This window comes from Kitasatospora sp. NPDC001119, from assembly GCF_053598475.1.
Map to the genome: position 1 here is coordinate 1 of NZ_JBSFKI010000023.1, position 171,315 is coordinate 171,315.

182 protein-coding genes and 1 pseudogene are annotated in these 171,315 nt (G+C 74.3%); 92 read left to right on the forward strand and 91 right to left on the reverse strand.

Going from position 1 to position 171,315, the window contains the following annotated elements; translation table 11 throughout:
- Positions 1-159: 159 nt before the first annotated feature.
- The 4 genes from ACWDD9_RS26520 to ACWDD9_RS26535 form a co-directional block, all read right to left on the reverse strand.
- The gene (locus ACWDD9_RS26520) at positions 160-432 is read right to left on the reverse strand and encodes a DUF397 domain-containing protein (RefSeq protein ID WP_449812849.1); all 273 of its coding nucleotides are present in this window, start codon (positions 430-432) and stop codon (positions 160-162) included.
- A gap of 73 nt (positions 433-505) precedes the next feature.
- Positions 506-709 (reverse strand): DUF397 domain-containing protein, encoded by a 204-nt coding sequence (locus ACWDD9_RS26525; protein ID WP_449812850.1) that lies wholly within the window; start codon positions 707-709, stop codon positions 506-508.
- Between the two features lie 73 nt (positions 710-782).
- The gene (locus ACWDD9_RS26530) at positions 783-992 is read right to left on the reverse strand and encodes a DUF397 domain-containing protein (protein WP_449812851.1); all 210 of its coding nucleotides are present in this window, start codon (positions 990-992) and stop codon (positions 783-785) included.
- Positions 989-1,843: a helix-turn-helix domain-containing protein gene (locus ACWDD9_RS26535; RefSeq protein ID WP_449812852.1), complete on the reverse strand. Its 855-nt coding sequence runs from the start codon at positions 1,841-1,843 to the stop codon at positions 989-991. The genes ACWDD9_RS26530 and ACWDD9_RS26535 overlap by 4 nt, the downstream gene beginning before the upstream one ends.
- Before the next feature lie 248 nt (positions 1,844-2,091).
- Between ACWDD9_RS26535 and ACWDD9_RS26540 the strand changes: the two genes are divergently transcribed.
- Together ACWDD9_RS26540 and ACWDD9_RS26545 are read left to right on the forward strand one after the other, a co-directional pair.
- The gene (locus ACWDD9_RS26540) at positions 2,092-2,484 is read left to right on the forward strand and encodes an ATP-binding protein (protein WP_449812853.1); all 393 of its coding nucleotides are present in this window, start codon (positions 2,092-2,094) and stop codon (positions 2,482-2,484) included.
- Entirely contained in the window at positions 2,481-2,756 is a 276-nt protein-coding gene (locus ACWDD9_RS26545; RefSeq protein WP_449812854.1) for a hypothetical protein, read from the forward strand. Before ACWDD9_RS26540 ends, ACWDD9_RS26545 begins: the two co-directional genes overlap by 4 nt.
- Positions 2,757-3,031: 275 nt before the next feature.
- Here ACWDD9_RS26545 and ACWDD9_RS26550 read toward each other — a convergent pair whose 3' ends face one another.
- Complete coding sequence (locus tag ACWDD9_RS26550; RefSeq protein ID WP_449812855.1) at positions 3,032-4,015, reverse strand: hypothetical protein; 984 nt, start codon at positions 4,013-4,015, stop codon at positions 3,032-3,034.
- Positions 4,016-4,217: 202 nt separating this feature from the next.
- On the opposite strand from ACWDD9_RS26550, the gene ACWDD9_RS26555 reads away from it, so the two are divergent.
- Positions 4,218-5,333: an alpha/beta hydrolase gene (locus tag ACWDD9_RS26555; protein ID WP_375876277.1), complete on the forward strand. Its 1,116-nt coding sequence runs from the start codon at positions 4,218-4,220 to the stop codon at positions 5,331-5,333.
- Between the two features lie 47 nt (positions 5,334-5,380).
- The gene (locus ACWDD9_RS26560) at positions 5,381-6,481 is read left to right on the forward strand and encodes an RICIN domain-containing protein (RefSeq protein WP_449812856.1); all 1,101 of its coding nucleotides are present in this window, start codon (positions 5,381-5,383) and stop codon (positions 6,479-6,481) included.
- A 162-nt stretch (positions 6,482-6,643) separates the two neighbouring features.
- Here ACWDD9_RS26560 and ACWDD9_RS26565 read toward each other — a convergent pair whose 3' ends face one another.
- Positions 6,644-7,165 carry a peptidylprolyl isomerase gene (locus ACWDD9_RS26565; protein WP_449812857.1) on the reverse strand — a complete coding sequence of 174 codons (522 nt, stop codon included), beginning with the start codon at positions 7,163-7,165 and terminating at the stop codon, positions 6,644-6,646.
- Between the two features lie 216 nt (positions 7,166-7,381).
- On the opposite strand from ACWDD9_RS26565, the gene ACWDD9_RS26570 reads away from it, so the two are divergent.
- Positions 7,382-7,582, forward strand: coding sequence for a hypothetical protein (locus ACWDD9_RS26570; protein ID WP_449812858.1), 201 nt, complete (start codon positions 7,382-7,384; stop codon positions 7,580-7,582).
- A 217-nt stretch (positions 7,583-7,799) separates the two neighbouring features.
- Here the strand turns inward: ACWDD9_RS26570 and ACWDD9_RS26575 are convergent, their stop codons facing one another.
- On the reverse strand, positions 7,800-9,416 hold the full coding sequence (locus ACWDD9_RS26575) for an ALF repeat-containing protein (protein ID WP_449812973.1): 1,617 nt from the start codon (positions 9,414-9,416) through the stop codon (positions 7,800-7,802).
- Between the two features lie 163 nt (positions 9,417-9,579).
- On the opposite strand from ACWDD9_RS26575, the gene ACWDD9_RS26580 reads away from it, so the two are divergent.
- Both ACWDD9_RS26580 and ACWDD9_RS26585 read left to right on the forward strand, forming a co-directional pair.
- Positions 9,580-10,524, forward strand: coding sequence for an NAD-dependent epimerase/dehydratase family protein (locus tag ACWDD9_RS26580; RefSeq protein ID WP_449812859.1), 945 nt, complete (start codon positions 9,580-9,582; stop codon positions 10,522-10,524).
- A gap of 114 nt (positions 10,525-10,638) precedes the next feature.
- Entirely contained in the window at positions 10,639-11,715 is a 1,077-nt protein-coding gene (locus ACWDD9_RS26585) for a LuxR C-terminal-related transcriptional regulator (RefSeq protein WP_449812860.1), read from the forward strand.
- 32 nt (positions 11,716-11,747) lie between these two features.
- Here the strand turns inward: ACWDD9_RS26585 and ACWDD9_RS26590 are convergent, their stop codons facing one another.
- Complete coding sequence (locus tag ACWDD9_RS26590; protein WP_449812861.1) at positions 11,748-12,290, reverse strand: SMI1/KNR4 family protein; 543 nt, start codon at positions 12,288-12,290, stop codon at positions 11,748-11,750.
- 278 nt (positions 12,291-12,568) lie between these two features.
- Here ACWDD9_RS26590 and ACWDD9_RS26595 point away from each other — a divergent pair, with 278 nt between their 5' ends.
- Positions 12,569-13,042 (forward strand): hypothetical protein, encoded by a 474-nt coding sequence (locus tag ACWDD9_RS26595; RefSeq protein ID WP_449812862.1) that lies wholly within the window; start codon positions 12,569-12,571, stop codon positions 13,040-13,042.
- 267 nt (positions 13,043-13,309) lie between these two features.
- On the forward strand, positions 13,310-15,100 hold the full coding sequence (locus ACWDD9_RS26600; RefSeq protein WP_449812863.1) for a glycoside hydrolase family 35 protein: 1,791 nt from the start codon (positions 13,310-13,312) through the stop codon (positions 15,098-15,100).
- A 222-nt stretch (positions 15,101-15,322) separates the two neighbouring features.
- Here the strand turns inward: ACWDD9_RS26600 and ACWDD9_RS26605 are convergent, their stop codons facing one another.
- From ACWDD9_RS26605 to ACWDD9_RS26650, 10 genes are all read right to left on the reverse strand, one after another.
- A complete protein-coding gene (locus ACWDD9_RS26605; protein ID WP_387969316.1) occupies positions 15,323-16,582 on the reverse strand; it encodes an SLC13 family permease in 1,260 nt (419 codons plus the stop codon).
- A gap of 156 nt (positions 16,583-16,738) precedes the next feature.
- A complete protein-coding gene (locus ACWDD9_RS26610) occupies positions 16,739-17,557 on the reverse strand; it encodes a DUF4253 domain-containing protein (RefSeq protein ID WP_449812864.1) in 819 nt (272 codons plus the stop codon).
- A gap of 51 nt (positions 17,558-17,608) precedes the next feature.
- Positions 17,609-18,616, reverse strand: coding sequence for an aldo/keto reductase (locus ACWDD9_RS26615; protein ID WP_449812865.1), 1,008 nt, complete (start codon positions 18,614-18,616; stop codon positions 17,609-17,611).
- Between the two features lie 65 nt (positions 18,617-18,681).
- On the reverse strand, positions 18,682-19,566 hold the full coding sequence (locus ACWDD9_RS26620) for a S1 family peptidase (RefSeq protein WP_449812866.1): 885 nt from the start codon (positions 19,564-19,566) through the stop codon (positions 18,682-18,684).
- 124 nt (positions 19,567-19,690) lie between these two features.
- Positions 19,691-20,083 carry a hypothetical protein gene (locus ACWDD9_RS26625; RefSeq protein WP_049660535.1) on the reverse strand — a complete coding sequence of 131 codons (393 nt, stop codon included), beginning with the start codon at positions 20,081-20,083 and terminating at the stop codon, positions 19,691-19,693.
- Positions 20,084-20,443: 360 nt separating this feature from the next.
- The gene (locus tag ACWDD9_RS26630) at positions 20,444-20,653 is read right to left on the reverse strand and encodes a cold-shock protein (protein WP_049660537.1); all 210 of its coding nucleotides are present in this window, start codon (positions 20,651-20,653) and stop codon (positions 20,444-20,446) included.
- Between the two features lie 305 nt (positions 20,654-20,958).
- On the reverse strand, positions 20,959-21,369 hold the full coding sequence (locus ACWDD9_RS26635; protein ID WP_074001055.1) for a sigma factor-like helix-turn-helix DNA-binding protein: 411 nt from the start codon (positions 21,367-21,369) through the stop codon (positions 20,959-20,961).
- Between the two features lie 172 nt (positions 21,370-21,541).
- Entirely contained in the window at positions 21,542-22,327 is a 786-nt protein-coding gene (locus ACWDD9_RS26640) for a helix-turn-helix domain-containing protein (RefSeq protein ID WP_049657953.1), read from the reverse strand.
- A 19-nt stretch (positions 22,328-22,346) separates the two neighbouring features.
- Positions 22,347-22,622: a hypothetical protein gene (locus ACWDD9_RS26645; RefSeq protein ID WP_375874348.1), complete on the reverse strand. Its 276-nt coding sequence runs from the start codon at positions 22,620-22,622 to the stop codon at positions 22,347-22,349.
- A gap of 533 nt (positions 22,623-23,155) precedes the next feature.
- Positions 23,156-23,551 (reverse strand): hypothetical protein, encoded by a 396-nt coding sequence (locus ACWDD9_RS26650; RefSeq protein ID WP_449812867.1) that lies wholly within the window; start codon positions 23,549-23,551, stop codon positions 23,156-23,158.
- Positions 23,552-23,909: 358 nt separating this feature from the next.
- Between ACWDD9_RS26650 and ACWDD9_RS26655 the strand changes: the two genes are divergently transcribed.
- The 5 genes from ACWDD9_RS26655 (at position 23,910) to ACWDD9_RS26675 (ending at position 27,379) form a co-directional block, all read left to right on the forward strand.
- A complete protein-coding gene (locus tag ACWDD9_RS26655) occupies positions 23,910-24,347 on the forward strand; it encodes a hypothetical protein (protein WP_049657959.1) in 438 nt (145 codons plus the stop codon).
- A gap of 4 nt (positions 24,348-24,351) precedes the next feature.
- Positions 24,352-24,744: a hypothetical protein gene (locus ACWDD9_RS26660; RefSeq protein WP_049657962.1), complete on the forward strand. Its 393-nt coding sequence runs from the start codon at positions 24,352-24,354 to the stop codon at positions 24,742-24,744.
- Between the two features lie 68 nt (positions 24,745-24,812).
- Entirely contained in the window at positions 24,813-26,072 is a 1,260-nt protein-coding gene (locus ACWDD9_RS26665) for a S1 family peptidase (protein ID WP_159028608.1), read from the forward strand.
- A 223-nt stretch (positions 26,073-26,295) separates the two neighbouring features.
- Positions 26,296-27,279 (forward strand): helix-turn-helix domain-containing protein, encoded by a 984-nt coding sequence (locus ACWDD9_RS26670; protein ID WP_082346111.1) that lies wholly within the window; start codon positions 26,296-26,298, stop codon positions 27,277-27,279.
- A complete protein-coding gene (locus ACWDD9_RS26675; RefSeq protein ID WP_310593046.1) occupies positions 27,242-27,379 on the forward strand; it encodes a DUF397 domain-containing protein in 138 nt (45 codons plus the stop codon). Before ACWDD9_RS26670 ends, ACWDD9_RS26675 begins: the two co-directional genes overlap by 38 nt.
- 64 nt (positions 27,380-27,443) lie before the next feature.
- On the opposite strand, the gene ACWDD9_RS26680 is transcribed toward ACWDD9_RS26675, so the two are convergent.
- From ACWDD9_RS26680 to ACWDD9_RS26690, 3 genes are all read right to left on the reverse strand, one after another.
- Positions 27,444-27,671 carry a holin gene (locus tag ACWDD9_RS26680; protein WP_049657972.1) on the reverse strand — a complete coding sequence of 76 codons (228 nt, stop codon included), beginning with the start codon at positions 27,669-27,671 and terminating at the stop codon, positions 27,444-27,446.
- A gap of 287 nt (positions 27,672-27,958) precedes the next feature.
- Entirely contained in the window at positions 27,959-28,984 is a 1,026-nt protein-coding gene (locus ACWDD9_RS26685; protein WP_449812868.1) for a questin oxidase family protein, read from the reverse strand.
- A gap of 109 nt (positions 28,985-29,093) precedes the next feature.
- On the reverse strand, positions 29,094-29,993 hold the full coding sequence (locus ACWDD9_RS26690) for a YwqG family protein (RefSeq protein WP_387969186.1): 900 nt from the start codon (positions 29,991-29,993) through the stop codon (positions 29,094-29,096).
- A 327-nt stretch (positions 29,994-30,320) separates the two neighbouring features.
- Here ACWDD9_RS26690 and ACWDD9_RS26695 point away from each other — a divergent pair, with 327 nt between their 5' ends.
- Positions 30,321-31,919, forward strand: coding sequence for an alpha/beta fold hydrolase (locus tag ACWDD9_RS26695; RefSeq protein ID WP_449812869.1), 1,599 nt, complete (start codon positions 30,321-30,323; stop codon positions 31,917-31,919).
- 206 nt (positions 31,920-32,125) lie between these two features.
- Positions 32,126-32,890 (forward strand): hypothetical protein, encoded by a 765-nt coding sequence (locus ACWDD9_RS26700; RefSeq protein ID WP_449812870.1) that lies wholly within the window; start codon positions 32,126-32,128, stop codon positions 32,888-32,890.
- Positions 32,891-33,197: 307 nt separating this feature from the next.
- Here ACWDD9_RS26700 and ACWDD9_RS26705 read toward each other — a convergent pair whose 3' ends face one another.
- The gene (locus tag ACWDD9_RS26705; RefSeq protein WP_449812871.1) at positions 33,198-33,719 is read right to left on the reverse strand and encodes a cupin domain-containing protein; all 522 of its coding nucleotides are present in this window, start codon (positions 33,717-33,719) and stop codon (positions 33,198-33,200) included.
- Between the two features lie 109 nt (positions 33,720-33,828).
- The gene (locus tag ACWDD9_RS26710) at positions 33,829-34,293 is read right to left on the reverse strand and encodes a MarR family winged helix-turn-helix transcriptional regulator (protein ID WP_387969176.1); all 465 of its coding nucleotides are present in this window, start codon (positions 34,291-34,293) and stop codon (positions 33,829-33,831) included.
- 125 nt (positions 34,294-34,418) lie between these two features.
- On the opposite strand from ACWDD9_RS26710, the gene ACWDD9_RS26715 reads away from it, so the two are divergent.
- Positions 34,419-35,927 (forward strand): alpha/beta hydrolase, encoded by a 1,509-nt coding sequence (locus tag ACWDD9_RS26715; protein WP_449812872.1) that lies wholly within the window; start codon positions 34,419-34,421, stop codon positions 35,925-35,927.
- Positions 35,928-35,937: 10 nt separating this feature from the next.
- On the opposite strand, the gene ACWDD9_RS26720 is transcribed toward ACWDD9_RS26715, so the two are convergent.
- Positions 35,938-37,122 carry a helix-turn-helix domain-containing protein gene (locus ACWDD9_RS26720; protein ID WP_449812873.1) on the reverse strand — a complete coding sequence of 395 codons (1,185 nt, stop codon included), beginning with the start codon at positions 37,120-37,122 and terminating at the stop codon, positions 35,938-35,940.
- Between the two features lie 91 nt (positions 37,123-37,213).
- Between ACWDD9_RS26720 and ACWDD9_RS26725 the strand changes: the two genes are divergently transcribed.
- Together ACWDD9_RS26725 and ACWDD9_RS26730 are read left to right on the forward strand one after the other, a co-directional pair.
- Positions 37,214-37,375 (forward strand): hypothetical protein, encoded by a 162-nt coding sequence (locus ACWDD9_RS26725; RefSeq protein WP_159028502.1) that lies wholly within the window; start codon positions 37,214-37,216, stop codon positions 37,373-37,375.
- 92 nt (positions 37,376-37,467) lie between these two features.
- Positions 37,468-38,046: a DUF6368 family protein gene (locus tag ACWDD9_RS26730; RefSeq protein ID WP_380744522.1), complete on the forward strand. Its 579-nt coding sequence runs from the start codon at positions 37,468-37,470 to the stop codon at positions 38,044-38,046.
- A 174-nt stretch (positions 38,047-38,220) separates the two neighbouring features.
- Here the strand turns inward: ACWDD9_RS26730 and ACWDD9_RS26735 are convergent, their stop codons facing one another.
- Positions 38,221-39,102, reverse strand: coding sequence for a LysR family transcriptional regulator (locus ACWDD9_RS26735; protein WP_449812874.1), 882 nt, complete (start codon positions 39,100-39,102; stop codon positions 38,221-38,223).
- A gap of 71 nt (positions 39,103-39,173) precedes the next feature.
- On the opposite strand from ACWDD9_RS26735, the gene ACWDD9_RS26740 reads away from it, so the two are divergent.
- Entirely contained in the window at positions 39,174-39,977 is an 804-nt protein-coding gene (locus tag ACWDD9_RS26740) for an NAD(P)-dependent oxidoreductase (RefSeq protein ID WP_449812875.1), read from the forward strand.
- A 60-nt stretch (positions 39,978-40,037) separates the two neighbouring features.
- On the opposite strand, the gene ACWDD9_RS26745 is transcribed toward ACWDD9_RS26740, so the two are convergent.
- Complete coding sequence (locus ACWDD9_RS26745; protein WP_449812876.1) at positions 40,038-43,391, reverse strand: ALF repeat-containing protein; 3,354 nt, start codon at positions 43,389-43,391, stop codon at positions 40,038-40,040.
- 450 nt (positions 43,392-43,841) lie between these two features.
- Here ACWDD9_RS26745 and ACWDD9_RS26750 point away from each other — a divergent pair, with 450 nt between their 5' ends.
- The 4 genes from ACWDD9_RS26750 (at position 43,842) to ACWDD9_RS26765 (ending at position 49,285) form a co-directional block, all read left to right on the forward strand.
- Complete coding sequence (locus tag ACWDD9_RS26750; RefSeq protein WP_449812877.1) at positions 43,842-44,378, forward strand: hypothetical protein; 537 nt, start codon at positions 43,842-43,844, stop codon at positions 44,376-44,378.
- 68 nt (positions 44,379-44,446) lie between these two features.
- Entirely contained in the window at positions 44,447-46,270 is a 1,824-nt protein-coding gene (locus tag ACWDD9_RS26755) for a trypsin-like serine protease (RefSeq protein WP_449812878.1), read from the forward strand.
- Between the two features lie 89 nt (positions 46,271-46,359).
- The gene (locus ACWDD9_RS26760) at positions 46,360-47,541 is read left to right on the forward strand and encodes an RICIN domain-containing protein (protein WP_449812879.1); all 1,182 of its coding nucleotides are present in this window, start codon (positions 46,360-46,362) and stop codon (positions 47,539-47,541) included.
- Positions 47,542-47,632: 91 nt separating this feature from the next.
- Positions 47,633-49,285: a trypsin-like serine protease gene (locus tag ACWDD9_RS26765; protein WP_449812880.1), complete on the forward strand. Its 1,653-nt coding sequence runs from the start codon at positions 47,633-47,635 to the stop codon at positions 49,283-49,285.
- A gap of 26 nt (positions 49,286-49,311) precedes the next feature.
- On the opposite strand, the gene ACWDD9_RS26770 is transcribed toward ACWDD9_RS26765, so the two are convergent.
- A complete protein-coding gene (locus ACWDD9_RS26770; RefSeq protein WP_449812881.1) occupies positions 49,312-49,995 on the reverse strand; it encodes a hypothetical protein in 684 nt (227 codons plus the stop codon).
- A 200-nt stretch (positions 49,996-50,195) separates the two neighbouring features.
- On the opposite strand from ACWDD9_RS26770, the gene ACWDD9_RS26775 reads away from it, so the two are divergent.
- Positions 50,196-51,014, forward strand: a complete 819-nt coding sequence (locus tag ACWDD9_RS26775) for a BPL-N domain-containing protein (protein ID WP_449812882.1) — start codon at positions 50,196-50,198, stop codon at positions 51,012-51,014.
- 109 nt (positions 51,015-51,123) lie between these two features.
- Here the strand turns inward: ACWDD9_RS26775 and ACWDD9_RS26780 are convergent, their stop codons facing one another.
- Both ACWDD9_RS26780 and ACWDD9_RS26785 read right to left on the reverse strand, forming a co-directional pair.
- Positions 51,124-53,331 carry an MMPL family transporter gene (locus ACWDD9_RS26780; protein WP_449812883.1) on the reverse strand — a complete coding sequence of 736 codons (2,208 nt, stop codon included), beginning with the start codon at positions 53,329-53,331 and terminating at the stop codon, positions 51,124-51,126.
- 142 nt (positions 53,332-53,473) lie between these two features.
- On the reverse strand, positions 53,474-53,866 hold the full coding sequence (locus ACWDD9_RS26785) for a RidA family protein (protein ID WP_074001088.1): 393 nt from the start codon (positions 53,864-53,866) through the stop codon (positions 53,474-53,476).
- Between the two features lie 168 nt (positions 53,867-54,034).
- On the opposite strand from ACWDD9_RS26785, the gene ACWDD9_RS26790 reads away from it, so the two are divergent.
- Entirely contained in the window at positions 54,035-55,330 is a 1,296-nt protein-coding gene (locus ACWDD9_RS26790) for an FAD-dependent monooxygenase (RefSeq protein WP_449812884.1), read from the forward strand.
- Positions 55,331-55,356: 26 nt separating this feature from the next.
- Here ACWDD9_RS26790 and ACWDD9_RS26795 read toward each other — a convergent pair whose 3' ends face one another.
- Complete coding sequence (locus ACWDD9_RS26795) at positions 55,357-55,773, reverse strand: VOC family protein (protein ID WP_049654179.1); 417 nt, start codon at positions 55,771-55,773, stop codon at positions 55,357-55,359.
- Positions 55,774-55,778: 5 nt separating this feature from the next.
- On the reverse strand, positions 55,779-56,267 hold the full coding sequence (locus ACWDD9_RS26800) for a helix-turn-helix transcriptional regulator (protein ID WP_449812974.1): 489 nt from the start codon (positions 56,265-56,267) through the stop codon (positions 55,779-55,781).
- A gap of 199 nt (positions 56,268-56,466) precedes the next feature.
- Here ACWDD9_RS26800 and ACWDD9_RS26805 point away from each other — a divergent pair, with 199 nt between their 5' ends.
- The 3 genes from ACWDD9_RS26805 (at position 56,467) to ACWDD9_RS26815 (ending at position 59,279) form a co-directional block, all read left to right on the forward strand.
- On the forward strand, positions 56,467-57,669 hold the full coding sequence (locus ACWDD9_RS26805; protein WP_449812885.1) for a PP2C family protein-serine/threonine phosphatase: 1,203 nt from the start codon (positions 56,467-56,469) through the stop codon (positions 57,667-57,669).
- A gap of 227 nt (positions 57,670-57,896) precedes the next feature.
- A complete protein-coding gene (locus ACWDD9_RS26810) occupies positions 57,897-58,475 on the forward strand; it encodes a carbonic anhydrase (protein WP_049654174.1) in 579 nt (192 codons plus the stop codon).
- A gap of 171 nt (positions 58,476-58,646) precedes the next feature.
- On the forward strand, positions 58,647-59,279 hold the full coding sequence (locus tag ACWDD9_RS26815; protein WP_049654167.1) for a flavin reductase family protein: 633 nt from the start codon (positions 58,647-58,649) through the stop codon (positions 59,277-59,279).
- A gap of 64 nt (positions 59,280-59,343) precedes the next feature.
- Here the strand turns inward: ACWDD9_RS26815 and ACWDD9_RS26820 are convergent, their stop codons facing one another.
- Entirely contained in the window at positions 59,344-59,934 is a 591-nt protein-coding gene (locus ACWDD9_RS26820) for a hypothetical protein (RefSeq protein ID WP_234348478.1), read from the reverse strand.
- 444 nt (positions 59,935-60,378) lie between these two features.
- Here ACWDD9_RS26820 and ACWDD9_RS26825 point away from each other — a divergent pair, with 444 nt between their 5' ends.
- Both ACWDD9_RS26825 and ACWDD9_RS26830 read left to right on the forward strand, forming a co-directional pair.
- Positions 60,379-61,515, forward strand: a complete 1,137-nt coding sequence (locus ACWDD9_RS26825) for a serine hydrolase domain-containing protein (protein ID WP_449812886.1) — start codon at positions 60,379-60,381, stop codon at positions 61,513-61,515.
- A 4-nt stretch (positions 61,516-61,519) separates the two neighbouring features.
- Positions 61,520-62,296 carry a MerR family transcriptional regulator gene (locus ACWDD9_RS26830; protein WP_074001095.1) on the forward strand — a complete coding sequence of 259 codons (777 nt, stop codon included), beginning with the start codon at positions 61,520-61,522 and terminating at the stop codon, positions 62,294-62,296.
- Between the two features lie 53 nt (positions 62,297-62,349).
- On the opposite strand, the gene ACWDD9_RS26835 is transcribed toward ACWDD9_RS26830, so the two are convergent.
- Genes ACWDD9_RS26835 through ACWDD9_RS26850 form a run of 4 tightly spaced genes read right to left on the reverse strand, consistent with a single transcriptional unit; the run spans position 62,350 to position 65,072 of the window.
- The gene (locus ACWDD9_RS26835) at positions 62,350-62,778 is read right to left on the reverse strand and encodes a lasso peptide biosynthesis B2 protein (RefSeq protein ID WP_449812887.1); all 429 of its coding nucleotides are present in this window, start codon (positions 62,776-62,778) and stop codon (positions 62,350-62,352) included.
- A complete protein-coding gene (locus ACWDD9_RS26840) occupies positions 62,775-63,110 on the reverse strand; it encodes a lasso peptide biosynthesis PqqD family chaperone (RefSeq protein ID WP_449812888.1) in 336 nt (111 codons plus the stop codon). Before ACWDD9_RS26840 ends, ACWDD9_RS26835 begins: the two co-directional genes overlap by 4 nt.
- Positions 63,110-64,942 (reverse strand): asparagine synthase-related protein, encoded by a 1,833-nt coding sequence (locus ACWDD9_RS26845; RefSeq protein ID WP_449812889.1) that lies wholly within the window; start codon positions 64,940-64,942, stop codon positions 63,110-63,112. The genes ACWDD9_RS26840 and ACWDD9_RS26845 overlap by 1 nt, the downstream gene beginning before the upstream one ends.
- Before the next feature lie 10 nt (positions 64,943-64,952).
- Entirely contained in the window at positions 64,953-65,072 is a 120-nt protein-coding gene (locus ACWDD9_RS26850) for a lasso RiPP family leader peptide-containing protein (RefSeq protein WP_107086612.1), read from the reverse strand.
- Between the two features lie 275 nt (positions 65,073-65,347).
- Between ACWDD9_RS26850 and ACWDD9_RS26855 the strand changes: the two genes are divergently transcribed.
- Positions 65,348-66,073: a class I SAM-dependent methyltransferase gene (locus ACWDD9_RS26855; RefSeq protein WP_380741812.1), complete on the forward strand. Its 726-nt coding sequence runs from the start codon at positions 65,348-65,350 to the stop codon at positions 66,071-66,073.
- A gap of 87 nt (positions 66,074-66,160) precedes the next feature.
- Here ACWDD9_RS26855 and ACWDD9_RS26860 read toward each other — a convergent pair whose 3' ends face one another.
- The 3 genes from ACWDD9_RS26860 to ACWDD9_RS26870 all read right to left on the reverse strand — a co-directional run bounded on the left by ACWDD9_RS26860 (position 66,161) and on the right by ACWDD9_RS26870 (position 71,141).
- Positions 66,161-66,745, reverse strand: a complete 585-nt coding sequence (locus ACWDD9_RS26860) for a short chain dehydrogenase (RefSeq protein ID WP_049658590.1) — start codon at positions 66,743-66,745, stop codon at positions 66,161-66,163.
- 29 nt (positions 66,746-66,774) lie between these two features.
- Complete coding sequence (locus ACWDD9_RS26865; protein ID WP_049658600.1) at positions 66,775-67,008, reverse strand: DUF4287 domain-containing protein; 234 nt, start codon at positions 67,006-67,008, stop codon at positions 66,775-66,777.
- Positions 67,009-67,163: 155 nt separating this feature from the next.
- On the reverse strand, positions 67,164-71,141 hold the full coding sequence (locus ACWDD9_RS26870) for a Pls/PosA family non-ribosomal peptide synthetase (RefSeq protein ID WP_449812890.1): 3,978 nt from the start codon (positions 71,139-71,141) through the stop codon (positions 67,164-67,166).
- Positions 71,142-71,557: 416 nt separating this feature from the next.
- Between ACWDD9_RS26870 and ACWDD9_RS26875 the strand changes: the two genes are divergently transcribed.
- Together ACWDD9_RS26875 and ACWDD9_RS26880 are read left to right on the forward strand one after the other, a co-directional pair.
- Positions 71,558-72,283: a histone deacetylase gene (locus ACWDD9_RS26875; RefSeq protein ID WP_449812891.1), complete on the forward strand. Its 726-nt coding sequence runs from the start codon at positions 71,558-71,560 to the stop codon at positions 72,281-72,283.
- A 61-nt stretch (positions 72,284-72,344) separates the two neighbouring features.
- Positions 72,345-73,130, forward strand: coding sequence for a hypothetical protein (locus tag ACWDD9_RS26880; RefSeq protein WP_380741818.1), 786 nt, complete (start codon positions 72,345-72,347; stop codon positions 73,128-73,130).
- An 82-nt stretch (positions 73,131-73,212) separates the two neighbouring features.
- On the opposite strand, the gene ACWDD9_RS26885 is transcribed toward ACWDD9_RS26880, so the two are convergent.
- Both ACWDD9_RS26885 and ACWDD9_RS26890 read right to left on the reverse strand, forming a co-directional pair.
- Positions 73,213-73,731, reverse strand: a complete 519-nt coding sequence (locus ACWDD9_RS26885; protein ID WP_449812892.1) for a SixA phosphatase family protein — start codon at positions 73,729-73,731, stop codon at positions 73,213-73,215.
- 194 nt (positions 73,732-73,925) lie between these two features.
- Complete coding sequence (locus ACWDD9_RS26890) at positions 73,926-74,402, reverse strand: carboxymuconolactone decarboxylase family protein (protein WP_074001102.1); 477 nt, start codon at positions 74,400-74,402, stop codon at positions 73,926-73,928.
- 177 nt (positions 74,403-74,579) lie between these two features.
- On the opposite strand from ACWDD9_RS26890, the gene sigJ reads away from it, so the two are divergent.
- Entirely contained in the window at positions 74,580-75,521 is a 942-nt protein-coding gene (gene sigJ / locus ACWDD9_RS26895; RefSeq protein ID WP_449812893.1) for an RNA polymerase sigma factor SigJ, read from the forward strand.
- 90 nt (positions 75,522-75,611) lie between these two features.
- Here the strand turns inward: sigJ and ACWDD9_RS26900 are convergent, their stop codons facing one another.
- Positions 75,612-76,067: a hypothetical protein gene (locus ACWDD9_RS26900; RefSeq protein ID WP_449812894.1), complete on the reverse strand. Its 456-nt coding sequence runs from the start codon at positions 76,065-76,067 to the stop codon at positions 75,612-75,614.
- A 447-nt stretch (positions 76,068-76,514) separates the two neighbouring features.
- Here ACWDD9_RS26900 and ACWDD9_RS26905 point away from each other — a divergent pair, with 447 nt between their 5' ends.
- Positions 76,515-76,778: a hypothetical protein gene (locus ACWDD9_RS26905; RefSeq protein ID WP_449812895.1), complete on the forward strand. Its 264-nt coding sequence runs from the start codon at positions 76,515-76,517 to the stop codon at positions 76,776-76,778.
- On the opposite strand, the gene ACWDD9_RS26910 is transcribed toward ACWDD9_RS26905, so the two are convergent.
- A complete protein-coding gene (locus tag ACWDD9_RS26910; RefSeq protein WP_449812896.1) occupies positions 76,772-77,392 on the reverse strand; it encodes a DUF2306 domain-containing protein in 621 nt (206 codons plus the stop codon). The two genes, ACWDD9_RS26905 and ACWDD9_RS26910, sit on opposite strands and share 7 nt — an antisense overlap.
- A 224-nt stretch (positions 77,393-77,616) precedes the next feature.
- Between ACWDD9_RS26910 and ACWDD9_RS26915 the strand changes: the two genes are divergently transcribed.
- Complete coding sequence (locus ACWDD9_RS26915) at positions 77,617-78,003, forward strand: fucose-binding lectin II (RefSeq protein ID WP_449812897.1); 387 nt, start codon at positions 77,617-77,619, stop codon at positions 78,001-78,003.
- A gap of 78 nt (positions 78,004-78,081) precedes the next feature.
- Here the strand turns inward: ACWDD9_RS26915 and ACWDD9_RS26920 are convergent, their stop codons facing one another.
- Entirely contained in the window at positions 78,082-78,435 is a 354-nt protein-coding gene (locus ACWDD9_RS26920) for a VOC family protein (RefSeq protein WP_449812898.1), read from the reverse strand.
- Positions 78,436-78,580: 145 nt separating this feature from the next.
- Positions 78,581-79,309, reverse strand: coding sequence for an HAD family hydrolase (locus tag ACWDD9_RS26925; protein ID WP_449812899.1), 729 nt, complete (start codon positions 79,307-79,309; stop codon positions 78,581-78,583).
- Between the two features lie 685 nt (positions 79,310-79,994).
- Here ACWDD9_RS26925 and ACWDD9_RS26930 point away from each other — a divergent pair.
- Together ACWDD9_RS26930 and ACWDD9_RS26935 are read left to right on the forward strand one after the other, a co-directional pair.
- Positions 79,995-80,591: a DUF5919 domain-containing protein gene (locus ACWDD9_RS26930; RefSeq protein WP_449812900.1), complete on the forward strand. Its 597-nt coding sequence runs from the start codon at positions 79,995-79,997 to the stop codon at positions 80,589-80,591.
- 53 nt (positions 80,592-80,644) lie between these two features.
- Complete coding sequence (locus ACWDD9_RS26935; protein WP_449812901.1) at positions 80,645-81,136, forward strand: NUDIX hydrolase; 492 nt, start codon at positions 80,645-80,647, stop codon at positions 81,134-81,136.
- Here ACWDD9_RS26935 and ACWDD9_RS26940 read toward each other — a convergent pair.
- Positions 81,108-81,707 (reverse strand): ketosteroid isomerase family protein, encoded by a 600-nt coding sequence (locus ACWDD9_RS26940; RefSeq protein WP_449812902.1) that lies wholly within the window; start codon positions 81,705-81,707, stop codon positions 81,108-81,110. The genes ACWDD9_RS26935 and ACWDD9_RS26940 overlap by 29 nt on opposite strands.
- Positions 81,708-81,880: 173 nt before the next feature.
- Positions 81,881-82,663, reverse strand: coding sequence for an alpha/beta hydrolase (locus ACWDD9_RS26945; protein WP_449812903.1), 783 nt, complete (start codon positions 82,661-82,663; stop codon positions 81,881-81,883).
- Between the two features lie 309 nt (positions 82,664-82,972).
- Here ACWDD9_RS26945 and ACWDD9_RS26950 point away from each other — a divergent pair, with 309 nt between their 5' ends.
- The 3 genes from ACWDD9_RS26950 (at position 82,973) to ACWDD9_RS26960 (ending at position 84,552) form a co-directional block, all read left to right on the forward strand.
- Positions 82,973-83,581 (forward strand): peptidase inhibitor family I36 protein, encoded by a 609-nt coding sequence (locus ACWDD9_RS26950; RefSeq protein WP_449812904.1) that lies wholly within the window; start codon positions 82,973-82,975, stop codon positions 83,579-83,581.
- A gap of 126 nt (positions 83,582-83,707) precedes the next feature.
- Positions 83,708-84,094 (forward strand): nuclear transport factor 2 family protein, encoded by a 387-nt coding sequence (locus ACWDD9_RS26955; RefSeq protein WP_449812905.1) that lies wholly within the window; start codon positions 83,708-83,710, stop codon positions 84,092-84,094.
- Positions 84,095-84,111: 17 nt separating this feature from the next.
- Complete coding sequence (locus ACWDD9_RS26960) at positions 84,112-84,552, forward strand: GNAT family N-acetyltransferase (protein ID WP_375874298.1); 441 nt, start codon at positions 84,112-84,114, stop codon at positions 84,550-84,552.
- A gap of 247 nt (positions 84,553-84,799) precedes the next feature.
- Here ACWDD9_RS26960 and ACWDD9_RS26965 read toward each other — a convergent pair whose 3' ends face one another.
- The 7 genes and pseudogenes from ACWDD9_RS26965 to ACWDD9_RS26995 form a co-directional block, all read right to left on the reverse strand.
- Positions 84,800-85,054 (reverse strand): hypothetical protein, encoded by a 255-nt coding sequence (locus ACWDD9_RS26965; RefSeq protein ID WP_049650890.1) that lies wholly within the window; start codon positions 85,052-85,054, stop codon positions 84,800-84,802.
- Between the two features lie 188 nt (positions 85,055-85,242).
- Positions 85,243-85,749 (reverse strand): annotated as a pseudogene (locus ACWDD9_RS26970) (hypothetical protein); the annotation flags it as partial.
- Positions 85,750-85,778: 29 nt separating this feature from the next.
- Positions 85,779-86,126: a hypothetical protein gene (locus ACWDD9_RS26975; protein ID WP_449812906.1), complete on the reverse strand. Its 348-nt coding sequence runs from the start codon at positions 86,124-86,126 to the stop codon at positions 85,779-85,781.
- Between the two features lie 374 nt (positions 86,127-86,500).
- Positions 86,501-86,989 carry a hypothetical protein gene (locus ACWDD9_RS26980; RefSeq protein WP_449812907.1) on the reverse strand — a complete coding sequence of 163 codons (489 nt, stop codon included), beginning with the start codon at positions 86,987-86,989 and terminating at the stop codon, positions 86,501-86,503.
- 300 nt (positions 86,990-87,289) lie between these two features.
- Positions 87,290-88,030 carry a DUF6193 family natural product biosynthesis protein gene (locus ACWDD9_RS26985; RefSeq protein WP_449812908.1) on the reverse strand — a complete coding sequence of 247 codons (741 nt, stop codon included), beginning with the start codon at positions 88,028-88,030 and terminating at the stop codon, positions 87,290-87,292.
- Between the two features lie 130 nt (positions 88,031-88,160).
- Positions 88,161-88,838, reverse strand: a complete 678-nt coding sequence (locus ACWDD9_RS26990) for a GNAT family N-acetyltransferase (RefSeq protein ID WP_449812909.1) — start codon at positions 88,836-88,838, stop codon at positions 88,161-88,163.
- Between the two features lie 151 nt (positions 88,839-88,989).
- Positions 88,990-89,490 carry a peptidylprolyl isomerase gene (locus ACWDD9_RS26995; RefSeq protein WP_049650895.1) on the reverse strand — a complete coding sequence of 167 codons (501 nt, stop codon included), beginning with the start codon at positions 89,488-89,490 and terminating at the stop codon, positions 88,990-88,992.
- 423 nt (positions 89,491-89,913) lie between these two features.
- On the opposite strand from ACWDD9_RS26995, the gene ACWDD9_RS27000 reads away from it, so the two are divergent.
- The gene (locus ACWDD9_RS27000) at positions 89,914-90,120 is read left to right on the forward strand and encodes a cold-shock protein (protein ID WP_049650901.1); all 207 of its coding nucleotides are present in this window, start codon (positions 89,914-89,916) and stop codon (positions 90,118-90,120) included.
- Positions 90,121-90,153: 33 nt separating this feature from the next.
- On the opposite strand, the gene ACWDD9_RS27005 is transcribed toward ACWDD9_RS27000, so the two are convergent.
- The gene (locus ACWDD9_RS27005) at positions 90,154-91,260 is read right to left on the reverse strand and encodes an RCC1 domain-containing protein (RefSeq protein ID WP_387820902.1); all 1,107 of its coding nucleotides are present in this window, start codon (positions 91,258-91,260) and stop codon (positions 90,154-90,156) included.
- A gap of 293 nt (positions 91,261-91,553) precedes the next feature.
- On the opposite strand from ACWDD9_RS27005, the gene ACWDD9_RS27010 reads away from it, so the two are divergent.
- Positions 91,554-93,203, forward strand: a complete 1,650-nt coding sequence (locus ACWDD9_RS27010) for a hypothetical protein (protein ID WP_449812910.1) — start codon at positions 91,554-91,556, stop codon at positions 93,201-93,203.
- Between the two features lie 84 nt (positions 93,204-93,287).
- Here ACWDD9_RS27010 and ACWDD9_RS27015 read toward each other — a convergent pair whose 3' ends face one another.
- Entirely contained in the window at positions 93,288-93,500 is a 213-nt protein-coding gene (locus ACWDD9_RS27015; protein ID WP_388048907.1) for a hypothetical protein, read from the reverse strand.
- Positions 93,501-93,585: 85 nt separating this feature from the next.
- Entirely contained in the window at positions 93,586-93,840 is a 255-nt protein-coding gene (locus tag ACWDD9_RS27020) for an acyl carrier protein (RefSeq protein WP_049661285.1), read from the reverse strand.
- A gap of 124 nt (positions 93,841-93,964) precedes the next feature.
- On the opposite strand from ACWDD9_RS27020, the gene ACWDD9_RS27025 reads away from it, so the two are divergent.
- Both ACWDD9_RS27025 and ACWDD9_RS27030 read left to right on the forward strand, forming a co-directional pair.
- Complete coding sequence (locus tag ACWDD9_RS27025) at positions 93,965-94,147, forward strand: hypothetical protein (protein WP_449812911.1); 183 nt, start codon at positions 93,965-93,967, stop codon at positions 94,145-94,147.
- Between the two features lie 161 nt (positions 94,148-94,308).
- Positions 94,309-95,061, forward strand: coding sequence for an SDR family NAD(P)-dependent oxidoreductase (locus ACWDD9_RS27030; protein WP_449812912.1), 753 nt, complete (start codon positions 94,309-94,311; stop codon positions 95,059-95,061).
- Positions 95,062-95,114: 53 nt separating this feature from the next.
- Here the strand turns inward: ACWDD9_RS27030 and ACWDD9_RS27035 are convergent, their stop codons facing one another.
- Positions 95,115-95,744 (reverse strand): putative glycolipid-binding domain-containing protein, encoded by a 630-nt coding sequence (locus ACWDD9_RS27035; RefSeq protein WP_449812913.1) that lies wholly within the window; start codon positions 95,742-95,744, stop codon positions 95,115-95,117.
- A gap of 162 nt (positions 95,745-95,906) precedes the next feature.
- Between ACWDD9_RS27035 and ACWDD9_RS27040 the strand changes: the two genes are divergently transcribed.
- From ACWDD9_RS27040 to ACWDD9_RS27085, 10 genes are all read left to right on the forward strand, one after another.
- On the forward strand, positions 95,907-97,376 hold the full coding sequence (locus tag ACWDD9_RS27040; RefSeq protein WP_449812914.1) for an ATP-grasp domain-containing protein: 1,470 nt from the start codon (positions 95,907-95,909) through the stop codon (positions 97,374-97,376).
- On the forward strand, positions 97,373-97,945 hold the full coding sequence (locus ACWDD9_RS27045) for a GNAT family N-acetyltransferase (protein ID WP_449812915.1): 573 nt from the start codon (positions 97,373-97,375) through the stop codon (positions 97,943-97,945). Before ACWDD9_RS27040 ends, ACWDD9_RS27045 begins: the two co-directional genes overlap by 4 nt.
- A 162-nt stretch (positions 97,946-98,107) precedes the next feature.
- Positions 98,108-99,370, forward strand: coding sequence for a cytochrome P450 family protein (locus tag ACWDD9_RS27050; protein ID WP_449812916.1), 1,263 nt, complete (start codon positions 98,108-98,110; stop codon positions 99,368-99,370).
- Positions 99,371-99,952: 582 nt separating this feature from the next.
- Complete coding sequence (locus ACWDD9_RS27055; RefSeq protein WP_449812917.1) at positions 99,953-100,906, forward strand: DUF4331 family protein; 954 nt, start codon at positions 99,953-99,955, stop codon at positions 100,904-100,906.
- A gap of 74 nt (positions 100,907-100,980) precedes the next feature.
- Entirely contained in the window at positions 100,981-101,658 is a 678-nt protein-coding gene (locus ACWDD9_RS27060) for an HAD family hydrolase (RefSeq protein ID WP_049653676.1), read from the forward strand.
- Between the two features lie 179 nt (positions 101,659-101,837).
- Positions 101,838-102,203: a hypothetical protein gene (locus tag ACWDD9_RS27065; protein WP_449812918.1), complete on the forward strand. Its 366-nt coding sequence runs from the start codon at positions 101,838-101,840 to the stop codon at positions 102,201-102,203.
- Between the two features lie 219 nt (positions 102,204-102,422).
- Positions 102,423-103,523, forward strand: a complete 1,101-nt coding sequence (locus tag ACWDD9_RS27070) for a substrate-binding domain-containing protein (protein ID WP_074001126.1) — start codon at positions 102,423-102,425, stop codon at positions 103,521-103,523.
- A gap of 151 nt (positions 103,524-103,674) precedes the next feature.
- Positions 103,675-104,484, forward strand: coding sequence for an ATP-binding cassette domain-containing protein (locus ACWDD9_RS27075; RefSeq protein ID WP_049653670.1), 810 nt, complete (start codon positions 103,675-103,677; stop codon positions 104,482-104,484).
- Positions 104,481-105,731: a sugar ABC transporter permease gene (locus ACWDD9_RS27080; RefSeq protein WP_117485295.1), complete on the forward strand. Its 1,251-nt coding sequence runs from the start codon at positions 104,481-104,483 to the stop codon at positions 105,729-105,731. The genes ACWDD9_RS27075 and ACWDD9_RS27080 overlap by 4 nt, the downstream gene beginning before the upstream one ends.
- A 492-nt stretch (positions 105,732-106,223) precedes the next feature.
- Complete coding sequence (locus tag ACWDD9_RS27085; protein WP_449812919.1) at positions 106,224-107,483, forward strand: RICIN domain-containing protein; 1,260 nt, start codon at positions 106,224-106,226, stop codon at positions 107,481-107,483.
- 173 nt (positions 107,484-107,656) lie between these two features.
- Here ACWDD9_RS27085 and ACWDD9_RS27090 read toward each other — a convergent pair whose 3' ends face one another.
- Positions 107,657-108,208, reverse strand: coding sequence for a hypothetical protein (locus ACWDD9_RS27090; protein ID WP_387820870.1), 552 nt, complete (start codon positions 108,206-108,208; stop codon positions 107,657-107,659).
- Positions 108,209-108,222: 14 nt separating this feature from the next.
- Positions 108,223-108,657, reverse strand: coding sequence for an ATP-binding protein (locus ACWDD9_RS27095; protein ID WP_449812920.1), 435 nt, complete (start codon positions 108,655-108,657; stop codon positions 108,223-108,225).
- Positions 108,658-109,001: 344 nt separating this feature from the next.
- On the opposite strand from ACWDD9_RS27095, the gene ACWDD9_RS27100 reads away from it, so the two are divergent.
- Both ACWDD9_RS27100 and ACWDD9_RS27105 read left to right on the forward strand, forming a co-directional pair.
- On the forward strand, positions 109,002-110,456 hold the full coding sequence (locus tag ACWDD9_RS27100; protein ID WP_234348460.1) for a helix-turn-helix transcriptional regulator: 1,455 nt from the start codon (positions 109,002-109,004) through the stop codon (positions 110,454-110,456).
- Positions 110,457-110,475: 19 nt separating this feature from the next.
- A complete protein-coding gene (locus tag ACWDD9_RS27105) occupies positions 110,476-110,817 on the forward strand; it encodes an ASCH domain-containing protein (RefSeq protein ID WP_449812921.1) in 342 nt (113 codons plus the stop codon).
- Positions 110,818-111,072: 255 nt separating this feature from the next.
- On the opposite strand, the gene ACWDD9_RS27110 is transcribed toward ACWDD9_RS27105, so the two are convergent.
- The 3 genes from ACWDD9_RS27110 to ACWDD9_RS27120 form a co-directional block, all read right to left on the reverse strand.
- Positions 111,073-112,305, reverse strand: a complete 1,233-nt coding sequence (locus ACWDD9_RS27110; RefSeq protein ID WP_449812922.1) for a helix-turn-helix domain-containing protein — start codon at positions 112,303-112,305, stop codon at positions 111,073-111,075.
- A 184-nt stretch (positions 112,306-112,489) separates the two neighbouring features.
- A complete protein-coding gene (locus tag ACWDD9_RS27115; RefSeq protein WP_449812923.1) occupies positions 112,490-113,023 on the reverse strand; it encodes an NUDIX hydrolase in 534 nt (177 codons plus the stop codon).
- 28 nt (positions 113,024-113,051) lie between these two features.
- Positions 113,052-113,714, reverse strand: coding sequence for an HAD family hydrolase (locus ACWDD9_RS27120; protein WP_449812924.1), 663 nt, complete (start codon positions 113,712-113,714; stop codon positions 113,052-113,054).
- Between the two features lie 174 nt (positions 113,715-113,888).
- On the opposite strand from ACWDD9_RS27120, the gene ACWDD9_RS27125 reads away from it, so the two are divergent.
- The 3 genes from ACWDD9_RS27125 to ACWDD9_RS27135 all read left to right on the forward strand — a co-directional run bounded on the left by ACWDD9_RS27125 (position 113,889) and on the right by ACWDD9_RS27135 (position 115,098).
- Positions 113,889-114,356, forward strand: coding sequence for an NUDIX hydrolase (locus ACWDD9_RS27125; protein ID WP_449812925.1), 468 nt, complete (start codon positions 113,889-113,891; stop codon positions 114,354-114,356).
- 46 nt (positions 114,357-114,402) lie between these two features.
- Complete coding sequence (locus ACWDD9_RS27130) at positions 114,403-114,744, forward strand: ASCH domain-containing protein (protein WP_449812926.1); 342 nt, start codon at positions 114,403-114,405, stop codon at positions 114,742-114,744.
- A gap of 240 nt (positions 114,745-114,984) precedes the next feature.
- Positions 114,985-115,098: a DUF397 domain-containing protein gene (locus ACWDD9_RS27135; protein WP_449812927.1), complete on the forward strand. Its 114-nt coding sequence runs from the start codon at positions 114,985-114,987 to the stop codon at positions 115,096-115,098.
- A gap of 114 nt (positions 115,099-115,212) precedes the next feature.
- Here the strand turns inward: ACWDD9_RS27135 and ACWDD9_RS27140 are convergent, their stop codons facing one another.
- Both ACWDD9_RS27140 and ACWDD9_RS27145 read right to left on the reverse strand, forming a co-directional pair.
- Positions 115,213-115,881 carry a response regulator transcription factor gene (locus ACWDD9_RS27140; protein ID WP_388049034.1) on the reverse strand — a complete coding sequence of 223 codons (669 nt, stop codon included), beginning with the start codon at positions 115,879-115,881 and terminating at the stop codon, positions 115,213-115,215.
- A 32-nt stretch (positions 115,882-115,913) separates the two neighbouring features.
- Positions 115,914-116,924 (reverse strand): histidine kinase, encoded by a 1,011-nt coding sequence (locus ACWDD9_RS27145; protein ID WP_449812928.1) that lies wholly within the window; start codon positions 116,922-116,924, stop codon positions 115,914-115,916.
- A 363-nt stretch (positions 116,925-117,287) separates the two neighbouring features.
- On the opposite strand from ACWDD9_RS27145, the gene ACWDD9_RS27150 reads away from it, so the two are divergent.
- From ACWDD9_RS27150 to dacB, 4 genes are all read left to right on the forward strand, one after another.
- Positions 117,288-117,971: an ABC transporter ATP-binding protein gene (locus tag ACWDD9_RS27150; RefSeq protein WP_117485315.1), complete on the forward strand. Its 684-nt coding sequence runs from the start codon at positions 117,288-117,290 to the stop codon at positions 117,969-117,971.
- Complete coding sequence (locus ACWDD9_RS27155; protein ID WP_449812929.1) at positions 117,968-119,308, forward strand: FtsX-like permease family protein; 1,341 nt, start codon at positions 117,968-117,970, stop codon at positions 119,306-119,308. Before ACWDD9_RS27150 ends, ACWDD9_RS27155 begins: the two co-directional genes overlap by 4 nt.
- A 72-nt stretch (positions 119,309-119,380) precedes the next feature.
- Positions 119,381-120,148 carry a DUF4097 family beta strand repeat-containing protein gene (locus ACWDD9_RS27160; RefSeq protein ID WP_449812930.1) on the forward strand — a complete coding sequence of 256 codons (768 nt, stop codon included), beginning with the start codon at positions 119,381-119,383 and terminating at the stop codon, positions 120,146-120,148.
- Positions 120,149-120,225: 77 nt separating this feature from the next.
- A complete protein-coding gene (dacB, locus tag ACWDD9_RS27165) occupies positions 120,226-121,872 on the forward strand; it encodes a D-alanyl-D-alanine carboxypeptidase/D-alanyl-D-alanine endopeptidase (RefSeq protein ID WP_449812931.1) in 1,647 nt (548 codons plus the stop codon).
- Positions 121,873-122,238: 366 nt separating this feature from the next.
- Here the strand turns inward: dacB and ACWDD9_RS27170 are convergent, their stop codons facing one another.
- Complete coding sequence (locus tag ACWDD9_RS27170) at positions 122,239-122,652, reverse strand: hypothetical protein (RefSeq protein ID WP_147408979.1); 414 nt, start codon at positions 122,650-122,652, stop codon at positions 122,239-122,241.
- Positions 122,653-122,833: 181 nt separating this feature from the next.
- Here ACWDD9_RS27170 and ACWDD9_RS27175 point away from each other — a divergent pair, with 181 nt between their 5' ends.
- Together ACWDD9_RS27175 and ACWDD9_RS27180 are read left to right on the forward strand one after the other, a co-directional pair.
- The gene (locus tag ACWDD9_RS27175) at positions 122,834-123,175 is read left to right on the forward strand and encodes an ASCH domain-containing protein (protein WP_449812932.1); all 342 of its coding nucleotides are present in this window, start codon (positions 122,834-122,836) and stop codon (positions 123,173-123,175) included.
- Positions 123,176-123,463: 288 nt separating this feature from the next.
- Entirely contained in the window at positions 123,464-123,802 is a 339-nt protein-coding gene (locus ACWDD9_RS27180; protein WP_380779660.1) for a hypothetical protein, read from the forward strand.
- 239 nt (positions 123,803-124,041) lie between these two features.
- On the opposite strand, the gene ACWDD9_RS27185 is transcribed toward ACWDD9_RS27180, so the two are convergent.
- Together ACWDD9_RS27185 and ACWDD9_RS27190 are read right to left on the reverse strand one after the other, a co-directional pair.
- Positions 124,042-124,704, reverse strand: coding sequence for a response regulator (locus ACWDD9_RS27185; RefSeq protein WP_449812933.1), 663 nt, complete (start codon positions 124,702-124,704; stop codon positions 124,042-124,044).
- Entirely contained in the window at positions 124,701-126,029 is a 1,329-nt protein-coding gene (locus ACWDD9_RS27190) for a sensor histidine kinase (RefSeq protein ID WP_449812934.1), read from the reverse strand. Before ACWDD9_RS27190 ends, ACWDD9_RS27185 begins: the two co-directional genes overlap by 4 nt.
- 373 nt (positions 126,030-126,402) lie before the next feature.
- Between ACWDD9_RS27190 and ACWDD9_RS27195 the strand changes: the two genes are divergently transcribed.
- The 3 genes from ACWDD9_RS27195 (at position 126,403) to ACWDD9_RS27205 (ending at position 129,678) form a co-directional block, all read left to right on the forward strand.
- A complete protein-coding gene (locus ACWDD9_RS27195) occupies positions 126,403-127,902 on the forward strand; it encodes an alpha/beta hydrolase family protein (RefSeq protein WP_449812975.1) in 1,500 nt (499 codons plus the stop codon).
- A 153-nt stretch (positions 127,903-128,055) separates the two neighbouring features.
- Positions 128,056-128,955: a hypothetical protein gene (locus ACWDD9_RS27200; RefSeq protein ID WP_449812935.1), complete on the forward strand. Its 900-nt coding sequence runs from the start codon at positions 128,056-128,058 to the stop codon at positions 128,953-128,955.
- A gap of 345 nt (positions 128,956-129,300) precedes the next feature.
- A complete protein-coding gene (locus tag ACWDD9_RS27205; RefSeq protein WP_049660939.1) occupies positions 129,301-129,678 on the forward strand; it encodes a nuclear transport factor 2 family protein in 378 nt (125 codons plus the stop codon).
- Positions 129,679-129,709: 31 nt separating this feature from the next.
- Here the strand turns inward: ACWDD9_RS27205 and ACWDD9_RS27210 are convergent, their stop codons facing one another.
- The 5 genes from ACWDD9_RS27210 to ACWDD9_RS27230 all read right to left on the reverse strand — a co-directional run bounded on the left by ACWDD9_RS27210 (position 129,710) and on the right by ACWDD9_RS27230 (position 134,425).
- Positions 129,710-129,982 (reverse strand): hypothetical protein, encoded by a 273-nt coding sequence (locus ACWDD9_RS27210; RefSeq protein ID WP_449812936.1) that lies wholly within the window; start codon positions 129,980-129,982, stop codon positions 129,710-129,712.
- Positions 129,983-130,131: 149 nt separating this feature from the next.
- Positions 130,132-130,368, reverse strand: coding sequence for an LppU/SCO3897 family protein (locus tag ACWDD9_RS27215; protein WP_449812937.1), 237 nt, complete (start codon positions 130,366-130,368; stop codon positions 130,132-130,134).
- A gap of 131 nt (positions 130,369-130,499) precedes the next feature.
- On the reverse strand, positions 130,500-132,137 hold the full coding sequence (locus ACWDD9_RS27220) for an alkaline phosphatase D family protein (RefSeq protein WP_375874260.1): 1,638 nt from the start codon (positions 132,135-132,137) through the stop codon (positions 130,500-130,502).
- A gap of 163 nt (positions 132,138-132,300) precedes the next feature.
- Complete coding sequence (locus ACWDD9_RS27225; RefSeq protein ID WP_449812938.1) at positions 132,301-133,932, reverse strand: multicopper oxidase family protein; 1,632 nt, start codon at positions 133,930-133,932, stop codon at positions 132,301-132,303.
- The gene (locus ACWDD9_RS27230; protein WP_449812939.1) at positions 133,925-134,425 is read right to left on the reverse strand and encodes a hypothetical protein; all 501 of its coding nucleotides are present in this window, start codon (positions 134,423-134,425) and stop codon (positions 133,925-133,927) included. Before ACWDD9_RS27230 ends, ACWDD9_RS27225 begins: the two co-directional genes overlap by 8 nt.
- 149 nt (positions 134,426-134,574) lie before the next feature.
- On the opposite strand from ACWDD9_RS27230, the gene ACWDD9_RS27235 reads away from it, so the two are divergent.
- A complete protein-coding gene (locus tag ACWDD9_RS27235) occupies positions 134,575-135,474 on the forward strand; it encodes a LysR family transcriptional regulator (protein WP_449812940.1) in 900 nt (299 codons plus the stop codon).
- 49 nt (positions 135,475-135,523) lie between these two features.
- Here ACWDD9_RS27235 and ypfJ read toward each other — a convergent pair whose 3' ends face one another.
- Complete coding sequence (gene ypfJ / locus ACWDD9_RS27240) at positions 135,524-136,429, reverse strand: KPN_02809 family neutral zinc metallopeptidase (protein ID WP_049655538.1); 906 nt, start codon at positions 136,427-136,429, stop codon at positions 135,524-135,526.
- A 188-nt stretch (positions 136,430-136,617) separates the two neighbouring features.
- Entirely contained in the window at positions 136,618-137,454 is an 837-nt protein-coding gene (locus ACWDD9_RS27245) for a helix-turn-helix transcriptional regulator (RefSeq protein WP_449812976.1), read from the reverse strand.
- 163 nt (positions 137,455-137,617) lie between these two features.
- Here ACWDD9_RS27245 and ACWDD9_RS27250 point away from each other — a divergent pair, with 163 nt between their 5' ends.
- Both ACWDD9_RS27250 and ACWDD9_RS27255 read left to right on the forward strand, forming a co-directional pair.
- Positions 137,618-138,148, forward strand: a complete 531-nt coding sequence (locus ACWDD9_RS27250; protein WP_449812941.1) for an EF-hand domain-containing protein — start codon at positions 137,618-137,620, stop codon at positions 138,146-138,148.
- 200 nt (positions 138,149-138,348) lie between these two features.
- The gene (locus tag ACWDD9_RS27255; protein ID WP_449812942.1) at positions 138,349-139,200 is read left to right on the forward strand and encodes an NAD-dependent epimerase/dehydratase family protein; all 852 of its coding nucleotides are present in this window, start codon (positions 138,349-138,351) and stop codon (positions 139,198-139,200) included.
- Positions 139,201-139,269: 69 nt separating this feature from the next.
- Here the strand turns inward: ACWDD9_RS27255 and fusA are convergent, their stop codons facing one another.
- From fusA to ACWDD9_RS27275, 4 genes are all read right to left on the reverse strand, one after another.
- A complete protein-coding gene (gene fusA / locus ACWDD9_RS27260; RefSeq protein WP_449812943.1) occupies positions 139,270-141,363 on the reverse strand; it encodes an elongation factor G in 2,094 nt (697 codons plus the stop codon).
- A gap of 366 nt (positions 141,364-141,729) precedes the next feature.
- Positions 141,730-142,236: a hemerythrin domain-containing protein gene (locus ACWDD9_RS27265; protein WP_449812944.1), complete on the reverse strand. Its 507-nt coding sequence runs from the start codon at positions 142,234-142,236 to the stop codon at positions 141,730-141,732.
- A gap of 153 nt (positions 142,237-142,389) precedes the next feature.
- Positions 142,390-142,968 carry a nuclear transport factor 2 family protein gene (locus ACWDD9_RS27270; protein WP_449812945.1) on the reverse strand — a complete coding sequence of 193 codons (579 nt, stop codon included), beginning with the start codon at positions 142,966-142,968 and terminating at the stop codon, positions 142,390-142,392.
- 70 nt (positions 142,969-143,038) lie between these two features.
- Positions 143,039-143,980: a DMT family transporter gene (locus ACWDD9_RS27275; RefSeq protein ID WP_449812946.1), complete on the reverse strand. Its 942-nt coding sequence runs from the start codon at positions 143,978-143,980 to the stop codon at positions 143,039-143,041.
- Positions 143,981-144,029: 49 nt separating this feature from the next.
- On the opposite strand from ACWDD9_RS27275, the gene ACWDD9_RS27280 reads away from it, so the two are divergent.
- The 3 genes from ACWDD9_RS27280 to ACWDD9_RS27290 all read left to right on the forward strand — a co-directional run bounded on the left by ACWDD9_RS27280 (position 144,030) and on the right by ACWDD9_RS27290 (position 145,977).
- Positions 144,030-144,614, forward strand: coding sequence for a MarR family winged helix-turn-helix transcriptional regulator (locus ACWDD9_RS27280; RefSeq protein WP_449812947.1), 585 nt, complete (start codon positions 144,030-144,032; stop codon positions 144,612-144,614).
- A 24-nt stretch (positions 144,615-144,638) separates the two neighbouring features.
- Positions 144,639-145,169 (forward strand): DUF6328 family protein, encoded by a 531-nt coding sequence (locus tag ACWDD9_RS27285; protein ID WP_449812948.1) that lies wholly within the window; start codon positions 144,639-144,641, stop codon positions 145,167-145,169.
- Between the two features lie 205 nt (positions 145,170-145,374).
- Positions 145,375-145,977 carry an AAA family ATPase gene (locus ACWDD9_RS27290; RefSeq protein ID WP_449812949.1) on the forward strand — a complete coding sequence of 201 codons (603 nt, stop codon included), beginning with the start codon at positions 145,375-145,377 and terminating at the stop codon, positions 145,975-145,977.
- 25 nt (positions 145,978-146,002) lie between these two features.
- On the opposite strand, the gene ACWDD9_RS27295 is transcribed toward ACWDD9_RS27290, so the two are convergent.
- Together ACWDD9_RS27295 and ACWDD9_RS27300 are read right to left on the reverse strand one after the other, a co-directional pair.
- Positions 146,003-146,392: a hypothetical protein gene (locus tag ACWDD9_RS27295; protein ID WP_449812950.1), complete on the reverse strand. Its 390-nt coding sequence runs from the start codon at positions 146,390-146,392 to the stop codon at positions 146,003-146,005.
- 120 nt (positions 146,393-146,512) lie between these two features.
- Positions 146,513-146,923, reverse strand: a complete 411-nt coding sequence (locus ACWDD9_RS27300; RefSeq protein ID WP_449812951.1) for a winged helix-turn-helix transcriptional regulator — start codon at positions 146,921-146,923, stop codon at positions 146,513-146,515.
- 112 nt (positions 146,924-147,035) lie between these two features.
- On the opposite strand from ACWDD9_RS27300, the gene ACWDD9_RS27305 reads away from it, so the two are divergent.
- From ACWDD9_RS27305 to ACWDD9_RS27315, 3 genes are all read left to right on the forward strand, one after another.
- Positions 147,036-147,974 (forward strand): NADP-dependent oxidoreductase, encoded by a 939-nt coding sequence (locus ACWDD9_RS27305; RefSeq protein WP_449812977.1) that lies wholly within the window; start codon positions 147,036-147,038, stop codon positions 147,972-147,974.
- A 478-nt stretch (positions 147,975-148,452) separates the two neighbouring features.
- A complete protein-coding gene (locus ACWDD9_RS27310) occupies positions 148,453-148,680 on the forward strand; it encodes a hypothetical protein (RefSeq protein WP_449812952.1) in 228 nt (75 codons plus the stop codon).
- The gene (locus tag ACWDD9_RS27315; protein ID WP_449812953.1) at positions 148,677-149,306 is read left to right on the forward strand and encodes a helix-turn-helix domain-containing protein; all 630 of its coding nucleotides are present in this window, start codon (positions 148,677-148,679) and stop codon (positions 149,304-149,306) included. The genes ACWDD9_RS27310 and ACWDD9_RS27315 overlap by 4 nt, the downstream gene beginning before the upstream one ends.
- A 41-nt stretch (positions 149,307-149,347) precedes the next feature.
- Here ACWDD9_RS27315 and ACWDD9_RS27320 read toward each other — a convergent pair whose 3' ends face one another.
- Positions 149,348-150,088 (reverse strand): helix-turn-helix domain-containing protein, encoded by a 741-nt coding sequence (locus ACWDD9_RS27320; RefSeq protein ID WP_449812954.1) that lies wholly within the window; start codon positions 150,086-150,088, stop codon positions 149,348-149,350.
- Positions 150,089-150,337: 249 nt separating this feature from the next.
- Between ACWDD9_RS27320 and ACWDD9_RS27325 the strand changes: the two genes are divergently transcribed.
- Both ACWDD9_RS27325 and ACWDD9_RS27330 read left to right on the forward strand, forming a co-directional pair.
- Positions 150,338-151,003, forward strand: a complete 666-nt coding sequence (locus ACWDD9_RS27325) for a DUF4097 family beta strand repeat-containing protein (protein WP_117485363.1) — start codon at positions 150,338-150,340, stop codon at positions 151,001-151,003.
- Positions 151,004-151,042: 39 nt separating this feature from the next.
- Positions 151,043-151,879: an alpha/beta fold hydrolase gene (locus ACWDD9_RS27330; RefSeq protein ID WP_449812955.1), complete on the forward strand. Its 837-nt coding sequence runs from the start codon at positions 151,043-151,045 to the stop codon at positions 151,877-151,879.
- A gap of 274 nt (positions 151,880-152,153) precedes the next feature.
- Here the strand turns inward: ACWDD9_RS27330 and ACWDD9_RS27335 are convergent, their stop codons facing one another.
- Positions 152,154-153,311: an acyltransferase family protein gene (locus tag ACWDD9_RS27335; protein WP_449812956.1), complete on the reverse strand. Its 1,158-nt coding sequence runs from the start codon at positions 153,309-153,311 to the stop codon at positions 152,154-152,156.
- Positions 153,312-153,449: 138 nt separating this feature from the next.
- Between ACWDD9_RS27335 and ACWDD9_RS27340 the strand changes: the two genes are divergently transcribed.
- A complete protein-coding gene (locus ACWDD9_RS27340) occupies positions 153,450-154,100 on the forward strand; it encodes a GNAT family N-acetyltransferase (protein WP_449812957.1) in 651 nt (216 codons plus the stop codon).
- Between the two features lie 94 nt (positions 154,101-154,194).
- On the opposite strand, the gene ACWDD9_RS27345 is transcribed toward ACWDD9_RS27340, so the two are convergent.
- Positions 154,195-154,911 (reverse strand): HAD family hydrolase, encoded by a 717-nt coding sequence (locus tag ACWDD9_RS27345; RefSeq protein WP_449812958.1) that lies wholly within the window; start codon positions 154,909-154,911, stop codon positions 154,195-154,197.
- 37 nt (positions 154,912-154,948) lie between these two features.
- Positions 154,949-155,566 carry a TetR/AcrR family transcriptional regulator gene (locus ACWDD9_RS27350; protein WP_449812959.1) on the reverse strand — a complete coding sequence of 206 codons (618 nt, stop codon included), beginning with the start codon at positions 155,564-155,566 and terminating at the stop codon, positions 154,949-154,951.
- Between the two features lie 160 nt (positions 155,567-155,726).
- On the opposite strand from ACWDD9_RS27350, the gene ACWDD9_RS27355 reads away from it, so the two are divergent.
- Together ACWDD9_RS27355 and ACWDD9_RS27360 are read left to right on the forward strand one after the other, a co-directional pair.
- The gene (locus tag ACWDD9_RS27355) at positions 155,727-156,428 is read left to right on the forward strand and encodes an SDR family oxidoreductase (protein ID WP_380744475.1); all 702 of its coding nucleotides are present in this window, start codon (positions 155,727-155,729) and stop codon (positions 156,426-156,428) included.
- A gap of 72 nt (positions 156,429-156,500) precedes the next feature.
- A complete protein-coding gene (locus ACWDD9_RS27360) occupies positions 156,501-156,923 on the forward strand; it encodes a tautomerase family protein (protein WP_449812960.1) in 423 nt (140 codons plus the stop codon).
- 121 nt (positions 156,924-157,044) lie between these two features.
- On the opposite strand, the gene ACWDD9_RS27365 is transcribed toward ACWDD9_RS27360, so the two are convergent.
- Complete coding sequence (locus ACWDD9_RS27365; RefSeq protein WP_449812961.1) at positions 157,045-158,250, reverse strand: alpha/beta hydrolase family protein; 1,206 nt, start codon at positions 158,248-158,250, stop codon at positions 157,045-157,047.
- Between the two features lie 152 nt (positions 158,251-158,402).
- Positions 158,403-158,735, reverse strand: a complete 333-nt coding sequence (locus ACWDD9_RS27370) for an ArsR/SmtB family transcription factor (protein WP_449812962.1) — start codon at positions 158,733-158,735, stop codon at positions 158,403-158,405.
- Between the two features lie 132 nt (positions 158,736-158,867).
- Between ACWDD9_RS27370 and ACWDD9_RS27375 the strand changes: the two genes are divergently transcribed.
- Positions 158,868-160,055 carry an MFS transporter gene (locus ACWDD9_RS27375; RefSeq protein ID WP_449812963.1) on the forward strand — a complete coding sequence of 396 codons (1,188 nt, stop codon included), beginning with the start codon at positions 158,868-158,870 and terminating at the stop codon, positions 160,053-160,055.
- Positions 160,056-160,131: 76 nt separating this feature from the next.
- Here the strand turns inward: ACWDD9_RS27375 and pgm are convergent, their stop codons facing one another.
- Together pgm and ACWDD9_RS27385 are read right to left on the reverse strand one after the other, a co-directional pair.
- On the reverse strand, positions 160,132-161,772 hold the full coding sequence (pgm, locus tag ACWDD9_RS27380; RefSeq protein WP_049656775.1) for a phosphoglucomutase (alpha-D-glucose-1,6-bisphosphate-dependent): 1,641 nt from the start codon (positions 161,770-161,772) through the stop codon (positions 160,132-160,134).
- A gap of 144 nt (positions 161,773-161,916) precedes the next feature.
- Complete coding sequence (locus ACWDD9_RS27385; RefSeq protein ID WP_449812964.1) at positions 161,917-162,216, reverse strand: YciI family protein; 300 nt, start codon at positions 162,214-162,216, stop codon at positions 161,917-161,919.
- Between the two features lie 252 nt (positions 162,217-162,468).
- Between ACWDD9_RS27385 and ACWDD9_RS27390 the strand changes: the two genes are divergently transcribed.
- Together ACWDD9_RS27390 and ACWDD9_RS27395 are read left to right on the forward strand one after the other, a co-directional pair.
- On the forward strand, positions 162,469-162,801 hold the full coding sequence (locus ACWDD9_RS27390; protein ID WP_074006292.1) for a hypothetical protein: 333 nt from the start codon (positions 162,469-162,471) through the stop codon (positions 162,799-162,801).
- 63 nt (positions 162,802-162,864) lie between these two features.
- Positions 162,865-164,385 (forward strand): FAD-binding protein, encoded by a 1,521-nt coding sequence (locus ACWDD9_RS27395; protein WP_449812965.1) that lies wholly within the window; start codon positions 162,865-162,867, stop codon positions 164,383-164,385.
- A gap of 68 nt (positions 164,386-164,453) precedes the next feature.
- On the opposite strand, the gene ACWDD9_RS27400 is transcribed toward ACWDD9_RS27395, so the two are convergent.
- The gene (locus ACWDD9_RS27400; protein ID WP_449812966.1) at positions 164,454-165,968 is read right to left on the reverse strand and encodes a multicopper oxidase family protein; all 1,515 of its coding nucleotides are present in this window, start codon (positions 165,966-165,968) and stop codon (positions 164,454-164,456) included.
- 379 nt (positions 165,969-166,347) lie between these two features.
- Here ACWDD9_RS27400 and ACWDD9_RS27405 point away from each other — a divergent pair, with 379 nt between their 5' ends.
- The 5 genes from ACWDD9_RS27405 to ACWDD9_RS27425 all read left to right on the forward strand — a co-directional run bounded on the left by ACWDD9_RS27405 (position 166,348) and on the right by ACWDD9_RS27425 (position 170,941).
- On the forward strand, positions 166,348-167,847 hold the full coding sequence (locus ACWDD9_RS27405) for a pyridoxal phosphate-dependent decarboxylase family protein (RefSeq protein ID WP_449812967.1): 1,500 nt from the start codon (positions 166,348-166,350) through the stop codon (positions 167,845-167,847).
- Positions 167,844-168,575: a hypothetical protein gene (locus tag ACWDD9_RS27410; RefSeq protein WP_449812968.1), complete on the forward strand. Its 732-nt coding sequence runs from the start codon at positions 167,844-167,846 to the stop codon at positions 168,573-168,575. Before ACWDD9_RS27405 ends, ACWDD9_RS27410 begins: the two co-directional genes overlap by 4 nt.
- Entirely contained in the window at positions 168,572-169,273 is a 702-nt protein-coding gene (locus ACWDD9_RS27415; protein WP_074006289.1) for a DUF6875 domain-containing protein, read from the forward strand. The genes ACWDD9_RS27410 and ACWDD9_RS27415 overlap by 4 nt, the downstream gene beginning before the upstream one ends.
- Positions 169,274-169,662: 389 nt before the next feature.
- Positions 169,663-169,920: a DUF6221 family protein gene (locus tag ACWDD9_RS27420; RefSeq protein WP_449812969.1), complete on the forward strand. Its 258-nt coding sequence runs from the start codon at positions 169,663-169,665 to the stop codon at positions 169,918-169,920.
- A gap of 76 nt (positions 169,921-169,996) precedes the next feature.
- Complete coding sequence (locus ACWDD9_RS27425) at positions 169,997-170,941, forward strand: hypothetical protein (protein ID WP_449812970.1); 945 nt, start codon at positions 169,997-169,999, stop codon at positions 170,939-170,941.
- A 27-nt stretch (positions 170,942-170,968) separates the two neighbouring features.
- Here ACWDD9_RS27425 and ACWDD9_RS27430 read toward each other — a convergent pair.
- Positions 170,969-171,315: GNAT family N-acetyltransferase (locus ACWDD9_RS27430; protein ID WP_449812971.1), on the reverse strand; the 347-nt coding region annotated here is incomplete at its 5' end.

The window sequence follows — 171,315 nt, forward strand, 5'->3', positions numbered from 1 at the left end:
TGCAGATGTCGCAATCCACACCGAGCCAGAAGGCCCTCACTCATTTCAAGATCACCCGGCCGTGAGCCCTGTCACCAACCTCCGTGGTCAGTACACCTAGCGCATCAAGCAGACCGGGCGGCCCTGCGTGCTCCGCAGGGCCGCCCGGCAAGAAACGCTTCAGGAACCGGCCGGGAACTCGCCCGCCCGGACACCGGCGACAAAGGACCGCCACGCCTCCGGCACGAAGGTGAGAGCCGGGCCGTGGGGGTCCTTGCTGTCACGCACCGGAACCACGCCGATGATGCCATCGGCCACCTCGACGCAGTTTTCGTTCGGATTACTGGCGCTCGACTTGCGCCAGGTGACTCGGAGTTCCGAGGCGACCTCGATGCAATTGCCGCCTTCGCCGCCGCTGTAGCTGCTCTTACGCCATGCCAGGTCCGCCGTCATGCGAATGACCTCCTGGAGCACTCAGTCAGTAGTGGGCTGCCCCGCGCGACGCGGGGCAGCCCACGGTACTGAGTCAGTCGGTGGCCGGGAAGTCGCCCACCTGGACACCCATAACGAAGGACCGCCACGCCTCAGGAACGAAGCTCAAGACCGGGCCATGAGGATCCTTGCTGTCCCGAACCGGAACAGTGCCAGTGATGCCCTCGGCCACTTCGACGCAGTCGCCACCAGCGGGATTGCTGTAGCTGCTCTTACGCCATGTCAGGTCAGCTGCCATGCGGACGACCTCCGGAGACCCTCAGTCGGTAGTGGGCTGCCCCGCGCGGCGCGGGGCAGCCCACGGTACTGGGTCAGCCGATTGCCGGGAAGTCGCCCGCCCGGACGCCCGCGACAAAAGACCGCCACGCCTCGGGGGCGAAGGTGAGAGCCGGGCCGTGGGGGTCCTTGCTGTCGCGAACCGGGATGAGACCCGTGGAACCAGCAGCCACTTCTATGCAATCGCCTTGGCCGTTGCTGTACGTGCTCTTGCGCCACTTGGCGCTTTGGTACTCGTGACTCACTGGGAATACTCCTCCGCAACTTCCTTCAACCAAGCGATTGACCTCTCGGGCTGAACCGACGACGCCATGAGACGGTCGAAGGCGTCTTCGTGGCGATCGATCTCATGCGGCCGTTCCGAGTAGGTGCTGCTGGTCGGCGCCTCGGAGTAGGCGACACTGCCAGGGATGTCGTTGAACGACAGAATGGAGAACGAGGAACCCATGGCCGCGTGCGCGCCAGCGGAGAAGGGCAGAACCTGGACAGTGATATTGGGCCGTTCATCCGCCATGGCCGCGAGGTGGCCCAACTGTTCGGCCATAGCCGAGGTCCCACCAACCGGCCGCCGAATGACCGCCTCGCTGATGATGGCCCACAGCTGTGGTGGCTCATGACGATCGAGGATCTGCTGACGATCCATCCGCAGTGCGACTCGCCGCTCGACATCTTCGGCGGACTCGGTTGGATTCATGGAGCGGATGACGCTTCTCGCATAGGCCTCCGTCTGGAGGAGCCCAGGAACCAACTCACACTGGTACGTCGCAATCTTCGCGGCGTCCGACTCGAAGCCCACGTAGGCGCGGAACCAGTCTGGCAGGGCATCGCCGTACGCATGCCACCAGCCCTGCTGGCGGCTCTGACGTGTCAGGCCGAGGAAGTGCTTCACCTCATCGGATGAAGTGACGCCGTAGTGCGCCAGGAGTTTCGCAGCATCGCGCTCCTGCAGTGGCACCAGGCCGCTCTCGATACGGCTCAGCTTCGAAGCGGACCAACCCAGCGCGGCGGCCACGTCCTTGGCGTTCAGGTCGCGCGAGGCGCGCAACTTGCCAAGCTCGCCGCCGAGCCTACGCCGCAGCACGGTTGGACTGCCCATGCGTCACACTCCCTGGCTGTTCGCTTCCTTGCATAGTTTGCCATCCCTCCCGGGCGCTCAGCCGCGACCCATAATCATGCAATTGCATGAGCGAAGCAGTTGCATGCAAATGCCTCGCTAGGGCAATCTACAGGGAGTAGTCCTTCCAGTCGCCTGAGTGACCACGGCAGGCCTACCGCCGGGCATCCCTATGCCTCCGCCCGACTTCCGCATGGCTTCAAACTCCGCACCTGGAAGGTGGATTCGCCATGTCCTGCCACTCCTCCACCACCTGGCTGCCGCGCAGCCGCCGCTCCCCCGGCGAGGGGCGCTCCCTCCTCGCCTCGCTCCTCGCCTCCACCCCCGCCGGTGAGTCGTACCGCGACTCCGGGCTCCTGATCGTCTCGGAGCTCGTCACCAACGCCCTCGTCCACGGCACGCCGCCCGGCCACCGCATCTACCTCGCCCTCGACCTCGACCCCGCCCGCCTCCGCATCGAGGTGCACGACGCCCGGCGGAACCGCGAACCGGTCCTGCGCGCCCTCACCCTCGACGGCGAGGCCGGACGCGGCCTCCACCTCGTCAAGTCCCTCTCCACCCGCACGGGTTGCTCCCCGCGCGAGCACACCGGCAAGATCGTCTGGTCGGAGGTGGCCGCGTGAGGGCCGATCACGACGTCCTCGTGGAGATCCCGGACCACCAGCCGCCCGCCGTCCACACCCTCAGCGACGACCTCCTGCGCCGGCTCTGGGACTCGGTCCGCTACCGCCCGATGTCCCGCTTCCAGCACTACGCCCTGGAGCGCCGCCTCACCGGCCCCTGCGCCCGGCGCGACATCATCCGCGACCTCGCCGACGAACCCGTCCTCGTCATCCCCGCCGGCGACCGCGAGATCCGCATCAGCTGGGCCAACCCCGCCCAGCAGCCCACGTGATCGACCACATCCGGCGCTGAGACCCGGCCGGCCCCCAGCCCGGACCGCCGCCTCAGCACCGGCCCGTCCACTCCCCGCTCCACTTCGACGACGGCTGCGTCGCCGCCCGCCGCGAGAAGTCGGCCGATCCGACTTCTCGCGCCCCTCCGCGCCGACGCACCGCGTCAGACGTCAGGCCGACGCCCCTCCCACAGCCAGCCCCGACGCGCGGCCTGCACCAGAAGTCGGCCGGTCCGACTTCCCACGCACTCTCGGCACCAGGAAGCCGCCCCCGCCTACAGCCACCCCCTCCGCGCGGCCTGCACCCCCGCCTGAAAACGGGTGGTGGCCCCGAGGTGCGCCAGCAGGGTGGAGACCCGCCGCACCACCGTGCGCCGCCCCAGCCCCAGCCGGCGGGCGATCGCGTCGTCCGTGGCCCCTCCGGCCATCAACGTGAGGATCCGCCGGTCGCGTTCGTCGATGCGCGGGTCGACGCCGGCCATGGAGGCGGGTACGGCCAGGCGCCACAGCGTCTCGAAGACCGCGCTCAGCGCGTTCAGCAGCCCGGACGGCCGGATCAGCAGCGAGACGACGCCCGGCCCGTCGTCGGCGCGCAGCGTGACGATGGCCAGGTCGTCGTCCCCGATGGCGAGTTTGAGCGGCGGCTCGTCCAGTGTCCGCGCCTGCTCGCCCGCCTCGATCATCCGGGCCATGTTGGGCCCGGCCACCGGGTCCTGGAACGCGCACCCCTGGTAGATGGCGCGGTAGACGACGCCTGCGGCCATCCGGCGGCGCTGCAGCACCTCCTGGTCGAGGTAGTGGGCGCGGCTGCCGGAGTACGGGGGCACGTCGATGACCCGCACCTGGTGACGGGCGGCGAGTTGGAGGCGGTGGCTGGCGGCCAGCACCTCGGCCGGATCGTCGACGACCTCCAGCGCGCCGTAGCTGCCGGTGTCGCGGCGGGCGAAGCGGTAGAGCCGTTCTAGTTCGGCGCCGGCCCGGCGGGCGGCGGCCTGGCGCAGCGCGTCGTGCTGCAGCACCGCCTCGACCACCCGGGCGGGCGGCAGGGCCTCCCAGGCGTGGTCGCGGTCGTCGGCGCTGTCGGTGGTGTCGAAGGCCACCGCGACGCCCTCGTCGGCGAGGTCGCGGAGCACGGCGAGGACGGCCTCCTCGTCCAGGCCCGTCTCCCGTGCCAGTTCGGGTACGCGGGCGCGCGGTCGGCCGACCAGGCAGTGGTAGACGCGGCCGCGTTCGGAGTCCGGTTCCAGTACGTCGTGCACGACACCCCCCAATGTCACGGTGTGCTCCGCCCCCCGTACCCGCCCCGGGCGGAGCCGGGGGAGCCTACCCGCAGCGGCGGCGCACATGCGCCGGTGGCCCAGGTGCGCCACCGGGGGCTCTGGCGTCCGGGCGGGGCCCCTGGCAAGAGTTGACGGCGATCAGTCATACGACGGAAGACACGACGGAAGGCCGAGGACGCCCATGCCCCCTGCCCGGCTCCGGCGCGCCCGCGCGGTTCTCGCCGCCCTGGCCGCCTGCCTGCTCCCGCTCGCCGCACCCGCCGCACCCGCGTCCGCTTCGGGAACCGCCTCCGTACGGGCCGGGGCAGGGGCCGACGCGCCGCCGCCGCTGACCGACGGCTTCGGCCTCACCCAGGTCGGCACTCCCACCGGCAGCGCCACCAACTTCGTCATCACCGTCACCACCCCGCAGGTCGCCGGGCCGCACACCATCCGCATCCTGCTGCCCGCCGACTACGCGTCCCGGCCGGACAAGCGCTACCCGGTGCTGTACTTCCTGCACGGCGCCTCGGACAACCCGAGCGACCCGGCGCTGGCCTACCCCGCGCTGACCGCCGCCCAGTCGATGATCACCGTCATCCCGGACGGCGGCCTGCGCGGCTGGTACGCCGACTGGCTCGACCAGGGCACCGCCGCCGGCGCGCAGAACTGGGAGACCTTCCACCTCACCCAGGTCCTCCCGTTCGTCGACGCCAACCTGCGCACCCGCACCGACCGCGCCCACCGGGCCGTCGGCGGGCTGTCCATGGGCGGTTTCGGCGCCCTGCACTACGCCCAGGACCGCCCCGACCTGTTCGGCCAGGTCCTCACCATGTCCGGCGCCAACGACCTGTCCACCGACGAGATGATCATCCGCGGCGCCGTGGTCGCCACCCTGGTCAACGCCGGCACCGTGCTCTGCGGCCCCAGCGACGGCCACCCCTGCGGCCTGGACTTCGGTCCCACCGTCTCCAGCGACGCGATCTTCGGCAGCCCGTACCCGGTGTTCAACGCCGACTGGCGCTGGAACGCCGCCGACCCCGTCGCACGCGCCGCCGTGCTCGACCACACCGGCATCGCCGTCTACACCGGCAACGGCAACAACAGCCCCGGCGACATGGAGTTCTGGGCCGAGGGCACCGCCAAGCGCCTCAAGCAGCGCCTGGACGCGCTCGGCCTGCCGTACCGCTTCACCGACTACGGCGACGGCACCGGCTGGGGCGCCGACTGCCACGGCGGCCACACCGCGGGCTGCTGGGCGCAGGACCTCGTGGACTACGTCCCGCGCCTGGAGGCGGCCTTCGCCGCCGCCTCCTGACCTCTGGCCTCCTCTCCCCACCCTCTCCCCCGACGAAAGGACACCCCTTGCCCACCCTGACCCCCGGCCGCACGGCGCCCTGGCTGCGCCTGCTCGCGGCCCTCCTGGTGACCTGTTGCGCCGCCCTGGGCCTGGCCGCCGCCCCCGCCCGCGCCGCCGCGCCCGCGCCGTCCGCCCCGCTCGCCGCCTGCGCCTCGCCGCAGCAGTGCCTGACCATCAAGTCGCTCAGCAACGGGCGCCAACTCGACGTCCAGAACGGCAACATGGGCGACGGCGCCTACATCGTCACCAACTCCGCCCCCGGCTACCACCAGTCCTGGCGGCTGAACGTCGACCCGTCCGACTCCTCCTTCACCATCGTCAACAACGACACCGGCAAGTGCATCGACCTGGCCTTCTTCACCCCGGCGCTGCGCCAGCAGAGCTGTGCCGGGCAGGCCAGCCAGCGCTGGTACTTCCAGCCCGCGGCGGCCGGCGGCGCGGACGCGTTCATGATCCGCCACGCCGGTGACAACACCTGCCTGGACCTGCTGCTCGGCGGCAACTACGACGATGCCTGGACCGACCAGTACGCCTGCAACGGCACCGCCAACCAGCAGTGGTCCACCGGCTTCGCCCAGGCCGCCTTCAACCTGGCCGTCGACCACGGCGCCAAGCAGTGCCAGAAGGACCCCTCCAGCTGCTCCTGGGCCACGAAGAGCGAGGCCCCGGCCGCGCCGCTGCCGCGCACCTGCGCCTCCTCGGTCTGGTTCAACAACACCAGCAGCGCCGTCCAGCAGTCCTTCGCGGTCACCGACGACAGCGGCTGGTCCAACACCATCGGCGCCGAGATGGGCACCCAGATGTCCGCCGGCGCTCCCGGCAACGTCCTGACCGGGACGGTCAGCTCCTCGCTGAAGTACAGCAACGAATGGCACGGGTCGAGGAGCGTCAACAACAGCGTGACCGTCACCGTCCCGCAGCAGCAGTACGGCTGGGTGACGCTCGCCAAGATCGCCCGCAAGGTCACCGGCACCTGGACCTTCGACGCCCACGGCATCCCGTGGACCGCCGAGGACACCGTCACCGTCCCGCTCAGCTCCGACCCCACCGCCGGCGCCACCCTCTACATCGCCAACACCAGCGCGACCTTCAACAGCTGCTCCTGACACCGCCCCCGCTCCACGGCCGCCGCCCGCGCACCGCGCCGGGCGGCGGCTTCGCGTTTCCGCGAGCCGGACGGGAGGGCCGACGCCCCCGGACGTGCGGCGCCGCTCCCCCGCCCGTGTCCCGGGCGGGGGCAGGAGGAGTACCGGCCGGCGGGCGGCGGGTCAGGACTGCTCGATCTCCACGGAGGTGATCACCACGTCCTCGACCGGGCGCTCGTCCTCGGTCGGGGCGGCGGCGATCGCGTCGACCACGGCCTTGGAGGCGGCGTCGGCGACCTGGCCGAAGATGGTGTGCTTGCGGTTGAGGTGGGCGGGGGTGCCCACCGTGATGAAGAACTGCGAGCCGTTGGTGCCCGGGCCGGCGTTGGCCATCGCGAGCAGGTACGGCTTGGTGAAGAACAGCTCCGGGTGGAACTCGTCCGCGAAGGCGTAGCCCGGGCCGCCGGTGCCGGTGCCGGTCGGGTCACCGCCCTGGATCATGAAGTCCTTGATCACCCGGTGGAACAGCGTGCCGTCGTAGTACGGGCCCTGGCCCGGCTCGCCGGTGCGCGGGTCGGTGTACTCCCGGGTGCCCTCGGCGAGTTCGGCGAAGTTGCGGACCGTCTTCGGCGCGTGGAACGGGAACAGCTCCAGGCGGATCGGGCCCGCCGTGGTGTGCAGGGTGGCGAACCGGGCAGTGGCCACGGTGACTCCTCGGGGTACGGCTGACGGGTGGGTGGCGGGTGGTGCTGGTCGGTACGGTTCCCGTACGACCGGTACGGTGACCTGGGCCGTTCGGCACCCGCATCCTGGCACAGCGTCCGGCCTCGTGGCCGAACCGGGTGGGACGGTCCGCACGTCCTACCAGGCAGTAGGGCGTCGAGGGAAAGGCGGGTGGCCGTGATGGTCGGTGCGGTTCTGGTGGGGATTCTGGTCCTGGTGGTCGCGGGGTGCGGCTGCGTGGTGTGGGCCGACCGCGGCGGGCCGCGCTGGACCCGGGCGGCCGCCGCCCTCACCCTCGGCGCCGGGAAGGCGCTGCGCGGCGCACAGCGCCGCCGGCGCCGCCAGGTGGGCTTCAACGGCGGGGACAACGGCGGGGACGGTGGCGGGGACGGCAACTGAGCCGTCGGCGTCCGGGCGGGACCGGCGCCGGGCCGTCTTCGAGGCGGCGCGCCAGCCGCCGCGTCGGCCGGGGGCGGGGTGCCGGGCTGCCTGGCGATCGGACGGCCCTGACCGCTGAACGCGAGCGCGTCCCCGGCCGCCGCCCGGGTGGGCGGTGGACGGGGACGCGAGGGGGTGTCAGCCCCCGGGTTCTGCTTCCGGATTCAGCTCCCGGGTGTCAGCTCTCGGTGGAGCGGCGGCGGGCGGCCGCGACCAGCGCCGCGCCCGCGGCGAGGGCCGCGGCGGCGCCGCCGGCCTCCCAGCCGAGCCCGTCGGTGCCGGTGGCGGCGAGCGCGCCGGAACCGGTGGTGCCGGTGGTGCCGCCGCCCGTACGGGTGCCGGTGGTGGTGCCGGTACCGGTGGTGAGGCCGGCCGGCTGCACGGTCTGCGGCTGCTGCCCGGTGCCACCGGTGCCCGCGCCCGTCCCCGTACCGCTGCCCGCGCCGTTGCCCTGCTTGGCCGCCGCGGCCTGGTCCTCGGCCTGGGCCTTGGCCCAGCCGTCCTTGAGGAAGGCCAGGAGGTCCGCGTAGCTGCCCTCGTAGGCGGCCATGGCGGCCTTCTTCACCGCGGGGCCGCCGGTCTCGATGATCTGGGAGACCTTCAGCCGGTTGTCGCTGAAGCGCAGGTTCGGCAGCTCGACGGTCAGGAAGCGCCGCACGTCCTCGGCGTTGCCGTCCATGGCCTTCTGGGCGGCCGCGGCGGTGTGCGGGCCGGTCTCCTTGTCGGCGATGACACGCAGCACCTCGACCCGGTCGTCCTCGAACTGGGCCTTGGCGAAGCCCTCGTTGAGGAAGGCCTCGACGGCCGCGTCGGTGCCGGCGTCCAGCGCCTTGCCGGCCGCCTCGCGCACGGCCGGGCCGCCCTGCTCCATGAGCTGGCTGAGCTTGACCCGGTTGTCGTCGCTGCGCAGCCTGGGCAGCTTGGTCGTCAGGAAGGTCCGCAGGTCGGCCGCGCCGCCCTTGAGGGCCTGCTCGGCGCCCTCGCGCACGCCGCGTCCGGTCTTGGGGTCGGCCACCAGGGCCTCGACCTTGGCGCGGTCCTCGTCCTCGGCCCGGGCGGCGTACTGGCCGGTCGCCAGGAAGTCGAGGACGTCCTGGTAGCTGCCGTTCAGCGCCACGGCGGCGGCGAGGCGCAGCGCGGGGCCGGCACCTTCGGCGCCGTCGGCGATCCGGGTGAGGCGCAGCAGGTTGTCGGGCTGCTGCTTCTCGGCGAGTTCGACCTCGAGGAAGTGGCGCAGCTCGGCGGCGCCGCCCTTGAGGGCCTTCTCGGCGGCCTCGCGGACCTTGGGGCCGGTGAGCGGGTCGGCGATGATGGCCGCGATCTTGGCGCGGTCCTCGTCCTCGGCGCGGGCGACGTACTGGCCGGTGGTCAGGAACGCGGTGATGTCCTCGTCGGTGCCGCGGAGGGCGGCCTTGGCGGCCGCCTTCACGGCCGGGCCGCCGACGGCGTAGATCTGGGAGACCCGGACCTGGTTGTCGATCCTGGTCTGCTCGTCGAACTCGACGTCCAGGAAGTGGCGCAGTTCGGCGGCGCCGCCCTTGAGGGCCTTCTCGGCCGCCTCGCGCACGCCGACGCCGCTCTTCGGGTCGGCGAGGATGCGCTTGACCTCGGCGCGGTCGCGCTGCTCCTGGCCGTCGGCCTGGGGCGCGGTGTCCTTGGCGGAGTCGGAGCCGGTGTCGGGGCCGGAGACGCCGGTCGGCTTGGGGGTGTCGGTGGCCGAGGCCGTGGTGGGGAAGAGGACGGCGGGGGCCAGAACGGCGGCCGCGACGACGGCGGACACCCGGGGCAGCTTCATCTTGCGCAAGACCTGCTTTGTACGAAGGATCATGAAACGCCAACAGCATAGATCTACTTTTACGACTGCCATACCAATTATTTGCCGAATCTCCCATTCCCCCCACCCGGCTACATATCGCACCGCGCCCCGCCCGTCCGGGGCCACCACTAGGGTGTGGCGGATGAGCTTCCACCTGGTCGTCGGACACGGGCCCGCCGGGGCCGCCACCGCCCGCCTGCTGGCCGAACAGGGCCACGAGGTCCGGGTCGCCACCCGTACCGGACGCCCCGCAGGGCCGGCCGTCGCCGGCGTCGAGCACCTCGCCCTGGACGCGAGCGACCCCGCGGCGCTGGCGCGGGCCGCCCGCGGCGCCGTCGCCGTCCACGGCTGCGCCGCGCCGCCGCTGCCGCAGTGGGCGCGGCTCTGGCCGGCGCTGAGCGCCTCGCTGTGCGCGGCGGCCGAGGAGAGCGGCGCGGTGCTGGTCATGCTCGGCAACCTGTACGGCTACGGGCCGGTGGCGGGGCCGATGACCGAGGACCTGCCGCTCGCCGCGACCGGCCCCAAGGGGCGGGTGCGGGCGGCGGCCTGGGAGCGGGCGCGGGCGCTGCACGAGGCCGGGCGGATCCGGGCGGTGGAGGTGCGGGCCTCGGACTTCTTCGGACCCGGCGTCACCGACGGCGGCCACCTGGCCGCGCGGGTGCTGCCCAACCTGCTCAAGGGCCGCCCGGTCGCGACGCTCGGCGACCCGGACGCCCCGCACAGCTGGACCTACCTGCCGGACGTGGCCCGGGCGATGGCCGAACTCGCGGGCGAGGAGCGGGCCTGGGGCCGGGCCTGGCACGTGCCCACCGCCCCTCCCCTGTCGGTGCGCGCGATGGTCGAGCGGCTGGCCACCGAGGCCGGCGGCGGCCCGGTCCCGGTGCGCCGCCTGCCCGCGGCGGCGCTGGCCGTGGCGGGGCTGTTCTCCCCGCTGCTGCGCGAACTGCGGGAGACGCGCTACCAGTTCGACCGGCCGTTCACGGTGGACTGCTCCGCCTACGAGGCCGCGTTCACGGTGCGCGCCACGCCGCTGGAGGAGCAGCTGCGGGCCACGGTCGCCTGGTGGCGCGAGCGCGACGGCCGGTGACGGACGGGAACGCCGGTCACCGGCGGGGGCGGGCGCCTCTCCCCATCGCTCCGTACCCGTCCTTCCTCGTCCGTTCACCGGACACGGAGACCCTGCGTCCGTAGGATTCCGTCCGTGGCCAAACGACGTGAGGTTGAGCGGGAAGTCCTGGGTTCCATAGGCGAGTTGGCGTCCTCCGGGTTACCCGCGGCCGCGCTGTTCCGCGAGCTGCACACCCTGCTGCTGAAACCGCTCGGCTACGACGGCGGCTGCTGGCACGGCAACGACCCGGTCACCGGGTTCCCCACCTCCACCGTCGCCGACGGCCTGGACCCCACCCAGTTCGAGCAGGCCGTGCACCTGGAGCTCCAGGGCGAGGACTCCACCACCTTCACCGCGATCCGCACCGCCGGCCACCGGGCGCAGACCGTCGACCGGGCCACCGACGGCCGCCCCGAACGCAGCGTCCGCTACCGGGAGTTGCTCAACCCATGCGGCTACGGCGACGAACTGCGGATCAACTTCGATGTGGGCGGCGGCCGCTGGGGCTCCGCGGCGTTCATGCGCGAACGCGCCCACGGCCGCTACGACCTGCCCGACCTGCGCCTGGCCGAACGCGTCGCCGCCCCAATCGGCGCCGCCCTGCGCGACACCCACCTCGCCGCCCTGCGCGGCGCCCGCCCCCTGCCACCCGCCCCCGCCCCGGCCGTCGCCATCCTGGACCGGTACGGGCGGCTGCGCTCGGCGGACGCGGCGGCCCGCGAACTGATCGGACGGATGGCCGAACCCACCGCCCACACCGGCGGGGTGCCCAGCGGCTTCCTCACCGTCGCCCGCCAGGCCGCCCGCCGCGGCGGCCCCGCCGAGGTGCGGGTGTGCACCCCCGACGGCCAGTGGCTGTCCCTGCACGCCTCCCCGCTGGACGGCCGGCGCGGCGGCGTCGCCGTCGTCGCCTCCCCGGCCTCCCCCGTCCAGCGCCTGCCGCTGGCGATCCTCGCCCACGGCCTGTCCCCGCGCGAACAGCAGGTCGCCCTGCACGCGGTGCGCGGCGCCAGCACGAAGGACATCGCCGCGCTGCTCCACCTGACCGTGCCCACCGTCCAGCAGCACGTCACCGCCATCCTCCACAAGACCGGCGTCCGCTCCCGCCGCGAACTCGTCGCCCTCCTGATGGCCGACCACCTCCCCACCCTCGGCCTGCCGCCGCGGTAGCGGACGCACGCGGCTCCGGCCCGGACCGGCCGCTACCCCACCCGCCAGTGGACGAAGCGGGGCGGCTCCTCGCCCCAGGCGACGACGGCGCCGACGGGACTCGGGCCGACCGCCCCGGAGACCACCCCGTGGAGGAACCCGACCATGCCCGGGCCGAAGACCCGGGGCGCGCCCCCGTCGCGGTCCAGGACCAGGACCGGCCACGCGTCGGGGTCGTCGCCGACCGTCAGCCAGGCCAGCGTGTCGGCGGTGCAGGACGCTCCCCAGGCGACGATCTGTCCAGCGGAGCGCACCTCGCCGGTGGGCTCGCCCTCCTCCTCGAAGAGCAGGCGCGCCTCCTCCGTCATGCCGCGCATGCCCGGCTGCGGGGCGTCCGGCGGCATCAGCTCGTCGGGGGCGAACACGGCGAGGGACCGGTCGATCTCCCCCGCCCCGTACCGCGCGACGAACTCGACGTAGTCGCGCGGGAACCGCAGACCCCACGCCGACTCGACCACCGCCCAGTCACCGGATTCACCGGCCCCCTCGGGCGGGGGCATGAGCTCCAGAAGCCCGCTGATGTCGGTTGTGTGCACCGTCGTTCCCTCTCGTGGTCTCCCGCGCCCCCGGCTACGGCCGCGTGCCACCGCGACTGCCGGCATCCGCTCAGTTCAGCGGCATGATCACAGGAAGCGCAGGGCGGGGTCCAGACGCGGGACGGCTCGACGGCGGCAGCGGGCGGCGAGGAGCCGCGCCGTCGGCGGCGGTCCCTGGGCATCGCGGCGGGAGTGTGCGTCCTCGGGGCGGTCGGGATCCCTGCTCCGCCGGCCCCCGCCGGCGCGCGTTGTCGCAGGTGGGGCCTAGGGTTCGGCCCGTGAACGTTCCCAAGGTCATCCCGATCGGCTACCAGCCCGACTACCGCACCCGCACCATCGGGAAGTGCGAGGGCGGCCAGTTCTACGCGACCGTCGTCGCGGCCTACCGCGAGGGCTGGAGCGGCGACGACTGGCAGCCGCAGAAGCGCTGGCACTCCGTCCTCCACCGCTTCGACGAGGCCGGCCGCCACCTGGGCTCGCGCATCGAGTTCACCGGCACGACGGCGGACGGCGAGCAGCAGGCGATCGCCGCGGCCCGGCGGCTGCTGGAGCAGTGGCTGGACGCCCTGCCGGGGCGGCACTACCAGGACATCGCCATCGCGCCCTTCGACGTCCGCTTCGAAGGGGCCCTGTTCGGCCTGGTCCTGGAGGTGGACGAGGAAGAGGAGGACGAGGAGGACGGCGTCTGGATGGAGCTCCACCCGGACGGCCTGGCCTTCTCCGCCCCCTGGAACGGCTGCTACGACACCTGAGCACGAGCGGCCCCCACGACCGGTTCCTCGCCAGGCCCGCTCTTTCGGATCATGCCGGGCGCACGACGCCGGAGCACGCACCTCGCCGCGTTGTCGTCGGTCGCCAATGCTCCGCAGTGGCTCCCTCCTCCGCCTTGCGATGCACGCACCCCGACGCCGCGCGCTGATCCGACGTGATCCGAAAGAGAGGACCTAGGCTCGGCGGTGCCGGGTCTCCGGGGCCTCCGGGGCCCGCGGGGGTGTCCTGCGGGAAGGCGGGGTGTGCGCATGCTCGGGTACGACGCGGACGGGTTCGTGCGGGACGGGGTGCCGCACCGGGTGGTGGCCGGGGCGGTGCACTACTTCCGGGTGCACCCGCGACTGTGGGAGGACCGGCTGCGGCGGGTGCGGGCACTGGGCGTGAACACGGTGGACACCTACGTCCCGTGGAACTTCCACGAACTGCCCGACGGGACGGTGGACTTCACCGGCTGGCGGGACGTGGCCCGGTTCGTGCGGCTGGCCGGCGGCCTGGGCCTGGACGTGATCCTGCGCCCCGGCCCGTACATCTGCGCGGAGTGGGAGTTCGGCGGGCTGCCCGCCCGGCTGCTCGCGGTGGACGGGCTGCGGCTGCGCTGCGCGGACCCGGCGTACCTGGCCGAGGTGGACGGCTGGTTCGACGCGCTGGCGCCCGAGCTGCTGCCGCTGCTGGCGAGCCGGGGCGGGCCGGTGGTGGCGGTGCAGGTGGAGAACGAGTACGGCAGCTACGGCGACGACGCCGCCTACCTCGCCCACCTGCGCGACGGCCTGGTGCGGCGCGGCGTGGACTGCCTGCTGTTCACCGCCGACGGCGCCCACGACACCATGCAGCAGGGCGGCGCCATCCCCGGCCACCTCGCCACCGCCACCTTCGGCTCCCGCGCCCCCGAGCGCCTCGCGGTGCTCCGCCGCCACCAGGGCGAAGGCCCACTGACCGCCATGGAGTTCTGGATCGGCTGGTTCGACCAGTGGGGCCTGCCGCACCACGTCCGCGACCCCAAGGAGACCGCCGCCTCGCTCGACGAACTCCTCGCCACCGGCGCCTCCGTCAGCCTCTACATGGCGCACGGCGGCACCAGCTTCGGCCTGTGGTCCGGCGCCAACCACTCCGGCGCCCACCCGCTGGACGCCGGCTACGAGCCGACCGTCACCAGCTACGACTACGACGCGCCGATCGGCGAGGCCGGCGAACTGACCGAGAAGTTCCACGCCCTGCGCGAGGTCATCGGCCGCTACCTGCCCCTGCCCGACGGCGAACCGCCCGCCCCCGTACCCCGGGTGGCGCCGCAGCGGCTGGAGCGCGCGCACGGGCGGGCGCCCCTGGCGAAGGCCCTGGACGCGCTGTCGCGGCCGCGCCGGCACGCCGCACCGCTGCCGATGGAACAGGTCGGGCAGGACCGCGGCCTGATCCACTACCGCACCCGCGTGCCCGGGCCGCGCCCCGAACTGCCGCTGCGCATCGACGGGTTGGCCGACCGGGCGCAGGTCTTCGCGGACGGCCGCCCGCTCGGGACGCTGGAGCGCAACTCCCCCGGCGCGACCCTGCCGCTGGCCACCGGGCCCGACGGCGTCGTGCTGGACATCCTGGTCGAGGCACTGGGCCGGGTGAACTACGGCCCGCAGATGGACGACCGCAAGGGCATCACCCGCGGCGTCTCGCACGGCCACCAGCGGCTCTTCGACTGGCAGATCCGCCCCCTGCCGCTGACCGACCTGTCCGCGCTGCGCTTCACCGACGACGCCGGGGTACGCGACGGGGAACCGGTCTTCCACCGCTTCACTGCCGAACTCCCCTCCCCCGCCGACGCGTTCGTCGCCCTGCCCCACTGGGGCCGCGGACTGCTCTGGCTCAACGGCTTCCTGCTCGGCCGCCACTGCGCCGCCGGCCCCCAGCGCACCCTCTACGCCCCCGCCCCGCTGTGGCGGGCCGGCGCCAACGAACTGGTCGTCCTGGAACTCGAACGCCACGGCACGGCGGTGGAGTTGCGCGACGCACCGGACCTCGGCCCGGTCACACCGGCCCCCAGCTCCGAGTACTGACCGGACCGGGCCCGCCGGCCACTCCCCGACGCAGGACGTCGGACCCGCCGACTTCCTGCTCCGCCACGACTCGGCGACGCGAGGCTTGCTATGGGCACCGACGACCATGGTGCCTCGGGGGCTCGCCGGCTGCACGAAGTCCTGGCGGGGATCGATCCGGTCCTGCGCCCCGCGTAGGCCCGGCCCGGCCCCGGTGGGCGGGCCGGAACGTCAAGGCCCCGCTCAGACCCCGATCAGGCGCAGCGAGGCCCACAGGGCCAGGACCGCGGCGGTGAGGGTGGCCGGGACGGCGAGCAGGCCGAGGCGGGTGAACTCGCGCAGGTCCACCGGTACGCCGCGGTCGCGGACGATGCCGCGCCACAGCAGGGTGGCCAGCGAGCCGGCGTAGCTGAGGTTGGGGCCGATGTTCACCCCGAGCAGGACCGCGAGGACGGCGCCGGGCCCGACGGGGGCGGCCAGCGGCACCAGGGCGAGGGTGGCGGGCAGGTTGTTGATGACGTTGGCGAGGACGGCGGCCAGGGCGGCGGTGGCGAGCAGGGCGGGCAGCGCGGTGCCGGACGGGACGAGGTGGGCGAGGCCGGCGGCCAGGCCGTTGTCGACGACCGCGCGCACCACGATGCCCAGGGCGAGGACGAACGCCAGGAACGGCAGGGCGGCCGAGCGCACCACCGTCGCGGGGGTGGCGTGGCCGCGGGCCAGGGCGCGGGCGGCCAGGACGGTGGCGCCGGCGGCCGCCGCCCAGGCCGGGTTGACGTCCAGCGCGGAGGTGAGGACGAACCCGGCGAGTGTGCAGCCGACGGTGGCCAGGGCGAAGACCGGCATGGCGGGGGCCGGTCCTGTCTCGGGGGTCTCGGCCGGGGCGGCGTCCAGGTCGGCGGCGAAGCAGCGGCGCAGCACCAGGTACTCGACGCCGACCGCCGCCAGCCACGGCAGTGTCATGAGGGCGGCGAAGCGGCCGAAGCTCAGGCCACTGGCGGTGAAGGCGAGCAGGTTGGTCAGGTTGGAGACGGGCAGCAGCAGCGAGGCCGTGTTCGACAGGTGGGCGCAGGCGTACAGGTGCGGTGCGGGCCGGGCGCCGAGGCGGGCGGCGGTGGCGAGGACGACGGGGGTGAGCAGGACGACGGTGGCGTCCAGGCTGAGCACCGCGGTGACGACCGAGGCGACGGTGAACACCTGGACCAGCAGGCGGCGCGGGCGTCCGGCGGCGCTGCGCGCCATCCAGGCCCCGCAGGCGCGGAACAGTCCCTCGTCGTCGCAGAGCTTGGCCAGGACCAGGACGGCGGCCAGGAAGCCGATCACCGGTCCGAGGCGGGCGGCTTCGGCGGTGGCGTGCTCCAGCGGGACGGCGCCGGTCGCCACCAGCAGGGCGGCGGCCGGCACGGCGACGACGGCCTCCGGCCAGCCCCAGGGGCGGGCGACGGCGCAGACCAGGACGAGCACCAGGAGTCCTGCGGACAGGGCTTCGGCGCAGGCGGTGTTCAGGGCGTGCTCCTCGGGGGGGTGGTGTGGTCGGTGCTCGCGCTCGGTTCGCGGCCCGGCGCAGCATGCCACACCGGCGGCGCGCGGCCGCCGGGCGGGTCCGGGGGGGCCGGAGGCATCGGCCCCCCGGACCCCCGGCCCCGTACCCCCGGGGTCAGGTCAGTCCCACCAGAAGGACCACTGGTGGGCGCCCACCAGCTGCTCGGCGTAGGCGGTGAGGGTGCCGGTGCCCTGGAAGACGAGGTCCGGGCAGAAGGCGGTGTGCTCGGCGGCCAGCGGGAGCGCCTCGGCGAGCGTGGCAGGCGGCACGGGGACGCTCAACTCCAGGGTGGCGAAGCCGACTTCGACCACCTGGGCGCCGAAGCGGCGTTCCCAGTCGGCGAGCACGGCGGCGATCCTGCCGGTGCCGGCGTGGTTCGCCGGGCCGCTCCAGCCGCAGGCCGTCAGCGCCTCGGCGCCGCTGCCGGCCCGCACCAGGCCGAGGCGGACGTCCTTGACGGAGCCCAGCACCTCGGCCAGTTCCCGGGCCTCGGTGCCGGCGGCGCCGTCGGGCACGGTGGCGGCGGGGGCGAGGCCGGGCCAGGCGCGGCCGTAGGGGGCCAGGGCCTCGTCCAGTATCCCGGCGTCCTCGCTCACGTCCTCGCTCACGTCCTCGTCCTCGTCGACCTGCCTCCACCAGCCGCGCAGCAGCGCCTGCGGGTCGTAGCGGGAGGGCTCGGAGGCCTCGGCCGGGTACAGCTCCCCGGACAGCCAGGGCCGGTAGTCGTCGTCGGTGCGGTCCAGCGGGCTGAGCAGCAGCGGCCACAGGCCGGTCTGCGGGTGGGCGCGGTGCAGCTGCCGCCACAGCCCGGCGGGCGCGGGGTCATCGCTGATCCACAGCAGCGGCTCCCGCCCGTCCTCCTCGGTGACCAGATGCCCGGGCGGCAGGTCGACAGGCAGGGCGGCGAGGGCGGCGGCGAGGTCCGGGTGCTCGATCATGCGGCCCACCGTAGGGGCGGGCACCGACAACGCCCGGCGGCGGGCGCCCCGTCAGGACCAGGGCAGTGCGGCCCGCGTGCGCCAGTAGGCCTCGGCGGGCTCGGCCATGGGCGCGAGGGCGGCGAGGTCCTCGGGGGTGGGGCGCAGGTGGGTGGCGGCGAGGTTGGAGGTGAGCTGGTCGGGGGTGGCGGCGCCGGAGAGGACGGTGTCGGCCCAGGGCTGGGCGGCGGCCGCGGCCAGGGCGAGGGCGTCGGCGGTCGCGCCGGTGTGCTGTGCGAGGGTGCGCAGGGCGGCGGTGTCGGGGCCGGTGGCATTGCGGCCGGCCAGGCGGCCGTTGGCCATGGCCTCCTTGACGACGACGAGCCAGCCGGCCGCGTGGGCCTCGGCGAGGGCGGGGGCGGCGGAGGTCTCCAGCAGGTTCCAGGTGGCCTGGACGGCGGTGAACAGCGGGCGGCCGTCGGCGGTGACGGCGAGGGCCCGGCGGATGGTGTCGGCCTGGGCGGGGCCGCTGGTGGACAGGCCGACCCGCACGCCTTCGGCGGCGAGGGCGGCGAGGCGCCGGTGCAGGGCGGGGTCGGTGAGGGCGGGGCTGTCGGGGGTGACGGAGTGGACGAGGTAGACGTCCAGGTGGTCGCCGAGCAGGGCGCGGGTCTCGTGGATCTGGCGGTCGTAGACGGCCGTCGAGTGCTCCTTGACCTCGTGCGCGGCGACTCCGCTGGTCCGCCAGTCGGCGGTGTAGGTGTAGCCCCACTTGCTGCCGACCGTCACCTCGGCGGCGGCCCGGGGGTGTTCGGCGAGCCACTGGCCGAGGAACTCCTCGGCGCGGCCGTAGGAGCGGGCGGTGTCGAGGTAGCGGACGCCGGCGGCGTACGCGGCGTCGAGCAGGGTGTGGGTGCGGGCGCGCAGGGCGTCGACGGTGCGGTCGGCGGGCAGGTCGGTGTCGCGCCCGAGGTTGATGTAGCCGGGCCGGCCGACGGCCGCCGTGCCCAGGCCGAGGCGCGCGGGGTGCGGGCGCGCGGCGGAGGCGGGGGTTGCGGTGGCGGCGGGGTCGGTCGGCATGGCGGGTTCTCCTCGGGCGCGACGGTTCTCACCTGGGACTTTAGCCGCGTGGTGGTGCCGGGCCGTCAGCCGGCGGCGATGGTGGCGCGGATCCAGGGGGCGTAGGCGGGCACGTCGGTGTACAGGCCGGGGCCGCCCGCGCAGGGCACGCCGGGGGCGCCGGGGCCGGAGGTGGCGCCGACCAGTTCCCAGCGGCCGCCGCGGCCGCGCTGGATCTGGGGGCCGCCGGAGTCGCCGAAGCAGGCCATGGCCTGCGGGACGCGGCTGAGCGTGCACAGGCGGGTGGGGTCGGCGTAGCCGGGGGCGCAGTCGGCCGGTGCGCCGATGCGGCTGGGCAGTTCCTGGAGGCGGTCGGGGAAGACCATCTGCTGGTAGTCCTGGGTGTCGACGACGGTGCCGAAGCCGAGCAGCCGGGTGGGGGTGCCGGGGGTGCCGGGGTGGTCGGCGATGCGGATGGGCTGCCCGGCGGCGGGGCGGTCCAGGCGGACGAGGGCGAGGTCGTCGTGGTTGGGGCGGGTGGCGCCGTCACCGAAGCCGAATCCGGGGTGGACGACGACGCGCTCGACGTTCCGTACGCTGCCGCCGCTGTCGCGGTGGGCGCTGCCGATGCGCACGGTGCCCTTGAGGGTGACGCCGGTGTCCTCGGTGCCCACCACGCAGTGGGCGGCGGTCAGCACCCACTGGCGGTCGATCAGGGTGCCGCCGCAGGCGCCGTCGGCGAGTTGCTTCGCGCTCAGCGGGAGGGTGGCCATGAAGGGGTAACGCTCGGTGGAGTCACGGCCGTTGACGATCGCGGAGGCGCTGCCGCTCATGGCGGTGGCGCCCAGCGCGGCGGCCAGGGCGGCGACGGCGGCGATCCGGGCGCCGCGGCGGCGGGAGGCGGGCTCGCCGGCGGTCGTACGGGCGGCGGTGGTACGGGTGGCGGTGCGGACGGTCGTGCGGAACGACACGGGTGACGGCCTTTCGGTCGGTCGGCTGGTGCGGATACGACCAGTCAACTCGGCGCCCGCCCGCCGCAACACCCGGCCAGCGGGCCGCTCCGGCCTGGGGGTAGCCCCCGGACCCGCCGTCGGGCTACCGGGTGGCCCGCCCGTACTCCCCCGGCGACGGCGACGGCAGCGGGGGGACGCCGGTCGGGGCGACGCTCTGCTCCAGGCGCAGCACGAAGTTGACGTAGCCGAGCGGCTTGCCCGGCCAGTGGCGGTCGTTGCTGGTGAGCAACTGGCTGCGCAGGCCGTCGTGTTCGGTGACCGGACCGGGGGTGGTGCGCAGGTTGGGCTGCCAGGTGCGGCCCCACGGGCGGTGTTCCAGGGACAGCGTCCAGCTCTCCTCGTCGACCGCGATCGTGGCGCCGACCCGCCCCGGCAGCACCCGCAGTCCGTACGCGCCGCGCACGACCGCCCGCTGGTCGAAGTCGGCGCTCGTGCCGACCACGGTGATCCGCCATGCGCCGTGGAACCTGAGCACGCCTGCCTCCTCGCGCCGCGGCGCCCGCTCCGGCAGCGGGCGCCCCGTCCACGTCTACGGTCCCGGTCCGCCGTCGGGCTCACCCCGGGGCGGGCGCGACCGCCGGCTTCTGCACGGGACGGTCGGCGGAGGGCGGGAGGGCGTGGACCGGTTCGCGTCGGCGGGTCCGGCTCGTACGGCGGGTCCGGCGGGTCCGGCGCGTGGGCGGATTCCCTCATGCCCGTTTTATTCCGGTTCGCGAAGTCCGCGAATAAGGAAAACGGTCGGCGACGGCGGGCGGACATGGGCCGGGGCCCGTACCGCCTGTGCGGTACGGGCCCCGGTTCCCTCTACGATTCGAGAATCGTGCGGCGGGAAATGTCAGAGAGCGACGGGGCGGATGTTCTCCGCCTGGAGGCCCTTCTGGCCCTGCGTGACGTCGTACTCGACCTTCTGGCCCTCGAGCAGCTCACGGAAGCCCGAGGCGTTGATGTTCGAGTAGTGGGCGAACACGTCCGGGCCGCCGTCTTCCTGCTGGATGAAGCCGAAGCCCTTTTCCCCGTTGAACCACTTCACGGTGCCGAAAGCCATGGGAAATTCTCCTTCTAAGGCGCTGTAGACCGCACTGCGCGGGCTACTCGTCGCCGCACTGATGACCCGCCGGGATCTCAGAAAAAAAATACGCCTGCGATGGGAATCAGCAGGCGCACACAGAGTTCATGGGAACCAAAACTGCAACTCCTACGACCGTAACAGGCCTCGGGCCGAAACGGGAATTCTCGCGGCGCCCTTCTTCGGCGCACCGGTGACCTCCGGGTGCGCCGCCGGCCGTACGGACCGGCCCGCCGGCCCGGCCCCGGGCGCCGCGCGGCGGGGGCACCCCCGGGCGGGGCCGCTCAGCGGCGGGCGGCCGCCAGGGAGCGGAGCTGGACGTGGACGGCGGCGGGCTCGGTGCCGGTGAGGGCGGCGATCTCGGCGGCGGACAGGTCGAGGACCAGGTGCAGCAGCAGGACGTCCTGCTGGGCGGCGGTGAGGTGGGCGACCGGGCCGAGCGGCCGGGGGCCGGCCAGGGCGCAGACGCGGCGGCGCACCGCCTGCCAGGCGCAGGCGGCCGGGCTGGCGGTGGCCAGGGCGTCGAGCCAGTGGCCGCCGAGCTCCTCGAACGCGGCGCGGACGGCCAGGGGCGCGTCGGCGGGCGACAGGAGCAGTGCGGCGTAGTCCAGGTAGTGGCGCAGGTGGAGGTCGTGCAGCGCCCACAGGCCCAGGGCGGGCCCGGGGGCGGCCGGGCGGCGTGGTGGTGTCGGCATGGTGGTGTCCCGAGTTTCCCGAGGTGTCCCGAGGTTTCCCGCAGGTGGCGCGGGCGGGCGCCGGCCCGCGGGCGGATGCCGGCCCGCGACCGGGACGCGGGCGGGTGCCCGTCCGTGGGTGGCTGGGGCCCGCGGCCGGGACGCGGGTGGCGCGTCCCGGCCGCGGACCGGGTCACACGAGCACCGGCGGGTTGTCGTCGGTGCCTCCGCGGCCCGCCGCGCCGGAGTGGCCGGGGCCATCGTCGCGGTCGGCGGCCAGGTTGGTGCGCAGGGTCATCCAGAGCCGGAACAGGATGTCCGTCGACGTCCCGGCGCTGGAGGACTGCATGGCCCGGGTGAACTCGCTCTGGTACGTGCGCGAGTTGACCGGGAACGGGGTGCGGGCGTTGTTCGTCCGGTCCCAGGCCGCCGCCCACAGCGCGCGGCGGGCCTCCCGGACCCCGCAGACCTCCATGTAGGCGAGGAAGACGGGTTTGCGCAGCGGGGCCTCGCCCTTGAGGACCAGGGCCAGCGTGCTGGAGGGCAGGCGCCCTCCCCGGTCGCGGGCCCGGCGGTCCAGTTCCCGCAGGGAGGGCCAGTCGGCCTTGCGGCGCATCTCGTGCATCGCCCGGCGCAAGTCGGCGAAGGAGTCGACCTGTTGGGGGTCGACCCGCCTCGGTGCGCGCAGCCGCCGGCTCCCCGAGGGGCGGGGCACGTGGGCCCAGTAGTTGGCGTGGACCCACTTGCGCCGGGCCGTCTTGAGGTCGCCGCCGCATTCACCGGTGACGGCCTCGACGACCTTCCAGCTCGGCAGGGAGCGTCCGCTGGCGGCCCGTTGCAGGGTGGTGGCGTGGTAGTTGGTCCGAACGGCGAGCTGACTGTACGTCAACCCGGCCTGCTCGCGCTGCTCCCGCAGCCAGGCGGCCAGTCGGCTCAGCGCCGGCTCGGTCGTCTCGATCGGGTTCTCTCGGCGTCCCATCGCAGGCAGGCGCTCTCCCCTAGGCCCGTCCCCTTTGCAGCCTGGAGGCCAACAGCCAGCCCCCGGTGGTCAGTTCGAGCGCCACTCCGGCGGACATGCCGGTCGCCACCAGGGCGGCGGTGAGCGCGACCGTCAGGACGACCACGACGATCACCACGGCCACCTGGCCGGCGGTCACGGCCGTCACGGACGACTGTCCGGCCACGAACGGCCAGGGCAGGGCCGGGCGGCGCGCGGGCCTCGGGACGCCGTCCGCGCAGGGAATGGGGACGCGCTTGTTCCGCTTCCTCGTCATCGAGGGAACCCTCCTATATCACTGTCCACTCCAACGGGTGGGCACTTGTGCGGTTGGCGTCGCACGGGGTGCCCGTTGGATGACACTCTGTCAGGCATATGGGTGAATCCCAATCGGTTCGGCGAACATCGCGCGGATTGATGCGCGACAGTCCCGGCCCCTACCTGAAATCTTGCGAACGTCGTACCAGAAAGCCGCAGTTCAACGAATCGAAACCGGATTTTGATGCGCCTTTGTGCAGCGCGCCCTTGTAAGCCGTCCTGGCCGGGTGTGACGATTGACAGCGGCGTCACCCGGACCTGCGGGTCCGGAACCCGGGGGGCGCTGTTCACTCCAACATCTCGGGAACATCGGCAGCGGGCCGTGTTGGCGCATGGGCCCGCCCGAACAGCAGAGACCGCCCGGCCCCGGTGGCCCGAGGCGGTCTCTCTGCACTCCGGCGGTGGCGGGCACTCCACTTGTGACGGGCCCCGCCACCGCCCCTCCCCGCATCCCCCGCATTCCCCGCCGCCACCCGGGTCGGAGGGAAGCCCCTAGCGAACCCAGCTCTCGCAGCCGAGCAGGCGGGCCTCCCTCCGCAGGACGGCGAGCGCGGCCCGGAGCCCGTCCGCGGCCTCCTGGAACGCCCGGGTCGTCTCCGGGCCCAGCTCCGGCGAGGGCGCGGTGTCCGCACCGTTCGGGTAGTCGTTGCCGACCACCGAGGCGAACCGCGTCCAGGCGCTTCTGTAGAGGCTCACGCACCGGTCGAGCTCGTCGGCGCAGTCGAGCCACACCGTCCTTGCCAGCGTTCCCTTGGTGCGCCCCAGGAGGTGGTTCAGTTCGGTGTAGGCGGCGATCGACTCCCCGGTCAGAGCCTGCCGCTGGGCACCCGCGTGGCGGTGGGCCAGCACGTCGATGAACACCTTGTATGGATCCGTGTGTCCGTCCACGACGCCCTGCTCCCTCACTGTCCTCGACCCGGCCGGCTGGTCGGCGCGGTGCGACCGTAACACCACCGCGGGCGCCGCCCTCCGACCGGCCTCGGACTGCCTCCGATCCGCGTGGCGGCCCTCCCGTTGCGGAGGCCTGTCCTCCTGAAATCATGGGCGTGGTACGGGAGTTCACCGTTTCGCCGTTCATCGGTTGTCTACCCGGGGCGCCGGGCGGGGTGTCCGCGGCCGTGGTGACCAGGGTGTCGACAGGACGTTGACCGCTTGTCTGCGGGAGTCCACGAGCGTGTTCCTGGTCCGGTCACGGACTCGGCGGCCGCCAGGTGGCACCGCCGGCAGACGACCCAGGAGGACTCGCATGTCCCGCATTCCCCATCGCACCCGTGCCGCCGCCGTCGCGGCCCTGGTGACGGCCGTCGCCCTGCCCCTCGCGGGCACGGCCACCGCCTCGGCGGCGGTGCCCGCAGGCGTCCGGAGCGTCCAGGGCGCGCCGAACTCGACGCTGGCGGCGGACGCGCCCACGACCTGGGCCGAGAAGAACGGCGGCTACGTCCAGATCAACTGGACCCCGCCGAACAACGTCGGCAAGTACGACTGGATCGGCCTCTACAAGCGGGACCCGAACGCCATCGGCATCGACAACTACGAGACCTGGCAGTGGGCCTACAACCACGGCACCTCGTACCTGACCAGCGTCCCGGCGGTCAGCGGCGACTACTGGACGGCCTACATCTCCTACGACTACGCCTCCAGCCAGTACCGCATCATCGAGTCCCACCGCTCCCACATCGACTGAGCCGGTGGCCCTGTCGACGAAGGCGGCGGCGCTGGCCCTCGCCCTGCTGGGCGCGCTGCCCGCCCAGGGCGCCGCGGCGGCCCAGTCCGCGCCGGGCACCTGGGCCGCCGCCGTCCACGTGAAGGAGACCCAGGTCGTCACGATCGGCTGGAACTACAACGGCAACCCGGTCGGGAAGTACGACTGGGTCGGGCTGTACAACTGCGATCCGGACAAGTGCGGCGTGAACTCCTACGTCTCGGGCGCCTGGCAGTGGGCCTCGTACGGCACCTCGTACACCTTCACCCGGGAGCTCACCGACTCGCTGGTCGGCGCGTACTGGACCGGCTACGTCTCCTACGACTACGCCTCCGGCCAGTACCGGCTGATGTCCTCGCAGATGAACATCCTCGCCTGAGCGGTGGCCCGGCGCCCGCTCGCTCCCCTCTCACCTCAACACGTTCGATCCGCACGAAGGAGATGACCATGAAGGTCTCCAGGAAGACCCTCGCCAGGGCCGGAGCCGCGCTCCTGCTCGCCGGGGTGACCCTGGCACCGGCCGCGGCCCAGAGCCCGGCCGTGGCCTCGGCCACCGGAACCGTCGCCTTGACGCCCCCGGCCGCCCCGGGCGGCGCCGCCCACGCGCTGGCGCAGCAACTCGGGCTCCCCGAGCAGCAGGTGGCGCAGCGCCTCGCCGCGGAGGGCGGGCTGTCGAAGACCGCCCGGGCGTTCCGCGACAGCCAGGGTGACAGGGCCGCGGGCGTGTGGCTCGACGTGATGGACGGCGAGGTCCACGCCAACGTGCTGGACGACGAGGGGGAGCGCGCGGCCCGGGCCGCCGGCATCATCCCGCAGCGCGCCGCCTACACCACCGCCGAACTCCGGGAGGTGCACGAGCGGCTCGACGCGGCCGCGGAGAAGAAGCTGACGCCGGGCGACAGCTCCTGGTCCCTGGACAGCCGGACCAACCGTGTCGTGCTGGACGTGCCGGCCGGCACGGACGCCGAGGCGATGCTGCGGACGGCCGGCATCACCGACGCCGACCGTGCGAAGGTCAGCGTCACCACCCACCAGGGGACCGCCTACGCCCGGACCGGCCTGGTCGGGGGCGACGGCCTGCGGGACGAGAACAACACCGGCACCTGCTCGGCCGGAATCATGATCAAACAGGCCGGTGTGACCTACCTGGTGACCGCCGGCCACTGCTGGCTGGGGCAGTCGAACCCGGCGGTCCGGCGCGACGACAGCTGGCCGGACAACCAGGGCAACACCCGGATCGGCCACATCGCCGACCGGCAGTTCCCCGCCTCGGACTACGCGCTGATCGCGATGGACAACCCGCGGGGCTGGACCCCCGGCGGGAGCGCGGTCAAGACGTCCAGCGGCTACAACGTCTACAACGACTACATCCGCAGCGCGGACAACCAGATCGTCGATGGCGGGACCATCTGCGCCTCGGGCGTGGCGAGCGGCTGGAGGTGCGGAACATTCGTCGACGGCATCTCCACCTACACCACAACGATAGGCAACGAGACCTATACCTCGACCCGCCAGGTCAAGGTCGCCGGAATGCAGTCGGATTACGGTGACAGCGGAGGCGCGGCCCTCTACGGCACCAGCGCCGTCGGCACCGTGACGGGCGGCTCGACCCCCGGCAGCGCGCCGAGGCCCTACACCTACATCCAGCCGCTCTCCACGATCGCGCGCGATCTCGGCGCCATCTCCACGGTCGACTGGCACCAGTGACCGCCCCACGGCACAGGTGAGGAACGCGAGCACCCTCGGTGCGGGAAGCCGGCCCGGCCGGCTTCCCGCACACGCCTGTCGGGAACCGGGCCTGTCCCGTCCGAACAGCGGTCGGCGGCAAGGGCGCACGCCGGGGGCGCGCGCCATGACGCTGTGCAAGCAAAAGACCGCATTCCGGTAACAACCCGGAGGATGCCGGGACTACGGTGACGATCACACCGGAGTGCGGAACCCGCAGTACCTGAGGGGATTTGGGATGCCACATCGGCGTCTGGAGAACGGTCTCACGTCGAGCCCGGCGGTGATGTTCGGCGAAGCACTCCGCTTCGCGCGCGATTTGGCGGGCTACACGCAGGAAGGGCTGGGCAAACTCCTGCACTGCCACCGAACGGTGATCACCCGGTACGAGAGCGGCAAGCGCTCGATGCCGAGGGACACCGTCGAACGAGCCGACGAGCTGCTCGGCATGAGGGGCCTGCTGGTGCGGCTCTGGGAGCGGGTGGACTGGCATGCGGACATCGAGCACCCCGACTGGTTCCAGAAGTACGTCGAGCTGGAAGCGGAGGCCGTGGCCGCCCGGGTGCTCCAGTACATGCGGATCAACGGGCTGCTTCAGTGCGAGGAGTACGCCTACGAGATGTTTCGCCTCGGCGATGCCCGGAACAACCCGGAGTGGCTGGCCGAGCGGGTGGAGGCTCGGCTGAGTCGGCAGGACCGCTACCTGGTCGACAACGGGCCGTCAATGATCGTCGTGCTCCATGAGAGCGCGATCCGGAGCGTCATCGGTGGACCGGGCACCATGAGAAGGCAGATGGAGCACCTCCTCTCCGTCGGGGAACGGTCCAACATTCTGATCCAGGTAGCGCCGTTCTCCTGCAGGACGCGGAAGCTGCCGACCACATCGGTGGTGCTGTTGGAGCTGCCCGACGGGAAGGAGTGGGTCTACTCGGAGAGCCTGTACCGAGGGCACTTCAGCGACGCCCCTTCGATCGTGCAGGAGGCCCGCCGGGACTTCGACCTTGTCCGCGGGTCTGTACTCTCGGTCGACGACTCCCATGCCTTCATGACCGAAGTAACGGAGGAATACCGGTATGCGGAACGCCGAGCTGAGCGGGGCGCAGTGGTGCAAGAGCAGCTACAGCGGGGACAACGCGGGCGAGTGCATCGAGGTGGCCCCCGGATTTCCCGGTCTCGTCCCTGTGCGTGACTCCAAGGACCCCCACGGCCCGGCCCTCCTCTTCCCGGCCGCCGCCTGGGACTCCTTCATCACCGCGATCCGGGGGGACGAGTTCCCGGCCGAGGGCTGACCGGACATCAACGACAGGGGGCGGGGTGCCGGATGGCTCCCCGCCCCCTGCTATGCCGGGTCGGCTACTCGCGGTTGCTGCGGCCCAGCAGGGCGGCCGAGTCCGGGTCGCCGATGCGGGTGGCCACCGCGCCCTTGAGCACGGTCAGGGCCGCGGGCAGCGCCGCGACCGCCGCCGCCTTGAGCGAGCCGATCGATGTGAGGTCGAACTTGTCGGCCAGCAGCAGGCCGAGGAACGCCACGGCGTACGTGGCGACGGTGCGCTCGACCAGGTCGACGATGAGCTTCCGCATGGTCAGGACTCCTTCGCGGTGAAGGTGGTGGGGTGCGCGGTTGCGGAGCACCCGGTGGCGGCGCCGTTCTTCGGAGGGCATGCCGTCCTGCGGGACTGCGGTGGGGTGCCGGACGCCCCGGGGCGGGGCCGTCGGAGCCGTCGGGGTCGGAGGGGGTCGACGGGGCCAGAGGGTCGGAGGGCATGCGCCATCGGGGAGTTGCCGCCCCGGTGTACACGTTCAAGCCGCCGGATCCGACGACGCTCCCCGGTACCGATTTCCTTTCCGCGTCCGGCCCCGTGCCCGCCTCACCCCAGCGGGGCGCTCAGCTCCACGGCGCGCAGCGCCGCCGCCAGGGCGGGGGCGTCGCCGACGTCGAGGGCGGTGTCCGCCAGCTTGATCACGTGCTCGTCGCCGTGCGCCAGGGCCCGTTCGAAGACCTCCTCGGGGGTGAGGGTGCCCGGCGGGGTGCAGGCCGCCGGCTCGGTCGGCGCGTACATCGCGGTGACGGCCGCCGACGCCGTCCAGGCCGCCCGCAGGCCGGCCGGCCACAGGTCCGGCGGGAGCGCGGGCAGGGCGCGCAGGACGGCGTTGGGGGCGGTGGCGGCGTGGACGAGCATGGTCTCCTCGCCGTGCCCGTAGGCGGCGTAGCGGTGGGTCGCCGCCCGGACCAGTTCCGCGAGGCGGTCGGCCGCCTCCTGCGGCCGCGTGACCCCGGCCGCCCACGCCGGCAGGGCGGTGACGCGGTCGAGCCGGGCGGGGAAGCCGCCGTCCTGGAGGGCGATGGGCGGCACCGCGTCGAGGGCGGCGGCCGCGCCGGACAGCACGCCGGGCAGCGTGGCGAGGGCGGCGACGGGCCGGTGGCGGGCGGCCCAGTAGCCGAGGCCGTGGGCGAGTTCGGCCAGCCGGGGCCCGGTGGCCTCGCCGCCGGACAGCAGGGTGCGCACGGCGTGCCCCACCCGGATCACCGGGTGCGTCGAGCCGCCGTACAGGCCGGGCAGCAGCCGGGGCCACCAGCGGGCGAGCACCTCGCGCCAGGGGTGGTCGGCGAGTTGGCGCTCGAAGTGGTCGATCCAGTCGGCCACGCGGCTCGGATCGCCGAGCGCCGCACGCCAGTTGGCGTCCGTGACCGGCTCGACGCGCGGCGGGAAGTCCTCCAGCTTGCGCGCGTACAGGTCGAGCCAGCGGTGCACCGACCGCGCCTGTCCGTGGGCGGCGAGGGCCTCGACGGCCATCGGCGCGTGGTTGGTGAGCCGTCCGAGCCGCTCGGGCCCGGAGGCGTGCAGTCGTTGGAGCGCCTCGTCCAGAATGCCTGTCGTGTCCGTCGTATCCACGGCAAGGACCGTAGGCGGGACGCCACGGACGGCGTAACGGGCCGGAGACCTAGGCCCGGCGAAGGGCTCCGGCCTGCCCGTCCGCCCCCGGCGGGCAGGCGGCGGCGCCTCAGGAGCAGTCCCAGTGGTGGTCCACCGGGCGGTCCGGGCACGACCGGCACTCGAAGACGTACACCCCGCCCGCGTCCCCGATCATCAGCCCGGCGGGGCTGTGCGCCCCGCGGCCGCCGTCGGCGTCCCGGCGCTCCTCGCCGGTCTCGTCGTCCCGGTCCTCCAGCGGGAGCCAGGTGCGGTACGACTGACCGTCGTACTCCCAGCTGCTCACCGTCAGGAGGTGCTCCATCGTCCGCCCGCAGGTCGGGCAGTCCGGCCAGCAGGGCTCCTGGGTCCAGCCCGGGTACCCTCCGAGCTTGATCCCCGGCGCCTCGGCCAGGTGGTAGCCGTACCGCAGGCCGGTACGGGCCCGCAGTTCCTCCATCCGCACGCTCAGTTCCGGGCCCAGGTCCTCCGGCATGTCCCAGCTCGGGTAGTCGACCACCGGCTCGGGGTGCAGGACGCACGGTGCCGGGATGCTGTCCTTCGGCGCGGTGCCCACGGTCGGCGGCACGGCGGCGAGGGCCGGGCCGACCTCCTCGGAGCTCCGCCAGCGCACCAGGGGCGTCGCGGTCGGGCAGCGGCCGATGATGAACGGGCACCAGAGCACCTGGAGCAGGTCCGTCCCGGCGGGGAAGGCGAGTTGGGGCACGTCCCGGCGGTGGATCTGGACGACGGGGACGAGCGGCACCGGCCCCTCCGCGGCGGGCCCGCCCCACTCCCCCGGGTGGCTGGTGCTCGGGCACAGCGGCCACGGCTCGTCGGCGGGCCACAGCGGCGGCCCGCCGACCGAGCTCTCGGCCGCGGACGGGCTGCCGGCGCGCGGGTGGAGGCGTACGGCGTCGCGGCGCAGCGGTACCAGTTCGGGGAACAGCTGCTCCAGGTCCACGGCGCGCTTCGGGGTGGTGCGGGTCATCGTCGTCTCCATCGGGCGGTGCTCGGGCGGGCACCGCGTACCCGCCGACGGCATCACCGTAGGACACGCCACCGACAGCGGCCTCGCCCGCCGTCCGGCCCGCCCGGCGACGGCGGGCCGGACGGGAGCACCTCCACTTCGGGCGGGCGGGGATGTCAATGCCGTGGACACTGGCCATCCGGTCCCCGGCGTCCGTTTTTTGACGTACCGTCAGCTCGCACAGGTGCAGGTGTCCTCCGTAGACACGGCCGCCGGTACCGCGATCGTCGTCACGACCCCTGCCTTCGCCACGGCCCGCGCCGGGCCCCGCACCGCCGAGGAGACGTCATGAGCGAACCACGCCCCCGCACCGCCGAACCGCACCGCACCGAACCACGCCCCGCCGGGCCGCGCGCCCGCCGCCGCACCCTCGCGGCCGGTCTCGCCCTCGCCGCCGCCCTGACCACGGCCGCCGCGACCGTCCCCGCCCAGGCCGCCACCGCCCAGGCGCTCGACCGCTACTACCAGCAGCGCCCCGACTGGCACAGCTGCGTCCAGGGCCCGGACGACCAGGTGGGCGCCGACCTCGAGAAGGCCGGCGCCCGCTGCGCGGAGGTCACCGTGCCGCTCGACTACGGCGACCCCGGCGGACGCACCGTCACCCTCGCGCTCTCCCGGATCAAGGCCACCGACACCCGCCACCGGATCGGCACGCTGCTGCTGAACGACGGCGGCCCCGGCAGTCCGACGCTCGGCGCGCCGACGAGGGTGCACGCCGCGTTGAAGGACACCGCCGCCCGCTTCGACATCGTCGGGCTGGACCAGCGTTTCGCCGGCCGCAGCGCCCCCCTCGACTGCGACTGGCCGATCGGCTACAACATCACCTCCGCCGGGACCACTCGGGCCTCCTTCGAGCGCCAGGTCTCCTTCCAGCGGGACCTCGCGGCCCGGTGCCGTTCGGCGGCCGGGGACCTGCTGCCGCACGCGAGCACCCGCGACGCGGCCCGGGACATGGACGTGGTGCGGGGCGCGCTCGGCGAGCGGCGGATCTCCTACCTCGGCCTCTCGTACGGCACCTACCTGGGCACGGTGTACTCCCAGATGTTCCCCGGCCGCTTCGACCGGGTGGTCCTGGACGGCGCGCTGGCCCCGGACCACGTCGGGCCGGAGCTGCTCCCCAACATGGTGCGGGCGAACGAGCGGGCGTTCGCCGACTGGGCGGACTGGGCGGCGCGGCGCAACGACACCTACGGGCTGGGCCGCACCCGCGAGGAGGTGGTCGCCGGGGTGCTGCGGACGGTCGGGGCGGCCTCGGCGCGCCCGCTCGTCCTCGGCACCGGCGCGGACGCCTTCGAGCTCGACGACACCCGGGTGCCGCTGCTGGTGTTCGGGAACCTCCAGGGCGACTCCGATGCGGAACGGGCGGGCCTCGCCGAGCTGATGGCGGTGCTCGCCGAGGCCGCGGCGGGCCGGCCGGTCACCCCCTCGGCCGAGACCACCGCCCTGCTGCACTTCCTGTTCACCCCGCAGGGCTCGCAGGCCGGCAGCGTCTCGCAGGCCATCCTGTGCGCGGACGGTACGGCGCCGCGCGATCCCGAGGAGTACTGGCGCCGGATCGAACGCGACCGCGCCCGGTACCCGCTGTCCGGCCCGCTGCTCGACAACATCTCCCCGTGCGCCTTCCTGGACGCCCCGCGCGAGGCGCCCACCGAGGTGCGCCGCGACGCCCGGGCGCTGATCCTCTCCGCCACCGGCGACCCGCGCGCCCCCTACCGGGACGGCGTCGCCCTGCACGGACTGCTGCCCAGCTCCCGGCTGCTGACCCTGCGGGGCGCCGACCAGCACGGGCTGTACGGGACGTACGGCAACGCGTGCGTGGACGACACGGTCAACGCCTACCTGGCGGGCGGGCGCCTGCCGGAGGCCGACGTGACCTGCACCAAGTAGCGGCAGCGTCCCGCCGCCGTCCGAACGCGGTCCGGGCGGCGGCGGACGGCGTGCGGTCGCGTTCGCGCTCGTGCCCGTGCCCGTGCTCGCGCTCGGCAACGGCTCGGGCACGCTGGGGAGTTGAGTACGGGGGCGGATTGCGGGCCGGGGCGCGGGCGGGCCAGGGTGTGGGCGCGGACGCGCGCGACCCGAGAGGATCCCTGCCGGTGAAGAAGCTGCTCAAGGACGTGGCGACGAGCCTGGTGTACCTCGTCGTCATGCTGGTGAACCCGCTCCTCAACGGCGTGCAGTCGCTGCGGGCGCACCACTGGCCGACCGAGCGGCGCAAGCTCAGGCTGATCGGTTCACCGACGGCGCGGGCGGCCCGGGCGGCGGAGCGGGAGCGGATCCGGGGGCTGGTCGAGGCGCTGGGAGCGGTGGAGGGGGTCGAGCACCTGCTGACCCAAGTACTGGACCAGTCCACCCGCCCGTCCACCTACGGCCTGGACCACCCCCGGGACACCCTGCTGGTCTGCCGCATCCACGCCCGCGCCTACTTCGTCGTCCGGGAGGACGTCCTCGACGTCCTGGCGCGGATCGAGGCGGCGAACGTGGCCGACTGGCAGGCCAACGGGCAGGGGCCGGACCCGCACGGGAGCCTGGAGCACGCGCTGCGCTGGTACCGCGACGGCGGCGTCGACGCCAACGGCTGGCGGATGGACCCCCCTTGCCTGTCCAGCCCCGGTGCGAAGCTGACCTGGGACCGGCCCGGCATCCCGCCCCGGGACCCGATCCCGGCGGGCCCGTACCCCAACCGGCTCTTCGTGCTGGAGCAGACCCCGCCGGACGCGGACGCGGCACGGCTGCTGGACGAGGCCCGTGCGGACGGGCGGGGCGTGGTCCTGGAGCTGGCCTTCGGCGCGGGCTGGGTCGACCACTGCCAGTACCACAAGGTGGCGCGCGGCGGCTTCGCGGGGCGCGGGCGGCTCTGAGCGGGGGGTGCCGGGCGGCTCTCGGCAGGGGGTGCCGGACGGCTTCCGAGCGGAGGGTGCCGGGCGGCTGGCCGGGCCCGTCCGGGCACCCTCACCCGTTCAGCCGCGTTTCAGCACTGGGGGCGGCGGCCGTGGTTGGCCCCGTGCTTGGCCCTGGCCTTCTTCTTGCGGCGGCGCTTCGACGACATGGCCACTCCTCTCGCAGCCGGACACTTCCGGTCTTCCACCGTTCCACACCCGGGCGGCCCCGGCCCGTCGAGCGCCCCGGCCCGTCGAGGACCCGGCCCGTCGAGCCGCCCCGCGGGTCTCAGGCGCCGTCGCCCGCCAGGGCCGCGCGCCAGGCGGGGCTGTCGACGTAGTGGTTGTCGAAGCGCTCGGACGAGGCCGCGATCGCCCCCGGCGCGGTCTCGCCGCGCATGACGCTGCCCAGCAGGCGCAGGTAGTCGAAGCGGTCCATGCCGGGCGCGAACACGCACAGCACGTCGGCCTCGGAGCCCGCGGCGGCGGCGAAGGCGTGCGGGGTGTGCGGGGGCACGGCCAGGAAGTCGCCCGCGCCCAGCACGGTGACCTCCTCGCCGACCAGCACCCGCAGCGAGCCGCCGATCACGAAGAACAGCTCCCAGGCCCGGGTGTGGAAGTGCGCGGGCGCCCCGGGGGCGCCGGCGGCGAAGGTGGAGCGGTAGACGGTGAAGCCGCCCTCGCCCGGGGCCGAGTCGGCGAGCAGCGTCATGGTGGAGCTCGGGTCGGCGCAGATCTCGGCCTCGGCGCAGCGGGTCAGCACGGGGGCGGCGGTGGTGGCGGCGGGGGCGGTGTTCCTCGTCGTCGTCATGTGACCAACCTATGGCCGGAAAGACCCACGATCAGGTGGCAATCAGCGACCGTTTCCATGGGTCAATTTCCTTCCCTCTGCCCCACCGCCCCGTGCCGCCCGGGCGCCGTCAGTCGGGGAGGTTCCCGTTGCCGCCCAGGTTCGCCACCATCCGGCGCAGCACGTTGATCGTGGTCACGAACTCCTCGGTGCCGATGCCCTCGTGGGCGCGTTCGCTGACCGCCAGGTTGCGCTCGCGGGCGCGCAGGCGGCCGGCCTCGCCCTCCTCGGTCAGGGTGAACGCCCCGTCGGCGTCCTCGGTCAGCCAGCCGCGGGCGATCAGGTCGTCGAAGACGGCGTCGAAGGCGGTGCCCTGGTCGTCGTACGGGGCGAGCCGCTCGGCCAGGGTCGTGCGGGTCCACCCGCCGGGCCGGCCGGCGGCGTGGTTGAGCGTCCACCAGTGCGGCTGGGTGAGGCCTTCCACCGCGAGCTGCACGCGCAGGCCGTCCACCACCAGGCGGCGGAAGAGCTCGCCGGTCCACGCCCCGATGGGCTGGGCGGCGATGATCTGCGGTTCGTAGGTCTTGATCGTCATGTCCGGTACTCCTTCACCTGGTCGTCAGGACACGACCGACCGTAGGACCTCAAGCCGCCTTGAGGTCAAGGCAGTTCCGGGACCCGGAGCTCTGCGATGGTCAACTCCCTTCTAGGGTGGCCCACATGAAGACCGCACCGGCGCTCGCCGCCGCCCTCGCCCTGTCCGCGGCCGCCGTACTCGGCGCGGCCGCCCCCGCCTCCCCCGCGTCCTCGGCCTCCCCCGCCGCCGACCCGCTGGAGCGCTTCCACCGCCAGCCGCTCGCCTGGTCCCCCTGCCAGGAACCGCAGTTGGCGGCCGCCGGCGCCGAGTGCGCGGCCCTGACCGTCCCGCTGGACTACCGCGAGCCGCGGGGCCGCACCCTCTCCCTGGCCGTCTCCCGGATCCGCTCCGCCGACCCCGCCAAACGGCGCGGGATACTCCAGACCAACCCCGGCGGGCCCGGCGAGCGCGGGCTGGACATGCCGGCCGCGCTGCGGGAGCAGCTGGCGCCCGGGACGGCGGCGGCCTACGACCACGTCGGCATGGACCCGCGCGGGGTCGGCGCCGGCGGCCCGGACTGCGGCCTCACGCGCGGCACCTGGCTGCGCTCGACCGGCACCGGCCAGGCCGGCTTCGAGCAGGCCTGGCGCCTGGCCAAGGCCGACGCGGACGCCTGCTGGAGCAAGTACCCGGACCTGCTGCCCCACCTGACCACCCGCAACACCGCCCGGGACGTCGACGTGCTGCGCGCCGCGCTGGGCGAGCAGCGGACCTCCTTCTTCGGGCAGTCCTACGGCGCGATGCTGGGCGCGGTGTACGCGCAGCTGTTCCCCCGGCGCGTCGACCGGCTGGTGCTGGACAGCGCCCTCGACCCGGCGCGGTACGGCATCGGGGCGTTCCAGGACATGGGCGGCGCCAACGAGCGCGCCCTCGACGACTTCGCCGCCTGGGCCGCGCCGCGCGACGCCGCCCACCACCTGGGCGCCACCCCGGCGGCGGTGCGGTCCACCGTCGAGGGCCTGGTCCGCCGGGCCGAGGCGACGCCGATCGCCGTCGACGGCTACCGGCTCGACGGCGCCCTGCTGCCGGTCCTGCTCGCGGTCTTCCAGAGCGACGACCGCGACAGCGCCGAATACGCGGACGCGCTGCGTCAGTTGCTGGACGCCGCCGACGGCCGGCCGGTACAGGCGGGCCCGGCCCTGCACCAACTGCTGACCATGCTCCTCGCCCCGGGCCCGGAGGCCGGCACCGGCCTGTCGTCCACGGTCGCCATCGTGTGCGACGACGTGGCGATGCCCCGCTCGGCCGCGTGGTACCGCGACGCCGTCGAACGCTCCCGCGCCGCCGAGCCGGTCTTCGGCCCGGTCTACAACGGCCCCGTCCCGTGCGCCTCCTGGCGCGGCGCCCCGCTGGAACCGCCGGTCGAGGTCCGCAACGCCGTCCCCGCCCTCCAGCTCCACGCCACCGGCGACACCCACGCCCCCTACCAGGGCGCCCTCGCCCTCCATACCCGCCTGCCCGGCTCCCGCCTGGTCACCGTCCCCGGCCGCGTCCACACCCTCACCCTCAACGGCTACAGCCCGTGCGCGAACGCGGCGGTGGACACCTACCTGTCGACGGGGGCGCTGCCGGCAGCGGACACCGTCTGCTGAGGAAGGGCGGCTACGGACTGGTCGCCCTCCACTCGTTCAGGGCGGCCAGTCCTTTCCGGAGGTCCTCGGCCCACACGTCGTCGATGTCCTCCGGGACCGCTCGCCGCTCCGCGACCATGGCCTTCCGCAGCGCCTGGTCCAGCTCGGAACTTCCATGTTCCACACAGGCCTTGTGAATCCGCACCAGGTGCTCGACCGGCGCGAACGAAGCCACCGCCGTCAGTACATCCGACCGCGCCTTGCTCTCGCGGCCCTCGCCGGAGAGCCAGTGGAAGAGGTCGACAGGCTTTCGCAACCGGGCAAGCGCTCGTTCGACACCGGTGCTGTCGTAGACGCGGCGCATGGCCTCGAACTCGGCGACGAGACGCATGACGTCCCGCACGGAGTAGCCGCACGCGATACGCTCGATGAGGCGGTCCGCGGCCGCGTCCTCGTCGGCGTCCCGCAGGCAGACGACCGCCGCACGGATCCCCGTCAGACCACCCGGGCCGCCCATCTCCCACAGCACCAGTTCGGTGTCTGTTGCGGACATGAGCTGGTCGAGGGCCGCGACATCCCTCTCACGGAGCCTGAGCACGGCCCCCGCCTGCCGGATCTGGTTCTCCAGCTGGGCGATGCGGTCCAGCGCCGCGTCCCGTTCCCCGGTCAGCATGCGGGCCTCCTCCCGGCTGCGGATGCCGAGGTTCTCCAACGCGGCCTCTGCGTCCTTCCGCCGCTTGCGCTCGTCTTCGAGCTCGTTCCGGAGGTCGGCCAGCTCCTGGACCGTCCGGGCACGGTGGCGACAGAGGTCCTCGTGGGCCGTGGCAAGCTCGAACTCCCGGGCCTGGAGCGGACTGCGGACGCGCGCCGCCGCGTACATGGCCGACCGGGTCCGCGCAAGCTCGTCGGCGTCGACCGGTACACCTTCGCGCTCGGCCACCAGAAGGTGGAGCCGGGCCGCGATCTCCCGGCGGGGCACCTCCCGGCCGTTGAGGAACTTCGACAGCCGAGTGCTGTCGATGCTGATCCCGTCCCCGCTCAGCCGGTCGGCCAACTCCTCCGAGGTAAGGCCGATCCGCTCTCGCAACTCGCGCAGGCGCTCCGCACAGAGCCGCTCCGGCTCCGACAGCCGCTCGTCCAGCGGGGCCAGCCCCCTCCGCACGGGCACCCCGTGCCGGTCTCCGTGTTGCGCCGTCGGCAAGTTGCGCTCTCCCACCGCAAGTTCCGGTTGCGACCTGACGCAACCACCGTGCAGACCATTGTGATGGGCGCTGTACCGAGAAGTCGTCCCATCCACGGAGATCCCCATGCGCCGACAGCAGCGTTCCCGTCCCCCTCGCCCGTTCCTGGAGTTCCGCGTCGGCGGCTTCCGCCTGACCCTGCAGTCCCGGCCCCGCCACCCGGCCGTGCTGCTCCTCGGCGGCCCGGCCGTCAGCGCCCTGACCGCCGTCCTCGCCGCGCGCCGTTAGGACGTGTCGCGTCAACGATCACGCATGTGCCTCCAGGAGCTGGTAGAACCGGGGCTGCCCGTGGCACCGGACCACGCGCGTCTGGAGGCATCGTGTCGGGACCGGCAGTCGGGCTGTGGCTCTTCGAACCTTGCTCCTTCGGGGACGTCCTGGCCGGAGTGGTCCCGTGGTTGGAGACCTTCTGCGAGCCGGTCAGGACCGAGGCCGGTGGCGATCTGGCCTTCCGGGTACGGGAGGCTTCGCCCTTGGGGCTGCGGGACTTTGATCCGGTCGGCGTCGGCGGCTTCGTCCTGTCGGAGGACGAGTACCTGCCGACGGACGACGAGGACTACTCGGCCTTCCTGACGCCCCCGGTGCAGGGGCTGGTCCTGTGCGCCGACTGCTCCGGGCCGGAGAACCATCTGCTGCTCGGCCACCTCGCCCTCGCCATGGCCCGCCGTTTCGGCGCGCTGGTCGACTTCGACGGCGTCCTCGGCTGTCCCACTCCGCGTGATGGGACGCGCGGCGACGCGGACCTCGCCAGGGCGAAGGCACTGGTGGCATCCCTACCGGGGAAGGTGGCAGAGGTCTCCTACGACACGGGCGGCGCCGGCCGCTGGTTCCGGCATGTCGGTGACGTGGAGTTCCTGGCCGCCTGGCTTCGGCATCCGGACTTCCACCTGGTCAAGTAGCGGGCCCGGCCCCTCTTGGGCGTCGGACCAGGTCGTGGCGTCCCGCGGCCACAGCACCGGTGACCGATCAGCGCGCCGGCACGGTGGCGGTCGGCCGGCACCGCCGTACTCCGGCAGCAACGTCGCTGTTCGCGCCCAGGCCGTTGCCGGGCCGGCCGTCCTCGCCGCGCGCCGCTAGCCGGCGCCCTCGCGCAGGAGGGCCGCGAAGGCCTCGGCCGCCGGGGGCACCTGCCGGCCGCGCCGCGTGACTGTGTAGACCTGGCGGACCGGGGTGTCGTCGGGGTGCAGGGGGATGAGGGCGATGCCGGGGCGGGTGACGCGGGCGGCGAGGGAGGGGATGAGGGTGGCGCCCAACCCGGCGGCCACCAGGCCGAGTTTGGCGGTCCAGGCGGCGACGGTGTACTCGATGCGGGGCTGGAAGCCGCTGCGGACGCAGGCGGCGAGGAGGGTGGATTCGGCGTGGCGGCGGGCGGCGATCCAGGGTTCGTCGGCGAGTTCGGCCAGGCGCAGGCGGCGGCGTCTGGCGAGGCGGTGGCCGCGCGGGAGGGCGACGAGCACCGGGTCGTCCATGAGCGGCCGGAAGTCGAACTGGTCGCCGGTGTCGGCTGGTTCGGTGTACGAGGCGACCAGGGCGAGGTCGATCGCCCCTTCGGCGAGCAGGTCCAGCAGGTGCGCCGCCAGTCCCTCGGTGAGGCTGATCGCCACGTCCGGGTGCGCGGCGCGGAAGGCGGCGAGGGCGCCGGGGACGAGGGCGGCGTTGGCGCTGTCGAAGGCGCCGACCCGCAGGCGTCCGGCGGTGAGTTCGGTGAGGGCGACGAGGTCGCGCCGGGTGGTGTCGAGCCGTTCCAGCATCGCCTCGGCGTGTGGCAGCAGCGCCCGGCCGTGCTCGGTGAGCCGCACCCCGCGTGCCAGCCGGTCGAACAGCGGTGTGCCCAACTCGGCTTCCAGGGTGGCGATCTGGCGGGAGATCGCGGACTGGGTGAAGCCCAGCCGCTCGCCGGCGGCGGTGAAGGAGCCCAGGTGGGCGACGGTGCGGAAGACGTCCAGCCAAGCCATGTCCATTCCGCATGACTACCATGCGGGACATTCGCTTGTCGCCTGGCTTGCGGCTGCCTAGCGTGGCGGCCATGGAGAAGATCGCTTTTCTGGGACTGGGCCGGATGGGCCTGCCGATGGCCCGCCGACTCGCCGCCGCCGGTTACCCGTTGACCGTCTGGAACCGCTCCCCCGGCCGCGCCGGTGACCTCACCGGGGCCGGGGCCACCGAGGCCGCCACTCCGGCGGAGGCCGTGCGCGGCGCGGACGTCGTCGTCACCATGCTGTCCGACCCGGTGGCCGTCGCCGAGCTGGCCGGACGGTTCACGGCCGACCTCGCGCCGGGCACCCTGTGGATCGACATGTCCTCGATCGGTCCGCGCACCACCGCCGCCCTGCGCGCCGAACTGCCGGACGGCGTCGCCCTGGTGGACGCCCCGGTGATGGGCAGCACGGGCCCTGCGGCGAGCGGCGACCTGACGGTCTTCGCGGGCGGCGAGGACGCCGACCTGGACCGCGCGCAGCCGGTCCTGGAGCACCTGGGCCGGGTACGGCGCTGCGGCGGCCCGGGCGCGGGCGCGGCGCTGAAGGTGGTGGTGATCGGCGCGATCGTCGCCTCCGTCACCGTCCTGGGCGAAGTCCTGGCGGTGGCCGAGGAGTTGGGCGTGCCGCAGGAGCAGGCGCGGGAGGTGCTGTCGGCCGGGCCGCTCGCGGGGGTGGCGGCCCGGGCGTTCGGCACGGGGTCGGACTTCCCGGTCCGGCTGGCCGCCAAGGACCTCGCCCTGGCGGGCGGCGGCCCGGTGCTGGCGGCGGCCCGCGAGGTGCTGCTGGCGCACCCGGAGATCGCCGAGCAGGACCTGTCGGCGGTGCCGGGGGCGCTGCGGCGCGGCCGGTAGGGCGGCGCCGGGGCGCGCGGCCGCGTGCGGCGGCGGCCGGAGCCACCGCCGCACGGGCGCTCAGAAGTGCGGCCAGCCGGGGAGCCGCTCCCAGGGATCCGAGGCGACGAGGTTCATGACAGCCGATCCTGTCCCGATGACGAATTGGGCTCCCTTGTCCGCCACTTTAGGCCCCAGTTTCGCGAACTTCTCGACCACTTTGCCCTGTGTGGCGATGACGGTGTTGAGCCCGAAATAGGCGAGGGAGGACTGGAACGGCTTGCTGGTCCAGCCGTACCCGATCCCGGTCAGCAGGACACTCACCCCGCCGGTGGCGAACGACGCCAGGGAGAGGACGGGGGAGATCTCAAAGGCCGGAGTGACCAGGACCGCCGCCGACGCAGCCCCCAACCAGGTACTCAGGTCGCCGGTGTACTGGGCGTACTCGCGGATCATGATCTCGAGTGCGCCGTCCATGCCGCCGGGGCTGGAGCCGCCGGGGCCCAGAAGCGGCCGGACGCTGTCATTACCCGGGTTGTCGGCGGGATTGACGTGGTTCGCGGCGTTCTGCCGGGCCTGCTCCGCCGCCTTGGCCGCTTCCGCTGCCTGCTCCTGCGCCCGCTTCTGGACCGCGATGCTCCCGGCCTCGTTGGCGGCCTGGGCGGCCTCCTCCTGGCTCTTGCCGGCGGCCAGCGCCGAGGCCCTGGCCTCGGCGGCCGACGCGGCGGCGCCGGCCGCCGAGGCGACCGCGCTGTGGGCCGATGCTGCGGCCTGGTTCGCGGAGTAGTTGGCCTGCCGGCTCGCCAGCCTCGCTGTGGCCGAGGCGGTCTTCGCCTGCTGGGCGGAGGCCGCCGCCGCGTTGGCGGAGGCCGTGGCCTCGGCGGCCCTGTTGCGTGCCTCGTCCGCGTAGCCCTTGGCCTGGGAGGCCGACGTGCGGGCCCGGTCGGCCCACTGGCCGGCCTCCGCGGCCGCCGAACGGGCCTGGGCCGCGACCGCGGACGCCTCGGCCGCGTTCTGGTTGGCCTGCGCCGCGATCTGGGCGGCGCTCGCGATCAACGCCCGGACCGCCGCCACGTGGGTGGCGGTGTCCTGGTCCTTCTGGGCCGCCCGGTGCTGGCCCCAGACGACGTAGTCGCTCTGCATCGAGTCCGGCCCGGACAGGACGACCTGCCCGAGGGCCGCCACGACGGGGCCGCCGCGTCCCATGATGGTGGCCGCGGACACCTGGTCGTCCTCGGCCTTGGCCAGGAAGTAGCCGGTGGCCAGGAAGTCGGTCAGGGCCTTCGGTGACGGGTCGCTCAGGGCCTTGTTCCCGGCGGCGGTGACCGCCTTGCCGGCGTTGTTCATCAGCCTGAGGATCCGGATCCGGTTGTCGTCGGCCTGGACGTCGTAGAGCCCCTGGGTGAGGAAGGCCTGGATCTGTGCCGGGCTGTCGGCGGCCAGCGCCCGCTGCGCCGCCTCCGCCAGGCCGGGGCCGCCGAGGGTGGAGAACAGCAGCGCCTTCTCCCGGTCGTCCTGCCGCAGGGCCTTCGGGTACTGCGCCACCGCCCAGTCGATCACCTCCCGGTCGGTACCGGAGAGCGCGCTCTGGGCGGCTCGGCTGGTCCACGCGCCACTGCTGGCCAGCAGGTTGACGGCGGCCCTGCGGCCGGCGGCGACCGCGGTCGCGGTGTCGACCGCCGGGTCGGCGGCCTTCGCGACCAGTTGCCTGGTGGTCTCGTCGACGGCTGCAGCCTGGGTCATGGCGGTCTCCCGCGACCGTGCCGCCTCCTGGCCGTCCTTGCGGAGCTCGGTGGCCTCGTCGATACCCAGTTTGGTATCGGCCGCGAGGTCCTCCTGCTCGCTCTCCCGGGCGAGGGCCTCGACGCCCTGCGCCACTGTCACCGCGTTCGCGGCCGTCTGGGCGGCGGCCACGGCCGCGTTGGCGTGCTCGGTGGCCTTGTTCGCCCAGTCCTGGGCGTTGCCCGCCTGGTTGGCGGCCTCGTCCGCCGCCTTCGCGGCGTTCTCCGCGTGGGTGGCGGCCCCGTTGGCGGCCGCCTGGGCGTCCTTCGCGGCCGAAGCCGCCCGGGAGGCCAGCGCGTTGGCCCGCTTCGAGGCCGCGTCCGCGGCGGCGGACGCGCTGCGGGCGACGGCGGCCGCCTCCGACGCCCGCCGGGACTGCGCCGTGGCCTGGCCGGCGGACACCCCGGCCGAACTCGCCGCGTCCGCGGCGTCCGCCGCGTTGCGCGCAGCGCTGGCCGCGGAGCTCGCGGAGAGCCCGGCCTGCGCGCCCGAGACGGCCGCGCTCGCGGCGGCGTCCGCGGCGCTGCGGGCTCCCGCCGCCGCGTCCCGGGCGGCCTGCGCCGCGTTGCGGGCGGCCTGCGCCTGGCCGGCGTCCTGGCGGGCCGCCGAGGCGGCCTGGTAGGCGCGCGTGGCGGCCTGGCCGGCGGCCGCCGCGGCGCTGGCCGCGCCGCGGGCCGCGTTCGCCGCCGTCCGGGCCGCGGCCACCGCCGTACTGGAGGCCTGGATCGCGGTCCGCGCGGCGTTGGCCGCGCCTTGTGCCGCCTCGGCCGCGCGGTTCGCGGCCTGCCCCGCCTTCACGAGGTCGTTCTTGGCCGCCTCGGCTTCCTTGGCGGCCTTCTGCGCGGCCTCCTTGGCCAGCCGGGAGGCCTCCTGCGCGCGCTCACCCGCCGTCTTGGCCGCGTCGGTCTCGGCCTTGGCGCGCTTGCCGGCCTCCGTCGCGGCCTCGACCAGCTGGCTGATCGTCAGGGTCTCCTGGTCACGGGCGCGGGCCAGCTCCAGCCCGTTCTCCAGGAAGTCCGCGATGTCGTCGGCGGTTCCGCTCAGGGCCCGCTGCGCGAGCTTCTGCACCTCGGGGCCGCCGGTCGCCATGACCTTGGCGACCTGGACCTGGTCGTCCTCCTCGCGGGCCCGGGCGAGACCCGTGCCGAGGAAGTCCGTCAGCGCCTTGGCGGAACCGTCGTTGAGCGCCTTCTGCGCCGCCTCCTGGACCGCGCGGCCGCCCGTGTTGGTGGTGGCGACGGTCGCCACCGTCTGGTCCTCCTTCAGGGGGGCCTGGTAGCCGGTCAGCACGAACTGGTGCAGCTGCTCGTCCGTACCGCTCAGCGCCTGCTGGGCGGCGGCCCGCACCCCGGCACCGGAGAAGGAGAGCATCTTCAGGACCGCGAAGCGCTCGTCCTCGGCGGTCGCCCGCCGCAGGCCGGTGGCCAGGAAGTCGCCGATCTGGGCATCGCCGCCGACCAGCGCGGCGGCCGCGGCGTCCCTGACCGCCGACCCGCCGGCCATCCACGCCTCGACCACCTGGGCACGCGCGCCCGCAGGCAGCGGCGCCGGTCCGGGATCGGCGGGGACCGCCGCCGCCACCGTCGTGCCGAAGACCGCCATGGCCAGCGACAGCGCCGTCACCGCGGTCAGCCGGGCGCGCCGGAGGCGCATAGGCGGGGACATGGTCCCGGATAATTTATCGACCATTTCTCCTCAATTCCTTGAGTGCTTTTCGACTGGAATTCGAAGCCTTTTCGGAACCGTCTACAACAACCTGTCGAACTGTCGCACAGGTCGTGAACCCACGGGCCCGATACTGAATTCACGAGCCATGCCACGGATCGAGCACGCCGGGCCGTCGAGCTGAAGAAGTAGCTGGTCAGAGACGTTTCAAGAGGGTCATGCGGCCGAGCTTGCGGATTCCGAAGGGGATCGCCGCAGGCCACTCCGCCCGCAATATTGGCTCGAACCCGACCCTTTTACGGAATTCGGCGACCGTGATACCAATAGGCCTCCGATCCGATGGCGAAGCGCCCCGCGCAGGCCCGGGTCGATGCGTCGTTTACTTCGATCACACCATTCCCTTGCCTGTGCAATTCCGTACAAGGAGGCCCCACCAGCATGAAGCCCTTGATTCGCTGCCTGACCGTCGGCGCCGTCGCCGGTGCCGTCGCCCTGACGGGTCTGACCACGGTCGGTGCCGCCCCCGTGCCCGCCGGAACCGCGAGCACCGCCGGGGCCGCCGCTGCGGACGACACCCCGCCTCCGGCCGTCGAGGACTTCGCCTACCCGAACGCCGACAAGATCTTCCAGGAGCGCGGCATCAGGTTGAAGAGCGGCGACGGCCACATCCTGCTCGTCACCTGCGACGGCCGGCCCGGCCTGATCCAGGTGCGCGCTCGGGGCAACGCGGTCACGGACCCGGTCGGCAACGGCCAGTTCTGCTTCCAGGTCAGCGGCCCGACCGGCCGACTGAGCCTTGAGATCCCCTCCGTCTTCATGGTCATGGGCAACGACTACGCCGTACGCCTCGACATGCGGACGGGCACCGAGAACAAGTCCTTCGACGTGAAGAAGAACATCTGGACGTCGGTCGGCGAGAGCACGGACCCGCAGGGGCGCCTGTTCAGCCTGCTGGAGATCACCGCCACAGCGTGACCCCCGGTCCGCGCTTCCCCGGCGCTACCGCCACCGCCACCGCCCGGCAGACGAAGGAAAGCCACCTCATGGTTCGCTCACGCCCACGCACCGCATGGACGACCGCGACGCTCACCGCCGCCGCCCTCGCCGCCACCCTCCTGACCGGCACGCCCGCCCCCGCCGTCAGCGGCGACACCGCGCCCGCCGGCTCCTACGCCTTCACCGCCAAACTGGACATCGGCAACGGCCAACGCGCCTGCACCGGCGCCCTGGTCGACCCGTACTGGATCGTCACCGCCGCCTCCTGCTTCGCCGACAACCCCGCCCAACCGACAACCGTCCCCGCCGGCCCGCCGGCCCTCAAAACCACCGCCACCATCGGCCGCACCGACCTCACCACCACCACGACCGGCCAGGTCCGCGACATCGCCGAGCTCGTCCCCCGCACCGACCGCGACCTCGTCCTGGCCCGGCTCGCCACCCCCGTCACCGACATCACCCCGCTCGCCGTGGCCACTACCGCACCCGCCGCCGGTGAGGACCTGCTGGTGACGGGCTACGGCCGCACCAAGGCCGAGTGGGTGCCCGACAAGCTCCACAGCGCCGCCTTCACCGTCGGCGCCGTCGACCCGACCGGTCTCGCCATCGCCGCCAAGGCCCCCGCGGACGCCGCCGTCTGCAAGGGCGACACCGGCGGCCCCGCCCTGCGCAAGCTCGGCGACCACTACGAACTCGCCGCCCTCAACAGCCGCTCCTGGCAGAACGGTTGCCTCGGTGCCGCCCCGACCACGCACACCGGCGCGTACGAGACCCGCACCGACGACCTCGGGGGCTGGATCCAGCAGGCCGTCTCCGCCTGGTCCACCGTGGTCGCCGCCCGTTCCGGGGGCCGCAGCACCGTCTACAACCCGGACACCAGGACCGCCGAGACCTTCGCCCTGCGCAGCGACGGCGCCATGATCCACGCCTACAACACCAACGGCGAGGGCTGGTCCGGCTGGTACGTCCTCGGCGACGGCGCGCGGTTCACCGGTTCCCCGGCCGTCGTCCACAACCCGGTCACCAACACCCTCGACGTGTTCGCCACCGGCACCGACGGGTCCATCTACCGGGCGACGTGGAGCCGAGCCACCGGCTGGGGACCGTGGACCATGACCGCCGACTGGAAGTTCCGCGGCTCCCCCACCACCGTCTACAACCCGGACACCCGGACCGCCGAGGTCTTCGCCCTGCGCACCGACGGCGTCATGGCCCACCTCTACAACACCGACGGGGCGGGCTGGCACGGCTGGTTCACCCTCAACCCCGGAGGCGCCTTCGTCGGCGTACCGGCCGTCCTCCACAACCCGGTCACCAACACCCTCGACGTGTTCGCCACCGGCACCGACGGGTCCATCTACCGGGCGACGTGGAACCGGGCCGGCGGCTGGACACCGTGGATCATGACCGGCACCTGGAAGTTCCGCGGCGTCCCCACCACCGTCTACAACCCCGACACCCGGACCGCCGAGGTCTTCGCCCTGACCACCGACGGCACCATGGCCCACCTCTACAACACCAACGGCGAGGGCTGGTCCGGCTGGTACGTGATCGGCCCCAGCGACTGGAAGTTCGCCGGCACCCCCGCCGTCCTCCACAACCCGCTCGCCAACACCCTCGACCTGTTCGCCACCGGCACCGACGCCTCCATGTACCGGGCGACGTGGAGCCGCGCCGGCGGCTGGTCGGCCTGGACCATGACCGGCAGCTGGAAGTTCGGCGGCTCCCCCGCCGCGGTCTACAACCCGGACACCCGGACCGCCGAGGTCTTCGGCCAGGGCACCGACGGCGTCATGGCCCATGCCACCAAGGCCGGCGACGGGGCCTGGTCCGGCTGGTCCATCGTCGGCCAGATCCCCACGACGGGCTGACCGCACCGACTCGTACCGACCCCGGCGAACGCCCGGTACGGCGGCCCCGCCCGGCGGACCGTCGCCCGCTGACCCGAAGAGGAATCCCCATGCCCCGCAAGACCCCGTCCCGCTCCTGGCGGACCGGCGTACTCGCCGCGGCCACCGCCGCCGGCGTACTGGGCACCTGCACCCCGGCCGGCGCCGTGGTCGGCGACGCCGCGCCCGCCGGCTCCTACGCCTTCACCGCCAAGCTGGACATCGGCGACGGCAAGCGCTCCTGCACCGGCGCCCTGGTCGATCCGTTCTGGGTCGTCACCGCCGCCGCCTGCTTCGCCGACGACCCCGCCCGGCCGACGACCGTCCCGGCCGGCCCGCCCGCGCTCCGAACGACCGTCACCGTCGGCCGCACCGACCTCGGCACCACGGCGGGCCAGGTCCGGGACGTCGTCGACCTGGTCCCCCGCGCCGACCGCGACCTGGTCATGCTGCGCCTGGTCAACCCGGTCATCGACGTCGACCCGCTCGCCGTGGCCACCACCGCCCCCACCCCGGGCGAGGAGCTGCTGGTGACGGGCTACGGCCGCAACAAGGCCGACTGGGTGCCCGACAAGCTCCACAGCGCCGCCTTCACCGTCGGCACCGTCCATCCGACCGGCCTCGCCATCGCCGCCAAAACCCCCGCCGACGCCGCCGTCTGCAAGGGCGACACCGGCGGCCCCGCCCTGCGCAAGGTCGGCGACCACTACGAACTCGCCGCCCTCAACAGCCGCTCCTGGCAGAACGGTTGCCTCGGCGCCGCCCCGACCACGCACACCGGCGCGTACGAGACCCGCACCGACGACCTCGGAAGCTGGATCCAGCAGACCGCCGCCCTCGACTGGACGACCCCGCTCGTCAACACCAACAGCGGCAAGTGCCTGGAGATCGACGACTCCCTCCTGACCGACGGCGCCCGCGCCCAGCAGTGGACCTGCCACAGCCTGCCCACCGCCCGCTGGATCCTCCACTGGGCCGACGACGCCTGGGAGGTGCGCAACGCCAACAGCGGCAAAGCCCTGGAGATCGAGAACTCCCTCACGGCCGAGGGCGCCCCCGCCCAGCAGTGGACCTTCCACAGCCTCCCCACCCAGAAGTGGGACCTCGTCAAGGCCGCCGGCGGCTACGCCCTCAGGAACCGCAACAGCGGCAAGTGCCTGGAGATCGACGACTCGCTCACGACCGACGGCGCCCGCGCCCAGCAGTGGACCTTCTACGACCTCCCCACCCAGAAGTGGGCCTTCTCGTACTGACCCCCGGGAACGACCCGGAACCTGCGCCCAGAACCCGAGCCCGGAACCCGGAAGCGACCCGGGCCCGGAACCGACCCGAAGAGGAATCCCCATGCCCCGCACGACCCCGTCCCGCTCCTGGCGCACCGGCGTACTCGCCGCGGCCACCGCCGCCGGCGTGCTGGGCACCTGCGCGCCGGCCGGCGCCGTGGTCGGCGACGCCGCCGCCGACGGCTCCTACGCCTACACCGCCCGCCTGGCGATCGGCGACGGCCTGCGCACCTGCACCGGAGCCCTGGTGGACCGCAACTGGGTGCTCACCGCGGCCTCCTGCTTCGCCGACGACCCGGCGCAGCCGCAGGCCCCGGCCGCCGGTGCGCCGAAGTGGAAGACCACCGCCACCGTCGGCCGCACCGACCTGACCACCTCCGGCGGCAAGACGTCCGAGGTCTCCGAGCTGGTGCCGTACCAGGGCCGTGACCTGGTCATGGCCCGCCTCGCGACGCCCGTCGACGGCATTGCCCCGATCGCGGTCGCCTCCACCGCCCCCGCCGCCGGGCAGCCGCTGCGGGTGCCCGGGTACGGGCGCACCAGGGACGAGTGGGCGCCGCTGAAGCTGCACACCGGCGCGTTCTCGCTCGACACGGTGAGCGCGACGGGCCTCGGCGTCACCGGCACGGGCGGCGCGGCGGTCTGCAAGGGCGACACCGGCGCCCCGGTGGTCCGCGAGACGGGCGGCAGGGCCGAGCTGGTCGCCGTCGCCTCCCGCTCCTGGCAGGGCGGCTGCCTGGGCGCCCCCGCCGGCGAGACCCGCACCGGCGCGTACGGCGCCCGGGTCGACGACGTCTCCGGCTGGGTCCAGCAGGTGCGGGCCAGGTCCTGGGGCTGGAAGACCCGGGCCCTGGTGCGCGGCGACGCCGACCTGTACCTCACGACCCGTCTCTACGACGGTTCGTGGACGCCGTACGAGGACGTCCAGGCGGCGGCCGGGAACATCGGCGGTGTGCGCGCCGTCTCCTCGGTCGGCATCGACGGCGACACCCACGTCCTCGCGCTCGGCGGTGACGGGCACCTGCACTACGCCGTCCACAACCTGGACGGCGGCTGGGGCCAGAAGTTCGTCGACCTCAACACCACCGTCGCCGACCTCGGCGGCATCACCCAGGTCTCCATCGCCAACGTGGACGGCGCCCTGCACATCGTCGTCGTGGCGAACGGGCGGCTCCTGCACAGCAGCCGCCCCGCGAACGGCCGGTGGAGCGTCTTCGGGGTGGTCACCGACGAGACCGGGCCGCTCACCGGCATCACGTCGATCGCCACCGCCGGCGTCCGCGGCGGGGAGCTGCACATCGCCGCCGTGTCCGGGGGGAAGGTCTCCCACACCCGTCGCTTCGCCTCCGGGGCCTGGTCCTCCTGGACGTCGGTCGCCGGGGCGGCCGGGGCCACCGCGCCGGTGACCGGCGTCGCCGTCACCCCGCAGGACAGGGACCTCGACGTCGCCGTCGTCACGAGCGGCGGGCAGTACCACACCGTGCGCTACGCGAACGGAAGTTGGCGGCCGTTCGACTCCCTCGCCGGCGCCGCCGGGACCAGCGTCAGCGCCGCGCCCGTCGACACCGACGCCCGGTTCGCCGTCGCCACCGCCGACAACAGGGTGCTGCTGACCTCCCGTCACGGCGACGGCACCTGGACCGCCCCGGAGTACCTCGACCTCACCGCCGTGCCCGGCAACCACACCGGCACCTCGATCAGCGCCTCCCTCTGATCACCGCACCCGTCCGGCGGGTGTGCTCAGAGCAGCGCCAGCACCACCGCGAGGGCGGCGGCGGCCAGCCAGGCCGCCGCCGCCACGGCCATCGCCAGGCCCCACGGCCAGTGCTGGGACAGCATCAGCGCGCCGCCGAACCCGGTGGCGAGGAACAGCGAGATCGCGGTTCCCAGCGGGACCCGCCAGTCGCCCTCGCTCTGGAACGTCCCGGTCAGGCCGCGGACCAGCAGCGTCGTGCCCGCGCCGACCAGCAGCGCGACCCCGGTCATGGCGAGCCACGGGGTGCTCGGCGGCTCGGTTCGGCGGCCCTGGTAGGCGATGTCGGCGACCCGGCCGTGCCAGAACCTCAGCTCGACCACGGAGCCGACGTCCACGGCGTCGTAGAACGACTCCCTGACCGGGTAGGTGTCGCTCGGCCCGTTCTCCCGCGCCACCGCGATCCCGTACGAGGTCGAGTCGTTGCCCGGGTCCGCCCACTTCCTCGTCACCCGGCCGCTCTCCGAGCGCAGGCAGTCCTCCTGCGGCCCGGTGGCCCGGGCCCCGCAGGCGGGTGCGTCGAGGTAGGCGCCGCGGGCGTCGTACGCGGCGTCGAACCGGACGAAGCCAAAGGCCACAACCGCCAGTCCCAGCAGGGCGAGCAGGCCGCGCAGCAGCAGCGCGCCGGCCGCCCGGCCGCGCCCGCCCCGCAGGCCGTCCGTCTTCCCCATGGGTCCCCTCCCGCCCGTCGGACCTGGTCATTGTGCCCTCGGGACGGCGCGGGGGCCATCGGTGTCTCCGCACCCCCGCGCGTCAATCCCGGCCACGCGGGTTCGCCCGATCGGGGGGCGCGCGCCCGGTGCGCGCCCGGCGGGCCGTAGCGTCGTCACGGCGGACGGCGAGGGGCGGCCGCGCGGGGCCTTCGGGAGGGGTGGCGGGAGTGCGGGTCGGGCGGGTGCTGGGACTGGTGGCGGCGGCGGTGCTGGTGACGGCGGGGTGCGGCGGCGAGCCGGCGGAGAGGTCCCTGCCGCAACGGGGCGAGGAGCGGCCGACGGCGCTGGTGTACCGGGGGCCGGCCGCCTGCGACGGGTGCCCGGAGGCGGCGCGGGGGCTGCTGGAGCGGGCCGGGTTCGCGGTGCGGTTCATCGGACCCGAGGAGCGGGTGCGGTTCGGCCCGGCGGCGCTGGCCGACGCGGCGGTGTACGTGCAGCCGGGCGGCACCAACGGGCAGGAGGTGGGCACCGCGTGGGACCTGCTGGCCCGCGACCCGGGCTTCTCCCCGGACCTGGTGCGCGCCTACGTGCGCGGCGGCGGCCGCTACCTGGGGCTGTGCATGGGCGGCTACCTGGCCGGCGACCCCGGCTTCGACCTCCTGCCCGGCGACTCCGGCGAGTACATCCGCTCCCCGGACGCCACCGTCACCGACGAACAGGACGGCCTGGTCGACGTCCTGTGGCGCGGCCGCCCGCAGCGGATGTACTTCCAGGACGGCCCGTACTTCGACGTCGACGGCCCGGGCACGGACGTCCTCGCCCGCTACCCCAACGGCCGCACCGCCGCCGCCGTCGCCCCGTACGGCCGGGGCCGGGTCGCGGTCAGCGGCCCGCACCCGGAGGCCCCGGCCGACTGGTACGGCGACTACGGGCTGCCCGACCACTCCGCCACCGGCCTCACCCTCGGCGAGGACCTGCTCCACACCCTGACCGCCCCCACCCCGACCGCCGGCCCCACGCCCACGCCCACACCCTGAGCCTGACGCCGGACCGGCGGTGCGAAGCGGGTACCCGGTGGCCGCAACGGTCGGCCCCTGCCCCCGGCGGGTCGCCGGAGGCAGGGGCCGCGCGGGGACGGGCGGGCCGTCAGCCGTGCGAGAAGGTGATCCGCGGCAGTACCCGCTCCAGCAGGCGGGGGGTGTGCCAGGCGGCGTGCCCGGTCAGGCGCAGCAGGACGGGGAGCAGGACGAGGCGGACCAGGGCGGCGTCGAGGAGGACGGCGGTGCCGAGGACGATGCCCATCTCCTTGGGCGGGAGCGGGCCGGACAGGGCGAAGGTGAAGAACACCGCGACCATGACGCCGGCGGCGGCGAAGACGACCCGGCCGGAGTGGGCCAGGGCTCCGGTCATGGCGGCCTTGGGGTCGCCGGTGCGTTCGTAGTGCTCCTTGGCGGAGGCGAGGAGGAAGACGGTGTAGTCCATCGCGATGGCGAAGATCATCGCGAAGAAGAACACCGGTGCCCAGCCGTCCAGGAAGCCCTGCGGGGTGAAGCCCAGCAGGCCGGCCCCGTGACCGTCCTGGAAGACCAGGCGGGCGACGCCGAAGGCGGCTCCGGTGGACAGCAGGCTGGCGGCGGTGCCGAGGGCGGCGATCAGCGGGGCGCGCAGGGCGGCGAGCAGCAGCAGGAAGCCGAGGGCCATGACGACGCCGATGACCAGCGGGGTCTTCTCGGTGAGCAGGTGCTGCAGGTCGAGGTTCTCGACGGCGGCGCCGCCGACCATGGTGTCGGCGGGCAGTTCGGCGCGCAGGGTGTGGACGGTGCCGGAGAGGTCGGGGCTGGAGGGGTCGACGGTGGGCACGGCCTGGATCATCGACCAGCCGGAGCCGTCGGCGGCGGCCTGGGCGGGCATGGCGGCGGCGATGCCGGGGGTGGTGGCGACCCGGGCGGCGACCTCGGCGGCGCGGTCGGTGGGGGTGAGGATCTGCAGGGTGCCGGGGGCGCCGGGGCCGAAGGCCTGCTGGACGGCGGTGTAGCCGGCGCGGGCGCTGGCGTCCTCGGGCAGGACGGTGATGGACGGCATCGCGGTGCGCAGTCCGATGACGGGGGCGGCGAGGGCGATCAGTGCGGCGAGGGCGAGGGCGCCGTAGCGCAGCGGGTGCTTCCAGAGGCGTTCGCCCCAGGCGGCGAAGCGCGGGGAGGCGGGTGGGGTGGACTTGGTCCAGGGCAGGGAGAGGGCGTCGACGCGGTGGCCGAGGCGGCCGAGGACGGCGGGCAGCAGGGTGAGGGTGGCGGCGAGGACGAACAGGACGGCGAGCATGATGCCGCCGGCCATCGAGCGGAACGCCGGGGAGGGGACGAGCATCACGGCGGAGAGGCTGACCAGGACGGTGGCGCCGGAGAGCAGGACGGCCTTGCCGGCGGTGTCCATGGTCTCGGCGACGGCGCGCACGGCTCCCTCGTCGGCGCGGCGGGCGGCGCGGCCGTCGGCCCGGCGGGCGGCGCGGAAGCGCATGACGAGGAAGAGCGCGTAGTCGATCCCGAGGGCCAGGGCGAACATCATGGCGAAGTTCATCGCCCAGACGGACACCGGGAAGAGGTGGCTGATCAGGACGAGGGAGCCGGCCGAGGCGGCGAGGCCGGCCATGGTGAGCAGCAGGGGCAGTCCGGCGGCGACGAGGGAGCCGAAGGCGAGCACCAGGATGGCGAGGGTGACCGGCCAGGACATGACCTCGGACTTCATCATGGCGTCGTGGTTGGCCTTGTTGAAGTCGCTCCACAGGACGGAGGCGCCGGTGGCGTGGACGCTGACGCCGTCCGTGGACAGGGCGCCGAGCGGTCCCTTGAGGTCGTCGGCGGCGCGGACCATGTCGTCGGGCGAGGCGGCGGCGCCGGCGAGCAGGACGGCGGTGCGGCCGTCGGGGCTGATGGTGGCGCCGGGCTGGGGCGTGACGACGGTGGACACCCGCGGGTCGGCGGCGGCGAGGTCGTGCGCCTCGGTGATCACCTTCTGGACGGCCGGGTCGGTGACGGGGCGGTCGGCGGCGACGACGATCTGGATCGCGGAGGAGGCGTTGCCGGCGAAGTGCCGCTCGGCGAGTTCGCGGACCTGGACGGACTGGGAGCCGTCGGCCTGCCAGCCGGCGCCGGACAGCGCGCTGGTGACCTTGGGGGCGAAGGCGCCGAGGCCGATGACGACGATCAGCCAGCCGACCAGGACGGCCTTGAAGTGCCGGGTGGACCACACCCCGAGGCGGCCGAGCGGCCCGGGTCGGCCGTTCTCGGGGGCGCCGCCGCTGCCGGGGGCGTCGGGGGGCGGGGCGGCGGGCCGTACGGCTTCGGCGGGGCGGTTCACGTGGTGCTCCGTTCTCGGGCGCCGGGGAAGTCCGGAGGCCCGAAAAAATACGGGTGGGGGTATCTCGACCAGCGACAACAGCACCCGTCCCGCCTTTCATTCCGCCCCGGCCGCCCCTACCCCGACGACCTCGGCCCGCCGGCTAGCCGATCACCGCGTCCACCTCGACCTCCACCAGCCAGCGCTCGTCGATGAAGCGCGACACCTCCACGAAGGTGGTGACCGGGCGGATCTGCGCGAAGCGCTCGCCGTGGGCGCGCGCGGCCTCCCGCCACTGGCTCATGTCGGTGAGCATGACGCGGGTCCGTACGACGTCCGTGAGGGTGGCGCCCGCCTCCCGCAGGGCGGCCTCGGCGATGTCCAGGCAGCGGACGGTCTGGGCGTAAACGTCGCCCTGGCCGACCGTCGTGCCCTGCTCGCTGATCGGGGCGGTGCCCGCGACCGCGACGTGGTTGCCCTTGCGCACGGCGCGGGAGAAGCCGATCCGCGGTTCGAGGGGCGAGCCGGAACTGACTGTCTGTCGAGTGCTCTCCATCGCACCATGGTGCCGCACTAGTGCACCCGTCGGGCCGTCTGCCCGCACGAACGCCCCCGCGCGCCGCCGGACCTGCCCCGGAGCACCCCACCGCACTAGTGCACCAGTCTCAAATAGCCCCACTGCAAGGCTTGTTGGCGCCGACGCGTACGGCGTACATTCGGCGGCATGGAACACCTGGACCACCCGACGGGCACCGACGTCCCCGCCACCGACGTCCTCGTCTCCGGCGCCGGGATCGCCGGCCCCGCCCTCGCCTACTGGCTGCGTCGCCACGGCTTCACCCCCACCGTCGTCGAGCGCGCCGCCGGCCCGCGCCCCGGCGGGCAGGCCGTCGACCTGCGCGGCGCCGGGCGCACCGTGATCGAGCGGATGGGGCTGATGGAGCGGGCCCGCGCGCTGCGCGTCGAGCAGCACGGCATCGCCCTGGTCGACCGGCGCGGGCGGGCCACCGCCCGGATACCCGTCGGGCTGTTCGACGGCGAGGGCATCGTCTCCGAGATCGAGATCCTCCGCGGCGACCTCGCCGACCTGCTGCGCGAGGCCACCGACGGCGTCGAGTACCTCTGGGACGACACCGTCACCGCGCTCGACCAGGACGCCGGGGGCGTCACCGTCACCTTCGAGAACGCCCCCGCCCGCCGCTTCGCCCTGGTCGTCGGCGCGGACGGGCTGCACTCCGCCGTCCGCCGCCTCGCCTTCCGCCCCGGCGACGGCGACGGCCCCGACGGCACAGACGGCACAGACGGCAGCGAAGGCGCCCACTACCGGCCGCTCGGCGGCTGCCACGCCTGGTTCACCGTCCACGACCCCGCCCTCGCCCGCGAGCTCGACGGCTGGTTCCTGATGTACAACGCCCCCGGCGGCCTGGTCGCCGGCGCCCGCCCCGGCCGGCTGCCCGGCGAGGTCAAGGCCTCCCTCGGCCTGCGCCGCGCGCCCGCGGCGTACGACCGCCGCGACACCGCCGCCCAGCGGCGCCTGCTCGCCGAGCGCTTCGCCGGCGCCGGCTGGGAGGTGGACCGGCTGCTCGCCGGGATGCGCACCGCCGGGGACTTCGCCTTCGACACCTTCGGCCAGGTCCACCTCGACCACTACAGCCGCGGCCGCGTCGCCCTGCTCGGCGACGCCGGGTACAGCCCGAGCCCCCTGACCGGCCTCGGCACCAGCCTCGCCCTGGTCGGCGCCTACCTGCTGGCCGGTGAACTCGCCGCCGCCGCAGGCGACTTCCGCACCGCCTTCGCCCGCTACGAGGAGCTGATGCGCCCCTACGCCACCCGGGCCCAGGAGCTGCCGCCCGGCGGCCTGGGCGGCTACGCCCCGGACAGCGCCCTGGCGATCCGCCTGCGCGCCGCCTCCATGCGCTGGATGGGCCGCTGGCCGCTGCGCCCCGTGCTGGCCGCCCAGTTCGCCAAGGCCGGCGACATCGCCCTGCCCGACTACCCGCTGCCCGCCCGGACCGCCTGAGCCTCAGGCCGCACGCCCCCGCCCGACTACGCCGTACGCGGCTGGTTGAAGCGCAGCATGTTGCCCGACGGGTCGCGGAAGGCGCAGTCGCGCACCCCGTAGGGCTGGTCCATCGGCTCCTGGAGGACCTCGGCGCCGGCCGCCCGGATGCGCTCGAAGGTGGCGTCGCAGTCGTCGGTGCGGAAGATGACGCCGCGCAGCAGGCCCTTGGCGAGGAGTTCGGCGGCGGCCCGGCGGTCGGCCTCGGAGGCGTGCGGGTCGGCCAGCGGGGGCTCCAGGACGATCTCCACGCCGGGCTGGTCGGGCGAGCCGACGGTGACCCAGCGCATGCCCTCGAAGCCGACGTCGTTGCGCACTTCGAAGCCGAGGACGTCGCGGTAGAAGGCGAGCGCCCGGTCGTGGTCGTCGACGGCGATGAAGCACTGCGCGAGTTCGATGCTCATGCCCGTCACGCTACGGGAGCACCGGGGCCGCCGTCGCTCCCGTTCCCCTTCGCCCCCTTCGCCCCCTTCGCCCCCTTGGCCTCCTTCGCCTCCTTGGCCTCCGCGCGCCGCACCGGGCGGGTGCCGATCTTGGCGACGCAGGCCGGGATCGCCGCGCCCTGCTCGTGGTCGCGGGCCCGGTAGGCGCTGGGGCTCTGCCCGACCAGCTCGGTGAAGCGGGTGCTGAAGGAGCCCAGCGAGGTGCAGCCCACCGCCATGCAGACCTCGGTCACGCTCAGGTCCCCGCGCCGCAGCAGTGCCTTGGCCCGTTCGATCCGGCGGGTCATCAGGTAGGTGTACGGGGTCTCGCCGTAGGCGGCGCGGAAGCTGCGCGAGAAGTGGCCGGAGGACATCAGCGCGGTGCGGGCCAGCGCCGGCACGTCCAGCGGCTGCGCGTACTCGCGGTCCATCCGGTCCCGGGCCCGGCGCAGCCGCACGAGGTCGTCGAGCGGCACGCGGCCCGCGGACGGGGACGAGGTAGAAGACGAGGTCGAGGACGGGGACGACACACCGGCCACCGTACCGACTGCCACCGACAGACGACGCCCGGCCCGTCCGTCCACCCCGTCCCCCGCCCGGCGCAGCCCGCTCGCGCCCGCCCCGCCGCGCCGACCACCCTGGAGCGGGGGCCGGACGGCGGAGAGGGCGACAGGGGTGGACGGCGAGGACGAGCAGCCCACCGCCCCGCGCGCGCCCGGCAACCGGGCGGTGGTGCTCGGCGTGCTGGCCGCGACCGTCGCGGTGCTGCTCGTCCAGGCGGTCAGCGGCACCAGTGCCCGCCTGGTGCTGCTGCTGGTGTTCCTGCCCGCGCTGCTGGCGGGCCTGGGCACCGTCGCCCAGACGGTGGCGGCCTCGGTGTGGGTGACCGCCGTGGTGGTGGCCCACTCGGTGCTGTTCCCGCCCGGGGACCTGCCGGCCCGCCTGGGCACCCTGCTGGGCGTGGTCGCCGCCGAGGCCGCCGTGATCGGCCTGTGCGCGCGGCGGGTGCGGCGCGAGCGGCAGCTGTCGCGGATGCGGCAGGTCGCCGTCGCCCTCCAGCGCCAGCTGCTGCGCCCGCTGCCCGTCACCACCCCGGACGTGCGCCTGGACGGGCTGTACCGGCCGCTGGAGCAGGACGCCATGGTCGGCGGCGACCTGTACGACGTCGCCGAGACCCCGCACGGCACCCGGGTGCTGGTCGGCGACGTCCAGGGCAAGGGCCTGCTCGCGATCGGGACGGGCTTCGCGGTGCTGAGCGCCTTCCGGGAGGCGGCCTTCCGCGAGCCGCGGCTGACCGCCGTCGCCGACGCCCTGGAGGCGGCGGTGGAGCGGCACAACGCCTACGCGGAGCAGAGCGGCGAGCAGGAACGGTTCGTCACGGCCACCGTGCTCTGCGTCCGCGCCCCGGACAGCACCGACGGGGGCACCGACGACGAGGGCACCGACGACGAGGGCACCGACGACGGGGGCCGCGCCACCGAGGTGCGGGCCGTCAACTGCGGCCACCTCTCCCCCTACCTGCTGCGCCCCGACGGCCGGGTGGAGCCCGTCCCCCTGGACGCCGGGCTCCCGCTCGGCCTCGCCGCCCTGGCCGCCACCGGCGAACCGCGCCCCGAGCGGCGTTTCACGCTGCCCGGGGACGGGGTGCTGGTGCTGCTCACCGACGGCATCACCGAGGCCCAGGACGCCTCCGGCGCGTTCTACCCGGTCGAACGGGGCCTGGCCGACCTCGCCGCCGTCCCCGCCGACGCCCTGCCCGAGGCCCTGGACCGGCGGGCCCGGCGCTGGAGCGGCGGGAGCAGCCGCGACGACGTCACCGTGCTCGCCCTGCGCCCCGCCCCGGAACCGCCGGCTCCGCCGGAACCGCCGGCCCGGTAGCCTCCCGGGACGGGCCGACCAGGGCCGTACGGGGCTGTACACGGCCGTACGGGGCCGTTCGGGACCGTCCATGGGGCCGTCCGGCCCTTGACCCCCGGCTGCGGGCTCCACCTGCGGCGATCTAGGGTGCAGGCATGATCCCCACACCGATACCCAGCCCCGAGCCCACCCGGCTCGACGGTCCGACGGACGACTTCCTGACCGACCCCGCCCAGGCGCTGCGGGTGATGATGCAGGGCAACGCCCGGTTCGTGGCGGGCAACCCCGAGCACCCCAACCAGGACGCCGGGCGCCGCGCGGCGCTCGCCCCGGCGCAGCGGCCCTTCGCGGTGCTGTTCGGCTGCTCGGACTCCCGGCTGGCCGCCGAGATCATCTTCGACCAGGGCCTGGGCGACCTCTTCGTGGTGCGCACCGCCGGGCACGTCACCGGCGCGGAGGCGCTGGGCAGCATCGAGTACGGGGTGAGCGTGCTGGACTGCCCGCTGGTGGTGGTGCTGGGGCACGACTCCTGCGGTGCGGTGGCGGCGGCGCTGGACTCCCTGGAGCAGGGGCAGCTGCCGGGCGGTTTCGTCCGGGACGTGGTGGAGCGGGTGACCCCGAGCGTGCTGTCCGCCAGGGCGGCGGGCATCGAGGACCGGGACGGGATCGTGGACGAGCACATCCGCCAGACCGTGGACCTGCTGGTGGAGCGCTCGCAGGCGCTGGCGGCGCGGATCGCCGAGGGGAAGGTGGCCGTGGTGGGCCTGTCCTACCGGCTGCGCGACGGCCGGGCCCGGCTGGTCTCCGCCCGGGGGCCGGTGGGCTGACGGCGGGCCGGCCGCTTCCCGCCCGTCGCCGGGGCGCGGACGCCGTCCTCGGGAAACCGGAGTCACATCCTCCGGAACTCGATGTCCGATCACCGCCAGCGCCCCCGTCCGGGCGGCGGCAGAGTCGGTGACCGGCAACGGTTCCCCATTTCCCGAGGACGGCAGTCTCCCGTGCACAAGGCCATCGATCTCAAGGTCCTGTACTTCGGCACCCCCGTGGTGCTGATCGGCTCGCGCAACGAGGACGGCAGCGCCAACCTCATGCCGATGTCCTCGGCCTGGTGGCTGGGGCAGTCGTGCGTGCTCGGCCTGGGCGACAGCTCGCAGACCGCCGAGAACCTGCGGCGCGAGGGCGAGTGCGTGCTCAACCTGGCGTCCTCCGCGCAGGTGGACGCGGTGGACGCCCTCGCGCTGCTGACCGCCAAGCCGCGGATCGCCGAGTACCGGCTGCGACAGGGCTACCGCCACGAGCGGCGCAAGTTCGAGGCCGCCGGGCTGACCGAGGTGCCCGGCGAGCTGGTGCGGGCGCCGCGCGCCGCCGAGTGCCCGGTGCAGCTGGAGTGCCGGGTGGAGTCGGCGACGGCGCTGGCGGGCGGCGGGCGCACCGCCTTCGAGGTGACGGTGGTGCGCGCCCACGTCGAGGAGAGCCTGCTGGTGCCCGGCAGCGACCACTACGTCGACCCGGTCGGCTGGGACCCGCTGATCATGAAGTTCTGCGAGTTCTTCGGCGACGGGCGGCGCCTGGCCCCCTCCCGCCTCGCCGAGGGCTGGCAGATGCCCGGGCGGCTGCCCGCCGCCGTGTGACGTGGCGTCCGCCCGGGGCCTCCGCTCGGGACGTCCGCCCGGGACGTCCGCTCACCGGTGGCGCTCAGGGCGCGACGGTCGCCCCGCAGGAGTCGCACACCCGCGTCGCGGGCAGCTCCAGGAAGCAGCTCGGACAGATCGCCGGCGGGCGCGGCGGCGCGGCGACGGCGGCCTTGCGCTCCACCGAGGCCCGCAGGCGCGGGGCCAGGGCGGGCGTGCCGCCGTCGGCGGGCAGGTCGGCGGCGAAGTGCCGGTAGCAGGCCAGGCGGGCGGCGGCCGCGTGCTGCTCGCGGTCCATCTCGGCGGCCACCGGCGGCTGTCCGGCCACCGCCAGCACCTCCTGGTAGCCGGGCCCGACCTTGCCGTCGGTGGCGTGCACCACCAGGGCCGTCAGCGGTGGGTCGCCGCGCCGGTGCGCCTCACGGATCACCAGGGCCAGCACCTTGCCTATCCAGTGCCGCTGGTTGATCCGGGTGCGCACCCCCGAGGCCTCCTGCACCGCCTCGGCCAGGTCCGGGTAGCTGATCACCGCGTGGTAGCGGCGCGCCACCTCCACCAGGGCCGGGTAGGCCGCCCTGGTCCACACGATGTGCGCCTGGCTGGCGCTGACCGCCGAACCGTCCGACGCCCGCCAGTACGTGTGCTGCTCCGTCATCCGCCCGCCCCTGTCCGTCTTGTCCGTTGTGTACGTGTCCGTCCCCCGCGGGCCCCCGCCGGGAGCGAGGCTACCCGGCCCCGGAGCGGCACCCTCGGGCGGGGCCTCGCCTCGGGCGGGGCTTGACTTCAAGTCCTGTTGAAGTCGTGGAATGGGTGCCGACCGCAGCCGTACGGGCAACCCCGCGGTCGATGCCCCGCCCGTACGGAAACCCGTACCGGGGCCGGGGCCGCCGCCTTCCCGATCGTGCCGACGGCGGCCCCGGCCTCCGGGCTCCCCCGCCCACCCCACCCGGCGCCGCGCCCCGCCTCCCGCGCCTCCCGCCTCGCATGGGCAGGCCGCGCCTGTGAGCCGGAACACGGTTGAGGTTGACCTTGGGTCAGGGTGGAGGCTCCTTCCATCGGGCCCGACGACGACGCGGGCCCCGCGATACGAGGGGGCAGCATGTCCACCACCCACCACTCCACCCACCACTCCACCCACGGCCCGGACCGCCCGGAGCTGCGACGGGCGGTCGAGGAGATCGCCGGATCCGGTTTCCTCGGCGTGCAGGTGCGGGTGAACGACGCGCACGGCGAGTGGGTCGGCACCGCCGGGTCCCGCGAGCTGGGCCGCGAGGAGAGGCCGCCGGCCGACGGGCACTTCCGCGTCGGCAGCGTCACCAAGAGCTTCATCGCGACCTCGGTGCTGATGCTGGTGGCCGAGGGCCGGCTGGCCCTGGACGACCCGGCCGGCGACCACCTGCCCGGGTTCGGGCTGGACCGGCGGATCACGGTGCGGATGCTGCTCCAGCACACCAGCGGGATCTTCAACCACACCGGCGAGCTGGAGGAGGACGGGACGTTCGTGCCGGGGGTCCCGTGGCGGGGCCGGGAGTGGGTGGAGGACCGCTTCCGCACCTACCGGCCCGAGGAGTTGGTACGGCTGTCGCTGTCCCGGCCGGCGCGGTTCGCACCGGGGGCGCGCTGGAGCTACGCCAACACCAACTACGTGCTGGCCCGGCTGGTGGTCGAGCGGGTCACCGGCCGGCCGTTCGCCGAGGAGCTGCGGCGGCTGGTCCTGGAGCCGCTGGGGCTGACCGGGACGGTGGCCCCGGGCGCCTCGCCGGAGGTGCCCGAGCCGCACGGCCGCAGCTACTACCGCTACGAGGACGCCGGGCGGGAGCGGACGGTCGACGTCACCCGGCACAACCCGTCCTGGGTCTCGGGCGGCGGCGACATGATCTCGACCACCCGGGACCTGCACGTGTACTTCTCCGCGCTGATGGGCGGCCGGCTGCTGCCGCCCGGCCTGCTGGCCGAGATGCGCGCGCCGGAGGCGACGGTCGGCTACGGGCTGGGGATCTTCGCCCAGGCCACGGACACGGGCACCGTCTTCCACCACAACGGCGCCACCATCGGCTCGGCCGCGCTGATGTACGGCTCGCCGGACGGCGGCACCACCCTGACCGCCGGGCTGACCTACGTGGACGACGCCGACGTGTCCGTCGCCGCGGCGTTCCAGAGCGCCCAGCGACGGCTCGTCGACGGGGTGTTCGGCACCGGGCCCGGCCCCACGGCATCCGGTCGTACGGCAGGCTGAACGGATGGCAAACGGAGTCACGATCGGGCAGGCGGCCGCGTACGTCGGCGTCACGGTGAAGACGGTGCGGCACTACCACCGGCAGGGGCTGGTCGAGGAGCCGCTGCGCGACGCCTCCGGCTACCGGCGGTACGGGTCGGGCGAATTGCTGCGGCTGGTGCAGGTCCGGACGCTGGCCGCCGCCGGGGTGCCGCTGGCGGAGGTCGGGCCGCTGCTCGACGCCGACGGCGAGCGGTTCGCCACCGCCCTCGCCGACGTGGAGCGGCGCCTGACCGAGCGGATCACGGAACTGACCGCGCGCCGCGACACCCTGCACCGGCTCGCCGACGGCGACCGGGCCCTGCTGCCCGACCGCGCCTGCGCGGTCCTGGAGCGGATGCCCGGGCTCGGCTTCGGCCCCGACTACGTGGCGGCGCAGCGCGAGGCCCTGGTGCTGGCGCGGGCGCTGGTGCCGGAGGGCTTCGACGGCCTCCTCGCCCAGCTCGAACTGCGCCTGGACGACCCGGGGTTCGTCGAGCTGACCAGACGCGGCCAGGAGGCCGAGGCATGGGAGCCGGACGATCCGAGGGTCGAGGAGCTCGCCGCCGCCATGGCCGACCACTACCTCGCCAACCCCGCCCTGCTGGGCGACCCGGCCGGCCTGCGCGCCTGGGCCAGGGCCGCCACCCAGTACCGGCTGATCGACCGCCACCGCGACGACCAGGCCCCGGTCTCGGCCCGGCTGACCGCGCTCACCGAGGCCCGGCTGCGCGCCGCCGGCGTCCCGTCCCCGCACCGGTAGCGCCCCCGGCCGCCCGCGGGAAGCCGGGCGGACGGCGGCAGGCCCCCCGCCGGTCACCAGCCCGGCCGGGGCTCCGGGGCGATGGTGATCAGCGGGTGGAAGTGGGCGAGTTCGGCGGGCTCGTCGACGGGGCCGCCCTCGGCCTCGATCCAGGCGTGGGCGCGGAACGGGGCGGTGCGCACGCCGGTTCGCCAGGTCGGCCAGGCGCCCCGGGTGCGGCACAACAGGGCTGCGGCGATGGAGCGTTGGAGGCAGCCCTGGCCGGCGCAGCGCATGCTGAGGGCGACCACGGCCTGCCGGGCGGCGAGGGCCTCGGCGCGGTCGGCGGGCCGGGCGCCGCGACGCAGGACGAGCATCACCCGGCGGATGCGGGCCGGGGGGAGCCGCTCGATCAGCCGGGCCGCGCCGATCGCCGCGAGGGCGGCGGGCCGGCGGCGCCAGGGCGGGCGGCCGGCGCGGGTGGCGTGGGCGTGCAGGCTCATCCGGTGGTGCCCGCTCCCGTGCCGGCCGGTCCGCCGGCGCCCGGTCCGGTGGTGCTCTGTCCGCCGGCGCCCGGTCCGGTGGTGACCAGTCCGGCGGTGCGCAGGGTCTCGTGCAGCCGGTCGACGTCGGCGCGCGCCCGGTCGGCGGTGACGGGGTGGCGGGCGCTGAGGTCGGCGGCGGTCTCCTCGGCGGTGCGGCCGTCCAGCAGGGAGCGCAGGACGAGCAGTGCGGTGCGGTTGAGCTGGTAGTAGCGGCCGGAGCGCTCGTCGAGCAGGACGGCGCCGTCGTCGGTCGGGGTGAGCGTCACGTCGGGGCGCAGCTGGGCGGGCATCAGGTCCCTCCGGTGGTGGGGGCGGCGGTGCGGTGGCGGCTGCCGTGGGCGCGCAGCCAGTGTTCGCAGGCGAGGGTGGCGTCCAGGGCGGCGTAGGGGGTGCCGGTGGGGTAGAGCCCGAGGCAGGCCTGGCGCAGGGCGTCGGGGTCGATCAGGCCGGCGCGGGCCAGGGCGCTGTCCTCGGTGAGGGCGGCGAGTCGGGCACGGTGGCGGGCGAGGCCCTGGTGGGCGTCGGGGGTGAAGTCGCCCTTGCCGGTGCGGCGCAGGAGGTCGGCGGGGACGTCCGGGGCGAGGGCGGTGGTGAGCAGGGGCTTGTAGGCGAAGGGGGTTCCGCGGGTGGCGGGGTCGGCGGCCAGGCAGGCGTCGAGGACCTGGTCGTCCAGGAAGGGTGTGCTGTACGGGGTGCCGGCGCGGGCGGTGGCGTCGACGAGCTGGCGCATGGCGGAGGCGCTGTGCCGGACCATGCGCAGGACCTGGTGCTGGGCGTGCTGCGGGGCCAGGGGCCGGGCGCCCCGCAGGGCCTTGAGCTGGTCGCGGACCAGGGCGGCGGCGTGCGGGGTGGCCCAGGGCGGCAGCCGGGGTTCGGTTCCCCAGCCGAGGAGTTGGGTGGTGGGCGGCGCGGGGTGGGTGAGGCGGTCGGCGGCGTGGGCGAGCCAGGCGGGGTAGGGGCGGGGGTCGGCGAGGGCGCCGAGGGCGTCGGGCAGTTTCCAGCGCAGGCGGGCGCGGTGTCCGCGCAGGTGGCGGGCGGCGGTGGCGGGGTGGCGCGGGGCGAGGGTGCGCAGGTAGGCGGGGAGGGCCTGGAGGACTTCGTCGCCGCCTTCGCCGCTGATCCGCAGTCGGGCGCCGCGGGCGGCGAGGAGGCGGGCGACGGCCTCGTCGCGGGCCCTGGTGCGGGTCCAGGCGAACGGTTCGTCGCCCTGGGGGCCGGGGGTGTCGGTGTCGGCGAACATCGCGGGGAGGTCCTCGGCGGGCAGGACGAGCCGGATGCCGGGCAGGTGGCGGGCGGCGCGGTCGGCCCAGGGGGCGTCCTCGTGGTGGGGGTCGAGGGAGCCGATGGTGACGGTGAGCAGCTCGGCGGGGCCGGTGGCGGCGAGGAAGCACAGGGGGGTGGAGTCGAGGCCGCCGGACAGGTCGGCGGCGACGACGCCGCCGTCGCGGGTGCGGGCGGCGACGGCGCGGTGCAGGGCGTGGCGCAGGGCCGCCGCGGCTTCGGCGCGGGGTCGTTCGGGGGCGGGCGGCTGCCAGTGGGCGAGGGTGCGGGCGGGGCCGCCGGAGGCGAGCAGGGCGGTGTGGTGCGGTGGCACGGGGGTGATGCCGGGCCACAGGGGCAGGGTGTCGGCGGGGTGCGGCAGGGGGTGGGCGAGGCGCAGGGCGAGGCGTTCGGTGGACGGGGTGAGGCCGGCCGCGGCGGCCAGGACGTCGGCCCGGTCCGACAGGACGGGGACGCCGTGGACCTCGGCCAGGTGGAGGCGGTGGAGTCCGGACAGCGAGCCGCGGGCGGTGACGGTGCCGCGCACGGTGGCGATCAGGTGGTGGCTGCCGGCCGGGCCGTCGGTGTGGGTGAGGGCGAGGGCGTCGCGCGGGTCGCGGAGGTGTTCGGCGCGGCGGCGCAGCTGGTGGGTGTCGGTGTCGCTGGTGCCGAACACGGCCAGCGCGACCGGTCCGGCCCGGGCGGTGACCGCCTCGTCGGCCGGCCAGTGGCCGAGGATCCAGGGGCGGCCGCTGGGGTGGTGCAGGGCACGGCGCTCGGCCGTGCCCCACACCGCGGCCACCGCGGCTGCTGCGTCGGTGTCCGGCAGGACCACGAACCAGGTCCGCCGGTGGCCGTTCACGGCGCGGTCCTCAGGGGGCGAGGTAGTAGCCGTGGACGTCGGACTGGTTGCCGATGTCGAAGCCCCGGGTGAGGTCCGCGAAGTCGCCGAGTTCGATCATCACCGGGGGCTCGTACACGTCGTCGGTCATGGCAATGTCCTCTCTTGTGCGGGGAGTTGGACACGATCGCCGGCCGGCGGGGCTCCTACTCTTCCTCGTCGGTTCGCCGACGGACAAGCGGCGCCGGGGCCTTCGGCCGGAACCCGACGGCCCGCGCGGGAGTGGCCGCAGGCGCTCGCGGGACTGCTGAGCACCCGGGCGAGCGGGTGGCGGGGGCGGCGGGCGGGAGGCCGGATTCGGCCAGCTCCGGACGAAATGGTGTAGACCTGTCCGCTGCCGGACGGGGCCTCGCCTACGGTCGTCCCATGGCTGACGCATGCTTCGGGCACCCGCGGCTCGCCGCGCTCTACGACCCGCTCGACCCCGACCGCGGCGACCTCGACGCCTACCTGGCGATGGCACGGGAGTTCGGGGCGCGCCGGGTGCTGGACATCGGCTGCGGCACGGGGGTGTTCGCGCTCCTGCTGGCCGGCCGCGGGTTCGAGGTGGTCGGCGTCGATCCCGCCCTGGCCTCCGTGGAGGTCGCGCGGGCCAAACCGGGCGCCGGGCGGGTGCGGTGGATCCACGGCGACGCGACGGACCTGCCGCCGCTGCGGGTTGATCTGGCGACGATGACGGCGAACGTCGCCCAGGCGATCGCCGGTCCGCGGGCCTGGCGGGGGACGCTACGGGGGGCCTTCGCGGCACTGCGGCCCGGCGGGCGGCTGGTCTTCGAGACCCGCGATCCGGGCGCCCGCGCCTGGGAGGAGTGGACGCGCGAGCGCTCCCACCGGGTGACGGAGGTCCCGGGCGCGGGCGCCGTCGAGAGCTGGGTCGACCTGGTCGGGGTGCGCGGGCCGCTGGTGACGTTCCGGTGGACGTACGTGTTCGCGGCGGACGGGCAGGTGCTGACGTCGGATTCGACGCTGCGCTTCCGGGAACGGGCGGAGGTGGAACGGGACTTGGCCGCCCACGGCTACGTGCTGGAGGAGGTCCGCGACGCTCCCGACCGGCCCGGGCGGGAGTTCGTCTTCGTGGCCCGGCGCCCGTGACCCCCGCCGCTCCGCAACACCCACCGCTCCGGGGTGCCGTGCGCGGGAAGTCGGCCGGGCCGACTTCCTGTGCGCGGGCTCGGCGGTTCAGGGGAGCAGGGTCTCCCCGTTCGTCCGGCCTTCCACGGCGGTGACGTAGGAACGGGCGGCGTCGACGGCGAGGATGCCCGGGGCCGGGTCCCGGCCGAGGAGCTGCAGCGTCTCGGCGATCCAGCCGGGGCTGACGAGGTTGATCCGCAGGTCGCGGGGCAGTTCGGCGGCGGCGTTGCGGACGAAGCCCTCCAGCCCGGTGTTGATGACGGCGCCCAACGATCCACCGACCATCGGGGTGGTGAACGTGCCGCCGGTGAGGGTGATGGAGCCGCCGTCGCGCAGGTGGTGCTGGGCGCGCCGGGCCAGGGCGATCTGGCCCAGCAGCTTGCCCTGCAACCCGGCGAGGAACTCCTCGTCGGTCGCCGTGGCGAAGTCGACCATCGGGCCCGACACGGCGCAGCAGACGACCGCGTCGAGGTCGGGCAGGCCGGCGAAGAGCGCGTCCAGGGAGTCGGAGTCCTCCAGGTCGACCGTCACCGGGCCGCTGCGCGAGGCCCGTACGACCTGGTGCTCCTTCTCCAGGGCGGTGGCGACAGCGCTGCCGAGTGTGCCGGAGGCTCCGATCACGAGTACCTTCATGCCGTCGATGATCGCATCAAGTGGCCCTCTCAGGAGGACTTTTCGGCAAGGGTGTGGGCGACGAGGGCGTTCGCGTGGCCGTGGCCGATGTTGTGCTCGGTCTTGAGCCAGGCGACGAGCTCCATGTGCCTGGCGAGCGGGGAGGCGCGAATGAGGTCCTTCCACTCCTCGACCGGGCGGCCGTACTTCTTCTCGATGGAGGGGAAATAGGAGGCGGGGCCCTTTACGGCGGGGGCCTTCGCGGCGGTCTCCGCGGTCTTCACGGCGGTCTTCGCAGCAGTCTTCGCAGCGGTCTTCGCGGCGGGGGCGGCGGTCATGGGCGGTTCCTCTCGGGAGGGCGGGAAAGAAGAAGCGGTGCGGTCACGGAGGTAGACCGTGACCGCACCGCGAACTCATCGCCCCGCCAGGGTGATTCGCGTCACACCCCGGCGGTGGCCCGGTGGCGGCGCCGGCCGGCGGGCGGGGTGGGGTCGGCGTCCCAGGCCGCGACGGGGTTGCCGAGCCAGCGCCCGCCGCCGGGGACGTTCTCGCCGCGCATGACCAGGGAGGCCGGGCCGACGGTGCTGCCGGCCCCGAGGGAGGCGTTGAGCAGCACGATGGAGTGCGGGCCGGTGGTGGAGCCGGCGGCGAGGTGGACGGGGCCCAGCCGCATGACGCGGTCGTGGAAGAGGTGGGTCTGCAGGACGGTGCCGCGGTTGACGCTGGCGCCGGCCTCGACGGTGACCAGGTCGGTCTCGGGCAGCCAGTGGGTCTCGCACCACACGCCGCGGCCGATGCGGGCCCCGAGGCTGCGCAGCCACACGTTCAGGTAGGGGGTGCCGGTGATGGTGTGGCCGCCGAAGGGCATGGCGAGTTCCTCGACGAAGGTGTCGTAGAGCTCGTTGCGCCACACGAAGGAGGACCACAGGGGGTGTTCGGCGACGCGGAAGCGTCCGACGAGCAGCCACTTGGCGGCGGTGGTGACGGCGCAGGCGACGACGGCGGCGGCGGTGAGCACCAGTCCGGCGGTGCCGAGGGCGACGGCCAGGCCGTAGTCGTCGCGCAGTTCCTGCAGGGCGGCGAGGACGAGGTCGCCGAGCAGGGCGGCGAGGACGATCGGCAGCAGCCGGCAGAGTTCGACGCCGGCGCGCGCCCACATCAGGCGCCGGGGCGGGTTGTAGGTGCGGGCGTCGGCGCCGGTGTCGGCGACGCGGGGCAGCGCGAAGGCGGGGCGGCCGAGCCAGGAGGAGCCTTCGGGCGCGTGGGCGGGGGTGTCGGACAGGACGCCGACGAGGGAGTTGTCGGGCAGGTGCCGGCCGGGGCCGACGATGCCGGAGTTGCCGACGAAGGAGCGGCGTCCGACGCGGGCGGGGCCGAGGCGGAGCCAGCCGCCGCGCAGCTCGTACGGGGCGACGAGGGTGTCGTCGGCGAGGAAGGCGCCGTCGTCGACGCGCATCAGGCCGGGCAGGGCGAGCACGGTGGAGGCTTCGACGCGCCGTCCGACGCGGGCGCCGAGCAGGCGCAGCCACACCGGGGTGAAGAGGCTGGCGTAGAAGGGGAAGAGGGTGCGCCGGGCGGTGTCGCTGAGGCGGCTGACGGCCCAGGCGCAGAAGGCGACGCGGCCGGTGGCGGGGTGGTGGCCGGGGCGCAGCGGGAGGGACAGCAGGCGCACGAGGAGCGCTATGAGGGTGGCGTAGCAGACGACGGTGAGGGCGGCCAGCGGGATGGTGGCGGGCAGGAGCTGGACGAGGGCGCCGAGCAGGGTGGCGTCGCTGTCGATCATCGGGTAGACGATGGCCAGGGCGGGCAGCGCGGCGAGGATCGGGACGAGGCCGAAGAGGGCGAAGGCGGCGCCGTAGGCGAGGTTCCAGCCGCGCGGGGCGGGGGCGGGGGCGGTGGGCCAGTCGGCGGGGGCGGTGGTGTCGGGGCGGGCCGGGGAGCCGGTCCAGTGTTCGCCGGGCGGGACGGCGGTGGTGGCGGTGACGCAGGAGCCGGGGGCGATCTCGGCGCCGGCGCCGATGCGGGCGCCGGGCATGAGGGTGGCGCGGTGGCCGATGCGGGCGCCGTCGCCGATGTCGATGCGGCCGAGGTGGAGGGTGTCGCCGTCGAGCCACCAGCCGGCGAGGTCGGCTTCGGGTTCGACGGAGGCGTGGGCGCCGATGCGGGCGAGGCCGGTGACGGGGGGCAGGGTGTGGAGCTGGACGCCGGGGCCGACGCGGCAGCCCAGGGCGCGGGCGTAGCGGGGGGCCCAGGGGGTGCCGGCGAGGGCGGCGGTGCCGAACATGGCGGTGTAGCGTTCGGCGGCCCACAGGCGCAGGTGGACGTGGCCGCCGCGGGGGTGGCTGCCGGGGCGGATGCGGGCGGTGAGCAGGCGGGCGCCGGCGGCGGCGAGCAGGGTGCGGCCGGGGGCGCTGTAGAGGAGGAGCAGGCCGGCGCCGACGGGCCACCAGGAGCTGTGGGGGGCCCAGGCGAGGTGGCTGCCGGTGAGGTTGTCAAGGGCCATCAGGAGGAGGATCCAGCGCAGTCCGGCGAGGGAGAACATGCCCAGGAGCAGGAGGGTCTGCCACAGGCCGGCGCTGCGGGGGGTGCGGCGCACGGTGCGGCCGCGGACGGCGGAGGAGGCGGCGGCGGTGTCCTCGGGGGCGGCGGCCGGGGTGAGGGTGTCGAGGTGGGCGGCGAGGTCGGCGAGGACGGGGTGGGCGTACAGGTCGGCGACGGAGACGCCGTTGTGCCGGGTGCGCAGTTCGGAGACGAGGCGGGCGGCGGTGAGGCTGGAGCCGCCGAGGGCGAAGAAGTCGTCGTCGGGGCCGGGGGCGGTGCCGAGCAGGCGCTCCCAGTGGGCGGCGAGCCGGCCGGCGGTGCCGTCCAGGGCCCGGGCGGCGGGGGCGGTGCCGGTGGTGGCGAGCGGCCAGGGCAGGGCGTTGCGGTCGACCTTGCCGGAGGTGCGGGTGGGCAGGGAGTCGACGAGGGCGAGGACGGGCACCAGCGGGGCGGGCAGGCGCTCCAGCAGCCGGCGGCGGGCGGTGGCGAGGTCGGGGGTGGTGCCGGGCCGGGCGACGAGGTAGCCGACGAGCAGGTCGGCGCCGGCGGGGGTCCTGCGGACGGCAGCGGCGGCGGCGCGCACGTCGGGCAGGGCCTGGAGGGCGGCGTCGATCTCGCCGAGTTCGATGCGGCGGCCGCCGAGTTTGACCTGGTCGTCGGCGCGGCCGAGGAAGATCAGGCCTTCGGGTTCGTTGCGGACGAGGTCGCCGCTGCGGTAGACGCGGGGCGAGGCGAGGGCGGGGTGGGCGCTGAACTTCTCGGCGTCCTTGGCGGGGTCGAGGTAGCGGGCGGTGCCGACGCCGGTGATGAGCAGTTCGCCGGTCTCGTACCAGGGGACGGGGTGGCCGGCCTGGTCGACGACGGCGATCTCCCAGCCGTCGAGGGGGGCGCCGATGCGCACCGGCTGGCCGGGGAGCATGCGGGCGGCGGTGGCGACGACGGTGGTCTCGGTGGGGCCGTAGGTGTTCCAGAACTCGCGGCCGCCGGTGGCGAGGCGGTCGACGAGTTCGGCGGGGCAGGCCTCGCCGCCGACGATGATCAGGCGGACGGCGTCCAGGCACTCCTGCGGCCACAGGGCGAGCAGGGTGGGGACGGTGGAGACGGCGGTGATGCGCCGGTTCACGAGCCAGGGGCCGAGGTCGGTGCCGGCCTTGACGAGGGAGCGGGGGGCGGGCACCAGGCAGGCGCCGTGGCGCCAGGCGAGCCACATCTCCTCGCAGGAGGCGTCGAAGGCGACGGACAGGCCGGCCAGGACGCGGTCGCCGGGGGCGAGCGGCTGCTGCGGGAGGAAGAGGCGGGCCTCGGCGTCGACGAAGGCGGCGGCGCTGCGGTGGGTGACGGCGACGCCCTTGGGGCGGCCGGTGGTGCCGGAGGTGAAGATGATCCACGCGTCGTCGGCCGGGGCGGGCCAGGCCGGACGGCCCGAGGGGCGGGCGCCGGTGGGGGCGTGCAGGGCGCGCCCGGGGCCGAGGACGGCGCAGACGGCGGCGTCCTGCCAGATCATCTCGGCGCGCTCGTCGGGGTCGTCGGCGTCGACGGGCACGTAGGCGGCGCCGCAGCGCATGACGGCGAGGATCGCGATGTAGAGGTCGGCGGTGCCGGAGGGGATGCGGACCCCGACGCGGTCGCCGCGGCCGATGCCGTGGCCGGCCAGCTGCCCGGCGAGGGTCTCGACCTCGTGCAGCAGGGCGCGGTAGTCGAGGACGGTGTCGCCGGTGTCGAGAGCGGGCGCGCCGGGGTGCGCCTGCGCGGTGGCGGCGATGATGTCGAGCAGGCTGCGGGGGTGGGCGGGCTGGGCCGCCGGCCAGCCCGCCACGGGGCCCGGGTTCGGGCGGTGCAGCGTGCCGGGGCCGGCCGTTTCGTGGCGTGCGTCCATGGATGGGTTCCTTGGCTCCGGGGTCCTGGGGGCGCGTACGGGTATCACGCGGGGTGACGCCTTTGTCACCTGCTGGGTGCGCCCACTCACCATGACTCCGCTGGGAGTCGGCTGGATGCAGTGAGGAATCGATCAAAGAAAATTCTCATCATCGATGCCACGCGAGGGCAGCAACGGTATGAATCGAATGCTATTTCGCTGGTTTCCGATCGTTTTCGCTGGTGAAGAGTAATCGCCGAATACCGGAGCGGTGCGACGGGAGCGAGAAGAGTGATGAACACCATGGCGACCGATTCGCTACCAGTAGTGAAGGGGCCGCTGCCGAATCGGGGGGTTCTGGTCGGATCACTGGCGTGTTCACGGTTTTCACATATTCCTGTGGGAGTCTTTCGCAGCCCACACCGCGGCTCCTTCCTGTGAGCGGGCTGGGCAGCGGCGCGCCCGACTGGGATTCGGCTGGGCGAGACCGGAACCGGGACCTGGACCGTGACGGGCAGGGCGGCGGGGAGAGCAGCGGGGAGAGCAGCGGGGAGGTGCTCGTCTGGTACGTGGCGTACGGCTCGAACCTGCACGCCGCCCGCCTCGCCCGCTACCTGCGCGGCGGCCGCCCCGACGGCGGGGCGCAGGCCCACCCCGGCAGCCGCGACCCGCGCCCGCCGCGCCGGGCGGTGGCCACCGTACTGCCGGGCGTGCTCTACTTCGCCGACCACTCGCTCACCTGGGGCGGCGGCTCGGCCTTCTACGACCCGACCCTCCCCGGCGAAGTCCCCTGCCGGGCCTATCTGGTGACGGTCGGTCAGTTCAGCGACATCGCCGCCCAGGAGATGCGCCGCTCCCCCGGCACCGACCTCGACCTCGCCCCGGTGCTCGCCGCCGGGCGCGCCGAACTGGGCCCGGGCCGCTACGAAACCCTGCTGCACGTCGGCGAGTCGGACGGCCGCCCGCTGCTGACCTTCACCGCCGCCCGGGGCGTGGCCGGCGCCGAGCTCAACGCCCCCACCCCGCCCTACCTGCGCACCCTGGCGGCGGGCCTGGCCGAGTCCCACGGCTGGGGCCCCTGGCGCACGGCCGGCTACCTCGCCACCCGCCCGGGCGCGGCCGGGCACTGGACACCGGCGGCGGTGGCGGCGCTGCTGCTGTAGGCGCGGCCGTGGCCCGCGCCCCGGCCCGGCCGCTGTCGGCGGGCGCCGCTACCGTGCCGCCATGACCTACCACCCCACCGCGCCCGCGGATGCCGACTGGGACCGCCAACTCGCCGACGCCTTCGCCGCCTTGCTCGGCCGCCCCCTCGCGGAGTACGACCCCGACGCGGTCTACGCCGCCTGCGTCACCGGCAACCTGCTGTACGAGACCGGCTTCCGGCGCGAGCACGCCTGGGTGCGCCCGGCGGCGCTGCGCGGCGAGGAGCCGTTCGTCTCCCGGCTCCACCTGTTCGACGAGGCCGAGGGGACGCCGGTCTTCGACCCGAGCCGCTCGGTGTTCGAGTTCCGGCCGTCCGACGCCGGGGCGCATCTCCCCGAGGGCTTTACCACCGCCGTCGAGGCCGCCTGCTTCAGCCCCGGACTGCTGCGGGGCGCCGACCTCGCCCCGCTGCTGGAACGGTACGGCGTCGACCTCACCGACCCGGCCCTGGCCGGTACCTGGGAGGTCTACGCTCCCCTGCTCGTCTCCGACGGCACCCTCCTGGACGCCCTGTGCACGGCCTTCGCCACCGGCCGCACCCCCGGGGAGCTGACGCCCTTCACGGCGGAGCCCGAGGAGGAGTGGGAGGAGGAGCTTTCCGTGATCGGGAACCCCGAACTGCGCACCCACCTCGGCTACTTCTGCACCGACGGGGAGACGGGCCTGATGCCCGTGTCCGCCGACACCACGGCCTTCGGCCTGGACGACGAGGGCTGCGAACCGGTCGCGGGGTGGGAGGACGGGCACGGCCAGGTGGAGATCACCGTCATCCGGCTGAGCGACCACGTCGCCGGGCCGCGCCGCTGACCCCGGCCCGATGCTGCCGCCCGGCGAACTGCCGGGCGGCACAGCCGTGTTCGGGCGGTTTGGGTGCCTTGCAGTGCGGGTGTCAGGCGTGCGGCGTCCAGAAGGCGGTGAGCCGGCCGACGCCGTGCTCGACGGCCTTCCAGCTGCCCTGGAACTCCAGGACCGCGATGGCCGAGGTCGGGAAGCCGGAGCGGTTCATCCGCGCCAGCAGGTCCCCCTCGGCCTCGCCCGCCAGGGCGTCGGCCAGCGCGTGGACGCCGGGGTTGTGGCCGACCAGGACCAGGTCCCGCACCTCGTCGGACTGCTCGTTGAGGAGCGCGATCAGCTCCCCGAGGCTCGCCTCGTACACGCGCTCCTCGGCGACGGTCTTCGGCACCACCGGGAGCTCGGCGGCCGCGAGCCTCCAGGTCTCACGGGTCCGCACGGCGGTGGAGACCAGCGCGAGGTCGGGGGTGATGCCGGCGCCGGCGATCCAGCGTCCGGCCGCCGGCGCGTCCTTGCGGCCCCGCTCGGCGAGCGGGCGCTCGTGGTCGTCCACGTCGGGGTGCTCGGCCTTGGAGTGGCGCAGCACGACGATCCGGCGCGTCGATTCCTCGGACATGGACGTCTCCCTCGGTTCCCGGAACGGGCGGTTCACCCGGACCAAGATCGTAACAGTCCGTACTGACGGTCCATCGGGTGGAACGCGACGGGTGCGCCGCCCCGGGCGGGCGGCGCACCGCCCGGGCCCCGGCCTCCCCACCGGCCGTACCCGGCAGGCTTGTTGGGGAAGGGCCGGGCCCGGAGCCGCGCCGGTCAGTGGTGGTACATGCCGACCTCGTAGCCGCCACCGGGCTGGCGGATCATCACGTTGGCCCGGTTGAAGGCGTTGATCAGCGCGATCACGCAGACCAGCGCCGCGAGCTGCTCCTCGTCGTAGTGCTTGGCGGCGTTCGCCCACGCCTCGTCGCTCACCCCGCCGGCCGCGTCGGCGAGCCGGGTGCCCTGCTCGGCGAGTTCCAGCGCGGCGCGCTCGGCCTCGGTGAAGACGGTGGCCTCGCGCCAGGCGGCGACCAGGTTGAGGCGCACCGGGTCCTCGCCGGCGTGCACGGCCTCCTTGAAGTGCATGTCGATGCAGGCGCCGCAGCCGTTGATCTGGCTGGCGCGCAGCCGCACCAACTCCTGGACGGTGTACGGCAGGGCCGACTCGGCGATGGGCTTGTTGGCCGCGATGAGGTGCTTGAGGACCTTGCCGATGACGGGGCTGGCGAAGGGGTTGAGGCGGGGTTCCATGGCGTGCTCCTCGGTCGCTGTTCCGCTTGCTGCCCCTTGAGACAGGACGGCCCGCCGTTCTGTGACATCCCCCGGCCGCCCGGGCTCCGTGACCTGCGCCACACCACCCGCCGGTGGGCTCCGGCGGGCCTCGGATAGCCTGCTGGCCACGGTCGCGGGGCAGGCGGGGGGGTCCACATGACGGGTACGGCAGGTGCGGAAGGTGCGGCCGGGTACCGTCCGCTGCTGTTCTCCATCGCGTACGGGATGACGGGTTCGGTCGGCGACGCCGAGGACCTCGTCCAGGACGCCTTCCTCGGCTTCACCCGCGCCGACCGGGCCGGCACCGCGATCGCCGACCCCAAGGCGTACCTGACCACGGCCGTCACCCGCCTGGGCATCAACCACCTCACCTCCGCCCGGGTGCGCCGCGAGGCCTACGTCGGCCAGTGGCTGCCCGAGCCCCTCGTCACCACCGCCGAGCGGCCCGGCCCGGCCGAGCACGCCGAGCTGGCGGACACCCTGTCGATGGCGTTCCTGGTGCTGATGGAGGCCCTCTCGCCGGTCGAGCGCGCGGTGTTCACGCTGCGCGAGGCCTTCGGGTACGGCTACCCGGAGGTCGCCGAGATGGTGGGGAAGAGCGAGGCGAACTGCCGTCAGATCCTCGCCCGCGCCAGGAAGCGCCTGGCGCCCGCGGCGCGCGAGGACGAAGCCGTCGCCCCGGCCCCGGCCCGCCGCGCGGAGGGCGAGGAGCTGGCCCGCCGCTTCTTCGAAGTCGCCGAGGGCGGCGACCTGGACGCCCTGCTCGGCATGCTCGCCCCCGACGTGGTGTTCCAGGGCGACGGCGGCGGCAAGGCCCGCGCACTCGCCCACTCCCTCACCGACCCGCGCCGCGTCGCCCAGCTGCTCGTCGGCGGCCTGCGCCGGGTCCGCCGCCTGGGCGCGCGCCTCGTCCCGGCCCGGGTCAACGGCCGCCCGGGCGCGGTGGTGTACGACGCGGAGCAGCGCGTGGCCGGCGTCATCGAGCTGGACATCGACGCCGACGGCGCGGTGCGGTCCGTCCACGCCGTGTCCAACCCCGACAAGCTCGCCCACCTCGGGCCGGTCTCGGACCTGGGGCTGCTGCCGGCGCCGAAGTAGCCGGGCGACGCAACGGCCCGGGCCCTGGCAACCACCGCCCGGGCCCGGGCCGTTCGTCGTACGGGTGCGGCCGGAGGGCCGGCCGGAAGGTCAGAGCGCGGTGCAGACGGCGGTCGCGCGGATGGACTCGGTCCCGGTGCCGGTGTTGGTGCCGCGCACGACCCAGGAGTTGTCGGTCGCGTAGGAGTCGGTGACGAAGATCCGGAAGGCGCTGGTCTGGCCGCCACCGCCGGTGGGCACCTCCCCGGACGGACAGCTGACGATGGCGACCCCGTTGTCCCCGGGGGCCACGTCGATCCAGTCGCCGACGACCTGGTCGTGCGCGGCCATCAGTGCGGGGCTGACGGCGGCCGGGTCGTGCGGGACGACGACGGTCGGCTTGACGTTGGGCTTGCCCACGGGCTTGCCCGCCGGCTCGCCGACGGGCTCTCCGACGGGCTTGTGGCTGGGCTTGCCGTCGGCGACGGCGGCCACGGTGCCCGTGGCCAGGACACCGGTGACGGCGACGGCGAGGGCGGTCAGGACGAGGGGCTTCATACGGGCCACGGAGGCTCCTGAGGGTTGCGGCTCGGGGTGCGTCGACGCGGGGCCGTTCCCCGCGTCGAGCCCGATCCGTACCCGAACCCCCGACTCCGGCGCGGAGGCCCGCCGTACCGGCTACCCGGGCGGGGGAACACCGCTGCCCGACCGGGCTAGCCGGGGCCGGAATCCCCCGGTTCGATCAAGGAAGCCGTCCACGGGGGAAACGCGGGCGACCGTCACCTCGGCACGTTCCGGCAGTTCAACGCCGCGGCCCGCGTCATCGGCCGGCGCGACGCCCCGCGCCGCCTCGCACTCGGCGCCGGGGTCCGCCTGGTCGCCGCCTGCTCCGACTCCCCCGCCGCCGCCGGCTCCCCTGCGCCCGACACCGGGAAGCCCACCGTCGCCGAGCGGGAGAGCACGCTGGAACTCATCCCGAGCGAGCCGTCGGACAAGGAGCCGTTCCGCGCCCGGATGCTCAAGGGCTGCGAGATCTACACCAGCGGCCAGCCGTGCCCGATGTGCATGAGCGCCATCTACTGGTCCCGGTTCGACGCCGTCTACTTCAGCCAGGACCTGCAGGACACCCAGGACATCGGGTTCAGCGACGAGTACCAGTACGACGACTTCAAGAAGCCCATCGAGGAGCGGAGCATCCGCATGGTGCAGTTCTGCCCCGAACTCGGCAAGCCCGCGTACGACGCGTGGAGGGCCAGGCCCGACAAGCACCCCTACTGACCTGCCACCACCTCCGCGACGGCGCGGCGGGGGCGGGTGAACCAGCAGGCCAGCAGCAGGTTGGGCACCCAGCACAGCCAGGCGATGGCGGTGTAGGAGGTGCGGAAGTCCAGATGCGCGGCCGTCGCGGCGACCAGCATCAGGCGCAGCGTGACGGCGGCGAAGGTGAGCGCGAAGCTGCGGATCATCCAGTGGCGGTGGTCGGCCACCCGGCCGTCGAGGATCGCCCGCAGCCCGGCGTTGCCGGTCACCAGCCAGGCCACGGCCAGGCCGACGAAGCCGAGCCTCGCGACCGCTCCCCCGTACGCGACGGGCGCCAGCAGCAGCGCGCCCACCCCGCCGACCAGGCAGCCGAGCAGGTAGACGACGCCGATCCGGCGGTGCAGGCGCGGCCGGCGCTCGCGCAGACGGGCGGAGAACTGCCAGGGCCCGACCGCGAGTGCGGTGATCGCGCCGAAGATGTGGATGTAGAGCGGGACTTCGTGGCGCAGGTAGGTGGCGCGCTGCTGCTCGAAGAACCCCGCGGGGTCGAAGCTGAAGTACTTGGCGGAGACCACGGCGATGAGAGTGGCGAGCACCGTCATGACGGCCCAACCGGCCCGTGTGATGCGCATGGACCGAGTGTCCGGCCTGGCGGCCCGGGCCGACATCCGGGTTGCCCCCGAGAGGAACCCCCAGAGAACCCCACCTCCCTTGCGGGGGTTGGCACTTGGCGCCCGATGTCAAGATCGTTCCCTCGAAAGTGTTATTCCGGAACGGAGTTCCTTGGAATCGATCGCGGCGCGGCTAGCGTGAGCGGTGATCACCACGAGAACTCCCTCCGGAACGAAGGAATCCCATGTCCGACGCCTACGTCTTCGCCAAGGGCAACACCGCCGAGATCAGCCTGCCCGCCGGCGCCAAGGTCGCCGTCAAGGCCAAGACCAACTCGTCCAACGTCCAGAAGGTGCGGCTCACCAGCAAGGATGGCGTCGTCGACCTGGCGTTCAGCGGGACCGGCGAGCACAACGCCGTCATCGGCCAGCAGACCATCACCGGGCAGGCCGGCCTCACTGCCGTCTTCGAGTTCAGCGATGGCGACGGCGTCTTCAAGCCGAGCAGGCTCAACTCCGGTGGCCCGTACGAGATCGGCGCCTACAACCTGATGGTGCTCGTCGCCGAGAACGGCGACGACGCCGACTACAACGACACCGTCCTCGAGTTCAGCTGGTACACCCCGAAGTAGCCGCAGGGACAGTGGACATGCCTCCGGCCCGGCGCGGACTCCCGCGCCGGGCCGGAGGCGTGTCCGCGGGCGGCGCGGTCAGGCGGGCTGCCAGAGCTCGATGCGGTTGCCCTCGGGGTCGGTGACCCAGCCGAACCGGCCGACGCCGTCCATCTCCTGGGTCTCCCCGGCCACGTCGGCCCCCTTGGCGCGCAGCTGGGCGAGCATCGCCCCCAGGTCGCGGACGCGGAAGTTGAGCATGGTCTGCTGGCTACGGGGCCCGAAGTAGTCGGTCCCGGACTCGAACGCCGCGAACACCGTCGGCCCGGCTTCCTGCTGCCACAGGCCGTGCTCGTCGGCGTCCAGCCCCAGGCAGTCGCGGTACCAGGCGCCCAGCGCCGCCGGGTCGGCGGCCCGCAGGAAGTATCCACCGATGCCGAGCACTCGTTCCATGCCGTCATCCTGCCAGGCCGTCGGCCGCCACCCCGATCACCTCCAAGGAGGCGCCCACAACCGGGTGAAGCGGCGGCGAGCGTGAACCGTCCCGGGGTGGGTTCGGGCCTTCACCCGTGAAGGCCCGAACCCACGGTCGAGGGCGTCATACAGCACGATCCGGTTCGCGGAACGGTTGAGGATCCACAGCACGCGATGCCCACGTGGCGTCCCGGCTCCCCCCGGACACATACGCGCCGAATACGGAGGTGTCGAGATCCTTGAGGGACTCCAGTACCAGCGTGGCAATCGCGAAGCGAGGATCGCGGCGATCAGCGGCCTCGGGAACGGCGACGACCGTCATCTGGGCTGACACGCCGGCGAGGACGCCGTTGAGCGAGTCCTCGATCACGATGCATTCGTCGGGTGACGCGCCGAGGGCGGCGGCTGCGCGGAGATAGGCGCCCGGGTGGGGCTTGCCGTGTTCGTCGTCTTCGGCCGAGAACACGGCATCGAAGGATCGGTCAAGGCCGGTGCTCGCGAGCGCATGCCGAATCACCGACTCCGGCGAAGACGACACGACGGCCATCCCCCTCGATGCGCGCGCGCACGCCGCGACGGCGTGTTCGGCGCCGGGTTTCAGCGCCACTTCCTCCAACCTGCGGCACACGGCGGCCACGATCTGCTGCTCGACGTCGTCGGGGTCGGCTTGAATCGTGGCCCGATCGAACCAGTAGGCCACCATGTCCCGTTGCCGCAGCCCGCGCGTCGCCGCCTGCATCTCCGTTGTGAGGTGCAGGCCAAGCGGACCGAACACGTCACGCTTTGCCGCGTCCCAGACCGGCTCGGAGTCGATCAAGAGGCCGTCCAGGTCGAACAGGACAATCGGTTGCATCGGTTGCTCTTTCGTTGGCGATCACGCGAGGACGAGACGATTCGCTGCCCCGCCGTGCGTGAGCGGATGGTGCCGTGGCCGATGACGAGGCCCATGAGCCGCCGGCCGGCCCGGCGGCGAGCGTGGACCGTCCCGGGGCGGGCTCGTCGGCCCACCCCCGGTCGGCCGGCCGCTTCATCCTCGATCGAACTCCTTCCACACTAGCCGGAACCGGCTCCAGTCCGAGTACGGAAGTTGATCTTCTGACAGGACATCACCGGCTTCCCGCCGGATGCTTGCCCGGTGAGCGTGGCGAGGACGCGCTGGCGGTGGGGAGCGAGCGCGTCCGTGGAAAGCGCGGGACGCCACACCGGGACGATCGAGCCCGATCGCGCGGGCCCTCGGCAGGGAGACTCCTGCGGGAGCGTTCGTCGCGGGCACCGGCCCGGAGGAATCACCGGCTTCCGGGCCGGCTTCACCTGCCTGTCCGGGCCGTCTCCGCTTCGGCGAGCTCAGCGAGTACCCGGTCCGCCGCCTCCCGAAGCCCCTCCACGCGCTCGCGCGCGGCCGGCTCCCGCTCCTCCAGGAGACCCGCCAACGGCTTCTTACGCCTGGGACAGTGGAACGCCGGCTCTCCGACGCGGCGCTGGTGCCGCATCAGCGGAACCGTATCGATGTCTGCGCGGCTTCAGGGGTTGATGAACGAGTGATCTGGCCCAACAGCGTCCGGGCGAACGTCAAGACCGGGCACGACCGGGAGGTGTTCGCCGTCTATCCGCACCGGTCGGTCTGCCCTCAGTCGGTCTGGGCGCAGCTGATCGCCGAGGCGCGGTCCGAGGTCTTCCTCGCCGGGTACACCAACTACTTCGTCTGGCTGGAGCAGCCCGACCTCCTCCAGACCCTGCGGCGCAAGGCCGAGAGCGGCTGCCGCATCCGCTTCCTCCTCGGCGATCCCGAGTCCGGGACGACGCGCCGGCGGGAGCAGATCGAGGACGTGGCCCTCACCGTGTCCACCCGGATCCGGGTCACGCTGGAGCACCTGGCCAAGCTCTCCGGCAGCCAGGGCGTCGAGGCGCGCTTCAGCTCCCCGGAGGACGGCCCGAACCACATCGGCCTGTCCGTCTTCCGCTTCGACGAACACGCCCTGGTCACCCCGCACCTGGCCCGCACCGTCGGCCACGACTCCCCGCTGATGCACCTGCGACGCAGCGAGGAGAACGGCATGTTCGACCGCTTCGCCGAGCACATCGAGGAACTCTGGTCCCGGGGCAACACCATCCCCACCGACCCGGCCCGCGCATAGGAAGTCGGCCCCGCCGACTTCCTGCTCCACCGCTCAACCAGGAGGGCACCACCATGAACAGCGGCGGCCAGAACGGCTGCGGGGACGGCGCCGCCGATCCCTCCCCCGCAGCGCTCCACTCCGTGTCCGTCGCGGGAGTGGTCGTCCGCGAGGACGGGCGCGTGCTGGCGATCCGGCGGGCCGACAACGGCGCCTGGGAGCCGCCGGGCGGCGTCCTCGAACTCGCCGAGACCGTCGAGGACGGCCTGTGCCGCGAGATCCGAGAGGAGACCGGCATCGAGGTCGGCGTCGACCAACTCACGGGCGTCTACAAGAACATGGCCCGTGGCGTCGTCGCCCTGGTCTTCCGCTGCCACCCCGCCGGCGGCGCCGAACGGCTCTCCTCCGAGTCCACCGCCATCGCCTGGCTGACCCCCGACGAGGTCGCCGACGGCATGGCCGAGGTCTACGCCGTCCGCGTCCTCGACGCCCTGCACCCCGGCCCCGCCCGCGTCCGCTCCCACGACGGCCGGCGCCTCACCGCCGCCCCCGAACGCCTCGCGTGAGAAGTCGGCCCCGCCGACTTCCCGCTCCGCCGTCCATGGCTGCGGGCCGCACGCCCTTACGGACCCCTCCGGCCGGGCCCTCCCCCGCTCCTGTGCGGGGCCGGGTCCCGGTTCGATTCGCGGGAGGCGGGTCTTCTCCCCCACGGACTCCAACTGCGGGCGGTCCGCCCGCAGTCGCGGCGTGACGGCCGGGGGCAGCGGGCGGCAGCGGCCGTCCGCGCCCAGGTGCGGCTCGGCTCCAGAGCCACCTCCGCCAGGCGGGCGAGAAAGCCAGCCGGAAGACGTGGTGGCTGAGGGAGAGGTGGTTGCCGGTGAGCGTCTGCACGAAGGTCTCGGTGAAGTCGACGGCCGAGTCGTCGAATCCGAGCTTGCCGACGACAACGGTGAGCACGCCCCCGTCGGACAGCCGCTGGCTGTCGACGTTGCTCAGGTCCCGAAGCTTCGCCTCGATGGCCTGTCGTCCCTGGACCTGCTGGCCTTCGAAGGTGAGCAGCGCGTCCTCCGCGTAGAACCCCCGCCACGCCTGCGCGGGACTCGCCGCCCTCGTCGAAGTGGGCGCAGTAGCCCTCATGGCGGGCGAGCTCACAGGGAGGTCGTCGTCAGAGTGCGGTTTCGGCTGTTCCGGCACTGTTTGTTGGCTCTCGGAGGTCGGACCGCCCCGGGAGCGTCCGAGCCGTTCGTCGGGGCGATGCTGCCGGGGGTCGCGGCGCCCGGCCGGCACGCCGGGCGCCGCGACCGCGCACGTCACGCCGGCGAGGTGGCCGTCCGGGCGAGGTGCCGGGTGAGGAAGCGGGCCGCGCTGTCGGCCTCGGACCTGGGGAAGTCGAAGTGCTTGCCCGCGTTGGCGTGCAGTGTCTTCTCCGTCGAGGCGAAGGCGTCGAAGAGTGCGAGGGCGGCCTCGCGCGGGATGCGCTCGTCGTCCCACTGCATGGCGAACTCGATCGGGACGGTGATCCGCCGCGCCTGCTCGACCAGGGCGTCGGGCCACATCAGCCCGAAGACCGCGGCCGTGATCCTGGGCTCGGCCGCCACCAACGGCACGCCGAGCGCGGTGCCCATGGCGATGCCGACGTAGCCCACCGGCCCGTCGGCGCCGACCTCCGGCAGCTCCTGGAGGGCGTCCAGCGCCGCCTGCCACTCGGGTACGGCGAGCTCGGCCAGGCGGGCGTTGTAGCGGACGACGACCGGGCCCTCCGGCTCGCCCGCCGCCTGCGCCGCGCGCAGTTCGGCGATGTCCGCCTCGTCCTGCGCGCTGCGCGGCCGGTCGCCGTGACCGGGTGCGTCGAGGACGGCGACGTGGAAGCCGCAGCCGGCCGCCAGGAGCCGCGCCCGGCCCGCCATGGAGGGGTGCTTCTTGTGGGCGCCGCCGCCGTGGCCCATCAGGACCAGGGGTGCGCGACCGGCGCCGGTGGCAGGGGAGGCGGGTGACCAGAGCACACCGGGGACGCCGCCCACGGTGAAGTCGCGTTCGGTCATGCCGTCCGCCGTGGACTCGGCGGTGAAGTGAAGGGGCTGGGAAGAGTGCATCGGTGTGGCCTTTCGGGAGTTGCCTGCTCATCGCGGCGCTCCCGGCGACACCCTGCGTCAGTCGCCGGCCGTGAACCCCAAGGGGAGCACCCATATCGGTACTGCGGTCATGGGTCTCACCTCCTCGGGCGGTGTCACGGTCGACTGCAAGCTACAAGCCCGGGCCTCGTCCCGTCCAACCCTTTTTCCTGGCCACGTGATCACGGCTCCACGCGCCCCGGTGCCAAGCGGCCGTACGCATTCCTACAAGACCCCCGCTTCCGCGCCCGGACAGGATGGGCTTCCGAAGGACCCCTACAAGGAGGTTTCATGCTGAAACGCCTGAAAGCGGGAACCATGAAGAAGCGTCTGCTCGCGGTGCCCTTCGCCGTCGCGGCCGCCCTGGCGGTGTGCGTCGCCCCGGCCGCGTCCGCCGCCACCGGCGCGGGCGGCACGGGCGCCGGCCAGGCCGGCTTCTCGGCGCAGGCCCGGGACCTGGGGCTGAGCGGTGCCCAGGCCAGGAGCCTGCAGGACCGGGTCGACGACTACCTCGCCAAGACCCCCGGGGCGAGCCAGGTGGCCGTCAACAAGATCGCCCTGCCCGGCGGCGAGCTGCTGCTCCCGCTGCCCGGGGAGGAGCGGGCCCGCGACCTCGCCGCCAAGGCCGACTCCCCCGCCCTGTCCTCGGGCTGCCCGTACACCTACGTGTGCGCGTACAGCGGCACGAACTTCACGGGCGAGGAACTGCGCCTGTTCACCTGCAACTACCCGGTCCGCATCTACTGGACCGGGACCGGATCGTGGATCAACAACCAGCGGTCCACGCTGTACGCCAGGTTCTACGGCGCCGACGGCAACGTCGGCTGGACCTCGCCCGGCGGCTACAGCGAGGACCGCGCGGCTCCCTGGGGCTGGGTCTACTGGCTCAGCCCCTGCTAGAACGGCCGCGCCGGAGTGGGAAGTCGGCCAGGCCGACTTCCCACTCGCTACCACACCGGCGACCGGAGCACGCCGATTACTGTGCAATTCGAGTGCCGACGGCGATCGGATCGCTACGTTCCATTCATGGATTTCAACAGCATTGCGAACTCGTTCGTCGGGCACTACTACACGACCTTCGACGGCGGCAGCGCCACTCGCAACAACCTGGCGAGCCTCTACCGCCCCGAGTCGATGCTCACCTGGGAGGGCAAGCAGGTCCAGGGGCAGGCGGGCATCATCGAGGCGATCAGCAGGCCCGAACTCGCCGTCGTCAAGCACAGCGTCACCTCCTCCGACGCCCAGCCCGCCCCGGGCGGCGGCGTCCTGGTCACGGTGACCGGCAACCTCGCCATCGACAACGCCTTCGACAAGCCGATGCAGTTCACCGAGACCTTCAACCTGCAGCCGATCCCCGGCCAGCCCGGCGGCTTCTTCGTCTACAACCAGGTCTTCCGCCTCGTCTTCGCCTGATACGGCGGCCCGCTCCGGTGCTGCGGCTGCGTGAACTGGCCGACGGCGACGCCGAGTCGGTTCGCCGCATCCATGCCGACGGGTCCGCCACGGATGTGTGGTTCGGCGCGATGACCGGCGTCCAGGCCCTCGCCTACGTCCGCGAGGCCGCCACGGACCCCGGGCTCCTCGTTCGCGGCATCGAGGTGGGCGGGGACCTGCTCGGCGTCGTCCGGCTCCGGCTCGACCCCGGCCGCGGCACCGGCCGGCTCAGCTACGTCGTGCGCGAGGACGCCCGGGGCAGCGGCCACGCCACCGCCGCCGTACGGCAGTTCCTCACCGGCGACGGCCTGCCCGCCCGGGTGCTCGCCGTCCACCGGGAGGCCAACCCCGCCTCCGGCCGGGTCCTCGCCAAGGCCGGATTCACCCCCACCTGCACGGGCGCCGGCCTCGTCCACCACGAACGCGCGCGCCGCTGAGCGGCGCTCCGGAGTAGGAAGTCGGCCCAGTCGACTTCCTACTCCTCCCCCGCCCCACCGGAACGGCGGCGTCGGCCCCGACCCGCCTCCGGCCTTGGCCACCAGGGGGATCGGAGCGCGGAGCAGCGGGCGGGACGCCGTGGCAGCGCCTCGTCGCGGGACCGGAGCGGGGACGGAACCGGATGACGGACCCTCGCGCTCACCGGCGCGAGGGTCCGTCCGGGCCAGGGGCCTGCGCGGTCGCCGTTCAGTCGGCCAGGGAGCCCCGGTACTCGACGGGGCCCTCGCCCGGGAACTGGGCCGTGCCCCGGAAGCTGTTGCCGTCGTCGAAGAAGGTGACGTTGCCCGCCCCCGCGTCGGGGCTGGTCCAGGTGACCGTGGTCCCCGTCGAGGGAGTGCCGTCACCGACGGCCTGCCCACGGTTGGCGATGTTGAGGGTGAGGGGCTCGTCCGCCTGCCAGCCCCCGCCGCCCGTGTAGATCTCCGTGTTGTACGTGGCCATGCTCGTCTCCTTCCCGGTCGCCGCACCGGCCGGTCGGCCGGTCGCGGCAACGGCTGTCGGAAAGGGCGCCCCCATGACGCCCGCCCGTTCAACGCCCGTGGTGGGGAAAGGACACCGGCCGGCCTCCCGATCCGGGCCCGGTGCGGCCCGCGTCATCCGGGTTCGGAACGTGACGGCCCGGACGGCGGTCAGAAGAGGCCCGCGCGCATGTGCCGGTCGAGGTTCTCCAGGATCTCCCGCAGCCACGGGCTGCGGACGGCAGGCAGCCGGGCCAGGGTGTGCCGGAACACGCCCTCGTCGGCCCGGAAGGGGTAACGGGCGCACGGAGCGGGCGGGTCGTCGCGCAGGACGCCGTCGGGCATGCCACCCGACGCGGGGACGGGCAGGTGCGGCTCGGGGAAGGCCAGCCACCGCCACACCCCGACCGGCAGCGGCACCGGGTACGCGTGGGAGGCCTGAGCGGGCGGGGCCCAGGCTCCCGTCCGGGGGTGGGTCGGCACGAGGAGGATGTCGGCCCCGCTGTCGGGGGCGGGCAGTCCCGGTCCGGCCAGGACGGCGCGCAGCGGCGACGGGCCCGCCGGCAGCAGGGCGTCGAGGGCGCGTTGGAACACCTCCGCGGCCGGGCCGTGCGGGACGGTCACCGGACGGCGTTCCGAGGCCGCCGGCAGGTGGGCGAGCGACCGGCCGGGAGCAGCCGTCGGTACCTGTGAATCAGCTGATCCGGTCAGACGCGGTAGCGGGGGTATCCGCCCAGTTCGGGGAGCTCGCTCTCGAAGTCGCAGGCGGCAACGGCCTGGTATCCGGCGTCCCACGCCGCTGTGAGGAATCGGGAGACGGCATCCACCATGGTGGCCCGCCGCCCCTCCACGTCGATCTTGAGTGGCCAGCCGACGAACTCGTCGGCCAGTCCGGCGTCGGGGTTGGGCTGGATGTCGAGCTCCAGGTCACCGAACCGGACCGTGTACTCGTCGGCCGGGACGCCCAGCACTGCTGCCACGAGCCCGGTCACGTCCTGTCGGCTCGCGCCCTGCACGAAGACCGCGCAGTAGTCGTTGTCCTCGGTGCCCGTCATGCGACCTGGTCCTGCCTTTCAACGAGATCCGAGCCGACTCGATCGACTTGAAGACTACGGCCGACCCGGCGGTCCGGCAGCCGGGCCCCCTTGGCCACCCCGGTGCGCGGGCGCACGGCGGCGAAGGTCGACCCTACGGGGTTCGTGGTCCGAGGGTGGACCCAGTGCTCGGCGGGGAAGTCCTGGAACGCTTCCCTTCCCCAGGGCACCGGGGCACCGGGGCACCGGGGCACCGGGGCACCTGACCGTCGCTCCGGGTGCCGAACGGCCCGGGCTGTCCGGGCCGTTCGGCATCCAGTCGCGGGGCACCGTTCATCCGGCACGTGCGGAGGGGGGTCGGTTCCTGAGTCGGCCGGCGGTGCCCGGGGGCCGGGTCAGGCCTTCCAGGCGCCCCAGTAGACGTTGGCGTTGTCGCCGGCGCCGGTGTCGTGGGTGGTGCGGAAGAAGCCCCGGGTGGTGCCGTCGTCGTCGTAGCCGTTGCTGCCGACGTAGGGGTTGTTCCAGTGCAGCCTGACGGCCGCGCCGTTGCGCCAGCCCTCCTCGCAGTTGGACGCCTGGAACGTCACCGAGCCCTCGGTGCCGGTCATGAAGCCGTTGCTCTCCGACTGGAAGACGGCGTCCCCGGTGTTGCCCAGCCACTGCGGCGGCTCCTGGCCCTGGGTCCAGATGCCGTGGGACAGCGAGTAGTCGGTGCGGTTGAGCGTGCAGCCGGTGCCGTTGTGCAGGTGGACCGTGGTGCTGCGGGCGGCCGAGAGGGCGGCCTGGGCGGGGGCCGGGGCGGCCTGGGCGGTGCCGGTGGCGATGGTGCCGAGCCCGATGGCGGTCACCGCGGCCAGCGCGGCGGTACGTGCGGAGATACGCATGGTCTCCCTCGATTCCGTGGGTCGTGGGTGGGTTGCGCGGGCTGTGTTCCGCGCCGTGGTGAACGATCCGGCCGGCCGGTCAACGAACGGTGGACGGCGCGGTGAACGCCGTGACATGTGCGGTTCATCGTTTGTCGACGCGCATGGTGTTCGCGCACCCGGGAGGCCGCGCGCCCGCCTTGCCGCAGCACGCGGGGCGGGGCAGGGCGGCCCGGCCCGGTAGTTGACGACGGCGCTCGCGGGCGGCCAGGGGACCGCAGTGGCGCGGCAGGTGGCCAGGAACTCGCAGCGGTCGGCGGCTCAGGAGGGGACGGCGTCGTCGGGCAGCGCATCGACGACCGCCGCGACGGCCGCCTCCGCGCCGTCGACGTCCTGCAGCCGCCCGTCGTCGAACCGCACCCGGTAGCGGCCGTCACCGAGTGGCGCGACCCTCGGCAGGTCGTAGGAGAGCGGCGGCGCCGCCCGGCGGCTGAAGGTGAGCCAGTACATGCTCCGGCCCGGCGACAGGGCCCGCAGGCGCGGCTGCGCGTGGGCCGCCTCGACGAGTTTCCGCAGGCCGGTTTCGTGTCGGCGCTCGTGCGTGGCGGACTCGCGCAGTCGGCGCCATCGGACCGGCACGGCGTCGCCCCGTTCGTGGGCCTCGGCCAGTTCCCAGGTCCGCAGGAAGGGCGACCGCGCGAGGAGTTCGGCGAGGCGGGCCCCCGCCTGCCAGGTGGCCACCGCCCCGGCGGCCTCGGCGAGGTCGCCGGTGCTGCCGGTGGCCAGGTGGACTCCGCCCGCCCAGCAGCTGACGTCGAAGCTGCGCTCCCTCGCCGTCATCCCGACCCGTGTCAACCGGGCCCCGGTGGTCACCCGCGCCGCCGTCCGGCGCCGGCCCGGCTCGGCGGCCGGCTCGCCCCCGAGCCGGAGCCCCGCCCGATCGGCTTGTGCCCGAAGGGCGTTCAGCAGCGACCCGGCCCGCGCCACGTCGGGGTAGTGGGCCGCGTAGGGGCGCAGGGCGTCGTCCTCGTCCGCTGCCGGGACGGGGGTCTGTTCGGGCATGCGGTCGAGTCTGCCAGGCCTCGGCGCCGCTTTCCGGTGATCACGGACGAGTGAACGGACAGCCGCGGGTGGTCGTGCGGTTCGGCGGCAGCGTGTACATCGCCTGACCGTACCGCCCCAAAGGCCCCACTCACGCGGGGTCTGAAATGCCCTCGCCGCAGCCGTCCGGCAGGCCGAACAGCGGCAGGCAGGGCGCCAGCCCGTCGAGGGTGACGGGGACGTCGCGCCGCGCCTGCCAGCGCTCCCGGGTGAGCCTCAGCCGCCGCTCCGTCACGCCGCGCCCGCGGACCAGGTGGCGGTCGACGCCGTCGGGTTCGTAGCCGTGCTTGCGCGACACGGCGTACGAGGAGGGGTTGTCCTCGAAGGCGCCCGACACCGCCTCCGTCGCGCCCAGGCCCGCGAAGGCCAGGTGCAGGACGGCGGCGCGCATCTCGGTGCCGATGCCCTGCCGCTGGTGCCGCGCGCCGAGCCAGGAGCCGGTGGAGGCCTGCCGCAGGACGGCGAAGTCGCGGGCGGCGACGGTCTGCAGGCCGACGACCCGGCCGTTCTCGAAGACGGCCAGGTTCAGCGCCCAGTCGTCCGGGGACCAGTTGCCCCGGCGCAGCCAGTGGTGCTGGACCACCGAGCGGGCGCGCTGGGCCGAGGGGAGGTCGGTCCACGGGACGATGAAGGGCATCCGGTCCGGTTCGTGGACGCCTTGGGCGGCGAGGTCGGCCAGGGCGGCGAGTTCGTCGTCGGCGGGCAGGCGCAGTTCGAGGCGGGGGGTGCGCAGGCGCAGGCCCAGCAGCGGCCAGTGGTCGGTCAGCATGCGCCATTGTCGGGGGCGGCGGCCGCGGTCATCCGGATTTCCGCGCTCCGACCTCCGGGCTTTCCCGGCCCTGCTCCGGCGCGCCGCGCGCAGTGGGAAGTCGGCCGGGCCGACTTCCCACTCCCGACCGCTCCCCGCCCGCCCGTCCGCCCTACTCGACGACCTCGGCCTTCACCAGGACCACGTCCTCCTTGGGGACGTCCTGGTGGCCGGCCCTGGAGCCCGTGGCGACGGCCCTGATGGCGTCCACGACCTCCTGGCCCTCGACCACCTCGCCGAAGACGGCGTAGCCCCAGCCCTGGGGGTTCTTGCCGCTGTGGTTGAGGAAGTCGTTGTCGGCGACGTTGATGAAGAACTGGGCGGTGGCCGAGTGCGGGTCCCCCGTGCGGGCCATCGCCACCGAGTACTTGACGTTCTTCAGGCCGTTGTCGGCCTCGTTCTCGATGGGCGCGCGGGTCTCCTTCCGCTTCAGTCCGGGCTCCATCCCGCCGCCCTGGACCATGAAGTTGTCGATGACCCGGTGGAAGACCGTCCCGTCGTAGAAGCCGTCCGTGACGTACCGGAGGAAGTTCTCCACCGTCGCCGGGGCCTTCTCCGCGTCGAGGCGCAGGACGATGTCGCCGTGGTTGGTACTCAGTTTGACCTTCGACATGATGACCTCACTGTCTGCATGGTGGCGGCTACGAGAACGCTCACCGCGCATTGTGGCAGGAGGGGCGGCCGGGGCTGCTGAGGTTCCCGTCGTGGCGCCGGGACGCGGGAAGTCGGCCGGGCCGACTTCCCGCTCCGGGCACTTGCGGGAGAACGACCCCCGCCCGCACTGTGAGTGGGCGATCGACTACGTCCCGTCAGGAAGTGTGCGATGTCCCCTCTCTCCCTTGTCCGCGGCCGCGTGACGGCCGTGGTGTGCGTGCCGCTCCTCGCCCTCGCGGCCCTGATCGCGCTCTGCGCCCCGGCACAGGCAGCCCCGGCACAGGCGACCCCGACGCAGGCGACCCCCGCACAGGCGACCCCCGCACAGGCGACCGCGAACCGGGCCGCGCCCGGGCCGGTGGCGGCGGAGGGCCGCCGGGCCCTGGTCAACTTCGGCACCGTGAAGTGGTTCAACGCCGAGAAGGGGTTCGGCTTCATCACGCCGGACATCCCCGGCCCGGACGTCTTCGTCCACTACTCGAGCATCATCGGGGGCGGGTTCCGGACCCTGACGGAGGGCGAGCGGGTGGAGTTCCAGATCGAACAGGGACCCAAGGGGCCGCAGGCCGTGAACGTCATCCCGCTCTGAGCGCACAACCCGCCACGCCGCCCGCCCGGGGCCTCAGTTGGCGAGGCTGAAGTCGCCGCCCACCGGTGCGGCGATCTTGTCGATGCCGGTGAGCGCGGTGAGGGTGGGCACCGGGGTGCTGCTGTCGGTGGTGGTGCCGTCGCCGAGCTGGCCGGAGCCGTTGCTGCCCCAGGAGTGCACGGTGCTGGTGCCGGACAGTGCCACGGTGTGCTCCCGGCCGGCGGCCACCAGGCGGACGTCCGTCAGGCCGGGGACGGTGACGGGCAGGACGCGGAAGACGGTGGTGCCGTCGCCGAGTTGGCCGGCGGTGTTCTGGCCCCAGGCCTTGAGGCGGCTGTCGTCGTCGACCACGGCCATGCTGTGGTTGCAGCCGGCCGCGATCTGCGAGACGCCGCCCGACCAGGTCGGCCGGGTGGCGACCGGGGTGAAGCGGTTGATGGTGGTGTTGTCGCCGAGCTGGCCGGTGGCGTTGTAGCCCCAGGCCTTCACCGAGGCGCCGGCGCCCGGCTTGCCGACCAGGACGAGGTTGTGGCCGGCCCCGGCGGCGATCCGGCTCACGCCGGTCAGGCCGGTGACCGGTGCCGGGAGGCCGCGACTCGCCGAAGTCCCGTCGCCCAGCTGGCCGTTGCCGTTGTAGCCCCAGGCCCACACGGTGCCGTCCTCGCGCAGCGCCAGGCTGTGGTGGAGGCCGGCGGCGATGGCGACGACCTTGTGCAAGCCCTCGACCCGGACCGGGACGCCGCTGTCGGAGTTCGTCCCGTTGCCGAGCTGGCCGTGGGTGTTCTGCCCCCAGGCCACCACGGTGCCGTCGGCGAGCAGGGCGAGGCTGTGCGCGCCGCCGGCCGCGATGTCGGTGGCGTCGGAGACGTCGACCACCTGGCCGGGGGCGTTGTGGCTGAACACGGTGCCGTCGCCGAGCTGGCCCGAGCCGTTGACGCCCCAGGACTGCACCGTACGGTCCGTCAGCAGGGCCAGCCCGTACCCGAGGCTCGCACCGGCGCCGCCGGCGGCGATCTTCACCACCTCGGCGCTGGTGAGCCCGAGGACGGTGGTGGCCGTGGTGCGGAGGTCGGCCCAGGTGCCGTCCCCGAGCTGGCCGGAGCGGTTGTTGCCCCAGGACTTCAGGCGCTTCTCTGCCATGCGACGATGCCTCTTAACTGATGTGACAATAAGTCAAATCGTCGACACGTCAGGATGGTTGACGGGTCCGCGATCATGGCCCGACGCTACCCACGCGCCCGCCGCCCGCACCGGAAGCGGCCACGCGGCCACCCGAACGGGTGATGGACCCCCGCACCCGGGCACCGGCCGCGACCCCGCACGCATTCCACACACCCCTGCCGTTGTGTATACGGCCCGTCACCCCTAGTGTCGGCGGTCTCCGCGCGCGGGGCAGCGCGCGGAGACCGTCACGCCTTGAGGAGGGCAAGCCCGTGGCCGACACCTTCGTGCCCATGGAGCCGACCGCGTACGTCACGCGACGGAACCTGGCCGGCGCCAAGGAACTCCCCGACGCCCCGGCCGACTTCGAGAACGCCCAACGCGGCCTGCTCGCCGCCCCGCCCTACCGGGCCCTGCCGTCCCTGGACGGCGAGGAGGCGGTCTGGCACTTCCACGCCTTCGACTTCCACACCTCCGACACCCCCGCCGACGCCGACTCCCCGGTGGCGGCTGCGCTGCGCCGCCAGGGCCGACTCGCCGTCCCCTCGGGCCTGTTCCGGGTCGCCGACGGCCTCTACCAGGTACGCGGCTTCGACCTCGCCAACCTGACCGTCGTCACCGGCCCCCGCGCCCTGCTGGTGATCGACCCGCTCGGCTCGTACGAGACGGCCCGCGCCGCCCTGGCCCTGTACCGCTCCACCACCGGGGACACCCGCCCGGTGCGGGCCGTGGTCCACACCCAGAGCGGGGTGGACCACTTCGGCGGCGTGCGCGGGCTGTTCACCGGATCCCGCACCGGCCCGCCCGCCGGACCGCCCGCCGACCTCGCGGTGTACGCGCCCGACGGGTTCCTCGCCGACGCGGTGCTGCGTCAGGTCACCGAGGGCGCCCGGCAGGCCCACCTCGTCGACTACGCCTACGGCACCCGGCTCGGCATCGGCCCGCTCGCCCTGGCCGGCTCCGACCTCGGCCGCACCGTCTCCACCGGCCGGCCGGACTTCCTCGCCCCCACCGACACGGTCGGCGGCCCGCTGTCCGCCCCGACGCCCCGGGCCCACTGGCCCGCCTGGACCGGGATCCCCTGGCAGGAGGGCCTGTACGCGGTCGAGGCCGCCGGGGTGCGGATGGTCCTGCGGCCCGCGGGCGGGCACGCCTCCCCCGCCGAACTGAACCTCTACCTGCCCGCGCACCGCGCCGTGTACCTGGCCGGCGCCGGACTGCTCGGCGCCCCCGGCCCCGCCCGCGCCGAACTGCTGGACGCCACCGCCGCCGCCTTCGGCACCCCCGCCGAGGTCGGACTCGGCGCGTACGGGCACCCGGTGTGGGGCGCCCCGTACGTGTCCGCGTGGCTGGCCGCCCACCGCGCCGCCGCCGGCGCCCTGCCCGACGCGGGCGCCGTCGCCCCGCTGCTCGCCGCCCCCGGCCACCTGGACACCCCCTCCCGCACCGTGCGCGAGGTGTGGGCGCGCCTGACCGGCACCGCCCTGGGCGCCGCCCGGCCGGCCGTCACCGCCCGGGCGCAGCTCGCGGCCGCGGACGGCGCGCACCGGGACGGCACGGAACGGTACGGCTCCGAACAGGACGGCGCGCGGCGGGCGGTGGACGCGGCGCAGCGCGCGTACGACGGCGGGGGCGGTGGCGGCGGGGGCGCGGTGCCGGACTACGCGCGGGCGGTGCTGCTGCTGGACCCGGTGGTCGGCGCCTGCGCGATCCCGTCGGCCGTCCCGGCGCCGGTGGAGCGGCGGGCACGGGCGCTGCAGTCGGCGGCGCTCACCCAGCTCGGCTACCTCGCCGCGCACGGGCGGCTGCGCAACGCGCTGCTGACGGCGGCCCGTGACGTCCTCGGCCCCGGCACGGTGGCACCCCGCTTCGCGGCGACGGTCCACGACCTGGCGGTGTGCGCGGACCCGCTCGCGATCTGAGGCACGCGCGCGGGGCCGGACGCGCCCGTCCTCCCGTCCTCCGGTGTTCGGGCCGGAGGACGGGCGGACGGGGGTGGCGCGAGGTCAGTCCAGGGCCAGGAAGCTGCCGACGTTCTCGTCCGGCCGGAACTCGCCCGGCCCCAGGGGGTTGAGGATTCTCGTCTGACAGTTGCCGTCGGGGAAGAGCAGGATGGTGCCGCCGGTCCGGTTGGCGATGGCGGTGTCGGGGCCGGTGCCGGGGTAGCACTGGCCGCCCTGCGGGTCCCGGACCTGCTGGAAGTTGCTGCCGTTCTCCATGATCACGACGCCGGGCGCCGCCGAGGCGGTCGAGTCGTACGGGCCGGCACCCGGACGGCCGGGCCGACTCCCCGCTCCGGGTCGTTCAGGAGCCGGACGCCACCTGGGCGTTGACGTCCTTGAGGAACTCGGCGACGGGACGCCCGAGCAGCTCCGCGCTGTCGACGGAGACGCCGTAACGGTTCTCCACGTCGGCGAGGACGCCCAGCACGCCGAGCGAGTCGACGCCGAGGTCGAGGAACATGCGGCCCGGTTCGGCGAGTTCCTCGGCGGTGACCTGGACGCCGGCGCGGGTCCTGACCAGGGTGGCGAGTTCCTCGTAGGTGATCTCGGCGGCCATCGGGCCCTCCTCGGGGTGCGTGGGGCGGCAGGGCCGGAGGGTGGCGGATCGCTCAACGGGAGGCCCTGTGGGCGCAGTTGTACGTGGTCGAAAGGCGTCCGGTCCAGCTCGTTCACTCGTACGCGTGAGGCCTTCACGGGGATGGTCGGAACGGCCCGCCCCGGCCCGCCCCCGCGACCCCGACCGCGCCGCCGCCGGGCACCTCCTCGCCCCGCTGACCGGGCCGCTGGAGCACCGGCCGGACGCGGACGTGCGGGAGGTCGTCGCCGAGGCGGTGGACGTCTTCCCGCACGCCTACGGCACCTGAGCCCCGGGGCCGGGGAATCCGGGCGGCGGGTGCGTCCGCCCGTGCCGCGCCGCCTGGACGACGGGGCGCCGCACCGCCGGGCGTGGTTCGCTGGAGGGGCGGGCGCCGAGCGCCCGCCCGCCCCCGCTGCGAAGCACCCCGTTCTCCGAAGGGCCGTGGTCATGATCTCCTCCTCCCTCGCGGGCAGGGTCGCGCTGGTGACCGGCGCGACGAGCGGCATCGGCGCGGCCACCGCGACCGCGCTGGCCGAGCAGGGCGCGCACGTGCTGGTCGCGGGCCGGGACGCGGCGCGCGGCGAGGCGGTGGTGGCCGCGATCCGGGCGGGCGGCGGCAGGGCCGACTTCGTCGCCGCCGAGCTGCGCGACGTCGCCGCGGTGCGGCGCCTCGCCCGTACGGCCACCGCACTGGGCGGCGGCCGGGTGGACATCCTGGTCAACAACGCCGGCGTCTACCCGTTCGGGCCGACCGAGGAGACGACCGAGGAGGAGTTCGACGCCGTCTACGCGCTCAACGTGCGGGCGCCCTACTTCCTGGTGGCCGAGCTGGCCCCGGCGATGGCCGCGCGCGGCGCCGGGGCGATCGTCAACATCAGCACCCAGGCCGCCTCGCACGGCGCGCCGGGCATGTCCCTGTACGGCTCCAGCAAGGCGGCGGTCAACCTGCTGACCCGCACCTGGGCGGCCGAGTACGGGCCGCGCGGCGTGCGGGTCAACGCCGTCGGCGCGGGGCCCACCCGTACCGAGGGCACGGCGGTCATGGGCGAGGGCCTCGGCGACCTGGCGGCCGAGGCGCCGGCGGGCCGGCCCGCCGAGGCCGAGGAGATCGCCGCCGCGGTCGTCTTCCTGGCCGGCGACGCGGCGGGCTTCGTCCACGGCGCCCTCCTGCCGGTGGACGGCGGGCGCACCGCGGTCTGAACACCCCCCGGCCTCGGGCCCGCGCCGGGCCTGACGCCCCGGGCCCGGGCCCGTCAGGCGATGCGGTGGGCCAGGCCCGGGTACTCGGCGACCAGGCCGTCCGCGTCCAGCAGCAGGTCCGCCCGGTAGTCGCCGGAGGCGTAGCGGACGGTGGCGCGGCCGTCCTCGTGGCGGCGCAGGTGGGTGTAGGTCTGGCGGGAGGGCACGACGACCAGCTCGGGCACGCGGATCCAGGCCATCAGGAAGTGGCGCTCGCCGGGGCCCAGGTGGAGGGCGTGGCGCAGCACGGGCGGGGTGTTGGTGAGCGGGGACAGGCCGAGGTCGCAGTCGAGGGCGCCGTCGAGGTCGGGTCGGGGGGTGCCGTCGACGGTCCAGTGGCCGGTGGTCTCGTCGCGGCGCAGGTCGAGGGTGCGGGTGGTGTCGGGGGTGCGGGCGGTGACGTGCATGCGGCGGGTGGTGAAGCCGTCGCCGGTGTCGAGCCGGTAGTCGAGCCAGTACGGGGCGGGCTCGGCGGCGGCGGCGCGGCCGTGGGCGGTCAGGGAGGTGGGGCCGAGGTCGATCCAGGAGGTCTCCAGGCCGGCGGTCTCGGTGACCCGCCAGGTGGGCGCGGCGGTGCGGGTGGCGGCGTGTTCGGCGGGGCGTTCGGCCGGGCGGTTCGGGTCGGGGGCGGTGCTGCTGTTCATTCGTGCACGGTACTGCCGGGTGCCGACAGCGGGCCCGACGGGCCGTCAACACGGGGGGCTCCTTCGTTCGGGTGAGGGTGGGGGCGGGGCGTGCCTCGTGCGGGGCGGGGCGGGGCGTGCGGTGGCGGCGAGCGCCGTCCCGGGCTCTCCATAATCGCGTGGGTGATCACATCCTGTGACGAAGCGGTGGCCCGGCTGCGGGCCCTGCCCGGACTGTCGTGCTGTGCCCGTCCCCTGAACGTGCTGCCGCTGCTGCGCACCGGCTGCCTGTCCGCGGTGGTGAGCGTGGAGGGCCCGGACACGGGCTGGGCGGGCGAGTTCGGGGCCTCCTTCCACGCGCTGGAACCGGAGCGGGGGGTGCGCGACCACACCCCGGCGGGGGCCGGGGTCCACACGGTGCTCCGCGCGCTCGCCGGCACCTTCGACGAGGACGGGGGCGCGGACGGGGGCGCGGGCGCGGCGGGTGGCGGCTGGCGGGGCCGGGAGCTGGCGCTGCTGCCCTACTCGGCGATGAAACCCGAGTGGCGCACGGCACTCGGCGCGCTCGGCACCCGCCTGCTGGAGCCGCCCTCGCACGTGGCCCTGCCGATGCTGAGCGACAAGCGGGCGCAGCGCGCGTGGCTGCGGTCGGTGGGGGCCGCGACCCCGGCGGACGCGGTGGTCCCGGCGCTCGACCACCGGGAGCTGCGCCGCCGCTTCGGCTCCCCCTACGTGGTGCAGACGCCGGTGGGCTCCAGCGGCAAGGGCACCCACCTGGTCGTCGACGAGGCGGACCTGCAGCCGATCCGCCAAGTCGGCGGCGGGCCCTGGCTGGTGAGCGGCTACGTCGAGGGCGTCGCGCTCAACGTGCACGTGCTGGTGTCGGCGGACAGCACGGTGCGGGTACTGCGCCCGTCCGTCCAGCTGACCCGTATCGAGGGTGTCGGCGCGCCCTTCGGCGCCTACTCCGGCTGCGACTTCGCGGCCCCCGCCCTGCTGGCGCCGCTCGCCCTGGCCCGGGCCGCCGCCGCGGCGCGGCGCGTCGGCGAGGCGCTGGCCGCGCTCGGCTACCGGGGCCTGTTCGGCGCCGACTTCGTCCTGGACGGCGAGCGTCCGCTGCTGCTGGAGCTCAACTGCCGTATGCAGGGCTCGACCTGGCTGCTGGGCGAGCTGGAGCTGGCGGAGCGCGCGCTGCCGTCCGCGCTGCGCCACGTGCTGGAGCTCTACGGCCACGCCACCGGCGGCGAGCCGCGTACGGACGCGGCGGGCGCCGTGCAGCTGGTGGTGCGGCACACCGGCGCCCCGGTGCGGGTGGCGGCGGCGCCCGCCGGCGGCCTGCACCGGCTCAAGGACGGGCGGCTGCGGTACTGCGGTGCCGGGTTCGGCCTGCTGGAGTGCGGGCCCGACGACTGCGTGCTGCTGCAACTCCCCTCCCCCGGCATGGTGTTGCACCCGGGTGTGCCGCTCGCCCGGATCGTCGCCCGGCATCCGCTGACCACCCCCGACGGCACCGCGCTCACCGCACCAGGACGCAGGCTGCTGGACGCGCTGCGCGCGGGCTTCGTCCTCGAACCCCTCGAACCGTACGGCCTGCCCGGGCCTTCCGGCCCCGCCGCCGTCCCCTCCGCCTCCGCCCCGCGAGCGCCGTGGTGAACCCGCGCCCCGACCCGCGGTCCGACCCGCTGTACGTCCGCACCGCGGTGCCCGCCGACCTGCCCCGGCTGGCCGCCCTGCGCGCGGAGGCCGCCGCGTGGATCGCCCTGGAGCACGGCTCGGCCCAGTGGTCGGACCCGTACGACGCCCAGCGCGGCCTGGCGCTGATCGCCCTCGGCCTGACCGTGGTCGCCGCGCTGTCGCCGCACGGCGAGGCCGTCGCCACCCTCACGCTGCGCCCCACCGGCAGCCCCCGGCTGTGGACCGGCGAGGAACTCGCCCTCCCGGCCCGCTACGTGAGCTCCTTCACGGTGGACCGCCGGTACGCCGGGCACGGCATCGGCACCCGCCTGGGCGACTGGGCCTCCTGGCGGGCCGCGCGGGCGGGCGCCGCCCTGCTGCGGGCGAACGTGTGGAGCGACAACGCCGCCCTGCACGCCTACTACCGCGCACGGGGCTGGCGTTGGGTGCGCACCGCGGCCGGCAGCCGCAGCGGCGCCCTGTTCGAGCGCGCCGCGGACGCGGTGGCGCCGCCGCTGGTCCACGAGGCGGGCCGCCTGCGGGCGTGACCCCCCGACGTCCGGACGGCGCGGGCCCTCTCGACGGGGCCCGCGCCCCGGGCGCATCCTCGTGTCCCGGTGCGCGTCAGCGCGGCGTGCGGCCACGCGCCGACGCCGCACCCGGCCCGACGCCGAAGCCGCACCGTTGCCGCACCGAGTGGAGGAACTACCGTGGAACGTCTCGTACTTGACCCGACCGGCCGCGCCCGCGACACCGAGACCGCCGAGCTGTTCGCGAGCGGCCCGGCCGTGCCCGTCGACATCCTGGGCGTACGGGCCTGGTCGGTGTCCGACCCGGTGCTGCTGGAGGAGCTGCTCACGGACCCCCGGGTCTCCAAGGACGGCCTGCAGCACTGGCCGGACTTCGACCGGGCGGTGCGGACCTGGCCGCTGGCCCTGTGGATCAGCGTGCGCAACATGTTCAACGCGCACGGCGCCGACCACCGGCGGCTGCGCCGGCTGGTGAGCAGCGCGTTCACGCCCCGCCGGGTCGCCACCATGACCGCCCGCGTCGAGGAGCTGACCGACGCCCTGCTGGACGACCTGGCCCGCACCGCGCCGGGCGAGGTGGTGGACCTGCGCGCGCGCCTGGCCTACCCGCTGCCGATCCGGGTCATCTCCCAGCTGCTGGGCCTGCCGGAGGAGGTGACGGACGGCTTCCGCGGCATCGTCGACAAGGTCTTCTCCACCGCCCTCACCCCCGAGGAGTCCGCCGCCAACGGGGCGGCGTTCCAGGCCCTGTTGGAGGAGCTGATCGCCGCCAAGCGCCGCGAGCCGGGCGAGGACATGACCTCGGCGCTGATCGCCGCCCGCGACGACGACGCCGACGGGGCTGACGGCGAGGGCGGTGACGGGGGTGGTCCGGCCGCGCTGAGCGAGGAGGAGCTGCGCGACACCCTGCTGCTGATCGTCTCGGCCGGCTACGAGACCACCGTCAACCTGATCGACAACGGCATCGCGGACCTGCTCACCCACCCCGACCAGCTCGCCCTGGTGCGCGCGGGCAAGGCCGGCTGGGACGACGTGGTCGAGGAGGCGCTGCGCCGCGACGCACCGCTCGCGCACCTGCCGCTGCGCTTCGCGGTGGAGGACATCGCCCTGCCCGGCGGGGTGACGGTGCGCCGCGGCGAGGCGATCCTGCCCGCCTACGCGGCCGCCGGGCGCCACCCGGTGCGCTACGGCGACAGCGGCGCCGTCTTCGACGTCACCCGGCCGGTCAAGTCCCACCTCGCCTTCGGCCACGGCGTGCACTTCTGCCTGGGCGCGCCGCTGGCCCGCCTGGAGGGGCGCACCGCGCTCAGCCGGCTGTTCGAGCGCTTCCCCGACCTCGCGTTCGCCCCGGGCGCGCGGCTGGAGCCGGTCGACTCGCTGATCTCCAACGGGCACCGCGCGCTGCCGGTGCTGCTCGGCGAGCCGGCGCCGAAGGCCCGCTGAGGGTCCTCCCCTTCCCGGGCCGGTCGGGCCGGTCAGTCGGTCAGTCGGTCAGTCGGTCAGTCGGTCAGCACGGTGTCAGCGCGCCCGGACAGCACGGCCGACGTGTGGGCCGTGGGCGACAGCGGGCCGGCCATCCATTGGGGCGGGCAGGGCCGGACCCGCAGCATGGTGCCCGGCGCCGCCGGCGGCGCGTTCTCCGGCTACGCCGTGGCCGGGGCCGGGAGCGCCGTCTGGGCGGTGGGCCGGGTCCTCCTGGGCGGTGGCCCCCGCCCCGTTCGTCGTCACCCGACCGGGCGTGTCCACCACCGGCCCGGACGGCACCACCCGGCTCTTCGGCTACGGCGCCCCGGACGGCGGGACCGGGGCGGCCCCCTTCACCGCGCGACTGCCCGCGAGCTGACGCCCCGCCCGCCGTCACCGGGCCGCGCCCGCCCGTACCCGCGCCCGTACCCGAACCCCCGCCCCCGCCCGCGCCCGCCCGGGTGGCGCAGCGGGGCGGGCCGGGGGCGGGCGGGCGTGCTAGCAATGGCCGAGGGGGTCGGGGGGTGTCCCCGCGCAGCCCGCCCGACCTCGGAGGCCGTCTTGTCGCACCACCTCAGCGGACCGAACCTGCGCTCACCCGAGGGTGACGCGCGCCTGGACCTGACCGACCTGTTCGCCTTCGCCGCGCCGGAGCCGGGGCGGACGGTGCTGATCATGAACGTCAACCCGGTCGCGCCGTCCGGCGGGCAGGCCTTCCACCCGCAGGCGGTGTACCGGATCGACATCGACACCGACGGGGACCGGCGGGCCGACCTCGCGTACAGCTTCACCTTCTCCGAGCCGCGGGACGGGGCGCAGACCATGACGGTGCGGCGGGCCGCCGGCGAGGGGGCGCGCGGGCTGGAGGCGGTCGGCGAGGTGCTGGTGGCGGACGCGCCGGTGAGCTTCACGGGCACGCCCGCGGTGGTGGAGGCGGGGGCGCACCGGGTCAGCGCGGGGCTGCGCAGCGACCCGTTCTTCGCGGACCTGGACGGGATCGTGAAGGACTTCCAGTGGACGGGGGTGGACTGGGGCGCGGACAAGAACGTGTTCGGGATCGTGCTGGAGGCGCCGGACGCGCGGTTCGGGCCGGCGCCGGAGATCGGGGTGTGGGCGCGGGTGAGCGTGCGCAAGGACGGGCACCTGGTGTCGGTGGACCGCGGTGCGCACCCGTCGCTGACGGCGTACTTCAACGAGGAGGACGCCAAGGAGGCGTACAACGCCGGGGATCCGGTGGACGACTGGGATAACTACCGGGAGCCGTGGACGGCGAAGCTGCAGCACTTCGGCGGGTACACCACGGACGCGGCCGAGGCCCAGCTGCGGATCGTCCTGCCGGACATCCTGCGCTACGACCGCGCCCGCCCGGCCGGCTACCCGAACGGTCGCACGCTGAGCGACGACGTCACCTCGGCGCGGCTGACGATGCTCACCGACGGCAAGGTGCCCGGCGACCACATCGGCCCGCACACCGACCTGCTGCCCGCCTTCCCGTACCTGGGCCACCCGCACTGAGCCCGCCGGGCCCCCGGCGCCCCGGCTGCGGACGCGCCCGCCGCCCCGCCGCGGGCGCCCCGTAGGGTGGCGGCATGTCCCTTCCCGTGGAGCTGGTGGTCTTCGACTGCGACGGTGTGCTGCTCGACAGTGAGCGGCTGGCCGTGCGGGTGGACGAGCGGGTGGTCGCGGAGGTGGGGTGGCCGCTTTCGCAGGAGGAGATCGTCGAGCGGTTCCTGGGCCGTTCGCACGCGTTCATGACCGCCGAGATCGAGGCGCACGCGAGCGTGCCGCTGGAGCCGGGCTGGGACAAGCGCTTCCAGCACCTGTACGACGAGGTGTTCGCCGCCGAACTCGCCCCCGTGGAGGGGGTGGTGGCGGCGCTGGCGGCCCTGGAGCGGGCCGGGGTGGCGGACTGCGTGGCGTCCTCCAGCAGCCATGCGCGGCTGCGCTCCACGCTCGGGCGGACCGGGCTGCTGCCGCGTTTCGCCGGGCGGGTCTTCAGCTCCGAGGACGTGGAGCGCGGCAAGCCCGCCCCGGACCTGTTCCTGCACGCGGCCGCCACGATGGGCGTCGAGCCGGCGGCGTGCCTGGTGGTCGAGGACAGCAAGTACGGGGTGGCGGCGGCGCGGGCGGCGGGGATGCGGTCGCTCGGCTTCCACGGCGGCCTGACGCCCGAGGCGTGGCTGGCGGGGCCCGGCACCCGGACCTTCGCGGACATGCGGGAGCTGCCGGCGCTGGTCGCCGGGGCGGCCTCGCTCCCGCTGCCGTAGCTCCGTGGCGGGCCCCGGTTCCTGCTCCGAGTCCGACTGCGGCTGCGGCTGCGGCTGCGGGGGCAAGGAGGCGCGTCCCTGTCAGATGTCAGGGACCGCCACGGGCACCGGATTCCTAGGCTGACGGGCACCGGACGCAACGGTCGTCCGTCCTCGTACCAGCCAAGGGAGAACCACCCATGCGCAGGATCACCCGTACCGTCGCCGCCCTGGCCCTGGCCGCCGCCGCCCTGACCACCGTGGAGGCCGGCGGCGCCGGTGCCGCGGACGGGGCGTGGGCGGGCTGCCCGTCGGGCGCGGTCTGTGTCTACCCGCAGGACCAGGACCCGGCGGTCAGCCCCAGCGACGTCTACTGGAGCTACGGCGCGCACAACCTGAGCAGCCAGTACGGCATGCACTGGGTGCTCAACAACCAGACCGGCGGCGCGCACGCCCGCCTGTGCCGCGGTTCGGGCGGCGCCGACTGCGTCTACGACCTCTCCTCGCCGAAGGGCGTCTACTACGACCTGGGGCCGATCAACTCGATCACCCTCGACCGTCCCTGACGGTCACTCAGTTCCCACCAGGCAGTGCCCGCCGCGCGAGGGGAGCGGCGGGCACTGCCGCTGTCGCGCGTCGTGCCCCCTGAGGCGTGTTCACGAACATAACGAGTAGTGGTGGATTCCCGGCAGTCTGGTTTTACTTATTGACGTCATGTACGCGCCCAGGTTTAACTCCCCCCACCCCGCCGCGAAGCCGCGGCGACCCCCAGGGAGAGGTATCCGATGAACGCCGCACTGCGCCGCGCCCTCGTCTCCGCCGTGGGCCTCGTCCTGACCCTGTCCATGACCGCCGCCTGCGGCAAGGCCGCCGGCGCCAAGGGCGACTCCTCCTCCGCCGCCGGCGACCCGAACGCCATCGGCCTGCTGCTGCCCGAGAACGCCTCCTCCGTGCGCTACGAGTCCTTCGACCGCCCGTACATCGAGGCCAAGGTCAAGGCCCTGTGCGCGCAGTGCAAGGTGCTGTACAACAACGCCGAGGGCAGCGCCGCCAAGCAGAAGCAGCAGTTCGACACCCTGCTCGCCCAGGGCGTCAAGGTGATCGTCCTGGACCCGTACAACGCCAAGTCCACCCAGGACTGGGTCCAGGAGGCCGCCGCCAAGGGCGTCAAGGTCATCGCCTACGACCGCCTGGCCGCCGGCCCGATCGCCGCGTACACCTCCTTCGACAACGAGAAGGTCGGCGAACTCCAGGGCCGGGCCCTGCTGGACGCGCTCGGCGCGCAGGCCGCCGACGCCGACATCGTCATGATCGACGGCGACGAGGCCGACCCGAACGCCGCGGACTTCAAGACCGGCGCGCACAAGGTCCTCGACGGCAAGGTCAAGAAGGTCGTCTACGAGCAGTCCGGGCAGTGGGACCCCGTCGTCGCCGGACAGAAGATCTCCGCCGCCGTCACCGAGTTCGGCAAGAACGGCTTCCAGGCCGTCTACTCCGCCAACGACGGCATGGCCGCCGCCATCATCACCCAGCTCAAGGGCGCCGGCATCAAGGTCCCCGTCGGCGGCCAGGACGCCTCCCTGGACGCCATCCAGCGCATCGTGGCCGGCGACCAGGCGTACACCATCTACAAGGCCTACCGCCCGCAGGCCGAGGCCGCCGCCGAACTGGCCGTCGCCCTGCTGCAGGGCAAGGACGTGAAGACCATCGCCACCGCGAGCGTCGACAGCGCCACCGCCAAGAACATCCCGACCAAACTGCTGGACGCCAAGATCGTCACCAAGGACACCATCGCCTCCACCGTCCTGGCCGACGGCACCTACAAGGCCTCCGACATCTGCACCGCCGACTACGCCGCCGCGTGCGCCGCCGCCGGGCTCAAGTAGCCCGGCCTCGAGTAGCCCGACCCCCGGGCAGGCCGGGCCTCAAGTGGCCCGCCCCGCACCGGCGTCCCTCGACCAGGCCCTCAAGTAGCCCGCCCCGCACCAGAACCCTTCGACCAGGTCTTCAAGTAGCCCCTCCCCCAAGGTGGTTCCCGTGACAGGCGCACCCGTCCTGCAGCTGCGCTCGGTCTCCAAGCGCTTCGGTGCCGTCCAGGCCCTCACCGACGTCGACCTCGACGTCCACGCCGGCGAGGTGCTCGCCCTCGTCGGCGACAACGGCGCCGGCAAGTCCACCCTCGTCAAGACCATCGCCGGCGTCCACCCCGTGGACGAGGGCACCCTCACCTGGCAGGGCGAGCCGGTCCGCCTGGCCCGCCCCCAGGACGCCGCCGCCCTCGGCATCGCGACCGTCTACCAGGACCTCGCGCTCTGCGACAACCTCGACGTCATCGCCAACCTCTTCCTCGGCCGCGAGAAGCGCCGCCGCGCCCTGCTCGGCCCCGCCCTGCTCGACGAGGTCGCCATGGAGCAGCACGCCCGCCGCCTCCTGGACACCCTCGCCATCCGCATCCCCGACGTGCGCGCCCCGGTGGCCGCGCTGTCCGGCGGGCAGCGCCAGGTGGTGGCCATCGCCCGCGCCCTGGTCGGCGAGCCGGCCCTGGTGGTGCTGGACGAGCCCACCGCGGCCCTCGGCGTCGAGCAGACCGCCCAGGTCCTGGACCTGGTGGAGCGGCTGCGCGAGCGCGGCCTGGCGGTCGTGCTGGTCAGCCACAACATGGCCGACGTACGGGCGGTGGCCGACACCGTCGCCGTGCTGCGCCTGGGCCGCAACAACGGGGTCTTCCCGGTGGCCGGCACCACCCAGGAGCAGATCGTCGCCGCGATCACCGGCGCCACCGACAACGCCCACGCCCGCCGCCGGGCCCGCCGCACCGAGCAGGCCGAGGAGGCCGAGGCCGTATGAGCACCCCCGACGCACCCGCCACCCCCTCGCCCGCCGATCCGCGGCTCCATCCGCCCGCGCAGGGCTGGGCGGGACTCGCGCGGGCCGCCCGGCGCCGCCTGGGCTCCGGCGAGCTCGGCTCGCTGCCGGTCGTCGTCGGCCTGGTCGTCATCGCGATCGTCTTCCAGTCCGTCACCCACCACTTCCTGCAGGCCGACAACCTCACCAACATCACCCGCTTCATCGCCGGCCCCGGCCTGATCGCGGTCGGCGTCGTGTTCGTGCTGATCCTCGGCGAGATCGACCTCTCCCTCGGCTCGGTGGCCGGCGCGAGCGCCGCGATCGCGGCGGTGCTCGCCGTGCGCCAGGGCTGGAACGAGTGGCTCGCCATCGCCGCCGCCCTCGGCGCGGCCTGCGTCATGGGGCTGCTGCACGGCCTGTTCTTCGCCCGGGTCGGGGTGCCCGCCTTCGTGGTCACCCTCGCCGGGATGCTCGCCTGGAGCGGCCTGCAGGAGTACGTGCTCGGCGACGCCGGCACCGTCAACAACCGCCACGACGGCGTCGTCGCGAGCCTGGACACCACCTTCCTCGGCGACGGCGACATCGCCTACGCCTGGGGCCTGGCGCTCCTCGCCCCCGTCCTCTACCTGGCCGCCCGCCTGCACACCGCCCGCCGCCGCCGCGCCGCCGGCCTCACCGCCGCGCCGGCCGCCGACAGCGCGATCCGGGCCGGCGCCCTGGCCGTCCTCACCCTGGCCACCGCCTACGCCCTCAACCAGGACCGCGGCCTGCCGCTGTCCCTGGTCGTGCTGCTCGGCGCCGTCCTCGCCACCGACTTCGTGCTGCGCCGCACCCGCTACGGCCGGCAGGTCTTCGCGGTCGGCGGCGGCGTCGAGGCGGCCCGGCGCGCGGGCGTCAACGTCGCCCGGGTCCGGATCTCCGTGTTCGTCCTCTCCGCGTTCCTGGCCGGCCTCGGCGGCCTCTTCTACGCCTCCCAGCAGGGCTCCGCCGACAAGCAACTCGGCGGCGGCAACGTCCTGATGAGCGCGATCGCGGCGGCCGTCATCGGCGGCACCAGCCTGTTCGGCGGCCGCGGCAAGACCTGGTCGGCGCTGCTGGGCATCCTGGTCATCCAGTCCATCACCACCGGGCTGGACATGGTCCACGCCGCCCAGGCCATCCAGTACATGATCACCGGCGCCGTGCTGCTGGCCGCCGTCGTCCTCGACTCCCTCACCCGCCGCACCCGCAGCAGCGGCCGGGGGTAGCGCGGGGCGTCCGGCGTCCCTTCGGCCCGGCACCCCGCCGCAGCGCGGGGTGCCGGGCCGTCGTGGTGCGCGGAGGGGAGGACATCGGCCAGGCCGGGGTGACCGGATATCCCTCCGCCCCGGGGCGCCGGCGCGCAGGCGGGGACGGCCCGACCCCGGATCGGAGGCAAGTGCACCTTCGGCGGGCGAATGTGCCACTGCGTCGGATCAGGGCTGGCCGCCCGGCCGCCGCGTCCGCCCCCGGCCCGGCCGGCGTGCCCGCGTCCCGCACCGCACGACCGCGGTGGTGGCGGTCGGGCGCCGCCCGCGCGATCGGGGAACCGGCCATTCCGACCCGTCCCGGACCGGCGGCCCGTTGACCTGTTCTGGCATGGTCCCGTCAACAATCCCGCAGCTATGTTCGTTTGCGACCGGCACCACCACACCGACCACACCACCACCCGGGCTCCCGCCTGTCCTGACGCGGAGTCCGGACGCCAGGGGGGAACAACGATGCGTCACTCACGCTCATCCGGACGCCGGCGCGCGGGGCTGGTCGCCCTCGCCGCGGTCTCCGCGCTCGGCACCATGGCGGCCATGGCCCCGGCCGCGGCCGCCACCCCGGCGCGGACGGCCGCCGCCGTGGCCGGGGACCCCGCGCTCGGCGACACCTGTACGGCCGCGGACCTCGGCAAGCGCTACCCGTTCATCAAGTCCCTCCAGGTCGTCCCGACGATCACCCACTTCAAGGGCTGGTACGTCACCGACGGCGCGACGGGCTCCCAGACGGTGACGGCCACCACCCAGTCGGTGGTGACGGTCTCGGTCGGCCTCGACGCCTCCATCACGGGCAACTTCGAGATCGCGACCCTCGCCAAGGTCGAGGCGAGCGCGAAGCTGAGCGTCAAACTGGAGTCCTCCACGACCAGCACCGAGTCGAAGTCGATCACCTGGAACTTCCAGAAGCCCGGCTACTACGCCCTGTACGAGGGAACGCGGAAGGTCACCGGCCAGTACGGCAGCCTGAACTGCAACCGCGTCGACACGGGCAACGGCACGTACGCCACCAAGTGGGTCGAGGGCCCGGGCGGGGGCAGCTACACCACCTTCACCACCTTGGAAGAGGGCGCGGTGCGCTGCGAGGACGCCGTACCGGCGAACAGCATCATGCGCCGGGCGCAGGACATCCTGGGCTGCACCACTTCGCTCCGCACCGATGCGGCCGCTCCTGCTGCTCCGGCCGCTCCGGCCAAGGCTTCGGAAGTCAAGCAGGACTGGCCCGGATTCCCCGGCACCACCGCACCGCCCGGCTTCACCTGCGACACGGCCAACTACAAGATCGCCACACCCGACCGCGCGCTGTTCTGGTCCGCACCCGGCTTCCTGGACTGGGGCAGCAACAACATCCAGCTGCGGCCCGCCGCCCAGGGCTGGCCGCAGGGCCAGGACCAGTGGCAGCTGTGCAGCGGCCCGACGGCGAACGGCATCACGGAGCAGATCCTGATCAACCGCTCGACCAACAAGTGCCTGGCCGTCCCGGAGGCGACCGCCGCCACCGAGGGCACCATCCTGCAACAGGCCGACTGCAAGGTCGACGACCTGCAGCGGTTCTACTTCTACCGCGACGTCCCCGGCAGCGACAAGATCGGCGTCCAGAACAAGTACACCGGCCACATGGTCGGCCACGACCGCAACGCCGACGGCCAGCCCCTGCGCCAGTACAGCATGGGCAAGGCCGACGGCACCGGCACCTACGTCCTCGTCAAGGCCTGACCAGAGCCCGCACCGGTTTCCCCGCGGGTGCCGCCGACCACGGCGGCACCCGCCTTCAGCCTGTCCTCGCGCCCTCGTGTCCTCTGTCGACTCCGCCCGGAGCTGCCCTTCGCCCTGCTCGCAGGCCTACGGCAGCGGACGCGCTCGGCCGATCCGGCCGCTCTGCACGGGAGTCAGGCGCGGGCGGCTTGGGTGCGGCAGTGGGCGAGGGCGTACTTGACGCGGATCTCGGAGTGGGCGGTGGTGGTGAGGAGTTCGCCGGCGGCGACGAGGGTGGACCAGTAGCGGACGGGATCGCCGGTGCGAGGCATGGGCCGGGCGGCGGCGAGCGAGAGGTACGCGGTGGTCAGGTTGCCGGTGGTGAACCAGCGGGTCAGGCCGTGCTGGTGGCCGGCACGGATGCCGCCCATGGCGTCGACGGCGGCCAGGAACAGGTCGACGACGGCGAGTTCGGTGTCGGTGAGCGACTTGGGGACGTCGAAGACCCCGAGGGCTTCGAGGAGTTCGCCGGTGTCCGTCTCGGAGTCCGGCCGGGGGTCCGAGAGCAGGGCGTCGTAGCACTCGTCCAGGCGGCGGCCGGTCTCCGCGAGCGGGATGTCGAGGGCGAGGCACACCGCGCGGGCGGAGGAGAGCGGCTTGCCGGTACGGCGGGCGAGGAGCGCGTACGTCTCGGCGGGCGTGCGGCCACGGGAGAGGGCGTGCCGCGCCAGGGTCGTGAGGTTCATCAGCAGTCGGACTCTCAGGCGTTGACGAGGACGGGCGCGGGGATCGGGGCGACGAGCACCCACACGAACTTGCCGATCCCACCCGGCCGGGAGGAGCAACCCCAGCGCTCCGCGAGCTCGTTGACGAGGAACATCCCACGCCCGCGCTCGTCCGAGAGCGCGGCGAAGCGGACGGACGGACGGCCGCTACCGGCATCGTGCACCTCCAGCCGCAGACGGGAGTTGACGAGGGCGAAGCGAACCTCGATGTGGCAGTCGTCCGGCCCGTCGGAGTGCTGGACGGCGTTGGCGAACAGTTCGCCGAGGAGCAGCTCGGCGGTGTCGGCGTAGCGGTCACCGGAGGGCAGCCCGGAGAGGTAGGCCCGGAGCAAGTACCGCGCCAGAGGCGTGGATTCGATGCGGGAGTCGAGGCACGCGACGAACGCGCGGGGCCGGCGGGCTTTGAGCATGGTGGACCTCGAAGGGAGCGGGGAGGGGACATGCGAGAAGGGGCGCGACATCACGCTGTGTACACCCAATGCAGCGCCACCCAGTAGCCTGGCGTTACAGCTTGATCGCAGGTAGTGAGAGATCGCCGCCCCGATCGGGCGAGGCCATCGCCCGGTTCCGGCAGGAAGAGACCCATCGCACGAGGTCATGGTTCGACCAACCAGCAGCAAATGAGTCCGGACATGCATGACGCCGCACCGACGCACAGGAATCACCACGCAAGGAAATGTCTCCCATGACTGTCGCCGCAGCATCACAAGGTGGCCCGCACGCAGCCGTGTGCGGGCGCCGGATGAGAGAACGGATGATCGGTCAGGCCGGGAACCCCGAACAGGTGCCGTACGACTTGGTCGAGCTGATCGTCAAGGAGATCGAGGCGCACTGTGGGCACCGTCGCCTCAAGGCCTTCCGACTGGCAGTGGGCTGGACTGTCACTGAGGCGGTCCAGGAAGCTCACGACCTGGTCGACCGGGAACGCCTACGCAAGATCGGACTCACCGAACGGTCCTGGAAGGACTGGGAGGCCGGCAAGGCGCCGAGTCCTGAGTACCAGGACCTGCTCTGCCGCCTCTTCCAGACCAGTCCCGTCCAGCTGGGCTTGGCCGCCGACTACACACCCGTGGCATTCCGAGCCGACGGCCCGGAAGGTGCGACACTCCCAGAAGGAACCACCTCCACGCATGCGGGGGCGGAACTGGAGGAGGTGGCGGCCACGAAGCGTCGAACCGCGCTCATGCTGACGGGTCTTACGATCGCGGCCCCGACCTCAGCCGCCCAGGTTCTCGACCAGGCTGCTGCCGAAGCCATGGAGTTCACGCGTCAGGCTGAGGCCAGCTCACTGGGCGTCGGGTCACTCGACCACCTGGAGCTAGCGGTCACCGACTTCAACGACGCCTACTCCGTGATGCCGCCGCAACAGGTGTTCGCTGAAACGCTCGACTACCGCCGCAAGGTGGACGCCCTGTTGAAGGCGAAGCACACCCACGAGCAGGGCCGCGAACTCCTCGCCTACGCAGGATGGCTCTCCGAACTCCTTGCCTGGCTGGCCCATGACCTCGGTAGCCCTCGAGCAGGCCTCGCCTTCGCCAACGACGCCTTCGTACACGGCAGGCAGGCCGGCCACGGTGAGCTGTGCGGATGGGCCATGGACGCCGCCGCCTCCATCAACCTCTACGAGCACCGCCCTGATCGGGCACTGGCTGCCGCTCGTCAGGGCCTGACCCAGGCACCCGCCACGCACCCCCTCGCCGTCCGTCTCCACGCCCAGGCCGCCCGCGCCTCGGCCGCAGACGGCGATCCCGAGGGCTTCGTGTCCTCCCTGCGCGCCGCCCAGGACGCCCACCAGTTCCTGCCCGCCCGAATCCCCCGCCGTTTCGGCCTCGACCCACTGCCACTCGCCGACTATGCCCTCACGTCCTACCCGGCCACCGCCTGCATCCTGCTCGGCAAGGCCGAGGATGCCCGTCGCCATGCAGAACACGCGCTCTCCGTGTACGAGTCCGCCCCGGCGGCTTCCCGTTCGCCCAGCCGCGAGGCCATCGCCCGCATTGATCTGGCCCTCGCCCACGCCCAGCTCGGCGACCCCGACAACGCTGTAGCCCTCGGCAACCAGGCGCTGGATTCCGAGCGCGTCGTCGACTCCGTACGCGCCCGCGCCACCGACCTCACCGGCTACCTCGCCCGCCGATACCCCCGTCATGGTGCCGTCGGCGAACTGCATGAGCGCCTCGCCGTCTTTCCCCTCCCTTCCACGGCATAGAAGCGGAGTACCTGCCCCCATGTCAGACCAGGAACGCGTCATCCGGATCCGCCGCCCCTACCTCGACCTGATCGCCGCCGGCACCAAGACCATCGAGGTGCGCGTCGGCTACCCCGGCATGCGCAGGATCCGTCCGGGGCAGATCCTCCTCTTCGAATCCGGCGACGCCCACTGCCGCACCCAGGTCACCGGCGTCGCGGAGTACCCGAGCTTCGACGCCATGCTCGACGCCGAGGACCCGGAGGCGATCGGCTCCGAGGGGATGAGCCGGACCGAACTCCTCGCCGCCTGCCGCGAGATCTACCCACCTGAGAAGGAGCAGCTCGGCGTCCTCGCGATCCACCTCCGACTCACCCCGTAACCAGGGGACGGCCAGCCTCACCCGCGCAGGAAGTCGACCGAGCCGACTTCCTGCGCGGGAGCCAGGAGCGAGTTCGGCGACGTCTGAACCGAGGGCTTCCCCGGACAGCAGTACTTCCGGAGCATGCCGTAGCACCTGGTCGGCCGGCCAGATGCTCGACTGGGTCCTCCCAGCCGAGCATCCGACGTGACGGCGGATCGGCAGACTGCCCGGCGCTCGGGAGTGCGGCCGTGGGTTTGGTACCGCCCGGCCGCCCTATCCGTCCAGGTGGAAGCGGTCGGACATGTAGCGCAGCTTCTCGCGGGTGGCCGAGCGCTCGGCGTAGACGATCTTGCGCAGGGTGGCACGGGCGATCGGGTGGTTGCGCACGAGCTGCGGGGCGGTCTTCTCCGCCGCCTCCAGGGCCTGGAGCGCCTTGTCGCGATTGCCGTCCCACAGCCAGGCGCGGGCCAGGTCCATGTGGTGGTGGCCCCGCCGGGAGGCCGGGAGGGCGGCGACCTTCGCCGGGTCGGCACGCTCGTTGAGGATCAGGGCCCTGGCGTGGTCGCCCATCTCCAACTGGACCGACACCGCGTGGACTTGGACGTTGCCACTGGAGAAGGTCAGCGAGTGCCGGTCGAAGGGGGGCTCGGCCCGGCTTCCGTCCATCAACTCGGCTGCCGCGTACGCGTGCCGGATGCGGTCCTCTGCCTCCGTCCGCCGGCCGGCGCGGGCGGCGGACACGGCGGCGCGCAGGTGCATGGCGCCCCATGCCCTTACGGCCAGGGGGTCGTTGGCGCGGTAGCGATCCTCGACGAGGCGAAGCGCCTTGTCGGACAGTGCCAGGGCGTCGTCCCAGTCCGCCGTGGCCCACATGTCCCACACCCGCATCCAGTCCGCGACCGCCTCCATCACCGGGTCGCCGGACAGCCGGGCCGACCAGGCGGCCCGCTCGCAGGCCATGGCGATCAGCTCGGGGTGGCCGAGCGTGTGCGCGGCGGTGTGCGCGAACTTGCACTCGATCGCGTAGACCGCGAACGCCTCCTCGCGTTCGCGGCCGGTGGACACCTCGGCCAGCGCACGCGCTTCGCGCAGCATGTCCGGGAGCACCTTCAGGATGGCCACGTTGGCGGCCGCGTCCCGGAGCCGGTGCAGGCGCTCCGTCTCCCGCCAGAGTTCCGCCGACGGCCGGGGCACGCCGTCGAAGACCGGCGTGAGGTCGTAGCGGCGAAGCTCCCGCAGGATGGCGGCGGCCGACACCTGCCACTGGTTCTCCGACGGCTTGCCCGCGACGAAGGGCCTCTCGATGAGGTCGTTGGGGTGGCAGTGCAGCGCCGCCGCGATCTGGTTGATGGTGCCGGCCCGGTCGAGCTCGATCGTGCCCTTCTCGACCTTCGACACCCAGTCCTGGGTCCTTCCGGTAGCGGCGGCCAGGTCGGCCTGGGTCATGCCCAACCTCAGCCGCGCCCGCCGCACCCGCTTGCCGATCGACTCCCGTTCCTCCAGCACAGCAGCCCTCCCGCGCTCGCGCCCGCCTGCCCGGTCCGTGAGGCCGCGGTACCACCGGGAAGCTACCGCGTTCCGGCGGGCCGCGGGCCCCGAAGCCCGGCGGGATCCGCTGGACGGCTACGCCGACGTGCGCGGCCCGCCGCCATCTGGCTGTTGCTCTTCGCGAGATGCTGGCCCTGCCCTCCTAGGGACGCCGGGCGAGCACCTGGAGCAGGCCGGTGACCGCGACGCCTGCGACGATCTCCCGCCGGTCGATCATGCCCTGGATCCGGGAGATCGGGATCCACTCGACCCGGTCGGCCTCGTGGGTGTCCACCGGCGGTGCGACGTAGGTGGCACCGTGGGCGAGGAACACGTGGTGCTCGGCGTTGCTCATGCCGCCGATGGGCTGGACATAGGCGAGGGCCTCGACCTCGTCCACCTGCCAGCCGGTCTCCTCGAACACCTCGCGGACCGCTGCGGCCTCGAGGGATTCCCCGTCCTCGACGATGCCGCTGGGAATCTCCCAGCTCCAGGTGCCCGTCGCGAAGCGGTGCCGCCACATCATCAGCACCTCGTCCCGGTCGTTGACCACGACGACGGCCGCGACCGGCGCGAATCGCACCAGGTGGTGCTCGTACCGGGCCCTTCCGCGCGGCTCGACGTCGACCAGGTCGAGCCGCACCCACGCGCTGGTGTAGACGGGACGGCTGCCGTGGACGGTCCACTCACTGCTCACTCGCACCTCGTGCTCTCGGTGGGGCGGCTCAGCTCGCCGCAGCGTTGAACTTGGCGATCAGGTCCGGGAGTTCCGCCAGCGAGTCGATCCGGAACGTCGACTGCCCGGCGGCCGGGTCGTGCTGCTGGATCCAGCCCCACGGGCCGCGCCGGATCAACGCCGTCCGCATCCCGGCCGCCCGGGCGGGGAGCACGTCGTTGTCGAGCCGGTCACCGACGTACAGGATCTCGTGCGACTCGGCGGGCACCGCCTCGGCGACGCGCTCGAAGAAGGCAGGGTCCGGCTTGCTCGCGCCCCAGTCGTCGGAGGTGCCGATCAGGTCGACGTCGTCCGTGAACAGTCGGCGGAGGATCGCCCCGGCCCGCACGGTCTGGTTACCGGCGATCGCCAACCACAAGCCGTCTGAGCGGAGTTGAGCGAAGGCGCCCCGGACGTCCGGGTAGAGGTCGTCCTCACCGAAGGTCTCCGGCCGGCCGACGGCCGCCCGCTTCTCGCGCTCCTCGGAGAGGTCGAAGCCGGGGGCGAAGACCTGGAACGTCTCCCGGTAGTCCCGGCCCTGCGCGATCACCGCGCCGAGCTGGGCCACGAACGTGTGCCTCGGCACGCCCAACCAGTCGGCCCAGGTACCGTACTCCCGGGTCTCGTCGACCAGGCACTCCCCGACGTCGAACACCACAGCCTTGATCGTCACAACCGCAGCCTAACGGGGCGAGAACGTCCCCTGGCCGATCTCGGGATCGGTGACGACGACCTGACGACGGAGCTGTACACGGACGCGGTGGCCGCGGCTCGCACCTGACGGGTCGAGGACTGTGGGAGAAAGGGCATGACATGCGGACGGCCCCGACGGCGGAGGTGGCAGGCCATGCCCAGGCGTGACTACGAGGACGACCCGAACGCCCCCGAGGCGAACTCGCTGGTCCCGGCCGCGTCCGTGGTCGTGGTCGACGACGCCGGACGCGTCCTGCTCCAGCGCCGCACCGACAACGGGATGTGGGCGCTGCCCGGCGGCCGGATGGACATCGGCGAGTCGATCGCCGGCTGCGGCATCCGCGAGACCCGCGAGGAGACCGGCATCGACGTCGAGATCACCGGGATCGTCGGCACCTACACCGACCCGGGCCACGTCCTCGCCTACGACGACGGCGAAGTCCGCCAGGAGTTCTCCGTCTGCCTCCTCGGACGCCCGGTCGGCGGGGAGCTGCGGGTGTCCGACGAGTCCCACGAGGTCGCGTGGTTCGCCCCGGCCGAGACGGACGGGCTGGCGATGGTGCCGAGCATCCGCAAGCGGCTGACGGACTGGCGCTCCGGGGCGATCCCCGTGGTGCGCTAGCCGCCCGCCCCCTCCTCCCTCGGCATAGAAGCGGAGCACCTGTCCCATGCCCGACCAGGAGCGCGTCATCCGGATCCGCCGCCCCTACCTCGACCTGATCGCCGCCGGCACCAAGACCATCGAGGTGCGCGTCGGCTACCCCAGCATGCGCAGGATCCGTCCGGGACAGACGCTCGTCTTCGAATCCGGCGACGCCCACTGCCGCACCCTCGTCACCAGCGTCGCGGAGTACCCGAGCTTCGACGCCATGCTCGACACCGAGGACCCGGAGGCGATCGGCTCCGAGGGAATGAGCCGGACCGAACTCCTCACCGCCTGCCGCGAGATCTACCCACCCGAGAAAGAACAGCTCGGCGTCCTCGCGATCCACCTCCGACTCACCCCGTAACCAGGGGACGGCCAGCCTCACCCGCGCAGGAAGTCGACCCCGCCGACTTCCTGCGCGGGAGTCGGGGGCGAGTGGTGTGGGGCGGCCCGATCCGACAGCACGACGATCAGCTCCGGACGGAGTCTCTGTCCAAGGTGGCTTCGCTCGACGTGATCCGCGCTGCACCGACGCCAGCTGGCACAAGTCCGGGTACGGCAACAACGGGGCACCTGCGTCGAGGTGGCGCCCGGATTCCCCGACGTGAGGCCCGTTCGCGATTCCAAGGACCCGAACGGACCGGCCCTGATCTTTGCCGCCAAGGCCTGGGAACCGTTCGTCACCACTCTCCGCAGTGACGAGTTCGGCGAGGTCTGAACCAAGGGTCTCCCCGGTCGGCCAGATGCTCGGCGGCCGGGTCCGGCCACGGAGCGGATCAGCTGCACCGTTCTGCTGCAGGCCGCCGCCGGTGGACGCAACGGCGTTGAAGTCCTAGTTGTATTCGAACCAGGTCAGGATGGCCTTCACCCGGCGGTTGTCCTCGCCGGAGGGCATGCCGAGTTTCAGGAAGACGTTCCCCACGTGTTTGGCCACGGCGGCGCCCGAGAGGAACAGTTCTGCCTCGATCTCCGCGTTGGAGCGGCCTTCGGCCATGAGGGCGAGCACCTCCTGTTCGCGGGCCGTGAGCCGGGCGAGCGGGCCCCGCGGCGGGTCGGCGCGGGTGACGTGGCGGACCACCTCGGGGTCGATCACCACTCCGCCGCCGGCGACCGTCTCGACGGCCCGCAGGAAGTCCGCCACTCTGCCCACCTTCTCCTTGAGCAGGTAGCCGACCGCCCCGTCGGCGCCCGGGCCGTTCAGGAGTTCGCGCACGTACGGGCCTGTGACGTAGGCGGAGAGGACCAGGACCGGCAGGTCCTTGTGCCGCGACCGAATGTCGATCGCGGCCCGGAGTCCGTCGTCGGTGTTCCCGGGCGGCATGCGGACATCCGTGATCACCAGGTCGGGGGCGGCTCCGGCGGCGGCGAGGCCGTCGACAGCGGCGACCAGTTCGTCGGCGTCCTCGCATTCGCGGATCACGTCGTGGGCACTGGAAACCAGGATCTCCCGGATTCCGGCGCGTATCAGCAGACTGTCGTCCGCCAGGATGATTCTCACAATCGGTTTCCCATCGCTTTCCCTGTCGAATTCCGTCACCACGGGGGTTGGGCCGGGGCGGATGCCACGACCTCCGTTCCGCCGCCCGGCGGGCTGGTGATTTCGAGGTTCCCACCGACGCTTCGCATCCGCTCACGCAGCCCGGAGAGCCCGGATCCGGTGCTGATCCGCGCGCCGCCGGCGCCGTCGTCGCCCACCCGGACGCGGACGCCGCTCTCGGTGCACCGCATGTCGATCCGGGCGCTCCCGACGCCCGCGTGCTTGGCGATGTTCGTCAGGGCCTCGGAGACCGTGAAGTACACGGCCGCGGCGATCGGCGAGGAGAGCCAGGCGTCCGTACCGGTGCTGGTCAGTTCGACCCGCAGCGGTGATCTGGCCACCAGTTCCCGGACGGCGGCGACGAGGCCGAGATCGCTCAGTTCGCTGGGGTGGATGTCGCGCACCGTCTCCCTCAGCCGTTCGAGCGCGCGCTCCGCCTGGGCCTGGGCCTGGCGGGCCAGTTGGACGATCCGTTCCTGCTCGGTGGCCGTCGCCGCGGCTTCCAGGATGCCCAGGCGCATGACGAGGGCGACGAGCTCCTGCTGGGCGCCGTCGTGCAGGTCGCGCTCGATGCGCCGGCGCTCGTTCTCGAAGGCCGCCGTCAGCGAGGCCCGGCTGGTGCGGAGTTCCTCCAGTTTCGCGAGCAGGTCGGGGTTCCGGCTCCCCGAGAAGGCCCGCAGGAGCAGGTCGCGGAGCAGGGAGACGCCGGTCAGCGCGCCCACGGTGACCGCACCGAGGGCGATTCCCGCGGGTACCGCCACGAGGGTTTCCCACAGGGCGGCCGGGGTGAACGGGCCGACTTCCGCGGCGATGCCGAAACCCCAGAGGACGGGGGAGAACACCAGCGCCAGGGCGCCGAGGAATCCGAAGAAGCCCACCGGCAGCGAGAGCGCGGACAGGAGCGCGGCGGTGACGAACACGGGCAGGTCGGTCCTCCACACCGACCGTGTCCGCAGCCGGCCGGCCACCCACTGCGGCCAGCTGCGGTCGGCGGGCCGCAGCGGCATCGTCCGGACTCCGCACCACTGCGCCCTGGAGCGGTCCAGTTCGGCCACCACCGGAACCGATACCGGTGCGGCGAGAACGGAAATCAGGAGAATCGGAAAGGCGGCCGCTGCGACGAATTCGGTCAGCAGCCTCCGGGCAACACGAATCTGCGCCATGATCGACATTTTCGCACGGTTCGGACCGGTCGGGCGGTAGATCCAAGTCTACCTCCGATAGCAGTGCAGGCTCCCGTGCACTCCACCGCCCGGCCCTGTTTTCCTTGATTCATGCCATTTCCCACTGCCGCTCCCGTGCCGTGCATTCGTTTGCGCGGCCTTCGGACGGAATTCCCCATTCCCGGCCGCCGGGGCGAGACGACGCGCGTGCTGCACGACATCGACCTGGAGATTCCCGAAGGCCGGCTGACCGCCGTCGTCGGCCCCTCCGGTTCGGGCAAGTCGACGCTCCTGCTCTGCACGGCCGGGCTGGAGCGGGCGACCGCGGGGTCCGTCGAGATCCTCGGGACGGACGTCCGCTCGCTCAGCCCCCGCAAGCAGGCCGCGTTCCGCAGCGAGAACATCGGCTTCGTCTTCCAGGAGTACAACCTCGTCAGCTCGCTGACGGTCGAGGACAACATCGCCCTGCCGGCGCGGCTCGCCGGCCGCCGGGTGCCCAGGGCGCGGGTCGAGGACGCCATGGCGCGGCTCGGCATCGCCAAGCACGCGCGGCGACGCCCCGACCGCCTCTCCGGTGGCGAGCGCCAGCGCGTCGCGGTGGCCCGGGTGGTGGCGAACCAGCCGCGGATCGTCTTCGCCGACGAGCCGACGGGTGCGCTCGACCTCAAGTCGGGTCATGTGGTGCTCGACTGGCTGCAGGCGCTTCCCGCGCAGGGGAGCACGGTGCTCATGGTCACCCACGACCCCCACGCGGCCGCGCGGGCCGATCAGGTCGTGGTGATGGGGTCCGGGCGGGTACACGCCGTCATCCCCGGTGGCGACTCCCGCGCGGTGGGCGACGCCGTCCTCTCGGCGCAGTCGGCGGACGAGGCGGGCGGGGAGGAGTCGTGATCCGGCTCGTGCTGTCGGACATCCGCCTGCAGGCGTCGATGTGGTGGTGGACGCTCCTGTGCGCCACGGTCGGCGCGGCGTGCTCGGCGGGCTCGGCCATCGCGATGTTCACCGCCGTCTCGGCGGCGCGGGCGGCGGGTGACGCACGGATGGTCTCCGCGTCGATCGCCCTCGGCGGCAACATCGTCTTCTTCACCGTGCTCGCCGCCGTGGGCGTCGTCGCCTCCGCGGTCGGCCTGACGCTGACGACCCAGCGGCGCGAGCACGCCCTGTGGGTGATCCTCGGGATTCCGCGCCACCGGGTCAGGTTCGTCCTGCGGACGCAGACGGTGGTGCTGGGCGCGGTGGCCGGCGCGCTGGCCGCACCGCTCGCCCTGCTGGTCGCGGGTGTCGCCCTCGCGCAGTGGAAGGGGACGGGCCTCGAACTGCACGGGGCCGCGGCCGGGTTCCGGTTCTGGTACGTCGGCGTGAGCGTGCTGTTCGGACTGGTTCCGTGCCTGCTCGGCGGCTGGGGCGTCACCCGGCGGGCCGCCAGGACGCCGGAGATGCGCGCCTTCCGGGACTTCTCCGACCCCCCGGCGCGGCCGGGCGTCGCCCGCGCTGCCCTCGCCCTGTGCCTGCTCGCCGGCGTGGTCGGGATGTGGATCCCCGGCCTGGGCCTCGAACTCGAGGGCGGGCTCGCCCAGCGGACGGCCTTCGCGTTCGCCGGGAACCTCTTCCTCCTCTGCCTGCTGCTGCTGATGGGGCCGTGGGTGCTCACCCCGCTGATGAGGCTCTGGACGGCGCTGGTGCCCTCGCGCGGCGTCGCCTGGCACCTGGCCGTGCAGTCGTGCCGGGCCCGCGCGACGAGGAGCGTCACCACGGTGCTGCCCTTCGCGCTCTCCCTGTCGTTCGTCGGCCTCTTCATGGTGATGGGGAAGGTCATGCCCGGAGGCAACGCCGGGCTGGACAACATCCTGGTCGTGCTGGGCTGGGTCTTCGTCGTGTCCTGGGTCGGGGGCCTCGCCGTGATCGCCCTCGTCGGGCGGGAGCGCGCCCGCGACTGCGCCGTCGTGACGGTGGCCGGTGCGCGGCCGGGCGTGGTCACCCGGTCGATGGTCTACGAGGGGGCGATCTACGCGGGGACGGCGATCGTCTTCGGCGCGCTGTTCGTCGCCGTGTCGAGCCTCACCACCGCCCTCGGAGCCCGGACCGACGCCGTCCGGGTCCTGGCGGGCCTCCCCTGGGCCACGCTCGGGGCGCTCGCCGCCGCGACGCTGGTCACCACCTGCCTCGCGCTGGTCCTGCAGGCGGCCCGGGTGTCGCGCACGGTCGCGGTCCGGGCGCTGCGCTCGTGAACCGGGCGCTGCGCTCGTGAACCGGAGTGCGGGAACCCGCACCACCATGCTCGTTGACGAAGGAAGAACCCGATGGAACCGACCACTCGCACGCTTCTCGCCCTCGGCGGAGCCGCCCTCCTCGGCCTCGCCGCCACGGCCTGCACCACGGACGGCGCCTCGGCCGACGCGACCGTGGAATCGAAGTCCTTCGACTTCGCCGGCGGCAGCCTGACCGTCGACTCCGGTTCCGCCGACCTCGCGCTGGTGGCCGCCGACATCGAGGACGTTCAGGTGGAACGACGGGTCAGCGGCAGGAAGGTCGGCGGGGAGGTGGGGTCCGGCTGGCAGCTCGAAGGGGGCACGCTCACACTCTCGCTGGACTGCACGGGGATCTCGGTGGGCTGCGGCGCGAAGTACACCGTGAAGGTGCCGCGCGCCGTCGCCGTCACCGCCGAGAGCGGCAAGGGGCGCATCGAGGCCACCGGCTTCACCGCGGACTTCTCGGCCCGGACCGCCGGCGGCGACGTCCGGCTGTCGGACCTCCACGGAGCCAGGCTGGCCCTGCAAGGCGGCGACGGAAGCATCAAGGGCGACGGGATCTCCGCCCGGTCCGTCAGCGTCACCTCGCGCAACGGCACCGTCGACCTGCGCCTGGCCGCCGTGCCCGACCTGGTCGACGTGCAGAGCAGGGACGGCGACGTCGAGCTGGGCCTGCCGGACTCGACGTACGCGGTCCGCACGGCCGCGAAGAAGGGCGACGTCACCGTGAACGTCGCGAAGGACGACGCGAGCGGCCGTTCCGTGGCCGTCCGGACCCGCAACGGCAGCATCGCCATCGGCAAGGGCGGGAAGCCCTGACCGCCGCGCGGCAACCGGGCCGGAAGCCTTCGATCGAGCGCGAAAGCCGAACAGGAAAGCCGAACAGGAAAGAACGAATGCCAAGCAACTCCCTCTCCGGAATCAAGGCCCCTCGGGTACGGCGGCGTACGGCCCTGGCGCTCGCCGCTTCGATGACGGCCGCCGTGGCGATGACGGCGTGCTCCCACGACTCCACGGACGACTCGGCCTCTCCGGCACCGGGTGCCGCACGGGTGAGCGCCGAGCTGCAGAAGCTCATGAGCACCGCGCCGTGGTCGTCGGGCCAGTGGGGCCTGCAGGTCGCCGACCTGCAGACCGGGAAGGTCGTCCAGTCCAAGGGCGCCGATTCCCAGTTCATGACCGGTTCGACGGCCAAGACCTTCGCGGTCGGTGCCGCGCTCGACGTCCTGGGTGACGACCATCGCTTCCGTACGCCCGTGGTGCACTCGGGTACGGTCTCCGCGGACGGGCGGCTCTCCGGCGACCTCATCCTGGTCGGCAACGGCGACCTGGCACTCGGCGGGCGGACCACCGCGTCAGGCGGACTGGACGTCCCCGACTTCGACCACTACGACGCCAACGCCGTACCCGGCATGGCGACCATCACCGCAGAGGACCCGCTGGCGGGCGTCAACGAACTGGCCCGACAGGTCGCGGCCAGTGGAGTCCGCCACGTCGACGGCGACGTGGTGATCGACAACCGACTCTGGGATCCGGTGTCGATCGGCGGGCTGCCGGTCACCCCGACCATCGTCAACGACAACCTCATCGACGTGCTCATCACGCCGGGCGCACCCGGCGAGCCGGCCAAGGTCGACTGGCGCCCGAAGACGGCCGCCTTCGGCGTCGACGCGCAGGTGACGACCACACCCGCCGGAAGCAAGCCGGCGGTGACGACCGAAAGCGTGAGCCCTGGTCACATCCGGGTCCGGGGTTCCGTGCCCGCGGACGCGAAGGCCCCCTTCGTGACGACCTACCAGGTCCCCGACCCGGCGGCGTTCGCCCGCACCGTCCTCATCGAGGCACTCGCCAGGAACGGCGTCAGCGTGTCCGCCCCCTCGCTGGGAGCGAACCCCGACAGCAGGCTCCCCCCGTCGGCGGAAGTGAACTCGCTGCCCGTATCGGCGACCTACACCTCTCCGCCCTTCAAGGAGTACGCGAAGCTGATCAACAAGGTCAGCCACAACCTCGGGGCGAACCTGCTGCCGCCGCTGATGGCGGCACACAACGGGCAACGAACCTATGCGGACGGCATGAAGACCGAGAAGGAGTTCCTCGCCCGCTCGGGAGTGGACCCGAACTCGGTGAGCCTCGTCGACGCCCAGGGCCTCCCCGGCGACAAGGCGACGCCGACCGCCCAGGTGGCGCTGCTGCGGCACCTGGCACGACAGGACGACTTCGACGTCTTCTACGACTCCATGCCGAACATGGGCGTCGACGGCTCGCTCGCCGACGTCATCGACCGCACCGACCCCGCCGCAGGACACATCCGCGCGAAGACCGGCACCCTGGTCAGCCCCTACCAGGGCAAGCTGGCCCTCGGCACGAAGGCGCTCGCAGGCTACATCGATGCGAAGGACGGCCACCGCTACGCCTTCGCGATCTACGTGAACAACATCCCGGTGCCCAGCGACTCCGTGAGCGATGCCATCGACCTCGCGCTCAAGGCCAACAAGCAACTGGGAGCGATGGCCGCCACCATCTACAAGTCGCCCAAGGCGTGAAGGCCATCCTGACCTGGTTCGAAGACGACCGGGACTCCAACGCCGTTGCGTCTACCGGCGGCGGCGTGCTGCCGGCCTGTCTTCCATGACGTGGATCTCGACGGTAAGGGCATGGGTCCGGGTGGTTTGCGGGTGTTCTCCCGCGTTCGGCCCGTACGTGCTCGTCGGGTTCTCGCGGCTGCGGGCCTTGACGCGCCGGCGCCGCGCGGTGGACGGCAGGTTGTCCAGGGCCGCCATCCGGCCCATCGGTCCGAGCAATGGCACGCACCCCCAGCTTCGCAGATTTCCGGAGGTCAGCGGCGGTAAAGACGTTCTGCAGGGCGTCCGTCAGCACTGCACAGGAATGAGATGCGACAGTGCCTTCGCTCAGGCTGCGGCTTCGCCGGGGGTCTCATCCTCTGAGGAGTCCTTCGGAAAGAACCACCGGCGAACCAAGGTGTAACCAGGCGGAAGGTTGTTACCCGTCAATTCCTTGTACCTCGCGTTGGCCTCCTCACTGGCATGCTGACCGGCAGGGAGCCTTCGCAGGAAGGGGTCGCGGTCATAGTCGCTGGAGGACCAACGAGTCTGGTCCGTAGTTTCGGGGGCGGAGAGTTGTTCCTGGTCCTCGGCATCCTCGGAGTCCCGCCCCTCGGCGAGACTGGTGACGATGATGGCGAGGGCCACGACGCAGACTGCACCGCCGATGGCGGTGATCTTCGGCTTGTGCTTCCTGTACAGGCTCTTCGCGTTCTCGACGAAGGAGGCGGGCTCGTCACCCTCGGGCGTGGAGTCATTCACGCGCACAGATCTACCGGAACCATCCCTCACCTGTCAGGTGGTTACCACCATAGCCCGATCAAGTGCAGTAACCGCCCTTCGCCGTCGGGGGCCCAGGTCCGACACCCCGGGAAAGGCCCTACCCGGACACCCAGCCGAACTGTCCCTGCCCACCTCGGCGTAGAAGCGGAGCACCTGTCCCGTGCCCGACCAGGAACGCGTCATCCGGATCCGCCGCCCCTACCTCGACCTGATCGCCGCCGGCACCAAGACCATCGAGGTACGCGTCGGCTACCCCAGCATGCGCAGGATCCATCCGGGACAGACCCTCGTCTTCGAATCCGGCGACGCCCGCTGCCGCACCCTCGTCACCGGCGTCACGGAGTACCCGGACTTCGACGCCATGCTCGACGCCGAGGACCCGGAGGCGATCGGCTCCGAGGGAATGAGCCGGACCGAACTCCTCACCGCCTGCCGCGAGATCCACCCACCCGAGAAGGAGCAGCTCGGCGTCCTCGCGATCCACCTGCGACTCACCCCGTAACCAGGGGACGGCCAGCCTCGCCGCGCAGGAAGTCGGCCGGGCCGACTTCCTGCGCGCGGCGGGTGACACCTCCCCGAGGAGTACGCCGCCGGCCCGCCCCTGGCCGTCAAGGAGCTCGGCGCCCGCACCCCTGGCGCGTTCCTCTTCGGATACCGTGACGCTCGAAGAGGTGTTCAGACGGAAGGCGGGATTGTGGCCGGGTTCGAGGTACCAGGGCCGGAGCCGGACTGGCAACCGGCGCCGAGCCCCCCGTACTACACCGGGAAGAACCCCGCCTTCCAAGAGGGCATGTGGGAGTACGCGGCCGCCTCGTTCCGGCTTGTGGCAGGGCTGAAGCCGCCGCTGGAGGCACTGGCGGCCCGCCTGCGGCTGACAGTCGAACGCAGCTGGGAAGATCTGGGAGCCGTCGATGTCGCCATGTTCCGCATCCAGCGCGTGGACTTCGCGCTCAGCCGGCTCGAAGGCGGGGTCGAACCGAGCACGTTCGTGTGGGTGAGCCGGTCCGAGCCGGACGCCGACGCGGCACTGGGGATCCTGCTCGGCGCACTCGGCATCGGCCTTGACGCACTGACGTTCCGCGGTGACATGGAGACGGGTTTCGAACGCTTCGACGGCTCGTCGCGGTAGGCCAGGCCCTGGCCGTGGACCCTGTCGGGCCGCGGCAGTCGCGGCGCAGCCGACGCCGGCGCGGTTCCTGAGTCGATTTCCTACCGGACCCCGGCGGCAGGTGCCGTACGGGTTGCCCCAGAGAGTCGCGTGCCGGTCCTGCGGGGTGGTGGACACCGCCCGGAGCGGCTCGGTGTCCGCGCCGCACGCCTCCAGCCGGCTCCACTGCCAGGGGCGCGGCCCGGCAACCGGGGGGCGGGTCATGTCGGGTGGATGAGGCGGGTTTCGTAGGCGAGGACCACGGCTTGGATGCGGTCGCGGAGTTCGAGCTTGTGGAGGATGCGGCCCAGGTGGGACTTCACGGTGGCCTCCGCGAGGTGCAGGGTGGCGGCGATCTCGGTGTTGGACAGGCCGCGGCCGACCTGGACGAGTACCTCGCGTTCGCGGGTGCTGAGCCGGTTCAGCCGCTCCTCGTGGTCGGGGTCGCGGCCGTCGGGGATGTGCGGGCGGAGGTTGTCCAGGAGGCGGCGGGTGATCCGCGGGGAGAGTACGGCGTCGCCCGCGGCGACGTTGCGGATCGCGGTGAGGAGTTCCTCGGGGCGGGCGTTCTTCAGCAGGAAGCCGGAGGCTCCGGCGTTGAGTCCGGCGAAGGCGTACTCGTCCAGGTCGAAGGTGGTGAGGATGAGCACTCTGCTCTGCGGGCAGGCCGCGATGAGCTGCCCGGTCGCCTCGATGCCGTCGGTTCCGGGCATCCGGACGTCCATGAGGACGACGTCGGGGCGCAGTTCGCGGGCGAGGCGTACGGCCTGGGCGCCGTCGGCGGCTTCGCCGACCGGTGCCATGTCGGGCTGGGCTTCCAGGACGGTGCTGAAGGCCATCCGGAGGAGTGCTTCGTCGTCGGCGATCAGGATGCGGATCGTCATGCGGGCGGCGCTCCGGCGCTGTCGAGGTGGAGGCGGGTGTGGACCCGCCAGCCGCCGTCGGGAAGCGGTCCGGCGTGCAGTGTGCCCCCGTAGGCGGCCGAGCGTTCGCGCATGCCGGGGATGCCGTGGCCGGGCGGTACGACGACGGCAGCGGTGGCGGTGGCGGGCTGGGGCGGGTGGGGGCCGGTGTCGGTGACGTCCACGGTGACGGTCGCGGCCGCGCAGTGGATCCGGACCGTCGCGCGGGTGCCGGCGGGTGCGTGCTTGAGGGTGTTGGTCAAGGCTTCCTGTACCAGGCGGTAGACGGTGAGTTGGGCGGTGGCGGGGATGTGGGCGTGGCCGCCGTGGACGTCGAGGCCGGTGGGCAGCCCGGCGGCGCCCATCTGGTCGGCGAGGGCGGCCAGTTGGGCGATGCCGGGCAGCGGGTGGCGCCGCGCGTCCGGTTCGTCGGTGCGCAGGACGCCCAGCGAGCGGCGCATGTCGGTCAGGGCCTGCCGGCCGGTCTCGGAGATCTGGAGCATCGCGGTGGTGGCCTTGTCGGGCGACCGGTGCTGGGCGTAGACGGCGGCGTCGGTGAGCGCGACCATGACGGACAGGTTGTGGGTGACGATGTCGTGCATCTCCCGGGTGATGCGCGTCCGTTCCTCGGCGGCGGCCAGTCGCGCCTGCTGCTCCTGTTCGTGTTCCAGGCGTGCGGCCCGCTCCTCCAGGGCGGCGAGGTAGGCGCGCGTGGTGCGCACGTTCACGCCGAGGACGGCGGCGGCGACGGCCAGCGCGGTGACCGCGACGAAGGGGGTCAGGAACGCGCCGTCCGTCGACCAGCGCAGGCAGGCCAGCAGCGCCCCGGCCTCCACGACGGCGCCGGCGACGAGGGTGCCGCGCCGGCCCGAGTTCGCTGCCACCGTGTAGAGGGCCACCAACAGGGCGACGTCGGCGGGCAGTTGGACATCGGCCAGCCACTGGACGAGGGCCGCGGCCGCCACGGCGGCGAACACCGTGCGCGGGGCCCGGCGCCGCCACAGCAGGGGCAGGGTGAGGGCGGCGGCGAGGGCCGCGGCCACCGGCAGCTCGTGCGGTGCGCGGGTGGTCGCGACGTTGAGGAGCAGGAGCGTCGCCAGCAGGGCGTCCCACGCCGTGGGCGGCAGCCGGGAGCGCCAGCGCGCGGCGGCTCTCAGCGGTCGCGCGGCTCGTGCGGCTCGTGCGCAGGCGAGGTCGGCGTAGCCGGTCAGCCGTGCGGCCGTCCTCGCCCACCGGGCCCGCACGCGGACGCGCACGGGCGCCTGGTTCCGGTGGGCGTGGCCGGGTTCGGCGGCCGCCTCGGTCATCGCACGTCCCTGTCGATTCGGCGTCAAGGCGGCCCCGGGTCCGGCACGTCGGGCACGTCCGGCACGTCCGGCACGTCGGGCACGTCGGGCACGTCGGGCACGTCGGGCACGGGGACCGTACGCCTGCGCGGCCCGGGTGCGTGCCGCCGCCCCGGCACGTACCGCGGCCCTGTCACGGTAGGCCGCCGGCCCCGCGCGGCGCATGATCCCACCGTCTGATCGCCCCGCGCCGGCATACGACCGCAGGAGGAGTCCCGCCACCTCCCGTGGTCGCAGCGCGCCCGCCGCTCCGGCCCGCCCTGCTGCCACCGCGGTCGTACCCGGACCGCCGCGGACCGCTCCCCCGGTGGCACACGGCGGCGACCGGTGGCCGATGCGGCGGCGCGCGCCCGGCGCCGAGCATGGCCAGGTGACCGAGATCATCCCGGGACTGCCCATGTCCCCCCTGGAAATCCTCGCCCTGCTGGCTGCCCTCGCGCTGGTGACGGCCCGCTGGCTGCCCCCCGCCGCCCGCCCGCGCGCCACGATCGCGGCGGGGGCGGTCCTCGTACTGTCCGCGATCGCGCTGGGCGCGGCGGGCATCCGCTGGCAGCTGCTGCCGGTCCTGGCGGGCGCCGCCCTCGCCTCGCCGTTCGCCCTCGCTCCCCTGCTGCGACCGCTGCGCCGCCGTACCGGACGGCCGGCGTGGCGGGCCCGCTGGTGGCTGGCGCTGCCGGGGTCGGCGGCCTGCGTCGGCCTGATCGCCACGGGCCCGGTGGCCGCCTGGGCCTTTCCCGTCCCGGTGTTCCCCGAGCCGTCGGGCGGCTTCGCGGTCGGCACCCGCGTGGTGCAGTGGACCGATCCGCACCGCCCCGAGACCTTCACCGCCGACCCGAACGACCTGCGCACCGTCGTGGTCCAACTCTGGTACCCCGCAGGGGAGATCCCCGCGGGCGCGCAGCGGGCCCAGTACCTCGGACGCACCGCGCAGGAGGCGCGCACCGTCTCCGGGGCCCTCGCCCGGGGCGTCGGCCTGCCGGGCTTCCTGGTCGACGGTGTCCCGCGCGCCCGCAGCCGTTCGGTCTTCGACGCCCCGGTGGCCGGCGGCGGCGAGCGGTTCCCGGTCGTGCTGTTCTCCCCCGGGTCGGGCGGGGTGCGCACCCAGAACACCGCGTGGGCGGAGGAACTGGCCAGCCACGGCTACGTGGTGGCCGCCCTCGACCACCCGTACGACTCCGCCGCCGTCGTCCTCGCCGACGGCCGGACGATCGGCACCGAGACCGCCTCCAGCGGCGACCGGGACAGGGACGACGAGCTGGCGGCCGGCTGGACGGCCGTCCGGGCCGGCGACCTCGGTTTCGTCCTCACCCAGCTGGACGCCCTGGAGCGCGGCGGGATCGCCGACCCGCTGACCGGACGCCTGGACACCGGCCGGGTCGCGGTGACCGGCCACTCCATGGGCGGCGCCGCCGCCCTGCAGGCGGCCCGTCAGGACCGCCGCTTCGCCGCCGTCGTCGACCTGGACGGCTACCCCCACGGCCCCACCGCGCCCGCCCTCGCCCGGCCGACGCTCGCGCTCACCCAGGCCATCACCCCGGACAGCGACCCGCGCTACCTGCCCCGCCTCACCGAGGCGCTCGACTCCAGCACCGCGCCGAGCTACCGGCTCACCGTCCCCGGCGCCGCCCACCTCACCTTCATGGACGGCCCCCTGTACCTGCCGCCGGTGCCCTCGCTCGTCGGCACCCTGGGCCGCACCGGGGGCCCGCGCACCGTCGCCGCGGCCACCCTCGCCTTCCTGGACGCCGTCCTGCGGGACAAGCCCGGCGACCCGGCCGGCGCCCTGCGCTCCTACGGCGACCTCAGCGTCCACCGCCCGGGCACCCCCGGCTGACGCCGGGTGACGAAGGGCCCCGGCCGGGGCAGTTGTCGCGAACGCCCGTTCTGTGCGTGACCGTTGTGGTACGTTCCGTAATCCAACCGAAAACAGGCGACCCCGGCGGTGCGCTAACACCCCGGGGTCCGGCAACAGGAGTCCAACCTCCCGATGCGCGTCCATCGTAGCGCCCCCGTGCGCGACTTCACCGTGCTGCCCAACGCCGTACTCCAGTACCGACGGCTCTCCTACACCGCCCGGGGCCTGCTCGCGGACCTCCTCTCCCGGCCCGACGGCTGGCGCGAGGACGGCCGGCACATGGCCGACACCAGCCCCCAGGGGCGCGGCGCGGTCCGCAGGGCCCTGAAGGAGCTGGCCGACGCCGGGTACTACCGGGTCGAGAAGATCCGCCTGCCCGACGGCACGATCATCACCGAGACCCACGTCTACGACGTCCCTCGAGCCGCAGCACCGAGTGCCACCCGCCCGGCCCCCGGTGGAGCGAGCACCGGCCGCGCTGACACCCTTTCAAAGGACCGGCACCAAGAACCCACCCTCCCCGCCGAATCGCCCGTCGAACCGCCCGACGGGCGGCCGGGCGGGCCGTCCGACGAGCAGCTCCGCGAGGCGGTCGCCACGCTGTTCCGGGTGATCCGCCCCGAGCCGCGCCTGCGCCTGGGCGAGGCCGAAGCCCGCGCACTCGCGCCCCTGGTCGCCCGGTGGCTGGAACGCGGCAGCACCGCCGCCGACCTCGCCCAGGCCCTGCTGCCGGGCCTGCCCGCCCCGATGCACTCGGCGGTCGCCGTCCTCCGCCACCGCCTGGAGCACAAGCTGCCGCCCGCCCCAAGCACCGTACGGACCGGGGCACTTCGGTACGCCGAGTGCGCGGCGTGCCACGACCCGGTGCCCGAACCCGGCGTCTGCGGCCCCTGCGCGGGCCTCGCCCCCCGCCCCGTCGCGGTCGGCGGCGGCGAGGCGGCCACCCGCCCCGGCGCGGCCCGTGCCCGGGCGGCGCTGCGGGCCGCCCGGGCGGCCGGCCCGCACCCGGGCGGCCTTGCCACCTGCCGCTGAGCCCGGAGGCGTGTGCCGCTCCGCCCCGTGCCGGAACCCTTGCGAACACCCTGGAGGCCATGTACCGCTCCCCACCGGGGATTTGCGCGGGCGGGGAGCCCGGCGGCGCGGTTCCGGCGGGCGTGCGGCGCATGCGGTCCCATCACGGGACGGACCGCCGAGTCCTCCGTGGAAAGCCGGTTGGTCACCCACTGGGTCCAGCGCCACCCCGGTTTCGAAACCGGGGCGGCGGCGTACGGATCAAGGGCGGAAGCCCGGGCGGCACGGGGTGCCGCGTGGGTGCTGCCGTCCTTGGTGCTCGCCCTCTTCCTGATCCGTACGCGCAGCGGCTGGTATTACTGGGGTATGCAGGAAGAGACGGCACGCTCCGCGATCGACACGTTCATCTCCGCGTTCAACGCCTCGGACGACACCTATGTGACGGCCCTGCTCTCCCAGGCCCTGACCTCCGACGTGGTCTTCTGGGGGCCGTTGGGCCGCAGCGAGGGAATCGCGGCGGTCGAGCAGTTCGTGCTGGACATCCGGCGCCACCCGGCGGGAACCGGCACGATGACGCGCTGCTCGGCGGTGGACATGCCCGGCGAGTGGGCCCGCTACCAGTGGGTCTTCACCACCCCGGACGGAGGCCCCCGCCTGGCGGGAACGGACGTCGTCCATCTGCGGCGGAGCCTCATCGACCAGGTCATCGTCTTCGCCGGGGAGATCGAGCCGTCCGCCTCCTGACGAACCGCCCGGGCAGCGCCGCGGGCGGGCGTCAGCGCGGGGAGCCGTAGCGGAGGTCCACGAGGGCGCCGGTCAGGCCGCCGAGCGTGAGGGCGGGGACGACCGCCGACCAGGGGTCTCCGGTCAGCGCTCCGGAGAGCATCACCAGGGCGATGACAGCCGCTGCGACGGCGCGGGCCGGACGTGACCGTGGCAGCAGCGCTACGGGCGCACCGCCGCGGTGCCGTCGGGCCAGTCTGACGGCGAGCAGGACCAGTGCGGCCACCAGGAGCGGCGGCACCATCGCGTGCGTGGAGATCCCCATGGCCTTCGCCCTTCTGGACGGCTGGGTGCGAACATACACCCCCAACTCCCCTGCCCACCGCCCCCGGTGACAGCGAACGGCCCGGCGCCGGGCCGTTCGGCGAAGGCTCGGCCGACCGAGTGCGGCGAGGGACCCGGGGCGGCGCCTCGCTACGGGTTGACGGGGCCGAGGATGGTGGTCGGCTTCGGCTGCTTGGGGGTCTCCAGGCTCTGCAGGCAGAGGGTGTACTTGTCGCTGCCGTGCTTGGAGGTGAAGTAGCCGTCGGCGGTGGGGTACTTGCGGCAGGCGTTCTCGCCGTCGGTGGTGTCGTCCTCGCGGCCGACGACGCGGGCCTCGGCCTTCGGGTCGCCGTGCGCGCCTGCGTCGCCGAGGCCGTCCGATGCCACCTGGACGCCTGGCTGGAGGAGCACCCGCAGCAGGCCGCGGCCGTCGTCGAACGCCTCGTCCGGGGCGCCTGAGCGGCACCCGGTCCCGCCGCCTCCCTCAAGGCGGCGGGACCGGGGGGCCAAGAGCCCTGTCAGGCCGGGCGGATGCCCGGGTTGCCGGCCTCGGTGGTGAAGGAGGCGGCGGTGGACAGGGTGCCGCCGGGGCGGGTGATGTGGGAGACGACGCGGTAGTCGGCGCGGGCCCGGTGGCGGTCCAGGGTGAGCACGGTGTAGCCGCGGCGCCCGTCGTAGAACTTCATGTGCGGGTTGGCCGCCATGAGGTTGCCCCAGTTGGACGGCTTCTCCTCGCCGTCGCCGTCGCTGCTGATCGAGGTGCCGACGAACTCCACGCCCACCGTGCGGGAGTTGGGGTCGTTGAAGTCGCGCTTGACGTCCAGGGCGTAGGCCACGTGGACGTCGCCGGTGAGCAGCACCAGGTTCTTGACGCCGGACTGGTCGACGGCCTTCAGGAAGCGCTCGCGGGCGGCGGGGTAGCCGTCCCAGGCGTCCATGGAGAGCTTGGAGCGCTCGGCGGTGGTGTTCTTGCGGCGGGAGAAGACGACCTGCTGGGGGATGACGTTCCAGGTGGCCTTGGAGTGGCGCAGGCCGTCGGCGAACCAGCGTTCCTGGGTGGCGCCCATGAGGGTGCGCTTGGGGTCGTCGGACTCGGGGGTGGGGTACTGCCAGCCGTCGCCGTTGGCCTGGTCGTCGCGGTACTGGCGGGTGTCGAGGATGTCGAACTGGGCCAGCTGGCCGTAGTGGACGCGCCGGTAGAGGGTCAGTTCGGTGCCGCGGGGCTGGGGCATGCGCAGCGGCTGGTTCTCCCAGTAGGCGCGGTAGGCGGCGGCGCGGCGGGCGACGAAGGGGGCCGGGTCCTGGTTCTTCTCGGGGATGCCGGCGGCGTAGTTGTTCTCGACCTCGTGGTCGTCCCAGGTGACGTACCAGGGGTGGGCGGCGTGGGCGGCCTGGAGGTCGGGGTCGTTCTTGTAGAGGGAGTAGCGCAGCCGGTAGTCCTCGAGGGTGGTGGTCTCGTGGTTGAAGTGGGCGGCGAGGGTGCGGTCGGTGTACTTGCGGTCGCCGCCGGCGGCGTCGATGCCGTACTCGTAGATGTAGTCGCCGACGTGGAAGACGGCGTCCAGGTCCTCGCCCGCGAGGTGGCGGAAGGCGGTGAAGTAGCCGTCCTCGTAGGCCTGGCAGGAGACGAAGGCGATGCGGGCGCTGTCGAGCTTGCGGCCGCGCGGCGGGGCGGTGCGGGTGCGTCCGACGGGGCTGGCCCAGGTGCCGACGGTGAAGCGGTACCAGTAGGTGCGGGCGGCGTCGAGGCCGTCGACGTCGACGTGGACGGCGTAGTTGAACTCGGCGTGGGCGCGGGCGGTGCCGCGGCGCTCGACGCGGCGGAACTTCTCGTCGCGGGCGATCTCCCAGCCGACCCGGACGGAGCCGGTGGGCGGCAGGCCGGCGCCGGGCTCCAGCGGGCGGGGGGCCAGGCGGGTCCAGAGCACGACGGCGTCGGAGGTGGCGTCGCCGGAGGCCACGCCGAGGGTAAAGGGATCGTCGCCGATGGCGCGCGGGGCGATCTCGTTGTCGGCGGCGTGCGCGGAGGGCAGGTTGACGCTGAAGGCGAGCGCGGCGGCGGCCGAGGTGACGGTGAGGAAGCGGCGCCGGTCCAGGCGGGAGGCGGCCTCGCGCAGCATCCGGTCGGGCGTGGGGTGGTCGTCGGGGCGGGTCATGGGGGTGGTGGCCTTTCGCTGCTCGGGGGGTGTGCGAAGGGAATTGGAGTGGACCGCCCCGTACGGCGGGGGTCGGGATTCCGGCAGCAGAGTGATCATCCGGTGCGAGAGCCGTGAAGGTCCGGCAGTTCCGGCGGATCACCCCGAACAGGGGTGAAAGGGATCAGACGACTTCCAGGTTGGCCATCATTCCCATGTCCTCGTGCTCGGCGTTGTGGCAGTGGAAGAGGTAGCGGCCGCGGTAGCCGTCGAAGCGGGTGATGATCTCCGCGGACTCCCCCGGGCGCAGCGAGACGGTGTCCTTGAGGCCGGCGTCGTGGGGCAGTGGGGGTCTGCCGCCGCGGGTGAGGATGCGGAAGCCCACGAGGTGGAGGTGGACGGGGTGGTGGACGTCGGCGATCAGGCGCCAGATCTCGGTGTCGCCGAGGGGGACGGTGACGTCGGTGCGGGCGGGGTCGAAGGGGCGGCCGCCGATGAGCCAGCCGTGGCCGCCGTTCATGCGGCCGGCGCGGAAGGCGAAGTCCCGTGTGCGGACGGCGTCTTCGCGCCGCCAGTCGGGCAGGTCGGTGGCGAGGCGGGGCGGGATGCGGCTGTCGTCGGCGGGGGCGGGGCGGGCGATGCGGAAGGCCATGACGTCGCGGGTGCGGCCGGTGCCGAGGCGGTTGACGATCCGGACCAGGGAGCCGACGGGGGCGGCGGCGAAGTCGACGACGAGGTCGTAGCGTTCGGCGGGGGCGACGGGCAGGCTCCGGTGGGTGACGGGGGCGGTGAGCAGGCCCTGGTCGGCGCCGATCTGGACGAGGTCGAGGCGGCGGCCGTCCTCGGTGCGGGCTTCGAGTTCGTAGTGGCGGGCGTTGGAGGCGTTGAGCAGGCGCAGGCGGTGGCGGGCGGCGTCGGTCTCGTGGACGGGCCAGGGAGCGCCGTTGACGAGGACGACGTCGCCGAGGACGCCGGCGAGGTGGGGTTCGGTGACGCCGGGGCGGTCGCGCAGGGCGGGGTCGAGGGAGGGGTAGGTCAGGGCGCCGTCGGCGGTGAAGGCGCGGTCGGTGATCATCAGGGGGATCTCGTGGGGGCCGGCGGGCAGGCCGAGGGCGTCCTCGGCGTCGTCGCGCACGATGTGCAGGCCGGCGAGGCCGCGCCAGAGGGCGGGGGCGGTGAAGTCCATGCGGTGGTCGTGGTACCAGAGCAGGGTGGGGCGCTGGTCGTTGGGGAAGGTGTAGTCGCGTCGCAGGCGGCTGGTGACGGCGCGGGGGTCGGCCATGCCCGTGCCGCCGCCGTGGCCGCCCGCGCTGTCCATGCCGGGCATGCCGGGCATGGTCTGGGGGGCCTGGGGCCAGGCGGCGGGCAGGACGAGGTCGGTGGGGTAGCCGTCGGAGTCCGCGGGGGTGCGGCCGCCGTGCAGGTGGACGACGGTGGGCACCGGCAGTTCGTTGCGGTGGGTGACGGTGACGGGCCGGCCGCGGCGGGCCTCGATGGTGGGGCCGGGGAAGGAGCCGCCGTACGTCCACAGCGGGGTGCGCAGGCCGGGCAGGATCTCGGCGCTGGTCTCGCGCTGGACGATCTCGTAGCGGTCGCTGCCGCCGTCGGTGGAGACGGGCCTGGCGACGGCGGGCAGCGGCAGCGGCACCTGGTAGGGGGGCGGCAGGGCGGCGGCGGTGCGCAGTTCGGCGCCGGTGGTGGCGGGGCGGCGGGCGAGGGCGGCGGCGCCGGCCAGCGAGGCGGTGGTGAGCAGGCCGAACGCTCCGCCGATGCCGAGGATTTGACGGCGCGTCAGGTTGACGTGGGGTTCAGGCACGGTCGTCGTCCTCCCGGCGGAGGGGCCGGCGCGGGGGCAGCGGGGTGCGCCACAGGGCGATGGCGAGCACGGCGAGGCCGGCGATGGTCGCCACGCCCAGCGGCAGGTGCAGCCACAGGGCGCCTTCCGTTCCGGCGACGTACTGCGCGGTCTCGGCCGCGACCGCGGCGAGGGTGGCGGCCGCCGGCCAGGAGCGGCGCAGCCGGATCCACACCACGAGGGCGGCGACCAGCTGCAGGTAGCCGAGGGCGGTGACGGCGTTGGCGCCGACGGTGTGCCAGCCCAGGGCGTCGTAGTCGCCGCTGAGGTAGACGCCGGCGAAGACGGGCTGGCCGAAGGCGGCGGCGGTGTGGACGGCGGCCACGGCGCGCAGGGTCCGTCCGGCGGGCCCGGTCCGCTCCCCCGGGTCGATCCCCGCCCGAGGCCCGGTCCGCTCCCCTGCGGCGGACCGGGCCTCGGGCTCCGGTGGGGTCTGGTGGGCGGCGGTGGCCATGGCGCGGGGTCCTTCCTCGTACAGGGCATCCGGGCCGGCGCACCGCTGCGGGCGGTGTGCGGCCCGCCCCTGACGCTATGTCCGCCCGGCTATCCTGTCTAAGATCAATAGTGCTATGGCGTTATGACCGCTGGGGCATGGGGGCTTTCGTGGACCTGAACACGCTCGCGCAGTTCCTGGCGGTGGCGCGGCTGGAGCACCTGAGCCGGGCGGCGGAGGAACTGCGCGTCGCCCAGCCGTCGTTGAGCCGCTCCATCGCCCGACTGGAGGCCGAGCTGGGCACCCCGCTGTTCGAGCGCGGCGGGCGGCTGCGGCTGAACGCGGCCGGGCAGCTGTTCCGCGGCTACGTCGAGCGTTCGCTCGGCGAGCTGGAGGCGGGCCGGCGGGCGGTGGCGGAGGCCGCCGGGCAGGGGCTGGGCACGGTGCGGCTGGCCTCGGAGACCTTCCTGGCCTTCAGCGGGCCGCTGGCCGCGTTCAAGCGCGGCCACCCGGGAGTGGAGGTCGAACTGCACCAGCTGCCCGCGCGGGAGACGGCCCGGCGGCTGCGGGCCCAGGACGTCGACCTCGCCGTCGTCTCCCAGCCGATCACCGCCGAGGGCCTGGAGTCGGTGCTGCTGCTGGACGAGGAGGTGGGGCTGGCCGTCGCCCCCGGCCACCCGCTGGCCGGGCGCACCGCGGTCGGCGTCGACGACCTCGCCGACCAGCCGTTCATCGCCGCCCGCCCCGGGCACTGGCAGCGCCGCCTGCTGGAGCGGCTGTTCGCCGCCCGCGGCCTGGAGCCGCGGATCGTCTGCGAGAGCGACGAGGCCGGCGCCATCGCCGAGCTGATCAGCGCGGGCCTGGGCATCGGCCTGGTGCCCGCGCTCTCCCGGCGCACCGCCACCCGCCTGCCGCTGGTGTGGGTCGGCGTCGACGACCCCGACTGCCGGCGCTCCCTGACCCTGTTCTGGGCCTCGGACACGCGCCTGCCCGCCGGCGCCATCCGGCTGCGCGAGGCGATCGCGGGCTGGGACTGGGCGCGGAGCGGGCAGGCGCAGCGGGGCTTCTGACGACGGGCCCGCGGGCGGACGTCGCGGCCGGTCCTCGCGGGCGGTGGTGCTACAGCTTGGCGGCCGAGAAGGTGTCGCACTGGGCGAAGTCGCCGCCGCGGTAGCCGGTGGTGAACCAGGCCTTGCGCTGCTCGGCGGAGCCGTGCGTCCAGGCCTCCGGGTTGATCCGGCCGGTGGCCTGCTGCTGGATGCGGTCGTCGCCGACCGCGGCGGCCGCGTCCAGGCCCTGGGCGATGTCCTGGTCGGTGAGCGAGGCGATCAGCGGACGGCCGGTGGAGGCCTGCGGGGTGGTGGTGGCGTGGTGCGCCCACACCCCGGCGTAGCAGTCGGCCTGCAGCTCCAGGCGCACCGAGCCGCTGGCGGCGCCCTGGCGGTCGTTGCCGACCTTCTGCATGGCGCCGGTGAGGGTCTGGATGTGGTGGCCGTACTCGTGGGCGACGACGTAGGACTCGGCGAACGGGCCGCCCTTGGCGCCGAAGCGGGCGGACAGCTCGTTGAAGAAGCCCAGGTCGAAGTAGGCCTTCTTGTCGCCGGGGCAGTAGAACGGGCCCACCGCCGAGGTCGCCGGGCCGCAGGCGGTGGAGACCTGGCCGGTGAACAGCACCGTCTCGGCGTTCTTGTACGGGATCTTGGCGGCGCGCGGCAGCTCGGTGCGCCAGAACTCCTGGAGGCTGTTGGTGACGGCCACGATCCGGCAGTCCTGGCGCTTGTTGGCGTCGGCGCCGGTCTTGCAGGCCTGCTGCACCTCGCCGGCGGTGCGGGTGCCGGTGGAGGAGTTGGAGGAGCCGGAGCCGGAGGACAGGCCCAGCAGCTGCGGGTCGACGCCGAGGACGACCGCGAACAGCACCGCGAGCAGGCCCACGGCCCCGCCGCCGATGGCGACCTTCCCGCCCGGGATGCCGCGCCGGTCGTCCACCTGCGAGGTGTCGAGGTCGCCCTGGTCGTCGAACTGCATGTGCCCCTGCCTGCCCGCTTCTGTCGGTCTCTGGCGATCGGTCGATCGGTCGATCTGTCGGTCGGTCGATCTGTCGGTCGGTCGCTTTGTGCGCTCTGGTGACGGTCTGTGCCGTCACGGCCCGGCCCAGCCTACGGGCCCCGGCCCGCCTCGTCGCGCAGCGGGGCCTTCCGATGCCGGTGCGGGCGTCAGGCGGGGGCGGGGGCGCCGACGACGCGCAGCAGTTCCAGGCGGGAGGCGGAGTCGCTGCCGGGCGCGGCGGTGTGCACCAGCAGCAGCTGGTCCTCGCCGCCGGCGGCCAGCACCTCGCACTCCAGGTCCAGCGGCCCCACCACCGGGTGCAGGAGCCGTTTGCGGCCGCTGCGCCGCCGGGCGACCTCGTGGCGTTCCCAGTGGGCGGTGAACTCGCCGCTGTCGGCGAGGAGTTCGTCGAGGAGTTCGGCGGCGCGGCGGTCGCCGGGGCGGGCGGTGCGGGCGGCGCGCAGGGCGGCGACGTGGGCGCGGGCGAGGTCCTCGTGGTCCTCGGCGGGGAACAGCGTGCGGGTGTCGGGGTCGGTGAACCAGCGCAGCAGGAGGTTGCGGCGCTCGGGTGCCAGGGCGGTGTGGTCCCCGAACAGGGCGGCCGACATGGCGTTCTGCGCGAGGACGTCGCCGAGGTCGGAGACCACCTGGGCGGGCGTGTCGTGCAGCCGGTCGAGGATGAGCAGCAGTCCGGGGCGCACGTGGCCGAGCGGGCCGTGCCGGCGCGGGGGCTCGTGCCCGGCGAGGCGGAACAGGTGGTCGCGTTCGTCCTCGCTCAGCCGCAGGGCCCGGGCCAGGGCGGCGAGCAGCTGCGGTGAGGGCTGGGGGCCGCGGCGCTGTTCCAGGCGCGCGTAGTAGTCGACGGACAGCCCGGCGACCTGTGCCACCTCCTCCCTGCGCAGTCCGGGTGTGCGCCGCCGCGCCCCGGGTGGCAGCCCGAGGTCGGCGGGGGTGAGCCGGGCCCGGGCCCGGGTGAGGAAGTCGGCCAGCGCCGTTCGGTCGATCATGCCCCCAGCATGGCCCGCCGGGGCGTGGCGCAGCCAGGGATCGCCGGTCCCCGGCTGCCGGGATGGCGCCCGCTCCCGTGCCGCGCCTTCCCGGCCCGCGCGCGTCCCGCCGGTAGCGTGGACCGGCAGAACTTCCCCTGTGAGAACGGATGGTGACGGGATGTCGGACGAGGCGAAGCGCCGTATCTTCGCGATGCTGGACACCGACGGCGACGGCGTGATCTCCCACGACGAGTACCTCGCCCGGGTCGACCGGGCGGCCTCGGCGTTCGGGCGCGGCCCGTACGACCCGCTGGTGGCCGCGGCCCGCGCGACCCACGAGGAGGTCTTCCGGCAGATGGACGGCGACGGGGACGGCGGCGTCACCTTCGAGGAGTACCGCGCCTGGGCCGGTCACGAGGCCTTCGAGGAGACCTGTCGGCCTGCGCTCGGCTCGCTGTTCGACCTCGCCGACGGCGACGGCGACGGGCGTGTGACCCGAGGGGAGTTCGCCCGGCTGCGCGCGGCGAGCGGCAACCCGCCGGAGGGGGCCGCGGCCGCGTTCGACGCCCTCGACACGGGTGGCGAGGGCACCGTGGAGCGCGCCGTCTACCTGGTGGCGATCCACGACTTCCTCACCACCGGCTCCTCCCCCATGGCCGGCGCCTACGGTGACGACCGCCCCGGCCCGCGGGAGCCCGCCGTCCGCTGACCTGGCTCCCGGCGGCCGGTGCGGGCGTCGGCGGTCGGTGCGGGCGTCGGCGGGTGTCGGCGGCCGGGAGCCCGCCCGGGCGCCCCGTGGCCCCAGCCGGGGATCGGCGGTCCCTGGATCGGGAGGTCTCTGCCGCGCCCCTCGCGCCGCGGGCAGGGTGGTGGGCGTCGGAGGAAGCAACTCCCTGGAGGAGACGGGCGATGGCGAAGATCCTGGTGACGGGCGCGACGGGTTCGGTGGGCAGTCGGCTGGTGCCGCGGCTGGTGCGGTGGGCGGGGGCGGAGGGCTCCTCGGTGCGGGTGCTGGTGCGCGACGCGGCGAGGGCGCGGGGCCTGGACGGGGTGGAGGTGGTGGTCGGCGACCTGTGCGAACAGGGCGACCGGGCGCGGGCGTTGGACGGGGCCGATGTGGTGCTGAACGTGGCGGCGGCGCTGCGCGGGGTGCCGGACGAGACGGCGTGGGCGGTCAACCGGGACGCGGCGGTGGCACTGGGGAGGGAGGCGGCGAAGGCCGGGGTCGCGCGGTTCGTCCACACCAGTACCAACCTGGTGTACGGGCGGGGGCTGGGCCGCCCCGCCGTGGAGGGCGACCGGACGGCGCCGGATCCGGCGTGGGGGGTGTACGCGGCGTCCAAGGCGCGGGCGGAGGAGGGTCTGCGCGCGCTCGGGGACGAACTGCCGCTGGTGGTGGCCCGGTTGGCGTTCGTGTACGGGGACGGCGATCCGCACCTGGCGCAGTCGCTGAACTGGGCGGCGCACTGGCCCGCGCACCAGCGCCTGGCGGTGGTGCACCACGCGGACGTGGCGCGGGCGCTGTGGCGCGCGGTGACGGTGCCCGGCGTCGAGGGGCGCACGTACAACGTCGGCGACGACGCGCCGCTGACGGCCTGGGACCTGTACACGCTCAACGGGCGGGTCCACCCCGGTGGTTCGCCGGAGGCTCCGTTCGACCCGTGGGAGGGGCAGGTGTCGACGGCGGCGGCGCGCCGGGAGCTGGGCTGGCGTCCGCTGTACCCGTCGGCGTGGGCGGCGGCCGACGCCGGGGCGCTGTAACGGGGCCGGCCCCGCCGTGGGAAGGCGGGCCCGGCCCCGCCGCGGGGACGGCGGGGCCGGGCGGCGGGCTCAGCCGGCCGGCGTGGGCGCGGGGGCGTAGCCGGCCGGGCGGGTGGTGAAGGTGCCGCGGCCCTGGGTGCGGCCGCGCAGGCGGCCCGCGTAGCCGAACAGTTCGGCGAGCGGGACCAGCGCGCCCACCCGGGCGGTGGCGCCGGGGCCGGGGTCGGGGTCGGTGGAGCGGACGTGGCCGCGGCGGGCGGCGAGGTCGCCGAGGACGGTGCCCAGCGCGTCCTCGGGCACGGTGACCGTCACCTCCGCGACCGGTTCCAGCAGGTGCATCCGCGAGGCGCGCAGGGCCTCGCGCAGGCCGAGGCGGGCGGCGGTGCGGAAGGCGAGCTCGGAGGAGTCCTTGGGGTGGGTGGCCCCGTCGGTGAGGGTGACGGCGACGCCGGTGACCGGGTGTCCGCCGAGCGGTCCTTCGGCCAGGGCGTCGCGGCAGCCCGCCTCGACGGCCTGCACGTACTCGCGCGGCACCCGGCCGCCGGTGACGGTGGAGGCGAAGGCGAACTCCGCTTCGGCGCCGTCCGGCAGGGGGTGGACGTCGAGGACGAGGTGGGCGAACTGGCCGGCGCCGCCGTCCTGTTTGGCGTGGCGGTGGACGAAGCCGGTGACGCCCTCGACGAGGGCCTCGCGCAGGGCGACGCGCGGGCGGCCGACGACCGCCTCGATCCCGCTGTCGCGCCGGACCTTCTCCACCGCGACCTCCAGGTGCAGTTCGCCCAGGCCGGACAGGGTGCGCTGGCCGGTCTCGGGGTCGGTGGCCACGCGCAGCGAGGGGTCCTCCTCGGCGAGGCGGGCGAGGGCGGCGGCCAACTTGTCGGTGTCGGTGGCGCGGCGGGCCTCGACGGCGACGGTGACGACCGGTTCGGCGCTCACGGGGGCCTCCAGGAGGATCGGGTGGTCGGGGTCGCACAGGGTGGCGCCGACGCGGGTGTGCTTGGGGCCGACGACGGCGACGATGTCGCCGGCGCGGGCGTGGTCGGTCTCGGTGTGGCGGTCGGCCAGGACGGTGAGGATGCGGGCGACGCGTTCGCGGCGGCCGGTGGCGGTGTCGAGCACGGTGGCTCCCTTGTGGAGGGTGCCGGCGTACACGCGCAGGTGGGTGAGGCGCCCAGTGGGGGCGGCCGTGACCTTGAACGCCAGGGCGGTCAGGGGCTGTTCGGGGTCGGGGTCGCGCTGCTGGGTACGGTCGGCGGAGCGGGTGGGCGGGACGTCGAGCGGGGAGGGCAGGTAGGCGACGGCGGCGTCCAGGAGCGGTTCGATGCCGCGGTTGCGGTAGGCGGAGCCGCACAGCACCACGACGGCCTCGCCGGTGCGGGTGAGGTCGCGCAGGGCTGCGGTGAGGGTGGCGGCGCCGACGGTTCCGTGGGCGCAGAACTCCTCCAGGGCCCGGGGGTGCAGTTCGGCGACGGCCTCCTCCAGGGCGCGGCGGCGTTCGGCGGCCGGGCCTTCGAGGTGGGCGGGCACCGGGCCGTGCGCCATGGCGCCGTCCTCGTGCCAGGTGAGGGCGCTCAGATGGACGAGGTCGACGACGCCGGTGAACGACTCCTCGGCGCCGATGGGCAGTTGGACGGCCAGCGGGCGCGGGTGGAGGCGTTCGCGGATGGAGTCGACGGCGGCGTCCAGGTCGGCACCGGCCCGGTCGAGCTTGTTGACGAAGGCGATGCGCGGCACGCCGTGGCGTTCGGCCTGGCGCCACACCGACTCGCTCTGCGGCTCGACGCCGGCGACCGCGTCGAACACCGCCACCGCGCCGTCCAGGACGCGCAGCGAGCGCTCGACCTCGTCGGCGAAGTCGACGTGGCCGGGGGTGTCGATGAGGTTGATCCGGTGCCCGGCCCAGGCGCAGCTGACAGCGGCGGCGAAGATGGTGATGCCGCGATCGCGTTCCTGGGGGTCGAAGTCGGTGACGGTGGTGCCGTCGTGGACCTCGCCGCGCTTGTGGGTGGTGCCGGTGAGGTAGAGGATCCGCTCGGTGACGGTGGTCTTGCCGGCGTCGACGTGGGCGAGGATGCCGAGGTTGCGGACGGCGGCGATGCCGGTGGCCGCGGCGGCGGTGCTGCTCGTGGTGGCGGTGCTCGCGGTGGTGGTGTGGGTGCGCATGGCCCGGGTGCCTTTCGAGGCGGTCCTGCTGGTGGGGTGGGCGCGCGATTCGGCAGTGCCGACGGACCGTCGGATTCGTTGCCACACAGTGGGCTTACGGCCTCACGGGCCGGTGTCAGACGGTGGCGGCACTGCTCCGGTGCCGGCCGCGCAGCGGGCACCGGGAGAGGCGGGACACCAGGATCACCTCGTACCGCGACGCGGGAGAGGGGGCGGCGGCACTCTGCTTCGGCATGGCCGCCCGCCCCCTCTCCCCGTCTCGTACGTCACGGTCGTCGCGTTCGGGCCGCGCGTCGGGGCGCGGCCGCGTGGCGAGTGTAGGGAAGGCGGACCGGACGGTGCGACGGGTTTTACGGTGCGCGGGTTCTACGGTGCCGGGTCCCGCGGCGCGCGGAAGCGCAGGACCGGTTCGGACCAGCCGTCGTCGCGCACCCCGGCGTCCAGGGCGGCGCCGATGGCCCGTTCCTCGTAGCCGAAGTGGGAGTCCATGATGGCGGCGAGCCCGTCGAGTTCGCGTCCGATCGCCTCCAGGTCGGCGTCGGGCCGTCCGGCGGCCTGGTCGGCGAGGTGCCGTACCCGGGTGAGGATGCCGGTGATGAAGCCGTGGTCCTCGACGAGGTTGGCGATGGTCGGCGCCAGGTCGGGGCGTTCGCGCAGGAGTTGGGCGAACAAGCCGTCGTCCTCGCCCTGGTGGTGGTTGGTCAGGGCGGTGCAGAAGGCCAGACAGTGGGTGAGGAGCCGGTCGTCGCCGCCGTCCGGGCGGGGCCGGCCGAGGTTCGCGCGCAGGTCGGCGAGGCGGCGGCGCAAGTCCTGGTGCGCGCGGGAGAGTTGCAGGCTGAGGGCGGCCGTACGGCCGGTGGAGGGGGAGGCCACGGGTGGCGGTCCCTTCGGTCGCGCACCTCCATGCCTGACGCGGTCCGTCACCGGCACGCGATGCTCGCGCCAGCAGATCACGTGATCCGCCCGGCGGGCAAGCGGCGGGGCCCCGGCCCAAGTGGCGCCCCGGCCGGTGCCCCGGGGCCGCCGTCACGCTCCGCCGGCGAGGTCGCGCAGGGTCGCCCCGGCCTTCGGGGTCAGGACGAGCGGGCCCCTGCCGCTCGTCCACACGGCCCGCACGTCCAGGCTCCGCAGGCGCCAGCCGTCGGGGGTGCGCACCGCCTCGCCGGTGAACGTGCCGCCGACGTCGAAGTGGCCGCCGGGCTCCTCGCCGCGCGCCCGCTGGGTGGAGGCGAGGTGGACGTGCGCCATGACGGCGTTCCAGCGCACCGCGGCCCGGTCCCCGTCCAGGTCGATCATGTGGTTGGCGCCCACGTGCTGGGTCCGCTCGAACTTCCCGAGGGTCGCCTGCTCGGACTCGGCCAGCCCGTCGATGCCCTCGTGGTCCCCCACCGGCGTGGTGATCCGCACGTCGGGGGTGAAGTAGCGCCGCGCCCACGCCTCGTCGAACCGCCCGCCGTCGCGGGGCACCGTGTCGAGGCTGAGCAGGTAGCCGTCGATGAGGCCGGTGATCTCGGCGCGGTCGGTGAGGACCCGGACCCGCTGTTCGAGCGCGGCGAGGTTCGCGGCGATGGTGTCGATGGCGGTGGCGGTGGTGGCGGTGGTCATGGCCCTGGCTCCTCGGGGTCGCCGTGCGCGGCGCGACCCGGTCCGGTCGCCCACCACGGAGGCTAGGACCTCAAGTCGACTTGAGATCAAGGTCCCGGTCCGCTGCCGGGCGGGCCCGCCCGGCAGCGGACTCGGCAGCGGGCTCGGCGGCGGGACGGACAGCGGTTTCGGCACGCGGCCGCCCGAGCAGGATGCCCGCCACGACCAGCGCCAGCCCCGCGCCCTGGCGCGGCCCGAAGGCGTCGCCGTCCAGCGCCGTGCCCAGCAGCACGCCGGTGAGCGGGTTGAGCAGCCCGAGCAGGCCCACGGTGCCGGCCGGCAGGTGGCGCAGTCCGGCGAACCAGCAGGCGAAGGCGAGCGCGGTGGCGATCACGGTGGTGTAGCCGAAGGCGAGCAGGGTGGGCGCGTCCGCCAGCGGGGGCGGGCCCTCGACGGCGGCGGCGAGCGGCAGCAGCACCAGGCCGCCCGCGGTCAGCTGCCAGGCGGTGGCGGCGAGCGGGTCGGCGCCCTCGCGCCAGCGGGCGGCCAGCACGTAGCCGACGGAGGAGACCAGCATCGCGGCCGCCGAGGCGGCCAGCCCGGCCCAGCCGATGCCCTCCCCCGGTCCGGCCAGGGCCAGCGCGACGCCGGCCAGGCCCACCACCGCCCCCGCCAGGTGCGCGCGGCGCGGGCGCGGGCCGGCCAGTGCCCAGGCGGTGAGCAGCATGGTCAGCGGGGAGGCGGCCATGACGGTGGCGGCGGCGCTGGTGGGCAGCAGTTGGGAGGCGAGGTAGAGCAGGACGAAGAAGACGGCGGTGTTGAGCAGGCCGAGCAGCGCGCTGCGCCACCACCAGGCGCCGTGCGGGCGGCGGCGGGCGAGGGCGAGGAGCAGCAGGCCGGCGGGCAGGGCGCGCAGCGCGGCGCCCCACAGGGGGTGGTCGGCGGGCAGGTGGGCGTGGGTGACCCAGTAGTTGGCGCCCCAGGCGACGGGGGCGAGGGCGGTGAGCAGGACCCACCGCGTATTGGCTTCCATGGAAGACAATATAGCTTCCCAGGAAGCTATCGGGGGTAGGATGGCGCCCATGGAGCACGGACAGGGACAGGGACACGGACAGCACGCCGACCACGCGGACCCCACCGACGCCGCGGACCACGTCGCCCGGGTCCAGGCCGAGTGGCGGCGCGAACGCCCCGACCTGGACGTCTCCCCGCAGGCCGTCATCGGGCGCCTGCATCGCCTCGCCGCCCGCCTGACCGCCGAGCTGACCCTCGTCTACCAGCGCTACGGCCTGGGCGAGGGCGAGTTCGACGTGCTCGCCGCGCTGCGCCGGGCCGGCGCCCCGTACGAGCGGGCCCCGGGCGAGCTGGCCGCGCACACGATGGTGACCACCGGGGCGATGACCAAGCGGATCGACCGCCTGGAGCGCGCCGGGCTGGTCACCCGCCGCCCGGCCGCCGACGACCGGCGCGGGCGCGTGGTCGCGCTCACCGACGCCGGCCGGCGCCTGATCGACGAGGCGTTCACGGCGCACATGCGCAACGAGCACCGGCTGCTGGCCCACCTGAGCCCCGAGGAGGCGGGCGCCCTGCAGGGGTTGCTCACCGTCTGGCAGCAGCGCCTGGACGGCACCGGGGGCGTGGACCCCGGTGCGACGCGCGGGGCCTGACGCCGGGCCGTGGGAAGCTGACGCATGACCAGTGCACCTCCCCCGGACTCCCCCTCGCCCGGCCACCGGTCCGACTCCGCTCCCCCGCCCGGCTGGGGGAACCCGGCCGTGCGCGCCGACCGGCGCCTGGTGGCGATGCTGCAGGAGCTGCGGGTGCTCCAGACCGGCGTGCAGATCGTCTTCGCGTTCCTGCTCGGCGTCGCCTTCACCCCGCGCTTCGCCCAGCTCTCCGACGCCCAGCAGGACGTCTACGTCACCACCCTGCTGCTGTCGGTCGTCGCCGCGGCCGTCCTGGCCACCCCCGTCGCCCTGCACCGCGGGCTGTACCGCCACCCGGGCAAGGAGCGGATCGTCGCCGTCTCCGTCCGCGTCGCCCAGGTGGGCCTGCTGCTGCTCGCCTCCGCGCTGACCGGCGCCGTGCTGCTGGTCCTGGACGTCGTCCTCGGCACGGCGCTCGCGGTGCCGATCACCTGCGGCATCGCGCTGATCTTCGCCGTGCTGTGGTTCGGCCTGCCCTGGGCGGTGCGCCGCTCCGCCCGCCGCGACAGCGCCTGACCGGACCCGGACGCCGCCGTACGGGTCCGTCCGCTGCCGGCCGTTCGCTGCCGCCGCCCGCGCCGGGGGGCGGTGCGGGCGGCGGACCACGGACCGGGCCGGGGCCGGCTTCCGGGCGCCGGGGGCCGGGCCGGGAGGCGCGCCCTCGGCCGCCTCCCCCACCCCCCGGAGCCCACCCGCACCCCGAACCGCTTACCGTGCCGGTATGCATACCGACGAAACCCCGTGGGACGTCCTGCTGATCGGCGGGGCCTCCGGCCTCGGCAAGAGCCGCGCCGCCGACCTCCTGCGCGTTCGACACGGCGCGTTCGTCGTCGAGTTCGACGACGTCGTGGCCGCCCTCCAGGCCGCCACCAACGCTGACAGCCACCCCGGCCTGCACCACTTCTCCGCCGTGCCCGACCCGGACGCGCTGGGCGCCGACCGCGTCCTGGAGCTCCAGATCGCCACCGCCCACGCCCTGGACGACGCGCTGCTCGGCGTCGTGCGCAACCGGCTCACCGTGGACGTGCCCGCGATCGTGGAGGGCGACTACCTCACCCCGGCCGCCGCCGCCCGCGCCGCCTCCGAGGCCGCCGAACAGGGCCGGCGGGTGCGCGCGGTCTTCCTGCACGAGGACGACCCGCGGAGCATCGGCGCCAACTACGCCGACCGCGAGCCCGACAGCGGCCCGCAGCCCGAGCGCGCAGCCGTCAGCGCCCGCTACAGCACCTGGCTCGCCGACCAGGCCCGCGCCCACGCGCTGCCCGTGGTCGAGTGCCGCCCGTACGCCACCCTGCCCGAGCGCCTGGCCGCAGCCCTGGCGTGACCCCCGGGGGCGGCGTGACGGCGGGTCAGCCCTCCTCGATGTCCGAGATCAGCTTGGTGCCCAGGTCGCTCTGCACCGCCAGCCGGGTGTGCCCGGCGTCGGGGCCGGTGCCCCAGGTCAGCGTGACGGTGGTGAACAGGTGCCCGGCGCCGGAGTCGTGGTAGCGCACCTCCCAACGGGTGGGCACGTCCTGGGCGCGCAGCACGCCGTCGGCGTGGTTGGCCTCCTCCCAGGCCGCCAGCCGCTGTCGGAAGTCCTCGGTGAGGTAGTGGGCGCGCAGTTCGGTGCCCAGGTCGTCGGTGCCGTCGGAGACGGCGTCGACGTAGGAGCCGAAGAAGTCGGCGACCCGGTCCACCGCGGAGTCCGGGCTGCCGCTGCGGACCGCGGAGTCCGCGGCGGTGTCGGTGTCGGTCATGAACGTCCCCATCCGTCAGGGCCGGGGCGTACTCCCGCTCCCGGCCGGTCGGTTCGACCCGTACGCCCAACGAGCCGCCCCGCCGGAGGTTGCGCCCCTACCGTCCCCGGTCTCCCCGGGTCAGTCCGGTGCCCGGTGGTCCTCGTCGTACGCGGCGCGGGCCGCCAGCACCTGGGGCATGTGGCTCTCCGCCCAGTCCTTGATCTGCCGGACGAGCGGCAGCAGGTCGTGCCCGAGCCCGGTGAGCTCGTAGTCGACGCGGGCGGGCACCCCGGCGGTGACGGTGCGGCTGACCAGGCCGTCGCGTTCCAGGGCGCGCAGGGTCTGGGTGAGCATCTTCTCGCTCACCCCGGCCAGGCGCCGGCGCAGGTCGCTGTAGCGCAGCGGCCCTTCGGCGAGGGCGGAGACGAGCAGGCTGACCCACTTGTCGCCGATCCGGTCCAGGAGTTGGCGGGCCGGGCACCAGGCGAGGTAGGCGTCGTAGGCGGCGGCCTCGGCGGCGCGGCGCCGGGCGGCGGTCGTGGTGGGCATCGGCCCACTCTCCTTTCCGTGCGGTACGCACCTTCGGGTACGTCCTTCCCCATGGAGAGTAACTCTCCTTAGGTTGGGTGGAGTTGCCGATTCGTGAGGGGTGGGTGTCGTGATGCGTGCCGTGGTGGTGCGGGAGTTCGGCGGTCCCGAGGTGCTGGAGCTGGTGGAGGTGGCGCTGCCGCGGCCGGGCCGCGGGCAGGTGCGGGTGCGGGTGGCGGCGGCCGGGGTCAACCCGGTGGACGCGGTCACCCGCTCCGGGGTGCTCGCCGGGGCCGGGCTGATGGCCCCGCGCGCGGTGACCGGCATCGGCTGGGACGTGGCCGGGACGGTGGACGCCGTCGGACCCGAGGTGACCCAATTCTCGCTCGGCCAGCCGGTGGTGGGCCTGCGCGACCGCCTGGACACCGACCTCGGCACCTACGCCGAGCACGTCGTCCTGGACGCGGACGCCCTCGCCCCCGCCCCGGCCGGCGCCACCCTCGCCCAGGCCGCGACCCTGCCGCTCAACGGCCTCACCGCGCTACAGGCCCTGGACCTGCTCGACCTGCCGACCGGCTCCACCGTCCTGGTCACCGGCGCGGCGGGCGGCGTCGGCGGCTTCGCCGTCGAACTGGCCGCCCTGCGCGGCCTGCGGGTGGTCGCGCTCGCCGGACAGGACGACGAGCCGCTGGTGCGCGACCTGGGCGCCGAGTGGTTCGTGCCGCGCACGGCACCCGACGTGGCCGCCGCCGTACGGGAGTCGGTGCCCGGCGGGGTCGACGGCGCCGTCGACGCCGCCCTGCTGGGCGTACGGGCCCTGGGCGCGGTGCGCGGCCGCGGCGCCTTCGTCGCGGTCGCGGCCGGCAGCGCCCCGGTGCCCCTGCGCGGCATCCGGGTCGCCAACGTGTGGATCACCGCCGACGGCCCGGCGCTGGCCCGCCTGTCCGACCTCGCCGCCGACGGCCGCCTCACCCTGCGGGTCGCCGACACCCTCCCGCTCGCCGACGCCGCCGACGCCCACCGCCGCCTGGAGGCCGGAGGCCTGCGCGGGCGGCTGCTCCTGACACCCTGACCGGTGGGCGGGGACGAGGAGAAGGCCTGCTCCCTGGACGGGGCAGGCCTTCTCCGATGTGATCCGCGTCACGGCGGGGCTGCGGCAACAGCGCTCCGCCCAGGGAGACCGTCCGGGTTGAGGGGAAGGGCTCTCGGGTTGCACTGTGGCAGCCGGCGGCGCCGCGACCAAGCCGGTCGGACGGCTTCGGACACTCCCGGACGCCGGACCGCCCCGAGCAGGCGCGATCCCGGCGACCTGCCCGAGGGCGCCCGGACGGTCTCGGACGGCTTCGGACACCACGCCGCACTGCCGGCGTCCGCGTGTCCGAACCCGTCCCGAAGACGGGTCAAGTCACCGCCTGCGAAGCCCGGTTGCCGCCCCCGGCCGGAACTTGCGCCACGCCTCGCGGCCGCGCATGATCTGGCCCAACCACCCGCCGGGTGGCCCAGGGGACGGCAATCCCCACGTCCGGGTTGAGGGTTCAGAAGGGACCACTGTGCTGCTCGAACTCCGATGCGCGGTACGGCGCACGCCGCCGCCCGCCACCCCGCCCGCCGAGGGCTCCGGCCTGCGGCGGGCCGCGCTGTCCGCCGTGTTCCTCGCGGTCGCCCTGGCCGGCGTCATCGCCCTGATCGTCCTCGGGTACGCCGTCGAGGCGCTGGTGACCGTCATCGTCACCGCCGCCGTCGAGGCCTCCGGAACGGCCGTGCGGGGGCGGCGATGACCGCACGCGAGGAGTTCATCTACGAACTGCAGAGACTCCACCGCCTCGCACCCGTGCGGTCCCTCGAAGATCTCTCACACGGAACCGGCCTGGGCCCCTCCACCGTGCACGAGATCATCCGGGGACGTCTTCTGCCTACAGAGGAGAAGATGAGAGCGCTGCTGAAAGCGATGGAGGTGGGTGATCACACCCACCGGCGCGCGCTGCTTCTTCACGGGGAAGCGATGGCGGAACTCCGCCCCCGTACGCAGACGTCCGCCAAGACGCCGCCCGCCCCCGACTGGCGCGTACCGGTCCCCGCCGCAGGCGAACCCGATCCCGTGCTGTTCTCCACCGTGAAGGAGTTCGTCGCGGGCCTGGAGGACGTCAGGGTCTGGGCCGGCGAGCCGTCGCTGCGGCGGCTGGAGGAGCGCAGCGCGCGGCTGCACCAGCAGCGGCAGACGGCCTACGGCAAGGTCCTGCGGCGCAGCACGATCTCCGACATGCTCAACGCGACGTCCCTTCCGCAGATGGAGAAGGTGCGGCACTTCCTGCAGATCTGCGGGGTGCGGGACATCGACGCGTGGGTGTACACGTGGCGGCGGGTGCGGACGATCGAGAAGGCCGCGCTGCGCCGGGCGGCCTGACCGTCACGGCCTCGGAGTAGGAAGTCGGCGGGGCCGACTTCCTACCCCGAGGCCTCGCCCTTGATAACAGTCGCGGGTTTGGTGTGGAGGACTTCGCGGGCCTGTTCGGCGGCGCGGACGATGCTTTCGCTGATGAAGTCGAGGAAGCGGGCGATGTTCTCCAGGCGGACGGCGGCGGGGGTGCCGGGGCCGAGGACGGCGACGCCCTGGCGGGCGGTCTCGATGACCCTGTCGTTGGCGCGGGCGCTGGCGATGACGGCCTGGTAGTAGAGCTCGTCGTCGACGATGTAGCGGTCGCGGCGGCGTTCGTCGCGTTCGCGGCGTACCAGGCTCTGGCTCTCCAGGAAGGCGATGGCCTTGGAGATGGAGGCGGGGCTGACCTGGAGGCGTTGGGCGAGTTCGGCGGCGGTGAGGCTGCCGGCGTCGGTGGTGGACAGGCAGGTGACCACGCGGGCGCCCATCCGGTTGAGGCCGGAACCCATGAGGACGGTGGTGAGCTGTTCCTCGTAGGCGGCCACGGCCTCGTCGTCGCGGCCGTGGGGGTGGGTGCCGGGCCGTGGGCCGGCCGTGGGGGCGGGGCGGCGGCGCTGGGCGCGGTGTTCGGTGGCGCGGTGGGCGAGGTCGGCGCGGTAGGCGACGGGGCCGCCGTTGCGCATGACCTCGCGGGTGACGGTCGAGGTGGGGCGTTCCAGGCGTCGGGCGATCTCGGCGTAGGGGAGGCTGTCGGCCAGCCCCAGTGCGATCTGCCGGCGTTCCTGCTGGGTGAGCCTGCCTCCCGGCATCGCGTTCTCCTCGGTGGTGGTGGCCGTGTGGTTCCCGGTCGGCCCCCACCTTAGCGTTCACCTTCAGACCATTGCAATGATCGGGGTGGCGTCCGTTGCGTTACCCGTGCGTCCGTTGCAACAGTTTCCCGCTATCCACCTGCTATTACGCCACTTTGACGCAACGAACTAGTTGCCGGGATCTTGAAAGCAACGTAGCGTTTCCAATGTCGGAAACACCGATGGAACGAAACCTCACAGGAGTGCAGCATGCAGAAGTTCGCCACCCCCGCCCCGGTCACCGTCGTCCTGGACATCCCCGGCGGGCGCGTGCGGTTCATCGCCGCCGAGCGCGTCGACACCACCGTCGAGGTCCGGGCCGCCGAGCCCGGCAAGGGCCGCGACGTCCGGGCCGCCGAGCAGACCGCCGTCACCTACGAGGACGGCGTCCTGCGGATCGTCACCTCCGCGTCCGGCGGCCAGCTGCTCGGCCCCACCGGCTCCCTGGAGGTCACCGTCCAGCTGCCGGCCGGCTCCGCCGTACGGGGCAAGGCCGCGGCCGCCGAACTGCGCGTCGTCGGCCGCCTGGGCGACGTCGCCTTCGACGGCGCGTACCGCCACACCAAGGTCGACGAGGCGGCGAGCCTGCACCTGAGCGCCGTCGACGGCGACGTCGAGGTCGGCCGCCTCGGCGGGCCCGCCCGGATCAGCACCACCCGGGGCGACATCCGCGTCACCGAGGCCCACCGGGGCACCGTCGAGCTGAGCACCCAGTCCGGGAGCATCACCGTCGGCGCCGCCGCCGGGGTCTGCGCCGCCCTGGACGCCGGCACCGGCCACGGCCGCGTCGCCAACTCCCTGCGCAACGACGGCGCCACCGTGCTCGACATCCGCGCCACCACCTCCCACGGCGACATCACCGCCCGCAGCCTCTGACCCCGTCCCGGGGCCCGACACCCGTCCAAGGGGGACACCATGACGAACAGCACCGCACCCGCGACCGAACCCGCCCCGTGGACCGGCCTGGTCCCGGTCGACGACACCGCCCTGGCCGCCACCGACACCGGCGGCCCCGGCCTGCCCGTGCTCTACCTCAACGGCCAGTTCGCCACCCAGGGCTACTGGCGGCGCGTCCTCGCCGACCTCGGCCCGGGCCTGCGGCACATCACCTATGACGAGCGGGCCCGCGGCCGGACGTCGAAGCGCTCCGCGGACTACTCCTTCGAGGCCGCCGTCCGGGACGTCGACGCCGTCCTCGCGGCCCGCGGCGTGCGGCGGGCCCTGCTGGTGGGCTGGTCCTACGGGGCGTTCGTCGCCGCGCACTGGGCCTCGCGCAACCCGGGCCGCGCCGTCGGCGCGGTCCTGGTGGACGGCGCGCTGCCCTACGACTGGCTGACCGAGGAGCTGGAGCGGCGCATCCGCACGCAGTTCCGGCGGTGGGCGCCGCTCATGGCGCTGGTCCGCCCCACCGGCCTGACCCCGCGGATGACCCACCGGCAGATGTCGGAGTCCAACATCGAACTCGGCAGGATCGGCAGCGCCGCCGCACTGGGCCCGGTGCTGGACGCCATCACCGTCCCGACCCGGTACGTGATCGCCTCGGGGACCTCGCTGGGCAGCAAGGGCGACGAGCAGGAGCTGATCCGCGCGGCCCTGCCGGCGGTCACCGCGCGCAACCCGCACATCCGGATCAGCGCGAAGGTGCCCAGCAACCACGGCGCGATCCTGAAGAAGGACTTCCGCGCCATCGCCGACGCGGTGCGCGAGGTCGCCGCCCTCGACGCCCCCGACCGCCCCGCCACCGGCCGCTGACGGCCCGTCCGCCGGAGCCTGCGGAACATCTCCACCGAGGACCACGCCTGGGGCGGCACGAAGCGGCCTCCCCACCTCTTCGGCGGCGCCCTGAACCACCTGCCGTTCGCCGAGTTCGCCCGGATCGCCGCGCGGCTCCCGTGGTCGGACCCCGAGCAGTTCCAACTGCTCGTCATGGGGGACGGTGAAGGCCACTTCCGGACACTCACCCTGGCCGACCTGCGGGCCTGGCCGACGGACTGAACGGCGCGCCCCTCGCCCGCACCCCCGTCCGTCAGCCGGCTCCCGCCGCCCGGCCGGCGAGGCGCCGTACCGCGGGGCGCTCGACCAGGGCGTGGCTGAGGGCGCCGGCGGCCAGGGTCGCGCCGAAGGCGGCGACGGTCAGCAGGGCGGCGAGCGGCGCGGGGTAGGTGCGGTCGCCGAACAGCAGGGGGCGGCCGTGGAAGAGGACGACGCCCTGGCAGAGGTAGAAGCCGAAGGAGACGGCGCCCAGCCACTGGGCCGGGCGGCGCGGCGGCGGGTCCCCGGCGCCGCGCCGCAGGTCGTGCTGGGCGGCGGCGCAGATGACCAGCGCGAGCGGCAGGACCATCGGCAGGACGAAGTCGTAGGGCGAGGGGACGGCGAGCGCGAGCGCGTAGGCGGGCGCCACCAGGAGGGCGGCGGCGGCCAGGGGGACGCGCGGGGCGCGGTCGGCGGCGACGGCGCGGGCCAGCAGCATGCCGAGGACGAACTCCGGCAGCCGGGCCGGCGGGAAGAGGTAGCCGAACCACAGCTGGTCGAGGGAGACGGGCAGTTGGGGGATCCGGGGCCGGTCGGACAGCAGGACCGCGTCGGCTCCCGCGACGGCCGCGGCGGCCAGCAGGGCGGCGGCCAGGGCCGGGCGCAGGGCGCGTGCGGGCAGGCGCCGTACGGCGCGGTGCAGGAGCGGGAAGAGCAGGTAGAACAGGGCCTCGCAGCACAGCGACCAACTGGGCATGTTCATCCCGGAGTTGATGTCCGGGTCGGGCGAGTAGGCGTGGACGAGCAGGAGGTTGGGCAGCCAGGTGCGCACCGGGGCGGCCCAGGCGAACAGGAGGGCGGCGGCCGCCCACATCGCCAGGTGGCTGGGGTAGATCCGGGCCAGGCGCCGGCGCCAGAACGCGGCGGGGCGTTCGCGCTCGCGCGCGGACCAGGTCAGGACGAAGCCGCTGAGGACGAAGAAGAACGAGACCCCGGCGTAGCCGGCCTTGGAGGTGGCGTGGGCGAGGGTGGCGGCGAGGCGGGGGTCGGCGAAGAAGCCGAGCGGGGCGCCGGGGTGCAGCGGGTCGGCGACGAGGAAGGCGTGGAAGAGGAAGACGGCGAGGGCGGCGGCGAAGCGCAGGGAGGTGAGGGTGGGCAGGCGGTGCGGGGGTGGCGGTCCTCCGACCAGCCGAGTATCACTTCGTGCGCTCATCGCACGACTGTAGGTGACGGCGCGTCAAGTCGGGTCGCCGCCGCTGTCCCCCGGGAGGTGGATTCGGGGCGGAGGCGGACGTGAAGGCGAGGTGGAAATGGCGGTGCGCGGCGCGGGCGGGCTGGGCACACTGGCTCGATGATCATCGACCACTGGCCCCTGCGGGGGCTGCGCGTGTCCTCGCCCCGCCTGGAGCTGCGCCTGCCCACCGAGGACGAACTCGCCGAGGTGGCCGACGTCGCCGCCCGCGGCGTCCACCCGCCCGAGGAGCGCCCGTTCCTGACGCCGTGGGGCGAGCTGCCGCCGGCCGAACGGGCCCGGCACGTGGTGCAGTTGCACTGGCGGCGGCTGGGGCGCTGGAGCGCGCAGGACTGGGCGCTGAACCTGGTGGCCTTCCACGAGGGACGCCCGGTGGGCATCCAGGACATGCGCGCCGAGGAGTTCGGCGTGCGGCGCGAGATCGTCTCGGGCTCCTGGCTCGGCCTGGAGCACCAGGGCAAGGGCCTGGGCACCGAGATGCGCGCCGCGATGCTCCACCTGGCCTTCGCGGAGCTGGGGACGCGGTCGGCGAGGTCGCTGTCCTTCGCCGACAACCACTCCTCCCTGGCCGTCTCGCGCCGGCTCGGCTACCGCGGCGACGGCATCGACCGCGACGTCCTGGACGGGCGGGTGGTGGTCTCCCAGCGCCTGCGCCTGACCCCCGAGGCCTGGGCCGGGCACGCCCTCACCCCGGTCACCGTCACCGGCCTGGACGAGGGCTGCCGCGCCCTGTTCGGCCTCGACGACTGAGCGGCCGACCGGGACGAGCGGCGCAGCGCGCCCACTCCCCCGCGACGCGGGAAGTCGGCCCGGCCGACTTCCCGCGCGACCGGGCGGCCCCGGCTCAGGTCCGCAGGGCGGCGGGCAGTTCGGCCAGGGTGTGCAGGACGTGGATGCCGTCGTCGACCGGGGTGCGGGAGGCGGCGCGGTCGAGCCAGAAGGGGCGCAGGCCGGCGCCCCGGGCGCCGAGGGCGTCCAGGTCGTACCTGTCGCCGACGTAGGCGACCTCGTGCGGGGGCAGGCCCAGGCGGGCGCAGCCGGTCAGGAAGATGGCGGGGGCGGGTTTGGCCTCGCCGGGCCGGTCGGAGCCGACGAGGGCGGTGTCGGCGAAGTGGTGCAGCAGGCCGGTGGCGTGGAGTTTGGGGCGCTGCTGGTCCATCGGGGCGTTGGAGACGATCCCGAGCCGGTGGGTGGGGGCGAGGGCGGCGAGGACGGGGGCGGCGTCGGGGAAGGCGGTCCAGGCGGCGTCGCGGTGGGCGGTGTAGCCGGCGAACCAGGCGGTGGCGGCCTCGTCGGGCATGGCGGCGGTGTCCTCGCCGAGGCGGGCGAGGAAGCGGCGGACGCGTTCGCGCTGCTGGCCGGTGAAGGTGAGTTCCCCGGCCAGGAAGCGGGCGTACTGCTCGTCCAGGATCTCGCGCCACAGCGCCACCGCCGTCTGCGGGTCGGGGACGCGGTGCAGGAGGTCGAGGTGGCGCAGGTGGGCGAGGATGCCCGCCCGTTCCGAGCCCGAGTAGTCGAACAGGGTGTCGTCGACGTCGAAGAGCACGCCTCTGATCGGCACGGTCCGTCCTTTCGCCAGGTCCACGTACGTACGGACCCTACGCGGTCGCCGGCTCCCCGCTCCCGTTTCCGTCCCCGTCTCCGTCGTCGATGGCCAGGCGGTGGCGGGCGGCGGCCAGGAACTCCCCGGACAGGTCGGGGTCCTGGCTCGCCCGGGCGAGCAGCAGTGCTCCGACCATGGTGGACAGGTCGGCGAGCGCCTCCTGCCGTTCGGCGGGTTCGGGCAGGGCCGCCAGGGCGTCGACGAGGTCGCGCAGTCCGGCGGTGTAGGCGGTGCGCAGCGGGGTGCCGGGTTCGGTGCGGGCGGCGTCGGCGGCGAGGGCGGCGGCGGCGCAGCCGTGGCCGGGGTGGTCGCGGTGGAGTTCGGACAGGTAGCGGTGGAGGAACTCGGCGCGGGGGGTGCGCCGGGCGGGCGGCTGGTCGGCGAGTTGTTCCATGGCGTCGCGCCGTTCGGTGAAGGCGGCGGTGAGGGCCTCGGCGAGGAGGTCGTCCTTGGAGGCGAAGTGCCGGTAGAAGCCGCCGTGGGTGAGTCCGGCGGCGGCCATCGCCTCGGGGACGCTGACCTGGTCGGCGCCCTTCTCGCGGATCAGGCGGGCGGTGTGGTCGACGACCCGGCTGCGGGTGCGTTCGGCCTCGGCGCGGGACACGCGGGGCATGCCGCGGCTCCTTCCCTCTCGTACGACGCGTGGTGCGTCCGGTCGGTGCTTCCACTTGGTGCGTCCACTTTCCCATCCCCTTTAGATGATGGTAATAATCTAAATGCTGCGGCACCCGCCGGCGACGGCCCGTGCCGCCCCGAGAGCGAGGAGATGCACCATGACCGTGATCGAAGGCTCCACCGCCCTGGTCACCGGAGGCCGCCGGGGCCTGGGCCGGGCGTTCACCGCGGAACTGCTGGCCCGCGGCGCGAAGAAGGTCTATGCCACCGCCCGCACCCCCGACACCAGCGAGGACCCGCGCGTGGAGGTCCTCGCGCTGGACGTCACCGACGACGCCTCGGTGGCCGCCCTCGCGGCCCGCGCCGACGACGTCGACATCGTCTTCAACAACGCCGGCGTCCTGTACCCGGCGCCGCTGCTCAGCGCCGACCTCGCGCTGGTCCGGGACACCTTCGAGACCAACGTGCTCGGCCCGCTGCGCATCGCCCAGGCCTTCGCCCCGGTGCTGGCCGCCCGCGGCGGCGGCGCGCTGGTCGACATCCACTCGCTGCTGTCCTGGGGCGCCGGGGCCGGGGCCTACGGGGCCTCCAAGGCCGCGCTGTGGTCCCTGACCAACTCGCTGCGCCTGGAGCTCGCCGCCCAGCGCACGCAGGTCGTCGGCGTGCACCTGGGCTTCGCGGACACCGAGATGGTCGCGGCCGTCCCGGTCGACAAGATCCCGCCCGCCGAGGTGGCCCGCGCCGTCCTGGACGGCGTCGAGCGCGGCGACCACGAGGTGCTGGTCGACGACGCCACCCGGGCCCTGAAGGCCGCCCTGTCGGGCCCCGTGGACGACCTGGCCGTCCTCGGCCGCCGCTGACACCCCGGCAGGACCACCGGCCCGACCGCCGACGAAAAACCCCGACCCGACCGACGACCAGGAGGAACCGCCATGCCCCTGTGGCACGTCTACCACCCGCCCGGCACCTACGACCCCGGGCAGAAGAAGCAGCTCTCCACCGACATCACGGGCTTCTACACCCGCTTCGGACTGCCGAAGTTCTACGTGGTGGTCCTCTTCCACGAGGTCGCCGCCGACTCCTTCCACGTCGGCGGCCAGCCGCACGGCGCGGCCGTACGGGTTGTGGTCGAGCACATCGCCCGCCACACCGAGGACCCGGACCTGCGCAGGCGCACCCGCGAGGCGCTCGCTGCCCTCCTCGCGCCCCACACCACCGACCGCGGCCTGTACTGCGAGTTCCACGTCGACGAGACGCCGCGGAACCTGTGGATGATCGACGGCCTCACCCCGCCCCCGGAGCAGAGCGAGACCGAGAAGCTGTGGGCCCGGGAGAACCGCCCGCTCCCGTACTGACGCGCCCGCGCCGACACCGCCATCGTCGATCCCGACGGTGGCGGTTTCGGCGCGAGACGCCACGGTCCCGGACCTCGGGGCGGCGCACAGCGGGCCGAACGGGCTTGCGGGCAGCGGGGGTTCACGCGTCGAAGCGGATCTCGGGCCACTGCGGCACGGGGGCGTCCAGCAGCGGGGCGGGGATGCCGCGCAGGTGGAGGCCGAAGTAGGCGGTGAGGTAGGCGCGTTGGGCGGCGACGGCGCGCTGCGGGTCGCCGGTGCCGAGGAAGTGCTCCAGCCGGTCGGCGGGCCAGGCGAAGACGGACTGCCCCTGGGGGACGAGCAGCTGCAGGTCGCAGTAGGACAGGTGGCCGGAGCGGGTGAGGGTCAGGCGCCGGCGCCAGCCGGTCAGGTGCGGCCACAGGGTGTCCCACATGGTGTCGCGGGCGGGGCTGTCCCAGGCGGAGGCCATCAGCAGCAGGGGGCGGGTCTGGTCGGCGGTGGCGGCGGGGCCGAACAGGGGGCCGTCCAGGACCGCGCCGGCGCGGATGCGCGGGTCCTCGTACAGGGCGTGGGCGGTGGTGGCGCCGCCCATGGAGTGGCCGAACATGCCGACGGCGCCGAGGTCGAGGGCGCCGTCCAGGCCGGCGGGCAGCGGGCCGGCCGCCAGGCGGTCGAGCAGGCAGCGCACGTCGGCGGCGCGGTAGGCGACGATCGCGGCGTCGGTCATCGCCTGGACGCGGGCCTTGTCGCGCACCTCCAGGCGGTGGCCGGGGAACTCGACCTCCCCGGCGTCGTAGGTGTGGTCGACGGCGGCGACGACGTGGCCGCGGGAGGCGAGCTCCTCGGCCAGCGCGGTGTTGAAGGCGCTGTCGGCGCCGGAGCCGTGGGAGTTGAGGACCACGGGGTGGCGGCGGGTGCGGTCGGCGGGGGCGTCCGGGCGGGCGTGGGTGGCGGGCCAGGCGAGGCGGGCGCCGGGGACGGCGAAGTAGTCGGCCTGCAGGTGGGCGGTCTCGGCGGGGCTCATCCACGGCGCGTACGGGCCCCGGGCACCCGGGGCGGCGGGGTACCAGAGGCGGGCGCGCAGTTCGCGCGGGCGCGGCGCGGGGGCCCAGGCGTCGGTGCGGGCCGGGTCGTCCAGGTACAGCAGGGCGGTGCCCACGGGGCGGGGGCCGGTGGGCGCGGGCAGGCTCAGGCAGGGCCGCCCCGCGGCGTCGGCCGGTACGGCGTCGGCGCGCACGGGCCCGCCGCCGGCGACGGCTCCGGCGGCGCCCAGGGCGAGCGCCCCGAGCACGCCCCGACGGCTGAGCGGACGGCCGGACGGAAGGCCGGGCTGGGATCTGGTCACGGGCGTGCTCCTGCGGCGATCGGGTCGGCGGGCGGCGTGCCCGTCCACCGTGCCGCCGGGCCCCGCCCGGGCGCGTCCGCCGGGGGCAGGAGCCCCCGCCGCGCCGTACGACCGCGGGCATAGGCCCGCGGCGGCAGCCCGGAGCCGGCCCCCTACCGCGCGGGGGCCGCCGGGGCCGCCAGGAGCGCGTCGAGCAGCCCGGGGAAGCGGCTGTCGAGGTCGGCGCGGCGCAGGCTGACGAAGCGGTTGCGCCCGGCGACGCGGGTAGTGGTGACGCCGGCCTCGCGCAGCACCCGCATGTGGTGGGAGACGGTCGACTTGTGGAGGTGGTCCAGGCCCAGGTCGCGCGGGCCGCAGGAGTGCTCGGCGTCGTCGGCGTAGCTGAGCAGCAGGGTCATGCGCACGGGGTCGCCCAGGGCGTGCAGGACGGTGACGAGGTCGATGTCGGCGGTGGCGGGCTGGGGAAGCCGCTCGTCGTCGGTCATGGCGCACGCTCCTCGGGCCGCCGGGGGACACAGATGGTTTGACAATCATCCACCAATCCCCGAGTGTTTGACGAGCGTCAAACTGTTGCATGCTTATCCAACAATCCGTTCCTGTGTCCCGGGGGGCCTCCCGTGCCCGTTCGTCTGCTCCTGCTCGCCCTCGGCACCTTCGCCATGGGCACCGACTCGATGGTCTTCGCCGGCATCCTCGGCCCGATCTCCGCCGACCTGGGGGTGTCGGTGCCGGCCGCCGGCCAGCTGGTCACCGTCTTCGCCCTCGGCTACGCGCTGCTGGCCCCGGTGCTGGCCACGCTCACCGCCCGCTGGCCGCGCCGGCGCCTGCTGCTGACCGCGCTCGTCGTGTTCAGCGCGGCCAACGCGCTCAGCGCGCTCGCCCCCACCTACGAACTGCTGCTGGCCACCCGGGTGCTGGCGGCGGCCGGCGCCGCCCTCTACACGCCGACCGCCAACGCGGTGGCCACCACGCTGGTCGCCCCCGAGCGGCGCGGCCGGGCGCTGGCCACCGTGCTCGGCGGCATGACGGTGGCCACCGCCCTCGGGGTGCCGCTGGGCACCTGGATCGGGCGCGCCGACTGGCGGATGACGATGTGGCTGGTCACCGCCCTGGGCGTGGCCGCCTTCGCCGGCCTGGCGGCGCTGCTGCGCGACCTGCCCGCCCCCGCCGCCGCCCCCACCCTCGCGGCGCGCCTGGCGCCGCTGGGCCGGCGCCGGGTGCTGGGCGCCGCCGCCACCACGCTGGTGTTCTTCCTCGCCTTCCAGAGCGTCTACATCTACCTGTCCACCGCGGTGTCCGGCGCCACCGGCGGCGACGCCGACCGGCTGAGCCTGGTCCTGCTGACCAGCGGCGTGATGTCGGTGGCCGGCAGCTGGCTGGGCGGGCGCCTGGTGGACCGCCTCGGGGTGCGGCGGGTGCTGCTGACCGGCTCGGCGGTGGCCGCGGCCGCGTTCACCGCGCTGCCCTGGCTGGGGCTCACCATGCCCGGGGCGCTGGCCTACGCGGTGGTGGTGCCGCTGGCCGGATGGGCGGTGTCGGTGGCGCTGCCGCACCGGCTGGCGTCGATCGACCCGGCCAACGCGCCGCTGCTGATCTCGCTGAACAGCAGCGCCCTGTACCTGGGGACGGCGGTCGGCGGCGTGGCCGGCTCGGCGGCGATCGCGGTGCTGGGCGGGCGCTGGTTCCCGTTCGCGGCGGCGGCGCTGGCGCTGGCCGCGTGCGCGGTCGCGGCGGCGACCACCCGCGACGAGCGGTCCGCCCGCGCGTCGGCCCCGGCCCCGCGGCAGGAACCGTCCCGCGCCTGAGGGACGACCTGCGCCCGGGCAGAGGCCCGTGCCCCGGTCCGGCAGGCCGCCGGACCGGGGCACGGGCGTACCGGGTTCAGCCCCGCAGGACCTCGCCGACCAGGGCGCGGGCCTCGTCCTGCACCCGGGCGAGGTGCTCGTCGCCGTGGAAGGACTCGGCGTAGATCTTGTACACGTCCTCGGTGCCCGAGGGCCGGGCCGCGAACCAGGCGTTCTCCGTACAGACCTTGATGCCGCCGATCAGGGCGCCGTTGCCGGGGGCCTTGGCGAGGACGGCGGTGATCTTCTCCCCGGCGATCTCGCCGGCGCCGACCCGCTCCGGGGACAGCCGGGCCAGGCGGGCCTTCTGCTCGCGGTCGGCGGGGGCGTCCACCCGGGCGTAGGAGGGGGCGCCGTGGCGCTCGGTCAGGTCGCGGTAGCGGGCACTGGGGGTCTCGCCGGTGACGGCGGTGATCTCGGCGGCCAGCAGGGCGAGCAGGATGCCGTCCTTGTCGGTGGTCCACACCCCGCCGTCGCGGCGCAGGAAGGAGGCGCCGGCGCTCTCCTCGCCGCCGAAGCCGATCGAGCCCTCCAGCAGGCCGTCGACGAACCACTTGAAGCCGACCGGGACCTCCACCAGGGCGCGGCCGAGGTCGGCGGCGACGCGGTCGAGCATCGAGGAGGAGACCAGGGTCTTGCCGACGCCCGCGTCGCCGGGCCAGTCGGCGCGGTGGCGGTAGAGGTAGTCGACGGCCACCGCCAGGTAGTGGTTGGGGTTCATCAGGCCGCCGTCGGGGGTGACGATGCCGTGCCGGTCGGCGTCGGCGTCGTTGCCGGTGGCGATGGCGTACTCGTCCTTGCGGCCGATGAGGGAGGCCATCGCGGCCGGGGAGGAGCAGTCCATGCGGATCTTCCCGTCCCAGTCCAGCGTCATGAACCGCCAGGTCGGGTCGGTCCGCGGGTTGACGACGGTCAGGTCCAGGCGGTGGGTCTCGGCGATGCGCGCCCAGTAGGCCACCGACGCGCCGCCCAGCGGGTCGGCGCCGATGCGCAGGCCCGCCTCCCGCACCGCGTCCAGGTCCAGGACGGAGGGCAGGTCCTCGACGTAGGCGGTGAGGTAGTCGTGGCGCCCGGTGGTGGCGGCGGCCAGCGCCCGCGCGTAGGGGACCTTCCTGACGCCGCGCATGCCCTCGCGGATCAGCTCGTTGGCGCGGTCCTGGATCCGGTTGGTGGCCTGCGAGCCGGCCGGCCCGCCGCTGGGCGGGTTGTACTTGAAGCCGCCGTCGCGCGGCGGGTTGTGCGAGGGGGTGACCACGATGCCGTCGGCGAGCGCGCGCGGGCTGCGCCGGTTGTGGGCGAGGATCGCGTGCGAGACCGCCGGGGTGGGGGTGTAGCCGTCGGCGGCGTCGATCAGCACGTGCACGCCGTTGGCGGCCAGCACCTCCAGGGCGGTGGCCTTGGCCGGCTCGGACAGGGCGTGGGTGTCCGCGCCCAGGAACACCGGTCCCGCGACGCCCTGTTCGGCCCGGTACTCGCAGATCGCCTGCGTGGTCGCGGCGATGTGGTCCTCGTTGAAGGCCCCGTCCAGCGACGAGCCCCGGTGCCCCGAGGTCCCGAACGCCACCCGCTGCCCGGGCTCCTGCGGATCCGGGTTCAGCGCGTAGTACGCCGTCACCAGCCGCGCCACGTCCACCAGGTCACCGGGCTGCGCCGGCTGCCCGGCCCGTGCGTGTGCCATCCGTCTTCTCCCGCCGAAAGTCGGTACTCGCGATACGTCCTCGCCCCGTGTTCACCGATCGTAGCCAGAACGCGACCGTGCCCCGAACCGCGCGAACGGCCCGGGGCACCACGGACGGACGGGGACCAACGGGGGCGGAGGGCCTCAGCCGGACAGCCGCTGGCGGTGGGCCGCCAGCTCCGGGGCGGTGGTGGTGGCGAGGAACTCCGTCACCCGGTACCGCGTCAACCCGGCCCGCACGAACGGGTCGGTGGCCACCAACGCCTCGATCCCGGCCCGGTCCCCGCCCACCGCGAGGATCACCCCGCCGTCGCGCGGCACCTTGCGCCCCGAGGCGAGGAAGGTGCCCGCCGCGTAGTGCTCCTCGAGCCACGCGATGTGCCGCGGCAGCGCCTCCTCGATCGACTCCAGGGCGGCGGTGTACGTCAACTCCAGTACGAACATGGCGCCCAGGCTAGCGTCCGCCACCGCGCCCGGAGGGTGCCGACCCCCATCCTGCCAGCTCAGGGCAACGCTCCGGTAGGACGCAGCACACCCTTCTTCCGCCTTGCCGCACCCCGCCCCGCGCCCGCAGACTCGTGCGCATCCCACCGCGAACCCCGCGCCCACCGCCCTGCCCAGGGCGGCCGGCGCGCACGGCGTGCTGCCCGCACGCGGCGGGAGGCAGCTCACGAACGGCGAAGGGGGACACGCGACATGAACGAGGACCTGGTGCTGAGGGCACGGGTACGGCTGCTGCTGAACGACGACTGGATCCTGTCCGGCGAGGACGCGCTGTGGGTCTACCGCACGCTGTTCGCGGTCAACCCGCGCGTCCACGCCCACCGGCTCGTCCACGCCCTGCTGGACGCGGTCCGCTCCCCGCTGGTGGCCGACCTGCCCCGGGCCCGGCTGGCCCTGCTGGAGGAGGCCGCGACGGCCACCGCCTGGATGGACAACGACCGGGACCCGTACCGGCCGATGCTCGTCAACGCCGTGCTCCACCGCCTCACCGCCCTGCGCGAACAGCTGGACGGTGCGGGGCAGTAGGTGATCACCCGATGGTTGCGGTACAACAATCCCTATTTGACGACTGATCGGAGAAATTCTGATATGAGCAGGTCAGGACTGTCACGCCGCGCCCTCCTCGCCTCGGCCGGCGCCGGCGCCGTCAGCGCCGTCATCGGCTGGAACACCGCCACCGCCGCCTGGGCCACCGAAGCCGACACCGGCGCCGGGACCGCCACGGGCGCCGACATCGCCCGACTGCCCGCCCTGGACGGCACGGTGACCCTCCAGGGCGCCGGCCTGGAACGCTTCGCCACCGACTTCGGCCACCTCGTCACCGCCACCCCCCGGGCCGTCCTGCGCCCCGGCTCGGTACGCGACGTGCAGCAGCTGGTCGCCTTCGCCCGCCGCCACCGCATCCCGGTGGCCGTCAACGGCCAGAGCGGCGACCTCGCCCAGCTCGGCGAGGCCGGCCTGGAGTCGCACTCCAGCTACGGCCAGGCCAACCCCCGCGGCGGCGTCGCCATCGACGCCCGCGGCCTGTCCAAGGTCCTGTCCGTGCGCCCCGGGCGCGCCGTCGTCGAGGCCGGGGCCACCTGGGCGCAGGTCACCGAGGCCGGCCTGGCCGCGGGCTGGGTGCCGCCGGTGCTCACCGACTACCTGCACCTGACGGTGGGCGGCACGCTGAGCGTCGGCGGCATCGGCGGCGGCGTCCAGCGCCACGGCATGCAGGTCGACAACGTGCTGGAACTGGACGTCGTCACCGGCACCGGCGAACTGGTCACCGCCTCCCCCACCCGCAACCGGGAACTGTTCGAGGCCGTGCTGGCCGGCGGCGGCCAGGTCGCCGTCATCGTGCGCGCCACCCTCGCCCTGGTGAAGGTCCGCGAACGCGCCCACGTCTTCTCGCTGTACTACGACGACCTGGACGCCTACCTCGCCGACCAGCAGAAGGTCATGGCCGAGCGCCGCTTCGACCTCCAGGTCGGCGACGTGGTGCGCAGCGAGGACGGTTCGCGCTGGCGGTACAAGGCGGAGCTGGTGGCGTTCGCGGACGCCGGGGGCGCGGTGGACCGGGCGGCGCTGCTGGCGGGGCTGCGCCCGGTGTCGAGCGAGGTGGTGGAGCAGAGCTGGCGGGAGTACGCGTTCCGGGTGGACGGCTTCGCCGGGTACCTGCGCGCGTCGGGGCTGTGGGCGCTGCCCAAGCCGTGGCTGAGCGTGTTCCTGCCGGCGTCCGCGGCGCGGGCGTTCATGGCGCGGGCGGCGGAGGTGCTGACCGCCGCCGACCTGGGGGCGGGGCTGCTGCTGTTCTACCCGTACCAGCGCTCGAAGGTGCGGGCGCCGCTGGCGGTGCTGCCCGGGCAGGAGGTGGGCTGGCACTTCGACCTGCTGGCGTTCCCGGGGCCGGGCTCGGACACGGCGGCGATGCTGGAGCGCAACCGGCGGCTGTACGACCTGGCGGTGGAGCTGGGCGGCAAGCGGTACCTGATCGGGGCGGTGCCGGGGATGACGGGGGCGGACTGGCGGCGCCACTACGGGGGGCTGTGGGAGACGGTGGCGCGGGCCAAGCGCCGCTGGGACCCGGCGGGGATCCTGACGCCGGGGCAGGGCATCCACGCGTCCTGACCGCTCCCCCGGTCCCGGGACCGCCCGTGTCCGGCGCGACGTCGGCGGGCGGCCCCGGGAGCGGGGTGTCAGGCGATCTCCATCTGGGCCATCATGCCCATCGCGGAGTGGTCCAGCAGGTGGCAGTGGTAGGGGTAGCGGCCGCGGTAGGAGTCGAAGGTGGCCTGCAGGCGCACGCTCTCGCCGGGCATCAGGCGCACGGTGTCCTTGAGGCCGCCCTCCTCGGGGCCGGGGGGTGCGCCGTTGCGCTGCAGGACGCGGAACTGCACCAGGTGCAGGTGGAAGTTGTGCGGGATGTCGGTGTTGGCGTTGTGGACCGTCCAGATCTCCGAGGTGCCGAAGGCGACGGCGGCGTCGACGCGGGCGGGGTCGTACTGCCGGCCGTCGATCAGGCCGAGCGGGGCCACGCCCGCGCCGCCCTCCTCGACCTTCAGGACGATGGTGCGCTCGCGGGCCACCGGGCCCAGCGGGGGCAGGGTGCGCAGCCGGTCGGGGACGCTGGAGGGGTCGGGGGCGGGGCGGCCGACGTCGAAGCGCAGGACCTGGCCGATGTGTTCGGCGGGGCCGGGCGGCATGGAGTTGGTGAGCACGACGCTGGTGCCGGGGCGGTAGCGGGAGAAGTCGATGACGACGTCGGCGCGCTCGCCGGGTGACAGGTCGACGGTGTCGGTGGTGTGGGAGCGTTCCAGCAGGCCGCCGTCGGAGCCGATCTGGGTGATGGGGCCGCCGTCGGCCAGGCGCAGGGAGAAGAAGCGCAGGTTGGAGGAGTTGAGCAGGCGGATGCGGTAGCGGCGGGCGGCGACGTCGACCTTGGGCCAGGGGCGGCCGTTGGCGAGGACGGTGGCGCGGCCCTCGGCGTCGTCCATCCGGTAGACGAGGTTGCCGGCGGTGTCGAAGCGGGCGTCGCGCAGGGCGATGGGCAGGTCGTAGCGGCCGGCGGGCAGCGGCAGGGAGGCCTCGGTGGCGTCGGTGAGCAGGTAGGTGCCGGCCAGGCCGCGGTAGACGTGCTCGGACTCCAGGTGGTGGGCGTGGTCGTGGAACCACAGGCTCGCGTGGGGCTGGTCGTTGGGGTAGGTGTAGGTGCGGGTCGCGCCGGCGCCCAGCAGGTTCATCGGGCCGCCGTCGCTGTCGACGGGGACGGCGGAGCCGTGCAGGTGGACGGAGACCGGGTCGTCGAGCAGGTTGGTCTGGCGGACGACCACCGGGCGCCCGGAGCGGGCGCGGATGACGGGGCCGGGGAAGGCGCCGTTGTAGGTGAGGACCTCGGTGCGGCGGCCGGGCAGGACGCGGGCGTAGGAGCGCAGCATGGTCACCGCGTAGGTGTCGGCGCCGCCGTCGGTGGAGACGGGGCTGAGCACCGGGGGCAGCGGCAGGGCGGTGGTGAACTTCTCCGCGAGCGCGGGGCCGGCGTCGGGGCCGGGGTCGGGGGCGGCGGCGCCGGCCGGGTGGGCGTGGCCGGCGTCCTTGGCGGCGGCGGCCGCGGTGGTGGCGGCGGAGGGGGCCGGGCGCAGCGTGGTGCGCACGAGCAGGACTCCTCCCCCGGTCGCCAGGGCGGCGCCGATCATCCTGCGTCTGGTCACCATCGCGTCGTTCCTCCCGCGTGAGCTCCCCCGGCCTCGCCCGGGTGGGGTGGGGCGGCCTTGTCCGGGGGTGATTGCAGCAGCGGCGGCTCGGGTCCCGGTGGGGTCCGGCTGGGGCCGTACGGGGTGGTGCGGGGGGCGGTGCGGGGGTGCCCGCGGCGGGGGCCGGGGCGGTGCGGGTGGGGCCGTCGGGCGGTGCGGTGGGTGAGCTGCGGGTGTTGCGGGCGCCTTGCGGGCGGTGGCCACGGTGGCTGCGGACGCGGTCGAGGAACGCTCAAGGACTCGGACGCGGTGAACGCTCGTACTCGCCAGGGGCCCGGCGTGCTGCTCACCCGCGCGTCGGCCCCCCGTTGTCGAAGGACTTGAGGGGAAGGGCCTGAGCGTGGACCTGCGGTACTGGCTGCCGAAGGCGGCCGAGGTGGCCGAGCGGTGGGGCGAGCGGTTCGGGCCGCTGGAGCCGCACCCCTCGCACCTGGTGGACGAGGCGGCGTTCGCGGCCGCCTTCGAGCGCTTCGCCGAGCGCCTGGAGCACAACTACCCGTTCTTCCATCCGCGCTACGCCGGGCAGATGGTCAAGCCGCCGCACCCGGCGGCGGTGGTGGGCTACCTGACGGCGATGCGCTTCAACCCCAACAACCACGCCTACGAGGGCGGGCCGGCCACCAACGACATGGAACGCGAGTGCGTCGCGCAGCTCGCCGCCATGTTCGGGCTGCCCGCGCACGTGGGCCACCTGACCAGCAGCGGCACCATCGCCAACCTGGAGGCGCTGTACGTGGCGCGCCAGAGCCACCCGGGCCTGGGGGTGGCGTACAGCCGCGAGGCCCACTACACCCACAGCCGGATGTGCCACGTGCTGGACGTCCAGGGGCACGCGGTGGCGGCGGACGCCGAGGGCCGGATGGACACCGGGGCGCTGGAGGAGCTGCTGCGCACCGGGCGGGTCGGCACGGTGGTGGTCACCTGCGGCACCACCGGGGCGGGCGCCGTCGACCCGGTGCACGAGATCCTGCCGCTGGCCCGCCGCTACGGGGCGCGGGTGCACGTGGACGCCGCCTACGGCGGGTTCTTCGCGCTGCTGGCCTCCGACGACGCGCTGGCCGCCTCCCTCGACGTGGACACGGCGCCGTGGCGGGCGATCGCCGGCTGCGACTCGGTGACCGTCGACCCGCACAAGCACGGCCTGCAGCCGTACGGCTGCGGGGCGGTGCTGTTCGCCGACCCGGACATCGGGCGGCACTTCGCCCACGACTCCCCGTACACCTACTTCACCGACGCCGAGCTGCACCTGGGCGAGATCAGCCTGGAGTGCTCGCGCGCCGGGGCCTCGGCCGCCGCCCTGTGGCTGACCCTGCAGCTGCTGCCGCTCACCGCGCGGGGGCTGGGCGCGGGGCTGGCCGCGAGCCGGCGCGCCGCCCTCGCCTGGGCGCGGCGGATCGAGGACAGCGCGGAGCTGACGCTCTACCAGCGGCCGCAGCTGGACATCGTCACCTACTTCCCCACCCCGGCCGGGCCGCCCGCGCTGTCGGCGGTCGACGCCGCGAGCGAGCGGGTCCTGCGCCAGGGCATGGCCGACGAGCACGACCCCGTCTACCTGAGCGTGCTGCGCGTGGACGCCGCCGACTTCACCCGCCGCCACCCGGGCGTGCGCGCGGACGCGGACGGGGCGCGGGTGCTGCGCAGCGTGCTGATCAAGCCGGAGGCGGAGGGGTGGGTGGCGCCGCTGCACGCGCGGGTGGCGGCGCTGGCCGCCTCGGCTACCGGTTCCCCTGTCTCTACCGTTCCGTCCGCTCCCTCTGCTCCGTCCGCTCCCTGTGTTCCGTCCACTCCTTCGGCTCCTTCCCCTTCGTCCGCCCCCTCGTTCGAGGAGAGTGCCCGTTGACCACCGCCACCGCCCTGCCCGCCGCCGCGGGCACCGCCTTACCGCCCCCCGGGCCCGCCGACAGCGCCGTACGGCCGGTCGTGCGCCCCGCCCGCCCGGGCGAGGAGGACGCCCTGGCCCGCGCGCTCGCCGACGCCTTCGCCGACGACGCGCTGATGCTCTGGGCCTTCCCCGACCCCGACCACCGCGCCCGCGTCCTGCCCGCCTTCTTCCGCGTCCACGTCGAGCAGTGCCTGGCCCACGGGGGCGCGCTGGCCGTCCACCGGGCCGCCGGCGACGGCGCCACGGACGACGGCGCCGAGGACGGCGAACCGCTGGGGGCGCTGCTGTTCCTGCCGCCCGGCCGCTGGGAGGCCCCGGGCCCGCGCGACGGCGCCGCCACCGCCGCCCTGGCCGAGGCGATCGACGCCGCCGGCCACGGCGAACCGGCCCGCCGCCTGGCCGCCATCACCCGCCTGCAGACCCTGCGCCACCCGCGCCACCGCTCCCACCACTACCTCGCCTTCGTCGGGGTACGCCCCGGCGCCCGCGGCACCCGCGCCGGGTGGGCCCTGCTGCACGCCTTCCTCACCGAGGTCGACACCGCCGGCCAGGCCGCCTACGCCGAGACCAGCTCCCCGTCCGGCGCCCGCCTGCTCGCCTGCGGCGGCTTCGCCCGCTTCGGCGAGGCCCTCGCCCTGCCCGGCGGCGGACCCCGCCTGGCCCCGGTCTGGCGGGGGCCCCGATGACCGCCCCCGCCGCCGTCGCCCCCACCGCTCCCGCCGCCGTCACCGGGGCGCTGCGCGTGTACAGCGCCGAGCACATCGACGCCGGCCGCGCCGCCGCGAGCCCCGAGGCCGCCGAGACCCTCGCCTGGGCCCGCGCCTTCCTCACCACCGCCCACCCCGACCTCGGCCGCAGCGGCCCGGTCTGCCCCTACACCCAGCCCTCGCTGCGCCGAGGCCTGTTCCACATCGCCGTCGCCGACACCTCCCCCGGCGCCTCCCCCGGCGGGGACCTGCCCGCGCTGGTGGCCGAACTGCGCGCCCACTACGACGCGTTGCTCGCCGACCTGGCGGAGGAGTCCGACCGCGAGCTGCTGACCGTCCTGCTGGTGCTGCCCCAGCTGGACCGCGAGGACTCCACCGTGCTGGACGAGCTCCAGCGCAAGGCCAAGGACGAGTTCGTCGAACAGGGCCTGATGATCGGCCAGTTCCACCCGGTCTGCGAGGAACCCGGCCTGTGGAACCACTCCTTCCGGCCGCTGCGCGCCCCCGTCCCGCTGCTCGCGGTGCGCAAACTGCTGGTCTTCGACCTGCCGTTCCTCACCGGCGACGAGACCCACCTGAACCACTACCTGGCCCGCTTCGCCCCCGAGGTCCCCGCCCGCATCCGCGCCCAGCTGGTCACCAGCGTCCGCGCCCGCCGGCAGGGCACCGCCGCCTGACCCCCTCCCCCCTGCGCGCGCGGAGCCCGGCCGGCGCCCGGCTCCGCGCGCGCCCCCACGGGAGGAAGCAACGTCCCCGTGGAACACGACACCACGGCGCCGAACGCGGCGGCCCTCCCGCACGAACTCCCCTAGGACGAACGGAAGTTCGGCCGCGACGGGACGACGGGCGCGGGCCACCCGACCACCGCGAACAGCCGCACCCCTGACCGGCCGGCCGGGGACGCCGGCCGGCCGGGGACGCGCGCAACCCGGCGCGCCGCCAAGCCCGTTCACCGACCAGGCCCCCGCCGCCCGCCTGCGGCACACGGCACCGAGCCGCCCCCGCGCCCTCCGGGCGGAAGGGCCCCGGCTCCCGGCCCGCCAGGGCGGCGCACCAGGACGGGCCCATGGACGACCTCCTGCGCTTCCTGCGCGCACGCAACGAGGAAGACAACCACGCCTACGCCTACGTGGCGCACGTCTTCGGCCCCGAGGCGCTCCTCGACAGCCACCTGCCCATGCTCGACCTGGTCGACCAGCTGGCCCAGGAGGGCATCACGATGAACCCTTCGGGCCCCCGCGCCGCCGGCCTCGCGTACGCGCTGCGCGTCCTCGCGCAGTCCTACCACGACCACCCCGGCTACCGGGAGCAGTGGCGCCCCTGACCGGCCGGAGGCGGCCGGGAGCGGCCGGAGGCGGGGCCGACGGCGGCCGCCCGCCCGGGTTCGGTAGCCTCCGGGAATGGCCGCCTCCCCGCACCCCGTCCGGCTCACCACCCGGCTCGTCGACGGACTCGTCTGCGCCTACGCCCCGGCCGCCGGCGCCGTGGGCGTGCTGTCGCCCGCCGTGGCCTGCCGGCCGGTCCCCGGGGACGGGGTGGTCGCCCACGCCGTCGCCGCCGACCTGCGGCACGCCTACTACACGACGCTCCACGCGGCCGTCTGCGTGACGGCCGACGGCGCGGAGGTCTGGCGCACGCCCTTCGAACCGGCGGCGGACAACGCCCACGGCCACCTGCCCGACTGCGAACTGTCCCCGGACGGACGGGTGTTGTGGGTCTACCGGCCCGACGCCATGGCGGGCCGCGACCGGCCGGACCAGTGGGTCGCCGTGGACGCCGCGAGCGGGGCGGTCCTCGCCCGGGCCGACCTGGAGACGGTCGGGCACGGCGGCGTGCAGCTGGCGCACCCGGCGAGCGGCGGGATGCTCCTCAATGTGGGCGAGGGGCAGGACGGCACCGCCGTCTACCGCGCGTCGCTGGCCGGCGGCCGGCTGGAACTCCTCCGCTACCCGTGGGACGACCGCTGCCTCATCGACCTGTCCCCCGACGGGCACCGCTTCCTGACCGTCGACCACGCCCAGAGGGACCTCGCCGTCCACGCCTTCCCCGGCGGCGAGACGGTGTTCACCCTCACCGTCGACGACTTCGGCCACGACCCGGACACGGTCTTCCTGGAGTGGAGCGGCGGCCACCTCACCCCGGACACCCTCCTGGCCACCCTCGTCGGCGAGACCGAGGACGAGGAGGACTGGTTCCGCCACTACCGCGTCGACGCCCGCACCGGCCGCGTCCACGGCGAGTTCGACGCCCACGCGGCGGACCCGTACGACCTGCGGCCGCTCGGCGACGGCTCCTGGCTCACCACCGGCCCCGGCGGCCACCCGGTGCGCCGCACCGCCTCCTGACGCCCCGACCCGGTGCCGCCGGCCCGGTCAGGCCGTCGGCGACGACCCCAGGTCGGCGGGAACCAGCGAGTACAGGACGAGGTCGGTGCGGCCGTGGTGGGTGAAGCCGGCGTTGCGCAGCACGCCCTCCTCGCGCAGGCCGGCGTTCAGGGCGGTGCGGCGGGAGGCGGTGTTGGCGGTGGCGGCCTTGAGCTCCAGGCGTTCGAAGGCCTGCGCGGTGAGCAGCCAGTGCGCCAGGGCGCGGGTGGCTTCGGCGGCGATGCCCCGGCCGCGGGCCTGGGGCCTGTCTTCGAACTCCCGTCGTCCGCCCGGAGGGCGGGCGGGGCGGCGTTGGGGTGCGTGCATCGCAAGGCGGAGGAGGGAGCCACTGCGGA

Excerpts from the sequence above, each read along its gene's own strand:
- ACWDD9_RS26950 (WP_449812904.1), top strand. The coding sequence starts at position 82,973 with ATGCTGAAACGCCTGAAAGCGGGAACCATGAAGAAGCGTCTGCTCGCG.
- ACWDD9_RS27100 (WP_234348460.1), top strand. The coding sequence starts at position 109,002 with ATGATCGGTCAGGCCGGGAACCCCGAACAGGTGCCGTACGACTTGGTC.
- ACWDD9_RS26905 (WP_449812895.1), top strand. The coding sequence starts at position 76,515 with ATGCTCAAGGGCTGCGAGATCTACACCAGCGGCCAGCCGTGCCCGATG.
- ACWDD9_RS27355 (WP_380744475.1), top strand. The coding sequence starts at position 155,727 with ATGACCGTGATCGAAGGCTCCACCGCCCTGGTCACCGGAGGCCGCCGG.
- ACWDD9_RS27395 (WP_449812965.1), top strand. The coding sequence starts at position 162,865 with ATGAGCAGGTCAGGACTGTCACGCCGCGCCCTCCTCGCCTCGGCCGGC.
- ACWDD9_RS26935 (WP_449812901.1), top strand. The coding sequence starts at position 80,645 with ATGAACAGCGGCGGCCAGAACGGCTGCGGGGACGGCGCCGCCGATCCC.
- ACWDD9_RS27020 (WP_049661285.1), bottom strand. The coding sequence starts at position 93,840 with ATGGCCGCCGAGATCACCTACGAGGAACTCGCCACCCTGGTCAGGACC.
- ACWDD9_RS27145 (WP_449812928.1), bottom strand. The coding sequence starts at position 116,924 with ATGCCGCTGCGGCCCGCCGACCGCAGCTGGCCGCAGTGGGTGGCCGGC.
- ACWDD9_RS27250 (WP_449812941.1), top strand. The coding sequence starts at position 137,618 with ATGTCGGACGAGGCGAAGCGCCGTATCTTCGCGATGCTGGACACCGAC.
- ACWDD9_RS26785 (WP_074001088.1), bottom strand. The coding sequence starts at position 53,866 with ATGGAGAGCACTCGACAGACAGTCAGTTCCGGCTCGCCCCTCGAACCG.
- ACWDD9_RS27060 (WP_049653676.1), top strand. The coding sequence starts at position 100,981 with ATGTCCCTTCCCGTGGAGCTGGTGGTCTTCGACTGCGACGGTGTGCTG.
- pgm (WP_049656775.1), bottom strand. The coding sequence starts at position 161,772 with ATGGCACACGCACGGGCCGGGCAGCCGGCGCAGCCCGGTGACCTGGTG.
- ACWDD9_RS26850 (WP_107086612.1), bottom strand. The coding sequence starts at position 65,072 with ATGACCGACGACGTGTACGAGCCCCCGGTGATGATCGAACTCGGCGAC.
- ACWDD9_RS26665 (WP_159028608.1), top strand. The coding sequence starts at position 24,813 with ATGAAGGTCTCCAGGAAGACCCTCGCCAGGGCCGGAGCCGCGCTCCTG.
- ACWDD9_RS27425 (WP_449812970.1), top strand. The coding sequence starts at position 169,997 with ATGGCCGCCTCCCCGCACCCCGTCCGGCTCACCACCCGGCTCGTCGAC.
- ACWDD9_RS26540 (WP_449812853.1), top strand. The coding sequence starts at position 2,092 with ATGTCCTGCCACTCCTCCACCACCTGGCTGCCGCGCAGCCGCCGCTCC.
- ACWDD9_RS26740 (WP_449812875.1), top strand. The coding sequence starts at position 39,174 with ATGGAGAAGATCGCTTTTCTGGGACTGGGCCGGATGGGCCTGCCGATG.
- ACWDD9_RS26525 (WP_449812850.1), bottom strand. The coding sequence starts at position 709 with ATGGCAGCTGACCTGACATGGCGTAAGAGCAGCTACAGCAATCCCGCT.
- ACWDD9_RS26645 (WP_375874348.1), bottom strand. The coding sequence starts at position 22,622 with ATGACGAGGAAGCGGAACAAGCGCGTCCCCATTCCCTGCGCGGACGGC.
- ACWDD9_RS26955 (WP_449812905.1), top strand. The coding sequence starts at position 83,708 with ATGGATTTCAACAGCATTGCGAACTCGTTCGTCGGGCACTACTACACG.
- ACWDD9_RS26520 (WP_449812849.1), bottom strand. The coding sequence starts at position 432 with ATGACGGCGGACCTGGCATGGCGTAAGAGCAGCTACAGCGGCGGCGAA.
- ACWDD9_RS26830 (WP_074001095.1), top strand. The coding sequence starts at position 61,520 with ATGGCAAACGGAGTCACGATCGGGCAGGCGGCCGCGTACGTCGGCGTC.
- dacB (WP_449812931.1), top strand. The coding sequence starts at position 120,226 with ATGCCAAGCAACTCCCTCTCCGGAATCAAGGCCCCTCGGGTACGGCGG.
- ACWDD9_RS27385 (WP_449812964.1), bottom strand. The coding sequence starts at position 162,216 with ATGTTCGTACTGGAGTTGACGTACACCGCCGCCCTGGAGTCGATCGAG.
- ACWDD9_RS27005 (WP_387820902.1), bottom strand. The coding sequence starts at position 91,260 with ATGGCAGAGAAGCGCCTGAAGTCCTGGGGCAACAACCGCTCCGGCCAG.
- ACWDD9_RS26640 (WP_049657953.1), bottom strand. The coding sequence starts at position 22,327 with ATGGGACGCCGAGAGAACCCGATCGAGACGACCGAGCCGGCGCTGAGC.
- ACWDD9_RS27065 (WP_449812918.1), top strand. The coding sequence starts at position 101,838 with ATGCGCAGGATCACCCGTACCGTCGCCGCCCTGGCCCTGGCCGCCGCC.
- ACWDD9_RS26695 (WP_449812869.1), top strand. The coding sequence starts at position 30,321 with ATGAGCGAACCACGCCCCCGCACCGCCGAACCGCACCGCACCGAACCA.
- ACWDD9_RS26535 (WP_449812852.1), bottom strand. The coding sequence starts at position 1,843 with ATGGGCAGTCCAACCGTGCTGCGGCGTAGGCTCGGCGGCGAGCTTGGC.
- ACWDD9_RS26755 (WP_449812878.1), top strand. The coding sequence starts at position 44,447 with ATGGTTCGCTCACGCCCACGCACCGCATGGACGACCGCGACGCTCACC.
- ACWDD9_RS27070 (WP_074001126.1), top strand. The coding sequence starts at position 102,423 with ATGAACGCCGCACTGCGCCGCGCCCTCGTCTCCGCCGTGGGCCTCGTC.
- ACWDD9_RS26890 (WP_074001102.1), bottom strand. The coding sequence starts at position 74,402 with ATGGAACCCCGCCTCAACCCCTTCGCCAGCCCCGTCATCGGCAAGGTC.
- ACWDD9_RS27080 (WP_117485295.1), top strand. The coding sequence starts at position 104,481 with ATGAGCACCCCCGACGCACCCGCCACCCCCTCGCCCGCCGATCCGCGG.
- ACWDD9_RS27305 (WP_449812977.1), top strand. The coding sequence starts at position 147,036 with ATGCGTGCCGTGGTGGTGCGGGAGTTCGGCGGTCCCGAGGTGCTGGAG.
- ACWDD9_RS27105 (WP_449812921.1), top strand. The coding sequence starts at position 110,476 with ATGTCAGACCAGGAACGCGTCATCCGGATCCGCCGCCCCTACCTCGAC.
- ACWDD9_RS26820 (WP_234348478.1), bottom strand. The coding sequence starts at position 59,934 with ATGACGGAGCAGCACACGTACTGGCGGGCGTCGGACGGTTCGGCGGTC.
- ACWDD9_RS26915 (WP_449812897.1), top strand. The coding sequence starts at position 77,617 with ATGTCCGACGCCTACGTCTTCGCCAAGGGCAACACCGCCGAGATCAGC.
- ACWDD9_RS27270 (WP_449812945.1), bottom strand. The coding sequence starts at position 142,968 with ATGACCACCGCCACCACCGCCACCGCCATCGACACCATCGCCGCGAAC.
- ACWDD9_RS27315 (WP_449812953.1), top strand. The coding sequence starts at position 148,677 with ATGACCGCACGCGAGGAGTTCATCTACGAACTGCAGAGACTCCACCGC.
- ACWDD9_RS27295 (WP_449812950.1), bottom strand. The coding sequence starts at position 146,392 with ATGACCGACACCGACACCGCCGCGGACTCCGCGGTCCGCAGCGGCAGC.
- ACWDD9_RS26760 (WP_449812879.1), top strand. The coding sequence starts at position 46,360 with ATGCCCCGCAAGACCCCGTCCCGCTCCTGGCGGACCGGCGTACTCGCC.
- ACWDD9_RS27090 (WP_387820870.1), bottom strand. The coding sequence starts at position 108,208 with ATGAACCTCACGACCCTGGCGCGGCACGCCCTCTCCCGTGGCCGCACG.
- ACWDD9_RS27335 (WP_449812956.1), bottom strand. The coding sequence starts at position 153,311 with ATGAGCGCACGAAGTGATACTCGGCTGGTCGGAGGACCGCCACCCCCG.
- ACWDD9_RS26840 (WP_449812888.1), bottom strand. The coding sequence starts at position 63,110 with ATGCCCGCCCAGCTGCGCCCCGACGTGACGCTCACCCCGACCGACGAC.
- ACWDD9_RS27085 (WP_449812919.1), top strand. The coding sequence starts at position 106,224 with ATGCGTCACTCACGCTCATCCGGACGCCGGCGCGCGGGGCTGGTCGCC.
- ACWDD9_RS26860 (WP_049658590.1), bottom strand. The coding sequence starts at position 66,745 with ATGAAGGTACTCGTGATCGGAGCCTCCGGCACACTCGGCAGCGCTGTC.
- ACWDD9_RS26770 (WP_449812881.1), bottom strand. The coding sequence starts at position 49,995 with ATGGGGAAGACGGACGGCCTGCGGGGCGGGCGCGGCCGGGCGGCCGGC.
- ACWDD9_RS26735 (WP_449812874.1), bottom strand. The coding sequence starts at position 39,102 with ATGGCTTGGCTGGACGTCTTCCGCACCGTCGCCCACCTGGGCTCCTTC.
- ACWDD9_RS27285 (WP_449812948.1), top strand. The coding sequence starts at position 144,639 with ATGACCAGTGCACCTCCCCCGGACTCCCCCTCGCCCGGCCACCGGTCC.
- ACWDD9_RS26980 (WP_449812907.1), bottom strand. The coding sequence starts at position 86,989 with ATGCGTATCTCCGCACGTACCGCCGCGCTGGCCGCGGTGACCGCCATC.
- ACWDD9_RS26810 (WP_049654174.1), top strand. The coding sequence starts at position 57,897 with ATGATGCAGGGCAACGCCCGGTTCGTGGCGGGCAACCCCGAGCACCCC.
- ACWDD9_RS26985 (WP_449812908.1), bottom strand. The coding sequence starts at position 88,030 with ATGCCCGAACAGACCCCCGTCCCGGCAGCGGACGAGGACGACGCCCTG.
- ACWDD9_RS27190 (WP_449812934.1), bottom strand. The coding sequence starts at position 126,029 with ATGACCGAGGCGGCCGCCGAACCCGGCCACGCCCACCGGAACCAGGCG.
- ACWDD9_RS26705 (WP_449812871.1), bottom strand. The coding sequence starts at position 33,719 with ATGACGACGACGAGGAACACCGCCCCCGCCGCCACCACCGCCGCCCCC.
- ACWDD9_RS27280 (WP_449812947.1), top strand. The coding sequence starts at position 144,030 with ATGGAGCACGGACAGGGACAGGGACACGGACAGCACGCCGACCACGCG.
- ACWDD9_RS26725 (WP_159028502.1), top strand. The coding sequence starts at position 37,214 with ATGCGCCGACAGCAGCGTTCCCGTCCCCCTCGCCCGTTCCTGGAGTTC.
- ACWDD9_RS27195 (WP_449812975.1), top strand. The coding sequence starts at position 126,403 with ATGCGGCGGCGCGCGCCCGGCGCCGAGCATGGCCAGGTGACCGAGATC.
- ACWDD9_RS26885 (WP_449812892.1), bottom strand. The coding sequence starts at position 73,731 with ATGTCCGAGGAATCGACGCGCCGGATCGTCGTGCTGCGCCACTCCAAG.
- ACWDD9_RS26655 (WP_049657959.1), top strand. The coding sequence starts at position 23,910 with ATGTCCCGCATTCCCCATCGCACCCGTGCCGCCGCCGTCGCGGCCCTG.
- ACWDD9_RS26580 (WP_449812859.1), top strand. The coding sequence starts at position 9,580 with ATGAGCTTCCACCTGGTCGTCGGACACGGGCCCGCCGGGGCCGCCACC.
- ACWDD9_RS26825 (WP_449812886.1), top strand. The coding sequence starts at position 60,379 with ATGTCCACCACCCACCACTCCACCCACCACTCCACCCACGGCCCGGAC.
- ACWDD9_RS26880 (WP_380741818.1), top strand. The coding sequence starts at position 72,345 with ATGACCTACCACCCCACCGCGCCCGCGGATGCCGACTGGGACCGCCAA.
- ACWDD9_RS26765 (WP_449812880.1), top strand. The coding sequence starts at position 47,633 with ATGCCCCGCACGACCCCGTCCCGCTCCTGGCGCACCGGCGTACTCGCC.
- ACWDD9_RS27130 (WP_449812926.1), top strand. The coding sequence starts at position 114,403 with ATGCCCGACCAGGAGCGCGTCATCCGGATCCGCCGCCCCTACCTCGAC.
- ACWDD9_RS27035 (WP_449812913.1), bottom strand. The coding sequence starts at position 95,744 with ATGAACAGCAGCACCGCCCCCGACCCGAACCGCCCGGCCGAACGCCCC.
- ACWDD9_RS27360 (WP_449812960.1), top strand. The coding sequence starts at position 156,501 with ATGCCCCTGTGGCACGTCTACCACCCGCCCGGCACCTACGACCCCGGG.
- ACWDD9_RS27370 (WP_449812962.1), bottom strand. The coding sequence starts at position 158,735 with ATGACCGACGACGAGCGGCTTCCCCAGCCCGCCACCGCCGACATCGAC.
- ACWDD9_RS26795 (WP_049654179.1), bottom strand. The coding sequence starts at position 55,773 with ATGAGCATCGAACTCGCGCAGTGCTTCATCGCCGTCGACGACCACGAC.
- ACWDD9_RS27320 (WP_449812954.1), bottom strand. The coding sequence starts at position 150,088 with ATGCCGGGAGGCAGGCTCACCCAGCAGGAACGCCGGCAGATCGCACTG.
- ACWDD9_RS27350 (WP_449812959.1), bottom strand. The coding sequence starts at position 155,566 with ATGCCCCGCGTGTCCCGCGCCGAGGCCGAACGCACCCGCAGCCGGGTC.
- ACWDD9_RS27230 (WP_449812939.1), bottom strand. The coding sequence starts at position 134,425 with ATGGCCACCGCCGCCCACCAGACCCCACCGGAGCCCGAGGCCCGGTCC.
- ACWDD9_RS27095 (WP_449812920.1), bottom strand. The coding sequence starts at position 108,657 with ATGCTCAAAGCCCGCCGGCCCCGCGCGTTCGTCGCGTGCCTCGACTCC.
- ACWDD9_RS26920 (WP_449812898.1), bottom strand. The coding sequence starts at position 78,435 with ATGGAACGAGTGCTCGGCATCGGTGGATACTTCCTGCGGGCCGCCGAC.
- ACWDD9_RS26555 (WP_375876277.1), top strand. The coding sequence starts at position 4,218 with ATGCCCCCTGCCCGGCTCCGGCGCGCCCGCGCGGTTCTCGCCGCCCTG.
- ACWDD9_RS26945 (WP_449812903.1), bottom strand. The coding sequence starts at position 82,663 with ATGCACTCTTCCCAGCCCCTTCACTTCACCGCCGAGTCCACGGCGGAC.
- ACWDD9_RS27330 (WP_449812955.1), top strand. The coding sequence starts at position 151,043 with ATGACGAACAGCACCGCACCCGCGACCGAACCCGCCCCGTGGACCGGC.
- ACWDD9_RS27340 (WP_449812957.1), top strand. The coding sequence starts at position 153,450 with ATGATCATCGACCACTGGCCCCTGCGGGGGCTGCGCGTGTCCTCGCCC.
- ACWDD9_RS27030 (WP_449812912.1), top strand. The coding sequence starts at position 94,309 with ATGATCTCCTCCTCCCTCGCGGGCAGGGTCGCGCTGGTGACCGGCGCG.
- ACWDD9_RS26680 (WP_049657972.1), bottom strand. The coding sequence starts at position 27,671 with ATGCGGAAGCTCATCGTCGACCTGGTCGAGCGCACCGTCGCCACGTAC.
- ACWDD9_RS27205 (WP_049660939.1), top strand. The coding sequence starts at position 129,301 with ATGCAGGAAGAGACGGCACGCTCCGCGATCGACACGTTCATCTCCGCG.
- ACWDD9_RS26750 (WP_449812877.1), top strand. The coding sequence starts at position 43,842 with ATGAAGCCCTTGATTCGCTGCCTGACCGTCGGCGCCGTCGCCGGTGCC.
- sigJ (WP_449812893.1), top strand. The coding sequence starts at position 74,580 with ATGACGGGTACGGCAGGTGCGGAAGGTGCGGCCGGGTACCGTCCGCTG.
- ACWDD9_RS26710 (WP_387969176.1), bottom strand. The coding sequence starts at position 34,293 with ATGACGATCAAGACCTACGAACCGCAGATCATCGCCGCCCAGCCCATC.
- ACWDD9_RS27290 (WP_449812949.1), top strand. The coding sequence starts at position 145,375 with ATGCATACCGACGAAACCCCGTGGGACGTCCTGCTGATCGGCGGGGCC.
- ACWDD9_RS26975 (WP_449812906.1), bottom strand. The coding sequence starts at position 86,126 with ATGACGGGCACCGAGGACAACGACTACTGCGCGGTCTTCGTGCAGGGC.
- ACWDD9_RS26990 (WP_449812909.1), bottom strand. The coding sequence starts at position 88,838 with ATGCTGACCGACCACTGGCCGCTGCTGGGCCTGCGCCTGCGCACCCCC.
- ACWDD9_RS26965 (WP_049650890.1), bottom strand. The coding sequence starts at position 85,054 with ATGGCCACGTACAACACGGAGATCTACACGGGCGGCGGGGGCTGGCAG.
- ACWDD9_RS27210 (WP_449812936.1), bottom strand. The coding sequence starts at position 129,982 with ATGGGGATCTCCACGCACGCGATGGTGCCGCCGCTCCTGGTGGCCGCA.
- ACWDD9_RS27415 (WP_074006289.1), top strand. The coding sequence starts at position 168,572 with ATGACCGCCCCCGCCGCCGTCGCCCCCACCGCTCCCGCCGCCGTCACC.
- ACWDD9_RS27400 (WP_449812966.1), bottom strand. The coding sequence starts at position 165,968 with ATGGTGACCAGACGCAGGATGATCGGCGCCGCCCTGGCGACCGGGGGA.
- ACWDD9_RS26870 (WP_449812890.1), bottom strand. The coding sequence starts at position 71,141 with ATGGACGCACGCCACGAAACGGCCGGCCCCGGCACGCTGCACCGCCCG.
- ACWDD9_RS26910 (WP_449812896.1), bottom strand. The coding sequence starts at position 77,392 with ATGCGCATCACACGGGCCGGTTGGGCCGTCATGACGGTGCTCGCCACT.
- ACWDD9_RS26995 (WP_049650895.1), bottom strand. The coding sequence starts at position 89,490 with ATGTCGAAGGTCAAACTGAGTACCAACCACGGCGACATCGTCCTGCGC.
- ACWDD9_RS27180 (WP_380779660.1), top strand. The coding sequence starts at position 123,464 with ATGTGGGAGTACGCGGCCGCCTCGTTCCGGCTTGTGGCAGGGCTGAAG.
- ACWDD9_RS27325 (WP_117485363.1), top strand. The coding sequence starts at position 150,338 with ATGCAGAAGTTCGCCACCCCCGCCCCGGTCACCGTCGTCCTGGACATC.
- ACWDD9_RS26635 (WP_074001055.1), bottom strand. The coding sequence starts at position 21,369 with ATGCCGACACCACCACGCCGCCCGGCCGCCCCCGGGCCCGCCCTGGGC.
- ACWDD9_RS26690 (WP_387969186.1), bottom strand. The coding sequence starts at position 29,993 with ATGACCCGCACCACCCCGAAGCGCGCCGTGGACCTGGAGCAGCTGTTC.
- ACWDD9_RS27220 (WP_375874260.1), bottom strand. The coding sequence starts at position 132,137 with ATGACCCGCCCCGACGACCACCCCACGCCCGACCGGATGCTGCGCGAG.
- ACWDD9_RS26790 (WP_449812884.1), top strand. The coding sequence starts at position 54,035 with ATGGAACACCTGGACCACCCGACGGGCACCGACGTCCCCGCCACCGAC.
- ACWDD9_RS26715 (WP_449812872.1), top strand. The coding sequence starts at position 34,419 with ATGAAGACCGCACCGGCGCTCGCCGCCGCCCTCGCCCTGTCCGCGGCC.
- ACWDD9_RS26925 (WP_449812899.1), bottom strand. The coding sequence starts at position 79,309 with ATGCAACCGATTGTCCTGTTCGACCTGGACGGCCTCTTGATCGACTCC.
- ACWDD9_RS27185 (WP_449812933.1), bottom strand. The coding sequence starts at position 124,704 with ATGACGATCCGCATCCTGATCGCCGACGACGAAGCACTCCTCCGGATG.
- ACWDD9_RS27160 (WP_449812930.1), top strand. The coding sequence starts at position 119,381 with ATGGAACCGACCACTCGCACGCTTCTCGCCCTCGGCGGAGCCGCCCTC.
- ACWDD9_RS27125 (WP_449812925.1), top strand. The coding sequence starts at position 113,889 with ATGCCCAGGCGTGACTACGAGGACGACCCGAACGCCCCCGAGGCGAAC.
- ACWDD9_RS26615 (WP_449812865.1), bottom strand. The coding sequence starts at position 18,616 with ATGCCGACCGACCCCGCCGCCACCGCAACCCCCGCCTCCGCCGCGCGC.
- ACWDD9_RS26835 (WP_449812887.1), bottom strand. The coding sequence starts at position 62,778 with ATGAGCCTGCACGCCCACGCCACCCGCGCCGGCCGCCCGCCCTGGCGC.
- ACWDD9_RS26940 (WP_449812902.1), bottom strand. The coding sequence starts at position 81,707 with ATGAGGGCTACTGCGCCCACTTCGACGAGGGCGGCGAGTCCCGCGCAG.
- ACWDD9_RS27300 (WP_449812951.1), bottom strand. The coding sequence starts at position 146,923 with ATGCCCACCACGACCGCCGCCCGGCGCCGCGCCGCCGAGGCCGCCGCC.
- ACWDD9_RS26600 (WP_449812863.1), top strand. The coding sequence starts at position 13,310 with ATGCTCGGGTACGACGCGGACGGGTTCGTGCGGGACGGGGTGCCGCAC.
- ACWDD9_RS27200 (WP_449812935.1), top strand. The coding sequence starts at position 128,056 with ATGCGCGTCCATCGTAGCGCCCCCGTGCGCGACTTCACCGTGCTGCCC.
- fusA (WP_449812943.1), bottom strand. The coding sequence starts at position 141,363 with ATGCGCACCCACACCACCACCGCGAGCACCGCCACCACGAGCAGCACC.
- ACWDD9_RS27420 (WP_449812969.1), top strand. The coding sequence starts at position 169,663 with ATGGACGACCTCCTGCGCTTCCTGCGCGCACGCAACGAGGAAGACAAC.
- ACWDD9_RS26855 (WP_380741812.1), top strand. The coding sequence starts at position 65,348 with ATGGCTGACGCATGCTTCGGGCACCCGCGGCTCGCCGCGCTCTACGAC.
- ACWDD9_RS27275 (WP_449812946.1), bottom strand. The coding sequence starts at position 143,980 with ATGGAAGCCAATACGCGGTGGGTCCTGCTCACCGCCCTCGCCCCCGTC.
- ACWDD9_RS26575 (WP_449812973.1), bottom strand. The coding sequence starts at position 9,416 with ATGAAGCTGCCCCGGGTGTCCGCCGTCGTCGCGGCCGCCGTTCTGGCC.
- ACWDD9_RS26745 (WP_449812876.1), bottom strand. The coding sequence starts at position 43,391 with ATGCGCCTCCGGCGCGCCCGGCTGACCGCGGTGACGGCGCTGTCGCTG.
- ACWDD9_RS27015 (WP_388048907.1), bottom strand. The coding sequence starts at position 93,500 with ATGGAGAACGGCAGCAACTTCCAGCAGGTCCGGGACCCGCAGGGCGGC.
- ACWDD9_RS26610 (WP_449812864.1), bottom strand. The coding sequence starts at position 17,557 with ATGATCGAGCACCCGGACCTCGCCGCCGCCCTCGCCGCCCTGCCTGTC.
- ACWDD9_RS27255 (WP_449812942.1), top strand. The coding sequence starts at position 138,349 with ATGGCGAAGATCCTGGTGACGGGCGCGACGGGTTCGGTGGGCAGTCGG.
- ACWDD9_RS26630 (WP_049660537.1), bottom strand. The coding sequence starts at position 20,653 with ATGGCTTTCGGCACCGTGAAGTGGTTCAACGGGGAAAAGGGCTTCGGC.
- ypfJ (WP_049655538.1), bottom strand. The coding sequence starts at position 136,429 with ATGCAGTTCGACGACCAGGGCGACCTCGACACCTCGCAGGTGGACGAC.
- ACWDD9_RS27390 (WP_074006292.1), top strand. The coding sequence starts at position 162,469 with ATGAACGAGGACCTGGTGCTGAGGGCACGGGTACGGCTGCTGCTGAAC.